The organism is Leptolyngbya boryana PCC 6306 (assembly GCF_000353285.1).
GTDB lineage: Bacteria > Cyanobacteriota > Cyanobacteriia > Leptolyngbyales > Leptolyngbyaceae > Leptolyngbya > Leptolyngbya boryana.
The window spans coordinates 3,038,662-3,269,347 of sequence record NZ_KB731324.1; the positions used below are offsets into that span (position 1 = coordinate 3,038,662).

At 46.3% G+C, this 230,686-nt stretch carries 227 protein-coding genes and 2 tRNA genes (1 of these 229 cut by a window edge); 128 read left to right on the forward strand and 101 right to left on the reverse strand.

All coding sequences use genetic code 11. The features are described from left to right. Together LEPBO_RS0115325 and LEPBO_RS0115330 are read right to left on the reverse strand one after the other, a co-directional pair. A protein-coding gene (locus LEPBO_RS0115325) for a carbohydrate ABC transporter permease (protein WP_017288438.1) crosses the window boundary here: on the reverse strand, window positions 1–268 show its 5' portion. Its footprint begins 638 nt before the window's first position; 268 of the gene's 906 nt are visible here — the first part of the coding sequence; it begins with the start codon at window positions 266–268; its stop codon lies off the left edge, out of view. A 3-nt stretch (window positions 269–271) separates the two neighbouring features. After that, a complete protein-coding gene (locus LEPBO_RS0115330) occupies window positions 272–1,579 on the reverse strand; it encodes an ABC transporter substrate-binding protein (protein ID WP_017288439.1) in 1,308 nt (435 codons plus the stop codon). Window positions 1,580–1,948: 369 nt separating this feature from the next. On the opposite strand from LEPBO_RS0115330, the gene LEPBO_RS0115335 reads away from it, so the two are divergent. Further along, window positions 1,949–2,902, forward strand: coding sequence for a hypothetical protein (locus tag LEPBO_RS0115335; RefSeq protein WP_017288440.1), 954 nt, complete (start codon window positions 1,949–1,951; stop codon window positions 2,900–2,902). 246 nt (window positions 2,903–3,148) lie between these two features. On the opposite strand, the gene bchH is transcribed toward LEPBO_RS0115335, so the two are convergent. The 4 genes from bchH to LEPBO_RS0115355 all read right to left on the reverse strand — a co-directional run bounded on the left by bchH (window position 3,149) and on the right by LEPBO_RS0115355 (window position 11,132). Further along, window positions 3,149–6,817, reverse strand: coding sequence for a magnesium chelatase subunit H (bchH, locus tag LEPBO_RS0115340; protein ID WP_017288441.1), 3,669 nt, complete (start codon window positions 6,815–6,817; stop codon window positions 3,149–3,151). A 249-nt stretch (window positions 6,818–7,066) separates the two neighbouring features. Next, window positions 7,067–9,013, reverse strand: a complete 1,947-nt coding sequence (gene recJ / locus LEPBO_RS0115345) for a single-stranded-DNA-specific exonuclease RecJ (protein WP_017288442.1) — start codon at window positions 9,011–9,013, stop codon at window positions 7,067–7,069. 11 nt (window positions 9,014–9,024) lie between these two features. Continuing rightward, window positions 9,025–10,188, reverse strand: coding sequence for a glycosyltransferase (locus tag LEPBO_RS0115350; RefSeq protein WP_017288443.1), 1,164 nt, complete (start codon window positions 10,186–10,188; stop codon window positions 9,025–9,027). 11 nt (window positions 10,189–10,199) lie between these two features. After that, entirely contained in the window at window positions 10,200–11,132 is a 933-nt protein-coding gene (locus tag LEPBO_RS0115355; protein WP_017288444.1) for a glycosyltransferase family 2 protein, read from the reverse strand. 192 nt (window positions 11,133–11,324) lie between these two features. Here LEPBO_RS0115355 and rfbB point away from each other — a divergent pair, with 192 nt between their 5' ends. The 3 genes from rfbB (at window position 11,325) to crtO (ending at window position 14,828) form a co-directional block, all read left to right on the forward strand. Beyond that, on the forward strand, window positions 11,325–12,407 hold the full coding sequence (gene rfbB, locus LEPBO_RS0115360; protein WP_017288445.1) for a dTDP-glucose 4,6-dehydratase: 1,083 nt from the start codon (window positions 11,325–11,327) through the stop codon (window positions 12,405–12,407). Window positions 12,408–12,518: 111 nt separating this feature from the next. Further along, window positions 12,519–12,911 (forward strand): VOC family protein, encoded by a 393-nt coding sequence (locus LEPBO_RS0115365; RefSeq protein ID WP_017288446.1) that lies wholly within the window; start codon window positions 12,519–12,521, stop codon window positions 12,909–12,911. A 222-nt stretch (window positions 12,912–13,133) separates the two neighbouring features. Beyond that, window positions 13,134–14,828 (forward strand): beta-carotene ketolase CrtO, encoded by a 1,695-nt coding sequence (crtO, locus tag LEPBO_RS0115370; RefSeq protein ID WP_017288447.1) that lies wholly within the window; start codon window positions 13,134–13,136, stop codon window positions 14,826–14,828. A gap of 62 nt (window positions 14,829–14,890) precedes the next feature. Here crtO and LEPBO_RS0115375 read toward each other — a convergent pair whose 3' ends face one another. The 5 genes from LEPBO_RS0115375 to ffh all read right to left on the reverse strand — a co-directional run bounded on the left by LEPBO_RS0115375 (window position 14,891) and on the right by ffh (window position 17,742). Continuing rightward, entirely contained in the window at window positions 14,891–15,250 is a 360-nt protein-coding gene (locus LEPBO_RS0115375; RefSeq protein ID WP_017288448.1) for a KH domain-containing protein, read from the reverse strand. 5 nt (window positions 15,251–15,255) lie between these two features. Next, window positions 15,256–15,582, reverse strand: coding sequence for a 30S ribosomal protein S16 (rpsP, locus tag LEPBO_RS0115380; RefSeq protein WP_317135183.1), 327 nt, complete (start codon window positions 15,580–15,582; stop codon window positions 15,256–15,258). A 56-nt stretch (window positions 15,583–15,638) separates the two neighbouring features. After that, window positions 15,639–15,986 (reverse strand): type II toxin-antitoxin system PemK/MazF family toxin, encoded by a 348-nt coding sequence (locus LEPBO_RS0115385; protein WP_017288450.1) that lies wholly within the window; start codon window positions 15,984–15,986, stop codon window positions 15,639–15,641. After that, window positions 15,964–16,176 carry a hypothetical protein gene (locus LEPBO_RS0115390; RefSeq protein WP_017288451.1) on the reverse strand — a complete coding sequence of 71 codons (213 nt, stop codon included), beginning with the start codon at window positions 16,174–16,176 and terminating at the stop codon, window positions 15,964–15,966. The genes LEPBO_RS0115385 and LEPBO_RS0115390 overlap by 23 nt, the downstream gene beginning before the upstream one ends. A 78-nt stretch (window positions 16,177–16,254) precedes the next feature. Next, window positions 16,255–17,742 carry a signal recognition particle protein gene (ffh, locus tag LEPBO_RS0115395; RefSeq protein WP_017288452.1) on the reverse strand — a complete coding sequence of 496 codons (1,488 nt, stop codon included), beginning with the start codon at window positions 17,740–17,742 and terminating at the stop codon, window positions 16,255–16,257. 116 nt (window positions 17,743–17,858) lie between these two features. On the opposite strand from ffh, the gene LEPBO_RS0115400 reads away from it, so the two are divergent. From LEPBO_RS0115400 to LEPBO_RS41005, 3 genes are all read left to right on the forward strand, one after another. After that, window positions 17,859–19,058, forward strand: a complete 1,200-nt coding sequence (locus LEPBO_RS0115400) for a DUF2252 domain-containing protein (RefSeq protein WP_017288453.1) — start codon at window positions 17,859–17,861, stop codon at window positions 19,056–19,058. A gap of 42 nt (window positions 19,059–19,100) precedes the next feature. Further along, window positions 19,101–21,326 carry a transglutaminase TgpA family protein gene (locus LEPBO_RS0115405; protein ID WP_017288454.1) on the forward strand — a complete coding sequence of 742 codons (2,226 nt, stop codon included), beginning with the start codon at window positions 19,101–19,103 and terminating at the stop codon, window positions 21,324–21,326. Window positions 21,327–21,412: 86 nt separating this feature from the next. After that, a complete protein-coding gene (locus LEPBO_RS41005) occupies window positions 21,413–23,128 on the forward strand; it encodes an SUMF1/EgtB/PvdO family nonheme iron enzyme (RefSeq protein WP_017288455.1) in 1,716 nt (571 codons plus the stop codon). A 455-nt stretch (window positions 23,129–23,583) separates the two neighbouring features. Here LEPBO_RS41005 and LEPBO_RS0115425 read toward each other — a convergent pair whose 3' ends face one another. From LEPBO_RS0115425 to LEPBO_RS0115435, 3 genes are all read right to left on the reverse strand, one after another. After that, window positions 23,584–24,549 carry a methylenetetrahydrofolate reductase gene (locus LEPBO_RS0115425; protein ID WP_017288458.1) on the reverse strand — a complete coding sequence of 322 codons (966 nt, stop codon included), beginning with the start codon at window positions 24,547–24,549 and terminating at the stop codon, window positions 23,584–23,586. Between the two features lie 633 nt (window positions 24,550–25,182). Then, entirely contained in the window at window positions 25,183–26,193 is a 1,011-nt protein-coding gene (trpS, locus tag LEPBO_RS0115430; protein WP_017288459.1) for a tryptophan--tRNA ligase, read from the reverse strand. Between the two features lie 92 nt (window positions 26,194–26,285). After that, the gene (locus tag LEPBO_RS0115435; RefSeq protein WP_017288460.1) at window positions 26,286–27,245 is read right to left on the reverse strand and encodes an aldo/keto reductase family protein; all 960 of its coding nucleotides are present in this window, start codon (window positions 27,243–27,245) and stop codon (window positions 26,286–26,288) included. A 171-nt stretch (window positions 27,246–27,416) separates the two neighbouring features. On the opposite strand from LEPBO_RS0115435, the gene LEPBO_RS0115440 reads away from it, so the two are divergent. After that, a complete protein-coding gene (locus LEPBO_RS0115440) occupies window positions 27,417–28,301 on the forward strand; it encodes an alpha/beta fold hydrolase (RefSeq protein ID WP_017288461.1) in 885 nt (294 codons plus the stop codon). 79 nt (window positions 28,302–28,380) lie between these two features. Continuing rightward, a complete protein-coding gene (locus LEPBO_RS0115445) occupies window positions 28,381–29,148 on the forward strand; it encodes a hypothetical protein (RefSeq protein WP_017288462.1) in 768 nt (255 codons plus the stop codon). 112 nt (window positions 29,149–29,260) lie between these two features. Here LEPBO_RS0115445 and LEPBO_RS0115450 read toward each other — a convergent pair whose 3' ends face one another. Then, window positions 29,261–29,602: a hypothetical protein gene (locus LEPBO_RS0115450; protein WP_017288463.1), complete on the reverse strand. Its 342-nt coding sequence runs from the start codon at window positions 29,600–29,602 to the stop codon at window positions 29,261–29,263. Between the two features lie 276 nt (window positions 29,603–29,878). Here LEPBO_RS0115450 and LEPBO_RS0115455 point away from each other — a divergent pair, with 276 nt between their 5' ends. Next, the gene (locus LEPBO_RS0115455) at window positions 29,879–35,713 is read left to right on the forward strand and encodes a HAMP domain-containing protein (RefSeq protein ID WP_017288464.1); all 5,835 of its coding nucleotides are present in this window, start codon (window positions 29,879–29,881) and stop codon (window positions 35,711–35,713) included. A 45-nt stretch (window positions 35,714–35,758) separates the two neighbouring features. On the opposite strand, the gene LEPBO_RS0115460 is transcribed toward LEPBO_RS0115455, so the two are convergent. Together LEPBO_RS0115460 and LEPBO_RS37175 are read right to left on the reverse strand one after the other, a co-directional pair. Further along, window positions 35,759–37,186: a sensor histidine kinase gene (locus LEPBO_RS0115460; RefSeq protein WP_017288465.1), complete on the reverse strand. Its 1,428-nt coding sequence runs from the start codon at window positions 37,184–37,186 to the stop codon at window positions 35,759–35,761. Window positions 37,187–37,191: 5 nt separating this feature from the next. Then, window positions 37,192–37,584, reverse strand: a complete 393-nt coding sequence (locus LEPBO_RS37175; RefSeq protein ID WP_017288466.1) for a response regulator transcription factor — start codon at window positions 37,582–37,584, stop codon at window positions 37,192–37,194. A 161-nt stretch (window positions 37,585–37,745) separates the two neighbouring features. Between LEPBO_RS37175 and LEPBO_RS41760 the strand changes: the two genes are divergently transcribed. Continuing rightward, window positions 37,746–41,762, forward strand: coding sequence for a hybrid sensor histidine kinase/response regulator (locus tag LEPBO_RS41760; protein ID WP_017288467.1), 4,017 nt, complete (start codon window positions 37,746–37,748; stop codon window positions 41,760–41,762). Between the two features lie 97 nt (window positions 41,763–41,859). Here LEPBO_RS41760 and purT read toward each other — a convergent pair whose 3' ends face one another. Beyond that, a complete protein-coding gene (gene purT, locus LEPBO_RS0115475; protein ID WP_017288468.1) occupies window positions 41,860–43,092 on the reverse strand; it encodes a formate-dependent phosphoribosylglycinamide formyltransferase in 1,233 nt (410 codons plus the stop codon). A 181-nt stretch (window positions 43,093–43,273) separates the two neighbouring features. Between purT and arr the strand changes: the two genes are divergently transcribed. Continuing rightward, a complete protein-coding gene (gene arr / locus LEPBO_RS0115480; protein WP_026148669.1) occupies window positions 43,274–43,690 on the forward strand; it encodes an NAD(+)--rifampin ADP-ribosyltransferase in 417 nt (138 codons plus the stop codon). A gap of 30 nt (window positions 43,691–43,720) precedes the next feature. Here arr and LEPBO_RS0115485 read toward each other — a convergent pair whose 3' ends face one another. Beyond that, window positions 43,721–44,551, reverse strand: coding sequence for an arylamine N-acetyltransferase family protein (locus LEPBO_RS0115485; protein ID WP_017288470.1), 831 nt, complete (start codon window positions 44,549–44,551; stop codon window positions 43,721–43,723). 149 nt (window positions 44,552–44,700) lie between these two features. Continuing rightward, the gene (locus LEPBO_RS0115490) at window positions 44,701–45,162 is read right to left on the reverse strand and encodes a cupin domain-containing protein (RefSeq protein WP_017288471.1); all 462 of its coding nucleotides are present in this window, start codon (window positions 45,160–45,162) and stop codon (window positions 44,701–44,703) included. Between the two features lie 244 nt (window positions 45,163–45,406). Here LEPBO_RS0115490 and LEPBO_RS0115495 point away from each other — a divergent pair, with 244 nt between their 5' ends. Beyond that, window positions 45,407–46,033 carry a hypothetical protein gene (locus tag LEPBO_RS0115495; RefSeq protein ID WP_026148670.1) on the forward strand — a complete coding sequence of 209 codons (627 nt, stop codon included), beginning with the start codon at window positions 45,407–45,409 and terminating at the stop codon, window positions 46,031–46,033. A gap of 117 nt (window positions 46,034–46,150) precedes the next feature. On the opposite strand, the gene LEPBO_RS0115500 is transcribed toward LEPBO_RS0115495, so the two are convergent. The 5 genes from LEPBO_RS0115500 to LEPBO_RS0115520 form a co-directional block, all read right to left on the reverse strand. Then, window positions 46,151–46,975 carry an ABC transporter permease gene (locus LEPBO_RS0115500; protein ID WP_017288473.1) on the reverse strand — a complete coding sequence of 275 codons (825 nt, stop codon included), beginning with the start codon at window positions 46,973–46,975 and terminating at the stop codon, window positions 46,151–46,153. Between the two features lie 2 nt (window positions 46,976–46,977). After that, window positions 46,978–47,829: an ABC transporter permease gene (locus tag LEPBO_RS0115505; protein WP_036045960.1), complete on the reverse strand. Its 852-nt coding sequence runs from the start codon at window positions 47,827–47,829 to the stop codon at window positions 46,978–46,980. A 118-nt stretch (window positions 47,830–47,947) separates the two neighbouring features. Continuing rightward, on the reverse strand, window positions 47,948–49,651 hold the full coding sequence (locus LEPBO_RS0115510) for an iron uptake porin (protein ID WP_017288475.1): 1,704 nt from the start codon (window positions 49,649–49,651) through the stop codon (window positions 47,948–47,950). A gap of 82 nt (window positions 49,652–49,733) precedes the next feature. Then, window positions 49,734–51,026: an ABC transporter substrate-binding protein gene (locus tag LEPBO_RS0115515; protein ID WP_017288476.1), complete on the reverse strand. Its 1,293-nt coding sequence runs from the start codon at window positions 51,024–51,026 to the stop codon at window positions 49,734–49,736. A gap of 72 nt (window positions 51,027–51,098) precedes the next feature. Next, window positions 51,099–52,289 carry an ABC transporter ATP-binding protein gene (locus LEPBO_RS0115520; protein ID WP_017288477.1) on the reverse strand — a complete coding sequence of 397 codons (1,191 nt, stop codon included), beginning with the start codon at window positions 52,287–52,289 and terminating at the stop codon, window positions 51,099–51,101. A 517-nt stretch (window positions 52,290–52,806) separates the two neighbouring features. Here LEPBO_RS0115520 and LEPBO_RS0115530 point away from each other — a divergent pair. Beyond that, window positions 52,807–53,523: a GntR family transcriptional regulator gene (locus tag LEPBO_RS0115530; protein WP_017288479.1), complete on the forward strand. Its 717-nt coding sequence runs from the start codon at window positions 52,807–52,809 to the stop codon at window positions 53,521–53,523. Window position 53,524: 1 nt separating this feature from the next. Here LEPBO_RS0115530 and LEPBO_RS0115535 read toward each other — a convergent pair whose 3' ends face one another. Further along, entirely contained in the window at window positions 53,525–53,800 is a 276-nt protein-coding gene (locus LEPBO_RS0115535; protein ID WP_036044628.1) for an IS1/IS1595 family N-terminal zinc-binding domain-containing protein, read from the reverse strand. A gap of 128 nt (window positions 53,801–53,928) precedes the next feature. Between LEPBO_RS0115535 and LEPBO_RS0115540 the strand changes: the two genes are divergently transcribed. After that, window positions 53,929–54,669, forward strand: coding sequence for an aspartate/glutamate racemase family protein (locus LEPBO_RS0115540; RefSeq protein WP_026148673.1), 741 nt, complete (start codon window positions 53,929–53,931; stop codon window positions 54,667–54,669). Window positions 54,670–54,789: 120 nt separating this feature from the next. Here the strand turns inward: LEPBO_RS0115540 and LEPBO_RS0115545 are convergent, their stop codons facing one another. Continuing rightward, entirely contained in the window at window positions 54,790–55,149 is a 360-nt protein-coding gene (locus LEPBO_RS0115545) for an ArsR/SmtB family transcription factor (protein WP_026148674.1), read from the reverse strand. Between the two features lie 502 nt (window positions 55,150–55,651). On the opposite strand from LEPBO_RS0115545, the gene LEPBO_RS37185 reads away from it, so the two are divergent. The 6 genes from LEPBO_RS37185 (at window position 55,652) to LEPBO_RS0115580 (ending at window position 59,731) form a co-directional block, all read left to right on the forward strand. Next, a complete protein-coding gene (locus tag LEPBO_RS37185) occupies window positions 55,652–55,993 on the forward strand; it encodes a rhodanese-like domain-containing protein (protein ID WP_017288484.1) in 342 nt (113 codons plus the stop codon). Then, window positions 55,993–56,841: a sulfite exporter TauE/SafE family protein gene (locus LEPBO_RS0115560; RefSeq protein ID WP_017288485.1), complete on the forward strand. Its 849-nt coding sequence runs from the start codon at window positions 55,993–55,995 to the stop codon at window positions 56,839–56,841. Before LEPBO_RS37185 ends, LEPBO_RS0115560 begins: the two co-directional genes overlap by 1 nt. A gap of 63 nt (window positions 56,842–56,904) precedes the next feature. Then, window positions 56,905–57,600, forward strand: a complete 696-nt coding sequence (locus tag LEPBO_RS0115565) for an MBL fold metallo-hydrolase (RefSeq protein ID WP_017288486.1) — start codon at window positions 56,905–56,907, stop codon at window positions 57,598–57,600. An 8-nt stretch (window positions 57,601–57,608) separates the two neighbouring features. Next, window positions 57,609–58,181, forward strand: coding sequence for a rhodanese-like domain-containing protein (locus LEPBO_RS0115570; protein WP_242049451.1), 573 nt, complete (start codon window positions 57,609–57,611; stop codon window positions 58,179–58,181). Between the two features lie 376 nt (window positions 58,182–58,557). Beyond that, a complete protein-coding gene (locus LEPBO_RS0115575) occupies window positions 58,558–59,277 on the forward strand; it encodes a DUF305 domain-containing protein (protein WP_017288488.1) in 720 nt (239 codons plus the stop codon). 91 nt (window positions 59,278–59,368) lie between these two features. Further along, window positions 59,369–59,731 (forward strand): DUF302 domain-containing protein, encoded by a 363-nt coding sequence (locus tag LEPBO_RS0115580; protein ID WP_242050983.1) that lies wholly within the window; start codon window positions 59,369–59,371, stop codon window positions 59,729–59,731. A 206-nt stretch (window positions 59,732–59,937) separates the two neighbouring features. On the opposite strand, the gene LEPBO_RS0115590 is transcribed toward LEPBO_RS0115580, so the two are convergent. The 3 genes from LEPBO_RS0115590 to LEPBO_RS0115600 all read right to left on the reverse strand — a co-directional run bounded on the left by LEPBO_RS0115590 (window position 59,938) and on the right by LEPBO_RS0115600 (window position 64,045). Further along, a complete protein-coding gene (locus LEPBO_RS0115590; protein WP_017288491.1) occupies window positions 59,938–62,652 on the reverse strand; it encodes a cation-transporting P-type ATPase in 2,715 nt (904 codons plus the stop codon). Window positions 62,653–62,778: 126 nt separating this feature from the next. Beyond that, window positions 62,779–63,171, reverse strand: a complete 393-nt coding sequence (locus LEPBO_RS37190) for a response regulator (RefSeq protein ID WP_017288492.1) — start codon at window positions 63,169–63,171, stop codon at window positions 62,779–62,781. Window positions 63,172–63,367: 196 nt separating this feature from the next. Continuing rightward, window positions 63,368–64,045: a response regulator transcription factor gene (locus LEPBO_RS0115600; RefSeq protein WP_017288493.1), complete on the reverse strand. Its 678-nt coding sequence runs from the start codon at window positions 64,043–64,045 to the stop codon at window positions 63,368–63,370. 55 nt (window positions 64,046–64,100) lie between these two features. Here LEPBO_RS0115600 and LEPBO_RS0115605 point away from each other — a divergent pair, with 55 nt between their 5' ends. Both LEPBO_RS0115605 and LEPBO_RS0115610 read left to right on the forward strand, forming a co-directional pair. Further along, on the forward strand, window positions 64,101–65,507 hold the full coding sequence (locus LEPBO_RS0115605; protein ID WP_017288494.1) for a sensor histidine kinase: 1,407 nt from the start codon (window positions 64,101–64,103) through the stop codon (window positions 65,505–65,507). Window positions 65,508–65,576: 69 nt separating this feature from the next. Beyond that, window positions 65,577–67,139 carry a Na+/H+ antiporter gene (locus LEPBO_RS0115610; protein WP_144056206.1) on the forward strand — a complete coding sequence of 521 codons (1,563 nt, stop codon included), beginning with the start codon at window positions 65,577–65,579 and terminating at the stop codon, window positions 67,137–67,139. A 111-nt stretch (window positions 67,140–67,250) separates the two neighbouring features. Here the strand turns inward: LEPBO_RS0115610 and LEPBO_RS0115615 are convergent, their stop codons facing one another. From LEPBO_RS0115615 to LEPBO_RS0115640, 5 genes are all read right to left on the reverse strand, one after another. Next, on the reverse strand, window positions 67,251–67,724 hold the full coding sequence (locus LEPBO_RS0115615) for a phosphate-starvation-inducible PsiE family protein (protein WP_017288496.1): 474 nt from the start codon (window positions 67,722–67,724) through the stop codon (window positions 67,251–67,253). A gap of 207 nt (window positions 67,725–67,931) precedes the next feature. Next, a complete protein-coding gene (locus tag LEPBO_RS0115625) occupies window positions 67,932–68,309 on the reverse strand; it encodes a hypothetical protein (protein WP_017288497.1) in 378 nt (125 codons plus the stop codon). Window positions 68,310–68,438: 129 nt separating this feature from the next. Then, window positions 68,439–69,818, reverse strand: a complete 1,380-nt coding sequence (mgtE, locus tag LEPBO_RS0115630) for a magnesium transporter (RefSeq protein ID WP_017288498.1) — start codon at window positions 69,816–69,818, stop codon at window positions 68,439–68,441. A gap of 1,034 nt (window positions 69,819–70,852) precedes the next feature. Then, window positions 70,853–71,062: a hypothetical protein gene (locus tag LEPBO_RS0115635; protein WP_144056207.1), complete on the reverse strand. Its 210-nt coding sequence runs from the start codon at window positions 71,060–71,062 to the stop codon at window positions 70,853–70,855. 85 nt (window positions 71,063–71,147) lie between these two features. Continuing rightward, window positions 71,148–71,972: a bacteriorhodopsin gene (locus LEPBO_RS0115640; RefSeq protein WP_017288501.1), complete on the reverse strand. Its 825-nt coding sequence runs from the start codon at window positions 71,970–71,972 to the stop codon at window positions 71,148–71,150. Window positions 71,973–72,380: 408 nt separating this feature from the next. Between LEPBO_RS0115640 and LEPBO_RS0115645 the strand changes: the two genes are divergently transcribed. Then, window positions 72,381–73,415: an AI-2E family transporter gene (locus tag LEPBO_RS0115645; RefSeq protein ID WP_017288502.1), complete on the forward strand. Its 1,035-nt coding sequence runs from the start codon at window positions 72,381–72,383 to the stop codon at window positions 73,413–73,415. Here LEPBO_RS0115645 and LEPBO_RS0115650 read toward each other — a convergent pair. Further along, window positions 73,412–74,452 (reverse strand): AI-2E family transporter, encoded by a 1,041-nt coding sequence (locus LEPBO_RS0115650; protein ID WP_017288503.1) that lies wholly within the window; start codon window positions 74,450–74,452, stop codon window positions 73,412–73,414. The two genes, LEPBO_RS0115645 and LEPBO_RS0115650, sit on opposite strands and share 4 nt — an antisense overlap. Window positions 74,453–74,602: 150 nt before the next feature. After that, a complete protein-coding gene (locus LEPBO_RS0115655) occupies window positions 74,603–75,706 on the reverse strand; it encodes a beta-galactosidase (protein WP_144056208.1) in 1,104 nt (367 codons plus the stop codon). A 109-nt stretch (window positions 75,707–75,815) separates the two neighbouring features. On the opposite strand from LEPBO_RS0115655, the gene LEPBO_RS42920 reads away from it, so the two are divergent. The 6 genes from LEPBO_RS42920 to LEPBO_RS0115685 all read left to right on the forward strand — a co-directional run bounded on the left by LEPBO_RS42920 (window position 75,816) and on the right by LEPBO_RS0115685 (window position 80,380). Beyond that, window positions 75,816–75,977 (forward strand): hypothetical protein, encoded by a 162-nt coding sequence (locus tag LEPBO_RS42920; protein WP_017288505.1) that lies wholly within the window; start codon window positions 75,816–75,818, stop codon window positions 75,975–75,977. A gap of 27 nt (window positions 75,978–76,004) precedes the next feature. Continuing rightward, window positions 76,005–76,343 (forward strand): phage holin family protein, encoded by a 339-nt coding sequence (locus LEPBO_RS0115665; RefSeq protein WP_017288506.1) that lies wholly within the window; start codon window positions 76,005–76,007, stop codon window positions 76,341–76,343. A 29-nt stretch (window positions 76,344–76,372) separates the two neighbouring features. Continuing rightward, complete coding sequence (locus LEPBO_RS0115670; protein ID WP_017288507.1) at window positions 76,373–77,170, forward strand: superoxide dismutase; 798 nt, start codon at window positions 76,373–76,375, stop codon at window positions 77,168–77,170. A gap of 2 nt (window positions 77,171–77,172) precedes the next feature. Beyond that, window positions 77,173–78,510 carry a ferredoxin reductase family protein gene (locus LEPBO_RS0115675; RefSeq protein WP_017288508.1) on the forward strand — a complete coding sequence of 446 codons (1,338 nt, stop codon included), beginning with the start codon at window positions 77,173–77,175 and terminating at the stop codon, window positions 78,508–78,510. A 21-nt stretch (window positions 78,511–78,531) separates the two neighbouring features. Continuing rightward, window positions 78,532–78,675 (forward strand): hypothetical protein, encoded by a 144-nt coding sequence (locus tag LEPBO_RS43345; RefSeq protein ID WP_172410460.1) that lies wholly within the window; start codon window positions 78,532–78,534, stop codon window positions 78,673–78,675. 160 nt (window positions 78,676–78,835) lie between these two features. Next, the gene (locus LEPBO_RS0115685; RefSeq protein WP_017288510.1) at window positions 78,836–80,380 is read left to right on the forward strand and encodes a hypothetical protein; all 1,545 of its coding nucleotides are present in this window, start codon (window positions 78,836–78,838) and stop codon (window positions 80,378–80,380) included. 67 nt (window positions 80,381–80,447) lie between these two features. Here the strand turns inward: LEPBO_RS0115685 and LEPBO_RS0115690 are convergent, their stop codons facing one another. Continuing rightward, complete coding sequence (locus LEPBO_RS0115690) at window positions 80,448–80,840, reverse strand: hypothetical protein (protein ID WP_017288511.1); 393 nt, start codon at window positions 80,838–80,840, stop codon at window positions 80,448–80,450. 122 nt (window positions 80,841–80,962) lie between these two features. Here LEPBO_RS0115690 and rppA point away from each other — a divergent pair, with 122 nt between their 5' ends. From rppA to LEPBO_RS0115740, 10 genes are all read left to right on the forward strand, one after another. Next, the gene (rppA, locus tag LEPBO_RS0115695; RefSeq protein WP_017288512.1) at window positions 80,963–81,637 is read left to right on the forward strand and encodes a two-component system response regulator RppA; all 675 of its coding nucleotides are present in this window, start codon (window positions 80,963–80,965) and stop codon (window positions 81,635–81,637) included. 15 nt (window positions 81,638–81,652) lie between these two features. After that, window positions 81,653–82,969 (forward strand): sensor histidine kinase, encoded by a 1,317-nt coding sequence (locus tag LEPBO_RS0115700; protein WP_026148677.1) that lies wholly within the window; start codon window positions 81,653–81,655, stop codon window positions 82,967–82,969. Window positions 82,970–83,281: 312 nt separating this feature from the next. After that, window positions 83,282–83,671 (forward strand): hypothetical protein, encoded by a 390-nt coding sequence (locus tag LEPBO_RS0115705; RefSeq protein ID WP_144056209.1) that lies wholly within the window; start codon window positions 83,282–83,284, stop codon window positions 83,669–83,671. Between the two features lie 73 nt (window positions 83,672–83,744). Then, on the forward strand, window positions 83,745–85,103 hold the full coding sequence (locus tag LEPBO_RS0115710) for an APC family permease (protein ID WP_051077864.1): 1,359 nt from the start codon (window positions 83,745–83,747) through the stop codon (window positions 85,101–85,103). Window positions 85,104–85,124: 21 nt separating this feature from the next. Continuing rightward, window positions 85,125–85,757, forward strand: a complete 633-nt coding sequence (locus LEPBO_RS0115715; protein ID WP_017288516.1) for an SAM-dependent methyltransferase — start codon at window positions 85,125–85,127, stop codon at window positions 85,755–85,757. Window positions 85,758–85,836: 79 nt separating this feature from the next. Further along, window positions 85,837–86,445, forward strand: coding sequence for a fasciclin domain-containing protein (locus LEPBO_RS0115720; protein ID WP_017288517.1), 609 nt, complete (start codon window positions 85,837–85,839; stop codon window positions 86,443–86,445). Window positions 86,446–86,483: 38 nt separating this feature from the next. Then, window positions 86,484–87,293, forward strand: a complete 810-nt coding sequence (locus tag LEPBO_RS0115725) for a glucose 1-dehydrogenase (protein ID WP_017288518.1) — start codon at window positions 86,484–86,486, stop codon at window positions 87,291–87,293. A 57-nt stretch (window positions 87,294–87,350) separates the two neighbouring features. After that, on the forward strand, window positions 87,351–88,715 hold the full coding sequence (locus LEPBO_RS0115730; protein WP_017288519.1) for a glycoside hydrolase 100 family protein: 1,365 nt from the start codon (window positions 87,351–87,353) through the stop codon (window positions 88,713–88,715). Window positions 88,716–88,851: 136 nt separating this feature from the next. Beyond that, window positions 88,852–90,756, forward strand: coding sequence for a cation:proton antiporter (locus LEPBO_RS0115735; RefSeq protein WP_036045978.1), 1,905 nt, complete (start codon window positions 88,852–88,854; stop codon window positions 90,754–90,756). Between the two features lie 169 nt (window positions 90,757–90,925). Next, window positions 90,926–91,774 (forward strand): DUF1206 domain-containing protein, encoded by an 849-nt coding sequence (locus tag LEPBO_RS0115740; RefSeq protein ID WP_017288521.1) that lies wholly within the window; start codon window positions 90,926–90,928, stop codon window positions 91,772–91,774. 34 nt (window positions 91,775–91,808) lie between these two features. Here the strand turns inward: LEPBO_RS0115740 and LEPBO_RS0115745 are convergent, their stop codons facing one another. Then, window positions 91,809–92,651, reverse strand: a complete 843-nt coding sequence (locus LEPBO_RS0115745; protein ID WP_017288522.1) for a metallophosphoesterase — start codon at window positions 92,649–92,651, stop codon at window positions 91,809–91,811. Between the two features lie 199 nt (window positions 92,652–92,850). Here LEPBO_RS0115745 and LEPBO_RS0115750 point away from each other — a divergent pair, with 199 nt between their 5' ends. The 7 genes from LEPBO_RS0115750 (at window position 92,851) to LEPBO_RS44445 (ending at window position 100,157) form a co-directional block, all read left to right on the forward strand. Further along, window positions 92,851–94,122 (forward strand): phospholipase D-like domain-containing protein, encoded by a 1,272-nt coding sequence (locus tag LEPBO_RS0115750; RefSeq protein WP_017288523.1) that lies wholly within the window; start codon window positions 92,851–92,853, stop codon window positions 94,120–94,122. Window positions 94,123–94,208: 86 nt separating this feature from the next. Then, on the forward strand, window positions 94,209–95,492 hold the full coding sequence (locus LEPBO_RS0115755) for a TIGR00341 family protein (protein ID WP_017288524.1): 1,284 nt from the start codon (window positions 94,209–94,211) through the stop codon (window positions 95,490–95,492). Between the two features lie 80 nt (window positions 95,493–95,572). Beyond that, window positions 95,573–96,592: a mechanosensitive ion channel family protein gene (locus LEPBO_RS0115760; RefSeq protein WP_017288525.1), complete on the forward strand. Its 1,020-nt coding sequence runs from the start codon at window positions 95,573–95,575 to the stop codon at window positions 96,590–96,592. 558 nt (window positions 96,593–97,150) lie between these two features. Next, window positions 97,151–98,332 carry an RtcB family protein gene (locus LEPBO_RS0115765; protein WP_017288526.1) on the forward strand — a complete coding sequence of 394 codons (1,182 nt, stop codon included), beginning with the start codon at window positions 97,151–97,153 and terminating at the stop codon, window positions 98,330–98,332. Between the two features lie 342 nt (window positions 98,333–98,674). After that, window positions 98,675–98,938 (forward strand): hypothetical protein, encoded by a 264-nt coding sequence (locus LEPBO_RS0115770; RefSeq protein WP_026148678.1) that lies wholly within the window; start codon window positions 98,675–98,677, stop codon window positions 98,936–98,938. A 114-nt stretch (window positions 98,939–99,052) separates the two neighbouring features. Next, entirely contained in the window at window positions 99,053–99,832 is a 780-nt protein-coding gene (locus tag LEPBO_RS37195; RefSeq protein ID WP_197693261.1) for a catalase family protein, read from the forward strand. Window positions 99,833–99,872: 40 nt separating this feature from the next. Beyond that, window positions 99,873–100,157, forward strand: a complete 285-nt coding sequence (locus tag LEPBO_RS44445) for a catalase family protein (RefSeq protein WP_197693260.1) — start codon at window positions 99,873–99,875, stop codon at window positions 100,155–100,157. 151 nt (window positions 100,158–100,308) lie between these two features. Here LEPBO_RS44445 and LEPBO_RS0115780 read toward each other — a convergent pair whose 3' ends face one another. The 3 genes from LEPBO_RS0115780 to LEPBO_RS0115795 all read right to left on the reverse strand — a co-directional run bounded on the left by LEPBO_RS0115780 (window position 100,309) and on the right by LEPBO_RS0115795 (window position 102,082). Continuing rightward, a complete protein-coding gene (locus LEPBO_RS0115780; protein WP_017288528.1) occupies window positions 100,309–101,430 on the reverse strand; it encodes a site-2 protease family protein in 1,122 nt (373 codons plus the stop codon). A 157-nt stretch (window positions 101,431–101,587) separates the two neighbouring features. Next, entirely contained in the window at window positions 101,588–101,716 is a 129-nt protein-coding gene (locus LEPBO_RS44450; protein WP_017288530.1) for a hypothetical protein, read from the reverse strand. A 42-nt stretch (window positions 101,717–101,758) separates the two neighbouring features. Continuing rightward, the gene (locus LEPBO_RS0115795; protein WP_017288531.1) at window positions 101,759–102,082 is read right to left on the reverse strand and encodes a hypothetical protein; all 324 of its coding nucleotides are present in this window, start codon (window positions 102,080–102,082) and stop codon (window positions 101,759–101,761) included. Window positions 102,083–102,631: 549 nt separating this feature from the next. Here LEPBO_RS0115795 and LEPBO_RS0115800 point away from each other — a divergent pair. From LEPBO_RS0115800 to LEPBO_RS37200, 5 genes are all read left to right on the forward strand, one after another. Continuing rightward, window positions 102,632–104,998, forward strand: coding sequence for a response regulator (locus tag LEPBO_RS0115800; RefSeq protein ID WP_017288532.1), 2,367 nt, complete (start codon window positions 102,632–102,634; stop codon window positions 104,996–104,998). Continuing rightward, complete coding sequence (locus LEPBO_RS0115805; RefSeq protein WP_017288533.1) at window positions 104,995–108,270, forward strand: PAS domain S-box protein; 3,276 nt, start codon at window positions 104,995–104,997, stop codon at window positions 108,268–108,270. Before LEPBO_RS0115800 ends, LEPBO_RS0115805 begins: the two co-directional genes overlap by 4 nt. Next, window positions 108,260–108,637: a response regulator gene (locus LEPBO_RS0115810; RefSeq protein WP_017288534.1), complete on the forward strand. Its 378-nt coding sequence runs from the start codon at window positions 108,260–108,262 to the stop codon at window positions 108,635–108,637. Before LEPBO_RS0115805 ends, LEPBO_RS0115810 begins: the two co-directional genes overlap by 11 nt. 139 nt (window positions 108,638–108,776) lie before the next feature. After that, a complete protein-coding gene (locus tag LEPBO_RS0115815; protein ID WP_017288535.1) occupies window positions 108,777–109,061 on the forward strand; it encodes a Mo-dependent nitrogenase C-terminal domain-containing protein in 285 nt (94 codons plus the stop codon). Between the two features lie 146 nt (window positions 109,062–109,207). Beyond that, a complete protein-coding gene (locus LEPBO_RS37200) occupies window positions 109,208–109,768 on the forward strand; it encodes a LabA-like NYN domain-containing protein (RefSeq protein ID WP_051077865.1) in 561 nt (186 codons plus the stop codon). 339 nt (window positions 109,769–110,107) lie between these two features. Here LEPBO_RS37200 and LEPBO_RS0115825 read toward each other — a convergent pair whose 3' ends face one another. From LEPBO_RS0115825 to LEPBO_RS0115835, 3 genes are all read right to left on the reverse strand, one after another. Then, entirely contained in the window at window positions 110,108–110,773 is a 666-nt protein-coding gene (locus LEPBO_RS0115825) for a hypothetical protein (protein WP_017288537.1), read from the reverse strand. Between the two features lie 449 nt (window positions 110,774–111,222). Next, window positions 111,223–112,356 carry an ISAs1 family transposase gene (locus tag LEPBO_RS0115830; RefSeq protein WP_017288538.1) on the reverse strand — a complete coding sequence of 378 codons (1,134 nt, stop codon included), beginning with the start codon at window positions 112,354–112,356 and terminating at the stop codon, window positions 111,223–111,225. Between the two features lie 188 nt (window positions 112,357–112,544). Further along, window positions 112,545–113,930, reverse strand: coding sequence for an acyltransferase family protein (locus LEPBO_RS0115835; protein ID WP_017288539.1), 1,386 nt, complete (start codon window positions 113,928–113,930; stop codon window positions 112,545–112,547). A gap of 508 nt (window positions 113,931–114,438) precedes the next feature. Here LEPBO_RS0115835 and LEPBO_RS0115840 point away from each other — a divergent pair. After that, window positions 114,439–114,735, forward strand: a complete 297-nt coding sequence (locus LEPBO_RS0115840) for a hypothetical protein (protein ID WP_017288540.1) — start codon at window positions 114,439–114,441, stop codon at window positions 114,733–114,735. Between the two features lie 30 nt (window positions 114,736–114,765). Next, window positions 114,766–115,581 (forward strand): bifunctional hydroxymethylpyrimidine kinase/phosphomethylpyrimidine kinase, encoded by an 816-nt coding sequence (thiD, locus tag LEPBO_RS0115845; protein WP_017288541.1) that lies wholly within the window; start codon window positions 114,766–114,768, stop codon window positions 115,579–115,581. An 87-nt stretch (window positions 115,582–115,668) separates the two neighbouring features. Here thiD and groL read toward each other — a convergent pair whose 3' ends face one another. Both groL and gorA read right to left on the reverse strand, forming a co-directional pair. Then, a complete protein-coding gene (groL, locus tag LEPBO_RS0115850; RefSeq protein ID WP_017288542.1) occupies window positions 115,669–117,336 on the reverse strand; it encodes a chaperonin GroEL in 1,668 nt (555 codons plus the stop codon). A gap of 117 nt (window positions 117,337–117,453) precedes the next feature. Continuing rightward, on the reverse strand, window positions 117,454–118,884 hold the full coding sequence (gene gorA / locus LEPBO_RS0115855; protein ID WP_017288543.1) for a glutathione-disulfide reductase: 1,431 nt from the start codon (window positions 118,882–118,884) through the stop codon (window positions 117,454–117,456). 44 nt (window positions 118,885–118,928) lie between these two features. Between gorA and LEPBO_RS0115860 the strand changes: the two genes are divergently transcribed. After that, window positions 118,929–119,141 (forward strand): hypervirulence associated TUDOR domain-containing protein, encoded by a 213-nt coding sequence (locus LEPBO_RS0115860; protein ID WP_017288544.1) that lies wholly within the window; start codon window positions 118,929–118,931, stop codon window positions 119,139–119,141. 114 nt (window positions 119,142–119,255) lie between these two features. Continuing rightward, window positions 119,256–120,233 carry a UV DNA damage repair endonuclease UvsE gene (uvsE, locus tag LEPBO_RS37205; RefSeq protein WP_017288545.1) on the forward strand — a complete coding sequence of 326 codons (978 nt, stop codon included), beginning with the start codon at window positions 119,256–119,258 and terminating at the stop codon, window positions 120,231–120,233. A 258-nt stretch (window positions 120,234–120,491) separates the two neighbouring features. Here the strand turns inward: uvsE and LEPBO_RS0115870 are convergent, their stop codons facing one another. Continuing rightward, on the reverse strand, window positions 120,492–120,980 hold the full coding sequence (locus LEPBO_RS0115870) for a pentapeptide repeat-containing protein (protein ID WP_017288546.1): 489 nt from the start codon (window positions 120,978–120,980) through the stop codon (window positions 120,492–120,494). A 48-nt stretch (window positions 120,981–121,028) separates the two neighbouring features. On the opposite strand from LEPBO_RS0115870, the gene LEPBO_RS37210 reads away from it, so the two are divergent. Then, window positions 121,029–121,436, forward strand: coding sequence for a YraN family protein (locus LEPBO_RS37210; protein WP_225885692.1), 408 nt, complete (start codon window positions 121,029–121,031; stop codon window positions 121,434–121,436). Here LEPBO_RS37210 and LEPBO_RS0115880 read toward each other — a convergent pair. Then, a complete protein-coding gene (locus LEPBO_RS0115880) occupies window positions 121,433–121,822 on the reverse strand; it encodes a hypothetical protein (RefSeq protein WP_017288548.1) in 390 nt (129 codons plus the stop codon). The genes LEPBO_RS37210 and LEPBO_RS0115880 overlap by 4 nt on opposite strands. A gap of 182 nt (window positions 121,823–122,004) precedes the next feature. Between LEPBO_RS0115880 and queA the strand changes: the two genes are divergently transcribed. Further along, window positions 122,005–123,078 (forward strand): tRNA preQ1(34) S-adenosylmethionine ribosyltransferase-isomerase QueA, encoded by a 1,074-nt coding sequence (gene queA, locus LEPBO_RS0115885; protein ID WP_017288549.1) that lies wholly within the window; start codon window positions 122,005–122,007, stop codon window positions 123,076–123,078. Window positions 123,079–123,146: 68 nt separating this feature from the next. On the opposite strand, the gene priA is transcribed toward queA, so the two are convergent. Next, window positions 123,147–125,591 (reverse strand): primosomal protein N', encoded by a 2,445-nt coding sequence (gene priA / locus LEPBO_RS0115890; protein ID WP_017288550.1) that lies wholly within the window; start codon window positions 125,589–125,591, stop codon window positions 123,147–123,149. 574 nt (window positions 125,592–126,165) lie between these two features. Between priA and LEPBO_RS0115895 the strand changes: the two genes are divergently transcribed. Then, window positions 126,166–127,350, forward strand: a complete 1,185-nt coding sequence (locus LEPBO_RS0115895; RefSeq protein WP_017288551.1) for an RpoD/SigA family RNA polymerase sigma factor — start codon at window positions 126,166–126,168, stop codon at window positions 127,348–127,350. Window positions 127,351–127,489: 139 nt separating this feature from the next. Here LEPBO_RS0115895 and LEPBO_RS0115900 read toward each other — a convergent pair whose 3' ends face one another. The 4 genes from LEPBO_RS0115900 to LEPBO_RS0115915 are packed head-to-tail and all read right to left on the reverse strand — an operon-like array spanning window position 127,490 to window position 130,973. Continuing rightward, window positions 127,490–128,164, reverse strand: a complete 675-nt coding sequence (locus LEPBO_RS0115900; RefSeq protein WP_017288552.1) for a response regulator transcription factor — start codon at window positions 128,162–128,164, stop codon at window positions 127,490–127,492. Further along, on the reverse strand, window positions 128,164–129,540 hold the full coding sequence (locus LEPBO_RS0115905; RefSeq protein ID WP_026148681.1) for a sensor histidine kinase: 1,377 nt from the start codon (window positions 129,538–129,540) through the stop codon (window positions 128,164–128,166). Before LEPBO_RS0115905 ends, LEPBO_RS0115900 begins: the two co-directional genes overlap by 1 nt. Window positions 129,541–129,583: 43 nt before the next feature. Beyond that, window positions 129,584–130,525 carry a cytochrome c biogenesis protein CcdA gene (locus LEPBO_RS0115910; protein ID WP_017288554.1) on the reverse strand — a complete coding sequence of 314 codons (942 nt, stop codon included), beginning with the start codon at window positions 130,523–130,525 and terminating at the stop codon, window positions 129,584–129,586. Then, the gene (locus LEPBO_RS0115915) at window positions 130,497–130,973 is read right to left on the reverse strand and encodes a thioredoxin domain-containing protein (protein ID WP_017288555.1); all 477 of its coding nucleotides are present in this window, start codon (window positions 130,971–130,973) and stop codon (window positions 130,497–130,499) included. The genes LEPBO_RS0115910 and LEPBO_RS0115915 overlap by 29 nt, the downstream gene beginning before the upstream one ends. Before the next feature lie 174 nt (window positions 130,974–131,147). Here LEPBO_RS0115915 and LEPBO_RS0115920 point away from each other — a divergent pair, with 174 nt between their 5' ends. Then, a complete protein-coding gene (locus LEPBO_RS0115920) occupies window positions 131,148–132,401 on the forward strand; it encodes a hypothetical protein (RefSeq protein ID WP_017288556.1) in 1,254 nt (417 codons plus the stop codon). 121 nt (window positions 132,402–132,522) lie between these two features. Here the strand turns inward: LEPBO_RS0115920 and LEPBO_RS0115925 are convergent, their stop codons facing one another. Further along, complete coding sequence (locus LEPBO_RS0115925) at window positions 132,523–133,728, reverse strand: SpoIID/LytB domain-containing protein (RefSeq protein ID WP_017288557.1); 1,206 nt, start codon at window positions 133,726–133,728, stop codon at window positions 132,523–132,525. A 158-nt stretch (window positions 133,729–133,886) separates the two neighbouring features. Between LEPBO_RS0115925 and LEPBO_RS37215 the strand changes: the two genes are divergently transcribed. The 3 genes from LEPBO_RS37215 (at window position 133,887) to LEPBO_RS37220 (ending at window position 136,467) form a co-directional block, all read left to right on the forward strand. Beyond that, on the forward strand, window positions 133,887–135,011 hold the full coding sequence (locus LEPBO_RS37215) for a ribonuclease Z (RefSeq protein ID WP_017288558.1): 1,125 nt from the start codon (window positions 133,887–133,889) through the stop codon (window positions 135,009–135,011). Window positions 135,012–135,178: 167 nt separating this feature from the next. After that, window positions 135,179–136,159 carry an ABC transporter ATP-binding protein gene (locus LEPBO_RS0115935; protein WP_017288559.1) on the forward strand — a complete coding sequence of 327 codons (981 nt, stop codon included), beginning with the start codon at window positions 135,179–135,181 and terminating at the stop codon, window positions 136,157–136,159. 35 nt (window positions 136,160–136,194) lie between these two features. After that, window positions 136,195–136,467 carry an HNH endonuclease gene (locus tag LEPBO_RS37220; RefSeq protein ID WP_017288560.1) on the forward strand — a complete coding sequence of 91 codons (273 nt, stop codon included), beginning with the start codon at window positions 136,195–136,197 and terminating at the stop codon, window positions 136,465–136,467. A 41-nt stretch (window positions 136,468–136,508) separates the two neighbouring features. On the opposite strand, the gene LEPBO_RS0115945 is transcribed toward LEPBO_RS37220, so the two are convergent. Continuing rightward, entirely contained in the window at window positions 136,509–137,384 is an 876-nt protein-coding gene (locus tag LEPBO_RS0115945; protein WP_017288561.1) for a DUF2267 domain-containing protein, read from the reverse strand. Window positions 137,385–137,600: 216 nt separating this feature from the next. On the opposite strand from LEPBO_RS0115945, the gene LEPBO_RS0115950 reads away from it, so the two are divergent. After that, window positions 137,601–138,068 (forward strand): YbjN domain-containing protein, encoded by a 468-nt coding sequence (locus LEPBO_RS0115950; RefSeq protein ID WP_017288562.1) that lies wholly within the window; start codon window positions 137,601–137,603, stop codon window positions 138,066–138,068. Between the two features lie 100 nt (window positions 138,069–138,168). Here the strand turns inward: LEPBO_RS0115950 and rpiA are convergent, their stop codons facing one another. The 3 genes from rpiA to LEPBO_RS37225 are packed head-to-tail and all read right to left on the reverse strand — an operon-like array spanning window position 138,169 to window position 140,859. Next, entirely contained in the window at window positions 138,169–138,873 is a 705-nt protein-coding gene (gene rpiA, locus LEPBO_RS0115955) for a ribose-5-phosphate isomerase RpiA (protein ID WP_017288563.1), read from the reverse strand. 39 nt (window positions 138,874–138,912) lie between these two features. Next, entirely contained in the window at window positions 138,913–139,818 is a 906-nt protein-coding gene (locus tag LEPBO_RS0115960; protein WP_017288564.1) for an outer membrane beta-barrel protein, read from the reverse strand. An 18-nt stretch (window positions 139,819–139,836) separates the two neighbouring features. Then, a complete protein-coding gene (locus tag LEPBO_RS37225) occupies window positions 139,837–140,859 on the reverse strand; it encodes a FecR family protein (RefSeq protein WP_017288565.1) in 1,023 nt (340 codons plus the stop codon). A 205-nt stretch (window positions 140,860–141,064) separates the two neighbouring features. On the opposite strand from LEPBO_RS37225, the gene LEPBO_RS0115970 reads away from it, so the two are divergent. The 3 genes from LEPBO_RS0115970 to LEPBO_RS37230 all read left to right on the forward strand — a co-directional run bounded on the left by LEPBO_RS0115970 (window position 141,065) and on the right by LEPBO_RS37230 (window position 142,731). Beyond that, the gene (locus tag LEPBO_RS0115970; protein ID WP_017288566.1) at window positions 141,065–141,265 is read left to right on the forward strand and encodes a heavy-metal-associated domain-containing protein; all 201 of its coding nucleotides are present in this window, start codon (window positions 141,065–141,067) and stop codon (window positions 141,263–141,265) included. Between the two features lie 191 nt (window positions 141,266–141,456). Beyond that, complete coding sequence (locus LEPBO_RS0115975) at window positions 141,457–142,005, forward strand: pyridoxamine 5'-phosphate oxidase family protein (protein WP_017288567.1); 549 nt, start codon at window positions 141,457–141,459, stop codon at window positions 142,003–142,005. Window positions 142,006–142,116: 111 nt separating this feature from the next. Beyond that, entirely contained in the window at window positions 142,117–142,731 is a 615-nt protein-coding gene (locus LEPBO_RS37230) for a toll/interleukin-1 receptor domain-containing protein (protein WP_017288568.1), read from the forward strand. A gap of 46 nt (window positions 142,732–142,777) precedes the next feature. Here the strand turns inward: LEPBO_RS37230 and LEPBO_RS0115985 are convergent, their stop codons facing one another. After that, window positions 142,778–143,080, reverse strand: coding sequence for a hypothetical protein (locus LEPBO_RS0115985; protein WP_017288569.1), 303 nt, complete (start codon window positions 143,078–143,080; stop codon window positions 142,778–142,780). A 157-nt stretch (window positions 143,081–143,237) separates the two neighbouring features. On the opposite strand from LEPBO_RS0115985, the gene LEPBO_RS0115990 reads away from it, so the two are divergent. From LEPBO_RS0115990 to LEPBO_RS41770, 10 genes are all read left to right on the forward strand, one after another. Beyond that, window positions 143,238–145,145, forward strand: coding sequence for a pentapeptide repeat-containing protein (locus LEPBO_RS0115990; protein ID WP_086371015.1), 1,908 nt, complete (start codon window positions 143,238–143,240; stop codon window positions 145,143–145,145). Window positions 145,146–145,325: 180 nt separating this feature from the next. Continuing rightward, window positions 145,326–146,474 carry an esterase-like activity of phytase family protein gene (locus LEPBO_RS0116000; protein ID WP_017288572.1) on the forward strand — a complete coding sequence of 383 codons (1,149 nt, stop codon included), beginning with the start codon at window positions 145,326–145,328 and terminating at the stop codon, window positions 146,472–146,474. A 59-nt stretch (window positions 146,475–146,533) separates the two neighbouring features. Continuing rightward, entirely contained in the window at window positions 146,534–147,124 is a 591-nt protein-coding gene (locus tag LEPBO_RS0116005; protein ID WP_017288573.1) for a chromophore lyase CpcT/CpeT, read from the forward strand. Between the two features lie 169 nt (window positions 147,125–147,293). Further along, window positions 147,294–148,445: an NAD-dependent epimerase/dehydratase family protein gene (locus LEPBO_RS0116010; RefSeq protein WP_017288574.1), complete on the forward strand. Its 1,152-nt coding sequence runs from the start codon at window positions 147,294–147,296 to the stop codon at window positions 148,443–148,445. Continuing rightward, window positions 148,445–148,741 (forward strand): hypothetical protein, encoded by a 297-nt coding sequence (locus tag LEPBO_RS0116015; RefSeq protein ID WP_017288575.1) that lies wholly within the window; start codon window positions 148,445–148,447, stop codon window positions 148,739–148,741. The genes LEPBO_RS0116010 and LEPBO_RS0116015 overlap by 1 nt, the downstream gene beginning before the upstream one ends. A 9-nt stretch (window positions 148,742–148,750) precedes the next feature. Continuing rightward, window positions 148,751–149,878 carry a glycosyltransferase family 4 protein gene (locus tag LEPBO_RS0116020; protein WP_017288576.1) on the forward strand — a complete coding sequence of 376 codons (1,128 nt, stop codon included), beginning with the start codon at window positions 148,751–148,753 and terminating at the stop codon, window positions 149,876–149,878. Continuing rightward, entirely contained in the window at window positions 149,862–151,355 is a 1,494-nt protein-coding gene (locus LEPBO_RS0116025) for an RluA family pseudouridine synthase (protein WP_017288577.1), read from the forward strand. Before LEPBO_RS0116020 ends, LEPBO_RS0116025 begins: the two co-directional genes overlap by 17 nt. A 106-nt stretch (window positions 151,356–151,461) precedes the next feature. Then, window positions 151,462–151,534 (forward strand) — tRNA-Thr (locus LEPBO_RS0116030). Window positions 151,535–151,648: 114 nt separating this feature from the next. Further along, window positions 151,649–151,957 (forward strand): hypothetical protein, encoded by a 309-nt coding sequence (locus LEPBO_RS41765; protein ID WP_017288578.1) that lies wholly within the window; start codon window positions 151,649–151,651, stop codon window positions 151,955–151,957. A 99-nt stretch (window positions 151,958–152,056) separates the two neighbouring features. Then, entirely contained in the window at window positions 152,057–152,779 is a 723-nt protein-coding gene (locus LEPBO_RS41770; protein ID WP_017288579.1) for a site-specific integrase, read from the forward strand. On the opposite strand, the gene LEPBO_RS0116040 is transcribed toward LEPBO_RS41770, so the two are convergent. Further along, a complete protein-coding gene (locus tag LEPBO_RS0116040; RefSeq protein ID WP_144056210.1) occupies window positions 152,776–153,048 on the reverse strand; it encodes a hypothetical protein in 273 nt (90 codons plus the stop codon). The genes LEPBO_RS41770 and LEPBO_RS0116040 overlap by 4 nt on opposite strands. Before the next feature lie 146 nt (window positions 153,049–153,194). Here LEPBO_RS0116040 and LEPBO_RS0116045 point away from each other — a divergent pair, with 146 nt between their 5' ends. Further along, window positions 153,195–154,337, forward strand: coding sequence for an IS4 family transposase (locus LEPBO_RS0116045; RefSeq protein ID WP_017288581.1), 1,143 nt, complete (start codon window positions 153,195–153,197; stop codon window positions 154,335–154,337). 394 nt (window positions 154,338–154,731) lie between these two features. Here LEPBO_RS0116045 and LEPBO_RS42365 read toward each other — a convergent pair whose 3' ends face one another. Further along, window positions 154,732–156,543, reverse strand: a complete 1,812-nt coding sequence (locus LEPBO_RS42365; RefSeq protein ID WP_144056211.1) for a coiled-coil domain-containing protein — start codon at window positions 156,541–156,543, stop codon at window positions 154,732–154,734. Window positions 156,544–156,729: 186 nt separating this feature from the next. Here LEPBO_RS42365 and LEPBO_RS0116060 point away from each other — a divergent pair, with 186 nt between their 5' ends. After that, window positions 156,730–157,164 carry a 3'-5' exonuclease gene (locus tag LEPBO_RS0116060; RefSeq protein WP_017288584.1) on the forward strand — a complete coding sequence of 145 codons (435 nt, stop codon included), beginning with the start codon at window positions 156,730–156,732 and terminating at the stop codon, window positions 157,162–157,164. Between the two features lie 63 nt (window positions 157,165–157,227). Here the strand turns inward: LEPBO_RS0116060 and LEPBO_RS0116065 are convergent, their stop codons facing one another. The 3 genes from LEPBO_RS0116065 to LEPBO_RS45610 all read right to left on the reverse strand — a co-directional run bounded on the left by LEPBO_RS0116065 (window position 157,228) and on the right by LEPBO_RS45610 (window position 159,012). Then, complete coding sequence (locus LEPBO_RS0116065; RefSeq protein WP_144056212.1) at window positions 157,228–157,728, reverse strand: hypothetical protein; 501 nt, start codon at window positions 157,726–157,728, stop codon at window positions 157,228–157,230. A gap of 248 nt (window positions 157,729–157,976) precedes the next feature. After that, window positions 157,977–158,177 (reverse strand): hypothetical protein, encoded by a 201-nt coding sequence (locus LEPBO_RS0116075; protein WP_017288587.1) that lies wholly within the window; start codon window positions 158,175–158,177, stop codon window positions 157,977–157,979. Window positions 158,178–158,266: 89 nt separating this feature from the next. Further along, window positions 158,267–159,012, reverse strand: a protein-coding gene (locus LEPBO_RS45610) for an IS1 family transposase (protein WP_455565126.1) whose coding sequence is annotated in 2 segments (ribosomal slippage) — window positions 158,267–158,757 and window positions 158,757–159,012 — 747 coding nt in all. Because the reading frame shifts where the segments join, the coding sequence is not laid out codon by codon here. A 137-nt stretch (window positions 159,013–159,149) separates the two neighbouring features. Between LEPBO_RS45610 and LEPBO_RS42925 the strand changes: the two genes are divergently transcribed. The 13 genes from LEPBO_RS42925 to LEPBO_RS40110 all read left to right on the forward strand — a co-directional run bounded on the left by LEPBO_RS42925 (window position 159,150) and on the right by LEPBO_RS40110 (window position 168,371). Beyond that, window positions 159,150–159,299, forward strand: a complete 150-nt coding sequence (locus LEPBO_RS42925) for a hypothetical protein (protein WP_154660830.1) — start codon at window positions 159,150–159,152, stop codon at window positions 159,297–159,299. Between the two features lie 261 nt (window positions 159,300–159,560). Beyond that, complete coding sequence (locus LEPBO_RS0116090; protein WP_017288588.1) at window positions 159,561–159,815, forward strand: helix-turn-helix domain-containing protein; 255 nt, start codon at window positions 159,561–159,563, stop codon at window positions 159,813–159,815. A 158-nt stretch (window positions 159,816–159,973) separates the two neighbouring features. After that, a complete protein-coding gene (locus tag LEPBO_RS0116095) occupies window positions 159,974–160,267 on the forward strand; it encodes a hypothetical protein (protein WP_026148685.1) in 294 nt (97 codons plus the stop codon). Between the two features lie 200 nt (window positions 160,268–160,467). Beyond that, window positions 160,468–160,806: a hypothetical protein gene (locus tag LEPBO_RS0116100; protein ID WP_017288590.1), complete on the forward strand. Its 339-nt coding sequence runs from the start codon at window positions 160,468–160,470 to the stop codon at window positions 160,804–160,806. A 5-nt stretch (window positions 160,807–160,811) separates the two neighbouring features. Beyond that, the gene (locus tag LEPBO_RS0116105; RefSeq protein WP_144056213.1) at window positions 160,812–161,123 is read left to right on the forward strand and encodes a hypothetical protein; all 312 of its coding nucleotides are present in this window, start codon (window positions 160,812–160,814) and stop codon (window positions 161,121–161,123) included. A gap of 113 nt (window positions 161,124–161,236) precedes the next feature. Further along, entirely contained in the window at window positions 161,237–161,731 is a 495-nt protein-coding gene (locus LEPBO_RS37245; RefSeq protein ID WP_017288592.1) for a hypothetical protein, read from the forward strand. Further along, complete coding sequence (locus tag LEPBO_RS0116115) at window positions 161,728–162,162, forward strand: hypothetical protein (RefSeq protein ID WP_017288593.1); 435 nt, start codon at window positions 161,728–161,730, stop codon at window positions 162,160–162,162. Before LEPBO_RS37245 ends, LEPBO_RS0116115 begins: the two co-directional genes overlap by 4 nt. A 323-nt stretch (window positions 162,163–162,485) precedes the next feature. Then, window positions 162,486–163,778: a hypothetical protein gene (locus tag LEPBO_RS0116120; RefSeq protein WP_144056214.1), complete on the forward strand. Its 1,293-nt coding sequence runs from the start codon at window positions 162,486–162,488 to the stop codon at window positions 163,776–163,778. Window positions 163,779–163,804: 26 nt separating this feature from the next. Beyond that, complete coding sequence (locus LEPBO_RS0116125; RefSeq protein ID WP_017288595.1) at window positions 163,805–164,530, forward strand: NUDIX hydrolase; 726 nt, start codon at window positions 163,805–163,807, stop codon at window positions 164,528–164,530. 2 nt (window positions 164,531–164,532) lie between these two features. Continuing rightward, window positions 164,533–165,897 carry a pentapeptide repeat-containing protein gene (locus tag LEPBO_RS37250; protein ID WP_017288596.1) on the forward strand — a complete coding sequence of 455 codons (1,365 nt, stop codon included), beginning with the start codon at window positions 164,533–164,535 and terminating at the stop codon, window positions 165,895–165,897. An 827-nt stretch (window positions 165,898–166,724) separates the two neighbouring features. Beyond that, on the forward strand, window positions 166,725–166,958 hold the full coding sequence (locus tag LEPBO_RS0116140) for a hypothetical protein (protein WP_017288598.1): 234 nt from the start codon (window positions 166,725–166,727) through the stop codon (window positions 166,956–166,958). Between the two features lie 73 nt (window positions 166,959–167,031). After that, window positions 167,032–167,304, forward strand: coding sequence for a hypothetical protein (locus tag LEPBO_RS41050; protein ID WP_198421423.1), 273 nt, complete (start codon window positions 167,032–167,034; stop codon window positions 167,302–167,304). Window positions 167,305–167,456: 152 nt separating this feature from the next. Continuing rightward, entirely contained in the window at window positions 167,457–168,371 is a 915-nt protein-coding gene (locus LEPBO_RS40110; protein ID WP_017288599.1) for a pentapeptide repeat-containing protein, read from the forward strand. Between the two features lie 117 nt (window positions 168,372–168,488). Here LEPBO_RS40110 and LEPBO_RS44455 read toward each other — a convergent pair whose 3' ends face one another. Both LEPBO_RS44455 and LEPBO_RS43350 read right to left on the reverse strand, forming a co-directional pair. Beyond that, complete coding sequence (locus LEPBO_RS44455; RefSeq protein WP_263970828.1) at window positions 168,489–168,617, reverse strand: hypothetical protein; 129 nt, start codon at window positions 168,615–168,617, stop codon at window positions 168,489–168,491. A gap of 159 nt (window positions 168,618–168,776) precedes the next feature. Then, window positions 168,777–168,959 (reverse strand): DUF4278 domain-containing protein, encoded by a 183-nt coding sequence (locus tag LEPBO_RS43350; protein ID WP_071596168.1) that lies wholly within the window; start codon window positions 168,957–168,959, stop codon window positions 168,777–168,779. 194 nt (window positions 168,960–169,153) lie between these two features. Here LEPBO_RS43350 and LEPBO_RS0116160 point away from each other — a divergent pair, with 194 nt between their 5' ends. The 9 genes from LEPBO_RS0116160 (at window position 169,154) to LEPBO_RS37265 (ending at window position 178,139) form a co-directional block, all read left to right on the forward strand. Further along, on the forward strand, window positions 169,154–169,486 hold the full coding sequence (locus tag LEPBO_RS0116160) for a helix-turn-helix domain-containing protein (protein WP_026148687.1): 333 nt from the start codon (window positions 169,154–169,156) through the stop codon (window positions 169,484–169,486). Window positions 169,487–169,679: 193 nt separating this feature from the next. Continuing rightward, entirely contained in the window at window positions 169,680–170,267 is a 588-nt protein-coding gene (locus tag LEPBO_RS0116165; protein ID WP_017288602.1) for a hypothetical protein, read from the forward strand. A gap of 29 nt (window positions 170,268–170,296) precedes the next feature. Continuing rightward, a complete protein-coding gene (locus tag LEPBO_RS0116170) occupies window positions 170,297–171,073 on the forward strand; it encodes a hypothetical protein (RefSeq protein WP_017288603.1) in 777 nt (258 codons plus the stop codon). Beyond that, the gene (locus LEPBO_RS0116175) at window positions 171,070–171,261 is read left to right on the forward strand and encodes a hypothetical protein (RefSeq protein WP_017288604.1); all 192 of its coding nucleotides are present in this window, start codon (window positions 171,070–171,072) and stop codon (window positions 171,259–171,261) included. Before LEPBO_RS0116170 ends, LEPBO_RS0116175 begins: the two co-directional genes overlap by 4 nt. A 110-nt stretch (window positions 171,262–171,371) precedes the next feature. Then, window positions 171,372–171,980 carry a PEP-CTERM domain protein gene (locus tag LEPBO_RS0116180; RefSeq protein WP_017288605.1) on the forward strand — a complete coding sequence of 203 codons (609 nt, stop codon included), beginning with the start codon at window positions 171,372–171,374 and terminating at the stop codon, window positions 171,978–171,980. 58 nt (window positions 171,981–172,038) lie between these two features. Beyond that, window positions 172,039–173,073: a metal-dependent hydrolase gene (locus LEPBO_RS0116185; RefSeq protein WP_026148688.1), complete on the forward strand. Its 1,035-nt coding sequence runs from the start codon at window positions 172,039–172,041 to the stop codon at window positions 173,071–173,073. Between the two features lie 258 nt (window positions 173,074–173,331). Then, window positions 173,332–174,504: a tetratricopeptide repeat protein gene (locus LEPBO_RS0116190; RefSeq protein ID WP_017288607.1), complete on the forward strand. Its 1,173-nt coding sequence runs from the start codon at window positions 173,332–173,334 to the stop codon at window positions 174,502–174,504. 322 nt (window positions 174,505–174,826) lie between these two features. Then, on the forward strand, window positions 174,827–175,906 hold the full coding sequence (locus LEPBO_RS0116195; protein WP_017288608.1) for a hypothetical protein: 1,080 nt from the start codon (window positions 174,827–174,829) through the stop codon (window positions 175,904–175,906). Window positions 175,907–177,104: 1,198 nt separating this feature from the next. Then, window positions 177,105–178,139, forward strand: a complete 1,035-nt coding sequence (locus LEPBO_RS37265) for a hypothetical protein (RefSeq protein WP_144056215.1) — start codon at window positions 177,105–177,107, stop codon at window positions 178,137–178,139. Window positions 178,140–178,154: 15 nt separating this feature from the next. Here LEPBO_RS37265 and LEPBO_RS40115 read toward each other — a convergent pair whose 3' ends face one another. Then, window positions 178,155–180,227 (reverse strand): beta strand repeat-containing protein, encoded by a 2,073-nt coding sequence (locus LEPBO_RS40115; protein ID WP_017288611.1) that lies wholly within the window; start codon window positions 180,225–180,227, stop codon window positions 178,155–178,157. Window positions 180,228–180,339: 112 nt separating this feature from the next. Here LEPBO_RS40115 and LEPBO_RS42930 point away from each other — a divergent pair, with 112 nt between their 5' ends. Genes LEPBO_RS42930 through LEPBO_RS0116225 form a run of 3 tightly spaced genes read left to right on the forward strand, consistent with a single transcriptional unit; the run spans window position 180,340 to window position 181,466 of the window. Continuing rightward, entirely contained in the window at window positions 180,340–180,492 is a 153-nt protein-coding gene (locus tag LEPBO_RS42930) for a hypothetical protein (protein WP_154660831.1), read from the forward strand. 22 nt (window positions 180,493–180,514) lie between these two features. Further along, window positions 180,515–180,874, forward strand: coding sequence for a helix-turn-helix domain-containing protein (locus LEPBO_RS0116220; RefSeq protein ID WP_017285999.1), 360 nt, complete (start codon window positions 180,515–180,517; stop codon window positions 180,872–180,874). A 25-nt stretch (window positions 180,875–180,899) separates the two neighbouring features. After that, window positions 180,900–181,466 carry an IS630 family transposase gene (locus LEPBO_RS0116225; RefSeq protein ID WP_017288613.1) on the forward strand — a complete coding sequence of 189 codons (567 nt, stop codon included), beginning with the start codon at window positions 180,900–180,902 and terminating at the stop codon, window positions 181,464–181,466. On the opposite strand, the gene ilvD is transcribed toward LEPBO_RS0116225, so the two are convergent. Then, window positions 181,455–183,149, reverse strand: coding sequence for a dihydroxy-acid dehydratase (ilvD, locus tag LEPBO_RS0116230; RefSeq protein WP_017288614.1), 1,695 nt, complete (start codon window positions 183,147–183,149; stop codon window positions 181,455–181,457). The genes LEPBO_RS0116225 and ilvD overlap by 12 nt on opposite strands. 103 nt (window positions 183,150–183,252) lie before the next feature. On the opposite strand from ilvD, the gene LEPBO_RS0116235 reads away from it, so the two are divergent. From LEPBO_RS0116235 to LEPBO_RS41790, 3 genes are all read left to right on the forward strand, one after another. Beyond that, window positions 183,253–184,158, forward strand: a complete 906-nt coding sequence (locus LEPBO_RS0116235; protein ID WP_017288615.1) for a LysR family transcriptional regulator — start codon at window positions 183,253–183,255, stop codon at window positions 184,156–184,158. Between the two features lie 278 nt (window positions 184,159–184,436). Continuing rightward, complete coding sequence (locus LEPBO_RS37275; RefSeq protein ID WP_017288617.1) at window positions 184,437–185,309, forward strand: transposase family protein; 873 nt, start codon at window positions 184,437–184,439, stop codon at window positions 185,307–185,309. 396 nt (window positions 185,310–185,705) lie between these two features. Continuing rightward, window positions 185,706–186,092: a hypothetical protein gene (locus LEPBO_RS41790; protein ID WP_086371011.1), complete on the forward strand. Its 387-nt coding sequence runs from the start codon at window positions 185,706–185,708 to the stop codon at window positions 186,090–186,092. Between the two features lie 56 nt (window positions 186,093–186,148). Here LEPBO_RS41790 and LEPBO_RS42935 read toward each other — a convergent pair whose 3' ends face one another. The 4 genes from LEPBO_RS42935 to LEPBO_RS0116260 all read right to left on the reverse strand — a co-directional run bounded on the left by LEPBO_RS42935 (window position 186,149) and on the right by LEPBO_RS0116260 (window position 187,977). Continuing rightward, entirely contained in the window at window positions 186,149–186,319 is a 171-nt protein-coding gene (locus LEPBO_RS42935; protein ID WP_154660832.1) for a hypothetical protein, read from the reverse strand. Between the two features lie 406 nt (window positions 186,320–186,725). Continuing rightward, complete coding sequence (locus LEPBO_RS42370; protein WP_144056216.1) at window positions 186,726–186,944, reverse strand: hypothetical protein; 219 nt, start codon at window positions 186,942–186,944, stop codon at window positions 186,726–186,728. A gap of 210 nt (window positions 186,945–187,154) precedes the next feature. After that, window positions 187,155–187,454, reverse strand: coding sequence for a hypothetical protein (locus LEPBO_RS0116255; RefSeq protein WP_225885691.1), 300 nt, complete (start codon window positions 187,452–187,454; stop codon window positions 187,155–187,157). Between the two features lie 88 nt (window positions 187,455–187,542). Continuing rightward, the gene (locus tag LEPBO_RS0116260; protein ID WP_017288620.1) at window positions 187,543–187,977 is read right to left on the reverse strand and encodes a hypothetical protein; all 435 of its coding nucleotides are present in this window, start codon (window positions 187,975–187,977) and stop codon (window positions 187,543–187,545) included. A 125-nt stretch (window positions 187,978–188,102) separates the two neighbouring features. Between LEPBO_RS0116260 and LEPBO_RS0116265 the strand changes: the two genes are divergently transcribed. The 3 genes from LEPBO_RS0116265 (at window position 188,103) to LEPBO_RS42940 (ending at window position 189,277) form a co-directional block, all read left to right on the forward strand. Beyond that, window positions 188,103–188,414 (forward strand): hypothetical protein, encoded by a 312-nt coding sequence (locus LEPBO_RS0116265; RefSeq protein ID WP_017288621.1) that lies wholly within the window; start codon window positions 188,103–188,105, stop codon window positions 188,412–188,414. 190 nt (window positions 188,415–188,604) lie between these two features. After that, window positions 188,605–188,841, forward strand: coding sequence for a hypothetical protein (locus tag LEPBO_RS42375; RefSeq protein WP_071596169.1), 237 nt, complete (start codon window positions 188,605–188,607; stop codon window positions 188,839–188,841). Between the two features lie 286 nt (window positions 188,842–189,127). Beyond that, window positions 189,128–189,277 (forward strand): hypothetical protein, encoded by a 150-nt coding sequence (locus LEPBO_RS42940; RefSeq protein ID WP_017288623.1) that lies wholly within the window; start codon window positions 189,128–189,130, stop codon window positions 189,275–189,277. A gap of 214 nt (window positions 189,278–189,491) precedes the next feature. Here LEPBO_RS42940 and psbU read toward each other — a convergent pair whose 3' ends face one another. Next, a complete protein-coding gene (gene psbU, locus LEPBO_RS37285) occupies window positions 189,492–189,719 on the reverse strand; it encodes a photosystem II complex extrinsic protein PsbU (RefSeq protein ID WP_017288624.1) in 228 nt (75 codons plus the stop codon). 480 nt (window positions 189,720–190,199) lie between these two features. Between psbU and LEPBO_RS0116290 the strand changes: the two genes are divergently transcribed. Both LEPBO_RS0116290 and LEPBO_RS0116295 read left to right on the forward strand, forming a co-directional pair. Continuing rightward, on the forward strand, window positions 190,200–190,742 hold the full coding sequence (locus LEPBO_RS0116290; RefSeq protein WP_197693258.1) for a DUF4365 domain-containing protein: 543 nt from the start codon (window positions 190,200–190,202) through the stop codon (window positions 190,740–190,742). Next, entirely contained in the window at window positions 190,739–191,881 is a 1,143-nt protein-coding gene (locus LEPBO_RS0116295; RefSeq protein ID WP_017288627.1) for a hypothetical protein, read from the forward strand. The genes LEPBO_RS0116290 and LEPBO_RS0116295 overlap by 4 nt, the downstream gene beginning before the upstream one ends. Window positions 191,882–191,945: 64 nt before the next feature. On the opposite strand, the gene LEPBO_RS0116300 is transcribed toward LEPBO_RS0116295, so the two are convergent. From LEPBO_RS0116300 to LEPBO_RS0116345, 8 genes are all read right to left on the reverse strand, one after another. Beyond that, the gene (locus LEPBO_RS0116300) at window positions 191,946–192,149 is read right to left on the reverse strand and encodes a hypothetical protein (RefSeq protein ID WP_017288628.1); all 204 of its coding nucleotides are present in this window, start codon (window positions 192,147–192,149) and stop codon (window positions 191,946–191,948) included. A 295-nt stretch (window positions 192,150–192,444) separates the two neighbouring features. Then, a tRNA-Met gene (locus tag LEPBO_RS0116305) sits at window positions 192,445–192,517 on the reverse strand. Between the two features lie 98 nt (window positions 192,518–192,615). Continuing rightward, window positions 192,616–194,451, reverse strand: coding sequence for a peptidoglycan DD-metalloendopeptidase family protein (locus tag LEPBO_RS40125; protein ID WP_017288629.1), 1,836 nt, complete (start codon window positions 194,449–194,451; stop codon window positions 192,616–192,618). 811 nt (window positions 194,452–195,262) lie between these two features. Further along, window positions 195,263–195,724, reverse strand: coding sequence for a tRNA (cytidine(34)-2'-O)-methyltransferase (locus LEPBO_RS0116320; RefSeq protein WP_017288631.1), 462 nt, complete (start codon window positions 195,722–195,724; stop codon window positions 195,263–195,265). A 388-nt stretch (window positions 195,725–196,112) separates the two neighbouring features. After that, entirely contained in the window at window positions 196,113–197,033 is a 921-nt protein-coding gene (locus LEPBO_RS0116330; protein WP_017288632.1) for a tetratricopeptide repeat protein, read from the reverse strand. Between the two features lie 182 nt (window positions 197,034–197,215). Beyond that, a complete protein-coding gene (locus LEPBO_RS0116335) occupies window positions 197,216–197,521 on the reverse strand; it encodes a hypothetical protein (protein WP_026148689.1) in 306 nt (101 codons plus the stop codon). Between the two features lie 159 nt (window positions 197,522–197,680). Continuing rightward, window positions 197,681–198,061 (reverse strand): response regulator, encoded by a 381-nt coding sequence (locus LEPBO_RS0116340; protein ID WP_017288634.1) that lies wholly within the window; start codon window positions 198,059–198,061, stop codon window positions 197,681–197,683. Between the two features lie 103 nt (window positions 198,062–198,164). Next, window positions 198,165–198,974: a hypothetical protein gene (locus LEPBO_RS0116345; protein WP_017288635.1), complete on the reverse strand. Its 810-nt coding sequence runs from the start codon at window positions 198,972–198,974 to the stop codon at window positions 198,165–198,167. Window positions 198,975–199,201: 227 nt separating this feature from the next. On the opposite strand from LEPBO_RS0116345, the gene LEPBO_RS0116350 reads away from it, so the two are divergent. The 3 genes from LEPBO_RS0116350 to LEPBO_RS0116360 all read left to right on the forward strand — a co-directional run bounded on the left by LEPBO_RS0116350 (window position 199,202) and on the right by LEPBO_RS0116360 (window position 203,797). Next, window positions 199,202–200,716 carry a UbiD family decarboxylase gene (locus LEPBO_RS0116350; protein ID WP_017288636.1) on the forward strand — a complete coding sequence of 505 codons (1,515 nt, stop codon included), beginning with the start codon at window positions 199,202–199,204 and terminating at the stop codon, window positions 200,714–200,716. A 288-nt stretch (window positions 200,717–201,004) separates the two neighbouring features. Continuing rightward, on the forward strand, window positions 201,005–201,406 hold the full coding sequence (locus LEPBO_RS0116355; RefSeq protein WP_017288637.1) for a YMGG-like glycine zipper-containing protein: 402 nt from the start codon (window positions 201,005–201,007) through the stop codon (window positions 201,404–201,406). A 165-nt stretch (window positions 201,407–201,571) separates the two neighbouring features. Continuing rightward, window positions 201,572–203,797, forward strand: a complete 2,226-nt coding sequence (locus LEPBO_RS0116360) for a PhoX family protein (RefSeq protein ID WP_017288638.1) — start codon at window positions 201,572–201,574, stop codon at window positions 203,795–203,797. 78 nt (window positions 203,798–203,875) lie between these two features. Here the strand turns inward: LEPBO_RS0116360 and LEPBO_RS0116365 are convergent, their stop codons facing one another. After that, entirely contained in the window at window positions 203,876–204,394 is a 519-nt protein-coding gene (locus tag LEPBO_RS0116365; protein WP_017288639.1) for a hypothetical protein, read from the reverse strand. Window positions 204,395–204,579: 185 nt separating this feature from the next. Here LEPBO_RS0116365 and LEPBO_RS0116370 point away from each other — a divergent pair, with 185 nt between their 5' ends. Then, complete coding sequence (locus LEPBO_RS0116370; protein ID WP_017288640.1) at window positions 204,580–206,442, forward strand: tetratricopeptide repeat protein; 1,863 nt, start codon at window positions 204,580–204,582, stop codon at window positions 206,440–206,442. A 31-nt stretch (window positions 206,443–206,473) separates the two neighbouring features. On the opposite strand, the gene LEPBO_RS0116375 is transcribed toward LEPBO_RS0116370, so the two are convergent. Next, window positions 206,474–207,112, reverse strand: a complete 639-nt coding sequence (locus tag LEPBO_RS0116375) for a TetR/AcrR family transcriptional regulator (protein WP_017288641.1) — start codon at window positions 207,110–207,112, stop codon at window positions 206,474–206,476. Between the two features lie 84 nt (window positions 207,113–207,196). Here LEPBO_RS0116375 and LEPBO_RS0116380 point away from each other — a divergent pair, with 84 nt between their 5' ends. The 4 genes from LEPBO_RS0116380 (at window position 207,197) to LEPBO_RS0116395 (ending at window position 212,724) form a co-directional block, all read left to right on the forward strand. Continuing rightward, window positions 207,197–208,492: an HlyD family secretion protein gene (locus LEPBO_RS0116380; protein ID WP_017288642.1), complete on the forward strand. Its 1,296-nt coding sequence runs from the start codon at window positions 207,197–207,199 to the stop codon at window positions 208,490–208,492. Between the two features lie 4 nt (window positions 208,493–208,496). Continuing rightward, window positions 208,497–210,428: an ATP-binding cassette domain-containing protein gene (locus LEPBO_RS0116385; protein ID WP_017288643.1), complete on the forward strand. Its 1,932-nt coding sequence runs from the start codon at window positions 208,497–208,499 to the stop codon at window positions 210,426–210,428. Continuing rightward, a complete protein-coding gene (locus LEPBO_RS0116390; protein WP_017288644.1) occupies window positions 210,425–211,531 on the forward strand; it encodes an ABC transporter permease in 1,107 nt (368 codons plus the stop codon). Before LEPBO_RS0116385 ends, LEPBO_RS0116390 begins: the two co-directional genes overlap by 4 nt. A 71-nt stretch (window positions 211,532–211,602) precedes the next feature. Further along, the gene (locus LEPBO_RS0116395; RefSeq protein ID WP_017288645.1) at window positions 211,603–212,724 is read left to right on the forward strand and encodes an ABC transporter permease; all 1,122 of its coding nucleotides are present in this window, start codon (window positions 211,603–211,605) and stop codon (window positions 212,722–212,724) included. Here LEPBO_RS0116395 and LEPBO_RS0116400 read toward each other — a convergent pair. The 3 genes from LEPBO_RS0116400 to LEPBO_RS37295 all read right to left on the reverse strand — a co-directional run bounded on the left by LEPBO_RS0116400 (window position 212,721) and on the right by LEPBO_RS37295 (window position 215,327). Then, window positions 212,721–213,728 (reverse strand): tRNA-dihydrouridine synthase family protein, encoded by a 1,008-nt coding sequence (locus LEPBO_RS0116400; protein WP_017288646.1) that lies wholly within the window; start codon window positions 213,726–213,728, stop codon window positions 212,721–212,723. The two genes, LEPBO_RS0116395 and LEPBO_RS0116400, sit on opposite strands and share 4 nt — an antisense overlap. Before the next feature lie 75 nt (window positions 213,729–213,803). Then, complete coding sequence (locus LEPBO_RS0116405; protein WP_017288647.1) at window positions 213,804–214,424, reverse strand: HAD-IB family phosphatase; 621 nt, start codon at window positions 214,422–214,424, stop codon at window positions 213,804–213,806. A gap of 18 nt (window positions 214,425–214,442) precedes the next feature. Next, a complete protein-coding gene (locus tag LEPBO_RS37295; protein ID WP_036046020.1) occupies window positions 214,443–215,327 on the reverse strand; it encodes a tetratricopeptide repeat protein in 885 nt (294 codons plus the stop codon). Window positions 215,328–215,625: 298 nt separating this feature from the next. Between LEPBO_RS37295 and LEPBO_RS0116415 the strand changes: the two genes are divergently transcribed. After that, complete coding sequence (locus tag LEPBO_RS0116415) at window positions 215,626–216,378, forward strand: phycobilisome rod-core linker polypeptide (RefSeq protein WP_017288649.1); 753 nt, start codon at window positions 215,626–215,628, stop codon at window positions 216,376–216,378. Window positions 216,379–216,486: 108 nt separating this feature from the next. Here the strand turns inward: LEPBO_RS0116415 and LEPBO_RS0116420 are convergent, their stop codons facing one another. The 3 genes from LEPBO_RS0116420 to LEPBO_RS0116430 all read right to left on the reverse strand — a co-directional run bounded on the left by LEPBO_RS0116420 (window position 216,487) and on the right by LEPBO_RS0116430 (window position 218,148). Further along, the gene (locus LEPBO_RS0116420; protein WP_017288650.1) at window positions 216,487–216,906 is read right to left on the reverse strand and encodes a helix-turn-helix domain-containing protein; all 420 of its coding nucleotides are present in this window, start codon (window positions 216,904–216,906) and stop codon (window positions 216,487–216,489) included. An 81-nt stretch (window positions 216,907–216,987) separates the two neighbouring features. After that, window positions 216,988–217,557 (reverse strand): hypothetical protein, encoded by a 570-nt coding sequence (locus LEPBO_RS0116425; RefSeq protein ID WP_017288651.1) that lies wholly within the window; start codon window positions 217,555–217,557, stop codon window positions 216,988–216,990. 3 nt (window positions 217,558–217,560) lie between these two features. Then, on the reverse strand, window positions 217,561–218,148 hold the full coding sequence (locus LEPBO_RS0116430; protein ID WP_017288652.1) for a phycobiliprotein lyase: 588 nt from the start codon (window positions 218,146–218,148) through the stop codon (window positions 217,561–217,563). A gap of 521 nt (window positions 218,149–218,669) precedes the next feature. Between LEPBO_RS0116430 and LEPBO_RS0116435 the strand changes: the two genes are divergently transcribed. The 6 genes from LEPBO_RS0116435 (at window position 218,670) to LEPBO_RS0116460 (ending at window position 223,425) form a co-directional block, all read left to right on the forward strand. Continuing rightward, window positions 218,670–219,128, forward strand: coding sequence for a response regulator (locus tag LEPBO_RS0116435; protein WP_017288653.1), 459 nt, complete (start codon window positions 218,670–218,672; stop codon window positions 219,126–219,128). Then, window positions 219,125–220,627: a response regulator gene (locus LEPBO_RS0116440; RefSeq protein ID WP_017288654.1), complete on the forward strand. Its 1,503-nt coding sequence runs from the start codon at window positions 219,125–219,127 to the stop codon at window positions 220,625–220,627. The genes LEPBO_RS0116435 and LEPBO_RS0116440 overlap by 4 nt, the downstream gene beginning before the upstream one ends. Window positions 220,628–221,058: 431 nt before the next feature. Continuing rightward, on the forward strand, window positions 221,059–221,577 hold the full coding sequence (locus tag LEPBO_RS0116445) for a phycocyanin subunit beta (RefSeq protein ID WP_017288655.1): 519 nt from the start codon (window positions 221,059–221,061) through the stop codon (window positions 221,575–221,577). 79 nt (window positions 221,578–221,656) lie between these two features. Next, the gene (cpcA, locus tag LEPBO_RS0116450) at window positions 221,657–222,145 is read left to right on the forward strand and encodes a phycocyanin subunit alpha (RefSeq protein WP_017288656.1); all 489 of its coding nucleotides are present in this window, start codon (window positions 221,657–221,659) and stop codon (window positions 222,143–222,145) included. A 133-nt stretch (window positions 222,146–222,278) separates the two neighbouring features. Beyond that, window positions 222,279–223,148 carry a phycobilisome linker polypeptide gene (locus tag LEPBO_RS0116455; protein ID WP_017288657.1) on the forward strand — a complete coding sequence of 290 codons (870 nt, stop codon included), beginning with the start codon at window positions 222,279–222,281 and terminating at the stop codon, window positions 223,146–223,148. Between the two features lie 19 nt (window positions 223,149–223,167). Then, window positions 223,168–223,425, forward strand: a complete 258-nt coding sequence (locus LEPBO_RS0116460; RefSeq protein ID WP_017288658.1) for a phycobilisome linker polypeptide — start codon at window positions 223,168–223,170, stop codon at window positions 223,423–223,425. A gap of 142 nt (window positions 223,426–223,567) precedes the next feature. Here the strand turns inward: LEPBO_RS0116460 and LEPBO_RS0116465 are convergent, their stop codons facing one another. The 5 genes from LEPBO_RS0116465 to LEPBO_RS0116490 form a co-directional block, all read right to left on the reverse strand. Continuing rightward, window positions 223,568–224,383 (reverse strand): HEAT repeat domain-containing protein, encoded by an 816-nt coding sequence (locus tag LEPBO_RS0116465; protein ID WP_017288659.1) that lies wholly within the window; start codon window positions 224,381–224,383, stop codon window positions 223,568–223,570. A gap of 45 nt (window positions 224,384–224,428) precedes the next feature. After that, window positions 224,429–225,265 (reverse strand): HEAT repeat domain-containing protein, encoded by an 837-nt coding sequence (locus LEPBO_RS0116470; RefSeq protein ID WP_017288660.1) that lies wholly within the window; start codon window positions 225,263–225,265, stop codon window positions 224,429–224,431. Between the two features lie 116 nt (window positions 225,266–225,381). Then, the gene (cpcA, locus tag LEPBO_RS0116475) at window positions 225,382–225,870 is read right to left on the reverse strand and encodes a phycocyanin subunit alpha (RefSeq protein ID WP_017288661.1); all 489 of its coding nucleotides are present in this window, start codon (window positions 225,868–225,870) and stop codon (window positions 225,382–225,384) included. Between the two features lie 85 nt (window positions 225,871–225,955). After that, complete coding sequence (locus LEPBO_RS0116480) at window positions 225,956–226,474, reverse strand: phycocyanin subunit beta (RefSeq protein ID WP_017288662.1); 519 nt, start codon at window positions 226,472–226,474, stop codon at window positions 225,956–225,958. Between the two features lie 408 nt (window positions 226,475–226,882). Then, window positions 226,883–227,194 (reverse strand): hypothetical protein, encoded by a 312-nt coding sequence (locus LEPBO_RS0116490; RefSeq protein WP_017288663.1) that lies wholly within the window; start codon window positions 227,192–227,194, stop codon window positions 226,883–226,885. A gap of 212 nt (window positions 227,195–227,406) precedes the next feature. Here LEPBO_RS0116490 and LEPBO_RS0116495 point away from each other — a divergent pair, with 212 nt between their 5' ends. Beyond that, complete coding sequence (locus LEPBO_RS0116495; RefSeq protein WP_017288664.1) at window positions 227,407–227,766, forward strand: hypothetical protein; 360 nt, start codon at window positions 227,407–227,409, stop codon at window positions 227,764–227,766. Window positions 227,767–227,818: 52 nt separating this feature from the next. On the opposite strand, the gene LEPBO_RS0116500 is transcribed toward LEPBO_RS0116495, so the two are convergent. The 6 genes from LEPBO_RS0116500 to LEPBO_RS37300 all read right to left on the reverse strand — a co-directional run bounded on the left by LEPBO_RS0116500 (window position 227,819) and on the right by LEPBO_RS37300 (window position 230,653). Continuing rightward, window positions 227,819–228,190 carry a phage holin family protein gene (locus LEPBO_RS0116500; RefSeq protein WP_017288665.1) on the reverse strand — a complete coding sequence of 124 codons (372 nt, stop codon included), beginning with the start codon at window positions 228,188–228,190 and terminating at the stop codon, window positions 227,819–227,821. 45 nt (window positions 228,191–228,235) lie between these two features. Beyond that, complete coding sequence (locus tag LEPBO_RS0116505; protein WP_017288666.1) at window positions 228,236–228,421, reverse strand: YqaE/Pmp3 family membrane protein; 186 nt, start codon at window positions 228,419–228,421, stop codon at window positions 228,236–228,238. A 99-nt stretch (window positions 228,422–228,520) separates the two neighbouring features. Continuing rightward, window positions 228,521–229,066, reverse strand: coding sequence for a hypothetical protein (locus LEPBO_RS0116510; RefSeq protein WP_017288667.1), 546 nt, complete (start codon window positions 229,064–229,066; stop codon window positions 228,521–228,523). 39 nt (window positions 229,067–229,105) lie between these two features. After that, window positions 229,106–229,372, reverse strand: coding sequence for a YkvA family protein (locus tag LEPBO_RS0116515; protein ID WP_017288668.1), 267 nt, complete (start codon window positions 229,370–229,372; stop codon window positions 229,106–229,108). Window positions 229,373–229,562: 190 nt separating this feature from the next. Then, window positions 229,563–230,060 carry a hypothetical protein gene (locus tag LEPBO_RS0116520; protein WP_017288669.1) on the reverse strand — a complete coding sequence of 166 codons (498 nt, stop codon included), beginning with the start codon at window positions 230,058–230,060 and terminating at the stop codon, window positions 229,563–229,565. Between the two features lie 107 nt (window positions 230,061–230,167). Further along, the gene (locus LEPBO_RS37300) at window positions 230,168–230,653 is read right to left on the reverse strand and encodes a hypothetical protein (protein WP_017288670.1); all 486 of its coding nucleotides are present in this window, start codon (window positions 230,651–230,653) and stop codon (window positions 230,168–230,170) included. Window positions 230,654–230,686: the final 33 nt, after the last annotated feature.

Genomic DNA, 230,686 nt, shown 5'->3' on the forward strand with positions numbered 1-230,686 from the left:
CGAGCACAAGTTCGATCGCCACGGATGAAAACGTAAAAATCGCTGAATTGACCATACTTTGCCAGAATCGCCCGTCTTGAGCCATCCGGGCAAAATTAGACAATCCTGTAAAATGTGGATTCAGTTGATTTCCTAAGTTCTGAACAAATAGACTTTGCCAGAACGCTCGCAGAATTGGATAAGCAAAGACCAGCGTCAAAATCAGCAAGGCTGGAATCGTTAAGAGCCAACCTGTACGACGTTCTCGCTCTCGAATCACATCTTTCATCGGCTAAACTCCTAACAATGCGCGTGTTTCACGGGCTGCTGACTTCATCGCTTCTTCGGGTGAAATGCGTCCTGAGATTGCGGAACTGAGATAGCGCTGCAAAATATCAGACGCTTGGGCATATTGCGCGATCGGAGGTCGAATTCCAGGATTTTCCAGAGCTTTGAGCGCGACTGGGAAAAAGTCGTATTTCGCGAGAATTTCTGGGTCTTTGTACAACGCTTTGCGACTCGGCAAGTACCCAGAGGAAAGGGATGTGGTTTTTTGAACGTGGGTTCCTGTAAAGAAGTCGAGCGCTTTCCGAGCTTCAACGGGATGCTGAGTCGTGCTAGCGATTCCCCAACCCCATCCGCCTAGACAAGACACGCTCAGTTTTCCAGGTGCGTGAATCACAGGTTTGACGGCGACTTTGCCGCGAACAGGTGAGTCTTCTTTATTGAGTAATGCCCAAGCGTAAGGCCAGTTTCGCATAAATACGGTGTTCCCACTTTGGAAGAGGAGCCGCGCTTCTTCTTCTTGATAGGTACTGACCCCAGCTGGTGTCACACCTTTGTCAACAGTGGTTCTTAAGAAGTTTAAGGCTTGAATCGCTTCGGGTCGATCGAGTCCAACTTCATTTGTTTGAGGATTGACCCAGAAGCCGCCATTGCCTTCTAAGACCTCAATAAACATCGCAGCAACGCCTTCGTACTGTCGCCCTTGATAAACGTATCCCCACTGTGCGCCATTCTTACCTTGAATTTGCTGCGATGCTTTGATCAACTGATCAAAAGTTTCGGGTGGCTGAAGTCCTGCTTGGTCGAGCAAATCTTTCCGGTAGAAGAGTAACGCTGCATCTGTTCGCCAGGGCACTCGATAGAGTTTGCCTTGATAGCGACTGGCTTCGATGTCTCCGGGCAAGAACTCGTTTAACTGTTCTTGGGGAATTTCATTAGTTAAGTCACGCAGCCATCCTGCTGCTGCAAATTTTGCGACCCAAGTGACATCCATATTGACGAGATCATAAGGCGCACTTCCTAAAAGAAAAGCAGACGTATTCAAGTCTTCGATCAAGTTTGAAGCGTTGGGACCTTCAATCATGTTGAGCTTGATGCCTGGATTTTGCTTCTCAAATTCTGCAATTAAAGGTCGCAGATTTGGCACTTCGGGTGCATTCATCAAAAATGTGAGAACGACGGGCTGCGATCGCGCAGGTAACACGATCAGAAGCGCAGAGATGGCAAAGATGGTAAGTAAACTAAGACTGCGAAAGACGATCGAGGATCGCCAAAACTGCGCTAATTTATAGCGATATTCTTGTAGCATTTCCATAGGCGTGTCACCCTGCGATCGCAACTTCACTCACGATCGCGCTTTAGTGAATAAATGGTTTGTTTCACACTTCGATCGCTAAAACTCATCATTTCTGTAGAAGTCCTAGCATTGGAAAATCATACGAATACGGTGATCCCTACCTCATCTCCTCTAAGATGGATCGCCTGAGAAAAGCTGTTAAGTTACTTGAATAAACCTACCAATACCTAATAATAATTCGCTCCGTTTTTCTTACCCGTTTGGGCACTGTGGATGTTTTGTAGGGGCGCTTAGGCTGAAATGACAAGCGATAGAAATGCAGTGCATAAAGTCTCGATCGCTTCCCTATTAACCCGTATCCACTCATTTACTGGAGCTTCAAGGAATATGCAATCTAAACATTTGTTAGCAAGCACATTATTGGCTGGGCTAATGTTAAGTTTAGGCACAACAGCCGGGTTTGCAAATGAAATTAAACCGATTCATGTGAATCCGAATCTGTTTGGTAACTTGACTGCACTGAATTCTCCAAATCCTGTTCTCGCTTTCAAAGGAACCGAAAACAAAAATGGCTATACTTACTACAATTTGACGGTTACGAACTGGCAGCAAATCAATGCTGCGCTGTTTACGAGTGCTCCGGATTTGCCTGCTTGCGGTGCGAACACCAATTCTTCGAGAACTTGGGTTGATATCTATGATGCTCAATCGAATCAGAGAATCTATGGGTTCTGTGCTTTTTCAAATCCAGAAAATCTGACGAAGCTCTGGTTTGCAGTTCAGCAAGGCAAAACCCCGCCCCAATCGGTTTACATTGTGTTGCACGATCGTAAAACGGATCGAAAATATCGATCGAATGCAGTTTCGCTCGGTCAAACTGCGCTGAATGAAGATTGCATTGCGTTCAATCCTAATAATACAGCCGTTGAGAATGTTCAGGGGCGTTGGACGATCGTGGAAAATGGCAATCATTTGATGTTTAATTTCGAGGGCGATCGCGCAAGAGCAGAACAGTCTCTCCGCACGATCAAGCGCTATGGAATGAACAAGTCTTGCTTTGTGGGCAGACCTCAGCCTTCGTTCCAATATATGTTGGTGAACAATGCTGCTCCAGTAGGCGCAATGCGCGGTGAAGATTGTATTCCGTTCAATCCGGCGACGACGACGGTGAGCAAGATTAACAATCGTTGGAAAATTGTAGATGGCAATCACTGGATGTTTGATTTTGAAGGAAATCAGGCTGAGGCAGAACAGTCTTTGGCGGTGATTCGGAAGTATGGATTTAAGCAGTCTTGCTTTGTGGGCAGACCGAATGCGAAGTTTACCTACCTGCGCCGTTAGAGGGTGTTTTAAAAGTATCAACCGTTTCCTCGCTCCGTTCTAGCTCGCCCCGGAATGAATTCGGGGCTAACGGTGCGAAGTCCTTTGAAAAGGACTGAAGACCCCATTCTGATTGGCTGTTAGTCCCTTCAGTGGACTTCGTTCAACTAGCCCGGAATTCCATTCTAGGGCGGGTGAATGCGCCTCAACGATTACTTTTAAAGCATACTCTTAGGATGTGCTCCGATTGAATCGTCGGGAAGCAAGCTAAACTGAAGCAATTTCTACTCCTTCAAGCTTTCTATCCGATTGTTCATAGAGCGCTCTAAGTTTCGATAGCTTCTCATCATCGGGATTCCAAAATCCTCGTCCGTTTGCTTCTAGCATTCGTGCCACAATATTGCGAAAGGCTTCAGGATTCGCTTCTTGAAGTCTTTTTGCCATGTCTGCATCTAAAGCATATGTATCCGCCGCTTGGTCGTAGACCCAAGATTCTTTGAAGTCAACTGTGCCACTCCACCCGATTAAAGCAGTCATGCGTTGTGAAATTTCGTAAGCTCCTCCTGATCCTTGGGCTGCCATTGCTTCTGCCCATTTTGGATTTAGCAGTTTTGTTCGATACTCCATTCTCAATAGGTCTTCTAAATTTCGAGGCGTTGTATCTTTTGAAAAGCTTTCGACAAAGCTCGCTTGAACTTTCGTTCCTTTTTGCTGTTCTGCCGCGCGTTTGAGTCCGCCTGTGTTGGCGTAGTACTCTTGAATATCAGTCAAGCCATATTCGACTGAATCTATTTCTTGAACAATGCGATCGGTAGTTTTTAAGAGAGTTTCTAAGACTTGAGATCGCACTTCTCCTTTATCTTTTCTGCCATAGCTAAAGACATTTCGACTCTGCCAGGTTTGTCCTAATTCTTCACCGGATTCCCAGTTTGAGGAAACAACTTGATCGTTGACGAGCGAACCATAATCACCTGCGGGATTGGAGAATAAGCGGGCGGTTGGATTGTCTACTCCTTGAGTTTGCAGCGCGATCGCATGTTTGCGAATAAAGTTTTGGTCTGCTGGTTCATCTAGTTCTGCGGCTCGTTGAAACAAATCGTCGAGTAGCTCAATGATATTAACAAAGCTATCGCGGAAAATGCCTGAAAGATTCGCGAGAACATCGATTCGAGGATGTCCAACTTCTGAGATTGGCTTGAGTTCGTATCGGACAATTCTGCCTGTTCCTTCTTTAACAGGTTCCGCTCCGACGAGTTCGAGTAAGATTCCGATCGATTCACCTTTGGTTTTAATCGCATCCAGTCCCCAAAGCATGACTGCTACCGTTTCTGGATAGGTTTGATGCTCTTTGAGATGCTGATCGATAATTTTACGAGCAATCTCGCGACCGCGTTCATAAGCAGCAGGAGAAGGCATTCGATAGGGATCAAGGGCGTGAATATTTCGACCCGTGGGTAATGCGCCTAAGCCATCTCGAAGTAAATCACCTCCGGGCGCAGGAGGAATATATTCGCCATTCAATCCGCGTAGTAGATTCGTCAGTTCGTCAGTCGTTTGTAGTAGCAGATTACGAATATCAACGGCTTCTTGCCATTGTGCTAAATCTTCACCTTGAGCAATTTGAGCGATCGACGATTCAGGAATGCGATCATCAAAATATGCTTTGAGATAACTTTCAAGCATCTCTGGTGAGGGCATTTCACCTAAGGTATGTAAGCCCGATGAGAACAATCGATTTTCTAAGACCTGCAAGTATTCGTACAGAGTAATCAGATAACGATTAAAAGCATCATTGCTAAAGAGATTGATATTCTCAAGATTGAACGCAATGCCTAGTTGCTTTGCTTCTGCAAACGGGCAATCTGCATCAATTCCTATATCGATGATTTTTTGCACGATCGCGGATTTGAGCGCATAGTTCTTTTCTGGATCTTCGCGATACTCTGCAATTAAGTCTCGAATGTTGACTAGCTCTTTGTACAATCCTGCTCGACCATAAGGCGGAACATTGTGAGAGATTAAAGTGCCATAGCCTCGGCGCTTTGCCAGAATCGATTCTGAAGGATTATTTGCCGCGTAGACATAAAGATTTGGAAGATTGCCGAGTAAGATATCTGACCAAGAATAACCTGTATTTCCAAGCGGTGAACCGGGGAGCCATTCGACGGTTCCATGCATTCCGAAATGCACGATCGCATCTGCTCCAAAGTCATTCTGAAGCCATTTGTAAAATGCTGCATACTGCGGATGAGGCGTTAAATCCCGCTCAAACATCAATCGCATCGGATCTCCTGAAATTCCGAGTGGAGGCTGCACTCCGATCCAAACATTGCCAAGCTGAACACCTCCCCACACTAAATCATCGCCGAGTGTCTTAATTCCACTATTGGATAACGATTTCCACTGCTTTTCAACTCTAGAGGTAAGCAGATAGCCTAACCATTTTCCTAGTGTTTGAGTTGAAATTGCGATCGCATCTCCTTCATCTGAGCTTTTGACGGCTTGAATCAGAGTTTCTCCATCTTCGGGTAAATCCGCGATCGCATATCCTTGCTCTTTCATCGCCTGTAATAGTTTGATCAGCGATCGCGGCACATTCAGCAATGCTGCTGTTCCAACTGCTCCATATCCGGGCGGAAATCCATATAGTAGAATCGCAATTTTTCTTTGCTCAGCAGGAGTTTGGCGGAGTTTAATCCATTGATTTAATCGCCCGGTTAATCGGTCTACTCGTTCTGGAATGAGGTAAATGGTCTCTCCGACTAGACCTCCGAGCGCAATCGTATCGATCGCGCCATCTAATTCAGGCAGCGCATACAACACCACACTCTGCAATCCGCCAATTCCCTGCCTTGTCCAAGAATGAATGTCTTGAATGAGTAATGGAGCCGCAACAATGTAGGGAACATTCTTAGCGCTGAGAATGCGTTTAGCAACTTCGATCTGTCTTCCTGCTTCCATTGATCCGGCGGGGCCTCCGACTAAGGGAAATCCAATTGTAGAAACAATTGCATCTACCTTTACCGCTTGATCTGAAAGTGAAAGCGTTGCATTGATACCGCGATCGCGCTGTTGCTGTTCATAGTCTGTCGTCATCAAATCACGAACAGCAACATGACCTTCAACGCCGTTAATAAAAATTGGAACGGGAATTAAATTGGCTTTCTCAAACGCTTTGATTAATTTTGGAATATATTGCTGATTTGTAATGACATGCTTTCGATAGAGCAGTATTCCAACAGTCGGATGATCAGAATTGAAACGCTGGCGATACCAGTCTAGATATTGCTTTGGAGATTCAAAATAGCCATCATACTCAGGATGCAAAAGCCCAATATTTGGAGTTTCAATGGGGTCTGCAATTTCGCCAACGGTTAGACCTAAATACTTTTGAGCGATCGTACAAAATAGAGCCGCGACATTCTCTGTTCCGCCTGCATTCCAATAGCCATAAATGATCAACCAATTTCGCAGATCTTGAACTTTTTGAACTGGGACAAATTTCAATAATTTTGGGCCTGTTTTCAGAAAGCTAATATAGCCTGCAAGCTTGTCTTCTTCTCGCCCATTGCTGAATTTATCGAGAATGAATTTGACAGGTTTGGGCATTCCTTTGGGCTTATCCCCAATTGCAAATTTCCCTAACTGCGTCAAACTCATTAATTCCAATGCCGATTCAAACACCAAGCGAATGGGAATCGTCTGTACTCGTTCTCTTAGCCAAAGTACTTGATCGTAGTCAAACAGCAAACTGGCAAAAAAGACATCAGCTTGCTGCAATGCGGCTTCTATTTTTGTCGGATTTGAGGTGAGATCGCGATCGCTAAATACTCGAATGTCTAGCTGTGAGCATTGTGACTGTGCTAAATCTGCCGCCTGCCGATACAGCCCTGCATTAAACGATTCAAATCCTGCAATCAGAACAATCCGCTTCATAAGCCTTAGAAAATGTCTCAAACCCTATTGTAGAAGAGTCAGCAGAAAGGAGAGGACAGTCTTGAAAGAACCCTCGGTTATCTCTCTCTACTCTGTACACACAAGTTGATTGATCGGTGATTGCTTGAACCTCTCGCCCCCTAAGTCCCCCAAATTTGGGGGATTTAGGGGGCTGAAACCGCATGAAACGAAGTGAATACCGATTTATGCTTACACAGTAAGCTGTCTCGCTTGTGAATGCTTACAAATCTAAATCGCCAAAGCATTCACCGCAGCTTTCACCAAATCATAATACGGTGCTTGTGAAACATCGACTTCTTGTATTGTTTTATCGATTCTTCCAAGTGTTCCAATTTTCCGTCCTTTTTGGATCACTAAAATATCGCCCTTCGCATTTTGAATTCTTAATTCTTTCTGATCGAGCATTGTGCAGTGATAGACTCGATCGCTAAATCGAAATTCTGTCTGAGAACTCTGTCCTGGGAATCTCACACCGAGAATTTCAAGCTGGACAGAAACCTGATTATTCCACTCATTCGACTTGACTCGATATGCAACATCTAAGGGGCTTGGTAACGGAAAATACTCACCCCAACGCCACGCGATCGCATTGACTTTTTGCCCCGCAGATTCTAAGACTAGTTTGATATGTCCCTTGCCAATGCGCCGCTGCTCGGTGACTAAAACATTCGGTGTCCAAAATACAGGCTCAGGATTCTCCATCCCGCATGGATGTAAAACATCAAGCTGTGCATGAAGTGCCAGATCAATTTGAGCTAGATCTGCTTCAACATCGATCGTCACTAAAGGCTTAAGATGCTCAGTTTTGAGAGATTGATGTGCGAATGTTCTCAAGCGATCGCGAATTTCATCTAAACGATCTGCCTTAAACGAGAACCCACCTGCTGCTTTATGTCCCCCTGATTTCAGCATCAGATCCTTGCAAAATTCTAATGCCTCAAACACATTGAATTCTGGAATACTCCGAGCCGAACCGCGAATATGATCGTCATCTTCGTAAGTTCCAATAAACACGGGAACTCCATAGCGCTCAACTAATCGAGATGCAACAATCCCAATTACACCATGATGCCAATCTCGCTTTACTAGCAGTAATACTCGATCGGCTTTTGCATCAAATGAACTATCTTCGTAATACTCGATCGCTTCTTTTTCAATCTGTTCGCAGAGTTGCTGCCGCCGCTTATTCTCGATTTCGCACTTCATTGCTTGTTCTAAAGCAACGCCGTCATCATCAGTAACAAGTAGCTCAATCACAACTTGCGGATCGCCAATTCTCCCGATCGCATTAATTCTCGGTCCTAACCGGAACCCGATCGCTTCTGGCTTTAAGTTTTTCTCATTGCTCAATCCAGCAATTTGAATCAGAGCTTGAATTCCAGCCATTTTAGACTTCGGTAAAAGCTGTAAGCCCCGTTTTACCCATCGGCGATTCACCCCGGTTAAAGGTGCTAAATCCGCGATCGTGCCTAATGTAAATAGCTCTAGCAAAGAGTTCTGCAATTCTCTCGTCTGTCCAAAACTTTGAGCTAAACAGAGCGCCAACACATAAGCTACTCCTACCCCTGCCATACTTCGATACGGCGACTCTTCTGCAATTAGCTTCGGATTGAGAATTGCATTTGCATTTGGAAGCTCTGGGGGTAGATCATGGTGATCCGTCACAATGATCGTTAAACCTAGCTCTCTAGCGCGCTCGATCGGCTGATGGGCAGCAATTCCATTATCGACTGTGAGAATCAGCCCTACGCCTTCTTCGTAGAACTCTTCTACAATTCGAGTGTTAATCCCGTAGCCTTCACTCATCCGACTGGGGATCGCATAATCTACTCGCCCACCTAAGTATCGCAAGGCTCTGAGTAACAATGCTGTACTCGTCATTCCATCCGCATCATAGTCTCCACAGATAGCAATCCGAGTTTTGTCATTAATCGCATTGATCAAGAGTTCCAAACTTACGGCTAAATCCGGAAAATCTTCCAGTGCAGACGGCAACTCTTGCTGTGGATCGAGAAATTCTTGAATGTCCTCGAAAGTTTCTAATCCGCGATTGAGCAGAACTTGCGTTAACAGTGGAGAGCGATTTGTCTCTAAGGCAAGCTGAAGCGCTCGATCGCTTTGATCGGGATGAATATACCAACGTTGATCTGGAATACGCGATCGCGAAAGAGACATACGCTGAACATTTAAGGAGACGGAAACGATTGTACTCCTGAACGCTGCGATTTCGGATCAAATTCCACTTGATTTTTGATTGCTTCCGCAAAACGATGAGCTAATAGCGCATTCGTATAATTTTGATGCACCGAGTTTCGTCCTGTTTCGGCTAAAGAAACTCGCAACTCTGGCTCTACAATTAATCTTTCAAGCGATCGAGCAAGCGCGATCGCATCTCCTTCTGGAAAAACTACTCCACCTTGAGTCGCTTGAATCAGATACGGAATTTCTCCTGAGTCAGACCCTACCACCGCTGTTCCACAGGCCATCGCTTCAATAATGACTCGCCCAAATTGCTCTTTCCAATTTGATCGCGTCTCAGAGGGTAAGACGAGAATATCTAACTCAGAAAGATAGTTTGGTGTTTCTGTAAACGGCACAAAACCATGTTTTTCAATGCGATCGCTTAAATTCAGCGATCGAGCAATCTGATCAAATTCTGGCTCAAATTCTCCGCTTCCAATCAGAACAAATCGCCACGGCAAATGTGCAATTTCTCCAAGTGCTAGTAATAATGTCTTCAAGCCTTTCTGTTCAACAATTCGCCCCACATATCCAATTAAGATTTCGTCAGGTCTAGACTGCTGTTCTCTGGGATAGTAAATCGCCGGATCAATCCCTGAAGGTAGCAAAACACTTTGTCCAGTAAAACCTTTTTTTCGCATCACTGCTTCTGCACTGTGCGATCCTGGAAACATCACATCTGTATGTTTCAAGATCCAGCGCTCCATTTGTCGAAAAGGAACTGGATAGTTCTTAAAAATGTTCTGCCAAGTAAAAAAGCCAATGGACTTACGAATAGTGAGATAGTTTGCTAAATAAATTTGCAGAGTGACTAACGCATAAGGTTCTTGATGCACATAGATAAAATCAGGAGCTAAATCTCGCAACAGGTTGAAAAATAAAGACCGATAAATGTGTAATGGAATACTCCCTGATTTCCAAACAGGTAGACTAATAAGCTGTCCTGTAAAGTCTTTCCACCGCTCTACTGTACGGACGCGATTATATTCATCTTGCCAATTACTGGGAACAACGATCGTAATCTCCCAACCCGTTTGCCGTTCAACTTCCGCATAAAACTGCTGTACAACGGGAATCGTACAGGAATGATTAATAATTAATAGCTTCATACGTCAAAACTTTAGGTTACAAGTTCATAGGCTGGAGTACGTTTAACTTTATGCCATTTGTAGTAGGTCGTCCACTTCAACGCTTTACGATCGCGCCAAAGCACTGAATAATTCCTGCGTAGTTCTGCCAAAATCCACCCCGCTCCAAACTCACTTTCGATACCTTGTTGTTTGCGGTATCGCTGATGCTTATAGCTGTAAACCAAAAGTCTTGCTGGAATACTCAAGAGCATCATGAAGAGTGGCTCGTTATAAACCGCAGCAAAACATTTATTCCGGCAACCATTTCTGAGCGCAATTAAATTGTTGCGTCCGATCGGAGATTGGTGATGAATGATGCCTGCATCGGGAAGATAGACGACGTAAAAACCACGATCGAGCATCCGTTTACAAAATTCTGGCTCCTCATAATAAGCCGCGAACACTTCCCGATAGCCTCCTAGCTCTACAAATAGCTCGCGCCGCAGTAAGCTTCCATATCCAATAAAAGTTGGGGCGTAGCATCGATAACTTGCGGGTGCAGGCTGTCCAGGTAACAATTCTCCTCGCTCATTGGTTTGAGACAGTGCTACAGCCCCGACTTCTGGACTTGTTTCTAACACTCGGATTGCTGCATAAATGCTACTCGCACTGAGTAACTGAGCATCATCATCAAGACAGAACAAATACGGTGCATTTGCGCGCTGTGCAAGTTCATTCCGAGTTGCAGGAATCCCGCGATTCTGCGCATGGCGGAAAAACTGAATTTTAGAGACAAGGCTAGGATGAATTTCTTGAAGAACCCGATCCGCGATCGCGATTTCCGAAGCATCATCGATCACAATGATCTCAAACTCGATCGTATCGAGTAATACTAATGAATTGAGACATCGGATCAAATCCGCTGGACGATTCCGAGTTCCAACACAAATAGAAAGCTGAATAGCACTCACAGATTTCATCATAACTAGGGTCTTAACGACTCGTAACCTAATGTGAGAGATTAAATATGTTCGTTCATCTTTCTAAGGGAAGGCTTTAATGCACACAGTCAAGATTGTCTATCCCAATAGGCATAATGTTAAAGTCTTAGTTTCAATCATCAATTAAGCGATAGCACGAGAATAATATTTGATTCAGTTGATCAGAGCCAAGCTATGCAAACGTTTCTTGTCACCGGTGGAATGGGTTTTATTGGCTCTAATTTTGTATTGAAGGCTTGCAAAGAACAATGGGCAAGCATTATCAACCTCGATAAGCTTACATACGCTAGTAATTATCAGACTCTCGCAGAGTTAGAGCAGCATCCTGACTATACTTTTGTTCGAGGAGATATTTGTGATCTTGAATTACTGAAGGATTTGTTGGAGCAGTACAAGCCAGATGCAATTGTGAACTTTGCCGCAGAAAGTCATGTCGATCGCTCAATTTTGCATCCACATGCATTCATTGAAACCAATATTCTAGGCACATTTCGCCTGCTCGAAGCGAGTCGAGCGTATTGGGAGAAATTACTGGGTCAGAAACGCGATAGCTTCCGCTTTTTACAGGTTTCAACCGATGAGGTCTATGGCTCACTCAACCCAACTGATCCAGCATTTCGGGAAAATACGCCTTACGCACCAAACAGTCCTTATGCAGCTTCTAAAGCAGGGGCTGATCATTTAGTTCGGGCTTATTATCACACCTATGGATTACCAACGCTGACGACAAATTGTTCTAACAATTATGGGCCACGCCAATTTCCGGAGAAGCTTATCCCCTTGATGATTCTGAATGCCCTTAATAGTAAACCACTGCCGATTTATGGAGATGGGCAAAATATTCGAGACTGGCTCTATGTTGAAGATCATTGTGATGCACTTTACCAAGTCTTGCAACATGGGCGAATTGGAGAGACTTACAACATTGGTGGAAACAACGAACAAACGAATCTTGCAGTCGTGAATCAGATTTGTACTGTGTTGGATCAACTAGCTCCCAAGGCGAATTTTCAACATGCTGAACTGATTACCTTTGTCAAAGACCGTCTTGGACACGATCGCCGTTATGCCATTGATAACAGTAAAATTCAGCGTGAGCTAGGTTGGGAACCCAGAGAAAGCTTTAACAGTGGCTTACTCAAAACAATTCAGTGGTATCTCAATCACACTGATTGGGTCGAACAAGTCCAATCTGGAGCGTATCAGGCTTGGATTGAACAGAACTACGGCGATCGTAATTCTTCAACTGCTGTATAAGCCTGCTTCTGGATGAAAAAACTCGAATAGAAGTGCGATCGCGATAAATCTGGGTTGCAAGTCGAACTCATAACGAGTATGATTTAGGCAACAAAGATTTCAGAGGTGACTATGAACTTCTATCGAATTGAACATATCAACAAGGTTTGTCAGAACTTAGAAGCAACCTTGCAGTTTTACCAAACCCTCTTTCCTGATTGGTTTATCCGTGCCCAAGAACAGTCAAACGACATGAGCTGGCTGCATTTTGGTAATCAGCAATTCTATCTCTCACTCTACGAACGACCCAACGCATCTCAAGCCAGTCCACTTCATACCGGAAATATTGATCACATCGGCTTTGTGATTGCAGATGGCAAAAAAATGACCGCGTTACTAGAAGCAAACGGAATTGAATATATGCTTGAGGATTCTCCAGAAACCAAGTACCGCATCTATGTAAAAGATCCCGATAGCACATGGCTAGAACTCGTAGAGTATAAAGAAAGTTACGCACTGCGATAGCAATTCCGATGTTGACTCTTGATTGAGGGAAAAATTGGCTAGCAAGAGTTTTCGCGGTTTAAAAAAGTACAAGCGAGCTCTCCTCTCTTTTGGCAGATTTTTTACTACTCAAAAGTGCAACTTCTTAGTGATTCGGAGCTTTCAAGATTGACTGTAGGATGTACCGTGCGATCGTACTCACGCACGCGCGACTCTTGAAGTTAATTTCTAACAGTATTTAACATGCAAAGCTACGACGCGATCATTATTGGTGCAGGGCATAATGGCTTAGTCTGTGCTGCCTACCTCCTCAAAGCAGGCTATAGTGTCTTACTGCTTGAAAAAAATTCCATTCCAGGCGGGGCAGCGACGACAGAAGAACTGATGCCAGAAGACGCTCCTGGATTTCTGTTTAGTCCTTGTGCGATCAATCATATTTTCATTCACTTAGGACCTGTTGTTGAAGAATTAGAGCTAGAAAAATACGGGCTGGAATATCTATTCTGTGACCCAGTTGTGTTTTGTCCTCACCCAGATGGCAAGTACTTTTTAGCGCGTCGCTCAGTCGAGCAAACCTGTGCTGAAATTGCACGATACAGTCCCCGTGATGCAGCGAAATATGCTGAGTTCACTGACTTCTGGCAGCGGGTGATTGGAATGCTGACCCCCCTATTTAATGCCCCTCCCAAGTCGATCGTGGATATGGCGGGCAACTACGACATCAGTAAAATCAAAGATATGATGTCATTGATGGGGTCAGGAGACAAAACGCTGGATCTCATCCGCACCATGTTATCTAGCCCGCTTGATGTGATCAATGAATACTTTGATTCAGAGTTTTTGAAAGCGCCTCTCGCAAGACTTTCTGCTGAACTTAGCACCCCGCCTTCCCAAAAGAATATGGCAGTGGGTTCAATTATGATGTCATTGCGGCACAATCCGGGTATGGCACGTCCCAAAGGTGGAACTGGGGCACTCACGCAAGCGTTGGTTCGATGTGTGCAGGATCTCGGTGGTGAAATTCGGACGGATCAGCAGGTGCAACGGGTTTTGATCGATGATGGAAAAGCTGTAGGAGTTCGGCTTACTAATGGTCAAGAATATCGATCGACGATGGGAGTGATATCGAGCTTAGATGCTCAAAGACTATTTTTACAATTAATCGATGAGCGTGATGTTGATGCTGCAGATGCTGAACTGCGAGAACGAGTTTCTCGTCGCATCGCGAATCACAATGAAGCCATCCTCAAAATTGACTGTGCATTGTCAGAATTGCCTCGCTTTGAAAATCACAATCATCAAGATGAATACTGGATGGGTTCAGCATTGATTGCAGATTCGGTCGCGCAAGTGGAGATTGCTCATACTGATCCGACTATTGGCAGAATTCCAATTGATGATCCTTCGATGTACATGGTCGTGCCATCTTTGCTTGATTCATCCCTAGCTCCAGAAGGTCAACATACACTTTGGATTGAATTCTTTGTGCCGTACCAGATTGCAGGAGCAGAAGGCACTGGGCTAAAAGGAACAGGATGGACAGAAGACTTAAAAAATCAAGTCGCAGATCGTGTTCTCGATAAACTGGCTGAATACACCCCCAATCTCAAATCTTCAATCATTGCCCGTCATATTGAAAGTCCACCAGAACTAGAGCGCCGGATTGGAGTTTCAAAAGGCAATTACTATCATTTGGATATGAGCTTTGATCAAATGATGTTTTTCCGTCCATTACCGGAACTTGCGAACTATAAAACCCCGATCGAGGGACTCTTTCTCACAGGTGCAGGAACTCATCCCGGCGGATCAATTTCAGGCTTGCCAGGACGCAACTGTGCGCGAGTCATTTTGCAAACGGAACATCCTGTCTCTCAAACGCTATCGGATACAGGCAATGTGATCAAATCAGCCGCAAAATCTTTGTTTAGTCGATCGTAAAATACTTCAAAAGCTTCGCAAATTCGATTCGCGAAGCTTACAAGTTGACCGATTCACACGAATTAATTTTCTCGCGTGGGTCGTTTGGGAGCATCAGTGCGGGGAGTCGGTCGCCCTTGAGGACGATCGCGTCTGGGAGGGCGATCCTCAGAATCTTCTCGACCGCTCCCGTAAACATCCAGATTTACCGTCTGTCCTGCCGCCTTCGCAACACCCTCGATCGTAGTCCGAATTGCCTGCACATTTCGTCCACCTCGACCAAAGACACGTCCTTTGTCCGTGCCTTCAAACGCTAAACGAATCCAAATCCGCGATCGATTGGCGAGCACCTCACAGTCGATTTTCAGCGCATCTGGCGTTTCGAGAAAAGGTTCAACAAGAAACCGGATCAGTCCGGCATAATCTGGAGTCACAGGTTTCACAAGAATTACTCAGCTTTCAATTGCTCAAGTACATTGTTTTTGAAGAGGATATCGCGAACAGTATCCGTCGGCTGCGCGCCTTTCTTCATCCAATCCAAGATCTTCGGAACATCTAAACGGACTTCATCTGATCTGGGATTATAAAATCCAACTTCTGCCAAGGGGCGACCATCGCGACGAGTGGTACTTTGAGCAACAACAATCCGATAGCTGGCTTCACGCTTTTTACCAAAGCGCTTTAATCTCAATTTGAGCATAACTAGAACCGAGGACTCCTTTCTGATAGTTTCAACGTGATATGGCGGAATTGCCACACTTCCCGGAATAGTCATCCTAACATGGTGCGGGGAAATTAGAGACACTCACTCTATTACTTACCGCAAGGCTGCTAAATTCCTAAGATTGTTTGTAAGAGTTGATGCAGATCTTGCTGATCAGAAGATTGCAAAGTTCCGAGTTTACGAATCACTAATTTTTGTTCGATCGTTGTAATCGCAGGTTTAATCATTGAGGCTTTTAACAAGCCTGCGGACTGCCAATCTTGAATAATCAAGTCTCCAAATCGGGGAGTTGAAATTTGACTGGTCACTGCAATGAGAATTAGATCTGGATGAGCTTGATGATACGCTCCAGAACTAATCACAACGGCAGGACGCTTTTTGTTTGTGGATTGGTCGCTGAGGGGAAAAGGAACAAGTAAAACATTCCCGAATTCATAAGTTGTCGTACTCGGCATCGTCGGGATTATCCCAAATCTTCTGAAAAACGGGTTCTGAAAGCTGAGTTGCGATCGCAGTGAGCTGCTGATTCTCTTGCTCTCGTTGCGATAAGAAGTCAATAAAATTCTCGACTTCAGCTATCTTTTCAGGTGAGAGTTGCTGGAGCTTAACCAGTAGTCGCTGTTCGGAAGTCATTGAGGTTTCCATCGCGTTTCAAGTGAGTGATAGACCAACGCAAGAATCGCAAGAATATTGTGAGGCTGACGTTGGTCTTGAATTCAAACTCTACAGATTGCCGAAGCCTTTTTTCTTCTTATCTTTGCCGCCTTTTTTCTTCTTCCCGCCTCCGCCTTGATAGCCTCTAAATCCAGGCTGGGGTGGACGCATTCCACCACCCGTTCCGCCAAATGGATTTCCACCCCCAAATGGATTGGGCATTCCACCCATCGGACCCATTCCAGGAAAACCCATCTGACCTGAACCCATTTGTTGCATCAGCGATCGCATTCTTTGGAAATTCGTCACCAATTCGCTGACTTCCTTGTCAGAATGTCCGGAACCCTTGGCAATCCGTTTCCGACGACTAGGAGAATTGGCAAGCAGATCGGGATTTTTCCGTTCCTCGACCGTCATGGAGCCGATCATCGCTTCGGCTTTTTTCAGTTGTTCTTCACCTTTGGCAAGCTGTTCTTCGTTCACCATCTTGCCCATGCCAGGAATCAGCTTCATGACACCGCCGAGCGATCCCATGTTCTTCAGCAGGCGAGTTTGCTTGAGGAAGTCAGAGAAATCGAATTTTGCAGATAGAATCTTCTCCTGCATTTTTTCGGCTTCTGCCATGTCCACTTCTTCCCGCGCTTTCTCAACGAGGGTCAGGACATCGCCCATGCCCAAAATCCGTGAAGCCATCCGGTCAGGATAAAACGGCTGTAATGCGTCAACTTTCTCACCGATCCCGATGAATTTGATCGGCTGTCCAGAAATTCGCCGTACCGAGAGTGCCGCACCCCCGCGAGTATCGCCATCCATTTTGGTAAGGATTGCACCCGTTACGCCGATTTGCTCATGGAAGGTGCGAGTCAGGTTAGCAGCTTCTTGACCCGTCATCGCATCGACGACCAGCAGGGTTTCATGCGGCTCGATCGTGTCTTTGATCCGCTTCAATTCGCCCATCATGGATTCGTCAATCTGCAAACGTCCGGCAGTATCAACGATCACGACATCAAATCCATCGGCTCTCGCTTTTTCAACCCCTTGACGTGCGATTTCTACGGGGTCGGCATCTTTCCCCATGTCAAATACGGGGATATTAATTTGCTTACCGAGTGCGATTAATTGGTCGATCGCAGCAGGTCGGTAAACGTCGGTTGCGACTAACAATGCTTTTTTATCTTCTTTTCTTAAATGCAGCGCCAGTTTTGCGGTTGCAGTCGTTTTACCTGTCCCTTGCAAACCCGCCATGAGTACGATCGTCGGAGCGGTTTCTGCTTCAGCGAGGGGCACATTGGCATCGCCCATCACTTTGACCAGTTCGTTATAGACGATTTCGATGAACTGCTGGTCGGGACGAACGCCTGCAATGACTTCTGCACCGAGTGCATTCTGTTCAACTTCTGCGACAAAATCTTTCACGACTTGCAGATTCACATCTGCTTCAAGGAGCGCGCGCCGAACTTCCCGCAGCGCGTCTTTGACATTCGATTCAGAGATTTTGTCTTGACCGCGAACTTTTTTCCAGGCTTGTTCTAAGCGATCGGCAAGAGCGTCAAACATAGGAGAAATTGATCAGAAGATATCCTTCTCAGAGTAGCGTGTTTCCAGCACAATCGCGAAGTCGAGAAACCCGTCCGAATCCGTTAAATTAGATTGTCCTGTTTTTATTTCTCCAAATGTCAAATCAAACTGTTGTCGATCGCATTCATGAGTTTAATCAGGGGCGCGATCCTGAACTGCTGAAACTCAAATATCAAACGATGGCAAAAAATGCGTTTTCGTTTTTGCGAGGAACTTGTCATCTGTTTTATCAGGATTTACCAGTTGAAGGCATTTTTGCCTCTGCACCGCCTGTTTGGAGTTGTGGCGATCTGCATTTACAGAATTTTGGCAGCTTCAAGGGAGACGATCGCTTAGTTTATTTTGATGTCAATGATTTTGATGAAGCGCTCTTAGCCCCTTGTACTTGGGATGTTGTGCGGTTTTTAACGAGTGTGATTGTTGGCGCTCATACGCTCAATATTGACGATGAAACAGCGATCGCACTTTGCCGTTGCTTCCTCGAAACTTATATCAAAGAACTCTTGACCGGAAAAGATCGAACTGTTCATGGTGAAGTGTCAACCGGGTTAGTTCGGGAATTGTTACTAGGATTGAAAACGCGGAAACGCAAAGACTTTCTAGATGAACGAACGGAACTGAAATCAAAAGTGCGATCGCTCAAACTTATTGAAGGCAAAACGAAACCCGCGACAGAATCCGAGCGCGAAAGGGTAATAGAAGCGATCGCAGAAAGCACTCAAACATATCCAGAACCAGAGTTTTACACAATTCTCGATGTGATGCATCGAATTGCAGGAACCGGAAGTTTGGGACTCGAACGCTATGTGATCTTAGTCGAAGGCAATGGCTCACCGAATCAGAACTATCTATTAGATCTCAAGCTATCTCGATCGTCTTCCTTGCAAGCATATACTCCGTGCCTACAGCCTGATTGGAACAGTGAAGCAGATCGCATTGTTGCCATTCAAAATCGATTTCAAGAATCTCCGCCAGCCTTGTTACATGGATTAACCATTGCAGAAAAATCTTACGTCTTACGCGAACTTCAACCGACTGCCGATCGCGTTGACCTCGATAAAAGCAATGGCAAAATAAAGCGATTGAAAAAAGTGATCAAAACCATGGCAGAAGTCACAGCTTGGGGACAAATGCGTAGTACAGGGCGACAAAAATCAGCGATCGCAGATGATCTCATCGCATTCGCTGAAACTGCTTCGGTCTGGCACGATTCTGTACTTGACTATGCTCGATCGTATGCCGTACAAGTTGAGCGAGACTACGCAGAATTCAAAGCACAGGTCAATGAAGGCTAATCAAGGGGTACTCTGGGGGTTGGAAATTCACTCTTTTCTCCCATGAAAAACTGGTGGCAACAGTTCAAACCCCGAATTCAAGTCATTCCAGAAATTCAGCCTGAAGACTCGATTTTGTTTCGAGTACTCGCCCAATCGCTCGTCACGATTGGAATTTTGGCAATTGACTTAGCCGCAGAAACTCACATTGGACTGTGGGCAATTCCGCTGAGTGCAATTGGGGCGAGTTGGAGTTGGTACTGTCGTCGCAAGAAGAATACTGGATTTAAATTCTTACTGGCGATCGCGATGATGGTCGCATTACTCACGTTTTTTAGTAAGCTACCGACGGCTTGGCAGACGGGCGATACTCGGCTCGTTTTAGCAGAATTTCTCATTCAAGTGCAGGTTTTGCATACATTCGATTTGCCGCGCCGCAAGGATCTGGGTTACTCGATGATGATTGGGCTTGTGTTGCTCTCGCTCGCAAGTACTTTAAGTCAAACGATGCTCTTTGGTGGCTTGCTGGTTGCCTTTTTAGCGATCGCGCTTCCGACGTTGATGTTGGACTATAGTTCACGGTTGGGCGTGAGTGATGTCAAAGTCGATCGCAGTCGATTGCAGAAAATTACCTTTGGTAAGCTGCCAATGATTTTCGCGATCGTCGTTGCTTTGGGATTAGTATTTTTTCTGCTGATGCCACGGTTTCCTGGCTATCAACTGAGAATGTTTCCTGTAAGTGCGCCTATAACGGTTCAGGAAAGATTTGATAATCGAGAGATTAGAACTCCAGGTGCAGGTCGGAGTGCCTTAGAATCACAAGTCCGAGGCGGAGGAAGTTCAGCGCAACGGGGAGAAGTGCGCGATCGCAGTGATGAGCTTTATCCAGGCTTTGGAAACAGCATTAGTCAAAATCGCCGCAAACCTTTGAAGCCACGGGTGATCATGCGGGTGCGATCGCAGATTGAGGGATTTTGGCGGGTGATGGCATTCGATCGCTACACCGGACAAGGGTGGGACGTGTCTCGCAATGCTCAAACGAGAACGATTAAGCGGACACCTTGGTCATATCGATTCTTTCTTTCGCCTCCGGTGACGATGAGCGAGACAAAAGAAGTGATTCAGACGTTCACGATTTTGTCTGATCTGCCGAATTTAATTCCGGCGCTTTCGGCTCCTCGGGAATTGTATTTTCCAACCGATGAGATTGCGATCGATACTGAATTCGGTCTGCGATCGCCGGTTGAATTGCATTCTGGCATGACTTATAGCGTGGTTTCAGATGTGCCTTATCGCAATCGCACTCTGCTACGGTTGAATTCGCTCAAAGCAAAGTATCCAGAAAATAGCCCCTATGTGCAACTTCCAACTCGGCTGAAGCAGCGATTAGCAGAGGAAACAGAGCGAATTTTAGCAACGTCTGAGAGACCGATTGATTCAGATTATGAGAAAGCGCTCTATCTGGGTCAATATCTGAAACAGCGCTATCGGATTCAAGATTTTCAGGAGTTGAAACCGGGCGAAGATGTGGTTGAGGCATTTCTACGCAATCAAGGCGGCGATCGCGATCATTTCTCAACGGCATTAACGCTAATGTTGCGATCGATTGGAGTTCCGGCTCGATTAGTCGCGGGCTTTGCACCTGGAGAATTCAATCCGTTTACGGGGCTATACATTGTCCGCAATACGGATGCTTATGCGATTACAGAGATTCAAGTGCCGCGATCGGGTTGGTTTACGATCGATCCGATTCCTGGACATGAGTTAATTCCGCCTTCGGTAGAGGAGTATCAGCCGTTTAGCTTGGTGCAACGGTTTTGGAGTTGGGTGGCAGGATGGTTGCCTTCTCCGGTTACGGCTTGGTTTGCTGAGATTTTCAAAATTGTCAGAACTACGCTCTCTGGGTTCTTCGGTTTGCTGAATCAGGGCTTATCAGGTTTCTTTCAGGCTTCGATTATTTTGTTTAGTCTTGGATTCTTGGGTTGGCTGAGTGTGCAGGGCTGGCAAAGATGGCGACAGTATCAGCGCATGCAGCGCTTGCGACCGATGGAGCGGCTTTATCAGAATATGCTGAACCAGTTAGCAAAGCAGGGCTTTCAGAAACATTCTGCTGAGACTCCATTGGAGTATGCACGACAGGCAAAGCGAACTCAACAACCGGATCGGGCTGCTGTGATTGAAGAAATTTCTCAGGCTTATGTGAGTTGGCGCTATGGTCGATTGGTGCCGGATTTGCCGGAGTTGCAGCGGAAGTTGAAGGAAGTGATGAAAGGGCGATCGCGGCGTTAGTAGATAGTTGTGCTGAACGACTCGCTTCTCTCGTAATAAAACGCACCCTACAATAAGTAAAGCCCTCTCACCGACGAATTTTCTCAATGGTACGTGCTGTTAATGTTTTCGTTTCTTACTCGCATGAGGATGAGCCGCTTAGGGTAGAACTGGGGAAGCATTTGAGTTCGTTGCGGCGGAGTCGTGCGATCGCAGAATGGCACGATCGAAAAATTGATGCGGGGGCGGACTGGGCGAAGGAAATCGATCGCAATCTCAAATCTGCTGATGTGATTTTGTTGCTGATTAGTCCGGCGTTTATTCATTCAGACTATTGTTCTAGTGTGGAGTTGACGCAGGCAATGGAGCAGCATGAGGCGGGGACGGCTTGTGTGATTCCGATTATTTTGCGCGCTTGTGATTGGGAGGATGAACCGTTTGCGAAGTTGCAGGCGTATCCGAAGAATGCGAAGCCTGTGACAACTTGGGAAAATCGAGATGAGGCGTTTCTGGATATTGTGCGCGGGGTAAAGGGTGCAGTTCAGCGGATTGCAGAACGCTTGCTAGAGAGTTCGACTTCAGAAGAGGTGGGTCGAGAGACGGACGCGATCGTGCAAGAGATTGTCGAGTCGGGACAGGGAGAGAATCAGTATCGAGAAGAGGTTTGGTTTGTTCTGAGTCAGGATGGGGGCGAGATTTCGCCTGAGAGTCGGATTCTGCTGGAGATTTCGCGCAAGAGTTTTCAGCTTTCTGAGGATCGAGCGAAAGCACTTGAAGCTGAAGTAATTCGACCGTTTCAGGAGTTTCGAGAAGCAGCGATCGCGCTAATCAAGCCTCAAGGATCAGTCACATCGAGAATTCAATCACTCCTCGATCGAGCACAACAGAGATTAAATCTGAGTGATGTAGATGCGGTGGCAATCATTGAAAATGTTCTGGCTTCTGTCTCAGAACCTGTGATTGTTGTTCCTCCGAAGCCGTCGCTGCCGACTTTTAGCTTTGAAGTGATTACGGTCAACGATCGAGGACAGGAAATCGATCGTCATCAAAGTCAAGTGAGTTACCGTCGAGAAGAACTCGCGAAAGGTGTCTTTCTCGATATGGTTGCGATTCCAGGTGGAACCTTTTGGATGGGTGCGGGAGAGGGAGAGTTAGAAGCAAAAGATAGTGAGAAGCCGCAGCATCAAGTCACGATCGAGCCTTTTTTCATGGGTAAGTATGCGGTGACTCAAGCGCAATGGAAAGCGATCGCCCAATTCCCCAAAATCAATCGAGATCTCGAACCAGATCCATCTAAGTTCAAAGGCAATAATCGACCTGTTGAACGAGTGTCTTGGGAAGATGCAATTGAGTTTTGCGAGCGATTAACTCAGAAAACGGGAGAGCGATACCGATTACCAAGCGAGGCTGAATGGGAATATGCGTGTCGGGCTGGAACGACGACAGCATTCCATTTTGGAGAAACGATTACACCTGAGTTAGTCAATTACAACGGCAAGTACACATATGCGAATGCAGCGAAAGGGAAGTATCGCGAAACAACGATCGAAGTCGGAAGTTTTCCTCCGAATGCGTTTGGACTGTATGAGATGCACGGAAATGTATGGGAATGGTGCGCTGATGCGTGGCATGACAGCTATGTAAATGCGCCTACGGATGGTCATGTTTGGGAAGTGGAAAGCGACTACAGAGTATTGCGGGGCGGCTCCTGGTTCAACAATCCGAGGCTTTGCCGTTCTGCGACTCGCCTCAATGCTGTTGCGGGGGCTCGCACCTACCACTTCGGTTTTCGCGTTGTGTGTTCTGCGCCGAGGACTCTGTAGCCCTTTGCTCTCTTGCCTTTTAGCCCTTTGCTCTTGTTTCTTTTCTCTTCTTATTCGCGCAGAGCGCGAATAAATTTTTTGAGCATTTTGGGATGATTTGCGATCGTTGAATCAACGATCGTCGTCTGTGATTCATTAGATGTCGATCGCGAGAGATCGATCATCGTTTGTGAGTGATCGATCATCGTGAGCGAATCATTGAATGTCATTCACGAGTATATCGATCAACGTTCGCGAGGAATTGAACATCAAGCGTGAATGTTCGATCATCAATGATGATTCATCGATCGACGTTAGAGATGTATCGATCGACATTAGCGAGGAATTGAACATCAGGCGTGAATGTTCGATCGACGTTAAAGGATTTTGAAAAGTATCAACAATTTCCTCGCTTCGTTCTATCCCGTCCCGGCATTCCATTCCGGGACAGGTGAATGCTATGGAAGATAAAGAATCTAGCTAAGAGTTACTGCTGAGATTAGTTCAGTTTGCTTTGCGATCGCTGGAATACCTGCCAGATCTAGAATCTCTGGAATTAAGTCTTCGCGCTTTACTGCCATCATATGCACACCCTGACAGACCTCTTTTGCCAGTTTGACTTGCTCAGCCGCAATAACCATTCCTTCACGTAAAGGATCAGAAGCTTTTTCTAAGCGATCGATAATATGGTCTGGAATATTCACCCCTGGAACCGCCCGATTAATAAACCGCGCATTTTTTGCCGACTTCAGTAAGAAAATTCCAGCTAACACAGGCTTATTGCACCCCGCAGCAATCTCGTTCATAAATTTATCCAATCGCTCAAAATCAGTAATCAACTGACTCTGGAAAAACTGTGCCCCTGCTTGTATTTTCCGCTCAAATCGTCTCTGTAACCCTGACCAACTCGCACATTGTGGATCAACTGCTGCACCAACAAACAGATCCGTCTCTCCATCCGTCAATTCTTTATCGTTCCAATCACTGCCGCCATTGAGCTTACTAATCATCTGCAACAAGCGCACTGATTCAAGCTCAAACACCGCTTTCGACTCAGGATGATCCCCTGCCTTTAACGGATCACCCGTTAAAGCTAAAACATTCCGAATCCCCAAAGCATGAGCACCGAGCAGATCCGCTTGTAGCCCGATCGCATTTCTATCCCGACAAGCAACTTGATAAACAGGTTCAATTCCTTGCTGCAAAAGCAATGCTGCCGAAACGAGCGAAGACATCCGCATCACAGCCCGACTGCCATCTGTAATATTGACCGCATGTACTCTTCCCTTAAGCACTTGCGCCATCTGCACCATATGAGTTGGATCAGTGCCTTTGGGAGGCGCAACTTCAGCAGTGACAAGAAATTCGCCATTTCGAGCGGCTGTACGGAACGCAGAAAGCGGGGCGTGACCGAGGGGCTGTGAGATTTGAGGATAGGTCATGAGCAACGATCGTTAAAAGTGCAACTTCTTGACTAGCGTATCGGGGAACGTTGAGAGGTTTGAAGTTTTTTCGCGAAACTTTTACAGAATCGGCAAGAAAATCGAGCGTAATTAAATCTTTACACAATACTTACACTAAAAAGGATTGCATCTGTTTTGTATAAAAAGTACCGAGACCGATCCGAAATCCTTCGTACTGCGACGATCTAACGCAAATGGTAAAAGCCGTATTTTCACTAAATAATCTCCGGCTTGCCCCTTCTATTTACTCAGTTTATACTGGCAGCCTAGAAAAAACATGGGTTTATCTCCAGTATAAAATGTAATATTTTGCATAATTTCTACTCAGGTCATCTACTGAAGCCTATCTGCGAATCGAGATACCTTGGCAGGTTAAAGCCAAGCGAAGTCTCTGAAAGACTGAGTGAAAAGTTTGATTTGAGAAATCAGTCGAATTTTTGCGGACTTTAGGATTGATGAAACAAGTCTCAAATAATCTCTCCTCATGTTTTCATAGCAGTCCTAAATTGGTTGTGAAATTGGGGAAGAGGGGCAAGTTTCTCTACTCCCCCATTCCTCCAACTGGCAAGATCTGACAAATCAAACAGCAGTGTTATACACAGTTGCAGTTCTTTAACTAGGAAGCGTATATCCCATTGCTTTCTTCACTTTATTCAAAGTTTGATTTGCAACTTCAGAAGCTTTCTCTCTTCCCGATCGTAGAACAGACTCTAAGTAGCTTTGATCGGCTCGAATGGCGTGATATTTTTCCTGAATCGGTTGAAGCGCCGCGATCGCGGTTTCCGTCAACAGGGGTTTAAATTGTCCCCAACCCATGTCTTTACACTCTGCTGCGACTTCATCCTTGGGTTTGCCAGAGAGCAACATATACAGCGTGAGTAAGTTGTTGCATTCTGGACGCTCTGGATTGCCGAATTCTAGCCCTCGAACTGGGTCAGTTTTGCAGCGTTTGATTTTGTTTTGAATCACATCCGGCGGATCGAGCAGATTCAGGCGGCTCAGTTCGGACGGGTCAGATTTTGACATTTTCTTGGTGCCATCGGTCAGACTCATCACCCGCGCGCCATCGGCTCGGATCAGAGGATTGGGACGTTTGAGCACCGGAGCTTCAGGAGTCGCGAATTTGAAATTAAAGCGATCGACTAAATCGCGCGTTAATTCCAAATGCTGTTTTTGATCTTCGCCCACTGGGACTTTATCCGGCTCATACAGCAAGATGTCTGAAGCCATCAAAACCGGATAAGTCAACAAGCCCGTACCGACATCTTGCCCTTGTTTAATCCGCTTTTCTTTGAACTGGATCATGTCTTCGAGCCAGTTGAGCGGAGTAATGCAGCTTAAGAGCCATGCGAATTCAGCATGAGCGGGGACATGAGATTGAACAAAAATGGTTGTGTGTTCTAAATCAAGTCCGCACGCAAGATAGAGTGCCGCAACTTCGTAAGTGTTTTCTGCCAGCGTTGTACGATCGTGCGGGACGGTAATAGCGTGCAAATCAGCAAGGAAAAAATAGTTGTCGTACTGGTTTTGCCCTTCGACCCAGTTACGAATGGCTCCCAAATAGTTGCCAAGATGAAGATTTCCGGTGGTTTGAACGCCAGAAAGAACACGCTGCTTAGTCATACAATTAGAATTAGTCGCCCGTCGTTACTCAATGAATTTAGCAAACTCTTGGCGACTAAATCCTGATTTTTTGGCTAATCTGCAATTCAGACTTACCGTGTCGCTGTCGCAGTGAGAGCAGGCTGCAAAATCCGATCGATTTCTTGTAATTCTGCTGCACTCAACGTCACATCAGAAGCCGCTGCATTATCTTCCACTTGCTCAGGACGACTCGCCCCAATAATTGCACCTGTTACTTGCTGATCTCGTAACACCCAAGCGAGAGCAAGCTGTGCCATCGAGATATTCAGTTCTTCCGCGATCGCGCTCAAATCCTGCACCGCGCTCAAAATTTGATCGTTGAGAAAATCTCCCATAAATCCATTCATCTGGCTATTTGCTGCGCGCGAATCTTGAGGTGGAGCTTCACCCGGTTTGTACTTCCCGGTCAATACTCCTTGAGCAAGCGGCGACCAAACAATCTGTCCAATTCCGTTGGCAGCACATAAAGGAAAGACTTCCGCTTCGGGCTTCCGCCATAGCATCGAGTATTGAGGTTGGCTCGAAACAAACTTCGCCACATTCGGAAGATTTAAAGCGGCTTGAATCTGAGATGGACTCCACTCGCTAAAGCCAATGTAGCGAGCTTTCCCCTGTTGAACGACTTCGGTTAAAGCCGTCATCGTTTCTTCTAAAGGAGTGTTCTCGTCATAGCGATGACATTGATAGAGATCGACGTAATCCGTTTTCAAGCGCTGAAGCGACGCATCAATTTGTTTGCGAATTTGAGCGGCAGACAATCCTTGATCCGTGTCGGACATGGGAAAGTACACTTTAGTTGCTAGAACGTAGGAAGAACGATCGATCCCCTGTAAAACTTCTCCCAAAAACGATTCGGCTGATCCTCTACCATAGACATTCGCCGTATCGATAAAGTTAATCCCAACGTCAAAAGCTTTATGCACACAAGCTTCAGCATTTTGTCGCTCAACTCCGCCGCTATAAGTGAGCCAAGAACCTAGAATAATTTCTGAAACATTGAGATCGCTATCTCCTAACCTACGATATTTCATAATGATTTCCTCTTGAATGAAGCAATTGACTAAACCGACCTATCTTATAGAGCATTTGATTTCTACTCCTCTATCGGACGGATTGCTTTCCTCACAATCTTGCCGCGTAGAGTTTAAGAAAGAGAGACAAAAATGTGAAAGGATTGAAAATAGTCCATTCCAGCCTTGTCAATGTTTGAAAGCTTTTTACCGTCCGAAGTCTCCCAACTCACTGAAGAAACCTCGATCGCGCTAGCCCGCCAAATTCGGCGCGCTCCCATTCCAACTTCAATCAGCTTGGAATCGATTGAAACTGCATATGTGCATCAAGGCGAAGGCGGAATCCCAATTCTCTTACTCCACGGTTTTGATAGTTCAGTATTTGAATTTCGGCGATTGCTTCCTCGGCTTGCAAGCCATCATGACACTTGGATGGTTGATCTACTCGGATTTGGGTTTACCGATCGCCCAATCAATACGCCATTTAGCCCAGAAGCCATCAAAACGCATCTCTATGATTTTTGGAAGGAGAAGATTGCGCGTCCTGTAGTTTTAGTCGGTGCATCAATGGGAGGCGCTGCTGCGATCGACTTTGCCCTAACTTATCCTGAAACAGTTGCAAAACTGGTCTTACTCGATAGTGCAGGTTTTGCGGCTGGCCCTGCGATCGGTAAATTTCTGATTCCCCCGCTCGGCTATCTAGCAACCGAATTTCTCAGAAAACCGAATGTGCGGCGCAGTGTCAGTTTGAAAGCATATTGTGATGCGAGCTTTGTCACTGAAGATGCTGAACTCTGTGCTGCATTGCATCTTAAACTCTCTCGCTGGAATGAAGCTTTAATTGCGTTTACCAAGAGCGGCGGCTATAACTTTTTGAGCAATAAAATCTCTCAAATCGCTTGTCCTACCTTGATTCTCTGGGGTGACTCTGACCAAATTTTAGGCACAAAAGATGCAAAAAAATTTGAAAGCGCGATCGCGAACAGTCAGTTGATCTGGATCGAGCAATGTGGACATGTTCCCCACCTTGAAAAACCAGAAATTACTGCTCAACACATCCTTGATTTTGTGGCGTAATGAAAACTGGCATAAGTGATTCGCTCCTTCAAAGCTTGACCTCGCACAATCAAGCCACAAGCTTTGAAGGTATCGTGCGATGTCTGCATATTTAAGTTTTGCTTTCTCGATCGTAGCACTCGTTTTGCTTTGCTTCGGTGGATTACAATGGCTGAACATTCCAACGGGAAGCTTTTTGGATTGGGTGATTGGAGTTGCTATTTTTGGTTGGTTAGTGGTGATTGTTACGGTTCCCTGGAACATTCACTTTGCAGCAAGAGAAGCGATCGCAGAAGCAGAATTTTCAACGGATGCAAATATCTCAGTTGATCCCGCACAAATCAACTATCTCAGACAGGTACAATCTCGCTCGCTCTGGGTTGTACTTGTGCTGCATGGGCTGTCTGCACTGGCTTTGTATGCACTCGCGATCGCGGAAATTACGCCGGTTGGCTATATCGGCTCAGGTGCAGCTTTACTCCTGACTGGATTACGTCCTGCAATTCAAACCTATCGCTACTTTGCTTTTCGGATTGCAACCCTACGCGAACAATTCAAATATCCCCGTGAAGATGTCCTAGAACTTCGCAACCGCCTGATTACGCTAGAAAGTACAGCTGAGCGGTTAGAAACTCAATTCGATGCCGAGAATCCTAGTTCTTGGGTAGCGACTCAACAGCGAGAAATGCTTGCACTGCGCCAAGATTTGACTCGACTCGCATCGCTTCAAGAAGAGTTGCGATCGACGAATCAAGCCGATCACGAACGGCTCTCTCGTGAAGCTCGACAAGCGATCGCGCAAATTACAGCAGACGGACAATTTTTAGAACATGTTCGAGAAATTATTCGCTTTTTTAAGTCTGCATAAGCAAGACGATTTTAGTCAGGGCTTGCCGCTCCATTGCTATATTCCTCTAGTGATTGGTAAATCGATTTGCCTAGAGCATGAGAAACATATCACTGAAGCCTTTCGGATAAGATTAGATTTGGGGGTCAGAAGACTCGTTTGATCTGAGATCTGCTAATAAGAGATTGATTCGTTCTGCTACATCTGCTCTTCCTTCTGCTGGAGCATCGCGGAGAAAGACATCAATAATAAACCAGCGACATAGGAGCGGATCGACTGACACGAGATGCAGGATCACCTGATTGAGAACCTCGGTGAGAAGTCCATCCGGCAGACGACGCAGTTCATTGCGAATGACGATCGCTTCTTCTAGATTTTGGCTCTGACCTACTTTCAATACAGCTTTGACGACAGACTCGACTAAATGATTGAAATCTTCGGCACTGGGTTCTTGATTAAATGACTGACCTTTCAAAAGAGAATTCCTTTCTAAGTTAAATGAGCAAGACCTACAATCTAAGCAATGAATTTAGCGAAGTGCTAAGCAAAGCACTATACTACGCCCGCGTTAAAATAGGTTGATAGCTGTGTATTATCTTCTATCTAAAGATAGAAAGCAGCAAAGATTACCTCCATTGGTAGAAGCCATTCATAGATATAGAAGACGGATAATGAGTCCGAATATGTCTCTGGTATTGGATTGAAGCAGAGAAAATTCTGACTTTGGCTTAAACTACCCGTTCACTTTGCTATGACAACCGCACCTCTCACCAGCGAATCAGATAATCTTGATCTTCAGCAGCTTCTCAGAACACTGATTGAAGTAAAAAGGGGAAATTTCTCTGTCCGAATGCCGATCGATCAAACTGGAATTGCAGGAAAAATTGCCGATACGCTCAATGACATCATCGAGATGAATGAGCAAATGGCAACCGAGCTAGAACACATCAGCACTGTGGTTGGCAAAGAAGGAAAAATTAGTGAACGAGCGACGATCGACAATGCGCGCGGCGCTTGGAAAGCATCGATCGGCTCTGTGAATACGCTGATTACCGACTTAGTACAGCCGATGACTGAGACGACACGAGTGATTCGGGCAGTCGCAACCGGAAATTTAACCCAAACGATCGCGACTGAGATTGATGGTAGACCTCTGCAAGGAGAATTTCTGCAAACGGCTCAAATCGTCAATACAATGGTCGATCAGCTCAATTCCTTTGCCTCAGAAGTGACGCGAGTAGCGCGGGAAGTCGGAACCGAAGGCATGTTGGGCGTGCAGGCAGATGTGCCCGGAGTTGCGGGTACATGGAAGGATTTGACCGATAGCGTCAACTCGATGGCGGGCAATCTCACAGCACAAGTGCGGAACATTGCCGAAGTAACCACAGCCGTGGCAAATGGGGATCTCTCGAAGAAAATTACCGTCGATGTCAAAGGTGAAATTCTAGAGTTGAAAAACACGATCAATACAATGGTCGATCAACTCAATTCCTTTGCGTCAGAAGTAACGCGAGTGGCGCGGGAAGTGGGAACCGAAGGCAAACTTGGAGTGCAAGCAGATGTTCGAGGGGTTGCAGGGACGTGGAAAGATTTGACTGATAGCGTCAACTCGATGGCAGGCAATCTGACCGCACAGGTGCGGAACATTGCAGAAGTGACCACAGCCGTGGCAAATGGGGATCTCTCGAAGAAAATTACCGTCGATGTCAAAGGTGAAATTCTGGAGTTAAAAAACACTGTTAATACAATGGTGGATCAGCTTAATTCTTTTGCTTCGGAAGTAACACGGGTAGCACGAGAAGTAGGAGCAGAAGGAAAGCTTGGCGGTCAAGCACAGGTCAAAGGCGTTGCAGGTACGTGGAAAGATCTCACGGACAGCGTGAACTTTATGGCGGGAAGCTTAACTGCACAAGTGCGGAACATTGCCGAAGTAACCACAGCCGTGGCAAATGGTGATCTCTCGAAGAAAATTACCGTCGATGTCAAAGGCGAGATTTTAGAGCTGAAGAACACCATCAACATCATGGTGGATCAGCTTAATTCTTTTGCTTCGGAAGTAACACGGGTGGCGCGAGAAGTCGGAACAGAAGGGAAGTTAGGGGTACAAGCTCAAGTGCGTGGCGTTGCCGGAACTTGGAAAGATCTCACCGACAGTGTGAACTTCATGGCAGGTAATTTGACTGCACAGGTCAGAAATATTGCTGAAGTTACTACAGCTGTGGCAAATGGGGATCTCTCGAAGAAGATTACCGTCGATGTCAAAGGCGAAATTCTCGAACTGAAGAACACGATCAACACCATGGTGGATCAGCTCAGTTCATTTGCGTCAGAAGTGACGCGGGTGGCGCGAGAAGTGGGTTCCGAAGGAAAACTTGGAGTACAAGCAGATGTTCGAGGGGTTGCAGGGACGTGGAAAGATCTCACCGATAGTGTGAACTTCATGGCAGGGAGTTTAACTGCACAAGTGAGAAACATTGCAGCCGTGACGACGGCGGTCGCAAATGGGGATCTCTCGAAGAAAATTACCGTCGATGTCAAAGGTGAAATTCTAGAGTTGAAAAATACCGTCAATACAATGGTTGATCAACTTAACTCATTTGCTTCTGAAGTCACACGAGTGGCGCGGGAAGTGGGTTCCGAAGGCAAACTCGGAGTACAAGCAGAAGTTAAGGGCGTTGCTGGAACTTGGAAAGATCTCACCGACAGCGTGAACTTTATGGCGGGAAGCTTAACCGCACAAGTGAGAAACATTGCTGAAGTTACAACGGCGGTCGCAAATGGCGACTTGTCAAAGAAAATTACGGTCGATGTCAAAGGCGAGATTTTGGAGTTGAAAAACACGATCAATACGATGGTGGATCAGCTCAATTCGTTTGCTTCGGAAGTCACACGAGTCGCGCGAGAAGTGGGTACTGAAGGAAAGTTAGGTGTGCAAGCCTATGTCCGAGGTGTGGGTGGTACTTGGAAAGATTTGACTGATAACGTCAATTTGATGGCAGGCAATCTCACAGCACAGGTACGGAACATTGCAGAAGTCGCAACTGCGATCGCGAATGGCAATCTCTCTAAAAAGATCACCGTTGATGTCAAAGGAGAAATTCTCGATCTGAAAAACACCATCAATACAATGGTCGATCAATTGAGTTCCTTTGCTTCTGAAGTGACACGGGTGGCGCGAGAAGTAGGAACTGAAGGGAAGTTAGGCGGTCAAGCGCAAGTCGTTGGAGTCGCTGGAACCTGGAAGGATCTCACTGATAACGTCAATTCGATGGCAAGCAATCTCACAGCACAAGTGCGAGGTATTGCACGAGTGGTAACTGCGGTTGCGAACGGAAACTTGAAACTGAAGTTAATGCTCGATGCCAAAGGTGAAATCGAAACGTTAGCTGACACGATCAACGAAATGATTGATACGTTGGCAACGTTTGCAGAACAAGTGACTACCGTTGCGCGAGAAGTTGGAAGTGAAGGCAAACTGGGAGGACAAGCGAAAGTTCCGGGGGCATCAGGAACGTGGCGCGATTTGACCGACAACGTGAATGAACTTGCAGCGAATCTAACAACGCAAGTAAGAGCGATCGCTGAAGTTGCAACGGCGGTCACGAAGGGAGATTTAACGCGATCGATTTCTGTTGAAGCCAAAGGAGAAGTCGCGGTTCTCAAAGACAATATCAACCAGATGATCGCCAACTTGCGCGAAACGACGCAAAAGAACACCGAACAAGACTGGCTCAAAACCAACTTGGCGAAGTTCACGCGAATGCTACAAGGTCAGCGCGATTTAGAAACCGTCTCCAAACTGATTTTGTCAGAATTGGCTCCCTTAGTATCGGCACAGCACGGAGTCTTCTATTTGATGGAAGCGAGCGAAAATCGTGCATCTTATCTCAAACTCCTCAGCACCTATGCTTATCGAGAGCGCAAGCACTTAGGAAACCGCTTCCAACTTGGAGAAGGGCTGATCGGACAATGTGCGTTAGAAAAAGAACGCATTTTGCTGACTGAAGTACCGCCTGAATACATCACCATTAGTTCGGGATTGGGCGAAGCGGCTCCATTAAATGCAGTTGCACTACCTGTGCTATTTGAAGGACAGGTAACAGCGGTGATCGAACTTGCTTCATTCTCTCGGTTTAGCGATATTCACTTAACTTTCTTCGATCAGTTGACCGAAAGTATTGCGATCGTCCTCAATACGATCGCGGCGAGTATGCGCACCGAAGAACTCCTCAAACAGTCGCAATCTTTGGCAGAAGAACTCCAAAGTCAACAGAAAGAACTCACAGAAACCAATCAACGATTAGAACAACAAGCACAATCGCTGAAAGCTTCTGAAGAACTCCTGAAAAACCAACAAGAGCAACTCCAACAAACCAATGAAGAACTCCAGGAAAAAGCTGAACTATTAGCCGTGCAAAACCGGGAAGTAGAACGCAAAAACCAAGAGATTGAACATGCGCGTCGATCGCTAGAAGAAAAAGCCGAACAACTTGCCTTAAGTTCTAAATACAAGTCTGAGTTTCTGGCGAATATGTCCCACGAGTTGCGAACACCACTCAATAGTTTATTAATCCTGGCTCGTCTCTTTGCCGACAACACGGAGAACAACCTCACGGATAAGCAGATCGAGTATGCTCGCACCATCTATTCTTCTGGAAATGACTTGCTCGGACTGATCAATGACATTCTCGACCTCGCGAAAATCGAATCGGGAACAATGTCGCTCGATCCAGAACCCATGTCATTTACTGACCTGCGAAATCATCTCGATCGCACCTTCCGGCAAGTTGCCCAAGATCGCAAACTTGATTTTCAGATGCACTTTGATTCACAGTTGCCGCGCAGTTTGTACACCGATGCGAAACGGTTACAGCAAGTGCTGAAAAACTTGCTCTCGAATGCGTTCAAGTTTACTGAACAAGGTCAAGTGAGCCTTAGAGTCAGTCCTGAAACTGGGGGATGGAGTTTTGATCAAAACATCCTGAATCGTGCCGATCGTGTGATTGCGTTTGCCGTTTCTGACACTGGAATTGGTATTGCACCGGACAAACAACAGGTGATTTTTGAAGCCTTTCAGCAGGCAGATGGGACGACCAGTCGCAAGTACGGCGGGACAGGCTTGGGCTTATCGATCAGTCGAGAAATTGCTCGATTGTTAGGAGGCGAAATTCGATTACAAAGCGAACTTGGGCGAGGCAGCACTTTTACGCTCTATCTCCCCCAAAATGATAGCGGGCGTTGGGATTCCTCTAGATCTGCATCAGCGATCGCTGCGTCCCCATCTCCGATAGTTAGGTCTGCGGCAATGCAATCCGCCTCTGAAGCTCCAACCTCGACCAGTAATCCGCCAGAACCAGCAATTACAGTGCTTGAGCAAACGATCGAAGATGACCGAGACAGCATTCAGCCTGGAGACTTGACCCTGCTGATGATCGAAGACGATGTGAATTTTGCTCGCATTTTACTCGATGTAGCACGGCAGCAAGGCTTCAAAGGCATCGTTGCAACGCGCGGCAATGTTGGTCTAGAACTCGCACAGCAGTTTAAACCGACGGCAATCATGCTCGATATTCGCCTGCCTATTCTGGATGGTTGGATGGTGTTAGATCGGCTGAAGCATCACAATGCTACTCGCCATATTCCCGTTCACATCATGTCCGTCGAGGAAGGCTTACAGCGGAGTTTACGACAGGGTGCGATCGCTTACCTGCAAAAGCCTGTGAACAGTGAATCTCTGCGCGATGCTCTGTCAAGTATCAAAGAATTTGTCGAGCGTCCCGTGAAAACTTTACTGGTTGTGGAAGATGATGACGTGCAGCGTCAAAGCATTGTCGAGTTGATCGGCAATACGGATGTCGTCAGTACGGCTGTAGGAACTGGGACAGAAGCGCTAGAAATGCTGCGGTCGCAACGCTTTGATTGTCTTGTACTCGATCTAGGATTGCCTGATATGGATGGATTTGCCTTCCTAGAGCAAGTCAAGCAAGAACCGAGCCTCATCCATTTACCCATTATCATCTACACCGGAAAGGATCTGACTGCTCAAGAAGAACGAGAACTGCGACGCATTTCAGACACTATCATTCTCAAAGATGTGCGATCGCCAGAACGCTTGCTGGATGAAACTGCTTTGTTCCTGCATCGAGTGCAAGCGAACTTACCAGAAATGCAGCGACAGATGCTAGAGCGATCGCAGCAAGAGGATAGAACACTTGCAGGCAAAAAAATTCTCATCGTCGATGACGATATGCGGAATATCTTTGCGTTGACGAGTGTTCTAGAGCGATATCAGATGGAAATTCTCTATGCCGGAAATGGTCGAGAAGGCATTACGATGCTGCAAGAACATCCAGATATTGATTTAGTGTTGATGGATGTGATGATGCCAGAAATGGATGGCTATGAAACAACACGAGCAATTCGACAAGACCACCAGTTCCTCAACTTACCGATCATTACACTGACTGCAAAAGCAATGCGAGGCGATCGAGAAAAATGTATGGAAGCCGGAGCATCAGACTACATCACGAAACCTGTCGAAACTGATCAACTTCTCTCGGTACTTCGAGTTTGGCTTCAGCGCTAGTTCTATTGTTTTTGGGAGGCATAGAGATGCCTCCTACATTCGGCATTACTTCATGGATCGAACAGGCAAACAAATCGTGAATTTAGTTCCCTGCCCAATCGTACTACTTGCCGTGATCGTGCCCTCATGGGCTTGGATAATGCGTTGTGCGATCGCAAGCCCTAATCCTGTACTACTACCTTTTCGCGACGGATCACCCGTGTAAAACTGCTCAAAAATTCGGGGCAATGCAGTTTGATCAATGCCAGGACCTTGATCTTGAATGATAATGATGATGTGCTGACCGTCACGTGTCCCCGTGATAGAAACTTGAGAATGTTCTTTGAAATATTTGATAGCGTTATCCAAAATATTCAGCAAAGCTTGCAAAAGTCGCTCTGGATCACCAACGAGGGAAACCCTTGCAATATTGAGATGAAACGACATGTGGTGCATCTGCATTCGCGTTTCTACCGCTCGAACTGCCCGATCGATTAACTGCCTCAGGTCAATTCGCTGCTGCTCTAGCACCGTTGCCCCCGCTTCTAATCGCCCCAAATCGAGGAGGTCATGAATCAAGCGGGCTAATCGCCGTGTTTCATCTTCAATGGTTTGAAAAAAGCGATCGCGCAAATTCGGTTCTTCGACTGCTCCATTTTGCAGGGCTTCTACTGTCACTTGAATATTGCTAATGGGGGTACGCAGTTCATGTGAAACATTTGCGAGAAAAGTACGCCGCTCTTGATCCAATGACGCTAACCGTTCACTCATACGATTGAGTTCGTTCGCAAGTTCATCTAACTCATTACTTTGACGAATACTTAACTTGTCACCAAAGTGACCGCTGCCTAAACGAATGGCAAAATTTCGCATCGTTTGTATGGGGATAGAAACACTTCTAGCTAAGCGATCGCTAATCACCGCACATAGAATCATGGTCAGCAAGAGCGTCCCAATGACCGTCCACCATAAAAATGAAAACTGTTGTTGGAATTGTTCTAGCGTCACTGACATTCGCAGCACGCCGAGAAACTGCCCATTACGCCAAATCGGGCGTGCAACATACAAGCGATCGTCGCCTGAGAATATCCCTTTCGCTGTTCCCTGCACTGTCCGATTTTGCAAAGCTTCTTGCACCCCCGGAACCGCCAGCCAGTTTGTAATGTGACGGTCTGTCTGGGCAGAAGATGCGAGGAGCTGCCCTTGTGGACTCAAAACGCGCAGCGTTATAGTTTCGGGCTTCCCGTAGCGTTGCATGAACTGTTGAACTCGCGCAATATTCTGCTGTTCTAACTCATCTGCAACACTCTCGCTAATCGCAGTCGTCCAATTTTCTAAATCGGTTTGTCGCATCTGGATAAAGTAGCGAGACAGCGATTGCAGCAGAAACCCTGCCATCAGTGACGTTCCTAGCACTGTGAGCAACCAGTAAGTGACCAAGAGCTTTGTGTGTAAGGAATTCCACTTGATTGAACTCAATGGTTTAAGCCGCATTGCCCTTACTCTACGATCGCTGATCCTTCACCTGCTGAATGCCGCCGCAACAACACTGCCCGAATCCGCGCTAGCAATTCCCGTGTGTTAAACGGCTTGGTGATGTAATCATCGGCTCCGGCTTCGAGTCCCCAGGTTTTGTCGAGATCTTGATCTTTTGCTGTCAGCATGACGATGGGAACATCAGAAAACGCTCGAATGCGCCAACACACTTCCATACCTCCCACCTCTGGCAGCATCAAATCCAGTAAAATTACATCTGGTACTTGCTTATGAAAGAGTTTTAAGGCAGCAGCACCGTCCGCTGCGGTTGTGACGTGATAGCCTTCCTTCTGCAAAGCGTAGCTTAGGCTATCCCGTAAGGGTGCTTCATCATCAACCAGTAAGACATGAGGCATAATTCGTAACTCAGACAGTTTCGCCCTAGAGAATTCACTTTCTATCTATTTTCATCTTGAAGGGACAACGATCACACGTCCGAATTGCAAAATCCTCCTTTAGTCAGGTTTATCTCTATCTATGAGTGTCATATTCTTCCTCCTAAAGGAGGAGAAAGACGATGGCAACTCGGGCAGCGCTTTTAAAGTTGCGTAGAGCAATAAACTTAACCACACTACGGCAGTTTTTCCAAAGCGGTTTAGAGCAAGAAACAACTCGAGTCAGGCACTACGGTCTTGCGCTGCTGGTCATTGCAGTTGCTTTAGGCATGACCTTGTCCTTCGCCTCCCTATTGCAAAACACACCGACTGCACTATTTTACCTGGCAGTCATGATCAGTTCCTGGTTTGGAGGCTTTGGACCTGGCTTGTTTGCAACGCTATTGTCCACGATTTTTCTCAACTATTTTTTTCTAGAACCCTACCATTCGTTCAGTGCTATCGATCTTAAAACGGTGGTTCAGTCTGGCGTATTTGCAATCGCGTCAATTTTGATCAGTTACTTGAATGAATCTCGCCTGAATGCAAACCGTCGAGCTAAGGCTAACTTCAAAGCTTGGCGCAATAGTGAATCTCAATGGACTCACATTACGAAGTCGAATATTATCGGCATCTTTTCAGCCAATTTTCAGGGTTCGATGACCGATGCCAACGATGCCTTTTTGAAAATGATCGGCTATACCCGAGAAGATCTCCTCGCTGGAAGAATCCGGTGGGATACGATGACCCCGCCAGAATATCAGCAGGTGAGTCAGCGATCGCAGCATGAACTTCGCACGGTTGGGTTTTGTAAACCGTTTGAAAAAGAATACATTCGCAAAGATGGGTCGCGGGTGCCGATTTTGCTCGGCTCGGTGCTGCGTGACGATCGAACTGTCATCGGCTTTGTGCTGGATCGCAGCGAAGCAAAACGCAACGAAGCAGAACGCCAGCAGGCAGAAGCCGCATTGCGCCAAAGTGAGGAAAGGCTACGCTTGGCGATGGAAGGCGCACAAATGGGCACTTGGGATGTGGATCTGATCACCGGAAAAGCCCTATGGTCAGACCGACATTTCCTGATGCTGGGGTATGAACCAACCCCGACAGGCGAAGCGTCCGAAAAGATGTGGTATGACCGAATTCATCCAGACGATCGCGAACTGGTGGCGTTGGAATGGCAACAGTCTCGCCAAGAGCATCGAAACTACTGCGCCGAGTGTCGCATGATCCGAGCAGATACTCAGCAGATTGCTTGGGTATCTGGACTCGGTAGTTTTGTTTACAACTCAGATGGAACAGCAATTCGATCGATTGGAGTCTTGTTTGATATCACCGAACGCAAGCGGGATGAGGAGGCTTTACGACGGAGTGAAGAACGGTTCCGCATCAGTCAAGAACTCTCGCTAGATGCCTTTACGCTGCTCGATAGTGTACGGGATGAAACCGGGAGGATCATCGATTTTATTTGGACTTATGCCAACCCCAAAGCTGCCGAAATTCTCCAGCACCCTGTCGAAGACTTGATTGGTCAACGACTCCTAGAAGTGCTTCCCGGCAATCAAATCAACAGCGAATTGTTTGAACGTTATGTGCGTGTGGTGGAAACAGGCGAACCCCATGATATCGAACTGTCTTATGTAGCTGACGGCATCACCGGATGGTTTCGCAATATGACGGTGAAATTAAGAGATGGGGTTGCCATTTCGTTTGGTGATATTACCCAACGCAAGCAAGCAGAAATTGACCTGCGGGAGAGTGAGGAGCGCTTACGCTTGGCGTTAACTGCTGCCAATCAGGGATTGTATGATCTGAACGTGCAAACCGGTGAAGCGATCGTCAATGCAGAATATGCGCGGATGCTCGGATATGAGCTAGATGAATTTCAAGAAACCAATGCCAAATGGCGCGATCGCTTACATCCCGATGATCTCGCTGTCACCGCTCAGGCTTATGAAGATTATATTGCCAACAAGCGGAATCTCTATCGGGTGGAGTTCAGACAACGCACGAAATCGGGCGATTGGAAATGGATTTTATCGATCGGTAAGATCGTCGCGTGGGACGATCAGGGGCAGCCGTTGCGGATGCTAGGAATCCATACCGACATGACCGATGCCAAAGAGCGTGAAGCGGAACGCAGTCGGGTGGAAGTCACATTGCGCGAACGAAAACAACGGCTTGACTTGGCAACCAAGGCAGCAAACTTAGGGGTGTTTGAATGGAACATCCAAACTGATCAAGCCGTTTGGGAAAACTCCCGAATGTACGAGATTTTCGGGCGAACTTTAGCCGATGGCGCACTCAGCAAAACGGAGTTAATCAACACTGCCGTTCATCCCGACGATCGAGAGTCGCTTGAATTGAAGTTAACGGAAAGCATGGTGCAGGGCAGTGCCTATCAGGCAGTTTACCGCATCTGTCGGCACGATAATGGTCAGTGGCGCTGGATCGAGGCTAATGGGCAAGTCGAGTTTGCAGCCGATGGTATGCCCCTTCGTTTGGTTGGGATATTGAATGATATTACCGATCGTAAGCACGCAGAACAAGATTTACAGACTGCGGAGGAGCGGTTGCGCCTCGCGCTCAATGCTGCACGAATGGTGGTTTGGGATTGGGATTTGCTTGCAAATCGAGTAGTTTGTTCCGAGAATTCTGAGGAAGTTTGGGGCACACAAATTGGCACTGTGGATGATTTCCTTACTGCAATCCATCCCGACGATCGTGCCCCTGTGGCACAAGCGATTGGAGACGCGCAGCAGGAAGGAATGTTCCAGTGTGAGTATCGAGTGATTGCCCCTGATCAAACGGTGCGCTGGTTGCACAGCCGAGGGCGCACCTATTTCAATGCGCAGGGACAAGCAGAACGAATGATTGGAGTGTCTCTGGATGTAAGTAAACGAGTGCAAATCGAAGCGGAGCGAGACTTACTGCTCCGGCAGGAACAAGCTGCCCGTGGAGAAGCTGAACGAGCCAACCGCATCAAAGATGAATTTTTAGCGGTTTTGTCTCACGAACTGCGATCGCCGCTTAATCCGATTCTCGGTTGGACAAAACTGCTACAAAGCCAGAAATTTAGCCCGGAAAGAGCGGCTCAGGCACTTGCCACGATAGAACGCAATGCCAAGCTGCAAGCCCAACTCATTGAAGATTTGCTTGATGTCTCGCGAATTTTACAGGGCAAGATGGCGGTCAATGTTAGTTCTGTGAATTTGGCAACGACGATCAAGGCAGCGATCGAAACCGTTCGCCTCGCTGCAGAAGCGAAAAATATTCAAATTCACGCCACTCTCGATGACGATGGAAGTCATGAAAATATTGTTGCCGGAGATGCGGCTCGGCTTCAGCAAATCGTTTGGAACCTTTTGACCAATGCAGTCAAGTTTACGCCGCAGGCTGGACGGATTGAAGTACGCCTCGATCGCCGCGATGGGTTTGCTCAAATTCAAGTGCAGGATACGGGCAAGGGTATCAGCCCCGATTTTCTCCCTTATGTGTTCGACTATTTTCGGCAGGAGGATGGAGCGACGACCCGAAAATTTGGCGGTCTGGGATTAGGACTCGCGCTTGTGCAACATTTAACCGAACAGCATGGCGGAACAGTCAGCGCAGAAAGTGCTGGAGACGGACAGGGAGCTACGTTCACGATTCGCTTGCCGTTGCAAACGCTGCCTTGCGAAACCGCCTCAGAGCCACCGCCCACGACCTCAACGGCTGACCTACGCGATTTGAAGATTCTGGTCGTCGATGACGAAGCGGATATGTGCAACTTGATGGAGACGATTTTGGAAACCTATGGCATAGAGGTTAAAGTTGCTGCCTCCGGAATGGCAGCGTTAACGATTCTGGAACAATGGAAGCCAGATTTACTCATTAGTGATATTGGGATGCCGGAGATGGATGGCTATATGTTGATGCGCCAGATCCGACGCTTGGAGGCTGTGCAACGCGAATCTTTGTCAGCAGAACACCCTGGAAGCAATCGTGCGATCGCAAAACAAGCTAACCTGCCCGCGATCGCACTGACTGCTTATGCTGGAGAATTCAATCAACACCAAGCATTCAATGCCGGATTCCAACAACATCTTGCCAAACCGATAGAGCCAGAGCGATTAGTGAATGCGATCGCATCCCTGGTTAAAACTCGCCAGAATTGCTCCTGACCTAGTGGAAGCCAGCACTATCACATCAGAAATCTGACGACTCGCTGGCTGTGAAATTATCGAGTAGACCTTGAGGGTATCGAATTTCTGTCTGCGTTCATCTCGAACTCATTGATTCGCCGTTATCGACCAAAACAGTAACAGCCGCCGCGCTTGATTTTGCTCGCTCTCTAGCTTGCTCCACCGTATTGCCGAGCGCCAAAGCAACTCCCATCCGACGATTCCGATAAGCCCGAGGCTTGCCAAACAGACGAACTTTACTCGTCGGGATCTGCAATGCTTCACTGATTCCCGTAAATCGAGGATTGTCGCCTGCCACATCGGCGAGAATCACAGCCGAGGCTCCGGGTTGGATGAGGGTAATTTCATCGATCGGAAGCCCAGTGATTGCCCGCACATGCAACTCAAATTCAGACATATTCTGACTAATCAGCGTCACCATTCCAGTATCGTGAGGACGAGGACTCACTTCACTGAAGTAAACCGTTTGCTCGGTGTCGCTAGCTCCCTGAATAAAGAGTTCAACGCCAAAGAGACCCCATCCTCCAAGCGCTGTCGTAATCTTTTCCGCAATCTCTTGGCACCGTTCTAGCGTCTGGGGATGCAGAGCGCAGGGTTGCCAGGATTCTCGATAGTCGCCACTGACTTGAATATGTCCAATGGGTGGACAAAAGTGTGTCCCCGAAGCAGAGCGAACTGTTAGTAAAGTAATCTCAGTGTCAAAGGAGATAAATCCTTCAATAATCACGCGCCCGCCTTTGGTGCGTCCCCCAGCTTGGGCATATTCCCAGGCAGGGTTTACGTCTGCCTCAGTACGAACGGTACTCTGACCTTTTCCAGAGGAACTCATGACAGGTTTGACGACACAGGGGAATCCCACCTCTGCGATCGCTTGCTGATATTCCGCTTCTGTCTCAGCAAAACGGTAGGGTGAGGTTTTCAGTCCTAACTCTTCGGCAGCGAGCCGTCGAATTCCCTCTCGATTCATCGTCAGCTGAGTTGCCTTTGCGGTGGGAATGACTTTCCAGCCTTCCTGTTCCAGTTCAACCAGGGTAGCCGTCGCGATCGCTTCGACTTCCGGCACAATCAGTCCCGGTTTTTCCTGCTCCACAATTTGCCGCACTTGTGCTCCATCCAGCATATTGATCACATGCGATCGATGGGCGACCTGCATTGCAGGTGCATTCGCATAGCTATCAACTGCAATGATTTCCAAGCCCAGACGCATCGCTTCAATAGCAACTTCTTTGCCCAGTTCGCCAGAGCCAAGTAAGAGAAGCCGTTGAGCAGTGGAAGTCAGGGACGTACCCCAGAGTGTCAGATCAACCATGATGAAAAACGAAAGAAGGTTTAATTTCCTTTCATTATCTGATGTAGAGGAGGGAAGTTAACTTTCAGATCACTCGCATCAGAATGCTTAAGATCCCGGATGAGTTTTATAGAAGCAGCAAAAAATAGAGAGCAATTAAGATGTGAGATGGAACTCACCTATCCGTATGAGGAGCGAGCCGATGACAGCTACCGACGATATGATTCCGAAGCAGTTCTATCATGGCACACGAGCTAACCTGAAGCCGGGAGACCTAATCGAACCGGGCTACAACTCAAACTACGGTCAGAGGAAGAAGGCGAGCTACGTTTACTTGACTGCCACTCTAGATGCAGCCATTTGGGGAGCAGAACTGGCAGTTGGCGAAGCGCCCGGTAGAATTTACATCGTGGAACCAACTGGCTCAATTATGGATGATCCCAATCTGACAGACAAAAAATACCCAGGAAATCCCACGAAATCCTACCGCTCACGGGAGCCACTGCGGGTGACGGGCGAGGTTACAGATTGGCAGGGGCACTCTCCCGAAGCGCTCAAGACCATGAAAGACAACCTTGAGCGACTGAAACAACTTGGGATTGAGGCGATCGACGACTGACACGGATGTACATCCGATGAATGATTTCACTTAACCGGATGTCATCAACTGCTGCAAGACGCGATCGAGATCCGAAGTCATCGGTAGCTGCAAGCGAAATAAATCTTCTAGCACATGATGAAACTCGGTCACATCTTTCAAGATCCGCCGCTCGGTTTGCCCATTGAGATAATGAGTTGTGAGTTGATTGTTCAGCAAGCTGTAGCGACAATCGGTATCTGGGCGGGCTGCCATTAACCCTGTGACAAACCGCGAGTTTGGATGAGTGGAAACATACCAGTTGCTCACTTCGTAATCTGACAAGTATTGTTCTTGTAAATCAAATCGATACAATGGTTTCCACTCGCCATTCAACTTGGCTTGCAGGATGTAAGTCTGCTCAGTAGCAATGACCCGAAATGGCTCGTGTGGCGTTTTTTGCTCAATGTCTGGTGTGAGTGACAGTGGAGCAGTCTGAGTGATGCCACCAAACCCCACATCTGCTAGATAGGGCTTGCCGTCAATTTCGACGTGCAGCAGCATATGACTGCGGGGCATGATTGTGCCTTCTGGAAGATTCCATAGCACTCGTGCTGCTAAGTTCTTCACCTGAAAGCCCAGAGCAATCAGCACCGATCGCAGTAATAAGTTCTGCTCAAAACAATAGCCACCCCGTCGATCGTGAATCAGCTTTTTCTCTAAGGATTTGAGATCTAAAAGAACAGGTTGCTTGAGCAAGGGAGTCAGGTTCTCAAATGCGATCGTTGTTGCATGATGCAAGTGAATCGCCTGCAATGTCTCAAGCGTGGGAGATGCGCTGCCTCCATAACCGATTCGCTGGAAATAGGCATCTAGATTAATGGTTTCTGACAAAGATTCCACTTTCGTATCCTACAACTGACACCAGTTCTATCATGTCATAGCTCTAGCAAATGGGAGTGATTCCTGAAACAACAGTTAGACCCTGACTCACGCAGACATTACTAACATAGCCGTAGTTATGCTGTACCTTTTGTTGTTGACGCTCATCGCTATTCAGACTGCAGAACCGGATATTGATCAAATCGCTGCATCAATTCTAGAAGTTCTTCTTGGCTGGGTTGTCGTCCATCTTTGGTTAATTCTGCCAAACCCTCAAAATATTGTTCACGAGAATCAGCAGGACAAAACAAGATTAATAGCGTTGCCTGAGTCTGACCCACGTTAGCGAATCCATGCGGTGTATTTTCAGGGACGAGGATAAAAGCTTTGGGTTCAGCAATGATATGACGTTCACCTACAAGCAGTTCGACTTCACCTTCCACAACGTAAAACATCTCAGTCAGTTCTTTGTGAATATGCGGACTGGCTCCATTCGCTCCCGCTTCCATCACAAACTCGAACAGTCCAAAATGCCCATGCGTTTCTTGCCCAGTCGCTTTAAATGTACAGGTGCTAGTGCGAATTTGGACAGAGCGCCCTTCTCCAGGTTGCAGAATTAATGGAAGTGACATCAGTTTCTCCGAGAACTAGGGTTGGAAGATAACCACGATCGCGATGCAAGCGAAGTCGTCTCCTTTATTGTTTCTCGCTTGGGGTGTTTTAGGGTCAACAGACGATGCAACACTGACTCAACGATTGCGGTACTTTTGACTTTGTGATTTCATTTAGCCGACTCTAATTTTGATTTTATCGAAGCTTTTGGAATCCTGTGCTTTCACATTGAAGTTTTAATTCCTCTATTTGATGCAAGAAGCTATGACACGCTGTTACCCGTTTCAAAAATGGATACTAAGCTCAGTTGTATTGAGTTTAATCGCCGGAACAACAATCGCTTGCGAAACAAAATCACCCACAATTGAAAACTCTCCTGAAAACTCTCCGACACCTGCTGCACAGGTTGCTTCAGCAGGTGTTTATCGCAACGATCGGTTAGGATTCGAGTTTCGCTATCCTGAAAAGAATTTTGTTGTTGACCCACAAACCAAAGTTCCACCCACTGAAGAATTGACGATCGCGACAATTGAAATCTGGACTCAGCAACAGTATCAAAAACTCAAAGCGGGTGCTTATGAAGGTGGAACAGAATACCCTGCAAATGTCCAAGTCGCAGTTTATCAGAATCCAAAACAGCTAGACTTGCAAAATTGGGTAGCGCAAAACAATCGATTCTCAGCCCCGAAACAATTCAAACCGACGACGATCGCAGGACGATCAGGAATTGCTTTTCAGTCGAGTGGGCTGTATGAACATGAGCATATTGCCTTTCGATCGGCAGATCGTGAGATTACTCTGATCACATTGGCTAAAATAGGCGACAGCAATAATGATTCAGCTTACCAAACGGCATTTGATCAAATCATCCGCTCATTTAAGAAGATTTAGCATTTTGCTCTGGTAGGTTTACTTCTCAAGAAGAACTCAAATGAGTTCTTTAAAAGCAAAGTCCGCCTGACACGGACTCGCCTGCTATTGGGATTTGATTTGGAAGCACAGGTCGGTTTATTGCTTTGGCTTGGTTTGTCGATCGCTGAGCAATTGAATTGCAAAAATCGAGATCGCAATCAGCCCAAACGAGAATAGTGTAGTAAGTGTTCCCAGTGCATAGAGTGCCGGGGAGGTCACATTTGTGGTCATCCCAAAGATTTCGAGCGGGAGCGTATTCGTTTCTCCAGAGATCAGCGAAGTTCGAGTAAATTCATCATAGGACAGAGTAAATCCAAGGAGTCCAACCCCGATCACGCTTGAAGCAATCAATGGGAAAACGACTTGCCAAAAAGTAGTCATCTCACTTGCACCCAGATCACGTGCCGCTTCTTCGTAAGCTGGGTTAAATCGCCCAAAGATTCCTAACATAATCAAGAAAGCAAACGGTAAACTCCAAGTGAGATGTCCCCCTAATGCAGAGGTGTACCAGTCGTTGCTTAAATCTAGCAAGCTAAAGACAATGCCAATTCCGAGTGAGATGAGAATGCTCGGAACAATTAAGCTAGAGATTGCTAAATAAAACAGTGCCGTTGAGCCTTTGAAGCGATCGCGAAATGCCAGTCCCGACATCACGCTAATCGTGACCGTGATGATTGAAACGAGCAAGCCCAAAAAGAGCGATCGCCAAAATGCATCGACAAAGTTTCCGACTCGTTGTTGCTGAAACACTTGTCCTAACCAATAAAAGCTAAACCCTTTCATGGGGAAGGTGAGTGAGCCTTCAGGACCTTGAAGCGAGAGTATAAAGACGGCGAACATTGAACCATAAAGGAACAACACAAATAGTCCAAAAAATCCAGCCAGAAGATAGTATGAGAATGGTTTTTTAGCAGTTTGCATCACTAAAGCTCCTTACGAATATCGACAACGCGCAGAATGGCAAAGACGAGCATCAGAGTCACGATGAGCAATACGACTGCATTCGCTGCTGCTAATGGATATTGCAAACTTCCAATCTGGTTTTTGATCAGATTCCCAACGGATGCAACCTGTCCACCTCCCATCAATCGCACGGTTGCAAATTCTCCCATCACCAAGGTGACGATGAAAATTGTCCCGATCGCAATTCCCGGTGCACTCAACGGCAAAATAATTTCTTTCTGAATTTGAAACGGCGACGCGCCTAAATCTTCTGCCGCAGCAACGAGCGATCGATCAATTCGCATCATGCTATTAAACACAGGCGCAACCATAAACAGAGCATAGAGATGTACCATTGCTAGTACGACTGAGAAGTCTGAGAACAGAAGCTTTTCAAGCGGTTGATCAATCACATGTAAGGCAAGAAGAGACTTGTTGACCAGTCCTTCTCTTCCAAGGAAAGGAATCCACGAAATCATCCGAATAATGTTCGAGGTGAGAAACGGAACTGTACACACCAAAAACCAAATCGTTTGCCATTTGGTGCTTTTAATGTGAAATGACAGAAAATAAGCAACGGGATAGCAAATCAGCAGACAAATCGCCCACACCAATGCCGCAAACTTAAATGTGTTCAGATAAGTTGCGATCGTCGTACTTGAGAAAATGCTGAGATAGTTACTTAACGTAAAAGCTGGAGTCATGGCGTAGCCGTTGAACTCCCAAAAACTAACAATCACGATCGCCGCGATCGGCAACACCAGAAATGCCAGCAATACCAGCGTTTGAGGGGCTGCTAATAAATAAGGGCGAGTTGTATTCCAAGTTCGCATCAGTGAGCCTCTATGTAACAACAAGCTTAAATAAGCAATCAGAATATTTTTAAGAAATAGAGGCAATCCTAGCGATGATTGCAGTCTTGCCTCTAAAGTCATGGTGTGAGAGAAACGATTAGAAATTGAAGGTTGTCCGCAGAACTCCTAGATAAACAGTGTCGTTGGCGCTGTTGTGTTCTGGATTGGTAATCACAATTAGTCCCGGTGTGATGCCAATCTTGTCGTTCAGCATATATCGATAGAACGCTTCAATTTGAATTGAGGTATTCGGATCTCGGAAGCCTTGCACATCATTCGAGGTTGCTTTGGACGGCATCCCCACAATCAAGCCTCCTAAATTCCCCTTCTTACCCAAATCCGGGAACGCTAGTGCCACTGCCCACGCTTGAATGGTTGCATCGGCTCCATCTGTCACGCCACTTTTGGAGCTTGCATTTGCCCGATAGTACCAGCCATTGATGCTGAACGTTGGACTAAACCGATACTCTGCTTGAACCCCAAAACCATTCGTCACTACCGGAGTCGCTCCAAATGGGAAAGCAGCATTTTTACTGCCAAAGAATCCCCCTGGAGGCGCATTCCCTGTACCGTCGTCGTAAGCATTCAGATAAGTTAGCGCGATCGCAAATTTATCATTGGGTCGGAAGGTGACTTGACCCAGTGCGCCATAGGGTCCGTTGAACAATCCACCTCCGCTCGAAGGATTGTTTGCAGTCGGATTTCCTGCTAAGTAACCCCCTCCAATGTTGATCGTGTCAGTGATGTTGTAATTGAAGCCGACTCCGGTTACGCCACTGGGGAAGTAGATTGGACTCCGCAAGCTAAACCCAGTCAGAACCGTATCATAGTCTCCGTCGAGCGGGTGTAATGTCGGAACAAATAAATCTAAGAATCCAAATGCTTCGATGAATGCTGTTCCACGATCGCCTAAGGGAAACCGATACTCAAGCTGGTTAATCACAACCTGATTGCCTCGGGTTTCCTGAAAGGATAGCTTTGCAGAATCGGTTCCGGTTGCAAGAGCAAGATTCGGTGTATTTCCGGCTTGTAGACGGGTGATGAGCTTATCTCGTCCGGTAAAGCTGGTCGTCAGCACCAGTCGAACGCGATTGGAAAAGATGATATTGTCATCGATCGGCACACGCGGTTGCGCGGGAACAACTCCGGGTGCGCCTGCTTGTCCAGGCGGATTCGGTGAAAGTCCTGCACTCGAACTCACCGCTTTATCTGATCCAAATGCACCAGCAACCCCAAAGACTACATTTCCAATCAATTTTGTCGTCGTTGAGAATTGCTGTTTCTCAAGCGTTGAGGTTCGCGCTTCCAATGAATCTACGCGACCTCGGAGCGTTGCAAGTTCAGCCGCAAATTGTTCTTGCAGCTTTTGCAGTGTTGCAAGGTCTTCTTTCTTGACTAAGTCGGCAGTTGAAGCCGCAATCAGTTCATTGACGCGATCGAGACAAGCATTCAGACCTGCTGCAAATTCATAGCGCGTGAGTGCACGATTGCCGCGATAGGTACGGTCGGGATACCCTGCAATACAGCCATATCGCTCAACAAGGGATTGCAAGGCTTGAAACGCCCAATCGGTAGGTCTGACATCGGAAAGCTGTGAAACCGATGTGACTTGCCCGAAACTCTGATTCGTAGAGTCAGCTAAATCGCTGACTTTCGTGAGATCTTTGGTGAGATCTTTCGTAAGATTTTCGCTTTGGACAGCCTGAGAACCTTCTTGGGCTGTTGCAATTTGATTGAGTAATGCGATCGAGAAAAAGACAGCAAAACCCTGTCCCAGCCCATGTCTGAGAAAATTAAACATCAATAAAACTCCTCACAGAATCAATAATGCTCAATCGCCAAGTGTAATCAAACGCTGATTAGACCTCGCGAATTAGAACAACTTAAGCAGCGACAAACTCATTCCACTTCTGCACCAGATAAGTCTGCTCTTTCATGACTGAATTCCAGCAAACAATGTTAGAGAAGCGATCTTTGAATGAGCCACCGTCGCGAATTGCACCTTTTGAGTCGATCTTTTTGCCGAACGGATCAACAATGTCGATCGCAGCAGGTTTACCTTCATACCAATAGTCCCACTCCTCTGCTTTCATAAATTTCCGCGCAGTTTCAGGAGCAGCACTGTAGTAACCTTGACGACCCAAGAACGCACCCACCCAGCCATCGAGCATCCAGTTCAGGTACTCGTAAGCCGCATCGAGCGCGATGCCGGATAGATTGCGAGACAACCCGATTCCGCCACCCCAACCGCGATAGCCTTCTTTCAACGGCGCATAAGTACACTGAATCCCTTTCGCTTTCACGGCTGTAACCGCAGGCGACCACATTGATTGCAGGGCAACTTCTCCTGAAGACATCAAATTCACCGATTCATCGAACGTCTTCCAGAACGCGCGAAACTGTCCGTCTTTCTTCAGCTTCACGAGCATCTGGGCAACCTTATCGAGTTCCTCTTTGGTCATGTTGCCTTTATCGCCAAACTTCATCATGCCAGCAGCTTCGAGTACCATTGCTGCATCCATAATCCCGATCGAGGGAATGTCTAACAGCGCCGTTTTGCCCTTAAACTTGCTATCGAGTAGTTCTGCCCAAGATTCGATCTTCTTGCCCGTGAGATCAGGACGGTAGCCAAGCGTATCTGCATTGTATTGGAATGGAATCAGAGTTGCCCAATCTGTTGGAGTCGTTGAAAATTCCTTGGAGTCCTTGTCTTTGACATACATGACCTTAAATGGTGCAGTTCCTTGAGAGTCATTCACGCGTGAACTGCTATCGAACTTGCCCGTTGTGAAGTAAGGCACAATCTTATCCCAGTTCTTGATGCGCTTCACTTCGATCGGCTGTAAGTTTCCAGACGGAAACACCAAAGGGAGACTGAAATACTCACCGTCGAACATATCATACTGTTTCGGCTGAGTAATCGCGATTTGGTTGTTTTCCTCAGTGCTGAGCGCACGTAATTGCAGCTTGAATCCTAACTCTTGCTCTGCTTTTTCCTTGATGTCGTTGATTTGGGCTGCACCTGTTCCAATCATGCGCAGCGTTACATCTTTGATCGAATTGGTAATGACAGTAGGACCGCTACTTGCTGATTGCCTTTTACAGCTTGTGGCTGCAAGCAATGCACCTGCTGCTAATCCTGAACGAATTACAGTTCGCCGACTCATCTTCGTCATAGTTGATAGCACTCAAATTGTAAATGTTGAAAAAAGTAAGCTTAAGGTCGAAAAGCTAGGAGGCACACAGTGTTAATGAGCCAGAAACACACAGTTTTCGGCTGACCAACGGAGCGTGACCAGTTGCCCCTCTGCGTATGTCTCATTGTTCCAATCTTCAGTTCGGACTTTGTAAAGCAATTCCTGTCCCGTTGCTTCTGCCATCAATGAAATGCGCGTGACGTATCCAGTCATCTCGATTCCAGTGATTCGGGCTGAAACTCGGTTTGCGTAAGGAGTTGGAGCAGATGAGGTGGAGGATTCGATCGACATTAAATCCGGACGCACTGAGCAAGCTGCCATCTGTCCTGGTTGGACGCAATAGCCTTTTGCCATCAATGATCCCAGTCCTTCGATTTCCAGTTCCACGAGATCCGTACCGTCGGTGTCCGGAGCACATTGAATGACTTTGCCCGTAAAGATGTTATTGTCGCCCATGAACTTTGCGACAAACTGTGAGGCAGGAGTGCTAAAGATCTCTTGCGGTGCTGCGACTTGATCGAGTTTTCCGTGGTTCATTACGACCACGCTATCTGAAAGCGCAAATGCTTCTTCAACATGGTGCGTCACTTGAATAAAAGTGAGTCCGAACTGCTTTTGAATGTTACGCAACTCGGTTCGCATCTTCACGCGCAGGTTTTCATCGAGCGCGCTCAGCGGCTCATCTAACATCAAGACTTGGGGACGAGTTACTAAGGCTCGAGCCAGTGCAATTCGCTGTTGTTGACCGCCGCTGAGTTGAGTCGGTTTACGATCGCTAGTATGACTCAGCCCGACCATTTCTAAGATTTCTCCGACTCGCGCTCGTCGCTCTGCTTCAGGAACATTCTGCATTTTTAGCCCAAAGTCCACATTCTGCCAAATGGTCTTATGTGGAAACAGCGCATAGCTTTGGAACATCATTGACGTACTGCGTTTTGCCGCAGGAATGTCGTTGACTCGTCGATCGCCAATAAAAATCTCGCCGCTCGAAATCTCCTCGTGACCTGCAATCATGCGAAGTACCGTAGTTTTGCCGCAGCCACTTGGTCCGAGCAAACAGCAATACTTTCCAGCAGGAATGTCCAGTGTAATGTTTTCGACAGCAGTAACACTGCCATACTTTTTCGTGACGTTGCGAAGCCCGACACCTGCGGCAACACTCGCTAACGCTTGTTGAATACCATTTCCAGTCAGTTGAGTGGCGTTCTGTGCCCCGGAGACACGCCCAGAGTTCACGGTCATGATTTTCCCCTGTGTCGGTGGTGTGAATTGCGATATTTTCAGCGGGTTAGTTCGGCAAATTAGCTCAATCGTGAAAGCTCAGTCAGTTCTGCTCAGAATTGCAAGACATTGCATCGAATCTGTTCTACAACCCATGCAAACTGATAAGTTGCAAAAATTGTATACGATTCTTGTAACCAATTTGCTGATGCAAAAAAGTGTTGACGGATACGCTTGAATCGATTTTTTTGGCTTTTTCGCTACAATTTTCAATTAACTTTAGATTCTCCGATCTTGAACTGGGATAGGGATCAAGACCTTAATAAAGCGTCAAGAAAGCGCAGATTTTTCAAAAGTTGTATACACTTATTGAGGACTTATGCGGTTGGCGTGTTACAACTGGATGAAATAGTATTAAAAATCGCAATGGTGCAAAATACTCTTCTACGTCCGCAGAGCTTGTAGATTGGAGTTTAGAACGATTCACTTCTCGATTGAAGCATCCCACAATTGTACATTTCTGCTCTGAAAACTTCTTATGCGTACTGCTCCATTGCCCGCTGGCTCCAAACCCAAGCCGACCGAAGAACTAATCTACACTGAGCTTTTCGACTCGATTTTAGAGCGCCGCTTGCCACCGGATACCAAGCTGGGAGAAAACCTCTTGGCAGAGCATTACGGTGTGAGCCGCACCATTATTCGGCAAGTTTTGATGCGGTTGGCACATGATCAGTTAGTCAAGTTGGAGCCGCATCGTGGGGCATTTGTAGCGAGTTTGACACTCGATCAGGCAAAACAAATTTATGAAGCTTGGCGACTGACTGAAGCGGCGATCGTTCGTGATGTGACCCGCAACATTACCCGTAAACAGGTCGCTGCACTTCGATCGCTGGTGAAAGAAGAACGCCTCGCATGTGAACAGAGAGATGTGCCGCGATTAAGTCGATTGTCTGCTCAGTTTCACATCCAACTTGCAGATCTTTGCCAAAACAAGTATCTCGCTCGCTTTCTCAAAGAACTGATCCCGCAAACTTCCCTGGCATTTTTTTACGAAGTCCAGGGTATGCCGATCTGCACCAAAGATGAGCACAGCGAGATTTTAGATCAGATTGCATCAGGGGATGAAGAAGCGGCTGTTCATGCTGCGATGCGTCATCTCGACGGAATTGAATCAGCACTGAATGCGCGGGCATCGCTGAATGGCAATGCGAGTCTCGTCGATCTTTTGAAATCACGATCGCCCTCTCTACGCTGAACTATTTGTTATTAGACGATGACATCACATCAGATTTTGACTGTTTGACCCAAGAATGAATCGTGGTGTGGCGAATGCCTGTCAATCGCTCGATTTCGCGCAGTTTTAAGCCGAGGTGATACATTCTCAAGCAGATTTGTTTCACCTCGTCTGAGTAGCCACGCCGCGTGTGAACCGTAATGAATTGCCGATCGCAGTCCTTACATCGATAGTTCTGTTTGCCCTGCCGATGCCCATTCTTTCGGATCATGCTAGACCCACAATACGGACAGTTCATAATTATTGTATACAAAAGCTGTATGAAATCTTGTATACAATAATTAGGTAAACAATTCAAGATTTTGTCGCTAAGATTTAGATACGGCAACAGCGAAAAAGCTGATGGAACTCAGAGCCGACAAATTTATGAAAATTAAAGTAATCAACCCGAACACCAGTGCGAGTATGACTGAGCAAATTGGTGCTACAGCGCGGAGCATTGCCAGTCGAGAAACAGAAATCGTGGCGGTCAATCCAGACATGGGACCTGTTTCGATCGAAGGGTTTTACGATGAGGCTTTGAGTGTGATCGGTGTCCTGGATGAAATTCGCAAGGGTGAAGCCCAGGGGACAGATGGTTATGTGATTGCTTGTTTTGGTGATCCTGGATTGTATGCAGCGCGTGAACTGGCACGAGGTCCTGTGATTGGGATCGCAGAGGCTGCAATGCGTACCGCAGTCTTGCTCTCTTCAGAATTCTCGATTGTGACTACGTTGGCTCGGACTCGAATCATTGCTCAGCATTTAGTCGATCGATATGGAATGAATCAATTTTGTCGGAACATTCGATCGATCGATCTTCCGGTATTGAGCATTGAGACAGATACAAAAGCACAGACTGCAATTTTGGAAGAGTGTTATCGAGCCATTAAGGTGGATCAAGTTGGTGCGATCGTCTTAGGGTGTGGTGGAATGGCGCATCTTGCAGTTCAACTGACTCAGGAACTCAATGTTCCGGTTATCGATGGAGTGAGCGCTGCGGTGAAATTGGCTGAAGCAGTGATCTCGCTCAAGCTCAAAACGAGCAAAGCTGGAAGCTACGCATTCCCGATCGCGAAACCTTATACAGGAATTTTTCAATCTTTTTCCTCGTCGGAAAATCCATAGGAGAACAGTTTAGAATCGTGAATCAGAATAGTTCACAGCCTTGCAGATGAAAGTTGCGCCTACACAAACGAAATCCGTCGATCAATATTTGACCAACCTGTACAAACAGTTTTTCAACGCTTATTTTTGGCGTAAGGGATTTAATTGCTTGAGTTGCTGAGATTGTTCTTTTAACCGAATTGCTAAGCGATCGCACACCAACTCACATAGTTCAAAAATTAGCGGATCAGTGATTTCGTAGTAAACGCTCACGCCTTGGGGCTGCCGAGAGACAAGACCTGCTTGCGCTAGAATCTTCAGATGTTTCGACACATTGGCTTGCCCTAATCCCGTTTCGTCAATAATCTCGCTTACATTCTTAGCTCCCGATCTCAGGCTACACAAAACTTGAAGCCGACTCGTCTCGGACAATACTTTAAAGTAATCTGCTACAGGAGCTAATGCTGTAGGAGAAGCTTGCAACTTCGATCGACTCGCCATATCAATTCTTAATCTATTACCGTATGACAATATTATAGGATAAAGAATCTCAAGTTTTGGAAAGTCAGCAGACCTTAAGTGAAATCGAACATTGCTAGGCATTGCTATCTTGTCAAACAGATGAGCGAAGCTCTCAAAATTAATCTGTTCAAAATTAATCTGTTCAAACAAGAGCGTCACAATTTTTTCGCTTAGATTGAGTGCGCTCTCTTCGATCCAAGGGGACAACCTGTTTTCTGCGGAGAGGCAGAAGCAAAAGGGATAAATGCCTAATTTCAGTGTGCTTTGATAAATCTTAAATTTCCGCCAATACATTCTTGCTTTTATACTACTAATTCGTTATATAATGAATTCACGAGATTTAATGACTTCTTCCTGAACAATCTCAGCGATCGAGAGTAAGCCTGCTCCTAGTTTGCGCTGCTTAGATTCTGCTTGAGATAGATTTGCACTTGAAAAAAAGCGTTCTTTGTAAACGAGACGCTCATTTGGAGAATTGACTATGAACCTTTTTGGCACTCATCCTTCCCAAACCCTTAATGCCCAAACCTTGAAACAACAGCTTGATCAAGACACCGTTATCCTCGTTGATGTTCGTGAACCCTTTGAATATCACAAAGAACATATTCCCGGTGCAATTCTTGTGCCCTTGTCCCGATTCAATGCTCAACTCATTCCTCAAACGGCTAAGCGGGTTGTGCTTTATTGTCGTTCGGGTCATCGCTCTGCGATCGCTGCTCGGAAGTTACTGAAGGCAGGTTTTTTGGATGTCATTCAACTCGAGCATGGAATCGGTGCTTGGAGACAATTCGGATATCCGCTCGAAGTTGGAAAGGGAGCATAATGATGATTTGGATCATTGGACATCTTCTCGCTGTTGGTATTGGACTCAGCTTGGGCTTGATTGGCGGGGGTGGCTCGGTGCTAGCACTGCCTATTCTGGTCTATGTGATGGGTGTTGCGCCGAAATCCGCGATCGCGATGACGTTAGTGATTGTCGGGACAGTCAGCTTACTCGGTGTGATTCCGCATTGGAAAGCTGGAAACGTCAGCCTTAAGACCGCTTTGGTGTTTGGTGGAGCAACGATGATTGGGGCATTTGTGGGAGCGAAAATTGCCGCGCTGCCCTTTGTATCTGGAACCTTTCAAATGCTTTTGTTTGCGGTGATGATGGTGCTGGCAGCAGGATTTATGATTCAGAAGAGTGCTAAACGCACTCGATCGAGCGAATTGGACTTCTATCCAAAGCCTGTCTGCAAGTACTGTTGGCTCTGGTTGTTGACCGAAGGAATTGGTGTTGGAGTCTTGACTGGACTGGTGGGAGTTGGAGGCGGATTTGCGATCGTGCCTGCGTTGGTGCTGCTTGGTCGCGTCCCGATGAAGCAAGCGATCGGCACATCACTGCTCGTGATTGTCTTAAACTCGGTCGCCGGATTTCTCGGCTATCTGGGGCAAGTGCCGTTGGATTGGGAATTGATGGGATCGTTTATTGTGGCAGCGAGCCTCGGCACAATTCCTGGCGCATATCTCGCCCGATTTGTGCCAGCGCGACGATTACAACAGACGTTTGGCTATTTTCTGTTAGCCGTCGCAGCCTTTGTTCTTGCGCAAAATCGTCATAGCTTCAAACTCTCTCAATCTCATAACAGCGTTCACGCACAAGTCATTCAACAATCAAGTAGACAATTATGACTTTACTGTATTACTATATAGTAAGATAATGAATCAAAAGCCTTTTGTTTGGAGTTTACTCTCATGCTATTCCGACAACTCTTTGATGCAGAAACGAGTACTTACACATATCTAATTGCTGATCCAACCACAAAAGAAGCAGTTCTTGTCGATCCGGTTCTCGAACAAGTGGAACGCGATCGCCAGATCCTCAATGAATTAGGCTTGACGCTGAAATTCTGTCTCGAAACGCATATTCACGCGGATCACATCACAGGAACCGCAAAACTCCGAGAAGCAACAGGCTGTTGCGGAATTGTGCCTGAAAATGCCCATGCCGCTTGTGCCGATCGCAAAATTCGAGATCGCGAAGTTCTGGAAGTCGGCAGTGTCCGAATTGAAGCGATCGCAACCCCAGGACATACAGACAGCCATATGGCCTATCTAGTGAATGGCACTCATTTGCTCACTGGAGATGCCTTGTTTATTCGCGGTAGTGGACGGACTGATTTTCAAAGTGGCGACGCTGGAACTTTGTATGATTCTGTGACAGAACGCTTGTTCACTCTACCAGAAGCAACGCTTGTTTATCCTGGACATGACTATCGAGGACACACAGTTTCTACGATCGCTGAAGAGAAACAATGGAATCTCCGATTCAGCGGACGCAGCCGCAATGACTTTATTGAATTGATGAACAGCCTCAATTTGCCCAATCCGAAAAAGATGATGGAAGCCGTCCCTGCAAACGAACGCTGCGGCAACTTGATCACAGTTTAGTTTACACAATGATTCACAGAAGAGATACCATGACGATGATGCGATTGAAAGAATTAAAGACGATCGATGCTCAAACTTTGAAACAAGCGATCGACCAAGATACAGTCACGCTGATTGATGTGCGAGAACCCGGAGAGTACGCTGGAGAACATATTCCTGGCGCAACACTTGTTTCGCTTTCTCGCTTTGATCCAGCTAGCATTCCACAGCAGCAAGATAAAAACATTGTCTTGTATTGTCGATCGGGAAATCGATCCGCGATCGCTGCTCAAAAACTATTGGATGCAGGTTTCGAGGACGTCACTCATCTTGCTGATGGACTCGTTGCTTGGAAAGAGGCGGGCTATCCGCCTCAAATCGATCGCGCAGCACCCATCAGTCTGATGCGCCAAGTACAGATTGTGGCTGGATCAGGTGTGGTACTTGGTACACTCTTAGGTGCATTTGTGTCTCCTTGGTTTTTGCTGTTGAGCGGCTTTTTTGGTGCAGGACTTGTATTTTCTGGAGTCACAGATACCTGCATGTTAGCGATGATCCTTGCCAAACTCCCGTACAACCAACGTTATCGCGCTAGATTGTAGTAAACAAAGTGAGCACTGCATCATCTCACAACCCTTGCTTGTGCGGATGATAGCAGGCTCATACAAGTTACTTCAAAGTCGTCTAAGTTTGAAGATTTACCGCTACAAAATTCAGCAAAGGGTAGCTACGTTCCAGAAATAATTGCTGCTGGCAATGATGTTCAAGCACTTGTTCTGTAGAACTGTGGCTACTTTTTACTTCGATCGCTAGAATCGCGAGTAGAAGAAAAAGTGCAACTGTTAGTATCTCCTTCGATCATCTCCAGCAGCAATCAGATATATTGAAAGAACAGCATTGAGTGATTGTTTCGCTTCATTTTTCTCAATGACTGAAGAATAAGAATCGCTTCATTTTCTGAATTCAGGAGAAGAAACTATGATTCATCGCCAACCTATTCTCTACAGTCTTGCAGGTCTTCTCGCAGGTGGTGTGCTCACCGCTTTGATTCTGCTGACGGCTAGACCCACAGCCCCCTCGAATTCCTCGAATTCTGATCCCGTATCCAATTCAACTACGGCTCCTGCAAATCCCGCTTCTGTTCCTGTTAGATCCCGGATAATGGGACAAACCGATCAACACTTCATTGTGATGATGATTCCGCATCATGAGGATGCTGTAGCGATGGCTGACTTAGCATCGAATCGCGCTCAGCATTCTGAACTGAAAGCTCTAGCACGATCGATTAAAACGACCCAAACCCGTGAAATTCAGGAGATGCAAACCTGGTACAAGCAGTGGTATGGCACAACGGTTCCGCAATGGCAACCAGGAATGGGAATCAAGAGTCCGAGCAACCAGTTGGCTCGATCAGCGGGTTCTCCTGGTTGGGGGATGGGAATGATGGGGCATAGAGGCATGATGGGAATGCGCACAGATTTGGTAGCGCTGCAAAATGCCAAAGACTTCGATCGTACCTTCATCGAAGAGATGATTCCACATCATCAAATGGCAGTCATGATGGCACAAATGGTACTGACGAACTCTCAGCATCCTGAAATTCAGCGTTTAGCGGAATCCATTGTTAAAACTCAAACTGCAGAGATTAACCAGATGCAGCAGTGGTATCAGACTTGGTATCCGTCCCAAACCCAATAGAACTTCTTGAGGGCAGACACTCAAGATTCAGCCGATTTCACTCCAACCCTAAACCGGAGAAACACTTCAGATGAGTTATTACTTCAGCAAAATGCTCCATACCTCTTTTGATCAAGCCATTGAACAAGTGAATCAAAGTTTGAAGCAGCAAGGATTTGGCGTTCTCACGGAAATCGATGTGCAAAACACGCTGAAAAAGAAACTTGATGTCGAAATGCCAGCCTACAAAATCCTAGGAGCTTGTCATCCATCTTTTGCTTATCAAGCCCTGCAACTCGAAGATAAAGTTGGAACTATGCTGCCTTGTAATGTGGTTGTCCAACAAAAGTCAGAAGGTGTCGAAGTGGCAGCCGTTGATCCGATCGCATCAATGCAAGCGATCGAAAACTCAGATCTACAGGGAATTGCAGAGCAAGTCAGAGCCAAGCTGAAAACCGCGATCGAGACTTTATAAGCTAGGTTTTGTTCTTATGAATCATTCAACGGCTCCACACCCTGAATCGAAGTCTCCTCGGCTTAGTGAGTCAATTTGCCAAATCGTCGATCGATTCTAAGCTCGTGCTTTTGATTATCTTAGTTGCTTTGCGCTTCGGAATGGGTGCAATGGCAGATGTCTCTGTACAAATGCCTGGGAGTCCACCATGATAGCGACATTCCGGCTCAATCAAAGGGATCAATGCGATTTGCTAAAAGTGCAACCGGAATCATTGGCACTGCGGGCAATAAGCAGATGAGCCATTGAGTGAGATTTAAGGGAGCTGTTTTAAATAGAGTATTCATCACACTCCATTGGCTAAAGACAATCTGTAACATCACAGCTCCAGCAATTCCATAAAGTATGGCACGGGTATCACCGAATGAAATAGGTTGTTTCCCGCGAAGTTTAGCCATGATCGTCTTGCCTAATTGGCTAATGCTGAGTAAGTAAACAATCCGACCTGCGACAAGTGCTTGGATTGCCATCGTTCGCGCTAGTTCCAGATTTCCAGTACTTTGACGCACCCATTCAAACATCCCGAAGATCAAAATCCAGTTAAAGACGGAGATGACTAAAATTCTGTAGATCAGAGTTTTTGATAGTAAAGGTTCACGCGGATTGCGCGGCGGATGTTGCATAACCCGCTCAGTTTTTGGCTCGAAGGCTAGAGGAACCGTCATCGCGATCGAGTTCACCATATTCAGCCACAAGACTTGCAGCGATAGAATCGGCAAAGCTCTCGCAAATAAGGCACTGATCAAAATCGTCATCGATTCGCCACCATTGACCGGAAGAATAAACGCGATCGCTTTCTTGAGATTCTGATAAACGGTGCGTCCTTCTTCCACAGCAGCTTCGATCGACGCAAAGTTATCATCAGTCAGCAACATATCTGCGGCTTCCCGCGCTACATCCGTTCCCGCACCCCCCATCGCAATGCCGATGTCTGCTTTTCTCAGTGCAGGCGCATCATTCACGCCGTCTCCCGTCATGGCAACAATTTCACCCTTCGATTGCAAGGCTTCGACGAGCCGAAACTTTTGGGCTGGGGCAACCCGCGCAAAGACAACACTGTTTTCTACAACCTGAGAGAGTTCTCGATCGTCCATGCGTTCGAGTTGCTGTCCATCGATCGCAGTGGCATGACCTGCGTTTTGGAGTCCGATGCGTTGAGCGATCGCTTTCGCAGTCGTAATATGATCGCCCGTGATCATTTTTACTTGGATACCCGCAGACTGGCAGGACTGAACAGCCGCGATCACTTCAGACCGAGGCGGATCGATCATGCCCTGTAAACCTAAGAAAATCAATCCAGAATCAAGGTCATGATGATCGATCGACGACTGAGATTTAGATACAGTTTTCTTCGCAAACGCTAGCACCCGTAAGCCTTCTTGCGCCATTGTTTCGACTTGTTGTTCAATGTGTTGACGATCGAGTGGATGCTTCTCGATTGTATGTTCACACCGTTTGAGAATGGCTTCGACGGAGCCTTTTACATAGATGATGTGCTCAGTTGCAGTATCATGCAAAGTTGCCATGTATTGAAATTGCGACTCAAACGGAATCGAATCAATGCGAGGCAGGGATTGCGAAATGTGAGCCAGATGAAATCCTGCTTTGTTCGCAGCCGTGATCAATGCGCCTTCGGTCGGATCACCAATCACAAGCCAACGATCGTTCTCTTCCTCTAGATGGGAGTCATTACACGCGAGTCCGGCAGTGAGGCATTCTTGTAAAGCGCGTGCATTGGTCACCCTCACGATTGCTCCAGTGGAGTCAGCAATCTCGCCGTCGGGACTATAGCCTGTTCCACTGACTGAGTAAGTCTGATCGCCTGCATAGATGGCTTGCACCGTCATTTGGTTTTCGGTCAGCGTTCCGGTTTTATCCGAACAAATCACAGTGGCACTTCCAAGGGTTTCCACCGCAGGGAGTTTTCGCACGATCGCGTGTCGCCGCGCCATGCGATTGACCCCGATCGCTAATGTCACGGTTACTACCGCAGGCAATCCTTCGGGAATCGCGCTCACTGCTAACGCTACTGCCGCTTCAAACATTTCCGCTAGTGATTGTCCTTGTCCCACCCCCACAGCTAAGGTCAGTGCTGCCAGTGCGAGAATGATGTAGAGCAAGGTATGGCTAAATTTAGCGAATTTGCGCGTTAGAGGAGTGCTGAGATCCGTTTGTTGATCGAGCGATCGCGAGATCTTGCCGACCTCAGTTTCGTTTGCCGTTGCTACGACAATGCCGCTTCCTTGTCCAAACGTGACAAAACTGCCCGCATACGCCATATTTTGTCGTTCTGCCAGCGGTGTTTGGGGTTGCAGGGGTTCCGTCAGTTTTTCAACCGGAACAGATTCTCCGGTGAGCGCCGATTCATCAATTTGTAAGTTGCGAGTAGTAATCAAGCGCAAATCAGCAGGAACTTTGTCGCCTGAAGCGAGGAGGACTAGATCTCCTGGAACAAGCTCTTGTGAAGGAATACGTTGTTTTTGTCCGTTGCGAATCACCGTTGCTTCTGTGGTGACTGCTTTGGCAAGAGCCGCGATCGCGCCTTCTGCTTTCGACTCCTGCACAAACCCAATGATGGCATTAATGATCGTCACACCCCAAATGACGGCTGCATTCGTCCACGATCCTAAGAATGCTTTAATTGCACCAGCAACAATCAGAATGTAGAGCAACGCTTGATTGAACTGAAGTAGAAATCTTAACCAAGCTGGCTTTCCCGGTTTTACTGTTAGCTCATTCAAGCCATAGCGCTGTTGATTCTGGCTAACCTGAGTAGAAGATAACCCAGCTTTAGGATCGCTCTGAAATTGTGCAATGACTTCTGGAGCCGTTGCTTCATAATGCGAGCGAGACAAAGCTTGAGAGCGTGTATTTGTCGTCATAATAGTAGTGTCACGAGTCAAATTTGAGATGTGATCAGTAACAATAAAAAATCGCTCGCGATCTCTCCTCACTCAAGAGTGCAGAAGAATACCGCTCACAACTCTAACGAATTTGTAGAACTTAACCTAGAAAGGCGATTGTTGAGAGCTAGATAGCTGTTGTGTAAGTTGCTCTGTCACAATTTTCAGCAGTTTGGACGGATAAAAGGGCTTCGTAATATAGATTGCATTGAGTTGTGTTGCTAATCTGCGGCAACTCTCGTCTTCAGCACTTGTACAGATGATAACAGGAAGGCTAGCCGTTAAGTGATTTAATCGAATTTGTTGTAACACTTCTAATCCATTCATTCCAGGCATATCAATGTCTGAAATTACGAGGTCTGGATGCTGCTCTTGAATTTGTGCGAGTCCTGATTGTCCATCTGCTGCACAGACAACTTCATAGCCTTCTGGAATCAATAAACTGCACAATAAATCCTGGCTCAGAACATTATCTTCTAGAACAAGAATCTTGACCATTGTTGAATGATGAACTTAAGGGCAAAAACCCTAATTCTTTGAATCGACCTCAAGAATTAGGGTGCGGTAGGAATCAGAACCAGATGAATCGTCACAACAGCGCTTCGCAGCCTGTTTAAACAGTGCTACTGACTTCATTAGTACCACGGGAGATGTTAGAGAACAGGGGGGATTTCGGGGGGATTTCGGGGGCTTCTCAATCAAGTTGCTTCATCCGGTACCCTAAGCCGTGGACAGTTTCGATCAAATCATCAGGTGCGCCGACGTTTCGGAGTTTTTGCCGTAAGGTTCGGATATGAGTTTTTACGGCTTCTTCGGTCGGAGACTCGTCGATCGACCACAATCGATCAATAATTCCCGGTCTACTTAACACTCTGCGACCGTTAGCTAGTAATAGTTCTAACAGCGAATATTCTTTCCGGGTTAATGTCAGGAGTTGCTCTCCATACATCACTTCGTAGGTTGTCGGATCAAGGCACAAGCTCCCCCAACAGAGTTTGGGACGAATTCGGGTACCGCCCCGTCTCAGCAGTGCGCGAATTTGAGCCATCAGTTCTTCGAGGTCAAAGGGCTTTACCATATAGGCATCGGCTCCCGCATCTAGCCCAATGATTTTGTCGGCGATCGTATCGCGTGCAGTTAACATCAAAACCGGAATGGCAGTATTGCGATCGCGTAATTGTTGACACAATCGAATCCCATCGATTTTAGGCAGGGTGACATCTAATAACACCAAATCATAGTCCGATAGCTCAATCCAATGCCACGCAGATTCGCCGTCTTGGGCGACATCCACGGTATATTGACGGTTGGTTAACGCTTCCGTCAACATCTCTGCGAGTTGAATATCATCTTCTACAATTAGAATTCGCATTGGAGCTTGTAATCAGACTTTGTTAAATTATGCCGTTCTAGTCATAATTTTGTGAATGGTGACGATTGTAGATGGCTTAAAAGGAGTGCTGATGAAGAAGTCACTCGAAGGACAATGGATTCGGGCGGGGCTAGGATTCGCCTTTCTCTTAATGGGAGTTGTCAGTTTTGTGTCATACCAAAATGCAACTCAGTTAATGGAAAGCTCTCAGCAAGTGCGACAAACCAATGAAGTCTTACAATCTCTCACTGATATTTCTACAACGTTGACAGAAGCAGAGTCTGAACGCTGGCGCTATCGTTCATTTCAGGCGAACGAAGATTTAGAGCGGTATCAGATGGCAGTCAAGAGACTGAGTGATCAAGTGAATCAGGTACAGAATGTCCTCACCACTACCCCCGATCAACGATCACAGGTTGAAGTTCTAAAACGTCTGATTACTACCCGAATCGCATTGTTACAGCGCTCTCTCAAGGCTCGCTCCGACGCAAACCCGGCTCAAAATCCTCTCTTCGCTGAGCTTAGACAAAATCAGGAGGCGATTCGCCAAGTCATTCACCAACTCCGTACGACTGAAGAAGACCTCTTACAAACTCAAATGCGGAGATCGCAAACGAATCTTCAGGGCAGAATGCTGATTGAAGTGCTAGGAACCGTATTCACGTTTATCGTGTTGTCAGGAGTTTATGCCTTGCTCTATCAACAGATGGTCAAGCGTCAACGCGCAGAAGCGTTACAACAGAGCTTGGCGCAGCAGAAAGAACTGAGTGAGCTAAAGCTTCGGTTCTTTTCGATGGTGTCGCATGAGTTTCGCACTCCGCTGAGTTTGATTTTAGGATCAGCCCAACTTTTAGCAGAAAGCTTAAAACCCTTGCATGACCCAATCAAGCTGAAAAACTTAAATCGCATTCATGTCTCGGCTAAAGCGATGACTCAATTGTTGAGCGATATGTTAACGTTAGCACGCGCTGATGCAGGACAATTAGAATTTCATCCCGCTTGGGTGGAGATGCAAACGTTTTGTCTCAATCTGATCGAAGATTCTCAATTGTTCAGTGAATCGCGACGATCGATTAAATTTATTCAACAAGGCAGTACAACTCATGCTTGGGTCGATGAGAAATTGCTCTATTCAATCCTCAGTAACTTGCTCTCAAATGCCATTAAATATTCTCCAATCGACAGTACTATCTATTTCACGTTCAAAGATCAGATTGAACACATGATCTTTGAGATCAAAGATGAAGGGATTGGCATTGGAATCGAGGATCAACAAAAGCTTTACGATCCCTTTAGTCGCGGGAAAAATTCAAGAGGCATTTTAGGCACGGGATTGGGATTAGCGATCGTGAAAAAGTGCCTCGATGTACATCAAGGCACAATTGATGTAGAGAGTACACTAGGCAGTGGATCAACTTTTACGATTCAAATTCCCCACGCTAAGCTGCAAGATTCCGCTTAAGGTAATTCTCTCAATGATCTAAAAGCGCGTTACTAGAAAGGATAAGCTCTGAATTGTATGGAACATCTCATGCTAACAACATTGATTGCAGAGGCAACGATCGAAAGTAACCTCAAACCTTTTTTACTGGTTCTCGCTGTGTCTCTCAGTGTAGCAACTCTCCCTCAGTTCTTTGGCTGGTTTCGCCGGATTCCCTATACGCTGCTGTTGGTGATTGTGGGACTAGGGTTAGCATTTGTTGATGTTCGCCTCGTCAATCTTTCTCCGGAATTAATTCTCTCGATCTTTTTACCCCCACTTCTGTTTGAAGCAGCATGGAATCTGAGATGGACAGAGCTAAAACAGCAGTGGGTTCCGATCGCGCTGTATGCCATCTTAGGCGTAGTCATTTCCATTCTAGGAGTGGCATTTGGCTTACATTACCTCGTGAGCCTGCCACTTACGACAGCATTGTTAATTGGAGCAAGTTTATCTGCCACTGATCCGGTTTCAGTGATTGCTCTTTTTCGAGAATTGGGAGTAGACAAACGCTTATCTACAGTGATGGAAGGCGAAAGCCTATTCAATGATGGGATGGCAGTCGTTGCCTTTAGTCTGTTAGTCGGATTACCTCTAGGAACTGCAACCTTGTCACTCCAATCGATTCTGGGTCAGTTTTTCGTTGTCGTTGGAGTGGGCGTTGCAGTTGGGACTTTGATTGGATTTAGCATTTCTTATCTCACCCAGCGATTTGATCTACCGCTTGTCGAGCAATCCCTGACGCTGGTTTCTGCCTATGCAACCTATCTGATTGCAGAAGATTTAGGTGGCTCTGGTGTAATTGCAGTCGTTGTTGTCGGACTGGTTTTGGGGAACTTTGGGTCACGCATTGGCATGAATCCCCGGACTCGGATTATTGTGACCGAGTTTTGGGAGTTCCTTGCCTTTTTTGTCAATTCGATCGTATTTTTGCTAATTGGGGATCAGATCCGCTTTGCCATCCTAGACGACAGTTGGAAAACGATCGTTATCACGATTCTCGGAATGATTTTGGCGCGGGCGATTACAGTGTATGGTTTAGGACGGTTGAGTAATGCCCTCACAACCACAGATATCTCGATGCGAGAGCAAACCTTGTTATGGTGGGGCGGCTTACGGGGATCAGTTGCGATCGCACTTGCCTTGAGCGTTCCGATTGTCTTACCGGAGCGAGAAGAGATCATCGCTGTGGTGTTTGGCGTGGTTCTCTTTACTTTGCTGGTTCAAGGTTTAACAATCAAACCCTTGCTAGAAGTTCTGAAACTGCTCGGCGATCAGCCACTCCGCCAGCAATATGCTGAGGTAATTGCCCGGTTAACTGCGATGAATCGAGTGTTAGATCACCTGCACCAAGTCCAACAACGTCCAGGCATTGAGCCAGAATTCTATTGTTACCAAGAGGCTCTTGTGAAAGGAGAAATCGAGCGACTCAGCCAAGAAGCAGCGCAACTTCAGTCTGAGTATCCGAGTCTAAACGGCTTTGCAAATGACCAACTCCGCGAAGAACTTTTAGCAGTGGAAGCCGAAACTTATGCCGAGCTAGTTCAATCGGGTCAACTCAATCAAGAACTCGCTCCTCTGATGCAACACGCATCTGAAATAGATTCTGTATAAATGTGATGTTTAGGACTTATTCGCTCTACTCTCGTGTGATGTCCATATCTTGATTTCAGGGATCACAATCACTGCGTGATATCTCGGCGGGATGTACATTAACTACCGGAGTTAGGGCGATCGCAATTGAGAATTGAGGCGTTTGATTAACCAATAGCTCAGCGCAAGAGCGAAGATCGCAATGCCTAAAGCGATGAGTTCCGAATGACTAAACTTACTGAAATCAAAAATAATAATCTTGCGCGCGATCGCAATCAGCGACGTTGCAATTACGAGTTCTAGTCGAACTGTGTTTTCTTGTAAGTAGACCGTGATATTTTCAAGCAGTTCTAGCGCAATGAGGATATTGAGAAATAATCCAAAAATATCAATTAATGTCCGATTGAAAAATCCGAATGGCTCCTGTAATAAATCTCTAGCTAAAATCAGAATCAGATCCAGTAATGCGACAGATATCACAATCAGCATAGCGGCTGAAAGCACTTTTGAAACAAATTTTTCAAATCGCCGAATCGACCTCACATAGGTATCATCGGCAAAAAAGGATGAAAGATATTGAATGAACTTCTCCCCTACAGATCTCATAATGATCGCTTCTAATCATCAGCAACAAGAAATCTTGCGCGGAGGGTTTGACTCGCCCTCACTGCACAGAGCATTTCAACGTTAACTCACTGTAACCTTTAAATGAGTGCGTTCCACCGCTTGATTGAAGGTTTTGGTACGATCGCTGAAAAAAGATCACTCGAATATCCCGAACTCACATTAGCTGAGAGTTCGGGTTGAAAGCTATTACTGATACCAATAATTTTTCGGTGAGTAGGAATCTTGAAAACAACAGAAAAAGCAGAGCGAAGCAGAGAGTGCATCTAACTCTGCATCACTAATTTTCTCCGACACTCGCCATTCATCCAGAAACCTCAAAATCAAGGATAAAGCAGCTTGTCGGCGCACAAATTCTTTTCCAGAACCCATTGCTTCTTCAGCAGTTGCATAGACAGCAGAAGAAGTATAAACTCGCATCGGCTTAGGAGTTGGATCGTTCACATAGACCTGCCATCCTCCATCATGAGAAACAGCTTTAACGATGTGGTCTAAATAATAAACCTCGATCATCTTGCCTCCGCTTTTAACCGTAATATCTATGGTTCCTGGTTTTTCCAAGGTCATATCGCCTGAGGACTCTACCAAATAAGCGTTAAGATATCGGAGGGAAATCGGGGGGATGTCGGGGGGAAATGAGCCTAAAAAACTTGCAGTAAATTTGAAGAACGCTCTGTTTTCAAGAGACTGCCCTGTTCAAATACGTAGAATCCACCGTGCAACATTGAGGTAAATTAATACGCCGAATACATCTACTGCTGTTGTAATGAACGGAGCAGACATCAAGGCGGGGTCAAGTTTGAATGCTTGAAACAAAAACGGTAGACCCGAACCTGCGATCGAGGCAATCAATGAAATCGCAAATAAACTAATCCCGACAGCAAGCGCGACTCCTATATCTCCTTGCAAGAAATAAGCCCACACGGTCACAATCACACCTAACATTGCTCCTAGAATACTGCCTGCGATCGCTTCTCGTCGAATCACACTCAAGCGGTTCCGGAGTTGATCATTATCAGTGTTCAATCCCCGGATAATCACCGTAGACGATTGTGACCCAACATTACCACCCGTATCAATCAACAATGGAATAAATGCTGCTAGTGCAACCACCCGCTCTAACACATCTTCCTGACTGCGAATCACAGCGCTGGTTGCAGTATTCGTGACTAAAAGAACTAACAACCAGACCACACGTTTTCGGGCAATCGTGAAAAGATTAGCACGAAAATAATCATCACCATCCGATTGCAAGCCGCCTAATGTGTAAATATCTTCCGTCGTTTCCTCTTCTAATACATCTAGAATATCATCGACGGTCACAATTCCTACGAGACGCTGCTCACGATCGACAACGGGAAGCGCAATTAAATCATAGTCCTGAATGATTCGCGCTACCTCTTCTTGATCGGTATTCGTCTCGACCCTGACTACTTCTCGGTTCATAATCTGGCTGATGAGCACTTCCAAATCAGCAGTCAGCAAGTCTCGCAGTGAGAGAATCCCGTTCAAACGCCGACTGATATCAGTGATATAGAGATAGTAGATTGTCTCTGTTGATCGAGCGACTTGGCGAATGCGTTCGAGTGCCTGAGCGACAGTCCAGGACTCCTTGAGGGAGACATACTCTGGGGTCATCATTCGCCCCGCAGTATTAGCTGGATAGCCCAACAGCAGCGCCGTTGCATCGCGTTCTTCAGCACTGAGGTGATAAAAAAGTTGTCGCACCACTTTTGCTGGAAGCTCATCAAACAATCGCACCCGATCATCTGGCGACATCCCATCAACCACTTCTAAAACATCAGGTCGCTTAAAATCTTCTAGGAGGGCTTCTTGAATCGCGGGATCCAGATACTCATAAACTTCGATTGCTTCATCTTTCGACAACAACCGAAATGCGATCGCTTGCATGACCGATGGAAGATCCTCGATCGCGTCTGCAATATCAACAGGCTGAATGGGAACGAGGAGTGCTTTGGCTGCCTGGAAGTCCTTTTGCTCCAACAGCGGTTGCAGTTGCGATCGTACCCACTCCCTTAACTCTTGTCGGGTGAGATTGGGTGGAAATTGAGTCACGGTAGCTTCCTATTTCTGAAAAATAGTGGTTTGGCCTTTTTTCAATGCAGTTTGGGAACGGATCACGACTAGGCACTTGTTCTCCATTGCTATTGAGCTATCTTGGGCTATTGAGCTATTTTGGCTCTCCTAATATCAATCAAGTAATCGATTCCGATTCAATTCATCTTGAATCGAGAAGCCCAAACATGAGCACATTACACTTGAATACACTTGAATCCATAGGTCAAACGGCTTTACTATAGCGCCTCGCAATGAATAATTCGGAAGGAAATCGGGGGGATTTCGGGAGGAGCGTGACCCAATGAAATAGCATGAATGAGTCAGACAGATTGCTGACATTCTTCTAACGGTTTTACATCGATCGTGTTACGGGAAGTGCCGCCTAGAAAAAGCTCTCTGTTGCATCTTCAATGCTTTTTCAGATGGGCAATAATCAGAACACTCGATCGCGGATTGAGTCATCACGATCAAAGGGTTTACGGCACATTTGAAATAGTAGTTATCATGAAAAAATTGGCAGTTTTGACAAGGAATATTGCTTTCTGGCGAATGAATTCGCGCTCTAGATTCCTTTCTACCTTTCACGACTGACCAGAGTGCTATTCCCCATATCATGATAAATCCTAGAAGATGGACTACACCAAGACTAGAATTGGGTACAACATCCGGAGGCAGTGGATTAATTGGTTCTGGAGAAGCTTGGCTTGCTTGAGTTGTAACAAGTTTTATCTGAGTCATCTGAATTCTTCTGAAATTGCGGGATTATTCTGCATAACGCTTATAAATACAAGTTTTGCCATCAATTCAATTTGACCCAAAACCTCAAACGGCTCGATCGAAAAACGATTTGCTTTTCTAGGTTCATCTGTCGTGATTGGATTGTTGATCAACCCCTATGAATCCGGTCGGGTAGTATGAGAATTTGTCCACAGGTCTTGTGTCTTAGTAACTCTTGAATCTCAGGGCTTTGTTCTATGCGAATCGCTGCCGGATAGAGGGATCTCGGCAGCGATTCGCTGAACTTCACGAAATTAAGGCGAAGTCGTTGGAGAGGTCGTCGGGCTGGCAGTTGGAGACACAGTTGGAGAGGTTGTCGGACTGACCGTTGGAGACACGGTTGGAGAAGCTGCTGGCGACTCTGTTGTTCCAGTACCCGTTCCTCCAGTTCCAGCTGGTTCACAGGCACTAAGAACAGCCGACAAACCAATCAATGCGACTAACAGTGCAAAAATCTTATTCATAATTTCTCCATGAGGTTGAGTGAAAAACATCCAAAACATCAATTCTGGAAACAACAAAACAATAAAATGGGTGAAATTCTTGAACTTATGGCAGGCTTCCCGGAAAGACTGGCGGTCTTCTACGGGATCGTCTGGACTGCTTGAGAGAGAAAGAATTCATGAACCGCATCGTACTGCTCACAAACCGCTCTTCGGCACTCTGCTCTTCTCGATGTCCTAAGCTCCGTAACCCATTTAAGTCAAGAAAGCTAAACACCACTTTCGAGAAAAAAGGTACTAAGCAAAACAGAAAGGTATCAACATTCTGATCAAACAAGCGTAATCCAGAAGGACCGCTAATCCAAATCAGTGGATAGCAAATCCAAGTAATCGTAAAGAATGTCGTTAGCCCCTTGTAGAAACTCGATAGCTCTGCATCTCCTCGCGTCTTCTCACGCAAGGGACCCCAAATCCCCCAAAGGACGATTAGAAATGCAACACAGCCGATCGAATACCACAAATACCGCACCCAAGGAACATCTGAAAGATCAGCAATTAACCCACTGACAATCACAATCACTTGGGTTGCCATTAAGGAAAAAGTCAACGTCCAATCTTTCGATTGATGGCGGTGCATTGCTGTCCAGGAGAGTGACAACAACAGAAGCGGTGTTGTTACAATCCAATCGGCATAGCGAGCAAAATGAGTCGTCTGACCTGCGATCGCAATCTTTCCTAGTTCTAAACCATCTCCGCTCGTGGGGAGCACCATGAGCAGATACATCAAGCCCGACCAGATCGGAATGAAAGTTGCTACAAAGTATTCTAGTTTTGGAAGACCACGAGGATTCCGACCTAACAGTGCAAAATAGATCGCTCCAATCGACATTCCCACAATATAAAGCCAGTGCCAAAGGCTCTGCCAATCCATAAGTTCCTTCTCCTCATCAAAGTGAATATCGAGCTTGCATATACCAACGGATTCACATAACACCATTGAGTTACAAGACCGAGAGCTAGGGATAAAATGCTCAACTTCAAGTTAAGGTTTCAGTCTTGAATTACAATTCATCACATAGCTTACTTCTGTCGATTTAGAGAAGCCACAATCTAACTTAATCATTTGTCTGTTAGCATCAGCGCCCACCCTGAGCATGTTCTGCAAATGTGACACAGAAATGACAAGCTGCATCATGAAAAATAGTTTGCTGTTGTCCTTTCTAAACTCAATCTCTGTCTATAGCATGGTTAATTCTTCTGCTTCAATCATCTATTCATACATCAATCAAGAATCAGAATTGATGCCCATATCAAAGAACATCCTCTAGAACTATCTGTTATGAAAATTGGGCAATGGCTTGGATTAATTGTGCTTGTTGCTGCACTTTACATTGTTTGGCAGGTTCGGCAACTCTTACTACTAGGATTTACCGCGATCGTGCTTGCGACTGCACTGAATGGCGTTGTGCGTCAATTGCAGCGGTTTCGACTCAAGCGAGGATGGGCAATTTTGCTGACACTGGTGACTTTGCTGATATTAGCACTGGTAGCACTTGTACTGATTGTCCCGAATTTAATCGCGCAGCTTGCTGAATTAATTACTACCTTTCCCAGTGCACTGTCTGCAATTCAGCAAGGCATCAATTGGATTGAGAACCAAATTTTAGATCCCTACTTTCCGAATATCCCAAATTTTGACTGGATCATGACGCGACTTCAGCCGTTTGTCGCCAATTTATCGAGACAGGCAATTATCTTCTTTGCAAACTCGATTAGCGCAGTGTTTGAACTGTTGATTGTATTGATCCTTACGTTAATGTTGCTCATCAATCCTCAACCCTATCGTCACGCATTTATCCGGTGTTTTCCAGCTTTCTATCGATCTCGTGTCGATGAAGTGTTAACACGTTGTGCGACCGGACTCGAAAATTGGACAAAAGGCGCTCTGATCGAAATGATGTTTATCGGAGTGTTGAGTGCAATTGGTCTATGGGTTTTACAAGTTCCGCTAGTTCTTGCTCATGCAGTCTTGGCTGGTATCCTGAACTTTATTCCCAATATTGGACCGACGTTGAGTGCAATTTTTCCTATCGCGATCGCATTCCTAGATGAACCCTGGAAAGCTGTTGCTGTATTAGTCCTATACATTTTGATTCAAAACATTGAGAGCTATTGGCTCACGCCGACAGTCATGGCAAATCAAGTTGCCCTTCTTCCTGCAATTACGTTGACGGCTCAATTCTTCTTCACAACTGTCTTCGGTGCATTAGGCTTAGTCATGGCGCTCCCGCTCGCAGTTGTCGTCAAAACCTGCATCGAGGAAGTGCTGTTCAAGGATATTCTCGATCGCTGGCAACAACCGACGGGACGCTAATCCTGCTTTCCCTGCATTTCTTCCACTTCAAATAAGCTAATCAACACTCCCGCGATCGGAATCGATAAAAATACACCCACTAACCCTGCGACTCTTGCACCCACTAATAGAGCAAAGAACATCACCACAGGATTCATATTGATTGATCCCTGCATGATGCGTGGCATCAATATGTTCTCTTCGACCTGCTGGAGTAGAATGCAACTAACTAATACCGTGAGTGCTAATCCAATTCCTTGAGGCAAAATAATCAGCGAAATTAAAGTAATCCCAAGCGTTGCGCCAATCCCCGGAATGAGATCGAAGACTCCCGCGATCGCGGCTAATCCCAAAGCATAGGGCACACCTAGTAAAATAAACACAATGTAAACCGAAATCCCAAAGAAGACAGACAGTAAAAACCGTCCCCAGAAAAAACCAAGAAAGTTTTTTCGCACAGCAATAGTTATGCGATCGCGCATTCCTCTCGGAAAAATTCGGAGAATTAAGTCCCAGAGGCGCTTGCCATCCAAGAGCATGAAGAATGCAACCACCGCAATCACAATCAAATCGAGGGCATTGGCGAGTACATTCTGCACAGTTGTAAAGCCTAGCCCTAACGTTGAGAGTGCTCCATTTCGTAATTGTCCTTCTAACTCACTGAAATCTACATTGAGATTCCACCGTTGCAGCAGGCTTTGCAGATTACCCAGAAGTTCGGTCACACTATTCAAGAGTTGGGGTGCTTGTTCAACCAACTGTTGTGCCTGCGAGAATGCAGCAATTCCCAATGTTACTACAATCCCACCAATGAGCAACAAGCTAAGCAGGAAAACCAGAACGGTTGCCACTCCCCTTGGCATGATTCGTGATGCCCACCGCACAGGAAAGTTGAGCAGAAACGCAAAAATAGCAGCAAATACAAAAATAATAATAACCGTCTCAAAATAAGCGAGAACTTGAACCACTGCCCATGCCAATGCAAAGAGTAGTACATAGCGAATTAACTTCGTGTTCGTGAGATTGTCCCAAAAGGATTGACGATTTGGCTCATTCATAATGGTTCGATTGACTTTGAGTTAGAGCTTGCACAATAAAGTCAAAAATATCCTCTATCTGTAGGGATGTCGCAACATCTGCAAAAAACAACTTATCGACGGGGACGGATTTAAATTCTGTAGACGTGATAGTTCAGTGTGTGCTGTCCGCTAGACCTCGACAAGGTTTTGAATAGCCTGCCACCAATGATTTCGCCCGTTTCGCTGATGCCAATACCAATACTCACAGCCCCAAAGCATCACTGTGCGATAACCAAGATTCTTCACCATACTGATAAGTTCGGTTATACGCTCTGGAGATGCACTAGGGTAGTGAATATCATTCATTGCAACCAATTGATTCGGTTCCCAAGGTTCAGCTTGAGCTTCCGCAATCCATGCTTCTATGCGATTCCGTCTCATCACTTCCTGCCAGTCTTTGAGTTTCTCCCAATAGGATTCACCTGGTTCTAGGTAGCCATCATGACCATCGGGAACTCTTGTATATACATTAATCCCGATCGCATCTGCTAAGGCTAAGCTATTTTGAAATGCCTGCTCATCTTCCTCAATGTAGGTCGGAAGACCGATGGCATTGGTTAGCACCACTTTTTGCTGAGGCAGAGCTAAACTTCTCACCAACTCTACCTCCTGTCGCATAAACTCAGGGCTGAGAAAGCGATCGCCTGTAATCTCCATTCGCGCAAACGGCTCATTTTCAACTTGCCAATAGCGCACACTCTGAGCTGTACGAGTATGATGGATGACGCGATCGACAAAGCGAAGAGTGCGCTCTGCGATCTCCCGATTATCATCTATGGGTTGGGTTGTATTTCGAGTATCTTGCTGGACTTCTAACCAGTGTGGAAAATGGAATTCAGGCCATCTTGGGGCTTTCATACCCACTGTCAGGATCACTTCTAACCCACGTCGATCGCTTTCTTCTAAAAGCCAATCGAGAACGCTAAAGTCATACTGATTTTCGATCGGCTCGACTTCATTCCAATAGCTACAAAGGCGGATTCGGTGGAACCCCAGATCACAGATCTGGCGGAATGTTTCTTGATAGTCTAGGTTGAGATACTCACACTGAAGCTGGCTGAACGTTGTTCCTAATTTGAATGAATGGCTCATTCGCATGAGATGCTTAAGCTGTGGGTATGCCACAACAGCCCCTGCACCAGATGCCATAAGGCTTAGAAAGCTCATCGTAGAAAGCGTTGTAAACTGTCTACGAGTCAATCTCTGAGAGCGAGAAGATCGGGTTGACAGCATCGTTTGCGTTGCTCAATGAATGGGAAAGCATGAGTTATGGGCGTGAGAGTTGCTTTATCTCTAGCCTTACCTCTAATAGTTGCTATCAAAACATGACAAGAAAGTGACAATGTTTCGTCTGTCCTCTGAATGGGATTTGCTGATTGGGGCAAATGCTCTGAATTCTGCTGAGGAGCAAATCGCGCGATCGAGACTTCAATGCTGCGATCGCGCGATTCGTTTTAAGAACTTGTCACTTTTTAGTCACAATCTCATTGAACTGTTGAAGTAGCGGGATTTGAAATATGAGGAGGTTGCAATGGGTAGCATTCTCTTGACTTGGCTTGTGACGACTGTGAGCTTTCTCATGATTTCCAGACTACCTATCGGTGTTGAGATTGATGGATTTGGAAAAGCTGCGCTCACGGCAGTTGTTTTCGGAGTGCTGAATGCGTTCCTACGACCCATCCTATTGCTCTTTGGACTCCCCCTAATTATTATTACGTTCGGGTTATTTGTATTTGTCCTGAATGCAATCATTTTTAGCATTGCGGCAGAGATCGTTGAGGGATTCCAATTGCGCTATGGTTTTTGGAGTGCTTTGCTTGGCTCGATTGCTTTATCAATCATCAATTCGATCTTTCTGTCTTTTATTTAGATTGCCATAATTTTAGGAGATCTGTATCTATGCGAAAATTCCTACAGCATCCGATTACTTTATTTCTTACCTTGATTTTAGGTTTCTTTGTTGCGTGCCAGCCCCAAGCTTCCACTCAGCAAACTCCAGCCCAGAGTCCAACTGCGTCACCCACAGTTTCGACTCCAGTTGCCTATGTCGATCGTCCCTTAACTGCTTCTCCTGCTCAACTGCCACCCTTGCCCTATGATGCAGGTGCATTAAGTAAAGCGATCGACGCTGAAACGATGCGAATTCACCACGATCGACATCACCAAACCTATGTAGACAATCTCAATACTGCGCTCAAAGATCAGCCAAACTTGCAAAACCTGAGTATTGAAGCGATGCTGCGCGACCTTAATGCGGTTCCTGAAAATATTCGCAACACGATCCGCAACAACGCAGGAGGACATCTCAACCACACGATTTTCTGGCAGATCATGAGTCCAGACGGCGGCGGCCAACCCACAGGAGCGATCGCTCAAGCCATCAATCAAACCTTTGGGAATTTTGAAAGTTTTCGTAAACAGTTTAATGAAGCGGGGGGCGATCGCTTTGGAAGCGGTTGGGTTTGGCTGGTGCGGAATGCTCAAGGACAACTTCAAATCGTCTCAACCGCGAATCAAGATAATCCCATTATGGAAGGCAACTATCCCATCATGGGCAACGATGTTTGGGAACATGCTTACTATCTCCGCTACCAAAATCGCCGAGCCGACTATCTGAACAACTGGTGGAATGTCGTCAACTGGAACGAGATTAATCGCCGATTCCAAGCGGCTTCACAACAGCAGGCGAGGAGTTAAGAATGCGAAGCTTATTGATGCACAGCCCGATCGTAGTTGCGCTCGGTTGGATCATTGCATTTCTGTTCTTTACGATTCTCCCTCTATTTGTTCTGCTCATCTATTCGCCGCCAGCGGGGCGAGGGTTTTGGCTTGACTTCTCGGTAGCGCTTGGCTTCATTGGCTTAGCACTGATGGCGCTACAATTTGCACTGACAGCCCGAATCAATCGAATTGAAGCCTCTTACGGGATTGATTTGATTTTGTCGTTTCATCGTTATACCTCGTTTGTTGCTTTTGTGATGGTGTTGGTGCATCCGCTGATTCTGTTTTGGGCGCAGCCGAATACCATTGAGTTGCTAAATTTTCCAGTAGCTCCGTTGCGGGCGCAACTGGCAGTCTTAGCAACTCTGGCATTTATGACGATGATTGTGACTACAATTTGGCGCAAGCCGCTCAAGATTCCCTATGAACCCTGGCGATTGTCTCATTCGATTTTGTCAGTGTTAGCGGTGGGATTAGGACTGGGACACGCCTTGGGGGTCGGGAACTATCTGGGATTGTTTTGGAAATCGGTCTTGTGGTCAGCGATCGCACTTGTCGCGATTTGGTTAATTGTTTACATTCGCCTGGTTAAACCCTGGTTGATGACGAAAAAACCGTTTCTTGTTGAAGAAGTCAAGCCAGAGCGCGGCGATGTTTGGACACTTGCCCTTCGCCCTGTGGGCCATGATGGTTTCCGGTTTCAGCCCGGTCAGTTTGCTTGGATTACCCTGAACATTACCCCGTTTAGTATGCGGGAACATCCCTTTTCGTTGTCGTCAAGTGGAGAACACCCGGAGCGATTAGAGTTTGGCATTAAAGCCGTGGGAGATTTTACCAGTCGCATCAGGGACTATCAACCCGGAACAAAAGCATATCTGGATGGTCCCTATGGTGTGTTTACAACGGATCGCTATGAAGATGCGGCTGGATTTGTGTTGATTGCTGGCGGCATTGGCATCACCCCGATGATGAGTATGTTGGTCACAGCAGCAGAGCGAGGAGACGATCGCCCCTATACCCTGATCTATGCCAATAAAACTTGGGATGGAATTACCTACCGTGAAGCGATCGAAGAACTCAAAACAAGATTAGATCTCACGATCATTCATGTGCTGCGTGAACCACCAGAAGATTGGGAAGGAGAGACCGGATATGTGGATCAAGAATTGCTCGATCGCTATATCCCCAAACGTCGAGGCACTCGGCACTATTTTACCTGTGCTTCTCCCAAAATGATGGATCAAGTAGAGCGTGCCCTGCACGAACTCAATGTTCCTGTGACCAATGTGCATTTAGAGCATTACAACCTAGCCTGAATCAACGGAGAAACAAAGATCATGCGTTACAGTATCATGCTTCAACTGGTCGGTTTTTTGACGCTTGTTCTACTCGGTACGGCTGCTTTTTTCGCTTGGATTCAGAACCGTCCGACAACTGATCAAAATCGCACTGCACTGAAAAACCTAGAACTGCGTGCTTGACCAACATAGCACTCCGGGTTGAATGCCTGTCAATCGCGCCGATCGACTTGATAGCAAGACTTTGCCGTTTGACTACTCTCCTGTTTAGCTACTCTACTCAAGTTCAAGTACTTATCAAATCACAATGGCTAGATTTAGCTTTAATTCAGTACTATTGAACATGTTCATCGTACTGATTTTTATCTTGTCATTTCGGGCATTTGCTGGTTTTCTAGCACCTGATTTTGACGCGGATCAAGCTGTCCATGTGATGATGGCATATGATCTACAACTTCCCGAAGATCTCTACTATTGGGGGCAAAGTCGATTAGGCAGTTTGCTCCCGATCGTTAGTCATTGGCTGCTGAAGATTTCGCCTTTCTCTCCGCTTGAAGTCGTTTCTTATGTTCAATATGGGTTTCTCGCTATTAGTTTTTTCTGTTTCATTCGTTTGTTCAGAAAGCCGATTACAAAAGTTGTTTTTGCGCTGATTTGTTTTTTACCTCCTCAGCCTTTTCTAAAGTTGGTTGAAGTTGCTCATCCGTATGCGCCGCAATTTGCTTTACTCGGAATTGCACTTGTCTCTGCGGATCAACTCATCACGTCCCCAGAATCGAACACGATTAAAAAAAATGTTTTGAGTTTCGTGGCTCTTGTGAGTCTGATTCTGAGTGTCTGGGTGTCTGATCTTTCATTAGTGCCTAAAGGGCTGGCAGCAATTTTAGTGGTGTCAACGTTTCTACAACGGTATCGCAAGTCAAACAAGCAAAACAGATTTGTCGGAGAGACGCTCGCCCATCAATCTCAAGATGCAACCTTAAAACTACTCCGGACAAGTTCAATCGTCATTTGCACCTTTGTGACATTGCTGTTAGGCAGTGCATTTCTGGTTTATGCAAAATCGACTGCTTCACAACAAGATGAGAATTATGGAATTCTTGCAATTAATGGATTAGATGTTATTGCTGATATTGTTCGATCGATATTGGTTGCGGTAAGTCATACATTCCTTTTCCAAGTCGGCAATCCTTTCTTGAGTCTCTATGCGATCGCAGTTCTTGGGCTGGTCTTTGTTCTTGCTTATTATTGGTTCCAAGCCCGTCATACTCCAGTGTTTACCAACCGGACTTACTGGATTCCTTTTTTTCTGGGAAGCGCGATCGGAAGTTTCTTTTTAATTTTGCTGTCGCGTTGGACGTTGATTCAATCTACGCCTCCTCGCTACTTTATTGGAATTTACATTTTTCTCTGGCTATCAGCATTAATCGTTTTCGATAATCTTCGCTCTCCAGAACTCATCCGCAAAAATGCTTTGCGCCGAGTCACGACCTTGTTAGTTCTAACAGCGCTGCTTGGAAGTTTGAGTTTACCTGAATATGTGTTTGCGCTTGAGAAACCACAATCTCGCTTTTCCATGCTTCAACCCATTGCGACACTAGGGCAAGCTGGCTTTATCGGAGAGTATTGGGCATCTTATCTCATGTGCATTGTGGCTCCGGAGCAAACAAGCTGCACACCTCATGACCAAAGTTTTTTTCGGTGCGGGCGTTGTGTTCAAGCAGTACTTGCCTCGCCTATAATCTATCTCGTTGAGCGCGACTGGCTAGAGTCGTTTCCTGAAGAAATTGAGCAATTTGGTCAACGCTTAGAGAAACAGGGAAAAGTTAAAAAAATTGCTGGATATTGGATGGCTCCCTACCGCAACATGACTGTATCAAAGAATTGAACAAATCAGTCTTATGGACAATCGCTGAAAGTATTGTTATGCGCCAAAACATACACAAGACGCTGCATTAATTGACGATTCGATAGCGCACGAGCTTTCTGACCTCTTGAATCGGTATCCCAATTTCCTCTGCGATCATAGATTCAATTTGTCTCGATTCAGTCATCGGGAACTCGTATTCTAATTTTTTCAGATTAGAATCAGTCGTTTTAATCGAGACTGCGGTTGCTTTACGACGCTGATCAATCTCGGCATGAATCACCAAAATTGTGACAGATAGCTTCATTTCCAACTGCGTATCGGCTTGAAGCTGAGTTGGACTCGTATAAGAGCTGTACAACACTTGAGACGCGATCGCACTTCCCGTCAGCCAGAACAGAATGCCAGCCAGTGCCAGCACCAGCCAAAATTCTGCGCCGATCGATTTAACCTGCCGAATGACTCGCCGGAGCCGTTTCATAACCACCTTCTCTAGACCGTGAGCTAGCGTAATCCCTGGAGATAGATTTGAAATCTTGCCAGAGCAGGAAGTTTGTCAGCCTGGAACTCTCTAATTTGAAAGAGTCGTATTTTTATTCAGCAATGCGAATTCTGCTCGTTGAAGATGATCCTGAACAACTCGAACCCCTCCATACCGCACTATCAGAGGTTGGGCATATTGTTGATGCGGTGCAGAACGGCGAAATCGCGCAGTGGATTTTGTCGCAGCGTCACTATGATCTGCTCATTCTGGATTGGATGCTGCCCGAGGTGAGTGGAATTGATCTCTGTCTGGGCTACCGCAGTGCTGGAAAAACTTCACCTGTGCTCATCCTCACGGCAAAAGACACGACGAGCGATAAAATTACTGGCTTAGATGCGGGAGCCGATGATTATCTCGTTAAGCCTGTTGATGTGTTTGAATTGCTAGCACGAGTTCGGGCATTGGGCAGACGCTCTCCACTGTGGCAAGGGGAAACGCTTCAAATCGAAGACCTCATGCTTAACTTAACCACGCTCTCCATAGAACGTCACGATCGCGCTATTCAACTTTCAACCCGAGAATTTCAACTGCTAGAATATCTCATGCGTCATCCGCGTCAAGTTCTGAGTCGAGATCAGTTAGAGCACGCGTTATGGGAGTGGGGTGATGAACCAGAGAGTAACGCAATCACTGCCCTTGTGCGGCGACTCCGGCAACGTTTAGAATCCCTTGAAGTTGCAGACTGGATTGAAACCGTTTATGGCATGGGCTATCGTCTGAGTCCGAAAGTATAGGAGGTTGAGCCGTTTATGTTCACGCGCAGCCGTCGGAATCTTTCTCGTTGGTTTATGCTTTCAATGGGAAGTATTCTGATGGTCTTTGCGGTTACTCGCTATTATCTGACTGCGATCGAGCGCTTGAAGTATCTCGATCAACTGCTGTATAAGAAGGCTCAGGTCGTTGCCGCGACAGTACAGTACAAGCAGCGAGACGGACACCGCCAAATTGACTTCAGAAATGTTCCGTTTCTAGGAGAGTCGCCGTTGCCCCCTGGAAGTGATGCCGTGTATGCACGATGGTATGACCCACAAGGACGATTACAGCAGTTTTTTGGAATTGCTTCGCCGCCTGCAATGTTAGAAGATGTTCCAGAGTTACACACGCTGACGATTGATGCGGGACTCTTGAGCGGTGCCGATGGCGTTGTGCAAAGCGCTGATCAACTGATGTTAGTACGGCAGATTACGCTGCCTGTGCAATATCGAGGGCAAATGCTAGGCTACTTGCAAGTTGCAGTTCCCCTTGCCCCCTTACAAAGAGAATTACAGCAAGATTTACTGATATCTTTGATCTCGATTCAAATTGCCCTGATTGTGATTGTGGTGACAGCATGGGCATTAAGCGGCGTGGCAATGCAACCAATTCAGGAGTCGTATGATCACTTGCAGAAATTTACAGCAGATGCGTCTCACGAACTCCGAACCCCGCTTGCCGCAATTTTAAGTAACGCTCAAGTTGGATTGCTTGCTCCAATGGAAAAGGGAGAAAGCAAGCATCAACGCCTCGAAAAAATTGCTGCGACTGCGAAATCAATGACGGTTTTAATTAGCAATCTGCTCTTTTTGGCAAGGCGTTCTGGTCGGATTACTGATGAAGCCCTACAACCGACAGATTTGGGTCGCGTCCTACAAGAACTGATCAAAGAATCGACGATTCGGACGGTTGCTCAGCGGGTTCAGTTGAGTCTAGACTTACCCGAACGCGCTGTCACGATTCATGCAGACCCAGAACTCCTAAAGCAAGCGATCGCGAATCTGATCACGAATGCCTGTAAGTATACGCCTGCGGATGGAACAGTGAATCTCAGGCTGTTTGTTCAGTCTCGTCAAGCGATCGTACAAGTAGAAGACACGGGCATTGGAATTCCAGCTGAGCACCTGCCGCATATTTTTGAGCGATTTTATCGGGTCGATCAGGATCGCTCTAGAGACCGAGGAGGAACAGGGTTAGGGCTTGCGATCGCCCAACAAATTATTACGGCACATGGCGGAACGATTACCGCTCGAAGTTCAGTTGGACAGGGTTCAGTATTCCAAATTGTGCTTCCGCTCCAGTCCTCTATCTAATTTATAACTTTCATCTTCTCTAACTTGATATCTATCTAAAGGCAGTCGATTTTCTAGCAAAATCCTTTGACTACTATGGCTTCAATGTACAAATAGTATTTCTTTCAACTACTCCTTTAGAGATATCTCAGAGACATTGTTAGAAATTATGATCAATTTATTAAGTTTGTCACTTTTGCGTCACTTTTAGTATCGACGCTAAGAATAAGAAATCAATCGCTTGCAGTTCAAGCAGTTCTATCCTCTAATCGTTCGTTTTACGGACTTGTGAGGTTTATAAATCAGGCATAAGCTGCATTGGAGAAGACAATCATGAAACGAATTAGGTTACTGATGTCCATCACAGCTTTGATCGGCACAGCATCTCCGACTATTGCACAAACATCACCTGAAAATCGCTCTCCATCCTCTCAGGATGCCAGCGTTCAGGTCAATCGTAGTGTGCCTCTGGTCATGGTGCATGGACGTATTAATCAAGTCCGTGAAACTCAGTTTAGCCTCGATTCTAATCTTGGTTTGTTGACTGTGAACAAGCGAGAGATGATCGACCTACGACCGAATGAGCCTGTAACGGTCGTCGTTGTCCCAGATGCACAGGCGAGTGTATTCGATGCCTATTCGATTACTCGTGCAGATGGGACAAATATTACCTTTAATTCAACTGGAACTGTAATTCAGAGAATTGCAGACCAGTTCAACTAAACCAGTTCAACTAAACCCTGTTCAAATCAATGAACTTAAGACGCGATTACTTTTTGGGAACTACGAGGTACTTGTGACTAAACTGGACACACCTTATTCCTTAAATTCATCTGCTAGTCATGCAGATTTAAAGTCACCTACCCTGACGCTCTCAGATGCGATCGCCATTATTGTTGGTATTGTGATTGGAGCAGGCATCTTTGAGACTCCTGCGCTCGTTGCTGCAAATAGCGGTAACGGTTTTATTGTCTTACTGACTTGGGTAATTGGGGGGGCTGTCTCCTTTGTTGGAGCGTTGTGCTATGCCGAACTAGCTACAACCTATCCGCACGTTGGAGGAAACTATGAGTACCTGAAACGGGCATTTGGTCAGAATGTCGCATTTCTGTTTGCTTGGGCACGCATGACTGTCATTCAAACCGGATCAATTGCTTTACTCGCCTTTATCTTTGGTGACTATGCGTCTCAACTCTTTAGTTTAGGATCAGGGTCATCTTCAATTTATGCTGTCGGTGCGATCGCACTTCTCACCAGCCTTAATATCATTGGCATTCGACAAGGGAAACGGATTCAGAATGGGCTGACTGTGATCACGATTCTAGGATTAGTAACGATTACTATTTTAGGATTATTGCTGGGTCGCCCCTCACCTCAGTTAGCAGCACCGATCGTTGCTTCGAGTAACTGGGGATCAGCAATGCTGTTTGTCCTATTGTCCTATGGGGGTTGGAATGAAGCCGCTTATATCTCTGCGGAAATTCAAAGACCTCAGCGGAATATTGTGCGATCGCTGCTCTGGAGCATTGGCATTATCACTGCTTTGTACGTGTTGATTAATGCGGCATTTTTGCGCGGATTGGGTGTGTCGGGAATGGCACAATCTCAAGCGATCGCAGCCGATTTGATGCGACAAATCTTGGGGGAGCCAGGAGCCGTTTTGATCAGTGCGCTGATTGCGATGACTGCGTTAGGCTCGTTGAATGCTTCAATTTTTACGGGAGCGAGAACGAACTATGCTTTCGGGCAAGATGTCGCTTTGTTCAACTTTCTAGGACGCTGGCGGTCTCAGGCAGGAACTCCCATGACCGGGTTTTTAGTTCAGGGTGCGATCGCGCTGCTGCTTGTCTTCATGGGAACCTTCACTCGCAACGGATTTGAAGCGATGGTCGATTACACTGCTCCGGTGTTTTGGTTCTTCTTTCTCCTGAGTGGGATTTCCTTAGTTCTGCTCAGAATGAAAGATCCGCATCGTCTTCGGCCGTTTCGCGTGCCATTCTACCCAGTGACACCCCTGTTATTTTGTGCCGTCTGTAGCTATCTACTGTACTCCAGCCTCGTTTATACAGGCTTAGGTGCGAGCGTTGGCATCATTGTTGTGGCTCTGGGTATTCCGTTTTTGTATTGGTCTCGGATTCAACATCGTCGTTCATAAAACAACTTAGGAGTTAGAACTATGCAATTCAAACGTTTGTTTGCTGGATTGGTCATTGGGCTGAGTGTTGTGGGAGTGGGTGTAGGATGCACTCAACAGCGCGATTTTCAAGCCGATGCTCAAACGAATCCTGCTACGACTCAACCACCCCAATCACCAGCTCCAGCCCGCTCTCCAGATGTTCCTTATGTCCCGACTCCTCAAGCTGTGGTCGATCGGATGCTACAAATCGCAAATGTGAACAGCAACGATGTGGTGTATGACTTGGGAAGTGGAGATGGTCGGATTCCGATTACTGCCGTTCGGCAATTTAATGTAAAACGAGCGATCGGAGTCGATATCAATCCTCAACGGGTACAAGAAGCCAACCAAAATGCTCAACAAGCAAACGTCACCGATCGCGTAGAGTTTCGAGAGCAAGATTTATTCGAGACAGATTTTCGAGAAGCGACTGTTGTCACCCTTTACTTACTTCCTGAAGTCAATTTACGGTTACGCCCGAAATTGCTCAGTGAACTCAAACCTGGTACTCGCATTGTTTCTCACGCTTTTGACATGGGCGATTGGAAACCGGAACGTGTTGAAAATGTCGATGGGCGAGTGATCTATTACTGGACAGTTCCAGAAAATGTTCCCGCCAATCTTAAACAATAAACTCACTCAATCAATCACTGCACTCACTCACTCACTCAGTTTAATCACTACTCTCACCTCAATTTTTTGGAGACATATCATGAGACAACAACTGAAAAAAACAATTGCTGCAACTGCTTTAGGTGCGATTCTGATGCCGATCGTTGCTGCTTGTGGGGGACAACCCACCGCAGAAGCACCCACGCAACCTGCTCCCGAAGCGACGACTGCTCCGGTTGCTCCGGCTCCGGGTACTCAAGGTTCCCCGGCTCCAGGCACACAAGCAAACGCTGGCAATGTAACGGATCTGATTGGGAGCAACCCTTCGCTCAGCACACTTTCTTCTGTAATCAATGAAGCAGATTTGAGCAATACATTAGGAGAAGGTGGACCTTACACCGTATTTGCACCCTCGGATCAAGCATTTGCAGCTCTCCCTGCTGAAACTCGTGAGCGTCTGCTTCGAGAGGAGAATCGACAGTTACTTCGCCAAATTCTGACTTACCACGTGGTTCCGGGCAGCTTAACCGCGAATCAATTGCAGCCAGGTCAAGTTCAAACGCAAGCCGGGAACTCAGTCAACGTGCAAGTGGATGGACAGCAGGTTCGGGTGAATGAAGCGCGAGTTATCCAACCGGATTTACAAGCATCAAACGGCGTGGTGCATATTGTCGATCGCATTATCTTACCGCCCAATGTCAATCTGTAACATGAATCTGTAACGGATGCGTGAGAGGGAAACTTGTGATGAAAGGATTAGCTGGAAAGAATGCGCTCATTACAGGAGCAAGTTCCGGGATTGGACAAGCGATTGCAATTCGTCTCGCTCAGGAAGGCTGCAACATTGCGATTAACTATCGCAAGACGGTTGAGGAAGCTGAAACGACCGAGGAGATTGCACTGCAAAAAGCTTGTGGTCAAGTAAATGATTGTGGAGTCAAATCACTTTTGGTTCAAGGGGATGTGTCCAAAGAGGAAGACATTCTCAACATGATCAACACGACCATTGATCAATTTGGCAGCTTGGATATTTTGATCAACAATGCCGGGGTGCAAACAGAGTCTCCCTCTCACGAAATTGAGGTCGATGAGTTCGATCGCATTCTATCGATTAACTTGCGGGGTGCATTTTTATGTGCGCGAGAAGCGATTAAGCATTTCATTGCTCGCAACCAACCTGGCACGATTATCAATATCTCTAGCGTTCATGAAGTCATTCCTCGACCGTCGTATTTAACTTACTCGATGAGTAAAGGCGGCATGGGAAACCTGACGAAAACCTTAGCGCTGGAATATGCCGATCGCGGAATTCGAGTCAATGCGATCGCGCCTGGGGCAACGATTACTCCAATCAATGAAGCTTGGACAGAGGATTCAGAGCAAAAAGCGATCGTGGAAAGCCACATTCCAATGGGTCGCGCCGGAACCTCTGAGGAAATGGCTGCTGCGGTTGCCTTTCTCGCTTCTTCAGAAGCAGCTTACATCACGGGGCAAACCTTGTTTATTGATGGTGGACTCACGCTCTATGCCGATTTTCGAGAATCGTGGTCTGCCTAAATTGAAAGCTGATCAAGCGATTTCTCAATCCAAAGTAGACTTTATTGCGCCAACTCAATGAACATTCAACAATCTTCGGAGCACCACTTAAACGAGGCAAGAGAGCTTCTCAATCAGTCAATTCTGTATTATCGGGGTCAGCCCATCGGCACGATCGCCGCACAAGATCCCACAGTCGATGCTCTGAACTACGATCAATGTTTTATCCGCGATTTTGTCCCTTCTGCGTTGGTCTTCCTGATGCAAGGTCAGACAGATATTGTTCGGAACTTCTTGATTGAAACACTGAACTTGCAAAGCCAACCGAAAGAAATGGACTGCTTTGAGGCAGAAACGGGATTGATGCCTGCAAGTTTCAAAGTCGTTCAAGCAGATGGAAAAGAATGGTTAGAGGCGGATTTTGGAGAAGCAGCGATCGCGCGAGTGCCGCCAGCCGATTCTTGCCTCTGGTGGCTGATTTTACTTCGAGCTTACGTTCAAGCAACCGGAGATGTCGCACTCGCACATCAGCCCGAATTTCAAACGGGAATCAAGCTCATTCTTGATCTTTGTTTGGCGCATCGGTTCTCGCTCTATCCTACGCTGCTGGTTCCTGATGGGGCTTTTATGATCGATCGACGCATGGGTGTGTACGGTCATCCCCTAGAGATTCAGGTGCTTTTCTATGCAGGGTTGCGAGTTGCACAAGAGTTTCTGCTGCCAGAAGAAGAACGCTATCTCAAGGCAGTAACACAGCGTCTCAGCGCATTACATTATCATGTCTGGGAATACTACTGGATTGATCTCAACCGCCTCAATCAAATCTACCGGTTTGAGGTAGATGAATATGGTGAAAACATTGCGAATAAGTTTAATATCTATCCAGCATCGATTCCCGCTTGGTTAACAGATTGGTTGCCTGAAACAGGAGGCTACTTAGCTGGAAATTTGGGACCTGGACGGCTCGATTTTCGCTTTTTCGCATTGGGAAATCTGTTAGCGATCGTCTTCTCACTCGCAGATGAAGCTGAATCTCAAAGGATTATGAATTTGTTTGAGCAGCGTTGGCAAGATCTCATTGGCTATATGCCTGTGAAGCTTTGCTATCCTGCGATCGAGGGAGAAGAATGGCGAACACTCACCGGGTGTGACCCAAAAAATTCGCCTTGGTCGTATCACAATGGGGGCAATTGGGCAGTACTGCTTTGGGCATTTGCGATCGCGGCTCAAAAAACAGGTCGAGTCGAGTTAGCAGAACGTGCCATTCAAATTGCCGAACATCGTTTAGTGCAAGACAACTATCCAGAATACTATGACGGTCGCTCTGGACACTTGATTGGAAGAGAAGCTCGATTATCTCAAACCTGGAGCATTGCAGGCTTGCTCGCTGCCAAAGAATTCATTGCCCATCCGGCTCATTTAGCTCTGATTAGTCTTGAATAACTGTTTGAAACACCGTTTCATCTGCTGTCGGGTCAACTGAACTTGCCTTGAAGAGGATTTGATCACCAGAATCTGGCTCGTAATCCAGGATGAGAAATGCCAGAATTAAGCGATCGGTTTCGCTTTGATGAATGGAATGGAAGACTCTTTGACGCTCACAGTTTTGATAAGTACCACCGTTGGTGTTGGCATCGGCGCTCAGGTCATCGCTCGATATTTACAGATTCCTAGTATTGTCTTCCTCCTGCTATTGGGTTTGGCTCTAGGATCGAGTGGACTCCGTTGGATCGACCCGTCTCTTTTAGGCAGTGGGTTGGAAGTCATTGTCTCTCTGTCGATCGCGATTATTTTATTTGAGGGAGGTTTGAGCTTACAGATTCGTGATCTGAGAAGCGTTTCGATCAGCCTTCGCAATCTGATTACGATCGGGGTCGCCATTACACTGGTTGGCGGTGCCATTGCAGCTCATACCTGGCTCGATTTTCCCTGGTCGATCGCCTTCCTCTATGCGTCTTTAGTCGTCGTCACAGGTCCAACGGTCGTGACTCCACTCTTAAAGCTTGTGGGAGTAGAGCGACGAGTCGCAACGCTATTAGAAGGAGAAGGAATTCTAATTGATCCGATCGGTGCAATTCTTGCGGTGATCACGCTCAATATTGTGTTGAGTGGCAAGGCAGTTCCGCTCGTTTTAAGTAACACAGCAATCCCACTTCTAATTTTGAAAGGATTGCTCCTGCGCTTAGGAATCGGAGTCGCGATCGGATTGATTTTTGGGAGCTTGCTGAGCTTGCTTCTCAAACAGTCTAAGATTCTTCCGCAAGAACTCAAGAATCTGATTGTATTAGCAGTAGTGTGGGGATCGTTTAGCCTAGCGCAAGCGTTACGCAGTGAGTCGGGGTTGCTGGCTGTTGTGATCATTGGCATCGTTCTACGCGCCGCTGCTACACCTGATGAGCGGTTGCTGAGGCAATTTAATGAGCAGCTCGGAATTTTGACAAACTCAGTGCTATTTATTCTGCTTGCTGCTGATTTATCGATCGAGCAGCTTTTCGATTTAGGGCAAGAAGGGGTAATCGTAGTTTTGGCATTAATGCTGATTGTTCGTCCTATCAATGTTCTAATCTCGACTTGGAATCGCGGCTTTAGCTGGCAACAGCAGTTCTTTTTGTCCTGGGTTGCGCCGCGTGGCATCGTAGCAGCATCAATGGCATCGTTATTTGCCATTTCTCTGAGCAATCAAGGGATGAGTGGGGGTGATGCGCTTAAAGCATTGGTGTTTCTCACGATTCTGATCACCGTTTTTGTGCAAGGAGTGACAGCAGGCTGGATTGCACGATGGCTTGGCTTACATACGAATCAAGTCAGAACAGTGATTGTAGGCGGGGATTCATTCGCCCGATTGTTGTCACGATTATTGCAGCAAAAAGGAGAAGCAGCGATGCTGATCGACTTTGATGTAAACACAACCAATTTAGAGCCGATTGATGAAAATCCTGCGTTGAGCGATCGCTTAAATTTAGAAGAACTAGAAGCAGAAGGCATCTCTTCATTTAGCTCGTTTCTCGCTTTAAGTTCTAGCCCGGAAGTCAACGGTATTTTAGCTCAACGGGCTGCGGAACTGTTTCGTCCTGATCTGATTGCAATTTTGTCTCCATCACCGCTAGGAGATGGAAACAGCCTGAGTGCAATCACGCCAGGGATTCAGGCTGCGTTTGCTCCCCAGATTCCTCTCGATCAGTGGAATCAATGGCTCGACCAGGATGAAGCGCAGGTTGTCGAAATTGTTTTACGATCGCCGACGCTTGCAGCACAGCAAGCAGAGCTACAAACCTTAATCGCCTCGAATAACCTCATGCCCCTGATCGTTGAGCGAAACCAGGAGGTGCGAATTGTTATTTCAAATGAAGAATGGCAGGCGGGAGATCGTATTACCTGCTTACTGCACAAATCCGCAGACGCAATGATTTCGCTTGAGAAATCGCCGTTTGTCAAGGTTGCCCTGAACACCAGCGAATGGCAGATGGTCGCTAAGACTAACTGACCAACTTAAGCGCCAAATTGACGCGATCGAACAACTGACGAATTCAATAGAGAAGCTCGTCAATCCTCAAAAGCAACAGTCAATCTAAGCCTAGAAGAATTCATTATTCTGATAGATGCGATACGCGAGTCTTCCATTCTATTGTGCGAGATAATATTCTTGCACTGATATGGCGACCCCCAATATTCCTCCTAATCTAAAACAGCCTGTACAACAGACTGTTGCTCATCCAAAGTTTGAAAGGCTGGCTCGATTCGGTTATGCAGCAAAGGGGATTGTTTACTTTGTAGTAGGACTGCTGGCAGCACAAGCTGCGATCGGGAGCGGAGGACGCACTACAGATACGAGTGGAGCCTTACAAGAAATTGTGGTGCAGCCGTTTGGAAAATTTCTGCTTGGGTTGGTGACGATCGGCATCATTGGCTATGTCCTGTGGCGATTTGCTCAGGCATTGCTTGATCCAGAGCATACAGGGCAGTCAAATTCTACACAGCGCGTTGTGCAGCGTATCGGATATTTGATCAGTGCGCTCAGCTATTCAGGGTTAGCTTTCACTGCGGTTAAACTCATCTTAGGCAGTGGTGGGACAAATGGAGGAGCGACGGAAGACTGGACAAAACTGGTCTTGGCTCAACCTTTGGGGCAATGGCTTGTGGGGTTAGCAGGCGCGATCGTATTGGGTGTTGGATTGTCGTATTTTTATCAGGCTTACACTGCAAAGTTTCAAAGATATTTCAAGCTCAATCAAATGAATGCAACCGAACGCAAGTGGGCAAAGCGGCTAGGACAGTTTGGGATTGTCGCGCGTGGGGTTGTTTTTTGCATCATTGGTCTGTTTGTGATCATTGCGGCACTGCGCTCCGATGCAACTGAAGTCAAAGGATTGGGGGAAGCTTTAGCCGTTTTGGCACAACAGCCTTATGGAACGTGGATTCTGGGAATTGTGGCGCTAGGCTTGATTGCTTATAGTATGTACTCGCTAATCGAAGCTCGATATCGCAGTCTCATTCGCTCTTGAGATGTCTGTTAGTTTTCTGGGACATTAACAACCTCTAGTCAATGCGACTCAAGGAAAACACAGTGACTTCTGGAGGACAGTACCACCGTCCCGGTGGAAAGGTTCCTAATCCTCGATTGACATAGAGCCGATTCTCACCCACCGAATGCAGACCTTGCGCCCATTGCCAATGCTGTACAACTTTGGGCCACTTTAAATCCAGGAACGGCACCCACTTCCATAATGGCTCGGGAATGCGATCGCGTGAAGCCTGAATCCAAGTGGGAACGGCTCCCACTCCTGGAATTGCAATTTGTCCACCATGCGTATGTCCAGAAAGCTGCAAATCGACGCGCCACTGGCTCAGAGGCACTGCACTGTCAGGATTGTGAGAGAGCACTAGACGAGGAACCGTTGGATTTAGAGTCTCAAACACAGAAGCAGGAGCAAAGTCAGACGACCAGAAATCGGGTAAGCCAACGATCGCGAAGTCTTCCCCAAACGGATAAGCAATCTGATTCCAAAGAACTTGAATTCCGGCATCGGTTAAGGCGCGACTAATCTTAATTTTTGATTCAGGGAGTTCCAGATCATGATTGCCTAACACGGCATAAATACCCGATCGACTCTGTAATCGGCGGAGATGTCGAGCAAGTTGATCAATAGGTTTCGGGGTATGCGTAACATAATCGCCCGTAAGAACGATGAGATCCGGTTCAAGACAATTCGCGGTCTCGATCGCTTGGTTCAACAATTCATCAGACAACAGCAAGCCATCGTAATGAAAATCAGAAAGCTGAACTACTTTAATGCCATTTAAGCGATCGGGTAGTCCAGAAACTTCGATTTCAACGGTTTCCACACTTAGAGGTTCTGACAAAAACGGGATCTGGGACACGCTCTTCACCAAATTCAGACTGCTTTCAGCCTAACAAACTGGAAAAGAACTCGAAAGACGGAAAACCAGAGTTGCAGTGCTCTAAAAGCTTAGGTAAGTCGTTTCACTCCGTTCAAGGAAAGTTCTATCCGATGAAGGACTCTAGCGATCGTACCCGACTGATAGATTGAACAACACCCGGCACGTTCTCCTAGAAGCCATGACTTGGACAACTTTCTTTCTTCTCTTTGCCGCTGCGATCGTCGTCTGGATGATTCTCTATCTTCGCGGCGTTTTCGAGCCGCAAATCTGTTATCGCTTTGATCGTCGCATCGCACTCGATAGTCCAAATTTTCTGCCGATGTTAGTCGGCTTCTCCAAGTCGATCGCGACACAAGCGCGGCTCACTCAGTTTTGGTCACAGCCAGACCAGATTTATGCAGCGCGACTAGAAGCAATCCAAAAAGCACAGCACTTGATTCAGTTTGAGACTTTTTTCATGACTCCAGGGTATCGTGCCGATCAGTTTGCTCAGGCATTGATTGAGCGATCGAGATGTGGGGTGAAAGTCCAAGTTTTAGTCGATCACGTTGGCACCGCTCAGATCCCTGCTTCGTATTGGAAACAGCTTCGAGGAGCGGGGGTTGAGGTTCGTTTTTTTCATCCTCCTAGGCTCAAAGTTCCGCTGCAATACTTGAGCCGGACTCATCGTAAACTGCTGATTATTGATGGAACGATCGCCTTGATTGGAGGAATGGGCGTATCCGATGATTGGGACGGCAATCCTAAAATTGGCGATCGAGCACCCTGGCTCGACGGCGAAATTCAGCTAGAAAGTACGATCGTCTCTGTCCTCATGAGCATTTTCCTGCGTCACTGGCTCTATGCAGGAGGTCAAGCCATGATAGAGCATTTACCTGTACAGCAAGCCTCACGGGCGGCAAAGCCAATGTTAGTGATTGCCAGTGATGCCGATAGTAAGTTGTCACTGATCAACGCGCTCATTTGGTTTGGTCTACAAGCGGCACAGCACCGAATTTGGATTGCGAGTCCCTACTTTATTTTGGAGCGCAATACTCGTAATGCAATCATTGCGGCTAAAAAGCGGGGTGTAGATGTGCAGATCGTGACGACTGGTGTCCACAATGATAAGCCACCTGTTTACTATGCAGTTCGTGAGCGCTATCACGCGCTCTTAAGAGCTGATATTGCAGTTTATGAGTATCAACCGAGCATGATGCACGCCAAGTTGATGCTTGTTGATCAAGATTGGATTAACTTTGGCAGTGCAAACTTTGATCCTCGGAGCTTTTTTCACAATGATGAACTGAATCTTGCCTGGTTTGCTCCAGACTTTGCTCCGACTGTTGAACAATTTTTTACAGATGCGTTTAGCAAGAGCGATCGCATTGAACTATCAAGCTGGAGAAAACGACCCTGGTGGCAAAAAATGATCGGTCAACTTGCGCTTTTGCTACGCTGGCAACTCTAGAAATTGCTCGATGATCCTCTCTCCTTTGGAAGTCGTCATCTAGCTCAAGTCTGAGTAGACTCAACAAACAGTCGAGGAGAGCAACCATGCGTCAACTGATCATCCAAGTACCGCAAGGGCAAGGAAAAGCAGTTCTACAGATCGCAGAGTCTTGTGATGCAGTGAATCTTGCAAAAATTGAAGCTCAAAGCGCAGACCGAAACATTGATCTTGTCATCGTTCATGTTTCTAATCGACAAGTTGAAGATTTGCTTGCTAAGCTCGAAGATCTACCAGAGGTTCATATTACCTTGCTGCCATCCGGGATCATTGCTCTACGTCCCCCTGCGTCTGAAGCTGCGCAACAAGTTAAAAATGTCAGAGCGCGTAGCCCGATCGAAATCTTCTTATCAGGATTGCAGAGTGTCGGATCTTGGCGCAGCTTTCTCGCCTATGCTGCGGTGGCAGGAGTAGTCGTGTGGATTGGACTGTATACGAATACAAGCTATCTTCTGGTTGCTGCAATACTGATTGCACCCTTTGCAGGCCCCGCTATGAATAGTGCGATCGCAACTGCACGCGGAGATTTACAACTCCTGAAACGCAGTATTCTTCGGTATGTTACAGCGTTAATGGTGACAATCGCGATCGCATTTCTATTAAGCTTGCTTCTTCAACAGCAGATCTCAACGCCTCTCATGGTAGAGAACAGTCAGATTTCAACCGTAGCGGTCTTGATCCCTTTAGCAGCAGGAGCAGCAGGAGCATTAAACTTAGTTCAGTCGGAGCGAAGTAGCTTAGTCTCTGGAGCCGCCGCCGGAATGTTAGTGGCGGCATCGCTTGCACCACCAGCGGGAATTGTCGGAATGGCAAGCGCGATTGGACGATGGGATATGACCATGAGTGGATTGTTTTTACTTGTCTTGCAGCTATTTGGCATTCATGTATCAGCGACGTTGATTTTTCGGGCGTATGGACTGACCTCGCAAGGAAGCCGCTATTCGCGTGGCAATCAACAAGTTTTTCCGATCGCACTCGGTATTTCTCTGGTTTCACTCGCTGCAATTGCAACCTTGCAGTTCTGGAATTCACCCGAGTTTGAACGATCTAGTCGCGCTCAGCGCGCCAATGCAGAAGTGCAACAAGCCGTTGAGCAGACCGAATTTGCACAATTAGTCGAAGCGAACGTGCGCTTTACCCGCTCAGAGATCCCAGGACAAAACTCCCTACTAGCTGAGGTCTATGTTCAACGTCAACCTGAAAGCACACTTTCTAGCCAGCAGATTCGCGATCGCTTAACTCAAACTATTCAAACTCGTCTGCTCACTCAAAGATTCAATGTGACCCCCCTCGTCAGTGTGACTGTTTTAGAAGCACCCAAAACCCAATAATCGCACTCCTAGAGACAGAGGTTATTTTTCCGCTACTTTTCTAAAATTCATATTCAAGTTGTCGTGCATAAAAAACGGTTATGAATTTTGAGCTATCAGCACTGTGGAAACAGCTTGAGGCAATGGTGCGTGGCTCTATTGCCTTGTTTCCCAGCTTAATATTCGCAGTTATTGTCTTTTTTATTTTCTTTTTTATTGCAAGATCAGTTAAGCGGATCGTCCGACGTGCGACCGGAAATCGACGACATGCCCGCAACCTCGGATTAGTGTTAGGGCGCTTAGCACAAGGAACGATTATTCTGATTGGATTATTTGTCGCGTTGTCGATCGTCATTCCATCGTTTCAAGCTGGTGACTTAGTTCAATTACTTGGAATCAGTGGGGTTGCAATCGGCTTTGCGTTTCGCGATATCTTACAAAACTTTTTGGCAGGAATTCTTATTCTATTAACGGAACCCTTTCGGATTGGAGATCAGATCGTTTTCAAAAACTTTGAAGGAACTGTTGAAAACATCGAAACTCGTGCAACGACGATTAGAACTTATGATAATCGCCGCATTGTGATTCCGAATTCAGAACTCTTTACCAATTCAGTCACGGTCAATACTGCCTTTGACACTCGCCGCATGGAATATGATGTCGGCATCGGCTATGGAGACGACATTGAACACGCGAAACGTCTAATCTACGAAGCACTCGATGAGATTGCGGAAGTCTTACAGGATCCGGCTCCCGATGTATTAGTTATGGAACTTGCAGACAGCACTGTCGATATTCGAGTGCGCTGGTGGATTAAGCCACCCCGCCGGATTGATGATCTGCGATCGCGCGATCAGGTTCTCACCGCAATCAAGCACAAATTAACTGCAAACGGCATTGATTTACCTTTTCCCACCCAGCAAATTTTGTTCCATGATCAGACCGAGGAAACAGATGGCGATCGCACTCAGCAGCGCGAAGGATGGCCGGCTGGACAAAAGCAATCTCCTCGCTCTCGCAGCGTTGGTGGAGCGCTCCGAAGCTTAGCTAAACACAATGGCAAACAGGACAACTCCCACCACCCCACACAAAATGATATGCGTCAACCAGCAGACCAGTAAGTCCCTTGGGTCAGTGGATTGGTTCTGAGGTCATTTTGTCCGGGATTAGAATGCAGAGTATCCTGCAAGGATTCTGGCGATCTGATCACCCCTCTACCCCAAATCTATCTCAATTCCTCAAACCGCGATCTCTGAGCAAACCGCTCTGAAGTAAAGTGACCGTCAGCTTACTCCAGAGCGGTTTTTGAGTGCGATCCAACTTGCACCCAGACCATTCGATTGCGCATCGAATTTGATTGATATTTCAAACCTAGCGACAGACAGGACGGTAGCTGAACTCAATCAACTTTGCTACAGGGGAACCCCTTGATTTAACTTGTAGTATATTGTAGTATGTAAATAACACAATCTCAGCTAAAATCAACAATCTCAATTGAAATCGATATGTAAAGGCGTGGGACGCTTTGCTGTGGCTAGCATGTGACGCTTCGAGGCTTTCAAGCCGATGAATGGCTGGAGACAATATTGGGAAAATTTCCCACATCTTTCCTTCAGTTTTGCTCATCGATCGCAGTGACCAGATTGTGTGCAAGACGACAACGCTTAGGAGACAACACGATGCCTTACGAAGCTCTCACTTTATCAACTCGCGCTCCGGTGCTCTCCTGGGCAGGTCATGAGTTAGGACACACCGAAGCACAAATGGCTCGAAATGTTGCTGCTCTCCCCTTTGTGTTCAAACATGTTGCGCTGATGCCTGATGTGCATTTGGGCAAGGGTGCCTTGGTTGGATCGGTTGTGGCAACCCAAGATGCAATTATCCCAGCCGCGATCGGGGTAGACATTGGTTGCGGTATGGCAGCAATTAAAACTCCATACAATGCCACCCAGCTAGAAGGAAAGCTCAAACAGATTCGTCTCGACATCGAAGCAGCAATCCCAACTGGATTCAACGAGAACAAAGAAATTGAAAAGACTGTGCTCAACTGGCAAGGCTGGCAACAGTTCAAGCAGCTTCACCCTGGCGTCGAGAACCTTGAAAGCAAAGCCCTCAAGCAAATGGGTTCGCTAGGTGGAGGAAACCACTTTATCGAGGTTTGCCTGGATGCTGAGGAACAAGTGTGGCTGATGCTGCATTCTGGTTCGCGGCATATTGGGAATGCGCTAGCACAGCGGCATATTGATACTGCAAAAGGACTAGCAAAGCTAGCAGGGGAGAAGCTTCCTGATCCAGATTTAGCTTACTTTGTTCGCGGCACCGCTGAGTTCGCTGCTTATTGGCATGATTTACAGTGGGCACAGGGGTATGCGCTTTACAACCGGAAAGTGATGCTGCTGCGATTCCAGCGGATTGTCGATCGACATTTAGCGGGTGGTAAGCCGATGAAGCCCTTGCTGGAGGTAAATTGTCACCACAACTATGCCGAACGAGAACTACACTTCGGTGAAGAAGTATATGTGACTCGCAAAGGCGCAGTCCGTGCTCGCGAAACCGATTACGGCATTATTCCAGGCAGCATGGGAGCGAAGTCGTTTATCGTGAAAGGAAAGGGCAATGCTCACAGCTATTGCTCCTGCTCTCACGGTGCAGGGCGGTTAATGTCAAGAAACAAAGCAAAGACGGCGTTTACTCTAGATGACTTAATCGCTCAAACGGCGGGAGTCGAATGTCGCAAGGATGCTGGCGTGCTGGATGAAATTCCAGGGGCATACAAGCCGATCGAGCAGGTGATGGCAAATCAGAGCGATCTTGTCGAGATCGTTGCGACGCTGAAGCAGGTGGTTTGTGTCAAAGGTTGAATTAGAGAGGGGATTCAAGTGGAGAGTGGGGAGTAGAAGTGATTGGGCAGTCCTTGGTCGTAAGCAGCAGTTGAGTTTCAATTGTCTTCACCGATCAGCATGGGGACTGCTCAATTGAACGGCGAATAAGACCAGGCTGAAGCTGTTCTCGGTAGCATTTTGCACTCAGTTCGTGTTGCTTTGGATGAAAGTGTTCCGTTTCTTCGCTGCTTCGTAACTCTTCACTGTGTCAGTAATCTCAGTTCTACCGATCGACCACAACAGTTCTGTCCAACTACAGATCAAGTTGCTGAATTAAGTGCGTTAAGCTTCACAAAAGTTTATATCAGCACCTTTTATCCTATGACTCCGAATTTGTTAGAAGCCACCCATGAGTACTGGCACAAACTGAATGAACTCGAAGCCGCTTACCAACGAGGGGAAGTCACGCTAGAAGAAGTTGATGCCAAAGTTAAAGGCTTGATGACCGAGTTAGGGCAATCGCGACGAGCAGCGTTTAGCGATTTCTTCAGTAGAGTGCGTCGTTTGTGGGAGGAGCAGCGAGAGACGATCGTTGGCGTTTTGGGATTGGGTGTTTTAACTTATGGGTGGCTTGTGGTTCACTAAACAACTCGCGATCGCGAATCGTCAACTTCTAACACAAGGAGGATGAAGAAAATGAACCTAGGTACGAATGATTAAACGATAACCATTTGAATTCGCCCTCAGGCTCCTTGCTGAATGCTCAACTCAAATCAATACGTTCGCTACTCCCCCAATGTAGAAGTCAAGCAACCGGATGAAGATAGACTGATCTGCCAAATTCTAGACTCCGTTGCTCGGCAAGGACAAAAGGTGTTCGACAAACATCGTCATGCAATGCGCGGTGCTCATGCGAAAAGTCATGGCGGACTGAAGGGAGAACTGCAAATTTACGATAACTTACCCGCTCATCTTGCCCAAGGGCTGTTTCGCGAACCTCGCACTTATCCAGTGATGATTCGTTTCTCAAGTGTTCCGGGTGATATTCTGCCGGATAGTCTTTCGACCTTTCGTGGCATGGCAATTAAGGTCCTTGGTGTAGAAGAACCGAAGCTTCTCTCTACTGAACCTGATGCAGTCACTCAAGATTTTCTGATGATTAACAGTCCGATTTTTCCATCCGGGAATCTTGCTCGCTTTCTTCCTGAACAGTTGCTTCAGGAAAAAGTAGTGGTCAGTGCCCCAGAAGAAGCGCAACAACTATTGGGGATAACTGCCCGCACAGTGAATGCAGTCACTCAAAAAGTCGGCATCAATCTCTATCCGACTGCGCTAGGGATTACGCAACCAGAGACTCATATCTTAGGAGAAACGTACTATACTTCTGCTGCTTTGCGCTATGGAGACTACATTGCTAAGTTCAGTGCAGTTCCCATATCGACAAGTCTTCAGCCGCTCCAAGGTAAACGAATTGAGATGCAGAATGCTTCTACTCTACGCGATTTGATTGTAGAGTTTTTTCCAGAGGCAGTCGGCTGAATATGAATTGCGTGTCCAACTTTGTACCAATCTAGAAACGATGCCGATCGAAGATGCTTCGGTTCGTTGGTCGGAGCAGGACAGCCCTTATCAAGCGATCGCTAAAATCACAATTGGGATGCAGGAAGCCTATAGTCCAGCCCGTCAGGTGTATGTGGACGATGTATTGTCCTTCAATGCCTGGCATACCATTGCAGCGCATCAGCCGCTCGGTGCAATTCAGCGCCTTCGCAGAGAGGTCTATGAGGCTTCGAGTCGTTACCGCCATGAGATGAACCAACAGCCAAAGAGAGAGCCGCGCAGTATTGAGGAGATGCCTGATTAAATCAGCCACAGTCAAACCAAAGCAGAATAAAAAACTTCAGGGAAGTGGGCAACTGCTTCCCTGAAGTTTCTACTCTAGTCACTGTGATTGATTTCAGCCCTGTTATCGATGCGGGTCAACAATCACATCATTCATCTGTTTCAGGCTGAGTCTAAGCCGGAGCAGCTTGTACGCGATTCTGGAGCAGATTCACAATGGCAGTTTTTTCGAGCAAGCCCACTAGGACGTTGTTCTCTTGGACAACAGAGAGTGCGGTTAACTTGCGTTCTTCTAGCAAAGTGACTACTTCCGACAGAGGACGATCGCTCTGTACCATGAGAGATGGGTCAAGCGGTTTCACGAGGGTTTGAACCAAAGTTTCAGACCACAGATCACTCGGAATCGCTTTCAAATCCTCAATGGAAAGCGTACCCAGCAGTTGACCCTCTGCGTTTGTGACTAAAAACTTCTGCCACACCCGCTGATCCAGAATCCGCTGATCGGCAAACTCTCGTAATGTTGACGAAGCAGCAACAACCGGGCTATTTGTGCTGACGGCATCGGATGCTGTCAGCCCTGCTAAGCGATCCAACACCACGCCATACTGAGCAGCTTGGCTAGCATTCTGAAGCAAGAACCAGCCAATTAGGATGTTCCAGAAGTTCACCCCACCGCCAAAAACAACCAAGGGTAGCAGTCCCGATGCGATCGCTAACCAACCAATCAGTTGACCGACCCGACCCGCAACCTTCATCCCCTTGTAAGGGTTACCCGTCACTTTCCAGACCAAAGCTTTCAAAATGTTGCCGCCATCGAGCGGTAAACCCGGAATCAGATTAAAGAGCGCTAACGCTAAGTTCACCGAAACCAACACGCCCAAGATTGCAGCAGGTGCCCCAGAGATGCCCGTACCAACTGCCAAAAGGGTTGCCAAACCAGCAAGGAGCAAACTGACTAAAGGCCCTGCGATCGCAACTTGAAATGCTTCAGCGGGAGTTTGCGACTCTTTGTCTAAGCTCGCTAATCCCCCGAATAGAAACAACGTGATCGATTTGACACCCACACCCTGCTTCAGCGCCACAAAGCTGTGACCGAGTTCATGAGCCAGCACAGAACCAAACAATAGCAGTGCTGTGAGCAATCCTAATCCCCAAGACAGCCCAGAAGGCAAATTGGGAAATTGGGCTGCCAGTCCTGAGCCATAGCTAAAAGTGACTAAGCCCAACACTAAAAACCAGGATGGGTTGACATAGAAAGGAATTCCAAACAAACTGCCGACACGAATATTATTCATATCGGGTACCTCCGATGTAGCAGACGATTTTGATCGCCCTGGGTTCTGTCTTCTCTAATGTAACGAAGTGTAAAACGCTTTCTAATTTTTCTATTGCCGTAATTACCGCCCTTTGAATGAACTGACGGGAGCGATGCAGCCGCTCTTGGTCTTCCACCTAAATTGATCGAGATTGAAGCTTGGCAAGATGCGCTCCAAGCCACAGTTCAACATGCTGAATCAGCAACGATGCCAACGCCTCAGCAGATTGAACGAATGCACAGCTATCTAACTTTGGTGATCCCATCTTGCTGGCAGAAGCGCTCTCTGCGTTGCCAGTCCTTCAGGACTACAACGCATCAGGACGGAAGATTGAATCGACTAGTTCTTCGATCGATTCTAGATCTAAAGAATTCTGTAGCTCACCCTCAAACCATTTCACCTCTTCCGGATCTGTCCCTGGCAGTTGATAGACCAACAATACACCCGTCACGCGCGCGACTGTCAATGGGTCAGGAGTAAGATGACTAAGCAGTGCTTGCGCTTTTTGATAGAGCTGTTGAATCGCTTCTGCATCCTGTGGATGTTCAAGCTCGATCGACATCTGCTGTAGACTTTCCTGAACAGCTTGGACGAGTTCTGCATCTTCGGTAGGGTCGAGTGAATTAGACATCAGGCTTGGCAAAAATAATAGCAGGTTTCATCTATCTTAATGCTTTGCTCTCATTCATTGACTCGGCTTGGCACTACAATCAAAGCAATCTAGTTCTGAGCAAGCCCCTATATCCTGCGCAATCAACGGGTTGCGGTTTTTTCCGTGTTGATGAATTTGTCTAAAAGCTCCTGATGGTCTGAGCTTCTACCGTTTCTATCTAAAATGGCTCAAGTTTTTTTTTGAGAAACCCCAAGAAAGACGACCGGAAATTCATTACACCCGAATCTATTCTGCTTTTCGGCGTTATGAGGCATAGGGAGGTTTCGATGTTATTTTCGCAGGGTCAGTTTTGCATCTTCATCAGCAGGAGGTGCTTGATCTTGGCATAATTCACAGCAATAGGACAACGACTCTTTTTTTGCGACACACCCTCATTGCTCGACTGAATCTATGCGTCCGACAATGCTCAACAAATCTATAAGATAACAAGGTTTGATTCGGGTTAGCCTTAGCGTAGGAAGGCTGTATCTGTCAGAATTCCTGTTCTATTGTTGCGGCTAGCGAGTTATGAAAATTCTACTCATAGAGGACGATTCGCTAATTTCTGAACCGCTTGTCAAGGCTTTGACTGATCAACACTATGTCGTAGATGTTGCAACTGATGGGCAGGTTGGATGGTCACTATTGGAATCCTTTACCTATGACTTAGTTTTGCTAGATGTAGTATTACCAAAATTGGACGGCATTAATTTATGTCGAAAACTACGGTCACAAGGAAATCAGACTCCCATTCTTTTATTAACGGCTCAAAATGCTAGCACAAACAAAGTGACGGGGTTAGATGCTGGGGCAGATGACTACGTGCCTAAACCATTTAATTTGCAGGAGTTGTTGGCACGTATTCGGGCTTTACTTAGACGAGGCGGCGCTGCCTTACCTCCCTTGCTGAAATGGCGAAATTTAGAGCTTGATCCCAGTACCTGCGAAGTGAGCTGTAATGGTAAAATCGCGCGGTTAACGCCAAAAGAATACAGTCTGCTAGAGTTATTTCTCCGCAACCCACATCGCATCTTTAATACGGGTGCGCTGATTGATCACGTTTGGTCATTTGAGGAAACCCCAAGCGAGGATACTATCCGCTCCCATATCAAAGGACTACGGCAAAAACTGAAAACAGCAGGGCTTCTAGGTGATCCGATCGAAACTGTTTATGCTATTGGCTATCGGCTTAGATCTCCAGAGGAAAATCAGAGAGAAGGCAAGAAACAAAGGAACAAAGAGACAAAAAGCGAAGACGAAAGCGCACCGACGATCGCAACACAAACCACTACTGCTGGGATGAACAGCATCTGGAATGAGGTTAAAGAGACTGTTGCCCATCGAATTGCAACTGTTGAGCAGGCAGCAGCGCTGTTGCTACAAAACAAACTGAATCCAGAATTGCGGCAGCAAGCTGAACAGGAGATCCATAAGTTGGCAGGGTCGCTGGGTATGTTTGGCGCAGATCAAGGCTCTCGATTAGCCCAAGAAATTGAACCGCTTTTCCAAAAAGGGCGATCGCTGACTCATCACGAGATGCAGCAACTCTCTAAACTTATCACTGCTTTGCGTCAGGAGCTAGAACACTTGGATGCTGAGCATTTAACGAACGAGCAGCAAACAGGCACTTCAGTTAGTGAACCAATTGATCAACGTCCTTGGCTACTGATTGTCAGCTCAAATTCAACCCTCACCGCACAATTACAGGAAGCATCGCCTAGTTGGGGTTTACGAGTTCAGGTCATTGCCAATCCCGTTACTGCTAGAGAGCAGATTTCTGAAACGCATCCCGATGTTGTACTCCTTGATTTTGCTGTTACTGCTAGCGCAAATAACTTCATGTTGTTGTCCGAACTCAGTGCTTGTACGCCACCAGTGCCTACATTAGTCTTGACCCAGCAAGATAAATTAATCGATCGAGTCAGGATCGCCCGGTTAGGTGGACGTTGGCTTCAACAGCCTGTCACTGCACCTCAAGTCTTAGAAGCAGTCAATCAAGCGCTGCAACATGCCCGTCCAAGGCAAGCCAGGGTACTGGTTGTAGATGATGATGCGCAAGTATTAGTGGCACTTCAGCGGTTACTCATTCCCTGGGGGCTTCATGTTTCGGTCCTCGACAATCCACTTTCATTTCTAGATGTTCTGGAAGCGAATCCGCCTGATCTGCTGATTCTGGACATTGAAATGCCACACATTAGCGGAATCGAACTCTGTCAGGTTGTTCGCAATGATTCGCGCTGGAGTAATCTGCCGATTCTATTTCTCACAGCTCATACGGATGCTGAAACCATGCATCAAGTCTTTGCTGTGGGCGCAGATGATTATGTGAGCAAGCCGATCATTGGACCAGAGTTAGTAACACGGATCTTTAATCGATTAGAGCGCACTCATTTCCTCAAGAGCTTAGCAGAGATTGATGCGCTAACTGGCATCGCAAATCGCCGCAAATCTACCACAGCATTAACTCAGTTACTTGAGTGGTGTGATCAGTGCCAGCAGCCATTTTGTTTAGCGCTGATAGAGTTAGCTAATCTAAAGGACATCAATCAGCAGTATGGTCATGCAGTCGGAGACGAAGTGTTAGCGCGCTTCGGAGAATTATTGCGGCGATCGTTCTGCAATGAAGATGTTGTCGGTCGTTGGGGCGGGACAGAATTTGTTATCGGTATGCCTGGTATGACTAAAACGGATGGAAGTCAACGTGTTTTTGATTTTCAGCAATCCTGGCAGCAGTTTAAGGTGGAGGTGAGTGGAACTTCGTTGCACGTCAGCCTAAAACTAAAAGTTGTTCAGTATCCTCAAGAGGGTGCGGATCTTCAGTTGTTATACCAAGCCGCCCGCTCTAGCTTAAATGAGGCTGAGAATTTGACGCGCTCTGAGGAGCATCCACAATGAAAGCGCCATTACCAGACAACGAATCTGATAGGCTGAATGCTCTCCAACAATACAACGTTCTAGATACTATTTCTGAAGCTGCATTTGATGATTTAACTCAGCTAGCAGCATTTATCTGTGGTACGCCAATTGCTTTAATTAGTCTAATCGATGATTGTCGTCAGTGGTTCAAATCTAAATTTGGGTTGGAGGCTACAGAAACGCCTCGTGATGTTGCATTCTGTGCCCATGCTATCTTGCAGCCTAGCGATGTGTTGATTGTTTCAGATACGCTCCAAGACGATCGATTTGCGACGAATCCTCTTGTAACAAGTGAGCCTCATATCCGATTTTATGCAGGCGCACCGCTCATTACTTCAGATGGCTATTCCCTGGGAACGCTTTGTGTTATCGATCGCATTCCTCGGCAGCTCAATTCTGATCAGATTCAAGCCTTACAAGCCTTGAGTCGTCAGGTCATTTCTCAACTAGAGTTACGACGTAATTTGGTTAGGGTGGAACAAACAACAACCGAATTGCAGCAAGCAGAGCAAACTCGCATCCAGCTTCTTGCCCAAGAGCAGGCTGCCCGCAATCAGATTACAGATATCTTAGAGAGTATTACTGATGCTTTTTTTGCGTTAGATCACGATTGGCAGTTTACTTATCTCAATCGGCAGGCAGAGTTGTTGTTGCAACGAAAGCGAGAAGCCTTGCTGGGGAAAGTTTTATGGGATGAGTTTCCAGAAACGATCGATTCAACTTTCTATCAGGAGTATCAGCGTGCTATTGCAGAGCAGATTAGTGTTCGATTTGAAGCATTTTATCCACCTTTGAACCAGTGGACTGAGGTTTATGCCTACCCTGCCAAAGATGGGTTATCGGTCTACTTTCGTAACATCAATCAACGGAAAGAAGCAGAGCGAACGCTACACGAGACACTGACATTCCAGCGAGCGATTTTAAACAGCGCGAACTACAGCATCATCTCGACTAACGTTGAGGGCACGATTCTTACCTTTAACACCACAGCAGAGCAATGGCTCGGTTATACAACCGCAGAAATTATTGGACAAACAACGCCTCTATTGATTCATGACTGGCAGGAAATTGTGCTGCGATCGCAAATGCTGTCACAGGAATTAGGAGAACGAATCGAGCCAGGATTTGATGTATTTATTACCAAGGCACGTCGTGGCGTAATCGATGAGTATGAGTGGACTTACATTCGCAAAAATGGTTCGCGCTTTCCTGTGTTATTGTCAATCACAGCGCTCAAGAATGCAGACGATCAGATTACAGGATTTTTGGGAATTGCTAGCGACATCACCGAGCGAAAAGCGGCTGAAGAGCAACTTCGGAATTTAAGTAAGGCGTTAGAAAGTGCGATCGAAGCAATTGCTCGATTAAATACACAAGGACAATATGTTCAAATCAATCTCGCCTATGCTGCGATGTTAGGCTATCAGCCTGAAGAACTATTAGGCGTGAAATGGCAGCAAACAGTTCACTCAGAGGATATTGCTGTTGTAGAGGTTGCCTATCAGCAAATGCTGGAGCATGGTAAGGCGGAAACAGAAGCAAGAGCGATTCGCAAAGATGGCGGCGTTCTCGATAAGCAAATTGTGATGGTAAAAGCCTATGACCAGCAGCAGCAGTTTAACGGTAACTATTGCTTTGTAAAAGACATCAGTGAGCGACGTGAAATTGAGCGCATGAAGGATGAATTTATTTCAATCGTGAGTCATGAACTCAGGACTCCGCTCACCTCAATTTCCGCTGCTTTGGATCTCTTAGCTGAAGGCGTTTTGCAAAATCAGCCCGAAGACGCGCAACAAATGCTGCAAATTGCTGCAAACAACACCGATCGATTGGTGCGCCTGATTAATGATATTTTGGATATTGAGCGGATTGAGTCTGGCAAAATTGTCATGACTAGACAAGTCTGCGACGCTGCTGATTTGATCAATCAATCGGTAGAAGCCATTCAAGAGATTGCAGAACAAGCCGAAATCACGCTCTCGATCGCGCCGCTCACAGTTCGTCTTTGGGCTGACTCCGACCGAATAATTCAAGTCCTAACAAACTTACTCAGCAATGCGATCAAATTCTCCTCTCCTGGTAGCACAATTTGGTTGAGCGCAGAATTAATCACCAATGAGGCTTTAGAAGCCAACTATAATCAGGCTGGAGAAGATCAGCAAAGTTCTGCCAACTGGCTTCTCATCAAAGTCATCGATCAAGGACGTGGTATCCCATCCGATAAACTAGAATCCATCTTTGAGCGCTTTCAACAAGTGGATGCTTCGGATTCACGTCGTCGAGGAGGTACTGGATTAGGATTAGCGATCTGTCGCAGCATCCTTCAGCAACATGAAGGAAAAATCTGGGCAGAAAGTACATTAGGAATGGGCAGCACTTTCTGTTTTACCTTACCGATTCTTAATGCTTCTGAAAGTTCGCAGAATTTAAGTTTGATGTCCGACTTAGTCGATTCGGCACTAGATACCAAATCACAAACTCCGCTGGTGTTAGTTTGTGATGATGATGCTTCGATTCGCAAAGTGGTGCGAGTGATGTTGGAGCGGCAGGGCTATCAGGTGCTGACAGTTGCTTCAGGACAGGAAGCTGTAGAACAGGCACGTGCCCATCAGCCGAATGTGATTTTACTGAATCTGCTGATGCCCGGTATGAATGGATGGGAAACGTTGACAGTTTTGAAACAGCAATCTGAAACGCAGGCTATTCCTGTCATTATTCTGAGTGGACTGCTACCCGATGCTAGAGAGGCACCTTATGATGGCGTGAGTGATTGGGTCGTAAAACCGCCAGATCCTAGAGTGCTCCGGCAAGCACTCGATCGAGCTTTAGTCAATCAGACCCAATCTTTGAAAGTTTTGATTATTGAAGATGATTTGGATTTAGCGCAAGTTCTCACAACTTTATTGTCTCGCTATCACATCGAAACATTTCACGCTCAAACCGGACGAGATGCGATTCAACTCAGCCAGCAGGTGCTTCCTGATCTGCTAGTCCTTGACTTAGGACTACCGACTGATGATGGTTTTGCTGTTGTAGACTGGCTGCGTCAGCATAATCGCCTCTGCCAAATGCCGTTGGTCATTTATACGGCTCGCGATCTAAATGACGATGAACGGGAACGGTTAAGACTCGGGCAAACCCTATTTTTGACCAAAGGACGCATTACTTCACAAGAATTTGAGCAGCAGGTGATTAATCTGCTCAACCGAATGATTCGATCAAAGGCAGGAGACAGTCTCGATGACGACTAGACACATTTTGATTATTGATGATGAATACGATATTCGGGCAGTGGCTCAACTCACTTTGAAGACGGTAGGGGGTTGGGAGGTATCGAGCGCTTCTTCTGGTCACGAGGGAATTGCCAAAGCAGCCAGCGAGCAGCCAGACGTGATCTTGCTCGATGTCATGATGCCTGAAATGGATGGAATCGAAACCTTTCGTGCTCTTCAAGCGAACCCAACAACTCAGGCGATTCCGGTCATTTTGATGACTGCAAAGGTGCAAGCGGCGGAGCAACGGCGATTTGCAGAACTAGAGGTGGCAGGAATGATCACGAAACCTTTTAAGGCAATGAGACTGCCAGAACAGATTTCCAAGATACTCGGTTGGAGCTAAGCGTGATGGCTGCCAGTTTAATTGTTCATCTACACAAGTTCTGCACTTTTCAGATCTAACGTAGAAACTATCGGAGGTGGAAGCGTCATTCTTTTGCATCCGAAGATCGTTTCTTCAAGGCTTGACTGCCTGACCTACCGTGAACTCCCTAACTCTTCGTCACTTGAGCGCTCTCCTCTACCCGATTCGACAACGACTAGAGTCGATCGAAATTTCTAATCCTCAAACCGCACGATCGCTCTGCAAAATCATCCCGGCTCGTTGTCCGTTTGAACGGCAAATCAAACTGTTTGATTACACGCTTGTTCGGATTCCACCGCTTTGTAAATTAAATCCCTTCTACGATCAAATCGTCAGTCTTCGCTTTAAATCTTTAGTTTATCTAGCAGACCAGTGTGGCGAAGATGTAACGCTTTATTCTTAGCTCCATTTTGTGGGGAAGGGGTTCTCTCTAAAACTGAGGTTCTGATGCCAACAACACACACACCCGAAGAAATTCCAGCAATGCTCCTCAAACAGCCTTGCTCCTCAGAGCATTTGACAAATGGTGATAAAAATAAATCGATTAAAATGCCACAAAATGATGCATCAGATCAAGCTCGTCTAAATCAGGGTCGAGTTGCGATCTTTGTTGACGGTTCAAATTTATTTTATGCTGCTTTACAGCTTGGAATTGAGATTGACTACTCAAAGCTACTGGGTCAACTCACTGCGAACTGTCGACTACTGCGAGCTTTTTTCTATACAGGTGTCGATCGTACCAATGAAAAGCAACAAGGTTTTTTGCTTTGGATGCGTCGTAATGGTTACCGAGTGATCACAAAGGATCTGATTCAATTGCCAGATGGTTCCAAAAAAGCGAACTTGGATGTCGAAATTGCGGTAGATATGCTAACTTTGGCAGACCACATCGATACTGTTATCTTAGTCAGCGGTGATGGAGATTTAGCCTATGCTGTCAATTCCATTGCTTATCAAGGCGTTCGTGTCGCTGTCGTCAGCTTGCGCTCAATGACAAGTGATAGCTTGATCAATGTTGCTGACTCCTACATCGATCTTGACACAATCAAGGAGAACATTCAAAAGCCTACTGGTGCTGGCTATACAGACTGTGTCACTAGGACCACATAATTTAAGATCTACTTGCTCAAGCTAGTATGACAGGTGTAGAAATCATGGTTTACTTAATTTTTCGAGGTTCTCTCAAGCAAACCTTACGGAGACACTCAGTTATCGCGTCTCCCCGTTACTAAAGTGATATAGCCCTACTTAACGCTGAAATCGCTCAAAAGTTAAATGCTATTTACAACGTTTGTCCCACGTACCCGGTTAAAAGTCGAGCTTTAAGGAAGGTTTGTTTGCAGATACCAAAACTGCTAACCTCTCAAATCAGCGACAGCAAGCAACCTCAAATCCAGCAACCGTGACTTAGTGTCGGCTGCATTTGACGAGTTAGACTGCGTGACTAACTCATTTTTGAAGCTCCCTAGCCTTTGCTTTCTTAAGGCTTTCATATCTACTTTGAAGCTCTCGAAAATTGTGTTCAATTAATGGAAAAAGCTTTGGCGGGAATGGTTCATTTAAATCCATTGGATTAACGTTTTGAAGTTCTTTGATAGAACGAATTGTTTTATAAACTGCAACATGCTTGATGTACTTTAGTAACTCATCGATTAACTCTTTGCTATTTGCTGAATTTTCAGCTAAATGGATCTTTGTCTCTATAATTTCAACTATCTCTTGGTGATTTTTAAGAATAAATTCTTTCTCTATAGCCTCACTTGCAGCATCAGGTAAAACATCTTGCTCAGAACTGAGAGACTTGATTCTTTTCCACATTACAGTATCTTTTTCCAATCTTAAATAGATAGGCCAGTAGAATTCGGAGATTTGCCTTTCTATAAATTCTAGTTCTGCATTGTATCGAGCTACAACAAGCTGATTCTCTAACTCAGATATCTGTTGTTTCTGCTGATTCTCCAATTCAGCAATAAGCTGTCTTTGATAATACTTTTCATTGGTTTCGTTCTTGAATACCTCAAAACGTTTGTTGAGCCAGTAACCTGCTACTAGCACAATGCCACCAAGTAAAACTTTATCAATAACTAATTCAATGATCTTTTCAGAAAGAGCCATTTAGCAATTCTCCCCCGGACTACCTGAAACTTAATGAAATTATCCGTATCAACCGAAAAAGTCCGATTACTTGAGCATTAGTATCTAAAGATACGCCTCAAACTGTACCTCAATCGAGCAATGAGCAGTCTAACAATTGCTAAAACTGCCTCTCTTAGCCTAATTATCTGAATCTAAACGTCGCCGAGAATGATCGACATACTATCCTGTCAGGAGGATTTAGGCTACTTGGATTTGGCATAATATCCTAAATTAGAAAATTAGACTGACTTTTTCCGTCTAATGCCTAGATTGAAAACATTAGGTTAATCCATGTTTCGCATATTACTCCCAAACATGAGGATTAGACCGGAAATTTACGTATTTCTCTTTAGAAATTGCACTATATCTGTCTGAGATCTCGTTCAACGCCATTTACTGGATGCGAGGTTAGGGCAAACGCATGAAAATTATTGAGACAGGATTTTGAGAAGATAACCATCATCCCATCCCGCCTTTTTTCGTTTCGCTGCAATGCCTGCCTTCGTCGTTTTGTCTTGTCCTAATAAGTTGAGCGCAATGTGACGCAACAGGGAAAAGTTTTGCGGTGCGTAATCCTTGCGGATACGGCAAGCATCTTCATCAAAAGCAACGTCTAACACCCAGTGCAAATGGCTTTCCACCGTCCAATGGGTGCGGATGGCAGCTAAGAGTTTCGCCGCGTCTGGGTCGAGACTACTGATGTAGTAGTGCGTTTCGCTGCTCGTTTGTCCCTCAATTTTGCGTTCGCGCTGAAGCATTACTACGGTCTTCAGTCCTTTCCACTGCGGCTTCTGCATCAAATAATCCAGTTCTGTGTCTGCCAACGTCCAGCACCGCCGAATCTCAATGCGTCCGTGTCCTTTGTCTATCGTTTGCACAAAGTCATGCGCGACATCTTGGAATTGCACGGCTTGAGCTTGCTCAAATAACCACTGCACATCTTCAAACAAGCTGCCTTGATTGCCTTTGAGAGCAAGCACATAGTCTGCACCGCGCTCAATGATTGTCGCAGCGATCTCTTTCTGTGTCCCCATCGCATCAATCGTGACGATACAGCCTTCGAGAGCTAGGACTTCTAGCAATTCTGGAATTGCTGTAATCTCATTCGACTTTGCATCGACTTTCTGTTGTCCTAACACCAAGCGATTCTCACTTGCCCAAGCACTCACCATATGAATCGCACCTTTGCCGTTGGCAGTATCATAAGAGTGGCGCACCTTCTTGCCATCAATGGCGATGACTTCGCCCTTACTCAAGGTGCTAATGGCACGAATCCAACCCAGAAAACATTGCTGCATCGCTTCTGGGTCAAGTCGAGCAAACACCCGCGCAAATGTATCATGCGACGGAATGCCGTTCGGCAACTTCAGAAAACTGCTCAACCACGATTGTTTCGATTGCCCATACAGTTCGATATCCACCCAACTCTCTGCCCCACAGATGACGGCACAAATCGTGATTGTGATGATGTCGATAAGTAAATGATCTTTGCCACGCTCATCGCGAGGGTCTGCCAAATCAGCAAAGTGCGTGAGAATCCGCGCATCCGTAGGTTGAGTCATGAGCAGTGTCTCTCAAGCGGGTTACACTGCTTTTAGCCTACGTCACTTTTTTCTTGCGTTTGCCCTAGATGCGAGGTGAATAGCATAACTCAACATGCAAAAATCTGCTATGACATAGCCATCACAGATTTTCTCTAGAGCGTAACTATGCTCATGCACATAAGGATAGGATGGAATGTAATCGATACTTAGACATTCGCCTGCTGCGCTGCAGCAGCTTGTTTCAAATCATTCTGATTGACCCACACCGTTTTTCTTCCATCTGAAATCCGACACAAATAAAATGCTTTATCATGCACCACTCGTTCGACCTTCTGAATTGTCCAACCTGACTTTCCTTTATATTGCACGGACTCTCCGACTCTCGGAGTCCAACCAATCTTCGCGATCGGCGTTAATCTCGCATCTGTATAATGCCAAAGCCAAACCGCACCCTTTACAACCCAAGGCGTGACGTGATCTGCAATCACAGACAATGCTAATGTTCCAAGCACCATCCAAGGTAAAACTTGATAATACAGCGGCAACTGCTGATGCACATACAAATTCAACGTGCGATCGACAACAAAATTGTGAATCAGAAAATAGCTATAGCTATGAATGCCAAGCCAAATCATTATTACACCTAACTTTAAGCGATCGCTGAAAAATCGAAACACGACCATGCAACAGAGCGTTAAACCGATAGCCAGCAAGAAATCATCAAAAATCCAGCCAAAGCGATAAAACTGAGCGACAAATCCGATCGCATAAACTGCTATACCAATCGAAAATGCTCTAGAAGACTTCCAAAAGATCGCGCCTTTACCCTGCGAATACTGCCGAGCGACTACCATTCCTAAAACGAAAGTACTGAGCTTTGCAATGAAATGCACAAATGGTTGCCAACCTGCCGATGCACTGACGATCGCATAAGTGGGATGACCCTTGAAGACATAAACCGCTAAGGCTCGATACACCAATGTAATCACAGTTGTCGTCAGCAACAAATTGCGCGATCCCCATCGATTCATCAGATACCAAAGCACTGGGAAAATCAACGCAAAACTCATAATCAATGGGACGAACCACCAAGGACCATTTGTGGGAAGAAGCAGTTCTCCACCATAATCAAACAAAATTGGGAACGACATGCCTGCGAATGTATGCCAAGCATCAGGAATATAGCTATTCGTCAACTCCCCAACCGTCCAAAGTACTGGGTAAGCCAACCACGCGACTGTCCAGAACGGTAGTAAAATTCTTAAAATTCGTCGCTTGAGAAAGCTACCTACTTCGATCGGTTGCCCTTTCAGTGATAGCACCAAGCTGAATCCACTTACCAAAACAAACACATCGACAAATTGATAGCCAAACCAAACAGGTAAACTCAAAACTTGAGTCAACCAACTATCACCCATCTGACGCGTCGCTAAAAATATCTGTTGCAAATTCGCAGCAAGTCCGGTTGGTTGAGGTGTAAAAGCATATTTCGTAAATAACAACTGAGCATGATAAAGCAACAGCAATACTGCTGCAAAAATCCGAATGCCTTCGAGCCATGCTAACCGCTGTAATTTCTTAGAACTTGCCATCCAGTTTCTCCTCAAATCCCCTTTCTAGGCTCTTGATGCGTTTCCAGGTAGTAGTGTGGCATCGTTTCTATAAATCGACGGACAAATCTGCCTATTGGCGGATTTTGAAAATCATGATTTCTAATATGACGCAAGGAATGACTTAACTACTTTTAATCACTCTTCATTCCTGACCAATGTTACCGAGCCGATGCTTTACCATTTTGCAGACTCAGTATATTCAACTCCTTTACAGAATTTCATCTCGCGTAAGAATGACAGATGCAATACTGAAAGGAGGATAGCTTTGACACATGATCTTTTACGCAACGTGATGCCCCATCGAAAATCTCTGGAAGAAGATCAGGGTTAATGTAAGTGAATTGGAAGCACCGAAATATATTAATCGGGAAACCCGTACATTTACGTAATTGTGTCATCAGAAGAAAATAAAGTTCCAAGATCTTACCGTATAGATCCTTGGACGAATCCGATTCAATCTGTGCAACACATATAAGACGATTACATCATGAGTATTAAATTCACCGCTGAAGACTTGTCACGATTGGACGATTTCCGCCTTGAGCGCTTTCATGAACTTTATGCCCAGACACTTGTAGGCTGTAGATTAGAGCTAAAATTCGATGCGTTGCTCATTCATTGTTCAGAGCCTTGGTGCGTCGATCAATTGATGGAAGAACTCGATCGCATGGTAAACGCTGTGTCGCTGGTACTGGGTACAAAGTATCTGTCGATCTGCTATGCGGCAGAGGAAGTTTATCGGACGAAGACCCGATTACACCGTCAACAATGCATGTCGCACTAAAATAGAGAAAACTCTCGTTTCAGTTGTCCCATGACTCTTACTTCGATTCCGATCGCCTTAACTATTGCGGGTTCAGATAGTGGAGGGGGGGCTGGAATTCAAGCTGATCTCCGCACGTTTGCTTTTCATCGCGTGCATGGAGCGAGTGCGATTACTTGCGTTACGGCACAGAATACCTTAGGTGTGTCACGAGTTGATGCTTTACCTTCAGCAGCCGTAGCCGCTCAGATTCAGGCTGTCGTGCAAGATATCGGAGTGCAAGCTGCTAAAACCGGAATGTTACTGAATCAAGAAATCATCGCTACGGTTTCTGAACAGGTTGCCGCTTGTAAAATTGTTAATTTAGTTGTTGATCCAGTGATGGTGTCTCGAACTGGAGCGCAATTGATTGATGATTCTGCGATCGCGGTTTTACGATCGCACCTGATTCCACAAGCGGCAATTCTGACCCCAAATCGCTACGAGGCTCAATTACTCAGTGGGCTTGAAATTCTCACCTTAGAGGACATGCAGGCTGCCTCTGAGAAAATTTTTGAATTGGGAGCAAAGTCAGTTCTCGTCAAAGGTGGCGGAATGAGTGGAGAACTGCGAGGAGTTGATGTTTGGTTTGATGGCAATGCGTGCGAAACCTTAACCACTCAAGTCGTGAATACACCGCACACGCATGGGACAGGATGTACATTGTCGGCAGCGATCGCGGCAAATTTGGCATTGGGGAAAGACCTACGATCGGCAGTTCACCTTGCTAAGAGCTATGTGACGACTGCATTGAAATATTCATTAGCAATTGGAAAAGGTCAAGGTCCAGTCGGGCATTTTTTCCCCTTGTTACTCTCAGATAGTTAAGAGGAGATTGCACAGATAGCAACAGGGGGAGTAGGGACAATCATTGCATCCCCACTCCCCCTTTTTCGACACTTAGCGCGATGGGAATTACATCATCCCCATACCACCCATGCCGCCCATACCACCCATACCACCCATGCCGCCCATGCCGCCCATATCAGGCGCAGCAGCAGATTTGGGTTCGGGTTTCTCAACGACCAATGCTTCAGTAGTCAACACCATGCCTGCGATCGAAGCTGCATCTTGAAGTGCAGTTCGCACAACTTTCGCAGGGTCAACAATGCCCGCTGCCAGCAAGTCTTCATACTTGTCGGTCAGCGCATTGTAGCCGTGGCTAAAGCTCATTTCGCGGACTTTCTCAACAATCACAGAGCCTTCAGCACCCGCGTTATCAGCAATCTGACGGAGCGGAGCATCGAGCGAGCGAATCACAATATCCACACCGATTTGCTCTTCAGCATTCAGCGTCGATTTCAATTCAACTAGCTTTCCAGCGAGGTGAACGAGAGAAACACCGCCTCCCGGAACGATTCCTTCTTCGACTGCGGCTTTTGTCGCATTCAAAGCATCTTCAATTCGGAGTTTGCGATTTTTTAACTCAGTTTCAGTAGCAGCACCGACTTTGATCACTGCAACACCACCGGATAATTTCGCAATCCGCTCAGAGATCTTTTCTCTGTCGTAGTCAGAATCACTGCGCTCAACTTCTTGACGCAATTGAGCGACGCGCTTCTCAATATTCTCGCTGTTGGCGACATCTGAAACGATCGTGGTGGAATCTTTCGTGACCGTGATTTTTCTAGCGGTTCCGAGCATGTCAGCCGAAACTGCATCTAAGCTCAGACCGATTTCTTCGGAGATCACCTGCCCATCGGTCAGAACTGCGATGTCTTGCAGCATCTGCTTCCGACGATCGCCGAATCCAGGTGCTTTGATTGCAACTGTATTCAATACACCGCGCAGACGGTTGACCACCAACGTTGCTAATGCTTCACCTTCAACGTCTTCTGCGATGATCAACAGAGGTTGACCAGCACGGGCAACTTTTTCGAGAACTGGAACTAATTCTTGAATCGAACCAATTTTCTTATCACAGAGCAGAATTGCAGCATTCTCATACTCAGCAATCAAGCGCTCAGTGTCGGTGACAAAGTAAGGAGAGAGATAACCGCGATCGATTTGCATCCCTTCGACGATATCCATTTCAGTCGCTAAGGATTTCGATTCTTCAACCGTAATCACACCGTCGCGTCCGACTTTATCCATCGCTGCTGCGATCATTTGTCCGACTTCATCATCATTTCCGGCGGAAACAGTTGCGACTTGTGCAATTTCGTTGCCTTCAACGGGTTTTGCGACCGCTTGGATTTCAGTGACCAGTTTCGCGATCGCTTTTTCCATGCCACGGCGCAAGCTGATCGGATTGGTGCCTGCTGCAACGTTTTTCATGCCTTCGCGAATCATCGCTTGAGCGAGAACCGTTGCGGTCGTTGTTCCATCCCCTGCCAAGTCCTTCGTTTTAGAAGCGACTTCACGAATCAAGGATGCGCCTGTGTTTTCTAGCGGATCTTCAAGTTCGATTTCTTTTGCGATCGTCACACCGTCATTGACGATTTGAGGCGCACCGAATTTTTTCTCAAGTAACACGTTCCGTCCGCGAGGACCGAGGGTGACGCGCACTGCATCTGCTAACGCATTCACGCCCCGTTCTAACGCCTGTCTGGATTCGTCATCAAAGACAACAATCTTTGCCATAGGTATGTCTCAGTTCTCCACCTAGAAATTTAGCACTCACTGGGACAGAGTGCTAAAAGAAGACAGATCGGAAAACCGTCCTTACGGCATTGAAGGTTGAATTTTGAATTGGAAAATTCAGGAGAATAATTCTTCAGCAGAAGATGGATGGATCGCGATCGCGTGATCGAGTTCAGCTTTCGTCAGTCCTTTCTGCATCGCGAGTGCAAATCCTTGAATGATCTCGATCGCATCGTCGCCCACGATGTGAATTCCAAGAATGCGATCGTCATGAGTTACAAATTTGATTAAGCTCTGACGCTTTTCTTGACTTAAGGTTCGCAGTAAGGGCGTGAATTCAGTTTGATAACATTTGATGCGATCGCCAAATTTTTCTTGCGCTTCAGATTCGGTCATGCCAACCGTTGCAGCTTCAGGACGAGAACACACGCCAGAAGGAATCAAATGGTAATCGATTGCCATCTGTGACTTGCCAAACACAGTTTCGGCAAAGGCTCGTCCTTCAGCGCGGGCGACCGGAGTGAGTTGCTTGCGATTCGTGCAGTCTCCAACCGCGTAAATATGCGGCAGATTTGTGCGGCTAAATTCATCAACGGCGATCGCTTTATTGTCTTGTTCAATTCCTATGGTGTCCAAATTGAGATGTTCTAAATTGGGGATACGTCCGGTCGCACAGAGCAACGTATCTACCGTCAGCAGGTCTGAGCGATCTCCGGTGAGTTGAATTTGAATGTTATCTCCAACTCGTTCAATTTTTTCCGCAGTTGTATTGCAATAGCTATGGATTCCGCGATCGACTAATTCATTTCTCACAGTATTACGAACAGTGTCGTCAAACCCTTCTAAAATGCAACACTCTCGATTCATCAAAAAGACTTCAACTCCCAATCCGCGCATCAGACTAGAGAATTCTACGCCAATGTAGCCACCACCTAGAATGGCTAACCGTTTGGGGAGTTTCTCAAGATGGAACATTTCATCTGAAGTCACTGCATGTTCGATGCCTGAAATGTTAGGCTTTGTTGCTTTTCCACCAACTGCAATCAGAATTTTATCGGCTGTAAATTTTTGATCATTCACGCTGATCGTGTGTTCATCAACAAACGCGGCCGCTCCTTGCAAGAGTTCGACTCCTTTGTCTTTGAGCTTAGATTGATAAACATGGCGTAAGCGATCGAGTTCACGATCTCGGATTTGCTTGAACTGTTGCCAGCTAAATTTGGGAGTTTCTTGTGACCAGCCATACTCTTGGGCAAGGTGTGCGAACTCTGCAAAATCGGCAGCATAGACCATGAGTTTTTTAGGAATACAGCCGAGATTTACACAGGTTCCACCAACGTGGGCAGATTCCGCGATCGCAACTTTCGCGCCATAGCTCGCCGCTTTTTTGGCTGCGGATAGTCCACCTGGACCTGCACCAATTACAAATAAATCATAGCGATAGGTCATGGCGAGAATTCCTTTTTGAGTAGCGTAATTGAGTTCGCAGAGCGATCCCAACTGTCGCAAGAGAGGAATGAGGCGCAACTCTGGGTAGAGGTTAGCCAAGCGATAAATCCATAAAATTTAGACCGCACATCGAGAGAAAAGCTATGAGTCAGGAATTGAAGAAAGGCGATCACGTTGAGTGGAATACTTCGGGCGGTAAAACCGAGGGCGAAGTTAAGGAAAAGATTACAGAACCTACTGACTTTAAAAATCACCACTTTGAGGCTTCAGAAGAAAATCCTGAATACTTAGTTGAAACTTCTAAAAGCCATAAGGAAGCGATTCATAAACCCGAGCAATTAAAAAAGAAAGAATGACCTCAAATCGAGTTGATCGGAGATCTTTAATTAAGGAGAAGACGTTAAAGTTACCTAAAGAACTCTGGATTCTAAAGATCTCAACTTCTACGTTTATCTCAATCCTCAATCATCATGACTCCCGAACTTGGTTTAGTGTGTGTGTCTGCATCGAAAACGGTGCGATTCAAAACGATGACGCGGAAGCGATTCTTACAATTTGAACTCGCAGAGCAAGAGCAAGTTCTACGTGAACTCTATACCGAAAACTTGCACCGATTAGCGATCGCGATCAAGTTCTGTGCTGAGCATCATATTCGGCTCTATCGTTTAAGCTCTGGCTTATTTCCCTTTGCCGATGAGCCTATCGGATCTGCCATCTTAGATGAGTTTGCAGAAGGGCTGAGCTTAGTGGGAGATCAGTCACGACAATTGGGCATCCGCTTAGTGTTTCATCCCGATCAGTTCGTTGTGCTCAACTCCGATCGCCCTGAAGTCATCGAAAATAGCATCAAAATTTTGACGATGCATGCGCATGTTTTTGATTTGTTAGGACTGCCGAAATCGCCTTGGGCATTGATCAACATCCATGGTGGAAAAGGCGATCGCGTAGAGCGATTGCTAGATACGATCGCAAACTTACCCGACAATATCCGACTCCGACTCACGCTCGAAAACGACGAGTATACTTACAGCGCAGAGCAAATGGTTTCGATTTGCTCTGCTGCTAAAATTCCGCACGTGTTCGATGCCCATCATCATGTGATCTATGCGCAAGTCGATAGCTATGAGCACGAAAGCGTAGGCGCAATGCTGGAAGCAGCTCGATCGACCTGGGAGGTTCCAGAATGGCAGCTTGTCCATATCTCGAATGGAGCAGATAGCTTCCTCGATCAGCGTCACAGCGATTACATTACTGTGATGCCAAGCTCTTATCGACAAGCGCCTTGGATCGAGATTGAAGCAAAGCAAAAAGAATTAGCGATTCAGAAACTTCAGCAGGAATGGTTATATTCTGATCTCAATGTTCTCTCGCCAGTAGAGGCAGAGCCATCGCCCTCTAAAGTCGCGTCCGTTTCTCGTGCGGCTCAAAAGGTCAGCCTTCGGAAATGATCGAATGAACCCGTTTCGGCTCAGGTCGGTTGACTCAATCGCTTTCCTGCAAATGCCTTTGCGAATAGAATTCGCGGCTAGACAAACCAAGTCCGCCGTCGTGGACTGCTCCAACTCTGGCTGTTAACCTGCAAAAGCAGGTTTTGTCTGTGTAGCCCCGAATTCCATTCGGCAGGCAATTTAGATTCATACAGAAAGTCTAATTTGCGCTTGATCCAGAGAAGTTTGATCAGCGAATCAATCAAACTTCTCAATTCACTAATCGCAATACAGCGTCTCGCGCGTTTCGCGTCCCGTCACCGGATTCGTACCTTGTGCAACCTTGCACAGCAGCTTCTGCACGTCGGGGCGTAACTCTACATCGGTAAAATCTGCGCCATCAATAATTGCCCCTTCAAACTTCGCATTCGAGGCAAAGGCACCCGCCAAATTTGCATTCGTCAAATTCGCGCGCGTCAAGCGGGCTGAATCTAACGTACTATTTCTCAAATCTGCCCCTTCCAGATTTGCCCGTTCCAGATTTGTCGCAAAAAATCGCACGCCTTTGAGATTCGTGTGGCTCAAATTACTTTCGCGCATATTCGCCTTGGTAAATTCCGAATCCGTTAAATCTTGACCGGAAAAATCCGCCCCGACCAATGATTCTCGGTTGTAATCTAACGCGAGCACGGGTGTAGCGAAAACAACCCAAGTCGCAATTAGAACGACGACGGCACAAACCAAACCTTTTAAGCGTTTAGAACTCATCGGAAAAATCAGGGAATGTTGAAAGAGAACTGCTTTAAAATCGTACCTGTGGATCAGCAGAATTCGACATCAGAAATTGGAACATCCGGCGAAAACTTTGTCGCAGACTGGCTACAAACACAAGGAGCAACTATTCTGGCGCGCAACTGGACTTGTCGATCGGGCGAATTAGACCTCGTTGCGCAAACGCAAGACCAAGTCGTGGCATTTGTCGAAGTCAAAACTCGCAGTCGCGGCAATTGGGACAATCATGGCGCATTGGCGATTACGGCTGCTAAACAGCGCAAAATCATCACCGCCGCCCAACTTTTTCTCTTAAAGCATCCGCATCTCGCGCATCTTGCCTGTCGCTTTGATGTCGCCTTGGTACGAAAAAGGGGAAATCCAAGAACTTCCCCCCACCTCACCAAAAATCAATTCGTGCTACAAGACTATATCTGTGATGCGTTTTTCTAAGCTAGTGTTTCAGGACAATAGCCTAAGCCTTGTACAAACTGTTTGCGAAATTCTTCAATTTCTTCGCGATCTGGGTTGCCATGAGACACAACCGCGACTTGATACCGCTGCATGACCTCGATCGGGGATTGACCCGTCTCTAAGCCCCAGAGCACCATCTGAATCCGAATGCTGGGGTGACAGACGATACCCAACTCGTTCAGGAATGCTTGAAAGTCACCTTCTGTTTGTTCATCGAGCGATTTAGCCAGTTTCACCCTCACGACCCAACCATCAATCTGATGAATGACAGTTATGAAACTGAGCGGCAGAAACTTTGAGTTGTGCAGATGTTCCACAATTCTCAGAGTTAGACTGGCATTCGCGAGGGAGTAGACATATTCCATAGAACACAAACCCAGCAAATGCTACTCTTCTATTCTGATTGAGGATCGCCTTTTCACATAGGGGCAAAGCCCCCGATATTGGCTAGGGAATCTCACCCATTTTTAGGATTCTATATTTAAAGGCTCAAAATTATCAGAAAATACTAACCACTCACCTGTGACGACCAATTAGGACTGAGACCGTGGAAGCTGATCAACTCCTCTCGGCTTATGATTACCATTTACCCGAAGACCGCATCGCCCAGAATCCCGCTGAGCCAAGGGATAGCGCGCGATTGCTCGTTCTCAAAACATTGACGGAACATTGTCATCAAGTGTTTCATGATCTAGTCGAGATTCTGCAACCCGGCGATTTGCTGGTGCTGAATAATACCCAAGTGATTCCGGCTCGTCTGCATGGACACAAATCGACTGGAACTGAGGTAGAGATTTTGTTGTTGGAGGAACAGCAGCAGAATCAGTGGTTGTCATTGGTGAAGCCGGGACGAAGGCTGAAGCCTGGCAATCAAATTACCTTTACCCCTCGATCGCAGACGGACATCAAGCTGAATGCCCAAATTTTAGCCAGCGATCCAGAAACACGCGGCAGGATTTTACAGTTTGAAGTGTCGGATGGACGATCGCTGCTCGAAGTGATTGATCATTTTGGTGAAGTGCCGTTGCCGCCTTATATTCACGACACTGAAGCAGAAGCCGATCGCTATCAGACGGTGTATGCCGATCGCTTAGGCGCTGTCGCTGCGCCGACTGCGGGATTGCATTTCACGCCCGAACTGTTAGAGCGCTTAGAACAAAAGGGTATCGATCGGGCTTTTGTGACGCTGCATGTTGGGGTAGGAACCTTCCGACCTGTGGAGGTTGAAAATATTACTGAACATCAGATGCATGGAGAATGGATCGAAGTTTCGCCGGAGACGGTAGAGAAGATTCGGGAGACAAAAGCGAAAGGCGGACGAGTGATTGCCGTGGGGACGACGGTTGTACGATCGCTGGAAGGCGCTTCGCAATCGGGTCAACTTGAACCCTATTGTGGCAAAACGAATTTATTTATTTATCCGGGCTATCAGTGGCGTGTGGTCGATGGCATGATCACAAACTTCCACTTGCCGAAATCGAGTTTGCTGATGCTTGTTAGTGCCTTGATCGGGCGAGAACGCTTGTTATCGGTGTATCAAGATGCGATCGACAATCAGTATCGGTTTTATTCATTTGGCGATGCGATGCTGATTTTGCCAGAAGCAAAACTCAGGAATTAGTTTCTAGTCGCTCTGGATTGGGCATTTGCGATGTATACAAGAGGTTGATCGCAAGTTGCAGCTTTGAGCTACATGAGATTCATTGGATCGACATCGATCGTTAAACTCACCGTCGAAGGACACTGCGATCTCAGTTCCATCACATTCGGAATGCGATCGCTGGTGAGTTTGAGAAGAATCTGCCAGCGATATCGTTGGTTAATTTTTGCGATCGTGGCGGGAGCAGGCCCCAATACTTCATCTTCAGAGTGTAAAAGCTGATCAGCGAGTAGCTCCGCCGTACTTCGGACAGTCTGCTCATTCAATCCACTCAGGCGGAGTAACACTAACCGCCCGTAAGGGGGATAGTTCAACGCTGCACGCTGCTCTAGTTCAGTGGCAACAAAAGGCTCATATTGCTGACGTTGAACGGCTTGAATCACTGGATGTTCAGGCGCATAAGTTTGAAGAATCACCCGTCCAGGTTCGGTTCCGCGTCCGGCGCGTCCGGCAACTTGAACTAACGTTTGAAAAGCTCTCTCACTAGCTCGAAAGTCTGCTAAGTTCAGTAACCCGTCGGCTGAGATAATCCCGACTAAAGTTACTTGGGGTAAGTCAATCCCCTTAGTGAGCATCTGAGTTCCGACAAGCAGATCTGCATCTCCGTGAGCAAATTGACTCAGCAAAGCTCGATGCGCTCCTTTTGCGCGCGTTGTATCGCTATCGAATCGAATCGTTTTCAATTCGGGGAAAAGTTTAGCGATTTCTTGAACAACTCGTTGAGTGCCACTGCCAAAGTTTTTGAAATACGAAGAACTACAGCTAGGACAACGCTGCGGTTGAAGCTGAGTATAGTTACAATAATGACATCTTAAAATCGGTTGAGCAGTTTCGTGAACGTGATGATAGGACAGTGAAACATCACAATTGGGACATTCCATCACATAGCCACAACTCCGACAAGACACAAACGTGCTATGCCCACGACGATGAATGAATAACAAGCCTTTTTGATTGTTTTCTTTGAGCTTTTTCAACTGAGCTTGCAGCGATCGACTAAAAATCGAAGGATTGCGATCGTGCAATTCTTTCCGCATATCAACAATGTCGATTTTCGGCAAAGGGCGATCTAAGATTCGCTTCGGTAAAGATAGATAAGTAGACGATTGTGAGTCTAACCAAGTCTCTAGCGAAGGTGTTGCTGAGCCGAGAATTAAGGGACAGTTTTCTAATTCAGCCCGCCATTGTGCAACCGATCGAGCATGGTAACAAGGTGCAGGTTGATCTTGCTTAAAACTCGAATCATGTTCTTCGTCTAAGACGATTAATCCGAGATTGGGCAACGGCGCGAACACTGCCGATCGCGTTCCAATCACCACTTGAGGCGACCCTGTGAGCATTTGTCGCCAAGTGTCGAACCGTTCACCATCGGATAAAGCACTGTGATACACACAAACGCGATCGCCAAATCTTGCCCGAAAGCGATCCGTCAATTGCGGCGTTAACCCAATCTCAGGGACTAAGACTAAAGCAGATTGACCGCGTTGCAACATCGGCGCGATCGCTTGCAAGTAAACCTCAGTCTTGCCTGATCCCGTGACCCCATGCAGCAAAATTTTTTCAAATGCTGTGACTGTATGAATCTTTTTCAGCACTTCTGCTTGATGATGCGTCAGCACTTTTGCCGCATCCTGCTCAACATCCGGTGCATGTTCACTTCGCAGCACTTCTCGCCCCTGAAGCAGCACACAGCCCTGCTCTTGTAAGCGCTTTACAGTGGGTGAAGTCGTTCGGCAGTGCTGCAACAGATCTGTCAGCCACATTTCACCGCCATTGCGCTTAAGCACTTCTAAAATCTCACGTTGTCGGACACTGCTTTGTGTGGCGGAGCCATCGCTCAACTCACCCTGAGTTGAGACTAAAATCACCGCTTGCCGCAATTGGGGACGAATCGTGGCAGGTGGCTCCAGATAGCTCTCGACCCAATTCAGCTTGAGCAGGTCTTGTAAGCCCCGATTCGCGCCTTTGACTTGCCGTTGCACAAATTGCCAGGAATAATCTTTTGTTTTGCTCGACTTGAGCAGTTTGAGAATCTGTTGGGCTGCACTATTCAGACTGGCTTCACTGGCATCGGGCTTGATCAAGCGAATGCGTCTTTGCGATCGCGCCAATAATCCCGGCGGCAACGCCACGCGTACCACCTGCATTAATGAAGTTTGATAGTAGCGTGCGACTTGATCGAGCAATGACCAATAAGAGGCAGGAAAGAAGCCAGCACTGACGATCGAATCAATCGATCGAATTTGCTCGGGCAATAAATCCGGCGGTTGATTCCCAACGCGCACCGCAATCCCACCGACCTGTTGTGCGCCAAAAGGCACACTCAAAATGTCACCCGGCTGCACCAATAAATCCGGACGCGACTGATAAGTATAGACTCCTTGCGACCCTGGACAATCGACTAACACATCGACCCAAGCAGGTGACACCCCATACTCTGCCTTTAATTCCGCCACAGACTGCAACTCAGACATATCGCAAATGAAGAGAAAAACTTAAGAAAATCCGCAGCTTTGCAAACTCGCGGTATTAAATAATCAGAGGAGTTGAGAAGTTTATTAGTTCAAATACACTAACCATTAATTCTAATTTTAACGTGTGATGAGTTTACAGGATCACTCGCCCTATCGCACGACTCTACCTACGATAGATTCACAAAAAACGCTCTGGCTTTTCCGACCATTGGTAGAGATGTAAACCGAAACAGGTATGAGAGTCTGTTATAGCAGCTAGGGATTCATTTGAAATCCTAAATCTCTGGAATCTTCATCCACGCTGAACTATATTGCTGGGGATCATGCCAGCCTATGTGGACGAAGTGAGTGATTTGATCTCCAAATCTCAACTCATTTCTAAAAGTTTCCAAAAAGTTTCTATAAAACGCCGAAATTCGTCATAAGTTCAGGAGGAGTTGATTATTTTGTCATTTATAAATTGAAACGAAAACATAGCATTCAAAACTGTCGATCGCTGACTTAAGGTTCTGTCTAGTTTGACACTTAAATTAGCTCAAATAGCCCCCCTGTAAAACTTCATTGATATAACACTATGAGCGAACAAAGCAACAGTTCCCCAACCGTAGCCCTCTCTCAGGATATGGACTTTGCAATGGACGTTGCTGAGTTAGATTCAGTAGACTCATTGCAATTAGAAGCTGACTTAGAAGACAGCACCCCGATCGAGATTGAGCCGGATATTCTTGAGCTTACGTCTGTTGGAAATTCATCAGAGGATGAGGTCGATCAAATCGCATCAGCTCGCTCCTCTGGCTATAACAAGACCGTTGCCGATGATGCAGTGGGAGCTTTCTTTAAAGAAATGGCACGGTATCCACTCCTGAAAGCGGATGAGGAAGTGGAGCTTGCAAGACGGGTACAGTACTTAGTTGAAGTCGATAGCGCTCGACGCAAGCTGTATCAAGAATTAGGTCATGCTCCTACCAAGGCTCAATTAGCTGAACACTTTGGACTCACTGAACGGCAATTGGATCATCGCTTACACCGGAGTCGAGTAGCGAAACGGAAGATGATTCGATCGAATCTTCGTTTAGTCGTGTCGATCGCGAAACGGTATCTAAATCGCGGTGTGCCGTTTCTTGATTTGATTCAAGAAGGTGCATTGGGACTCAACCGCGCAACAGAAAAGTTTGATCCCGATAAGGGATATAAGTTTTCGACCTATGCATATTGGTGGATTCGGCAGGGGATTACCAGAACGATCGCAAATGATGCTCGTACGATTCGCTTACCGATTCACATTGTCGAAAAGCTGAATAAGCTGAAGAAAGCACATCGCGACCTGAAACGAGAGTTAAATCGCAATCCGACCGAAGCAGAACTGGCTCAATCTTTAGAATTGACCGTTGAGCAATTGCAGCATTTACATCAAGTTCGTCGTCAGTCGTTATCGCTGAATCATCGAGTTGGTAAAGGCGAAGATACAGAATTGATGGACTTACTCGAAGATGGCGATACTCAATCACCCGAATCTCAGATGAGTGAAACGATGTTACGCCAAGAGATTTGGGAGGTATTGGGCAATGTCTTAACCGAACGCGAAAAAGATATTATTTCTTTGCGCTACGGATTGACGACGAGTAAGCCTTGTACGCTTGAAGAAGTTGGCGGCATGTTCAACTTGTCACGAGAGCGGGTTCGCCAAATCCAAAGTAAGGCAATGCGCAAGTTACGCCGTCCTCAGATTGCAGAACGGTTAAAAGGGTGGTTGGGCTAGAAAAATTAGCAATCACTGCGATCGCTGTTACTCAGGCAGAAATGTGTTGGTAGCAGCGATCGTGCTTTATATGAACATGCTCATCTTTCAAGCGCTCCAATCTTGATAGATTCCAAAAGATTCGACTGCTGAAGTATCCTCATACCCGAAGTCGGTAGCCGACTCCTCGAACGGTTTCGATCGTTTCACTTCCCAATTTTTTTCGCAATTGTTTGATGTAAGCATCAATGATGTTCGAGCCGGGATCATAGGTGTATCCCCAGACTCGATCAAGTAGTTGTTCTCGACTCATCACCTGCATCGGGTGACGGAGAAATACCTCGGCTAAGGCAAATTCTTTAGAAGACATTTCGATCAAGGTGCTGCCTCGCCAAACCTGCCGCGTGAGCAAATCCAGCACAATTTCGCCCGCTTGAAACGTTGTTTCTTTGCCTGCTTTACTTTTGAGAATCACGCTATCTCTCAATTGCACTTTCACGCGAGCAAGAAGTTCTGTAAATTCAAACGGTTTAGTCACATAGTCATTCGCGCCACCTTCTAAGGCTGCGACTGTATCTTCCACTTCATCCTGTGCTGTGAGCACAATGATTCGCAGTCGTTCACCTCTACCTCGTACTTCTTCCAAGACTTGCCAACCGTTTTTTCCTGGAAGCCCTAAATCTAAAATCAGTAAATCAAAATCATGGCTGTGTGCCATGCCGATCGCTTCATGCCCATTCGTTGCGATCGTGCAAGTAAATCCATTTGCTCGAAATCCCTTCTCTAAAAAGGCTGCAATTCGCGATTCATCTTCTGCAATTAAGATTCGATTCATCAATGCGTTCCTCGCAACGGCAATGTGATTGTAAACGTCGAACCTTCTCCAAGTCGGCTACAGAGATCGATATGACCTTGATGAGCTTTGATAATGGCTTGTACGATCGATAATCCCAAACCTGACCCTTCAGATCGTCGCTCACTATTTGATCCACGCGCAAACCGATCGAAAATTCGAGCTTGATCATCGAGATCAATTCCTTCACCCGTGTCTCTGACCCAAAATCGGACGGTTTCTTCAACAATTGCAGAACCAATTGCAATCACATCGCCTTTTTGCGTGTACTGGCTTGCATTCTGAGCGAGATTGAGAACGGCTTGGGTGATGCGTTGTCGATCGCAGAAAACTTCTCCCGTTCCAACCGATTCAAGTTTCCAGCTTCGATCTGCCAATGCCTCAGCTTTCGCAAAAATTTCTTCTGTTAAGGTTGCGACATCATAGTGATCTGCTCGTAAGAAGTTCGGACGCTCAATTCGCATCAACAAGAGTAAATCACTGACAAATCGATTCATCCGTTTGAGTTCGTCTCGGACAAGCGCGATCGTTTCTCGGCGCTCCTCTGGATCGTCTCCGAGTAATTCTAGATGTCCTTGAATGATGGTGATCGGCGTTCGCAGTTCATGGCTCACGTCTTTGATGAAATCTTGCTGGCTTGTGAATGCGGCTTGAAGTCGATCGAGCATCTGATTAAACGTGAGCGTGAGTTCAGCAATCTCGTCTGTTCCTTGAACTGAGAGCCGTTGAGTGAGATCCGTTTCGCTGATGTTTCGAGCCGTTTCTGTCACTTGGCGCAAAGGAGACAGGATTTTTCCAGCCGTGAGCCACGCGATCGCGCTAAACAAAATCAGCCCAACTAAAGTCACTTGCACGACAAGTCTCAGCGTTAGCTCTGCCATGTGATACTGCATCGTTGCATCATGCACCGCAATAATTCTTCCTGGTTGCCCATTCAGCGGACGCATAACTGAGACGAGATAACCATCAAGCTGCTGAGGAGCATTTTCAGGGAGTTGCTTCCAGCGATCGAGTACAGCTTGGTTGTTTTGGACAAATTGCGCAGATTGTGGAGTATGGAGAATCTGACCCTTAGAGAAGACCAGTAGATAACGGTTTGGAGTCGAAACTTGACGGCTTGAGAAGGTTTGAATTGCTTGTGTTAGCGCTTCTGGATTGGAAGGTTGAACGCTAGACTGCTCAAATGCTTGAATGTCTCGTTGAAGTTGTCCGCCTAGCTCTTTCTGAGTCGAGTCACAAAAGATTTTATACGTCGCGTAAACTGAAACAAAAGTAATGCTAGCCGTCAGTAGAAAGTACCAAGCCAAAATCCGCGATCGCACACCGACAAAGCTCTGCTGCTTTCGAGACTGTTTCATTGCAACCCGTCGATGATGCGACATTTGGATTTTACCTCAAATTTTACAGAAACCAATGAATTCCGCTCACCAGATAAAACCCGCCTGCAAGAATCAAGGCTGCACTTCCGAGACGAACAACCCATTCAGAATGCTGAAGTAAAGCGCGGCTCTGTTTGACCAGACCTGTATAGAGACTTGCAAAGAAAATCACGGCTGTATAACCGATCGCATAGCTCACCATCGTAACCGTACTGATGAATTGCGATCCGGTTGCGGCTCCTGCTGCTAAGACTGCAAACAAGACAGGACTAGAGCAAGGCGAGCTAATTAAGGCAAATGTTACTCCTACGCCATAGGAACCTGCACTCGATACTGATGGATTCAACTTAGGGAGAGGTAAGTGAAATAGACCTGCAAAGCTGCACCCCATGAGAAAAATCAACGCCCCTACTGCAATATTGATATATCCTCGAAAATCAACCAGCACAGCCGTTGCAAATGACGAGAACAATCCCAGTAAGCTAAAAACTGTGATCACTCCAAGCGTAAAGAGTCCTGCTTTCGTTGCGGCATCTCGACGTGAATGAATATTGAGTGTTCCGATATAGCTGAGATTGACAGGAAGCAATGAGAGTACACAAGGCGAAATACTCGCAAGTAAACCACCCAAAAATGCAAGTGGAATCAACACGAAAGCATTACTCAGATTTTGCTGCTGAAACCATTGGTAATAGGGATTTTCAATTTGAGAAACCCACTGTCCTAGTAACTCATAGAGGCTGCCAAAGTGAGGTGCAATCAGTGCGAGTCCAACAGCACTCAAAAACAATGCAGTGTAAAAGAAAGCGCTTGACGTTACACATTGTTTGAGACGATCAAGGCGAGACGGTTTTTTCGATAAGGTCATGGCAAATTCTTCTCCACATTTCAAGGATGTTGGTCGGAGTTTCCGTAAGACTCCGACCTCTGAAATTTCATCGCTGGCGGACTTGAGTGATGGCATTGTCGATCGCCTTCACATAAGCTTGAGTGTCGAAGTTCTTGCGAAATGTCTGGATGACTTGACCATTTTTTGGATTAATCAGCGCGATCGTTGCTGTTTGCGACTTGTTCGCAGCAAAGAAGTTTGACAGTCCCAGTGCTCGTGCTTTGGCTTCTGAGGCTTGAGTCTTCCCGCGATCGGTCACATCTAAGATCACAAAATTTGCCCGACCTTGATACCGCTGTTGTAATGAAGTCACAATGGGGGCGAGTGTTTTGCACGCGGGACACCAATCCGCATGAATTTGAACGAGTATCGGTTTATCTTGAGCCGTGGGAGACTGAGCCTGAACAGGTTGGACAATGCTCGGCGGTTGGCTGATCGAATCAGAAGAACGAGTCAGCAGACTGAATGCGATCGCGCTGCCACCAATTCCTAGAGCAATCAAAGGAATGAGATACTTTTTCATAAATCGTTGTTTCCCGTGAGTTGAAGGTTTCAGTTGCCTCACAGGTTCTACTATCGGACTCGGGGATGAATGACAAATGAACGGTTTATGAAAGATCTTTCATGTTCTCAAAACCGTCAATTTTTCAAAGATCTATACTGAGAGAAGAGAAGTCCGACATAGGGAAATCAGCGAATGTCAGCCACACCAAATGCCGCGATTTTAAAAGCGATCGAATCTCTCAACTATCGCGCCACCGTTGGGGATGTCGCGTCGCAAGCAGGCTTAAACATCAATCTGGCAGAACAAGGATTGCTTGTCCTCGCATCTCAAGCGGGCGGACATTTGCAAGTTGCTGAATCCGGAGATGTGGTCTACCAGTTTCCGAAAAATTTTCGCAGTATTCTGCGTGAGAAAGATGCGCGCTTGCGATGGCAAGAACGCTGGGAAAAGATTTGGCGAATTCTGTTTTACCTGATTCGGATTTCCTTCGGGATTGTTTTAGTTCTGTTAATCCTCGCTTCATTTCTAGCAATTCTTGCCATTACGATCGCAGCAAATTCTTCGCGCGATGATAACAATGGCGGCGGTTTCGACATGCCGAATATCTGGTTTAGTCCCGATTTCTTCTGGATTTTCACACCAGATTACAACCAGCGTCGTCCAACCCGCGAAAAGAGTGAATTAAATTTCCTCGAATCGATTTATTCCTTTTTATTCGGAGATGGCAACCCGAATGCGGATTTAGAAAATCGACGTTGGCAAGCGATCGCAGCAACAATCCAGACTCATCAAGGCGCAGTAATTTCAGAGCAAATTGCCCCGTATTTAGACGATTTGGGGACGCAATCTGAGCAAGAATACGAACAGTACATGCTGCCCGTGTTGGCGCGCTTTGATGGTCGTCCTGAAGTCAGTCCAGAGGGACAATTTATCTATCAATTTCCATCGCTTCAAACAACGGTGGCACGTGAAGAGCGGCAATGGTTGCCAGCATTTTTGCGCGAGTCGCTTTATCAGTTTAGTCAGGCGAGTTCTGGACAAATTACTTTAGCGATCGGGCTGGGTGTAACGTTGCTGGTTCTCGCACTCGTGCTGACGGCGATTGTCAGTGGAGGTGCGCTTAAAATTCTTGCCTTTCTCTCGCTCGGCTATAGTGCCGCATTTCTCACTATTCCAACGATTCGATATTTCTGGATCAAAGGGCGAAATCAGAAAATTTTGACCCGAAATCACGATCGCGAATCTCGTGCGAACTTCCTCGCTCAAGCCAGTTCAATGATTCAGCAAAAGCTAGCGTATGCGCGTGGATTTGCAGCGAAGCATGTAATTCAAGAATCCGATGTAATCTATTCGAGCGATCGCGATTTGATTGAACAAGACATTGATCGATCAGCGCAAATCGATGCAGAATGGCAGCGCCGTTTAGAAGGTCGATCTCAACCCTAAACAATTGAGGAGTTAGAGTTTTTCAAGAACTCTAACTCCTCGAAAGGCAACAAATTTTACTATTCAGGCGATGTGCGACTTTTTCATGTCCTAGCAGTTGAAAGTTACACATCGCCCACGATTATTGGTCAGTTTTAATGGTTGTCACTCCAGCGCCACCTCGGTAATATTCCGCCAAGATTTGCAGATAAGTCTTACCCTGACGTGCCATGTTGTAAGCTCCCCATTGGCTCATACCGACACCATGACCAAATCCTCGACCATTCACCACAAATTGCATTGAAGGTTTGCCACCAGCTTTGCTCGCTGCCAATTGTTGAGGGTTAAATGCGAATAAGGTACTTCTCAGATTCAAAGCACTTTGAATTCTTTCACCGGAAACCGTGACCGTTTTACGATCGCCCACAATTCTCATTTCTCGAACTCGTCCACAAGCTGTCGCCCGCACTGGAATCACTTGTTGAACCGTTCCCACCCCAAAAATATTGCCAAGCTCAGCCGCAGAAAGCGTTCTTGACCACTCACTCACAGGTGTGCCTTTATCAAAGTCGTTCTTAACCATTTGTAGGTAAGGACGCGACGATGACCAAACGTTTTCAGAGGGTTCTGTACAGCCCCCGGCAGAGGAATGGAAATACGCTTCCACCAATCGACCATTGTGAACTAAAACTTGTCCTGCCGTTTCGGCAACTGCTTGCAGTGTGCCTTGTGACTCAGTTTGCAGCCCTTTATAAACCTGAGAGGTCTGAGTATCGTAGAGATCGTAAGGTTTTCCCGCCCGAATCGATGACTCACGTCTTTCTAAGGCATAACTCCGAGCCGTTACAGCTTGAGCCTTGAGCGCTTCTTTCGGCCAGTTGCCATTCATTTCTGCGCCCAAGACGCTGAGCAAATACTGCTCTAATTCAACATTATTTACAACGGTCAAACTGCCACCTGAAGCAATCAGCCGCACAGTGCCGCGATACCAACGATTGCCAATCCAGACTACACCGTTATCTTTCGGTCGAATCGTAAGGGCACCGGATCGCCATTTGTCTAATGCCACTTGACCATTTTGTGCCTGTGCAGCAAAACCGTTCATGCCTTGGATTTCGCCTAGCAACGTTGTCTCAGCCGCATCTAACACTTGAGCATTGGTCGAACTGCCAACAGTAATTTGCGAAACGCCATTCTCGATCGCGACTCTTAAATTCACAGTCTCTCTTGCCTCAGCAGGCATGAAGGGCACTGCCCAAAGTAAGAGCGCAAAACCCCAAATTTTCGGACGATTTAGTTTTGCGGCTAGAGACGAAAGGGGCGATCGAAAATTCATTTGATTAACCATATTGCTACGGGTTTTCACTAACAACAAACAGCGGTCACACGAGGCTATCTGGATCAATCTGCCACGATTTCTCGAATTTCTAACATTTGTTAATATATGTCACTTCGTCTCGGCTGTAATCCGGATCACGGAAACCACATGAAATTTTCATCGGTTCTTTGGCTCTGACCGCCTCGGTTACAGGCAAGTTCCTGTGGCAGTATGAAGATAGTGTATTGAGTTCAGGTGAGTCGGCTTTGCAGATCACATTTTTAGGAACGAGTTCTGGTGTACCCACACGATCGCGGAATGTCAGTGCGATCGCGCTACGCTTACCGCAGCGGGCTGAAGTTTGGCTATTTGATTGTGGAGAAGGCACGCAGCACCAGTTTCTGCGCAGTGATTTGCGAGTCAGCCAGATTCGTCGAATTTTTGTCACTCACGTTCATGGCGATCATATTTTCGGCTTAATGGGATTGCTGGCAAGCTGTGGACTTGCTGGAAATCCTCAACAGATCGATATTTATGGGCCACCGGATCTCGATCCCTATCTCAAAGCCTGTAAACGCTACTCGCAAACCCATTTTTCTTATCCCGTGAAGTTTCATCCGGTCAGTCCAGGACTGGTGTTTGAAGATGAAGAATTTACGGTGACCTGTCAGCTTTTGAAACATCGGGTTCCAGCCTTCGGCTATCGCATTACCGAGAAAGATCGTCCGGGGCATTTCAATGCTGAGCTTGCTAAAGAGTTAGGGATTCCCTCAGGCCCGATTTATGGAAAGTTGAAGCGCGGAGAAACGGTCACGCTAGAAGACGGGCGAACGATCGATGGCAAAATTCTTTGCGGTGAGCCAGAAATTGGGCGAAAGGTTGTTTATTGTACGGATACTGTTTTTTGTGAAAGCGCGATCGAACTGGCTCAAGGTGCAGACGTACTAATTCACGAAGCGACCTTTGCCCATCAAGATGCCGAGATGGCATTTCAACGGCTGCATTCAACTTCGACAATGGCAGCGCAGACGGCATTACTCGCTCAGGTGCAGACTTTGATCATGACGCATTTCAGCCCGCGATATGCGCCGGGAAATGCGATCGGCATCCAAGATCTGCTCAATGAAGCACGGGCAATTTTTCCGAATACAGAACTCGCCTCGGATTTTTGGACGTATGAAGTTCCGAGACGAATTGCTGCGACTAAAACCAGCCCAGCGGAATCATCTCGATCGGAGCCGGAAGCATCTCGCCTCGAAAGTCCAACAACTGCACCAGCAGCAAGTAGCCCACGCCCAAAATCAAAGAAATAATCCCAGTCATCACAGCGACAAATTTCGATCGATTCATCATCATTTCCCCAAGCTTCTAAACAAAGTTTACAAAATATAGAAGTATCGAGTCGCATGATCGCAAAAAATGCTGAAGCGGGAATTGTAAAGAGTGATTAAATGGCTACTCAGTAGTGATCGAGGCACTTATGGATTCTGCTGTTGCAACTCGCCTTCAACTTCCCACGATCGAACGCTCAATCGCGCTTCAGACCTACGAACTCAGTAAGACTTACCGCACTGGGTTCTGGATGAATAAAAAAGTGAAATCTCTCAATTCTGTCAGTCTCACAGTATACGAGGGAGAGACGTTTGGACTGCTCGGACAAAATGGAGCCGGAAAAACTACTTTACTCAAAACGCTGCTTGGCATTGTCCGCCCCACTTCAGGACGCGCCATGATTTTAGGTGCATCTTTGGGCGATCGTGCTGTCAAACAGCGGATTGGATATCTGCCCGAAAATCCTTATTTCTACGATTATTTAACGGGTTGGGAAATTCTCAACTACACCGGAGACTTGTTCGGAATTGAGCGATCGCGCCAAAAGAAACGCATTCCTGAGCTGTTAGATCTCGTCGGTCTCGCTCAATCTGCGGCGAAGAAGAAACAGTTGCGGCAATACTCGAAAGGAATGCTACAACGCATCGGTATGGCACAAGCATTAATCAACGATCCAGATTTGGTCTTTCTCGATGAACCGATGTCTGGACTCGATCCGCTCGGTCGCTATCAGATGAGAGAGATTATTGTGTCACTCAAAGCTCAGGGCAAAACTATCTTCTTTAATAGCCATGTGCTATCCGATGTGGAGAAGATCTGCGATCGCGTTGCTCTACTTGCTCAAGGCGAACTCATTGCTCTAGGTTCGATGCAAGAACTCCTTGGAACGGCTGAAAAATATTATGTGATGGTGAAAGGCGGCAGACCAGAAATGTTGCAGCCGTGGCTGCCAGACATGGAGTTTCAGGATGGACTTTGGGCAGGACATCTCAACGGTGCAGCAGCCGATTTTATCGATAGCCTCGCTTTGATGAATGCTCAGTTAATTTCGATGTCGCTAGCTCGTCCATCGCTTGAAGAATTTTTTGTCAAGCAATTGCGCGATCGTGGCATTCATTCGAGTTCGTGAGCGCTAGGCTAGAAGAAAGTTACTCTCTCTCGTTCATGCATTGTCAGCTTTGCGATCGCGATGTCCCCGCACTTACTGAACACCATCTAGTTCCCAGACAACATACCAAACGCAAAAAACTTGATCCGGGTGAAACGATCGAGATTTGCCCGGCCTGCCATCGCCAAATTCATACTCTATTCGACAATCGCCAACTGGCTCAAGAACTCAATACGGTTGAGCGCTTGAAGTATGATCCAGCGATGGCGAAATTTTTGGCGTGGGTGAGGAAGCAGAATCCCGATCGTAAGGTGAGAGTTAAGCAGTAGAGGGGTGGGGAGTAGAGGCCTACTCCCCACCCCCTATCTAATTAAGCCGTCTCCCACAAGCGACGAATTTCATCCGGCAAGAAACTTGCAACCTCTTGAATTCGCTCCTGTGATAGCTCATCTTTCGTTGCTGAAAAGACTGCTGAAACAACTTGCTCTGGTGACGTATTCGGCTGCAATCCTCCTTCTTGTCTGACTCGGAACAAGAAAGTCTCTGACTTAATCTTCAACGGTGGACGGATATGACTGAGGAAATGCACGATCGGATTGGTATCCTCCCACAAATCGGAAACTTCCGTTGCTAGTGGAGTCGCCGTATAAAGCGTTCTGTCAGGATTACCTTCGTCGAGAGGAACATGTAACTCTTGTGAAATATTCTCAACTGCCTCATTCGTCATCATGTCGCGCATGGTTCGGAAGACGACTTCTGTCACATCGCGTGCATCATAGAGGTCAGAAAATCCGCCTTTGAGCGCTACTTTTTCAAGGAATGGCGTATCTTTTGTCGCGATCGGAACAGTTGTCCCAGATTGCAGAGATTCAGGCGGCTTAGCTTCCATTTCTTCGAGCATTTTCCGACCTTTCTCAGTCAGTTCAGCTTTTTTGAACTCAATCAGATGAGGCAACGGGCCATCTGCTGCGCCATATGTATTGGCAATTCTTAAACCAAACTCTTCGCGATCGACAACATTCGGTACATCATCCTGGTTTCCATAAGCATTTCCAGAAAATTCAGCATTGATGTACTGGCGTTGATTGAGAAAATCTAAATGTCCTAGCAGATCAACGGGAGTCAGCTTGATCCCTGCAAAATCAGTTTCATCAAATTTCACCGGATCAGGCCCTGGCCCTTGATCGCTCTCGTCGATTTTTTTCAGCATGATATAAACCACGTCATCCCGGATGGCGATCGGCATAATAATTCTCCTTTATCGCTTAGCCTCTCAACTATTCCGCGATCGACCAAATCCTTTCATCTCTCAGGTGAAGCATTTGCTATCTCTACCAATAGACAGACAAAATGGTTCAAACCTTGGTTTCCCTGCTAAAAGTAAAGAAATCCCCAAGACTAGGGCAATCCCTATCAGGAAACGCTACCGTAACTCTAAACTGGACTCTAGACCTATTTGCTTATGGAAACTTACCAACCTGATCTCGAAACTGAAACGCCTGAAGAAGCTGCGATTACAGGGATCAAGCTTATAGAAGTGATTGAAACTGTCATTGGTAGCTTGGATCAAAACAAGAGCGCAATGGTGAGCCACAGTGAGGGCAGCTCTGTATGGAAATTCAAATACGGCAGCGTAGAAACATTTGTGCAACTGACCGGAACTTCTGACGATGATGCATTTTCTGTTTGGGCACATATTCTGAATCTTCCCGTCCAAAACGAGCCGCAATTGATGCGAAAGCTACTTGAGATGAATTGGCTCAGTACGTTTGAAGCTCATTTTGCGATCGTCGATTCCAAAGTCGCAGTCGTTTCTTCTCGAACTGTTGCAGAGCTATCTCCTGGCGAAATTTCTCGGCTGATCACAATTGTGGCAACGATCGCTGATGATAACGATGATGCTTTGCAAGCAGAGTTTGGAGCAGCCTGATTTGATATCGGCTAGTTGTTCGTCAAGTTGAAAACGGTGGGGAGTGGGGAGCAAGAGCCATTGCTAGTTTTCTCCCTATTCCCCCACCCAATCTAACCGTTTAAAACTCTCTCACACTTGGCTGCCCATCTTTGACTTCGCCCACCATAATGATGTCTGCTACACCGACGAACAAGCCGTTTTCTAGCACACCGGGAAGGTTATTCAACGTCTTTTCTAGCTCGGCGGGTTGATCAATGCGATCGAACTTCACATCAATAACGAGATTGCCTTGATCCGTGACAACCGGACCTGCTTTCTTCACGCCCATGCGAAGCTGAGGCTTACCGCCTAGTTTCTCGATCGCTTTCATCACCGGAGTTACTGCCATCGGTAACACTTCAACCGGAAGCAAGAACGTTGAACCCAAGTGATCCACCAATTTGCCGCTATCGACAACCACAATGAATTGGTCGGCTAAGCTATCGACAATTTTTTCTTGAGTATGAGCGGCACCGCCACCTTTGATCAGATTTTTTTGCGGATCTACCTCGTCTGCACCATCGATCGCGATATCAATTTTCTCGACTTCATCCAAAGTGACCAAAGGAATTCCGTACTGACGCGCTAAAACGATCGCTTGAAACGAGGTGGGAATTCCCTTGATATTTTGCAGATCGCCAGATTGAAGCCGTTCTCCGATCGCCTGAATCGCATAAGCAGTCGTAGAACCAGTCCCCAATCCGACGATCGAATTGGATTGGACTTTGGCAGCAGCGGCATAACCGACTTGCTGTTTCATCAATGTTACGGGGTCTGCGTTCATGATTGGTTTCGATAAAAAAGTTTCCAATCATTCACTCTACTAGAAGAGGGGCAGGTTAAAGCCCAAACTCAGCCCGAATGACAGATTGTTTATATCGATCGCAGCATTTGACGATCGTCCAAACAAATACGACGCAGATCCGGCTAAAAATACATCTGGATTAATGTTGTAAATCACGATCGCACTAATCTGATGTTCGGTATCTGAACGAGAAACGCCTTGCGTAAAATTCTTAAACGACAAGCGATAATCTAATGCGCCCTGCACTTGCGGCGAAATGTCATAGCGCAATCTTGTGCCGATCGTATTGGTAATCCGACTGTCTTCACTTGGATTCGTAAAGCTCGAGCGAAATTCATAAAACGAATCGAGTCGAGCTTGCTTGCCTAACTGATCTTGCCGTCCCACAATCAACTGCACCGCATTATCTCGCGTCAGCAAATCGCCACTCCCTGGACGGCGCAAGCTGTCTTGCACCCATCCCAACTGTCCGAATGTTCCAGGTGCAAGTCTTTGTTGTACTGCAATGTTGTACTGCTCAATGTTGTAGTTAGAATCGCCTTCAGATGCAAATCGGACAATTCCACCGCCTGCTGAGGCAATTAGTCTGGTATTCTCGCCGAGCTTGGGTGTGATGAGCAGGTGAGCCGTATTCGTGAAAACAGTATCAGATTGTTTCAGGGCTTCAAGTGCAGTGATATTGGAGCTAGAAAACACCGACGATCGCACAAGCAACTGCACATCTGGTTGACGACGAGTTTGGGCAGGTCGATCGATGATTTCAATTTCTCCGAGTTCAGATTGAGTATCTTCGGGGTCAAGGGGTTGAATATCGTCTATCGGCGCACGATCCAGTGGAGAAGACACTGGATCGGGTTGGGCAAAACTAGGAGAAATCGTTCCTAGCGTTGCCAAAATTGTCAGCACAGCGAGAATGTAGCGCATTGGAATTTACCAAGTGAATTAATTGGGGCGAACGAAGACAGGAACGCCAACTGGAGAATTGGGATTGGGGTTGGGATTAGTATTGGGATTGGTGTCGGGAGTGATGGGTGGAGTGGTTGGCACAACGACATCTACAGGCGGTTGCCGTTCAGGTCGAGGCGTGGTGACATCGCGCCGATCTTGAAAGTCTCGCAGCGGATCGTCAGAATCGGTTGTGATGCAATTTGTGCTGAGCGTGCTTGCTCCTCCCCGAGCATTTAAGGTGCAGAGTCCTTCGAGTTTGCGTGCTTGCAGATTTAACGCCGCGATCGTGGCAACGCGCACCAGATTTAAAGTGGCTTGAACTTTCGCAGGCTCTTGAGCAATCAAGCTTTCTTGGGCGGGTGCTAAACCTGTCGAAAGTGAACTCGTTTGATAAAACTTTCTCAAGTCAAACGTATTGATTTTCCCAATCACGCCATTTTGTACCGTGACGGTTTCTCCACCATTAATCACAATGAAGTTGCCTTTATTGTCTAAAATCTTGATTGGATTATTCGTGAGATTGAAAAACTGAGTTTTATTGTTTGCACCATCGACGTGAACTACCATGGCTAAACTGCGAGTCTGGTATTGCTCGCTGGTTGGAGGAGCATCGATCGCGCTCGGAGGTAATTCTGCGATCGCACTTCCATCTAATGTCTCAATCCGCGTTGCAACGGTAGTCGGCGGACTCATGATCAAAGCGGTTCCATTACGCAACTGAAACCCGCGCATTCCGGGGATAAATCGGAAAATTGCATTTGAACCAATTCGGGCGAGAGAGCCTTCATTAAAAAGGAGTTCGGCTCTCGATCTCGTTGCCGTTTTAATTGCATCTTGGGGCACTAATACATCAGAGAGTCGAGCTGGACGTGCCGGACGATTGCGCTGAAGCAATTGCGCTTGATTCGTGAGTTTGTAGACTTCACCCCGAGTTAAGAGAGCGGAGGAGGCTTGCACGGGAAGAACACAGGCGAACGCGAGAAAACTTGCCGCAACGATGCCACGTTGAATCGTCATAACAGGATTACCAATTGAATTGATCCATAAAATTTGAATAGGGAGCAGTCGCAAAAAATATGCAGTCAAGCCGTAGTTCTGTTATCCGCTATCTTGGGAATTCGATCCGGAAAGTGAAATACTCTGCAACAAAATCTATCTGTAGCGAGGGATAACTTTGCTGAGAGTTCAACAGGATAGAGAGCGTCGATATGGATAAATAACTATGGCACTCAAACTACACGTTCCAACTCTTAATAGCCCTGAAGCTGCACAAGATATTAAAGACACGATTTTGACGCATGAACCTGACGCAAAAGTAGATATTAATCTGGAGCAAAAAACAGTCACGGTAGAAGGAAAAGCCTCAGAAGAAACCTTCAAACAGGCAATCACGGCAACGGGTCATCAAATTAGTGGATATTAAGGTGATTCTGCTTGAGTTGTAAAAGCTAGAAAGAGTGGGGAGTGGGGAGTGGGGATTATTAAGAAAATCACACTCCAGACCTCGCTTTACAACTGATTTAGGTCTAACACCATGCTCATCAGCTCTGAATAAGAGCGATTCATTTCCAGAAAAATGATAAGGTTTGAATCGCTCCTCAGTCATTTAATTCAATGGCAAAGTTTTATCCGGAACTGACCGAATCTCTTCAGGAATTTATTCAGGCACAGCATATTTTCTTTACTGCAACTGCGCCGATTCAAGGACGAATTAATCTTTCTCCAAAGGGCATGAATTCGTTTCGATGTTTGGATGCTCATACAGTTGCTTATTTGGATCTCACGGGGAGTGGGAATGAAGCGAGCGCTCACTTGATCGAGAATGGGCGGATGACGATTATGTTTTGCAGTTTCGCCGAGAAACCGATGATTCTGCGGCTCTACGGCACAGGCTGCGTCATTCGCCCTAGAGATCATGATTGGCAAGATTTTTATTCATTATTTGAGCCGATACCAGGGGCACGACAGGTGGTGAAGGTTTCTCTGGAGGCAGTGCAAACGTCTTGCGGATTTGGTGTGCCACTGTATGAGCATTTGGGCGATCGAGAAACGCTCGTCGAGTGGGCAGAGAAGAAAGGAGAAGCCGGAATCCAACAGTATTGGCATGATAAAAATCAGGTCAGTATTGATGGATTACCTACGTATATTTTGAACGAGAAGTAACGATCTTTTGCCTAAATCGATAACGATCAGTATGATTCAGAGAAAAAGATACGGAGAGATTGCGATCGCGCATGAAGCTCTCTGTATCTATTCTCTGATTCATCAATTATCATGAGCATCACTGTTTTCTTCTCTTATGCCCACGAAGATGAAAGCCTACGTGACAAGTTAGCCAACCATCTCAGCATTCTCAAACGCTTGGGGAAGATTGAGGCTTGGTACGATCGACAAATCCTACCCAGTACTGAATGGGATAAGCAGATCAACACCCATTTGGAAACCGCTAACATCATTTTGCTGCTCATTAGCGATGATTTTCTAGCATCAGATTACTGCTGGGATGTTGAAGTGAATCGAGCAATGGTACGACATGAAGCGAAGGAAGCTTGTGTGATTCCAATTATTTTACGCCCGTGTGATTGGCAAGGTGCGCCATTTGGGAAGCTACAAGGATTGCCGAAAGATATGCGTCCTGTAACAACTTGGGACAACATTGATAGTGCTTTCACAGATATTGCGAAAGGGATTCGACGGCTTGCAGAAGAATTGGTACGAAAAAAAGAACCTCACTCTGATCAGAAACCTCTCTCCAGTTCAGCGAACTCTGAAACTACCGCTAGCGCTCTAACTCAAAATACCTTTAACATCTCAAACAGTACGATCTCCAATTTAGTTGGATCTGGCTCAATTCATTACGAAACAGCACCTCAGAACAGTGATCCCTAAAACACCTTGCTGAGAAGATGCATTGATTCAAGCAGCCCTTGCTCTATCAATCAATATGCACACTAAGTTCTAAAGGTGGTGTATTAATGCGGATGCAGGTTCCGTTAAAGCAGAACCCATCCTTGCAATTCTGACAGTCAGAAGACTCAGCGCGTTTTGGCAAGCGATTCAGGGCATCAGCCCGAATTAATGCCATCCCTACTTCAGACAAACTTCGAGACTTTAGTAAAGTATCAAAAGAAATCGAACCTTCTGTCGCTAATACCTTATTCTCCTCTTCTGTCAGTGTTAACCCAAGTGCTTCTAGAATTGCAGTGTGAATGACGGTATGGCGTTCTGAGTTACTCATATCGAAATCCAATTAGCTTAAGTTTTCCAGTAAGTGTTAGACACTCAACATTGTTTGTTAATATACATCGCGATAAAATAGGCGGAGCGACGACTCAACAAAAAGTAATTTTTGAGCTTTGACGCGAATGATTCTGGGGTGCATGGATAAACAATAAGTGAAGAATAACTTTGGTCAAGCCAATATCAAGGGCATGAACTGGAAACATGCCGACCTTCAATTTGCTGACTTTCATCAGTGTCAGGCTGGATTGTCATTCACTCAAGGTATTGGCTTGCAGCTTATTCTATACGGACTTGCTGCATTCACTGGTTTCATATCTGGAGTCGCTGGGATTGGTGCGACTAATTTATTAAGCTTACAAAACATTCATCGATTTACCTACTTTCCAGGCGTTGCTGTGCTCATTTTTGTCTGGATTGGAATCGTGATTGCAGTAAAACGAGGATTCGCAGAGTTTATCGGATCAAGTGCGGCACTTTTTTGCGGCGTGGCAATTTTATTTCTACTAAGTCGAAGCGAGTTGTGGGGTAATTTTTTGTTTTCGATCGCGATCACTGCCATTCCTGAGTTAGTAGCCTTGCAACTAGGAAGCATCGTTTCCTTAATCGATAAAGGACTTTCTAAATCCATTGGGGCAATTCTAATAATCATGGCTTCAATTGGCGTGGTCACAGGTCTATCTAGTATTTCACGCTTAAATCCTTATGTGAAACCAGATTGGTTAGATGGTATAGTAGCGCTCAGCCTGCTCTTTGCTGCAACAGTTATTGGCAAAAAAGCAGTTCAGCCGAATCAACAATTTTTAGAAACGATTCAATGGGCATCTCGTATTGTCACTTTGATGGGTGGAACTTCATTTCGTGCTGCTAACCTTGCTGGTGCAAACTTTTCTCAAGCTGATGTAAGACATACCGACTTTCGAGGAGCAAACCTGTTCCAAACTTATTGGTGGGATGTGAAAGGATTAGAATTTGCCCGTTTAGAGCAAACCTACCTTGCAGATGCCAGAGTTCGGAAATTAGTAACGACTCTGAATGGACAATCACAGAATTTTGATGCTCTGAATTTAGAGGGAGTTAACCTCAAGGATGCTATCCTCAAAGGTGCAAGTTTTGTTGAGACAAATTTGCACTGCGCGATTCTCCAAGCTGTAGATTTGCGAGACAGCATTTTGGTGCGAGTCACTTTAACAGGTGCAGATTTAAGTGGTGCAGATTTGACTGGGATTTGTATTCAGGATTGGAGCATCAATAGCGAGACAGACTTTTCAGGGATTCGATGTGATTATGTTTATCGAGAATTTGAGAATAACCAACCTACTAATCGGTATCCTAGCGATCGCGATTTTCAACCCGGTGAATTTGAGTCCCTATTTCAGAAATTGACCAATGCTGTTGAGCTTGTCTTTCAAGATCAAATTGATTGGAGAGCTTTGAGCTTTACCTTTGAGAAGTTCAGGCTCGAAGATGATGGCATGGGGCTAGAACTCAAAGGAATTGAGCAGCGGGGAAATTATTGGATTGTCAAAGTCACGCATGGAGAAGGAGTCTCTAAGCAACAGGTTGAGCAACAAGTTCAGAGTACTTATGAAGATCTGCGATCGATTATGGAAGCAAAAGATAAGCAGATCAATCGATTACTCGGCATTGTAGAAACCCAAACAGAAGCAATGCAGCGGCAAGCCGAAGCCTTAACGAATTTTAGCCAGCAACCCTTTGGGAATCATTTCTTGATCTCAGGCAGTACGATTACCAATCTTGCTGGGTCAGGACAGATTGAGTATCGCGAAGCGGCTCATGGAGTTCGCAGTCTCATCACAAATCAGATTGATCCCAATTCAAATCTACAAGAGCTACTCGGTCAACTCAAACATCAAAACGTCGCAACTACTTCTGCAACTCAGAGAGACTTGATCCAACAAGTTTTATTCTCCGAAGCAGATCGAGATCCGGCGCTAAAACAATTTCTACTAGAAAAAGGACAACACATTCTCGATCGCTTACCAGATGGAGAATTTAAAATCGCAATCCGAAATGCGATCTCGTTGATAAGAAATGACTGAAAGTGCTCAGCGCGGATTGCAATGTCTTGTCTAAAGAAGCGCGATCGCGATCCAGAACTTGAATCTGATGCGATCGCGCAAGAAATATTTCGATCAGAATCGAGAAATCGAGACAGACAAATTCAAACACTCTGAGCTATCCGCGCTAAAGTGAAACAGGAATTTTCAAGGGAAAGATCAATGCGTCGCTGGGTTTCTTGGATCGCGATCGTCTGTTGTTTTCTCGGTTTGACTGGATGCAGTCTGCCCCAAGTCAAAGCAGAAGATCGACTGTTTTTACCGTTGCAAGTGGAATTCTTGGGCAGCCATACCTTGTCTGATAAGCAATTTCAAAATACGGCAGTCGGAGGACTCTCAGGGATTACTTACGATCGTAAAAATGATCTTTATTATGCGGTCTCAGATGATCGCAGCGATCGTAACCCTGCACGGTTTTACACGCTGAAATTGAACATCGATTCAACCCCGCGCCTGCAATCTGTTGAAATTCAAAACGTCACAACCCTGAAAGATGAAAACGGGGAGCCGTTTCAGAACAATACGATCGATGCTGAAGCAATCTCCTTGTCTCCTCAGAAAACAGTCTTCATTTCCAGCGAAGGTGCAGCGAATCAAGGCATTTCTCCCTCTCTTGGAGAATTCGATCTGCAAACCGGACAACTGAAGCGAAAACTAAAACTGCCAGACGCTTATTTTCCAGATGAATTAGGTATCAAACAAACGCGCGGTATCCAAAATAATCGTGCGTTTGAAGCGATGTCACTCAATGCTGGGGCTGCGACTGCACCACCCGCTGAACCCTATCGCCTGTTTGCAGCGCTTGAATCGCCCCTAGTTCAAGATTTATCCTTACCAAACCGCAGCGAAAGCGTTTTGAATCGAATCTTGCACTATCAGTTTATCGGCGATCGCGCTGCTCTAATTTCTGAACATGCCTACCCGCTCGATCCTAAACCCGCGAATACGATCGAATACGGATTGACCGATTTACTCTCGATCGACCAGGGCGGACACTTTTTGAGTTTAGAGCGATCTCTAGGACTCGGCGGATTTCAAGCGAAACTGTTTCAAGTCGAAACTGGAACCGCCAGCGATACTTCCAGGATCGAAACATTGCGCGATGCGACAGGCGTACAAACCGCGCGCAAAGAGTTGCTCCTAGACCTCAATACGTTAGGTGTACGGCTCGATAATTTAGAAGGCATGACTCTGGGAGCACGATTCCCGGATGGCTCTCAGAGTCTCATCTTGGTGAGCGACGACAATTTCAATGGACTCGTGCAAATTACACAGTTTCTCCTCTTTCGACTGACAGGGTTAAAAGGCTAAGTCTTTGTCCCACGCAACGTTCTACAATTTAAGTCGCACGTCTTTTATATATAAATCGCATGTCACACTCTACCGATATCGCCACCCTAGCGCGCTGGATGGCAGCCGATTTTAGCAATCAACAACAGGCATTTGAAAATCCGCCCATGTATGCTCACATTCGAGTGTGTATGCGCCCGTTGCCCTTTGAACTGCCCGGTGGGATTGGATTTTTTGTCGAACAGGCATACGATTACATGCTCAATGTCCCCTATCGGTTGCGCGCCTTGAAATTAGTGGCACATGCCGATCATATTGAAATTGAAAATTATCACGTGCGCGATGAAGAAAAATTCTACGGCGCATCCCGCAACCTCGATCGCCTGAAAGAACTCAGCCCCGACCAGTTTGAGAAAATGCCGGGATGCAACATGATCGTGCACTGGACAGGCAGCAGTTTCAAAGGCAGCATCGAACCCGGCAAGGCTTGTATGGTCACTCGCAAAGGGCAAGAAACCTATCTCGATAGCGAATTTGAAATCAACGAATCGTGGTTTACCAGTCTCGATCGCGGTCGTGACCCACAGACCGATGAGCAAGTTTGGGGATCGGTTGCAGGACAATTTGAATTCGTGCGCTGGGCGAGTTTTGCCGATGAAATCCGAGCATGACGTGATCTAGGATACTTAGACCGAGTGAAAAAATAATTCCCAGGATAGAGATTTTCCTTGAGTAGCGCGGTTTAGAGTGAGATTCACTCTAAGTCGTTGCTAGAAGCGATCTTCTGAGTGCCGAAACCTGATAGATTTGGCAAAGTATCGGCAGAAAAGATTGAGCAAGATGAAAGTCCTAGTAATTGGTGGTGATGGCTATTGTGGATGGGCAACTGCCCTCTACTTGTCCAATCGAGGTCATGAGGTCGGCATTCTCGATAGCTTAGTGCGACGGCATTGGGACAATGAATTATGCATTGATACCCTCACCCCGATCGCACCAATTAAGCAACGCTTGCAACGCTGGAAAGACATTACCGGAAAGACGATCGATCTTTTCATCGGCGATATCACAAATTACGAATTTCTCAGCAAAGCGATGGATCAGTTCCAACCGGATGCGATCGTGCATTTCGGCGAACAGCGGTCTGCCCCGTTCTCGATGATCGATCGCGAACATGCCGTTCTGACTCAAGTCAATAACGTCGTCGGAACGCTGAATTTGCTCTACATCATGAAAGAGCGCTTCCCCGATTGTCATTTGGTCAAACTCGGGACAATGGGCGAATACGGTACGCCGAATATCGACATCGAAGAAGGCTACATTACGATCGAGCACAACGGGCGCAAAGATACCCTGCCCTATCCGAAGCAGCCCGGCAGCATGTATCACCTCAGTAAGGTGCATGACTCGCACAATATCCATTTTGCCTGTCGGATTTGGGGCTTGAGAGCCACTGATTTGAATCAAGGAATCGTCTACGGAGTCTTGACCGAAGAAACCGGCATGGATGAGATGCTGATTAACCGTCTCGACTATGACGGCGTATTTGGAACAGCGTTGAATCGATTCTGTATTCAAGCAGCGATCGGACATCCGCTAACCGTTTATGGAAAAGGCGGACAGACTCGTGGATTCCTGGATATTCGCGATACGGTGCGCTGTGTAGAACTCGCAATCGAGACTCCAGCACAGCCCGGAGAATTCCGCGTCTTCAATCAATTTACTGAACTGTTTGGCGTAGGCGAAATTGCCAGCATGATTCAGAAAGCAGGGTCATCCATGGGCTTGAAAGTTGATGTTCAAAACTTTGACAATCCTCGAATTGAGAAAGAAGAACATTACTTCAACGCGAAAAATACCAATCTGCTGGATTTAGGCTTGCAGCCTCACTATCTCTCTGACTCGTTACTCGATTCATTGTTGAACTTCGCGATTAAATACAAAGATCGCGTTGATCACGATGAAATTCTGCCGAAAGTGACTTGGAAGCGCTAATGAACCATCGAGGGCTGCTCTTATTACTGACCACGATCGTGCCTGGATTGAGTGCGATCGTCATTAGCACGTTCTATCTTTTTCCAGAATGGGCAGCCCTCGATCGCGCTTATCGCAACTATGAGCAATTGAGCCGAACTGGAGCCGGAGCGCGTGAACTCTCGATCGCTCAATCTGCCGAAGTACGTCATCGAATCAACTGCTTTGCAGAAGGACTCGGAGTGTTACTCGGTGGTGTGATTGTCGCGATTGGAGTTCATGGATTGTGTGGATTACCTGAGAAAACATCGAACTAAATTTTGAATATGCGGATTGCTCTATTTACAGAGACATTTCTTCCCAAAGTTGATGGGATTGTTACCCGACTCAAACATACTGTCGATCATCTGCAAAGACAGGGCAATCAAGTCCTTGTGTTCTCGCCTGATGGAGGTCTAACCGAATATAAGGGCGCAAGAATTCACGGCGTTTCAGGCGTTCCGCTTCCCTTATATCCAGAACTCAAGCTGGCTTTTCCGCGACCTTCGATTGGGGATGAACTCAATCGATTCAAGCCTGATCTGATTCATGTCGTCAATCCCGCAGTGTTGGGATTAGCAGGGTTACTCCATAGCAAATTACACAGTGTTCCGCTGGTTGCTTCCTATCACACCCATTTACCAGAATATCTTCAGCACTATGGGCTGGGTGCTTTAGAAGGTGTGCTTTGGGAATTGCTGAAAGCAGGACATAATCAAGCAGAAATCAATCTCTGCACCTCTACTGCCATGATGCAGGCATTGACCGATCACGGGATTGAGCGCGTGAGACTGTGGCAGCGAGGAGTCGATACTGAAACCTTTCAGCCTCATTTAGCAAGTTTAGAAATGCGATCGCGGCTTTCTCAAGGTCATCCCGAAGCTCCATTGCTGCTTTACGTGGGGCGACTCTCAGCAGAAAAAGAAATCGATCGCATTAAACCTGTGCTCGAATCGATTCCCAATGCTCGCTTAGCTCTAGTTGGCGATGGTCCAAATCGGCAAGTGTTAGAAAAGCATTTTGCTGGTACTCATACGAATTTTGTGGGTTACTTAGCAGGTCAAGAGCTAGCTTCTGCCTTTGCTTCGTCTGATGCATTTGTTTTTCCGTCTCGGACTGAAACTTTAGGCTTAGTGCTGCTCGAAGCAATGGCAGCAGGTTGTCCAGTGGTCGCGGCTCGCTCAGGTGGAATTCCTGACATTGTGGAAGATGGCGTGAATGGCTATCTCTTCGATCCGACCGATGAGAATGGTGCGATCGTTGCCACGCGATCGCTCTTAGCTCAAACCGAAACGCGAGAAATGATTCGCCAAAATGCCCGCCATGAAGCAGAGCGTTGGAGTTGGTCATCTGCAACCAAGCAATTGCAGAACTACTATGAAGGCGTTTTAGCAAAACATGCGATCGCAGCTTGATCCTGATGGAGTTACCTATTGGTATGAGGGAATTTGTCCAAACTCAAATACTCTCCTACGACTACCACGCACAAAATTTGTCGAAGCGATTGCGCGTCAATTGATGCAAAATCTTTCAGCTTGCGAAGGTAAGATGTACGGCGTTTTACTAGCTCAGTCTGCTTCTGGAGAGCAACACATTCTCAAAGCTTTTTCTGGCTTACTAAATGGACGGAGCGTTGTTGAAGGGTGGGTTCCGCCGATTCCGGGTCGCGATCGCGTGCAACTCGAAGAAGCTAGAACTTTAACCCAACTCAACTCGATTCAGCAGCAATTAATTCAACTCTCTTGTATCCCTGAGCGTCAGCAGTACAAAATTCTAGAGACAGAATACAAGCAGAAACTTGAACAACTCTCAATCCTTCATCACCAACGAAAACTCGAACGCCAACAGCAGCGACAAAATCAAGATCTGGCTTTTGAATTAGATGAACAAAGCAAACGCGATGGCATTGAGAAACGCAATCTAAAACGCGATCGCGATTCACATCTCATTCCACTCAAACAAATCATTGATCAAGCTGATGAACAGATTCGTCAGCTTAAACAAAAACGTAAGCGACTCTCGCAGCAACTTCAAGCACAGATGCACGCTAGCTATCGAGTGACAAATTTTGCTGGAGAAACGCGATCGCTCAGCGAGCTTCTCACCTCAATGCCCACGGGAACCGGAGAGTGCTGTGCGCCTAAGCTTCTACATTACGCTGCAACTCATGATTTAAAGCCGATTGCAATGGCTGAGTTTTGGTGGGGTGAACCGATGGGAGACAAAATTCCAGGACAATTCTATGGAGCCTGCGTGGAGCGTTGCCAGCCAATGCTCGGATTTCTGCTTGCTGGCACAAGTTCGATTGAGACAGTCTATCAGGATGATCACCTCGTTGTCGTCAATAAACCTGCCGGGTTGCTTTCCGTCCGAGGGCGATATGGGCAGGATTGTATTCTCGATCGCTTCTCTGAACCGCTCATCCCCGTACATCGATTAGATCAAGACACGTCTGGCTTACTGATTCTGGCGCGCGATTCACACAGCTACAAACGCTTAAGCCAGCAATTTGAACAGCGCCAAATTCATAAAGTCTACACAGCGGTCTTAGAAAAAGAAATTGCTGAGTTAGAAGGTCAGATCGATCTGCCTTTATGGAGTGACCCCAGCGATCGTCCAAAACAGAAGGTCAATTATCAGTTTGGTAAACCCTGTTTGACCTATTTTCGCGTCCTGAGTTCATGCCAAGTTGAATTTCGACCGATTACTGGCAGAACGCATCAACTCCGGGTTCATGCAGATCAAGGATTAGGATCAGCGATCGTCGGCGATCGACTGTATGGGAATCCACAAGGAGATCAACGCTTACATCTGCACGCACGAGATATTCGATTCACCCATCCGATCACAGGCGAAACGATCGACTTGACAACAAAAACGCCTTTTTTTTGAAAAAAGTGGTGCGCGATGCAAATCTTTTGTTACGATATACATCGCGCGCAGTAATATGAATTGTTGGCTACTCAAGTCAATTATGTCTAATTGCTGAATCGTACACGCTGGTGTAGCTCAGTTGGTAGAGCAGCTGATTTGTAATCAGCCGGTCGCAAGTTCGAGTCTTGTCACCAGCTTTCTTCTAACCCATACCCTGTCAGGATCTCAGGCATTCTGAATATCCGGGAGTACCCCGGAATATGGCAGAATATACCCTATATTTTAGGGAAAGTTTAGGGAAGACAGGGTAAGTGGTTAAGGGTAAATTGACTGTTGAGGCAATCAATGAGCGGTTGAGATCCGCTAATGTTGGAGTGGCGGTTCGACAAAAGGGAAATCGCCTTTACCTGCGGGCGACCCTTCCCCCTAAGCCAAATTCTCATAAAATCCAGTTTCATCAACAGGATGTTTCGCTCAAAATTTATGCGAACCCCGCTGGTTTGGAAAGGGCAGAGGCAGAAGCGCGAAAATTGGGTGCGCTTATTGCCTGCAAGGAATTTGATTGGCAGTTGTATTTAGATCGTGAAGAAAATTCAGACATTGCTACGTGTCAAGCCTGAATTGAGAAATTTAAGCAGTATTGTCTAGATACTCAGTTAAAAGCCGAAACGCCTGAAGCTTCTGAAGTACTTTGGAGAAAACGCTACTATAATCCTGCTTTGAAGTGGCTACCTGCAACATCTGAATTAAGCCCATCTGCAATAATTTCAGTTGCTCAAAGATCGAAGCCAAACACGAGATCACGACAGATTGCTTGTACCGTCCTACGACAGTTTGCGAGATTCGCTCAAATTGAAGTCGATGTCGGACCTTACATCGGAAACTATAGCCCTAAGAAAGTCGTAAAAACGATTCCCACCGATAAGATTATTTCTCAAGCCATTGAACAGCTTCCTAACCCTGCTTGGAGATATCTTTACGCATTGATGGCAACCTATGGGCTTCGTGATCACGAAGTATTTTTCACTGAACTTGAGTGGCGAGATAGTGAGTCCGGAGAACGAATTCTAGTCGCAAAAGTAACGGATGGTAAAACTGGAACACGAGAGGTCTATCCATTCTATCCAGAATGGGTAGAACGATGGCAACTCTGGAATAAGAAGCTTCCTAAACTTACTGCACGAATCAATCAGGATTATGGCGAACGAGTTTCCAGAACATTCAAACGTGCAGGAATTCCCTTTGTTCCCTATGATTTGCGTCATGCTTATGCAATTCGGATATCAGTAGTATTCAAGTTACCTGTCGCAGTGGCGGCTGCTTATATGGGGCATAGCCCAACAATTCATTGGCAAACTTATAATCGTTGGATTAGCAAGGAACAGCATCAACAGGTTTATGATGATGTGCTAAGAGATGAGGATAGACCTAAGCCGCCTTAGCCTGCCCGTCGCCGTTCAGGACGTTCAGAAAGCCTCTGCTGACATTTATCAATGTGAAATTGATAGCGAGGTAGTCTTGCTTGAGGCTTACGACGATCGCGAACTTCATGTCCCACTCGTAAAAGACCAGAACGAACCGCTTCCCTCAACTGCTCTGCATCTTTCAGTCCCAACAGTTGATAAGCCGGATCGGTATCAAACCACTGGCGCGTAACAGGAACTTGAGAGGTGATTCCCAGACCTAACATTTCGGACAATACTGCACGCACTGCTTCTTTAAGCTGGCTTTCAGAGATATATTTCTCAGCTTAAGGGGTGACGACACGACTGAACGGTAGAAAGGATGCCGGATAGCAGCATTGAGAGACAGAAAAAATGAGGTGATTCCACTTGTTTCACCCCATCAATCTAAAAGATGTTGCCCTCATTCTATCAAACCTGTTTACAATCGCAATTAACGGAAGCGCAATTTGTGACGCTAGAAATCTTGGTCGAACTGTTGCAAAAAGAGCGAAGAATTACGATTGAACGGATAGCGACCCTGTTTCCGCAACCGATTCTATTTGAGAGCAGACGGCGGAATATTCAGCGATTCTTGAGTCTGCCGCAACTGACTCCACAAGCGATCTGGTTTCCGATTGTCAAGCAGTGGATCAAACGACATTACTCAGGTAGAACTCCGCTTCACCTGGTGGTTGACCGGACGCAATGGCAAAACCATAACTTGATCATGGTGAGTCTTGTATACCAGAAGCGGGCAATCCCATTGCACTGGATGTGGCTGAACAAGCAAGGACAGAGTTCGCTGGCTGAACAACGAAAAGTGTTATGTCCGGTATTTCATCTGTTGAAAAAGTATCGCTTCATTTTGCTCGGAGACCGTGAGTTTCACAGTATCGAGCTTGCTGCTTGGTGTGTGGAAAAACAAGTCAAATTCGTGTTCCGTTTACCGAAAAGTACGACCATCAAACCGAATGACAGCGATGCGTTTACTCGCCTCGACGATTTGCCACAAACGCCCGGAATCACTGAGCAATATCTGCACATTCAAGTCACGCAAAATCGCGGGTTCGGCAAGCATAATTTAGTCTTGCGCCAAAAACGCGCCTACCGTCAATCGAATTCTGATGCTTGGTATCTGCTGACCAATCTCGTCGGTGCCGAACAAACTCTGAAAGCTTGCTCTAATCGCTTCTCCATTGAGCCGCTGTTCAAAGACTACAAATCCGGTGGCTATCATCTCGAAGATTGCCATGCCGATTCACGCCGATTCAATGCACTACTGGTTCTGATTGCCATTGCTTATTCGCTCTCAACGCTTCAGGGACGACGCATTCGCCAAAAGCAAGTGCAATGCTACGTCGGTCGAGTCAAGGAGCCGAAGCGAACCCGAAACCGACATAGCAATTTCTGGATTGGCTTGTATGGCAGGTTGTGGATTGAACCCTTGCAATTGTGGTCAACTCTGGCGACCAAGTTGATGGCACTCAAGCCGCAAAAACGTCCCTTTTTTCAGCGAGGTCTCAATGCCATTTCCTTGATCCAGTCTGCTCTCTAGCTTCGTTGTCACCCCTTGAGATTTCTCAGTCAAGATAGCTGCTCCTACAATCCTTATATTCTGCCAATCGAGATTATATTATAATATAATTAATCACATTATATTATAATATCAGCTAGTTTCTATGATTGCTTAGAAAGCAGCTTCGATTCGTTGTGACAACATGCAGTCGAGCCGGACTAATCAAGGTTTGGTTTCAAGTTCATCCTTCCAACCACACTCACATTCAGCGATCGACCCAGCGAGTTTTTGACCACAACAAGGACATTTCCCAGTGAAGAGAGGATGCCACATCAGAAGTTCGAGTTTTTCGGCTTTGGTGAAGCGGTCTAGAGGTTGAAAGATTGGTTCTCTTACGTAGAAGGATTCTTCGGTCATAAGTACTTGTACGCTTTTACGCGATATCGTCTTCTGAATTCGATGAGCATGAATCGCCCAAATGTTCAAGAATTTCGCGGGTTACTCCTGTTACGCCCCTATAGTTCAAATTCATTATCTCACCCCGCAGCGAACCGTTTTCCCTTAAATTAGACACCATTCCAGTTAATTCGTGTCCTACGTAGCGCGTAATTACAACTACTAAATCGCACTCAGAAATCTTTTTTTTGAGACGGCTTTGATCAATCGTCTTCTCAGAAAATGGGGGGATTTCGACAACGTTGTTTAGCCCAGATTTTTCAAGTCGAGACAATACACAGTTACGCATTCTTTGGTGTCCTCCCACGATCGCAATACGAAGATTAGACGAATCTAGCCCTGAACTATCCGGTGCTACCCATCGAGGAGGTTGATGGATGTGAGCAACCTTGAATTGGTTTTGAAGCCAGTCTAGCTGCTCTTGCAAATCCCAAACCTCGAATTGCAGGTCATCACGCTCATCAGAGATAGATTGACGTGTTTGTTCTAGCTGCTGAATGCATTGATTGAGTTGTTGGTTATCATCTTCGAGGCACTGTTCATAATCTCTTCCCCACCTTTGAGATTGTCTTGTTTCTTGGCTGGCAAGTTGTAACGTACTGAGTAATTGGGTAGATTGAATCATCTGAGTACGAGTAGCCTGAAGCTCAGTTTCTAAGGCAGTAGAATGCTCCATAGCTGCATTCCGTTCTTGAGAGAGAGCAGCGATGGAAGCATTTAGGGTTTGAATTCGGTTGCTCGATTCAGTTGCTTGTTGATTAGCAATTTTGAGATCATGACGTAAGCGCGTTAGGTTTTCAGCGGTTTTTGCATTCTCCTGTTGCTGAATACTAATTTGGTTCTGAAGCAGAACGATTGTTTCTAACTGCTCCCGTCCTTCAACTTTCGCTTGCTGTGCTTCTTCTAGCTGGAGTTCTAGATTTCTCAGATGCTCTACATTATGCTGCTGCTCTAATTCCGTTTGGATTAGCTTGTTATGATATTGAGCGATTACAGCTTCTAACTCTTGATTGCGCTTCTCTTGCTTTGCTCGGTATTGTTCTCGCTCTGACAAAAGAGAGGACTTTTCCTGTAATTGAACTTGAAGGTCTGATTGTACTCTCTGGGCATCGCGAAGAAGAGTTGCCTCCCGAACTCGTTTTCTATAAAGCAAAAACTCGACCAAGACCCAGACCAATAAAGCCACATTCAGAGACAGCATTGAATTCACAAAGTAAGCTTTATGAGTGCCACTCGTACTGAAAGGATTCTGTATCCAACGCCAATAATCATTTAGAAATGTGGGCGGAATACCGCGAACATAGTAAACGCGCCCAATAATTTGACCTGAGTTTCTGTTACCAGTTGCATCCCGATTTTCTTCGTGTGGACTCTTAAAGCTTTTTTCCGTTTTTATTGGGGGTGGATTCATTAAGAAATCGTAGGAACTTTGAGGTAAGCTCTCCACCGTTAAGCTCGATCTCCACTGGTTCTTCGAGTTTGAAGCAAAAAGGATTTTTTGACCAGGGCATTCAGTTTGAGTCGTTGTGCAGTCTGTCACGACAAGTCCGAACAGGCCATAATTACTGTCCAGAGTACGTTTTAGCTCGTCAGTGTCACCTTTCATTAAGGCTAATGACAACTTTGCAGGTGCTATGTGAGACAAAATATTAAGGTCAACTGTTTGAACCCGTCGTATTGTTCCATACCAGTAGCCCTGATAATCACTAGTATTGATTACTGTAGAAATTCCGAAACCTGTAGCGATTGCAGTCATCAAACGCCATAACGGACGAGTAGATCGTTTCATCCTAGGACTCCCTTAATCTGGCAGGGTGTGGCAAAGAACGCTCTCATATTGAAAATCAAATAACTAGTCGCATTTGCTACACTTAACCCCTCAGAATGACTGCATTACTACCCCATATCCGGAGATCCTAGAAAAAAGTTCAGTAATGTTTACAACCCACAATAATTCTGATTACCTCTTCCAAAATTGATTCGACTTCCCAGCTTTAGAAAAGAGACAGAATATTTGATCGATCGCGCGAAAAGCTTCAATGCTCAAGGAATCGCCTGGAACGAAATGGAGATCGTCTACCGCTCTAAATTCATGGGTGAAAATATTTACAGTGAGTTTGAACAGGTCGGCATTCCAATCGAATGGGTGAATCGTGACAGCGAGAGCCGAAATTACAATCCCACTGCTCAAAGCATCAAATTAGTAACAATGCACTCTAGCAAGGGCTTAGAATTCCCAGTGGTCTTCGTTCCGGGTGTGGGATTTATGCCGACTAAAGATCGCTCCCCTGAAGAAGAAGCGAGATTGCTTTATATAGCAATGACAAGAGCGATCGATGAATTGGTGATGACGTGCGATCGAGAGTCAGAATTTGTTCAAAGGGTTCAGGTTGCCATAAACCGAATCTAAGATAGTTCAACAAAAAAGCCTGTGGAGTAGTAGATGCGATCTTTTCACAGGCTTTGAAGCAATTTAACGGGTTTCCCAGTGACCCTCAACCCAGCGACGACCAATGCCTAAAAAGCCGCGCTCGTAGTGTCCAGGAATCCAGACTCTACGAATATTTTGGCGATTTCGATCCCAGCGAGAATCAATAGGGCGATTTCGATCCCAGCGGACGTTATCACGACGATTCTGCTCCCACCGAGAATCATTCCGTCGAGAACCATCTTGCCGCCGAAGTTCATTCTTCCGAAGCTGCTCACGACGAATTGCCTCTCGTCGATCGCGATTTCGTCGATCCTCGTGTCGTTGATTGCGATTCCGATGATCTTTGTATTGCTGGTTGCGGTCACGTTGGTTATCGTAGCGTGGGTCGTTGTTCCACCGCTCGTCGTGTTCGTCGTATCGTTGGGCTACGACGACAGGGGGGTGTCTGTCAAGTTGATCAGTTGCCGATGCAGATCTAGTCAATGCAGCAGACATTCCGAAGGGCAGAGCAAACAGCACGATAGCAAGTTTGCGGTTCATCATCAAATACCCTCGCGAGACTTTAAGTTTGCAGACTTGAAAACCCGAATAAGGTTCTCTTAATTCACAATTCTTAATTAAGAGAGGGCTAAAATCAACACCCACTGTTTCTAAGCTTCTCTTCCAGCCACTCCCGCAACAGTACAACTTTATTCTTGCCTTCTCTCGCTGCATAAATAGAGAATCGACGGTGTAAGGATTTAGGCAAATCCGCAGTGAAGCGGATCATTTTTTCTTTTGTAGGCTCTGTTTCACTCATCTGGAGATCGTCCACACTGGCAAGTTCTCGTACCGCTCCAGGACTGACCGCAATCTGGACAAGCGTTCTCTAGCTTTTCTTCGTGCCACCATTTTTCAGGTTGGCTCAGCCCAGTGAGACGATATAGCCAAGCATCATCATTCTGTCGATACCATATTGCTTCGATCGTTCCTCCCTGCTGAATCGGAACCATCCAAGCCGGATCGCCAAAATCAAACTTGTGATCTGGAAATAGAGGTCGGGTCGGTCGCGGGGTAGTGTTCTAGATGTGTGGGCATAACGTTATACTGCTCGCCCGAACTCATGACGATTGATGAATAATCCAATCACAGTATCATGCATCTTCTCAGTCTTGGAAAAACAGATCGTCTTTCTGGCAAGCCGCTTGATCCGAGTTCTCAAAGTTAGATGTTTCCGCTCAATGCGCTGTGTGTTGGCTTTGCCAACCGTATGGTGCTGCTCATCTAGCAATCGCAAGTAAGCTCCCCAACTATCGGTGTAAAACCGTTGAATCGAAAAAGGAGCTAACAGTTGCTGAAGTTGCTTAAGAGCTGAGTCTTCATGGGTGGCTAGCACATAGGCAAGGACTTTTCCAGTTTGATGGTCAATCGCGTGCCACAACCATCGTTGATGCTGCTTTGACTCGACAAAACTCCACATCTCGTCCATCTCCGCCGCCTCGACTCTGACGACCATGACTGCAGTGTTATCCGGTTGGTGCTGTTCGAGCAGACTTATGTTTACTTGTTCAAGTTGACTTGACTTTTTTTCAGCGTTTCAATCACAGTCGTTGGGCTAATCTTCAACACTCTGGCGGTATCACGAATACCACTGCCGTTGATTGCCATGTCGCTGATTTGCGCTTTGACTTCAGGCAGTCGTCCTCGATAGCTAAAGTTCAAGATAAATGATCGTCTCGAACACTCTAAGTTACGGCAACAATACCGTTGTTTTCCAGCAGCACTGCGACCATGCTTAACGACATCCACACTCTGGCAATCGGGACATTGAACAGGTTCTAGGACCATCTCGACTCAGCCCTCTAACACATCGTTTTCATTCTGCCATATATCCACATATCTAGAACACTACCAAGGGGTAGTTCCTGGCTCAATCGTCTTTTCATGCATTTTTTGTCTTAAAAGTCTTTCAAAGACAGGCAGACATGAACAGGCTTCACAGGTTGGGTGAGAACCAGGTCGATCGCATCCACATACGGGCGACCAATCTTCTAAAACCCTGTGAACGGCTGAGCGATATCGGGCTGCGGTTTCCTGTAGAAGAGAAGCAAGTCTCAATTGGAACTCCAGATTAGAATAGAGGAAATTTGCTGACGAACAAAGTGGCGATAAAACCCTGAAGGCTATACGCCTGTAAGATTGAATAGGGCTAACATGACCTTAGTTACTTTCTCATCAGGATTATATTATTAGATAATATATTATAAGAAAATACAATTCTAGATTCTTCGATCTTGTAATTTGTTACAGGTTCAAGTAAAAGATTGTTGAATCTGAATACGGTTGGTGTATCAGACAGTTACTTATGACTCACATATGAAGCAGGTCTATTGGCAATGAAGTTCGCGAATGCTTTTAGGGATACAATGTTTCGGTTTAAACTGACCGGACTTGAAATTGCTGAGAAAACTGGTTTAACTACTACACAAATTAGCCACTTTCGCAATGGAATTAAAAACCCAAGAATAGACAGTGTAGAGAAGATTCTTGAGGTGTTCACCCAAGAGCAGCGCGAATATATGCTAAATCTGGTCGCTAAAGCCTACAAGGATGAAACCATTGCTTCTGAAGCTGCAAAGGAAGAAGAGTAGGTTTAGCTTCAATTCACGATCAATCCGAATCTCGTCCCCTGCCGATGACAGGGGATTTTTTATTGTGCCATTGTCACCTTCCCCTTTCCGTGATTATACAAAAGTATAATAGATTATATTTTTCTATAATCTACTCGTTCTAAATGGAAACTCATCACATGAAGACTTCTCAAGAGGTTGCTGTGAAATTGACGATCGAAGATATTCGCTATGCCCGTCATATTGATCTTGCCGCTCTAACTGGGTTTGGAGCGAGTGATTTTGCGGCATGGACGAAATCGAGAGGGCTATCAGAACGAAGCTTAAACGTGCTTGCTGAACAGCTAGGAATGGAGAAAACAGACCTGCTTAAAGGGCTGGAATTAAGAAGACAAGATGCTGCACTCGCAAGAAAGGTGCAGGAACGAATCAAGCAACTCATTGCAACTGAGCCTGAGAAAGCAGCTTCTTAATCTCTCAAGCGTTTGACCTTCAGAAAGTAAACGCCCTACCTGTTTGGAGCAGATAGGGCACAAGTATCTTGTTTTCTAAATTATGAATACTCAATCTTCGCCTATTCACTCGACATCTATCCAGAGTGAGAAATCTTCACTGTCTGTAGTAAATCACACACAGCCTTCATTCAGTTCGATTACGACTTCAGAGGTGCAAGATGTCTAAGCATTATCCTCTGACTGCTGAACTGGCTCAAACGCTTCGTGCTGCCAAATTAACTGCCGCAGAATGGCGACTCTGGAGCTATTTAGTGACGATCGATCCCTTTGGTGAGCATTACCAAGACCTCGATCTACTAACCATACTGACCGAGTGCAATCTTTCTAAGCCAACGTTCTATAGAGCGATCGCACGACTTCAAGAACTAGGACTATTCGATACTCAACATGCCAAGATTGCGTTCCGCAACTTAGTCGGAGCTAGAAAACTTTTGACAGAAAATAGTCTCAAAAACGAGACTCCAGTATCAAAAATGAGAAAGTCGTCTCAAATTTGAGAAAGTTGTCTCAAAAGCGAGAAAATGAAGCGCTAGAACCCGCACCAGATATAGATTCTGGATCGCCTCATATAGATCAGACTAATCAAACTGATCCATTTCTCTCTCAGATCCCAGAAGCAGAGAGAGAGAAGTTTGAAAAGTTTTGTAAGAAGAAAATAGAAGAATTACCAAAGCGTCCAACTTTACCGAAGCGATGGATCGAAGCCCACCTCAAAACGTTGTGGGAGCAGTTCCAAATCGAGCGTTCCACCACGCCTGTGCCCGATATTGACTGTCAGTACATCCACTCCAAAACGAGTACCTTGCTGCCCTAAATGATGAGGGGTTGGGTTGGATCGGGTTATGCAGCGATCAGGCTGAGAAACGGAAGCGCAGATCGTTCTATGAATGGGCGCAGCAACAAGGCTTGTATTAGGGAGGATTCATCATGTCAGACCTCCCTCAATTTCCCAGAGAACCGATTTCTTCTCCAGAGCAACAGCACGATCGTCAAATGTGGCGACCGGAATGGACTTGTTTTTGCTGTGAAGACAGTGGATTCATTGCAAGTAGTCTGATGCCCCTGATCGTCCCGGATTATCGACCCAATGAGGATAGGTTACCGCTTTGCCAAAACTGCTCGGCTGGGAACTGGGTGCAGGGATCATCGCCAGGAGTTTCGGGAACGATTGATTGGCGGTTTAAACGCGAGATCTGTGCCGAACTCGATCGCATCAATCGAGAACAGTGGCGTATTACGTTACGGAATCAGTTTGAGGCGAGACGGCAGGCTTTAGCGAAAATTCAGGACTTGACTCAGCAAATGAATTTGAGGCAGCGCGATCGCACTTGGCAAGAGACTCAGAAAGCTGAACAAGATCATCAGCAAGTGATTCTAGAACCGGATGTCGATCAAGCTGAGAAGCCAGAGGGAGCGGTATGAATTATCGTCTTTCTTCTGTCTGCGAATCACCTGCGGAATACGAATCACAGCCTGATCAGAAGTCGGTTGAACTCGCCGGACATCAGCGCGATTCAACCCGGTTGCAACTGAATCTCTTTGATCAGGAGGAGTCGGAATCGTCCCCAAATGGACACGCTACAAAAAGAGTGCTGGGGGGTGAGGATGACACTACAGGTATTAAGAAAAGACCCCCCAGCACACATTCTTGTGGGTGGATCGAGTTTCATACCGTGCGACGTAAGCGGAAGAATGGGGATATTTGGGAGACGAAACAGGCTTGGCTGCACTGGGAAGAGAAGGGACAGAAGCGATCAAGGTACATTCCCAAGGCGAAGTATGCGGATGTGGAGAATTCGGTTTATGGAGTGCGATCGCCGATTGGGGAAACGTTGAAATTGTTGGAGAAGTGAGGTGAAGTTTTCAACGCTGGAATTCAATCGAATTTTTCCACTTGGGAAATTATGTAACGAAAGATGTAGTGACCGAACTGTTCACTAAACAGTTCGCAGTAAGCTACAGTATCACTGAACAGAGAAAAAATGCTCTAAAGTTTTCTAGTTGGAGGATGTAAATCTCAAACTAGAGGAATGATATTCAGGAACACAATTTTTATTTCTGCGTCGGAATAGTCTAAGCTTCAGGCTATTGCTTGGTTCGAGTGTAGGTGGGTGCAATGTTGAAGTTGTAAAAGCTGCATCTTGTACTACTCAGGTCTCTGAGTAGATGTGAACTCATGAATTTTAAGAAGCTTTTGGATGGAGAGAAGCAACCTCTTTGCTTTATTGAGTCCTTCGATTCGGTTAGATATGCGGAACTGTCAGAAAGAGATTTAAATAAGAGAAGAGTTCAAGCGGAGATTGAACTGATTTACTCACTCTTGCTAGGAAGGCGTATAGTAGTGCCTGAACCTCATAGTTTTGACTCTACTGGTTTTTTAGAAATTGTCACTGATGCACTGAGAGTGTGCCCCCGAAAGTTAGACAGAGAGTGGATTTGTTATCCTTTCCTCCTCTGCCCTCGGCAGGGGTATGCTTCATATCGTAGGATGATTTCCTCATTCTTCGAGAGCGAGAATTTTGTTCTTTCTGCACTTCCTGGGCTGAATCAAGACACAAGTCTAAGAAACAGGCTTGCTGGAATGTTAGAAAATGATAGCTTTACCAAGATTGAAAGGGAGATGGCTTCTGATGGTTCACTCTTGCACTTCTTTTCTCAAATTCAGGAGCTGGATCACTACTTTTCAGAACGTTACTTTGAGAACGAGGGAAAGCTTACTGCTCGAAATCTTGGTTCTGCAATGTCTGATTACGTTAATAACCTAGCGAATGCTACTAATCTTCCTGATCAATTAATGGATCAACCAGAATTTAGAGGATTAAGAGAAGGATTACTTACCTTGATCGATAGAGGTGTAGATGTTACTAGGCGAAGCAATGTACGCATTGAAGGACGACAGTACATTGATGATGATGAAATCTACTCTGGTGTAGTTGAGTATGTTGATAGCTGCTACAACGCTGTGATCTATAAGGCAGTGGGAGCGCAAACAGGTATCTTAACCACAATCGAGTCTACAACCAGCACGTATGTCATTCTGGCTCAGAATCTTAGTGAAGAAAGTGCAGAACTTGGAGAGCGAGATCAAATCAGAATCTCGATTACAGGCGACGACTTATTGCTAGAAAAATGGATTAGATCGCGAGAAAGCAGATGGAAAGAGATATGGGAAATTATGCAGAACGACGAGTGGATCTCAAGCGTTAGAAACTTTTTAGGGGCGAGTGAGGAATCCAAAAGGCTAGCTTATGTAGCACATACGAAAAATCTGCAAGATCTTACACAAAAATCAACACATTTTTCGTTTGAAGAGACTGAAGAACGTGGTCAAGAGATGCGGGCAATTTGTGAAAGCGAAGAAATTGCGTCTTTTGAACATCTATTTGAGCCAGATGAACACTTGAACGATTTTGATGATGAAAGTGATGATGGGTATATCGACGGATCTACTCCTGGCACAGACTTGTAGTACAGCACTAACCTTTTAACGAACGTATGACCTCTCACAGTAATCACTATCTATCGCGTTTACCAGAACAGTTTCGCTACTTAGGCAACTACAAATCAGGAGAAATCGAAATTGCGACTGACTCAGAAGTTATTGGGACAGTTCAAGCAAAACTTCGATCTAAATCTATTGCTTCATCAGAGTCCGCTCCGCAGGCTAGTGAGACTGGAATTGTGTTTGAAGATGATTATATTCTCGTGATTCGAGATCCTGTCATCTTCAAGAATGGACAAGCTGGAACATATCTCAGAATTATTGAACGAGCGTCGTTGACGGGTAAAGCTGGAGTTGTCATGCTCCCTGTGCGAGACAACTTAGTCTACCTCAATAAAATCTTTAGACACGCGACTCGGCACTGGGAATTGGAATGCCCTAGAGGATACAGAGAAGAATCTCAGACTCTTGAAGAAGCTGTAGAAGCTGAGCTTTCACAAGAACTAGGGCTTGAGATTGATGCTATCTACAATCTTGGAGAGGTTTACTCGAATACTGGACTCCTAGCAGGTTCAGCACAAGCTTATTTTGTTCGATTAAAGCCAGGAGATGCAGCTCCTTGTCCTGAAGAGGGAGAATCCATTTCGGACACCGTAACGCTCACCACTCAAGAGGTCAAAGCTAAGATTCGTAGTGGTGAGATTCGCGACGGATTCACGCTTTCAGTATTACAACTTGCTCAAGCTCATGATCTACTGACAGATGATCGGGGTATCTAGCCATGCCTGACAATTATTGCAATATTCTTGCTGAGGGCGTTAATCGATGGAATACTTGGAGATTAGAAAATCCTCGAATCAAAAAGCCGAGTCTTAGAGGTTTGCGGCTTGACCAACTAAAAGGTGTCTCTCACCTAAATAACGCAAATTTTCGCGGAGTTGATCTCTCAAAAGCTAATTTAGCAAGAGTCAGTCTGCTTAACGCTGATCTAACGGGTGCTAACCTCAGTAATGCCAATTTGAGAGGAGCGATTCTAACGGGTGCAACCTTCAATGGGGCTATACTCTACCAATCTGATCTCAGCTTTGCGGAATTAGGAAATGCCAACCTTGTTCGTTCTCTGCTAGTTGAAGCAAATTTTAGCCATGCAAAGATGCAAAAGGTTAATTTTCGCCGAGCAGATCTTTGCTCGGCTCAGCTTGATTATGCAGATTTAACAAATGCAGATCTGAAGTCAGTAAAGGCGTTAGGCACTTCATTTGAGAAAGCGATTCTTACAGGAGCTTGTATTGAGAACTGGCACACGAACAGTGCTACAAAACTAACAGATGTAGTTTGTGATTACATCTATTTAAAGGAAAGGCAAGGAGAGCGCCGTCCGAGTGACCCTAACCAGGTATTCTGCTTAGGAGGGTTTGGCACGCTCTTCCAAAAAGCTCTTGAAACCGTTGATCTCATCTTCGCGGATGGTATCGCCTGGCAAGCCTTTTTCCAATCTTTTCAAGAACTGCGATCGCAATACAATAATCTCTCCATCCAAGGAATTGAGAAGAAAAGCGGTGGAGCCTTCGTCATTCGTTTAGAAGTGCCGCCAGAGGCGGATAAGGCAGCGATTGAGAGTCATGCAAAAGAACTCTATGAGACGAGACTACAACTCCAAGAACAACGCTATCAAGCCGAATTACAAGCCAAAGACGGTCAGATTTCGCTATACCAAGAACAACTCGAATTTCACCGACAAAACAACACGAATTTAATGGAGATTGTCAAAACAATGGCTGAGAAAGAATCCCCTAAATATGACTTTCGCGGTTCGAGCATTGGTAACTTTGTTGATACTGCCCAAGCAGGTAGTCAAATCAGCAATGTTCAATATGTCAACATGAGCCAAGACCTCACCCAAGCGGCACAGCAAATTCAGGATTTATTGCAACAGCTTCAGAATCAGGGTGTTACGGTCGAGGATGCTCAACAGCAAGTCTCGACGGAAATGGCGAAGCAAGCGGAGACAGACCCTACCCTGATGGGAAAAATGGTGCTGTGGAGTAAGGCGATGGCAAATAAAGCCAGTGAGACAACCGTGAGTGAAGCAGCTAAGATGGTTCTTACACTGGCATTGAAGGCAGCAGGCATTCCCCTACCATAAGCGTTGGTGCTTGATTACCTAGATTGACAACGGTTGAAGACCCACATCGTATCACCGATGAGAGGATTGCTCTCTGAAATTGATTGCCTTCTGTTGTAATAATCACGACTGCCTAAACCGTTGATAAAGGCGTATTTGGGGACGATGCTTTCCCGTCCTAATAGCATTGAGGCAGATTTGAGATTGCTATCAAAGAAGTTGATTATAAAGCTATTGTCCTGCCAATTCTCGGAAGTAGCCCTAGTATCTGCAAGTGAGGTTGAGCCATATCCCTGTGACTGTGAGAGATTGAACCGATATAATTCGTCCTGAGACTTGCTTCTAAGGACAGCCGTAGCATAAACTGTCACACTTCTCGAAGTAGGTGGTCTGAAAACTAACTCAAATCCCTTTCCATTTCCATCTCGGTATACAGCCTGAGTTAGTTTGCAATTCTGGGCATAAACGGGAGTCGCCAGAACTATTGTGCTGATTGCAAACAATACGACGCTTGGTTTCATTTCTAAGTACCATCACTAATAAACCGTGATTGATTATACTACTCTTGATTTTTTTCTAACGTCTTCGCAGGAATAGCCTGATTTGTTACGGAAATGCAACTGAATGGAAAGCAGCAGTTTTATGCTGTCAATCTACGAACAAACAAAACAGGGTAGGAAGAAATCATAATGTCAGAGAGTTCCCATCCATTCACACTCGAAGACTACCCGCAATTCGCTCAACATTTCATCGTTGGACTGGCTTAGAATGATTCGCAGGGGAGCAGGCATTTGTTTATTGGTATAGGAATCTCCCCTACTCTTAAATTTAATTACCCTCTTCTAGTTATGACCCTGAGAGAATTGATTGATGCAGAATTTGATCAACTGAGTGAGCAGGAGCTTGATGAGCTTTACAGAATTGTTGAGCAATTTGTCATTCAGAGGAAACAATCAAATAAGGGTGGAATCATGAGCCGACTGAGACAGATTAAAGTGGAAGCTCCCGAAGATTTTTCAGCGAGCCTGGATGCGTACATGAATGGCGAAAAGCAACTCTCAGAGCAATCAGATATTCATTGATACGCTATGCAGTGTTGCGAACACGATAAAGAGCGAAGTAATGATGGGGATGTTCAAACACTACAGAACTGGAATGGCAGCCTACGATCTCTGTCACCTGCCCACAATTCGATCGCAGTGGTCAGCATTCACGGCAGAACTGAAAGAGTTCATCACTGAGCCAAGTTTAGATGAGGGTTCGGATGTATTGCACTCCTTTGGTAGATTAGTTTGGAAGCTGACAGGTATTCCGCTTCAGTGGTTGGCTTATCCGACAGTGAGGAAGCATGGGCAGCGGTTTGCTGAGACGGGGTGTATTCGCAGCAGGCGGAATTGTGAGGGGCGATGTTGCGACAGAGATTATTAATTAACCACAGAGAATTCTGAAATACTCAAGGAATTGGCTGTATCAGTTGAGTATTGAGTCTCCATTTCAACGATGACGCAACCAACGCCCCCAGAATCGACGAATAATAATTCAGAAAAAAGCTAGAGTTACAAAAAAATACAAGTCCTTCATTGCCTTCAGCCGCAAAGTCTCGTTATGAGAAAAAGAGATCGCCGCTTCACAGATTTTGGAACTGGGCAGGCTTTAAGGAAAAAAAGCTGTGGGATGTGTTGCAATTGTTGATTGTGCCGACTGCTTTGGCGATCGGTGCGTTCTATTTGCAGGAAACGTCGAAACAGAGAGATTTGGAGATTGCCCAGGCGAATCGGGAAAAGGATCAGCAGATTGCAGACGATCGAGCGAAACAGGAGACGCTGAATCGATATTTTGACCAGATTTCGACGTTGTTATTTGATCGGGGGCTACGGACTGCGAAAGCAGACGCTGAATCTCGAATTGTTGCACAGGCACGAACGTTAACAGCTTTGAGAGAACTGGATGGAGAGCGACAAGGACAACTCATCAAGTTTCTACATAAAGCGAAACTCCTTCAAGCGAAAAAGCCAGTCCTCGATCTTAGACAAACGAATTTGAGAGAAGCAAATCTGAGTGGAAGCAACTTATCTGAAATCGATTTAGCTGGGGTTGACCTAGTTGGGATCAACCTATCTGATCTAAATTTACCTGATACGGATTCAATTTTGTCAGCCGAGCGCAAGATGGGAAATAAGGAGCCGTCTAGAGTGATGATTTTTCGGTCTTATGAGAATCTTGCAAGATTGGAAAAGACAAATTTAGATGGAGCAAATTTGAGCGGAACAGACTTACGTGCAGCAAATTTAAGAAGAGTGAATCTTAGTAGAACAGACCTTAGTAAAGCAGATCTTAGTATGGCGGATCTCAGAGATACAAATCTAAGTTTCGCTAACTTGAAGGACGCAATTATGTTTGAGCCAATTCTAGATGGGACGCTGCTCTGCAATACCATAATGCCCGATGGTACAAAGAGCGATCGCGACTGCGACAAACTCAAAACTAAGAAATGAGCTTTGATGACTGCTGACCCTAGCACGATTAACGATACCAACGATATGAGCAAAACCGAATTTCATCCCTGCCCCATCTGTTCAACTCCAGTACCACATTGGGCGCGATACCCAAAATCAGTCTGCCACAACTGTTTCGATAAAGCCTGTGACGATCAAGGGCGAAAGTTGGGCTTCTATAATGTCTCCGTGGGTGGTGGATTCAAAGCCATAGTGGTTGAGACTGGCGAGGAGAACGAAAACCACATCTGTTACATCGAAAGCGTAAAGTGCTGGGCAGATGAAGCGCGGTTTGGTGGAATTGTAATCCAGCCCTTTGAAAGTTGAAAACCATCACGCTACTGCTGAGGAACGCGATCGCGGATAAAGTGAGGGTGCGATCGCGCTCCTGATCCTTTCAAAGCACTAGCAAGCAAAGTAAACTGATCCCCGATAGGTCAAGGTCTGACATTGTGATGTTGCACGCTGAGGAGCCGCAGAATTTTGTTGATATTTGACTCCTCGGTAAATAAGGGTCGGGTTGGAGGGAGCCACTTGAGCGCTGGTGGAGTTGGAGTCGTAAGAGCAGCCACGATATTTCAATTGCATGATAGATCTCCTTGGGGGTAAGTAGAGGCATGAAAGAGAGCAAAACTCAGAGGGTGTTATCGCTCTCTTGATTACTTCCACGATGAAGTTCTGAAATTTATGCAGCCAGTTTGGAAATCTGCGCGATCGCTTCTCTTCTGTCGATCGCTTTCTCCTCATCGGGCACTTTGACAGGAGCAGTTTTGTACTATCTCATGCTGTCGATATACGAACAAACCAAACAGGGACGAGGAACGCGATCGCGCATTCTGGCAATTCTCAATGAGACAGACGGACTTACCCGCAACGAATTAGTTAAGCGATCTGGACTGACCTATGAGCAAGTAAGGCGACAGACCCAAAACTTACATATTGCCGGAGCGATTGAGTCTCGATTAGTTGAGGGAAAGCGACGATATTATCTGAAAGAGTCTTCTACTACGCCTGTATTGGTTGGATTCCTTCTGCTCGTATGGTTGCCAATTTTGCATTCAACGATCGAGGTAGAGCCTATTAAGATATCACCCTATGATCAGCGAGATTCCTAACTGAGATTGAGAATTAACTGTAAATAATTACAGTGAGAAAGATTGAACCGAACCAATTCAATTTTGGAATATTCCGATTTCTGGTCTTCATCAAGTCTTTACGATCGTTGATCGGAATTCCGGTAGAGTCTCGGACACGAATTTTTTTGCGAGACTCACATAATATGCACAGTTGATTCAAATGTTTTCCGCTATGACTGACCAGAATTCCGCTGCTGTTGACCAGAATTCCACTACTGAGATGCAGTACCGACCGGACGAAGTTCAACGAGAATTTGATATTAAATCTGCTCAGTATTACGAGCGATTAAAGTTTCTCGGCATCAAAGCTCACAAGGATGAAAAAGGAAAGGCTTACCTCGACCAATCGCAATTTGATCGAATGAAGCGACTCGATCAACACATTCGAGAAACCGGAGAAATGGATGGATCTATTGATAGTGAAGGTGGAGAACTTGCACCTGTAAATCCTACCAACCTCGCAGCAGTGGAAGGTAGTGACCTGGCAGAACCGATCCCCGCAGTAGAAGAACCGACCATCGAGAATGGTTTAGGCAAGCAAATCTTTCGAGCAGCCGCTGAACTGAAGGCTTCCGAATTGGCAATGATTCCGCAAGTCGTTCGAGAAGTCGCGAACCGGATGACCAAGGACGATCTACCTGAAGACCTTAAAGCGCAAGTCGAACGTACCGAGGAGGCAACTCGCCCAAATTTTCATCCAAGCGCGATCGCAGACAAGTTACTCGATCAAATGCGCCAGAGCCGACAAACAGCAGCGTAAATCAAGACGCGCTCGATAAAGTGTGTGCTGTGGTCGAATCCGGTCACAGCGTTCTTGTCATTGGAGAAGCGGGATCAGGAGTCGATGATCTCGCTGTTTCTGCTCGCGATCGTTTCGAGGGTGAATTCACCTGCGCGACTGAAACCTATAAGGGCACGACGAAAATCTTCTTCAAGTCGCTGGCTGAACAGGTTGGATGTCCGATTGAAATCGAGGTCGGCGAGGGCAAGTTCAAGCCAATGAGCGTCGATGAGATGAAGGATGAAATTCTCTCGAATGCTTCTGATGATTGGTTGTTCATCCTGCCTGAAGCGAAACGACTTCCGGCGAGTATTCGGTACTGGTTGGAAGATGCGATCGCATCCGGCGTAAGAGTCGTTGCATTCAGTCCGATCAATCCTGGTCGTGATATGTTTCTGCGGATGTTGGAAGTCGAGCTAGAACTGCCATCAGACGCTCATATCCGCAATGTGATGACATCGGAGGCACAGAGACTCGGATTGCAGATTGATCAGTCGCGAATCGCAGAATTACAGCCACTTGCGGGACGAAACCCGATGATTGCGCGGAAAGTGATTCAGCGCGAAAAGTTGGGCATGAAGCAAGACAAAGTAGAACACACCCAAGGAATTGTAATCATGCCGATTCTGGTTGCTGCACTGTTCTCGTTTGCGGTCGTGCGATTTGTGGGGCTGGGAACTGGGAATAAAGGACTCTACATCACAGGGAGAGTGTGTTTGACCGTAGGAATGGCGTTGAAGCAGTTGAGTAGAGTTTCGGGAACTAAGAGGAAGTTAGGGCAGTGAGGACGTTGAATCTATTACTGAAGAAGTTTGATGAGTATGGGTTTGAGGATTTTGCGGTCTTTGCCGATTTTGTTGTTGTGCTGTTTGCGAATAGCGATCAATGGGAGGAATTACCGGATTTGGTTAGGGCTGAGATTCTTGAGCTTTTGGGACGGCAGCTTGAGAATGTACAGCAACGCGAAGGATGACCGTCAGAACTTCTGATCTTCATGGCTCTTTGATTCACAAATTAATTCTTTGCATTATCCAAGACTGATTTGCAGACCTAAAATTTAGTCATCGTATCGATGGCTTTATCATGCGTACTTTTTCGACTATTGTTCTTGCGACGATCGGTTGGATTGGACTCAGTAGCATTTCCAGTCCGCTCAATGCGACGATCGTTAGTAACTTTGAAATAACAGTTGATCGATCTTTTGATTCCGATCGACTGCCGCCAGTCGGAACAAAGGGCTTTGGAACTTTGACGTTCGATGAATCCCAAATTCAGTACAACGAGAATAACTTTTTCGATCCCTATGCACGACCACCGTTTGGCTACTATGCTCAGAGACCAACTAGCCTCTCCCTTGATTTCTTCAACCGTCGCTATACACAAGTGAACGACTCCTCGATTGGTCGTTCTACTACTTACTTTTCATTCAACCGAACCGATACAGGAAGCTATCAACTCAAGGGTTTTCTGGTTGGCACGAGTGATGAAAGTTCATCGCTTGCCATATCGAGCAATGGCTTTGCCGCTGCATTTAATAATGCTGGTCTCGCTTACGGCACGGTGCAATTGACGAGTTCTGAGGTAATCCCGGAGCCTAGCATGATCGCAGGAGTTCCGGTTGCCTTGATGTTCGGCTGGCTTTCCCACCAGAAGTTAAAACGTAGACGCTCTAAGACGATCGTTCTCAAATAAGGCTGTACTAGAAACAGCGAGGGCAATCTAGAAGCAAGTTTCAGAACTCTTGCTCCTTATGATGTCCGTGACTCATGCCGCGATCGCAACCGCAGGTACTTCCCTAATCCTCGGAACCGCTGACCCCCTAGCACTCTTCCTATCGCTCATTGGATCACAGATTCCAGATTTAGACACCTCCACAAGTTATGTCGGGCAAATCTTCTTTCCTGTGAGTCGATGGATAGAAGCGCGATTCCCACATCGAACGATCACACACTCCCTGATAGCCACTGGATTACTTTGCGCGATCGCTCTCCCAATCGGCTATTTCACCAACAATCTCCTAATCTGGCTCTCCCTGCCACTCGGACACCTGCTAACCTGCATCGCTGACTGTTTCACCGTCAAAGGCGTTCAGTGGTTCTATCCAGTTCCCGCTTGGTGCTGGAGTGTGAGCAATCCGAAACGGAGAATCACGACTGGGGAGCCGAGCGAGTATTGGGTTTTAGTTATCTCGATCGCGCTTCTCGTTGTGGGATTGCATCTTGGGAGCAGTGGCGGACTCACTCAGCAGGTTACGACTGTTTTGGGCATGACCGATGGAGCGATCGAGGTTTACAACAAGAAATCTCCAACTCATCACGTTTGGGCAGATGTAAAAGGGATTTGGGCAAGCGATCGCACCCGCGCTGATGGAAAATACTTCATCGTTGCCAATGAAGGCGATTCATTCATCGTGACGGATGGTAAGGGCGAATTCTTCAAAACGGGTCAGCAGATTTTGACAGAGCGGATTACTGCGACGATCGGCAACCCTGCCACCACCCAATTACAAACGATCTCATTCATGGATGAGGAAATCGCGCCGAAACTTCAGGAGATTGTGGCATCACAGCCCAACGCTTTGATTTTGCTGAGTGGCTCGATCGTGGTTGATCTGCCAGAGAATGTGAGAATTCCGATCGAGGCGAATCGATTCCAAACGGCGAAATTGGTGGATAAGACGGTAACGATGACGTTTCACCCGATTGAATCGGCTCTACAGCAATTGGGTGAACAGTATGTGACGGGAACGTTGACGCTGAAGGCAATTAGTCCGCGACCTCAGTGAAGTTTCGTTCAGAGGGTTGCTAGAACGATCACTGGAACTTGGTCAAGCTGTTTCTCGATCGCATCATGTGAAAGTGTCTACCTCATCCTTAGAAACGTGGGAGTTGCTTGATTGACTTGGTGCGGTTCAACTCAATCGTTATACTGCTTTCGTCTTGAATGATGGCAGTGGTTTAGAGGATATCTGTTTTTTGCAAGCAATCTGGAAAAATATAATTTTCCTGTGTAGCAGTCTGTGTTTAGCTCCTTACATCGTTGTATGCAAAACAAAAAGCCACAGAGCAAACAGAATAATTTACCCACGCTTTTGTTGTCGATCGCAGTTACTCTTTACCTATTGATGATGGCAACGACATTTGGAATTAGTTCGTACTTAATGCTTAATCCAAGAGGAGCCACACAAACAAGTGTAAGAGATGATATTGAGAAGGAGGTTGATCGCTCTTACACTAGATTTTTCACTCAGTTTAATTTTGCAGTATTCCTAATAGGTATCTCTGTTTGGGTTTTAAGACAAAGTGTAATCAATAACCTGCAAAGTGAGCTAAGGAAGCAATTCAAAGAAGAAGTTGAAGAAGAGTTTAAGAAAGAACTCAAAAACTTAAAAGAGGAAGTCGAGAATGATTTTGAGAAAGACCTTGACAATTTACGCAGCGATCTAGCTGCTCAAAGGCAGAAGGATGAACTTATTCAAGAAATTTCAGTCTTCTTACCATCACCAAATTCATTTTTTCAGGAAGAAATCAAACCTGAAATTCAAGAAATGCTGACAGAATTGATAGTTAAGCTTCAATCTCTTAAATCTGGAAATCCTCGATTACGTTTGACATTTGAGGATTATACAAAATGGGGAGATGGCTTGTTTTACTTAGCGAATTATCAAGTTTTATCAGACTATCAATCAATCAATGCTTGGTTCAAAAGAACTGGCTCGACAAATCATGTAGAAGAAGACAAGATTATTTCGCAATATGAAGAAGCGATTCTGAAATATGAACAAGCAATTGAGATCAAAGAAACTTATTATGCCTATCTTGGTTTGGGAAATGCGCGAAGAATGGCAGGAGAATATAAAAAATCTATCGACTGCTATGATCGTGCCATTCAGCTTGAGCAGCTTCCTTTCGTAGCATTAGTTAATAAAGGTCTTGCTTACAGAAGATGGTACAACAACGAGCAAGAAGGAATGAGTAGGGGAATTAAGTGCTTTGAACAAGCAACCTTAATTGCACCTAACTATCCTAGAGCCTGGTACAATCAAGCTTGTTACTATGCTTTTTTAGGTAATATTGAAGAAGCTGTAAGAAACCTAAATCAAGCAATAAATCTTGCTCCATCAAAAGCTAGGCAGCTAGCACGAAAGGATTCAGATTTTGAACTAATTAGGGAGAGGGAAGAATTCAAAAAATTACTTGAAGAGTTAACAGCATGAGTTGGAGTATGGTGATTGAGCAAAATTTAGGTTTGTCAAAAAACGGAAGTCGATCAATGTCTAGAAGGTTGATCATAAAGACAAGGCATAACAAAGCCCATACACCTGAGTGTTGAGGGGTGATCGGTGAAGTTCGAGAAGTTTTTGCGGCGGGTGATGGGCATCATTATGCTGCAAGTTCTCGGTAGGGGCGAGTTGAAAATCTATACATCAGCAGAAACTGGTGGCGAAATTAGACGTTAAAGCTCTCTGCAAAATTTTCTAAGCTGGAATCAGATCGGATAAGCTGGAATCCTCAAAGACTCAGGAGCAAGATATAAAGATGTTTTTGGATAAGGATCTTGTTGGTCAGCAAGAGGATGTAGAGTTATTTAACAATATTGGACATTTGGATAATCTTGAAGGTCGTTTGACAGTTTGGCTTACGATTAACCAAACTCCGCGAGTGCATTGGGAATTTGAAACAGCCAGAGGGGAATATGATTTTGACTCTCTCTCTTTTGCTCCACCCCAAAAGCTGAGTTCTTGGGATGGTTCAGAGCCTCAGTTTGTAGTTGGAAGACCAACGTTTACATTTCGAGGTGGGCAAAGGCGACAAAGCAGAGGTTATGCAGAGCAAGCTTTATATGGGGATATAAATGCAGGTGCCCACTATTTTGATTTCTACCTACCGAATACAGATTTTTTGAGAGAAGCTACAGCTAGCGATCTTGCAGCCATCACCAAAGCATTAAAATGTAAATCTTTTGTGGTAGAGATCAGTAACGATTGGAGTGTTGAATTTTCTACAAATCAAGATGCCTTGGATTGGCTGAAACCAGAATTTCAGAACAGAGGTTCAATGGTTACCCTAAAAGTTCGCCTCTTTCAGACCAAGCAACCTTCTACAAAAATTCAAGATCTATTGAGTATCTCCCTATCTGATGCCAGTAAAACTCTCTCAGAGTTATGTTTAATGCTGTCGTATATCAATGGAGGATATATCAAACCAATCTATGCAATTGCAAAGAAGTTTGTGGAAATGGAAACAGATCGAGTAATTCTCGAGGATGTGTCCTCATTAACTGAAGCACCTTTGATTGTTCCACAAGAAGAATTAGGACAAGGTTTCATCAGATATTTTGGTATGCAAGATTTATTAGATTTTGTTCAATGTTTTCCAGTTTTTCAACGAATGCTTCAATCTCCTCATTGGAAAGAGAAATGGATTATTCTTTTAGAATGGTACTTTCAAGGAATTCCAAGACCATTTGGACGTAGAAGAAATGTTTTGGCACCTGTTGTCGCTAATGCCCTAGGGACGCTATTGGAGAATTTAGCTCGAATTATTTTGGTAGATGAAGAACCCAATCTTACACAACGCAAGACTAACGAGACCTTAAAGGCGAAACCTCGCCTTTAAGCTCTTCTAAATCGAATTGGTATATCAGGAGAGGATGTAACTGTAGAACAGTTCGTGGACATCCGGAATAATTCGACTCATGCTGAAACAAAACCGATTCCCCTGTCTGATGTCCAGCAATGGGAGGTGATTTTACGAGCAGTGCAGTGGGTGGATGAAGTAATTTTATGGAGATTAGGGTATCGAGGACAGTATAGAGAGAGGAATCTAACGTTAAGTCGGGGTATTCGACCCCGTTATGACCTTTCGCAGCGTGATCCAAGTTGGTAGATCTAAGCACCATAACGTTCCTGCTCACTGGACGCAAATAACATTGTTCCGGTGCAGCGGGAACGTTATGACTGAACTCTACAGTAAGGGCACACTAACCCAAAGTGATTGCCCTCGTCGTCAATGAATCGACTGTTAACGTTTATAGTGAGTTTGCTCCTAACAAGTTGTACTGCCCAGGCGCAGAATTCAACTCCGAGTCCGACTCCCACCATTATCCCAACTCCCACAGCTTCCTCAGTTTCTAACACCAGAGCGAAGCGCTTCACCCTAGAACTCAGCTTATCCGCGCCGGAAGATTTGAAAGTCCGAGAAGGCGATGTTGTCGTTATGGGTCAAGTTCTCTCAGATCGCACTCGTGAACGCCAACGATTAGAAGCGCAGAAAGCCCAAGTCTTGATCCAACTCGATCGACTCAAACAAGCCCCAATCAAACCCCTCGCACCCAAAGCCGCATCGGGAATTGCCAATCTTCCAACCCCATCATTTATCGAGGAAGAAGCCGAAATCGATCGTGAACAAGTCGCCCTTCAGCAAATCGAGCAGGACTGGAACCGACAGCAGCGCAAAATCGATTTACTGCAAGGCTTCAATCCAAGTGATCTTCCCCCTAGCACTCTGCCCCACGAACAAGAGAAACTGCGGCAACGAGAGCGTGACGTGAAACAAGCTAAGGCAGAGTTAGAACTCTCAAGAGCGAAACTCGATCGCGCTAAGGAAAACTATCAATATCGGCAATACGAGCATTCGCTAGAAATCAGTAAGCGCAGCATCGACCTTGAACGTCAGCAACAAGAATATCAGCGACAGTTACAAGAACATGAACAGCAAGAGCGAGATCGCGTTTTCCAACTTGCTCAAGTCAATGTGCAACTTCAAAACTTAGAAACGCAACTTACCAACTTATCGATCGTCAAGAGTGCCTACAATGCCAAAGTTCAACGGGTTAAATGGAAAGGTCAGAATAATCAAATTCTCACTGTTGAACTTACTCTTATTGTCGGTGATTTGCGAAACACCCCTCGCTCAAAGCAAGCCAGTTCCAACGACTCAGACGACCCAAAGCCAGAAACGCCCCCCTTCCAATCCTCAAATCCTCAAAGATGAATCAGAGCCGGAAGAGTCGAGCGAGGAAAAGACCGAAGACCCCGATACCATCAAAGCCGATGAGAACCCGCTTAATCCGGCTGGAGACTCACTCGATCGCTTAATCCAACTCCGCATCAATGATGACCTCTGGAAAGGAATGCTCGGTGATTTGCCCTGCTTGGATATGTCGGATGCCTGCATTCAGCAATTGCAGCAAAAAGCGATCGAGACTTCCCCCGAACTGAAAGCGATCGATGAACGAGTGAAGGTCATCGAACAGAAAGTCGATGAGGCAAAGCGCAATAACATCAAAACGGTTCAACTGGGTGTGTTTGAACCCTTGGTGCAGTCCTGGCTCAAAGTCGAAGACGTTCCAACTGTTCCGGGTCAGCCAGCGAGAAAGAAAGGCATTCTCAATCGCATCGGGGATTTGTTCTTTGGTAATACGCTCAGTTCAGTGAATGAGATTCTTTCTCTTGTCGGTGTGCCCTTATTCAGGAATGCGACAGGTGGCGATGCTGCTGCTCAAAGTCGAGCGATCGCGATCGGAGATTTGCAGGTCAAACTTGCCGAAATTCAAAACAAACGGGGGGAAATTGCCGCGAAGTTGCGTGAGAATGTCATTCTTCAAGTTCTCGACTTTGATCAAACCCGTCGAGAGTTTCAAATCTCTCAAGAAATCGCTCGTAGACAGGCTTTGCAGCACAAATTAATTGAGCTGGACTACAGATTAGGAAACGGCGAAACAACGCAGTTTTTAGGCAATCTCAGCGCATTGGACAAACAAAAAGCCCAAACTTTTCGAGAATGGGCAAGACTGCGATCGCAAATGATGCGAATTAAACTGATCGTTCTAGGAGCGGGCGAGAATTAGCACCTTGTTCACGTTTTACTGAATCACGACATTATTCCCAGAACCACCGTCGAGCACGTCGCTCCCAGGACCACCGAGAAGAACATCATCCCCAGGACCACCGAGAAGAACATCGTTGCCATCACCACCATTAAGAATGTCGTCGCCATCGCCGCCATCTGCTGTCAGCCCAATCACAGCAGGAAGAGAACTGGCTTCGACGACATCATTACCAGCGAGTGCATTAATCGTCAGTTTGTCATTGTTACTCTCTGCTCCTATGATCGCAATATTCGATGCTAATCCAATCACATTAACGGCATTGCCAGATGCAGCCAACACTACGACATCATCAGCGTTCGTGCCATTGATAATGATCGAATCTTGTGCCCCGTCTCCTGCCCCTAAATTGAGGTCAACTTGACTCAGATCGGTGCCTGCTAGGTTGTTGATCGTGATGGTATCTGCCCCGCCCAAGGCATTGAGTTCCAACCGTTCTACATCATCAAAATCCATCGTCACGTTGGCAACATTACGGAACAACCGAACTCGACCCCCATTTGCAGATACGTCAAACGTCTCAGCAACGTTTGCACCGTTGAAGCGTAGGGTGTCGCTGCCTGCTTGCCCCTCGACTACATCGTTGTCATCCCCTGGGTTCCAGATGAAGGTATCGTTGCCCGCTCCCATAAATGCGGTATCCGTGCCATCTCCGCCGTTGATGAGATCATTGCCCGCACTGCCAAAGAACGTATCGTTGCCAAGTCCACCATTGAGAGCTAGTTGCATTAAGTTCGCTGCTAAGCCACTGGCGTTGATGGTATCGTCTCCGGCTAAGCCATTCAGAGTGAGGGTGTCTGTTGTTTCAGCGCCAACGATCGTGACATTAGCAGCTAAACCTGCGATCACAATCCCGCTGCTTGATGAACTTGCCGTAATCGTATCATTTCCATTCGTCCCGCTAATTGCGATCGTATCGACTTGACCATCACCCGTGCCATTGTTTGCCAGATTCAGGGCAATTTGACTCAGATCGGTTCCAGTCAAATCATTTACCGTGATGGAGTCAGCACCACCGAGCGCATTTAGGTCGAGCCGTTCTACATCATCGAGATCCATAACAATGTTGCCAAGGTTACGGAAAAAGCGAACTCTCCCCCCATTTGCAGAAGCATCAAACACTTCATTACCATTGGAGCCATTGAAGCGTAGAGTATCACTGCCCGCTTGCCCTTCCACGACATCACTGCCATCGCCAGGGTCCCAAATGAAGAGGTCATCGCCAGCACCCAGAAAAGCAATGTCGTTGCCACCATTGCCATCGACGATATCATTCCCGTCACCGCCAAAGAAAGTCTCTACACCTGCTCCGCCAAGCATAGTATCATCGCCTGCTCCAGCATCGACGGTGAATTGCACCACTGACGCAGGAAGGGTAGAGCGAATCGCGTCATTTCCTCCGAAGGTGTTGATCGCTAACGAATCCGTTGCTTCCGACCCTTTGACATTGATGATTGCAGACAATCCGCTGATGGAATAACTACCAGTGCCTGTCCCCGTAACATCAATCGTTTCTGCGTTATTCGTTCCATTCACAATCAGACGATCAAATGCTCCATCCCCGCTGCTAACACTGCCCTCTAAATTGAAGTTAATCGTGCGGAGTGCAGTTACAGCCAGAGGATTAACCGTAACGGTATCTGCTCCACCCAAAGGATTGAGATCGAGTTGCTCAATGCCGTCCAAGTCTACTACACCGTTGCCAAGGTTGCGGGTGAGGCGAACTCGATTAGAATTGGCAGAAACATCGAACTGTTCAGCGTCAGCACTTCCTGTAAATTGCAGAACATCGCTGCCAGATCCTCCAAAGAGCCGAGTCGCAGGCAATGCACCGAGGGTTGTATCTAAGGTAATCGTATCGTTGCCGCCGAAGCCCAATACATCAATCTGTTGGGTACGCGAAGCAGAAGGGCGAGATCCGAAAATGGAGACGGCTCCATCATTGATTAAGAGCGCGCCCGACGCATCTCGACTCACCTTAATGGTGTTATCGAGGTTGTCACCCAAAATTGCTAAGTATCCACCCGCAGAAAAAGCGAAAATTGCCATAATATTTCTGGGAAAAATAGATTGGATAGAACTGAAAAACGAGCACTCCAGAAGGTGAAGTGCTGTAAGCAAAGTACACGGTGCGATCCTGGATTTTATGCAAGGAGCTGAGATGCTACAGTCGCCCTATTCCTCAATTTTGCCGTTAAAGAATTGCCAGATTTGTTCAATTGCCCCGATATTCTTTAATTTCAATCGAGGCATTGGACAAAATCTCAATTTACAGCGGTTTCTGATTGGGTCTGCCACAGAATGGGCACCTTAGCAGCAGTCATGAGGAATGAGCAATGCCTGCTGCCTACTCGGTCGATTTACGCCAACGCATTCTGGATGCTTACGAGGCGAAAGAAGGAAGTCAACGCCAACTGGCAAAACGGTTCAAGGTCAGCTTGTCGTTTGTGCGAGACTTGATGCGCCACTACCGAGAGCAGAAGACGGTGCAACCTAAACCGCATGGGGGTGGAGCCGTCGCAAAAATCGGTGTGAAGGAGCAAGCCCTGATTGCCGACTGGTTGAAACAGCAACCTGACCTTGTGTTGTGGGAATTGTGTGAGCGACTCGAACAAGAATGTGCTGTTCAAGTCGGCATCTCGACGATGTGGCGAGTGCTGGAGCAGATGAACCTGAGCGTCAAAAAAAACATTTAGGGCAACTGAAGCCGAAACAAAGCGAGTGCAAGCGCTACGTTTTGCATTCCGACATTGGAGCTTCAGCATTGACCTTCGCAATCTGGTCTTTGTCGATGAAGCAGGCATTCATTTGGGCATGACCCAAATGAATGGTCGTGCTGCGAAGGGAGAGCGAGTGCATGATGTCCGTCCACGCAATGTTGGACAAAACATCTCGTTGACTGGTGCCATTGGACTAGAAGGACTCATTGCGACAATGACGATTCTGGGTAGTGTCAATACCGAGGTCTTTGTCGTCTACTTGCTCGAAGTGTTGATCCCGCAACTTTGGGTCGGAGCAATTGTGGTCATGGATAATCTTCCTGTGCATCATGCTCAACGAGTTCGGCAAGCGATTGAATCTACTGGCGCACAACTTGTCTTCCTGCCACCTTATTCTCCAGACTTATCTCCGATTGAGTGGTGTTGGTCGAAACTCAAGCAGTTACTACGCTCTGCTAAAGCCCGATCTTTGGAAGCTCTCAATCAAGCTTTGACTGAGATTGTGACTGAAAAAATCTCGGAGGAGGATGCAATCGCTTGGTTCGCTCATTGTGGCTTATTCATTTAGAAACCGCTGTAAGTCAGTTACAGCTCCTAAACTGCTGGTCGAAACCAATTTTGCATATTTTGCGAGTACGCCTCGCTGATAGTGGGGTGTAGGCGGTTGCCAAGTTGCGCGACGCTGTTCAAGTTCTGCGTTTGGAACATTAAGATGCAGCAATTGAGCATGAGCATCGATCGTAATTTCATCTCCTTCTTGCACCAGTGCGATCGCGCCTCCGACGAAGGCTTCAGGCGCAACATGACCAACCACCATGCCATAGGTTCCGCCAGAAAAGCGTCCATCCGTAATCAGTCCCACTGAGTCGCCTAACCCTGCACCAATCAGTGCCGAAGTCGGAGCTAACATTTCTCGCATACCGGGTCCTCCTTTCGGTCCTTCATAGCGAATGACGAGAACATCACCTGCGTTGATTTTGCCTGTGAGAATCGCCTCTAAACAGGCTTCCTCTGAGTCAAATACGCGAGCAGGTCCAGTCAGTTTAGGATTTTTGACCCCTGTGATTTTTGCCACGGCTCCTTCGAGAGCTAAATTGCCTTTGAGAATGGCTAGATGTCCAGTCGCATAGAGTGGATGACTCCAAGGACGAATGACCTCTTGGGATGGACATGGTGATTCAGAAATGTCTTTGAGGCATTGCGCGATCGTGTTTCCTGTAATCGTTAAACAATCGCCATGGATCAAGCCCTGTTTGAGCAACATTTTCATCACTTGAGGAATGCCGCCTGCTTTGTGCAAATCTGTCGCGACATAGCGACCGGATGGCTTGAGGTCACAGAGGACAGGCACTCGTTGACGAATGATTTCAAAATCATCAAGCGTCCAAGGCACACCCGCAGAATGGGCGATCGCTAAGAAGTGCAGCACCGCATTCGTTGAACCACCGATCGCCATCACCACTGAAACCGCGTTTTCAATTGACTTGCGAGTAATAATGTCACGCGGTAAAAGTTGGTTCCGAATGGCTTCGACTAACACTTTCCCAGCAAGTGCTGTGTTCTCAGCTTTTTCAGGGTCAATGTTGGACATAGTAGAGGAATACATTAAACTCATGCCCATCGCTTCAAATGCAGCAGACATCGTATTCGCAGTGTACATTCCACCACAAGAACCTGCACCCGCACAAGCATTGCGCTCGACTGCATACAGCATTGATTCTTCAATTTTTCCAGTGCTGTACTGTCCCACCGCTTCAAATACACTGACAACTGTTAAATCTTTTCCATCGAGATGCCCAGGTTTGCTCGTGCCACCATAGACAAAAATGGCGGGAATATTCATTCGTGCCATTGCAATCATGGCTCCCGGTATATTCTTATCGCAGCCGCCGATCGCTAATACGCCATCCAGACTTTGAGCATGGCAGACCGTCTCGATTGAATCTGCAATCACATCTCGCGACACGAGCGAATACTTCATTCCCTCTGTTCCCATCGAAATCCCATCACTCACGGTGATCGTGCCAAACATCTGAGGCATTCCGCCTGCTGTACGAATTCCTGATTCTGCTTGAACAGTCAGCGGCGCAATTCCCATATTGCAAGGCGTAATTGTACTTTGAGCACTCGCGACTCCTACGATCGGCTTTGTAAAATCAGTATCCTCGAATCCGACGGCACGGAGCATGGCACGATTCGGCGATCGCGCAATTCCTTGAGTAATCGTTTGGCTTCTCAAATTTTCGGGCATGGTGTTGCTTGCTCTTAATGGATTGTTTCTGGAGTATAAAAAGCGTTTTTTGAGATGTCCAATATATGTTTTGATAGATTTAAGACGAAACACATATCAAAAAATGGAACTGCGACACCTGCGTTACTTTGTGGCGGTTGCGGAAGAACTTCACTTCAATCGCGCTGCTGAGCGTTTACACATCGCTCAACCTCCATTGAGCCAACAAATCAAGCAGTTAGAAACTGAATTAGGCGTAGCACTGTTTCACCGGCGAACCAAGCGACAAGTTCAGCTAACCGAGGCAGGACAAGTTTTGTTGCAGGCGGCTTACCCGATCCTGGCTCAACTGGAACAAGCAATCTACGACACACAACGCGCGGGCAGAGGTGAGCCTGGAACTTTAACGATCGGATTTACTAGCTCTGTGGTTTACGATGTTCTGCCTACTATCCTGCACCAGTTTCGACACCACTTCCCACAGGTTGAGCTTGTGCTACAAGAATTGACTACAACTCAGCAGGAAGAAGCATTGCACAATCAGCGGATCGACATTGGTTTTTGTCATCCTCCCCTTAAAGACGATCGCTTGCAGTCAGAATCTATTTTGAAAGAATCTTTAGTCGTTGTCTTGCCTGAATCTCACCCATTGGCAACTGAAACAATAATTTCGATGGATTCGCTTGCTGATGAATCTTTTATTCTGTTTCCGCGCCATTTGGGACCCGGTTTGTATGATCAGATTGTGAGCTTCTGCAAGCAAGTGAACTTCAGTCCAAAGGTGATGCAGGAAGCAATCCAAATGCAAACAATTATTGGATTAATTTCAGCAGAAATGGGAGTTGCATTAGTTCCAGCATCGCTACAAAATCTACAACGAGTCGGCGTAGTCTACAAGTCATTACGAGAAACAACACCACAAGTTGAAACGGCTATCGTATGGCGACCAGATAGTACTTCAGGTGTTTTGCGCGAATTTTTGCAGGTTGTTAAATGCTACGTGAATGCAAGAAGTAACAAAATAGCCTGAAACTATTGTTCGTTCTGATGCATTGTGCATGTTCCAGAAGTTACCCACATCTATCCTTTTTTCGATTTTTGCGACGAAATTTCGATTGCTGCTTTTGACCCAATTCGAGGACACTTTCACCTAAAGCAATATCAACTGAGCGCGAAACGCTATCGCGAACAACTACGTCAACGCTTCGAGGATTGGTGAGAAGTTACTATATCTTTAGTAATTGACTTCTATCAATAGACTTGTTGGGAAATAGGTAATAATAGACAAGACCAACAGTATGCCGCCACATGCTTAACCTTGAACGCGCACTGAACCAGGATCGCCTGCTGCGAGCATTAACCGGGCTGAATCGAAACGCTTTTGATGCCTTGCTGCCCAGTTTCGAGCAAGCGTATGAAGCCAGTCGAATTGCGGCAAAGCCCGTGCGAAAACGAGCCAGAGGCGGCGGGCGCAAAGCAAGATTACAAAGTATCGAAGCGAAATTGTTCTACATCCTGTTTTACTTCAAATGCTACCCGACGTTTGATTTAGCAGGCATCTTGTTTGACCTCGACCGTTCACAGACGCATGAATGGATGCACGAATTACAGCCTGTGCTTGAGGCAGCTTTAGGACAGGAGATAGTGTTACCAGAGCGCAAGCTGCGGAGTATTGAAGCATTTCTGGAAATGTTTCCAGGAGTCGAGCGGGTGATGATTGATGGGACAGAGCGCCCAATTCAACGTCCGCAGAATTCAGAAGCCCAGACGCAGAACTACTCTGGCAAAAAGCGTCGTCAAACTCGCAAGCATCTCGCGGCAGTAGATCAATCCAAGCGAGTGTTAGTGGTGAGCCATGCCCGTGAGGGAAAGCTTCACGATAAACGATTTGAAACCGAAGAAGAGATTGCGTTTCACATTCCCGACGAGATTCCCATCGAAGTAGACCTGGGCTTTCAAGGCTTGCAATCTGAGTATACGAACATTCGCATTCCACACAAGAAGCCTAGAGGGGGTGAGCTAAGCAAGAAACAGAAGCAAGAAAATCGCAGTTTGAGCCAGTCGCGAGTCGTTTGTGAGAACGCTTTCGCAGGCATCAAGCGTTATGGTGCGGTCAGTGCAATTTATCGCACTTGCTTGCGTCACGCAGTGCTCGGATCAAGGATTTTGATGACCATTTGATGCTGACTGCCGCTGGATTATGGAATTTCTACTGGAAAGCTGCTTGATCTGATGACAGAAAGCTGAAATTGTCGGAGTTTCACTTTGAGGTAAAGTTATTCCCCAACAACTCTAATACTTCGGACAAATTTTGGGTGTCTTTTGAGGCTCAAGCACTGATTCAATCGTGAACTGGATTCTTTTTTCAAACTTAGGGGTAGGGCTAACTTTGAAAAAATAGCTCAATTCGGAAACCGTGGAGCCTGAAGCCTTGTGGAACTATTCAGAAAAATGTCCGAAGTATTGAGGTCTAGAACATTACCGATTCATGTTAGGGAAAGACAACTTTTGTAGCTTCGGTTACAGAAAATATTGTATAGTCATGAATAAAACAAATCACCATTATTCCCTGAGCTTATGATGACTAGCACAATTAATCCAAACGTTTCCCAAACGTTTGCCAAACATCAGGACAACATGATGGCTGCCCTTGCACGCCGTATCGAAGCTGCTCAAGCAGTCAATGATCTCCAATTGATGAAATTATTGGAGCAAGAAAGACAGCAGATTGCACCGACAGCCGCTCCACATCGAGATAGACGATCGCTCTCTTCTAGACTCAAAGCGTTCAAGCAGAGAGTTGCTGAGGTACTTTTCGGTGGCACAGAATTGCAAGTGTACCAATACGAACAAGGCAGCGACCAATGGTGGTACGCCTTTGACCCTCAGACTGGTGAGTGTGTTTATGCAGACTCCGAAGCAGAGCTACGCCTGTGGATTGAGCAGAACTATCAAGGCAGATAAGTGAAGCCATCCATACACTCGATCAAGTGAGTCGGGATGCTGACTTCAGATAGAAATTATTGCTTCGGCAGTAGACCTAGATTTTTGCCAAAAAACCTGTCTAGCCAACGATCGGGCAGTGCCAATGGTAACAACCAATTGCGAATTGGATGAGGAACGATCGCATATACCCATAAGGCGCGGTTTTTATCCTCATAGAAAGAAGTCTCAGTTACATCTAGCTTCAATCTTGGGTTGAGACAATTCGCGCAATCAACGCTAACAAAGTTAGCGCAGGTGAGACAGGGAAGTGCGATCTCATTGTGATCCGAGTTAGTCCAAGTCAGTCCTTTTTTAGTCCAGAGTTTTAGTCTTGATTCAGTCTCACGCTTGAAGCATTATATAGAGAGGATTTCAAAACTAGAAGAATATTGGTTATCTGCGTGATGGACAGAGTACCGAGAGCGAAAATCCCTGAAACTCAGCCAAAACAGCGATTTTCCTGATTCTGTATTTAGTCCGAGAGCGATCGCCTAGTCCACTGAATGAGACAGATGAGACAAGAAAAATCGATCGCGCTTACAATCAGAAGAAACTAACTACCACTGCACTAAACCGCTTAAAAATGGCTAAAGCCGTTATAGGGCAATGGGTTTAGGGTGCTGCACTAAATTCGACGTACAAGATCAGAATGTCCCTGTGGAGGACATTTAGCCAGAGATCGCTCCGTTTGAGGAACAGACTTTCTTGTCCTGTAAGGCTTTGAGCATTCCAGCGATCGCCTGATTGAGGAACTAAACCCGATGGGGACTCCCCCCTAACTTTTTCAATTCGATAAAAACGGCGTTTCAGCCCATAGTATTTTCGCGGCAAAATCCTCTCAAACGATTGGCGAGAAAGGATTTAAGCCTATAGTGTTTCGAGGGATAACCCCGCTCATTTTCGAGCAGGATAGCTACATCCTCAGCACTGAGGAGATGGAATGCAACATCTCAACTTATTCCACATGGAATGAGTTTCACAGCCTCAGTATTGAAGAGATGGAGGACGGGAGCCACATACCGGAGCCGTTTACCGGCTCGATCAAGAACGCTCGACGATCGCTACGAGAGAATCAACCTCATGTGGTAACAGCGTGATTTCACTTTTGAATTGATTCCGATAGCCTGAAAGTCTTTGCGCCAGAGCAGGATTTTTCTCGCCAAGCAGTTCGACGAGCCGTACCACTTCTGAACCATCCAAGCGAAGGTTCCCAGTGCGATTCTGATGGAGCGATCGAAAATCCGTAAGCTTTCTCAACAATGCCGATTTTGCAGTTTTGGCTCGTGCGGCTTCAAGGGCAAGCGATCTCTCTTGCAGAAGAGTTTCGAGGGAAAGATTCATGATGATTAATTCATTTGATCCCTCCTGTTGTGACATCAAAGAATTCAGTTTTTTGACTGCCTCATGCTTATTGTCCAAAAAAGTCAAATTACAGCGCGCGCACGATCTTCGATAGCATTGCCGTTACTTCATCAATTGCGGCTGCACTGTATTTCCCAGATCCCCTATAGTATTTTTGTTCAAATGATTTGCTCAGAATTCGGCTTCTATCCTTACTCAATCGGCATTTGAAGCGAACGGGGAACGGCTCAAAATCAGCTTTGCCACGGAGTCGAGTTGCGATCGTAAAAGGAATTTCTAGATCAATTTTGAACGTCGTTTTCGGATCGAGTTCCAACAGGGTGCAAATGCGCCGCCACTCACGGTAAGCAGGGCTAAGGTGCAAGTTCTTAGCAACTTTCGCCTTACCTTCGGGTGTTTTTGCACCCGTTGAGTGTTGCCACGGCTGCCAGTCGTGAATATTATGCGATTGGCTCGAATGCGGACGATGCTTGATTTTGATGCGATTCTTATTCCGTGGCATCCGTTCAACTCCAAACTATTTTTAATTTATTTAGAACACCCGTACTCTATTAGTTTGAACGATTTTTGGCAAAAGGAGAGCTAAAATCGAGCGCTATAGTTTGAATATGAACAATTCTGAAAAATATGGATATCCTAAAGCACCTTGATTCCCTGAAGGATTTGAAGCTTGCCAATGCTTATGCCGACAGCGTGAGCAGATCGATCGACTTAACAGGCGATCCGAGAGTAGGGATTCGTGCCACAAAAGATCCCGGTTTCGGCGCGGCAACGTCTCTCATGATTTGCAAAGGCAATCTTGTTGAAGGATCAAAAGAACTCGCTGGCTATCTCGGAGCAGTTGACGATCGCGTTCGCGAGATGGAAGAGGACTTTTCTAAAGCCTCCGTTCGAGCGCTGACGGTGCAATTGGTGGTCATGGAATCCTTAACCCTGTAACTCACCAATCTTGCTGCGATGAATTTGAAACAGCCTCAAATCGCACAGTCATTGTTTGAACTCGCGTTTAAGGCATCAAATTCATGCCGAAAGCTGATTCTAGCGATCGACACCATCAAAAATCCGAAGAAACCGACGCAATTTATTAAAAATTACGTTGACAAGCAACTCAATCAGTTAGGGGGAATTCATGGCGGGGAGATGGACTCAGGAACGGCGAGAGCGACAACAGCAGATGATGCTGACGCTCAAACCGTGGCTCAAATCAACGGGAGCCAAAACCCAAGCTGGGAAACGTCGAGTCAGTCAGAACCGACTGAAAACCGGGAAGCAATCCCAGTGGTATGTCGAAATCCAGCAAACGATCGCACAAGCCGATCGCGTGGCAAGAGAAAGTCTCAGTCGGTTGGATGATCAAACAAGCTGACAATCGATTGCCCATCATTCTTCACACAAAAAATCCCGCCACAAGGACGGGACACCACAAATGGCAATGATCTTTTGTTCAACTTTCCCAAATTTCGCGATTTTTGCGACGCGATCGCGGAAGGTACGATCGTTCTTGAACTGGATGCCGTGACTTTGCCTTTTTTATAAGTTCTGCAAATTCTTCAATCGCATAATTACGATCGTTCTATGAACCGGATGCTACCTGCTCGTGGGGTGGCTTTATTTTTGGAGCGTTGTAAGAAACCTGCTTAGGGTGATTGAAAATGAACGAAGCACTGAGATCGATGATTCGAGATCTGCAACAGACGATCGAGAAAGCTGACCCAAGAGATCCCCAATCAATCACAGCCGTTGCAGAAGCATTCCGTGCCCTTGCATTAATTTGGTTCTGGGTGCGAATGTGCGATCGCTAATCTTGAAAAGGTTTCCAGCCATCTGATCACATTAGCGTCTCGAATCAAATTTCAAAGCGACTGAAAGGGAACTGTTCGATCGTGGAAACCAATCAGGCGATCGCGTGTCCAGTTGGAACATCACGAACGACATCAAATTGCGCCAATGTGCATCCGCGATCTCTGAGTTTTACACAACATAATCTGCTTGAATCAGTCTGTGCTTGATGTCACTTTAGCTATCAGTCCTATCGTCAATAAAGCGATCAGGTATCTCGCTAACGGTAAAATTATCTAAATTCTTCTCTAGGAGTTTTTTCTGTGTATCAACCAGACCGGGTATGTCCAGCACATCCGTGACCTTGCTGTAGGGTGCATTTTGTAAAATCTTCTTAGCCAACGTAGGATACATCCCCGGATAAGCTTGAAATGCACGCACATCAGCATTGTTTAAATCAATCATCTTGAGAAATCTCTTGTCTGAAATTTATAGTCAGAACCTATCATTCCTCAAGAGAGATTGTCTATCCGACATAATGCGGAATAGGATGACATCGCCTTAACCGATGTCATTGATCGCAGCTATGCGTTTGATAGATTTCCACCGCACAGGCGCGAGAACCAATCTGCATATTTTATTTGGAAAAACTCGTTAGTGCGATCATACTTCTGGCAAAAGTCTTTAGGCAACCCCGATCGTTAGATCGGGGTTTTAATGCGCGATCTCGCTCATCTCAACAAAAAATCCCGCCACTCTGACGGGATGGATGCGTGAACTGACAAATAGGTATCTCAGGATTCCCATGCGATCTGTGAGCGATCGTGCTCATCACCTGCTCGTAAAGATTGCGGTTTTTGGGTCTGATTTTGGTACAACAATTTCAGGCATTGCCTACAATGACAAACAGCTAAGCTTTGAGTATGTATAGATTTGGGAGCAATAATGGAATCTTGGGTATCAAGCAGTCCGATGCATACAAGTACTCGGAAGGAGGAGTTCAGCTATGCCTACGTCCATGCAATTGCCTCAACTGCTGGTTTTTGTGTTCAGCCAAAATCTCGTCCAATGGATAGTGCTGGGTTAGACATCATAATTGAAGCGCCAGGTGCAATGACAAAAGGAGTACTCAGTTTTCCTAAAATTGAAGCTCAAGTCAAATGTACAGCTACTAAAGCCAACATCACTGAATTATTCATTAAGTTTCCACTTGAGGTGAAAAACTATAACAAGTTGAGGCTAACTTCTCATTTGGTTCCACAAATATTAATCGTGGTCTTAGTGCCAGAAATCTTAGAGAATTGGATTGAGATAACAGAACCCGAATCTACTGTCATACGAAAATGTGCCTACTGGTTATCCTTAAAGGGAAAGGAGGAAACCTTAAATGATGAAACTATAACCGTCAGCATCCCTCGATCAAACTTGCTTACTCCCGAATCCCTGACTGAACTTATGAGCAAGGTCGCACACAGGCAAGACTTATGAAATCCCCGACGCAAAGTATTGATGTTTACAATGCCGTACAGCCAAAAGCTGTTCTAGAATATCTTCGGCAGAACGGTTGGTCAAAGCGGGAAGATTTTTCTGACCAGGCTCAAATCTGGATTCACCCAGCAAAACACGGTGACAGCGTTTACGAAGTCTTATTACCTCTTACAACAGACATTCCCGATTACGCTTCTCGGATAGACGATGTATTTCGGATATTGCAATTAGCTGAGCAACGTCCTCAAACAGAAATTTTTAATGATCTGGTAGATGTTAGTGCAATTGCCACTGACAAATGCCGCGAAATTCTAAATATGCACTTCTACTTCAAGTTAGAAAACAGCAATGCATCAGAAGAAGCTTCAGCAAAGCATTTAGGAGCAATTCTGGACTCTTTACAATCCCTGTTTGACTCACTTGGACAAGTGAAGGCAGGTAGACCTAGTCCCTTTGGAAAGGTTGCAAAAGACATTACTGACCAGACTCGATTATCTGTATTAGGGACTTTCAAAGGATCGTTTGGGTTGCGATTGGCTTTAGCACCTAAACCAAAAGAGGAGCAACTACAACTTCCTAATCAATCTGCATCAGATTCTCTAGATGAAATGGTTGTGCAAGAATTTTTAGAAATCTTAAACCAAACGCACGAGCAGGCATTAGAGCAATTGAGCGAACGTCTACTTAGCTTGCAACGTAGAACTGCTTCTAACTATCGAAAGTTTCTACTCGCTTTGTGGGATGCCAATACGGACTTGAAGGTAGATTGGGGTTCACTCAATCCCAATCGGGGTGGAACAGCAGGCATAACATCTTCTGATGTAATTGCTACTGTAGACGCGATAAAAAAGATTGAGGCGGAGGCACCACAAGAATACGAATTGGTTGGTGAGCTTTTAACAGCAAGTAAGACCAATAAAAACTTTGAAATTCGCACTATGGACAACGATGTCTCTCTTTCTGGAAAAATAGCGGATGAGATTGTTAGTTCTAGAGAGATTGAGTTAACAATTGGTAAACTCTACAATGCAACGATTAGAGAGAAAATTTCTGTATCACCAATTACTGGGGAAGGAAAGATTGAACGAACTCTAGTAGCAATTCACCCTTGGCATTTAGATAGAACACTGGCAGCCTAGTCAAGTCTACATATCAAAACTGACTGAATCAAATAAACGAATGAGGCTAGAGTTCCTAAATCTGTTAGCGATCACACTCGGAGCCGTAGAGGACTTTTCCTGATCCATCTGGAGAAAATCTCACGCACCATTCCCCATCCGCCACCCAAACCCGCAACGGGTGGTGGATAAACTTGCCGTAGATGAAGGCGAGAACCACGATAACCAGGGATAAGATCACGACCCCTTGAACCACTTTCAACGGTCGGGCTGTCCATTGATTTTCCATTGGCGCAAATCTTGAGGAACGGGCTTAGGATTCCCAGACGTGGAGTTCGTCGATGCGGACTTCTAATCTCTAATCAAGTGCGTGTTAGAACCACGCTATAAGACTTCCAGCTATTAAAATCAGCTTCTAACACACAAAGAGACATGGTATCAAATCGGTATTCATAACTTTTTACTGGGATTTCTTCCCTTAAGAAGCTGTGAATACGCTTTGATATCGCGTTCCATCCTATTCAGTTGTGTTTCGGTTTTAGGGGTAATTTGGGGTAATGTTTTTCCCTGACCTTTGAAACCTATGGCTCAGGCGAGATTTGAACTTGCGACCTTGGGCTTATGAGTCCCCTGCTCTAACCACTGAGCTACTGAGCCTTACAACATTCCAATAATATCACAACTGTAACTACAAATAAAGCCCTATTTTGGAAGAAGCCTTCAAGGGAAGGTTGACCCTCCCCTTGAAGATCAATCTAACTTCGAGACTGAGGCAACAACGCGATCGGGTTTACAGCCCCCCGACCGGGTACATGAACTTCAAAATGTGAGTGAGGACCCGTACTGAAACCTGTACTTCCCATCTCAGCAATTTGCTGCCCTTGTCGGACTTGTTGACCCACACGAACCAGAATCCGGTTGTTGTGAGCATAGAGCGTCACACTACCATCTGCATGTTCAACTTCCACAAGCTTCCCGTAACCGCCATCATTCCAGCCAGCCGTCACAACTTTACCGGAAGCGGCTGCAACAATCGGAGTCCCAACCGGAGCTGCGATATCGATCCCTTTGTGCATCCGTCCCCAACGCCAGCCATAAGGAGAAGACAATACCCCTTTCGCAGGCCACATATAGCCCTTGAAGCGATCTCCTGGCATATAAGCGTCAGAGCGCCCCAGAGGCGGCAAGTTCGGCGAAACCGTCTTGCCAACCGGAGAACGCAGAATAGGTGCGTAAGACTCAGATCCAGCTGGCGCAGTCGCAACCACTTGACGCTGTGGCTTCGGTGCGTCTGCTAACATTCGCTCTAAACGCGTTTGACCAGAGTTGTTTACATCAGAACTATTGGCACTACGGCTCGTCGTGCGAAGGGAAGAGACCGTACGATTCGGGTTGAACTGAGGATTACGACGAGAAGAAACTGCTTCGGCGGCCTTCGGCGCTTCACGATTTACAGAGCGAGATTGATAGCGTTCTCTCAGTCGCGAGATTTCGCCCAGCAAGGTATTCACGTACTGATCGTCAGATCGGCGCACATCCACCTGTTGAACTTCAGGCGCGCGATTACGAGCAGGGCGGAATGCAAACTGGCGTGCATCACCGCCAATCGCTAATGGCACACTCGGATTTTGAGTCGATGCCAAACTGGGGACGGTCGGAACCTGGATATCAGCAGGAGCCTGTACTGATGCAACAGGAGCTTGCGGGGCTGGCTCAGGGAGAGCTTGAGCAACCAGAGATTGACCTGATTTTTGAGGAACTTGAATGAATTGGTTTGCCTGCACCAAATTGGGGTTATTCAGGCGATTCAGTGCTGCTAGGTCGCGAGCTGTCATGCCATGCGCTTGTGCGATCGAGGAAAGCGTTTCACCTGGATTCACTCGATATGTGACAAGCTGCTGTGACTCTGCCTGAGGCATGATCGCAACGGTTTGAGATTGGGCTGGCTCCTCAGACTTCAACTCCGCCAAACTTTGCTTCAAGCGATCACGGTTTTGCTTCAATTCAGCGAGTGCCGTTTGCTTAGGTTTTGCGACAACCGATGCTACACGTTCCGATGTGGACTGGACTTGCGGTTGCGCGGGAATCACCGGAATAGATTTGAGATTCGGTAACGACTTGATGGGAGCGCCACTGATAGTAGCTGCCATACGATCGCCCATCGGTACCTGTAAAACTTGTCCTACCGAGAGGACTGCATTGGCTTGCAAGCTATTTAGATTCGCTAGCTTTGCAGCGTCGATGCCGTAGAGTTCGGCAATCTTCCAGAGTGTTTGACCCTCTTGAACAGTATGGGTCGTCGTGGAAGCAGCAACTGCAGTCGGTGCAGTGGCGGTGGGCGCATCTACCGAAGCAGGCGTGCCAGGTGTCAGGTCAGACGCTGTCGAATCAGTGGGGACAGCCGCTTGTGCCTGTTGGGGCGCAGCGAGTCCGTAAGCACCGACTGAGAAAGCGAGTCCAAACATGGCAGCAGAGGTCCGAACGGTTCGGGATGTCTCTTGGGGCAACTGCCGGGGCTGTTCTTCAGCGCTTTCGGGTTCGATCGCGCTAAACAGAACTGAGTTTGCGTCTTGCGGAACTGCTCGTTTCAAAAAAACGACCTCCTAAAGTGTGCAGCATTTAACTGTCATCGAGTGCGAAACCTTTTGCCAGTCACTCGATTTGGTTTTTCAAATCGTTCGGAGCCAATCCGGAGCCATTACTCAAACCAGGGAACCCGCTTCTCCCAAATTGGGAAAATCCGGAATGCTCGATGCATCTTTTCGTATCCGAAAGAATCGATAGCAGATATTCCAACTGGCTGTCAACTCGTCTGAGTTGAATAAACTGGCTGAATCCCAGATGCTGTAAGGCTGCAAAGAATTTAGAAAAATCCTTTGGCAACGAGGCAAAAATTAGGGGAGCCAGTGTGTTCATCAGGGTCAAGTGAGACAGAAAGTTTAGCTGATTTGGTGAACTCGGAGTGAATCATCCCGACTGAGATGTTTTAGAACAAATTCGAGATTTTAGTCAAGCCATTTGTCGTCCGTATTTGATGACAAGAAGTTAATGTAAAGAATATCATCGCTCAACCGTGAAATCATGCAGGCGACAGAGCACGTCTATTTGGTTTCTCTATGGTTTAGATTTCTGAAATCCAGTGTGGCTGTAGGTTTGAATATGATATTTACTCACAATTCAGTTGAATGAAGCTGATAGAAAATCCGCGAGATTACGGACGCGAAGAATGAATTTTCAGATATGGATTTCTTATCTAAGAAGCGGCATTCGGTGATCTAAATAACTAATTAACTGTGAGAACGTTGCAGGTTGTGGGAGGAGCGATCGCGCTTGGGAAGAAATTGTGCGATCGCTCCTGCTCCTATCTATCTCATATCTATATATATATATGTGGGAAAACAACTAACTCAGGTGCCCGAGTTGACGGCGCGCTTCAAACAGCCCAAGTGCGGCGCTGACCGAGAGGTTAAAGCCCCGCACTGCAGGTTGAGTAATGGGAATATAGGCAAGAATTGGGCAAGTCTGCATCACGTCGTCAGGCAGACCTGCGGTTTCACAACCAAACAAGAGCCAGTCATCGTCTCGATACTGAATTTGGGTGAAGTTCTGGGTCGCTTTGGCACTGAAGCCGATCCAGCGTCCACCCTGGCTTTGAGAGTAAGTTTGGAAGTCGTCGATCGAATCGTGAACCGTGAGGTTGACGTATTCCCAGTAGTCGAGACCCGCACGCTTGAGATAGCGATCGCTAATTTCAAAACCTAGCGGGGCAACGAGGTGAAGTTCAGTTTGAGTTGCGGCACAAGTGCGGGCGATATTACCTGTATTGGGCGGAATTTGGGGATGAACGAGAACAACTTTAGGCATGAGTTAATCGATACTTTGGATGAGAATGAACGAGATCCTGCTTAAAAAGTAGAAAATCATGCTCATATACGATTTTTTAATGATTGAGCACAAAGAAGAATTGATTAAATATTCTAATTACATCGGCATATCCACCGAAAGTGAGATAAACCTCCTTGATTTGTTATCAATTTCCAACTTTTTAGTAGAAAAACTTGTGGTTTCTCTCAGATAAGCTCAGGCAGATCGCTTAGAAGATCCAGACATATCGCTGAGCAAGAAAATTAGCTAGAATTCCGATAGGATAAGGGTTTTCGTAATCTAGATTACAGTTTATCGACAAACAAAAAAGCCAGGTTGGAAAATTTTTTCTCCAATTTCTGGCTTTTTTAGGAATGAGATAGACGCTCTAATTGCTTTGAGCAGGATTTGTGGGAGCCGCTCCTGGATTTGGCGTAGCGGGAGCAGAATTGGTTGGGCTAGTAGTTGGGCTAGTGGTTCCCGACTCTGAAGCTGAAGGTTGAGTTGTACTTAACCGAGTGATTTGATCTTTAAATTGAGCAGGTGCGAGAGAGGTCGCTTTATCAAAGAGCGGTTTTGCCTCATCGTTTTTACCCTGTTCCTTCAGCACTAGGGCTTTGTAGAGAACTGGCTGAAAATCGTTGGCATTGGTTTTAGAAGCCTCATCAAATGTGGTTAAAGCTTCGTCATAGCGTTTTTGAGACGCAAAAACTTTGCCGAGTAAGACTTGAACTGCAGTGGTATCTACACTATTCGGCTGAGTTTTATTGGCGGTTGGAGCTTGTTTGAGGGTGTCTTGTAACAGCCCGATCGCGGCTTCAGGACGTTTTTGTTTGATTAATAAGTCTGAAATTCCAGCGAGCGCATTCAAATCACCGGGTTTGGATTGCAAAATATTGCGGTAAGCTTGTGCGGCTCCTTCTGGATCGTTCAACTGCTGTTTTGCCTGAGCGAGCAGAACGGCATATTCAGTCTGATTCGGATTGAGTTTGACGAGTTTTTCGAGCGGGTCAATCACCCCTTTAACATCGTTGAGCTTGAGCCGCGCTTCTAAAAGCCCGCGCAGAGCAGTCGAGTTTTCGGGTTCACGCTTGAGAACTTCTTCGTAGCCTCTCGCTTGTGCTTCGATATCCGCTTTTTGATCTTGAGGAGTGGCGGCTTGAGAAGGGCTAGGATTTGGCTTATTGGCTTGTGAGTTACTGCTAATCGCAGAGGTAACCAGGGGTAACATCGTCACACCCAATAAGCCGACCGTTGCCACGATTAAGACAAGGTTCAGGAGCCAACGATTTTTGCGCGTTTCGGTCACGGGATTACCTCACAGTTCTTTGCAGAAGTCAACAGGCTAAATGGGATTAGCAGATTCAACGATAGCGCAAAGTTGTGAAATGGAGGCGGAAATGTGGGGAGTGGGGAGATAGGGGGTGAGGAGAGCAGTAGAGATCTCACATCATTTGCTTTTACCCTACTACTCCCTACTCTCTACTTAAACTAGGCTTGAGCAGGTCGCTGAGTTGCCACTGGCGTAGACGACGATCGCGGTTCTGCTGCGGGGTCAACTTCTTTCAGTTCGATGTGATTTAACAGCGTCGTGACAAATGCAAATAGGAGAAAGGGGAGCGATAAAACGAGAATTAAACCGACCGTTGCAAGTGCGTAAATAGGGCGACTTGCACCCATCATTGCCATTGCAGATGCCAAACTGAGAAAAATGACGATCAACCAAACAATAATCTGACCGTAGATGTCGCCAAACGAGAGCGTACAGACCATTCGGTAACGGTGCATGTTATTCATAATGCTCCAAACATCAGCAAGATTTGAGAGATTATCTAAACGTAACGCTGATCAACAGATGGAGTCGATTTCTCAAGAATATTGAAAGGATCTGTAATTTTCCCTCAAGGCAATGATCCGCAGTGGGGTAGAAAAGTTAATCAAATTGCGGCAGGCGGATCAGTTTGACGTGGCTGAGCGAGACAGTAAATAATCGATCGCACTTAACATCTCAGCAGGTGGACAGGGTTTGATCATGTACGCATCTGCACCTTGTTTCATGCCCCAGTAGCGATCGAAATCTTCACCTTTAATCGAACAGATCATGACTGGAATGTTCTGGCTGCGTGGATCACTTTTGATCCAACGGCAAAGCTCATAGCCATTCATGCGCGGCATCACGACATCTGTAATGACCAGATCGGGTGGATGTTTTTGAATGACGGATATGGCATCAACACCATCATTCGCAACGGCAACATCAAATCCTTGATGCCGCAATTCGGTAGAAATGAGTTCTCGCACAACCGCGCTATCGTCCACGACTAAAACCCAACTCATAGCGATTCCTTCCACTCAACCTGGTATCTAGCCTTACTATTTGCATTATTCATCGAACTTCAGACCGCTTCCGAGAAAAATCTGTGAAGAGAGTGTGAAGGGTTTAAACAGGTTTTTTGCCGTTCAGAACTGGAGTTCGGTTGATGGCGAGGGGTCGATCGAGATGTTTTGCCCGATATTGTCCTAAGACATATTGATCGACGTGTTGGAAAATGACGATCGGGGCTGTGACGCGGCAAGTAAAAAACTCGATCGCAGCTCGCCCCTCTGAAACTCGGACTTTGGGTGAAAAATCTTTCGGGGGTTCAGTTCGCCACTGCCAATTTGCAGAATCTGGAGGCGCATCGATCAATCGATGGTGTACCCAGTCTGCAACCTGCCCAATTTTTCCCATTTCCAGAAGTTCACGGCGTAAGAGTGAAGCCATCACAAAAGACCGGGGAGAATGATCGCCGTCGATCGCGTCCATGCAGTCTGCCAATGCGCCTTCAGGTTGAGGAGGATTGTCGCGTCCGCTGGCTGTGAGTAATGCTTTTTCCAGATGAGAAGTGGTACTACAGGACTCAGGTAGTGCCCAAGTTACGCCTGTCCCGTCTTCCCCTAGACGAAAGAGATAAGTCACTAAACGAAAATCGGGCTTGAGTTTGATGCTTGGAAGTGTCACGAGGACAGCACCAGGGTTTGTGGCGCTAATAAACCATCGCCCTTGATTATTCGGCATTTGCAGCGTTTCATCGAGTGAACTGCCGAAGTGAAATAAGCTGCCTAACTCCTCTAAGGAATCGGGTTTTGGAGGTTCATCCATGTTGTTGTAGAGATTGGGATGATTCTCAGATTCGGGTACAACCAAAGCAGATCTCAAATGTTGTCGAATTTTTTGGAGGACTTCGAGTGGAACTCTTTGGGTAGACATGGGTGAAAAGGGGCGGGAGAAGACTTCTATCGTTTCTATAAAGTGCCCCGAAGTCAGCTAGAAGTTTGTACGAGGAAATCGAGGAATCAGGGTGAGGAACTTGAGAAATCAGCAATCAAGAAATCAGCGATCGTCACGCATTGCGGTACGAAGGAGTACAGTCTCATTTCTCCCCCGTTCTTCATAACCCTTCATAATAGAAGGAGCTTTTTCACGATGTCGAAACTATGCCGAGAGACTTGCGAGGATTTATCAAACAGATCGAAGAGCGCGGACAGTTGCGTCGAATTAAGACGCTGGTTGATCCGGATCTAGAAATCGCTGAGATTGCAAATCGGATGTTGCAACACGGCGGGCCAGGATTGCTGTTTGAGAATGTGAAAGGGTCAAACTATCCGGTTGCTGTCAATTTGATGGGAACTGTCGAGCGGGTTTGCTGGGCGATGAATATGGAGTCGCCGCTTGAGTTAGAAACGTTGGGGAAAAAGTTAGCGCTGTTGTATCAGCCACGTCCGCCGAAGAAATTTTCTCAAGCGATCGAACTTGGAAAAGTTCTATATGATGTCGTTCAAGCCAAACCTGCGCGGGACTTTTTCCCTCCTTGTCAGCAAATTGTGCTGAAAGAAGGTGAGTTTGATTTTAATCAAATGCCGTTTTTGCGCGTGTATCCGGGTGATGCAGGTAAAGTTGTCACGCTGGGATTGATGATTACGAAAGATCCTGAAACGAAAATTCCGAATGTTGGAGTTTATCGCTTACAGGTGCAATCGCAGAATACGATGACGGTGCAATGGCTTTCGGTGCGTGGCGCGACTCGACATTTAAGAAAAGCAGCAGAACGCGGTGAGAAATTAGAAGTTGCGATCGCGCTCGGGGTTGATCCTCTAATTATTCTGGCGGCGGCAACTCCTTTACCTATCGATCTTTCCGAATGGCTGTTTGCCGGAATTTATGGGGGAACGGGCGTACATTTAGCAAAATGCAAAACCGTTGATCTAGAAGTGCCAGCAGATTCAGAATTTGTGTTTGAAGGAACGATTACACCCGGAGAGACCGGTGTAGATGGGCCTGCGGGTGATCACATGGGGTATTACGGCGGGGTGAATGAGAAAGCGCCCTTGCTCAGATTCAACTGCGTGACGCATCGGAAAGATCCAATTTATTTGACAACCTTTAGTGGTCGTCCACCGAAGGAAGATGCCATGATGGCGCTCGCGTTGAACCGTATCTATACTCCGATTCTGCGTCAGCAAGTCCCAGAGATCATTGATTTCTTCTTGCCGATGGAAGCGTTGAGCTATAAAGCGGCGGTTTTATCGATCGATAAAGCTTATCCAGGTCAAGCGAGACGTGCAGCCTTGGCATTTTGGAGTGCGTTGCCGCAGTTTACTTACACTAAGTTTGTGATTGTGGTCGATAAGGATATCAACATTCGCGATCCGAGAGCCGTAGTCTGGGCGATTACGTCTAAAGTCGATCCGGCGCGGGATGTGTTTATCCTGCCTGAGAATCCATTTGACTCCTTGGACTTTGCGACGGAGAAACCGGGTTTGGGCAGTCGGATGGGAATTGATGCGACGACGAAGATTTTCCCAGAAACAGATCGACCCTGGGCAGACCCGCTGAAGTCTGATCCGGATGTCGCTGCAATGGTCGATCGACGTTGGGCGGAATATGGGCTTGCCGATTTGGAATTGGGTGAGGTTGATCCGAATCTGTTTGGCTACCAAATCGAGCAGTAAGCAGAACAGCAGATCAGATTCGGTTTCAGTTCGTTCATGACATTGAACCTTCTATGCCAAATGGCAGGGAGGAGTATCAGAACTGCGATCGCGCTCTTGATTACGAAATTAGGGAGATGTGTGGATTAAGGCATAGCCTAAACAGAGCATTCTGCCGTAATTATGCACTCAGGCAGAGGCAATTGATCTCTAGCTAAAGAGACAGGTGATTGCACCAGTTGCTGCCTAGACTGAGAAACTAAGCGAGCGAATGACTTGCTAAATTTGTTGAGCTATGGAGGTTTAGCGATGACTTTGACATTCAAGCGGGCGATTACTCCTGGAGTTCTTGCTGCGAGTTTAGTCAGTGCAACTCTGCTGCCGATCAAACCTGCTGCCGCCGATCAAAACATCTGGCGGGACATTGGAATTGGGGCAGGAGTTGGAGCTGCATCTAGCGCAATCACGCGACATAAGGTCGTTCCGAATATTATCAACGGAGCTGCAGCCGGAGCAGCGGTCAATCAATCGCGAGATTTAACCACGAAGAAAGGTCAGCGTCCTGACTTTCTCAGAGATGCTGCTGTGGGTGCAGGAACGGGTGCAGCAGTTGGCTCCGTGACAAATCGCCGTCATGCCGTGCGGAATACTGCGAATGGAGCTGCAGTAGGAGCGGTGATTAATATTCTGACTCCGAAGCCCCGCCGTTAGGAATGGGAGGGGGGATATAGCACTCTTTAGAGAAATGCTATATCCCCCATTCCCCTATTAATTCAGAGAACATTTTCGGTGCGATCGACAACTTGAGTTTTACTCTGCCTTAACCTCAATCTGGTAGATTCCTCCTGATGCGAGTCATGATTGGAGTTCTACCTGATGAAACGCCGGAATTTGTTGCTTTTTCTGAGTGCAGCGGCGGGAACTGCTGCGATCGCGAGTCTTGCAAAGAATCATCAGAAGTTTTCAATCCCTTTTCAGTCTTCTGGCTCGGCAACTATCAGCTTCAAATCAGTTCAAGGTCCAATGCCGCTTTTGACAGATGCAATTGCCTCAGATCAGAGCATTTCGGCATTGGCTCAGTACGAAATTCAAGACGATCTGGTCTTACCTGAAGGCTTTACCTATGATGTGATTGGAGCCTGGGGCGATAAGATTGGAGACTCACGGTTTGGGTATAACAATGACTATCTTTCATTTGTTGAAACGGCTGCAAATGAAGGCTATCTCACCATTAATTTTGAATATATTAGTGCAATTCCTTGGTTGCAGAGCTACTCGAAAGTACTGGGTAAAAAGCTGCCCGTCGAAGCGGTTCAGGCAGAATTGAAAAAGAACGGCGATCGGGGGTTGAATGCGTTTGCATTGGCTGAGAAGAATCTGCTCAAGACTCAGATCGCAACCATCTGCAAAGAAGCCTTGATTGATCAAGGGATGGGTGTGATTTCGATTCGCAAAAATGCAGAAGGCAAGTGGGAACGAACTTTTTCGTCCAACGATCGACGAATTACCGGAATTTCTGGTCTAGAAGATGGACGCTATCTCAAATGCACAGGAGCCGCAAAAGCCGTCTTTGAGAAGAAATCGGGTAAAGGGTATTTGGACAAATTGGGCGATCGTATAATTGGAACGTTTGCAAACTGTGCAGGAGGGACAACGCCTTGGGGCACTGTGCTTAGTGCAGAAGAGAATATTCAAACCCAAGTTCCTGATCCGGTGTATGCAGATGGCACTTCTTTTCCGCCCGATCGCGTGACGTTCAGAATCGACGATGAAGAAGTGTCTGGGCAGGGAAACGTCTTTGGGCTAGCAGGTAATAAGTACGGCTGGATTGTTGAAGTAGATCCTGCGAATCCCAAAGATTTCGGCACAAAGCACACTTGGTTAGGGCGTTATCGACATGAAGCAGTTGGAGTCAGAGCGGAAGCTGGTAAGCCGCTAGCATTTTATTCAGGCTGCGATCGACGAGGTGGACATATTTATAAATTTGTCAGCCGTGAGCAGGTTACTGATCCGAAAGATAAAGCAAATTCTCGGTTACTAGCTGACGGAATGCTTTATGCTGCAAAGTTCAATGAGAATGGCACAGGAGAATGGATTGCGCTCAAAGCAGATACCCCCGTGAATCCTGACGATCCAAGTACGATCGTGGGTGGAATGATCAATCTCCCCAATCGTCCGGCAGGCGGCTTCGCGCCATTTCGCAAGCAAGCAGAGATTGTGAAATACAAACAAAAATTCAAAACCTTGGGCGATCTCTATGAAGGCAATCCAACCGAAAAACAAGGTGCGATTTTGATTGATGCTCACTATGCCGCGAATGCTTGTGGTGCAACCTGTACAGCCCGCCCTGAAGATACAGAAATTGCACCCGATGGTTCACTCTACATTGCGTTTACTTCTGGCTCACCCGATAGTCGCGATGGTGGTCCTGATCAGCGCATTTTCAAAGGGTCGAATGGCGAAGTGCCTTATGAGCATGGATTTGTGATGCACTTAACTGAGGAAGGTAATGATCCGGCTGCAATGACATTTCAGTGGAAAATGCTAGCCCTCGGAGGTGAACCAACCGCAGGTGGTGCGGGCTTCTCGAATCCGGATAACTTAATGATTGACCCTGATGGGCATGTTTGGATTGTGACGGATATGTCGTCTGACAAGCTCAATAAAGCAGTGCCAAAACGGGTTGGTAAAAACGGAGTTCCAATCAGCCAGTCGAATTTGCGCGGATTGTTTGGCAATAATAGTCTGTGGTTTGTTCCAACTTCGGGCGAGAATGCTGGCGAGGCGTATTTGTTTGCGATGGCTCCGATGGAGGCAGAACTTACAGGACCATTTATGAGTCGCGATCGCCAATCTCTCTTTTTGGCAGTTCAGCATCCTGGCGAATTTAAAGGGATTCGCCAGGGGATGAAATCTGAGGCTCGGCAATTTGCGATGAGAACACCGGATGGGAAAGATTTTACCCAAATCCGTCAAGTGCCGCTTGGATCTAATTTTCCGAGTAAAAAAGCGGATGCGCCACCTCGTCCTTGTGTCGTGGTGGTGTCGAGAGATGCAGGAAAAGCGATCGCAGGTTACGCTACAGATACAACGATCGTCTAAGACACGCGATACGGTTCGACTTCGCTTCACTTATGGCAACAGAGCCAAAGCAGAGTGAGCAAAGTCGAACCTTGAGTTTTAGAATCGCAGACCGACTCCACCTTGCAGGGTTGCGGCTGTGCCCCCATTCTTATAGCCATCAAACGCAATCACCGCATTGCCAAATACGACAACATTGCTGTTGGGTAATGCATAATCAATCCCTGGCTGAATCGCAAAACTAGTGCGATTTCCCAACACCGTATCTCCGCCGAGCGGAATCGAAGCCCCTGCTCCGATATAAATATCAGTCTGCCAATTCAGTGGGTAATCGTAAGAAACGGTGGGTACGATTGCGGTTCCACTGCCAATAAACGCTTGGGCGCGCAATGATATGGGTGCTCTGAGAAACTTGTAGCGTCCAGCCACAACCGCTGAAACGCGACTTCCATCTCCATCTCCGCTCGACAATCCAAATGCTGGTCCCACACCGACATAGCTACCATATGCGGCTTGCGCAGAAGCAGGCGCTTGAATTGCACAAATTCCGATGAGCGCTGCTCCACAAATACCAAGTTTTTTATCGAATCGTCCAAACAAACCTGTTAAAAATTCCATTGCTCGACTCCTCATGACCAGGAACAGCGACGCACCAAAATGCGATCGAATTATTTTTCATCATACCGAAGAATGCCCGATTCTCAAGCCCTACGCACTTAGTTTTGATCAGAACTTTGATCAGAAATAAAAGACTTTGGCGGAAACTTTTAGAATAGGGAAAGCTCCATTTATTCTGATTCGTTATGTCTGATTCTGCACTGGGCGATCGCTATTCTAATTTGATTGAACAAATTATTCAGCAAACGCTGAAGGGGAATATTCGATCCAAAGAACAGGTTTATCAAATGCTGGTGCAAGAGATTGAACCGGATAGCGGTGAAGTGTTTGATGCCAAATTTCGCGATCGCATGGTGCAGACTCAAACCACAGCGAATGATAAAAGTGATGAGTTAAAACAGGCGAAAGCGATGCGAGCGATGCGGGCATTGCAGACGATTGAAGGAGAATGGAAACGCTGGCAATCGGACAATCAAAATAGAAGTGCGATCGCAACTTCTGTGCGGCAACTTAATCAGGCAGATAAACGCGATCGCATTCTGATTTTTCTGACGTTAAGCGATCCAAATCATCCTGAAAGCCTCAATTCTGATCAACTCAAGCAAGTTGCGCTGACTCTCAAGCAGCAACCGATTTCTGATGCAGAAACTCAGCAAGAACTCTCGCAACTTAGTGATGGAATTCTGCGAGGATTCAAATCTTGGGAGGTTTTGCAGCCTCATTTAATTAGCTGGATTTATAACCCGGAGCAATTAGGATTTGGAGGAACATCGAGAGGAGTCAGACCCTGGGAATTGTGGGCAGGGCAAGCGATCGGGAATTTGCCAAAGTCGTTTTTTGCGGCTCTTGATCAAGAACAATCCGCAGGAGAATGGGCAGAATCGCAGACTGAAGTTGCATTATCAGATTGGATTGAATTTCTGATCGTTGTGCAAACGTTACAACGAGGATTAGTCAGTTGGGCGGAAAATCAAAGCTATAGTTCCAAAGCAGGAACGTCAATGTCGGTTTCGATTTTTCTTACATTTGCGTTGATTTGGTCGGAGCTAGCAGGAGGATTTTCTCGATCGACGGGTTTGAATTCGATCAATCGCGAACGTTTTTCAGAAGCCTCGTTTCGAGTCACGTTGCAGATTCTCCGAGTTTTTGCCCAACGGAAATACTTCCCCTTATATGGAACGATTTATACGTCTTTTACTGGAACTTACTTCCGCGAGGCAATGAACTATCTGAGTGAGCCTTTGAAGCGAGTGAAAGGAACCCAGGAAAAGGCGCGAATTCTGACGCTGATTGGATCGACACAGCGCATCATTGGCGCATTAGAGGTTGCAAAAGAGCTACATACACAGGCAAAGGAGATTGCTCAAGACGCGGGTGACAGGCGTTGTGAGATTGCGAATTTCAATCATTTAAGCCGCATTAGTATCATCGAGAAGAACTATGCAGAAGCAATTAGTACCAGTCAAAGAGCTTTGATTCTCAGTCGGCAATCGGGAGATCGTATGGGTGAAGCAAATGCGCTGGCTAACTTGGGCTATGCTGAGGTTTTCCAAGCTCAATTACTCGAATCTGATCCGGATGCTTATGAATTAGCGATCGGCTATTTAGAACAAGGCTTAGCTTTGTCTGAAAAACTCGGAGATTTGCAGAGCCAAGCTTTATGTGCGATTAGCTTAGGCAGTGCTTACGTGACGTTGAATGACGCTGAACAAGCTTTGAAGTACCTCGAACAAGGCAGCTATGCGGCAGGAGAGTCAGGAGATCGCTATTTACATGCACTCTGTTTAGCGTATGTGGGTGAGGTATTTTATCAGCGTCAAGATGCAGAAAAAGCAATTGTGGCTTCGGCAATGGCGATGTACAAACTTGAACAGATGGGTTCAACCGATTGGCGCACCTCGGCTGGATTGCTCACGATTTTGCAAGGACAATTAGGCGATCGCTTCGAGCAGATTTTGCAAAGTCAGCGATCGAGTTTGATCGCAGAAATTGGAGTCGATGGATTTGACTATTTGAGAGAATTACTCGATCGATATCGCCAAGCTTAAGATTTCACGGTGAACTCAAGGTTTTTCATCATCAATGCTTTTCTATCGGCGTAGATTCAATCTTGCGCTCATCAGAGTTGCTTAAAATCAAATGAACTAATTGATCTACGACTCGATCGCGGGAGAGTTGCATCAATTCTTCTCCATAAAGCATTTTTTGCAAGATCACCCAAGAGACCATTGAGCCGAAGAAGATCTGAGCGATCGCTTCTGGGTCATGCAACTTGAGTTCTTTGCGCGATCGCAAATATTCACACAGCATTGATTTTCCACGCTGCACAACTGCTTGTGTATAGAGTCGTGCTAATTCTGGAAATCGCTCTGATTCGCCAATCACAATTCTCAGGAGCGGAATATAGTTGCCGCGATCGACCACATCATTGAAGAAAATTTCTGCCAATCGTCGGAGTAATTGTTCAGGCTCAACCTTTTGATGATCTAGCTCAAATAGAGTGGTAAAGCGAATAATCGTCGCTTGCTCGATCAGTGAGCGAAACAATCCCTCTTTGTCTTGGAAGTAACTATAAATTGTTTGTTTAGAAACGCCTGCCTCTGCTGCAACACGATCCATACTCGTTCCAGCGTAGCCGGATGTGAGAAAGACGGTCATTGCACCTTTGAGAATTTGCTCTCGTTTAACCACTTGACGATCCGGGGAAAGTTTCGGCATTTGGTGAACTTTTCCAAAGAAAACATTGTTTAATCATACTAGACCGTCTAGTATGATTTGTATTCTGCAACCAGACTTCACAATATGGCTCACACTCTTCCACAGCCTGCAGATCACGTTCCAGATGCGCCGTCTCAGAAGCCATCTCAGAAATCGAAGCGAGTCTTGATCATTCCTGCGGTTTTCGCGATCGTCGGAATTGGATTTGCTACTTGGCACTTCTTGCCAAAGCCAGAAGCCACGACCTTACCGCTTAGCGGACGCATCGAAGCCGATGAAACCGATATCGGTGCGAAAACAGCCGGGCGAATTAGTGCAATCAATTTTCGCGAAGGAGATGAGGTGCAGAAAGATCAAGTTGTCGCGCAATTGATCGATGAGGAAGTGAATGAGCAATTGCGGGCAGCAGAAGCACAGGTCGCAGCAGCACGGCAAGAAGAACAGCAGGCGCGATTAGAGATTACAGTCGCAGAGAGTCGGATTCAAGAAGCACAGTTGAATGTGCAACAATCGCAAGGGGATTCGCGGGGACGAATTGATCAAGCGACTTCTAATGTCTCGGCAGCAAAGGCACAGTTAGCACAGTCAGAAGCTCAAGTAAAGCAGGCAGAAGCTCAAGTGAAAGAAGCGCGATCGCGAGCCAAGCTAGCAGCATCCGATCGCGATCGCTATGCGCGGTTAGTGACTCAAGGCGCTGTGAATCGGCAGCAGTTTGATCAAGCTCAGATGAATTTTGAGACGGCTCAGGCAGGAGTAGAAACGGCGATCGCCACTTTACAAGCGCGAGAAGAAGCGGTGAATGCAGCGCGAGATCAGTTGAATGCGGCGCAGGGTGGATTAACCCAGACTGAAACGACCGAATTGAATCCGGAGATTCGCGGGGCACAACTGGCTGGATTACAACAGCAACGACAGCAAGCTCAAGCAAAACTCGCTGCCGCACAGGCAAAAGTGAAAAATGCGTTAGCCAATCAGCAACAGATTCAGAAACGCTTAGATTCTTTCGTTGTGAAAAGTCCGATTCGTGGTGTGGTTACGGCTCGACCTGTTGAACCTGGAGCAGTGGTGGCAACGGGCAAGACATTGTTAACGGTGGTTGATTTGAACACAGTTTACTTACGAGGATATATCCCTGGAAGTAGTATTGGCAAAATTCGCGTAGGTCAGCGCGCTCAAGTGTTTTTAGATTCTGCTCCGAAAGAGCCGCTCAGTGCGAGAGTCGCTGCGATCGATCCGAAAGCTTCGTTTACGCCAGAAAATATCTACTTTCGAGACGATCGAGTCAAACAAGTCTTTGGAGTAAAAATTGCGATCGACGATCCAGCCGGATTTGCCAAGCCTGGAATGCCTGCGGACGGGGAAATTTTACTCAAGGAGTAGAGCTATGACTGCGATCGTATCTGCTCCTCTTTCTCAGCGCGTTGCTGATCCGATTGTTCAAGTGCAGCACTTGCAGAAACAATATGGTCGCGTGACGGCAGTTCGCGGGATTGATTTTAGTGTTGCTTCAGGTGAATTGTTTGGCTTGATTGGGCCGGATGGAGCCGGGAAAACGACGACCTTTCATGTTCTGGGAGGGGTGATGGAAGCAACGGCTGGCAATGTTCAAGTGTTGGGACGATTGCCGAGAGAGGCAAGATTGCAGATCGGCTATCTCACTCAGCAGTTTTCGTTGTACTTGGATCTCAGCATTGATGAAAATCTGCGCTATATGGCTGGCTTGCGAGAAGTTCCAGATCATCTTTTTCAACAGCGGCGAGAGAAGTATCTGCGATTGATGAGTTTAGATCAATTTAGCGATCGCTTAGCTGGACAACTCTCAGGCGGAATGAAGCAAAAACTCGCACTCTGTTCTGCTTTAATTTCTCAGCCTCAAGTGCTTTTGCTCGATGAACCGACAACGGGTGTCGATCCCGTATCGCGTCGTGAATTCTGGGATGTGCTTGCGACTTTAGCAGCAGAGGGAGTGACGATCATCGTAGCAACACCTTATTTAGATGAAGCAGAACGCTGCAATCGAGTTGCATTGATGTATGACGGAATGATTCAGCACATTGGCACTCCGGCTGAATTGAGACAAAGTTTAGGCTTGCATCGACTGGAAGTGCATACCCCGCAGCTTGCAGTCGCCGAACAGATGTTGAGCGATCATCGCGAGATTGCAGATGTGCAAACTTTTGGCGATCGCTTAGATGTGTTAGTCGTCGATGAAAAAGTGGGAGAGCAAGCCATTCGAGAGCAATTTCGCGATCGACAGCTAGAACTCTCCTCACTCCAGATTACAGAACCCACGTTAGAAAATGTTTTCGTCACTCAACTGCGGCAGCAAGGTTTAGCTCCGAAGATTTTAGAATTTCCGCGTGCTCGATCGGGTCGGAAATCTCCAGAAGAGATTGCAATCTATGCGCATAATCTCAATCGAGTCTTCGGCACATTCCAAGCAGTTAGGAATGCGAATATTGAAGTTCGCTACGGTGAGATTTTCGGATTACTTGGTGCGAATGGAGCTGGAAAAACCACCACGATCAAAATGCTGTGTGGATTGCTGCCGTCTAGCTCAGGTGAGATTGCCCTTGGTGGAGAACGGGGAAATCTTCGCAGTCGCGATTTGAGAAAGCGTATTGGCTATATGAGCCAGAAATTTACGCTATATGATGATTTGTCGATCGTTCAAAATCTAGAGTTTTACAGTGGTGTGTATGGCGTGCCTCGTCAACACAGACGCGAGAAGATCGACTGGGTACTTGCAACCTGCGGACTCGAAGGACAGGAAGATATGGTCACGGGACAATTGCCGGGGGGATGGAAGCAACGGGTTGCTTTTGGCGCATCTGTGATGCATGAGCCTGATATTTTATTCTTGGATGAGCCGACATCTGGTGTTGATCCGCTCGCAAGACGGCAATTCTGGCGATTGATCAATGATTTTGCCCGAAATGGTGCTGCGATCTTGGTTACTACTCACTATCTGGAAGAAGCAGAACAATGCAATCGAATGAGCTTTATGGTGGCAGGTGAAACGGTACTAGAAGGCTCACCGAGTCAGATTAAAGCAGCGCAGCCTGGACAACTGATCGAAGTCGTTGTTCCTCACGCTCAAATTGCTTCCAACTTACTCAAGCAACAGATGGAAAGTTGGCGTGTTTCAATTTTTGCCGATCGCTTACATGTGGTCATCGATCATCCTGAAGAGATTGAAGAACTGCGATCGCGGCTCATCGCTGCAAATTTATCTCCTATTTCCCTACTTCCCATTCCCTACTCCCTCGAAGATGCCTTTATCGGGGTTGTCCAGCGCGCTCAGGCAAAGCTATGAAACGTATTCTCACTCAAGCTCAGAAAGAACTGGCTCAATTTAGACGCGATCGCTTAACTCTAGCACTGGCGTTTATTTTGCCATTGATGACCTTATTCATTTTTGGATTTGCAATTCGATTGGAGGCAAAGAATATTGCGTTGATTGTGCAGGACTTCGATCGCACTCATCTCAGTCAAACTTATACAGAAAGGCTGTATGTGACGAATCAATTTGTTCCGGTGCAATGGAGCGGGCTTGATCCATTACGAGATGGCATCGAACGCGGGATTGCTCAAGCTGCTGTGATCATTCCGCCTAAGTTTAGTGCAGATGTGGAGGCAGGTCGATCGACAAATGTGCAAGTGCTGATTGATGGAACTGATGTGAACAATGCGCGGGTGATTAAGAATAGTATTCAAGCCTTCACAAATGCGTTTATTCAGGATGAAGGTTTACTACGATCGTCTCCTAAATTAGTCGCAAAAATTCGATTGTGGTTTAATCCTGGGCGGCAAGAATCTCTGTATATTGTTCCTGGAGTGTTTGGGGTGATTTTGGCAGTTTATCCGAGTTTACTTGCAGCGCTAGCAATGGCGAGAGAGAAAGAGCAAGGGACGATTCTACAAACTTACGCCTCTAATATTAGTGCGGCTGAATTACTTTTAGGAAAATGTTTGGCTTATTTTCTAATTGCGATCGGACAAGCGATCGTGGTGATAGGAATTGGAGCAGCGATTTGGCAGTTGAGGTTTGTCGGCGATCCGACTCCGTTTCTGTTTGGAGGAGCATTGTTTCTGCTAGCAAGCGTGATATTTGGATTGTTAATTGGAGTGAGAACTGGAAATCGATCGGTTGCTGTGCAAGCGGTCGCAACGGCTGGCTTTTTACTTGCGCTGTTGTTATCCGGCTTTATCTATCCACTCAGCAACATTCCATTTCCGTTATCGCTAGTTTCGAGTGTCGTTCCAGCTCGATACTTTATCGAACTATCACGGGATGCGTTTGTGAGAGGAGCAGGATGGACTGGAGTGTGGGCGGCTCCGGTTTGTTTAGCTGCGATCGCGTTTGTCTTGTTCAATATTGCTCGTCGAATCCTAGGTCGAATGCAGCTACCCGGATAGCTTGCAGTTGAAGAACAAAAGAATGCTCCTATTCCCCCACTCCCCCATTCCAATTTATTGGAGATCAACCCATGCCTATCCTTCGTCATTTCCTAGCCAGTCGATTTTTTGTCCTAGCACTCAAGGAAATTCGGCAGATTCTCCGCAACAAACAATTGATCTTTTTGCTTGTCTTTCCGCCAACAGTACAGCTTTTGATTTTCGGATTTGCTCTGAGTCCGAATGTGCAGCATCTGAAGCTTGGAGTCGTAGACTATGCGAACACGACGCTGAGTCGAGAATTGACGGCAACAATGACGGTCAATCGGGTCTTTGACGTTAAATCGAGTCCGATCGATGAGCGCACATTAGGTCAGCAAGTTCAAAAAGGCGAGATTACAGCGGGATTAGTCATTCCAAGCGATTTTAATCGATCGCTCAAAGGCGATCGACCTGCGGAAGTACAAGTTCTCATTGATGCAGTCGATGCGAATACAGCGGGGATTGCTAGTGGCTATGCGTCTCAAATTATTCGACAATTTGGGCGGCAATTTTCTCCTGATACGGTTCCTCCAATTCAAACCGAAGCTGCAATCCTCTACAATCCGGGATTAGTTTCAAGCTGGTTTATCGTTCCAGGTGTGATTGGGCTGGTGCTTAATCTGGGTAGCTCTTTAGTCTCAACATCAGCGGTCGTGCGAGAGAAAGATACGGGGACTTTAGAGCAGCTACTTATGACTCCTGCGGCAGATTGGGAGATTATCTTAGCGAAAGTTGTACCCTTGTTCTTTTTACTATTAGGTGAAGTGATGTTGGCACTTTCGGTAGCTTACTTTATCTTTCATGTACCGTTTCGCGGGAATTTGTTGTTGTTTCTATTTTTTTCTGGGCTGTATGCTTGTGTTGGAATTGGAATAGGCTTTTTACTAGCAACGATTTCGCGATCGCAGCAGCAAGCAATTTTGACTTCGTTTTTTATCAATCTTCCGTTGATTCAGCTTTCAGGAGCGATCGCGCCTGTAGAAAGTATGCCGAAGTTTTTTCAAATCCTGTCGCTTGCGAATCCACTGCGACATTACATTAAAATCGCGCGAGGCGTTTTACTAAAAGGCAATGGATTAGATGTGCTGTATCCAGAGGCGATCGCGCTTTTTGTATTTGCGATCGCGTTTCTGTTGATTAGTACAAATCGATTTCGCAGTCAGTTGAATTAGACTCCTGAATAAGGCGTTGACGCGAAAGTTTTCGTCTGATCGGTTAGTAAAACGCGATCGCATAAATGAAACAATTCCGTCTCAGTTTGAGTCTGGCGCATCGACTTCAAAAAATTCCCTTCAGCATCAATACTCAGCGCAACATAGTTCAAAAACATCTTGAGATAGCCAAGTCTTGCACGCTCTGGAACATTTGCTGCTGTTGGAGTTTTCCATAATCGATCGATATACTGACGCACTTCAGCTAAAGGGACAGGAGTAATCTTCTCACCTTGTAACCCTTGTCGAATTTGCTCAAAAATCCAAGGATTACCAATCGCCCAACGCCCAACCATTACGCCTGCTGCACCTGTTTTAGCCAGAACGTCGATCGCAGATTGTGCCGAGTGAACATTGCCATTTGCTAGCACAGGACAATTCACCCATCGAACCGCTTCAGCAATCAAATCGTATTTCACAGTCCCGTGATACATATCTTTAACAGTTCGACCATGCAAGCTGAGGAGATCAACGTTGTGGCGATTGATCAGGTCTAAAATTTTGTAGAAATTATCTGTATTGTCAAACCCAACTCTCATCTTGACGGTAAACGGTCGATCGGTCACGGTTTGTCGGAGTGCGCCTAAAATTTGATCGACTTTTTCAGGTTCTCGCAGCAATCCGCCACCCACATTCTTTTTGTAGATTCTGGGTGCTGGACAGCCCATGTTTAAATCGATTCCAGCACACTCATAGCGGCAAAGATCTCTTGCAGTTCTGACGAGATCTGGAATGCTTTCCCCAATCATCTGCGCAAAAACTGGGCGACCTGTATCATTCTCAGTAATCGCTTCGAGAATGGTGCGATCGAGTCTCGATGTATCATTCACCCGAAAATACTCAGTGAAGAAATAATCCGGGCTACCGTACTGAGCGATAACTTTCATAAACCAGAGATTCGTCACATCCTGCATCGGTGCAAGAGCAGTGAGCGGTAAATCTGGATGCGACGATTGAGGGAGCATAGAGAAAAGCGCGATCGCTCGGATTGAACTCGCTCACTCTATCAAAAAACAGGGTTCAATAAGGGAATGGGTTGCCTATTTTAGATAGCTTTTAAGCTGAGTGCGCACCTCAAAGAAATCTTCCCAAGCTAGATAAGGCTTTTTCTGCTCTTCTAAATATTGAGTCAGCGGTGGACGTGCAAACACGAGAGAAGCTGCCATTGCGAGATTCCAATCTGTCACCGAATCTCCGATCGCAATTGTCTCATCTGCTCCATAGGTCGCCATAATCTCAGCTTTGGCAACAATTTCAGTGCCACTCTCATAGGGCGAATTCAAACGTAAGCAAGTATCTGTCGTATCAATATCCATCGCATGAATTGCCACAATGCGATCGAGAAACGGTTCGAGTACAGCTTCCACCATGCCTCGAAATCCACCCGAAATCACAATAAATGGGATCGACTCTTGCTCTAGAAAATTTAGTAACTCAACAAACCCAGGTCGAATCGCTTTTGGGCGCGTGAATTCAATAATATCCGAGTAACTCGAAGAAGGAATCGCTTCCACCATTTGCCGCACACCCTGCCGAAGCGTGACTCGTTTTGAGTAGATTTCAGGCAGCACTTGAGCCGCAGCTTCAGGTGCAAATCGTTTCAACATTGCTACAAATGTTTCTTCGACTGTAATCGTGCCATCGAAATCACAAAAAACCATTCGCTTCACAGACAACCCTCAACCCATCGCAGTTTGCCTTGTCAATTGTAACTGCTGAATGAGAGCGACAGTTTGCTGATACGCGATCGTATGTCCGTGTTGCTCAAACAGAGAAGCTGCATTCTTCAAGTCTGAAAGTGCGCTTGCTGCTCGACCCTTCTGAGCGTGAGCAATTCCTCGCTCTAAATATGCGCTTGCATGATCCGGTTGAAGTGCGATCGCAGTTGTAAAATCGGCGATCGCCGCTACAAAATTCCCTTGCCAGCGATACAGACAGCCGCGATTGTAGTAAGCTCGCTCATCCTGTGTGTTCAAATCAATCGCTTGACTAAAATCTGAGATTGCCTTTGGCATCTGCTGCAATGCAAAATAAGCTAAACCGCGATCGGTATAAATTTCAGCGATCGTGGATTGATCTTCTGGCTGTTGAGCGAGTGCTCGATCGTAATCAATTAAAGCCTGCCAGTACTGTTGCATTGCGACTTTTGCCAATCCGCGATTAAAGTAAGCGCGAACATCAGCATGAGTGCGTAACAGAGTACTATTATCCGCGATCGCAGCTTGATAATTGCCCATGCGATAGTAAGCCAGTCCACGATTGAGCAGAACTTCGGATTGATTAGGCTGCTGATTCAACGAAGCTGTACAATCCGCGATCGCCTCTGAATAATGGGCTAATTCAAGCTGAGCAAGACAGCGATTCGCATATGCTAACGGTTGATTTTGATCAGCATCAATAGCAATGCTAAAGGCACGGACTGCATCTTCAAACTGCCCAGTCTGTAATGCTTCAACGCCTTGATGAAACGAGATCGAGCAAGATAGCGCAGGTTGGGGCGTAATCAGCCATATCAAAAATGCCATCAAACCAGCGAACACTTGCAGATAATTCGGTCGGCTCATCAGGCTAGCTCCAGTGACGCGATCGCTTTCATTGTGAAAAGGCTTTTTGATCCCGTCAAACGACACTCCGTAGAATATAAAGTTAGTTAAACAAGAATTGATATCTGTTGAGTAAAATGATCAAATGTGTCGCAAATCTCTCAAATTCAGCCGCGATCGTGTCTAAAATTGCGTTACACCAACTCTGATTAAGATATGTAAACGTTATCAGACTAAATCGAATAATGGCTCGCCTTCACCCTTATGATTATGAATAACTCACGTAAGAATTCGTAAGAATTAAGGGAGATTATTAGGCGTGGCAATTCCTCTTTTAGAATATTCCCCGATTTCACAAAACCAACGGGTCGCTGGATATGAAGTGGGAAGTGATGAGCAGCCCCGGATTTACTCCACTGAAAACTTGCTGTCCCCATCCGATATGGACACGCTGATCGAAGTGGCATATCGTCAAATCTTTTTCCATGCGTTTGCAGCAGACAGAGAGCGTTTCTTAGAATCGCAACTTCGCAGTGGACAAATCACCGTGCGCGACTTCATTCGTGGACTCGTACTTTCTGATACCTACAAGCGTAGCTTCTACGATCTCAACAGCAACTATCGCTTTGTGGAACAGACCGTTCAACGGGTGCTAGGACGTGATGTCTATGGCGAACGTGAAAAAATCTCATGGTCGATCGTGGTTGCAACCCGAGGAATTGTTGGGTTTATCGATGATCTGCTCAACAGTGCAGAGTATCTAGAAGCGTTCGGATACGACACGGTTCCCTACCAACGCCGTCGCATCTTGCCGAGCCAAACTGCTGGAGAACTTCCGTTCAACATCAAATCACCCCGCTACGATGATTACTATCGTGGCAAGCTTGGCTTCCCGCAAATCATGTGGCAGTCTACGGTTCGCAGTTTTGTGCCTCAAGACAAGCAAGCCAAAGCAGGCAGCCCAGCAGCGTTCTTGGATATGGCACGCAGTATCAGCCCAAGAGTTAATCCGCCGCAACTGATCTCTGCACTCAACATTGATATTGAGAAGTCAGTTCCTTATCGTCGATAAGTGCTGAAAGTTTGATCGATCAGTTCCGAATTAAGTCGATCGTTGAAAACCTGAAAGTAAGAGATTTTAGATTCTCTTGCCTTCAGGTTTTTCTATTGGCAAAAACGCTCAAGCTCGATCGGCGTTCTCTTCTAAAAAGCCTAGCTCTAGTAACGCTTTTCGGATTTTCGCTTTAGAGGGCAACACCTTTGGTGCAGTCAACTCTAGTTCACGAGCCGTGTCAAATAGCTCCCGAATTAAGCGATCGAGCGAATCTTCCTCAGCCGTTTCAGGAAGCTGTTCGATTCGCCCTTCGTAAGCCAACGTGTAAAGCTCTAAATGGTTCTTGCCAATCACTCTTGCAAGCTTTCTCAACGTTTCAGGGGTCGGACAAGTCCCTTTAAAGCAAGCACCCCTCAAACGAGGTTGAGGCACACCGGATAGCTCTGCCAAGCGATTCATACTGATTTGATTTTCTTCCAGATATCGGAGAATAAACTGCCCTAACGGAGAGCAATCTTCAGCTTTAATCTGCAACCGGGCTGGCATGACTCAAGATTCAGAAAGAGTAAGTATCTCCAGAATAATTGGCAAGGTGCAGCTTAAACAGAGATGATCAAAATTGTCATATCACCACTCCTGCCCTTCGCCTCTCCAAAACGCTAAGGGGTCTGGGATTAAAGGACAAGGCGGATAAAATCGCAAACAGTCTTCCTGTCCAGGCTGCACGATCGGTGGTGTAATCTCCAACCCTAGACAAAGATGCGTCAGCGATCGCGCAAACTGCAAATGATGACCCGGTGAGCCTGCATGAGCATGAGCATATTCGTGCAGAACCAGGAGCAACCAATCTTCCGGCAAGACTCGCCCCACATCGACCAAAATCGTGATTGGCTCAGTTTCAAGATTACAAATGGCATCGATGCCAAACGATCGAGCAAACGGTGCTGCAAAAATTTGGAGATTCGGCTGCTCCCACGTATGAAAGCAGTTGTGGCAGTCTTGCAGAATTTGATGGAGTCGTTGATTGACCGCATCAATTTTCCGCCCGATCCAAGTACAGATCACTTCACGATTCTTGGAATCATGAATCAGATCGATCATCTCTGGATCAGGCGCGAGACTGCGAATTCCGTAGAGGTAATCGAGTCCGCGCGCAAAAGCGTCTGCACTGGTTGTAACAATCAAACGATCGCTCACCCTCTACCAACCAAAATAAGAGAAATACTTTGTAGATTCAGCCGCAGGAGCCTCAGCATCTGATGTTTCAGCGATTCGAGTCTCTGTACAAAATGTCGCGGTGCTAAATCCACCAAACCGCTTAACGGTGCTGGTTCGCATACGCAGGTCAGGATTTGCAAACCAGAACCGTTCGGTCGAACTCATCGTTTCATATTCAGTCGTTAGCACTAAGCCATCTTCGTCGTCGATATGATATTGTCCGGCGACCGGAACGATTTCGGCATAGCCACGTTCGCGCAACAGTGTGCCTCGCCGAGGTGTTTCTGCATCCGGAATTAATGCAAAGACGGTCGAACCTTGGTGATTTTCATCATCTTTATCCCAAGCCATCGAACCGTGCCATGCCACATACGCGCCGCCGATCGCTAAACTCGGATCGACCTCATGTAACTGGCAAATCTCAATCACTTTCGGATGGTCAGCCGCGAGTGCCTCAACTTCAATCTGAGACTCGCCCGGTTCAGCGCGTTTAAATGCGAGGTGATGGGTGGTGCGCTGCGATCGCCAACGCCCTGTACTTTGCTGAAAAAACTCCATCGCATCCTTCATCTCAATCTCGCTCCCTATAAATTCAACTCAAACGACCCTTGAAAAGCTGGTTGATTAAGCGTTGTGAACTAACTTTCTCATCGTATCGCAGTTCTGATAGATTCGTAGCCTGCTGAAACCGCATGTTCGTCAAGCAACCGCAACCTCCCAAAGCGTAACTTTATTCAACTCAACAAAGGCTAGACATTTTTTAATATTAAGGATTATTACTTTGTTTCTCATTCTTGAGACAGCAGCTCCCTTGATCTCTTATCGTCATGAGAAGCTGGTTCACGAATTCACCATTTTTATATAGATTATTCAGTTTTAATTTAAGGAGCACAAAATGTCTAGTTCTTTGACATTCACCTTTTAAGCCTGGGGCTGTAATTAGAAAATTTCAGCGATTCGAGTGACTCAGCATTCTTTCTGAATCCGTGCCAGCAGATGCTGGAGATGATCAATAAAAATACGGAGCAATTAGTGTGATGGGTCAATCATGTTTTGGAGTTGCAACACCTTAGGGCAGAGGTAAGGTCACGATGGAAAAGCAATCCTGTAATCCCGCAGACTTGATGGACCAAGCAACCGAAACAAGGCAGCCGAATGCCTGCGGGCATGAAACTCGCCCCAGAACGATTTTGATCATTGATGACGAAGAAGCAATCCAGATGGTGATTCGCTTTGGGCTGCAGATGACTGCCAGTTGGACGGTTTTAACAGCAGACTCTGGTTTAACCGGGGTTCAAATTGCTCAAGCCGAACAACCAGACGCAATTTTGCTCGATTATATGATGCCAAAGATGGATGGTATGGCAACCTTAAAAGCGCTTCAATCCTGTTCCGAAACAAATCGAATTCCTGTGATCTTTTTAACGGCAAAAGTGCAGTCTTTAGAAGAGCAACTTCAGACTTTAGGAATTAGCGGAGTCATTACCAAACCGTTTAACGCTCTGGATTTGTCCAAACAGATCGCCAAGATTTTGGAGTGGATTGAATGAAAATATTACTGGTTGAAGATGATGAGGCATTGTCTGCGATCTTAGTTCAGAACTTAGCTGCACATCATTATGTGGTGGATGCGGTTCATGATGGAGAATCAGGCTGGACGTATGCCTCGACGTTTGACTACGATTTGATCATTCTGGACTTGATGTTGCCAAAGTTAGACGGCATTTGTCTGTGTCAACGATTACGATCGGAAAACGATACTACTCCGATTTTGTTGCTTACTTCTGAAAGTGCGAGTACTGCTAAGGTCAGTGCTTTAGACGCAGGTGCAGATGATTATGTTGTTAAGCCTGTTGACACTCAAGAACTTGTTGCCCGCATTCGTGCTTTACTTCGCCGGAGTAGCAATTGCCCTTTGCCTATCATGACTTGGGGGGCGTTGTTTCTCAATCCGAGTACGTGTGAAGTCACCTATGACGGGTTACCACTGACGTTAACAACTAAAGAATATGAGCTACTAGAACTGCTCTTACGCACCAGTCCAAATTTATTAAGCGTAGAAGAAATTCTGGATCGTTTATGGTCTTCTGATGATTTTCCTTCAGAGGCAACGGTGCGATCGCACATTCGACGATTGCGTCAGAAATTAGTCGAAATTGGCGCACCTCAAAATTTCATTACAACGGTACATGGACGCGGCTACTATCTCGGTACGCTTCAATCTGAGCCAAGACCTGCGCCGACTCCCGAACAAGACAAGCAGCCCAATTATTTAGAATTTTTGAACCACCTTTGGAGTAAAACTCAGCCGAAAGCACTTGAGCAATTAGAAGTGATCAATCAAGCGATCGCGGCACTACAGGCGGGAACATGCAGCCAGGAATTACAAGCTGAGGCGCGCCAAATTGCTCATAAGCATGTGGGCACGCTCGGAACATTTGGACTGAATCAAGCGATGGAGCTTGCTCGCTTACTTGAGCAAGAATTTTCCAGCCAGACGATGCTTTCATCGCAGCAGGCAGAACGACTTGAGCCATTGTCGATCGCGCTTCAGCAAACTGTGCAACTGACGGCAAAAATTCAATCGGTTCCAGGAACACAAAGCCAGCCGAATTCTACGATCGTCTCGATTCCACTTCAAATAGAACCGACCCCTAGGGCAAATCCTCGCGTCATGATCGTGGATGATGACCATGCTTTTCTACGGATGCTGCCGACATTACTCCAGCCCTGGCACTTCAACATTACAACACTGGGAGAGCCGCAGCAGTTTTGGGCGGTTCTAGAAGCCGTTCAGCCTGATGCGCTGGTGTTAGACATCCATATGCCAGAAATCAATGGATTACAACTCTGCCAGGCACTTCGGCAGCAGCCGGCTTGGCGACGGCTGCCGATTTTAGTCTTGAGTTCTGTGACTGACCTCAGTACTCAAAATCTCGCGTTTACTTTGGGAATTGATGATTATCTCTGTAAACCAATTGTTGCGATCGATCTCGCTAATCGAATTTTGAATCGCCTTCAGCGCGTTCAAGCTTGGAGCCAAAGCTAAAGAGAACTGACCCAAAATTCTGCTCAAAAATAAGAACGCGATCGCGAAAGATTGCGACAAGCTGCAATGCTTAAATTAAATGTTAAGAACAGTATCTAAATGTAAACGGAATGCAAGGTTTCAGAAATCTTGTAAAAGCCTCAAACTTCTTGTCTGGTAAGGGTTTGAGGCTTTCGTATTATTTCTTAACTTCTTCTTTGAGCCTGATCCTAGGATTTGCACAAAATCTGCACAATTAAGTTGCTTTAATCATAACTATCGGAGAGCCGCTGAGCAGTTGACCTGGTTTCAATCGTTCAGTTCGCTCAAGTTCAACTCAACGAACTTGAGATTAGGTGCGGAATAAGCAGCTTTATATAGCTACTCATTTCCACCAAAGTTAAGGCTTAAAACTCCTTAGTAAACTTATCTCATTAACAGGAGATGTTTGAATGCTAGACGCTTTTACCAAAGTGGTTGCTCAGGCAGATACTCGTGGCGACTACATCAGCGATAGTCAAATCGATGCTTTGAAAGCAATGGTTGCAGACGGCTCGAAGCGGATGGACGTAGTTAACCGCATCACCGGAAACGCTTCCGCTATCGTTGCTAACGCAGCACGGGCATTGTTCGCAGAACAGCCTGCATTGATCGCTCCTGGTGGAAACGCATACACCAACCGTCGCATGGCAGCTTGCTTGCGCGACATGGAAATCATCTTGCGTTATGTTACCTACTCTATTTTCACAGGTGACTCCAGCGTTCTCGATGATCGTTGCCTCAACGGACTTCGCGAAACCTACCTCGCATTAGGCGTTCCTGGTAGCTCTGTCGCTGCTGGCGTTGGCAAAATGAAAGAAGCTGCAATTGCGATCGCAAACGATCCCAACGGTGTAACCCGTGGTGACTGTAGCTCCTTGATGGCGGAAGTGGGCGGCTACTTCGACAAAGCAGCAGCAGCAGTTGGTTAGTCTCTAAGACCAACCCGCATCCAAACGATTGAATCAATTTGAACATTCTTTGTACACCATCTTGAGAGGTTGATTAGGTATGAAAACGCCTTTAACAGAAGCGGTCGCAACCGCAGATTCGCAAGGTCGCTTCCTCAGCTCGACCGAAATGCAAGTTGCATTTGGACGCTTCCGTCAGGCTGCTGCTAGCTTAGATGCTGCAAAAGGCTTGAGTTCCAAAGCATCCAGCTTGGCTGATGGTGCAGCTAACGCTGTTTACCAAAAGTTCCCCTACACAACTCAAATGCAAGGGAACAACTTTGCTTCTACCCCTGCTGGTAAAGCAAAATGCGTTCGTGACATCGGCTACTACATCCGCATGATCACGTACTGCTTGGTTGCAGGCAGCACCGGACCGATGGATGACTATCTGATCGGTGGATTGGCTGAAATCAACCGCACCTTTGATCTGTCTCCGAGCTGGTATGTAGAAGCTCTGAAGCACATCAAAGCCAACCATGGTTTGAGCGGCGACGCTGCTGTCGAAGCAAACTCCTACATTGACTATGCAATCAATGCCCTAAGCTAGGGAATTTTGAATGCCCAGAGCGACTATTTCCTGCGGGATGCCCGATACGACGCATCTACAGGAGGTTGGAGGTCTGGGCATCTTGCTGTCAATTTCACCCCGTTGAATTGAAACAATTAGAGGAGAAAATCCTGTGGCGATTACAACTGCTGCTTCCCGTTTGGGAACTGATGCATTTAGCGAAGCCCGCCCGCTTGAACTACGATCGAATTGGACTCCAGAGGATGCCAAGATCGTAATTCAGGCGGTTTACCGTCATGTATTGGGCAACGATCACTTGATGGCATCAGAGCGATTGCTGGGTCTAGAGTCGTTGCTGAGCAATGGCAAGATCACCGTGCGCGAATTCGTCCGCGCAGTCGCAAAATCTGAACTCTACAAGACGAAGTTTTTATATCCTAATTTTCATACTCGTGTGATCGAGCTGAACTTCAAGCATCTCTTGGGTCGTGCGCCCTACGATGAAGCAGAAGTGATTGAGCATTTGGATCGCTATCAGACGCAGGGATATGAGGCGGATATTGATTCTTATATCGATTCTGCTGAGTATGATGCAAATTTTGGGGACAATATTGTTCCTTACTACCGCGGTTTTTCAACCCAAGTTAGTCAAAAGACCGTTGGATTTACTCGCATGTTCCGGCTGTATCGGGGCTATGCAAGTAGCGATCGTTCTCAATTAGAGGGCGCAAGTTCTCGCTTGGCATCGGAACTGGCTCGAAACAGTGCTTCTGCTGTCATTGGAACTTCTGGCGGTTCGAGCGGGTTTGCTTATCGTCCTTCTTTGCAAGGCGTAACTCCAACTCGGACATTTGGACGGTCTTCCACTGGATCTTCGGATCGGCTCTACCGGATTGAGGTGGCTGGCATTTCGTTGCCTCGCTATCCTTGGGTACGTCGCAGCAATAAAGCGATCGTGGTTCCTTACGAGCAGTTGTCTAGCACGCTTCAGCAAATCAATAAGCTGGGCGGTAAAGTAGCTAGCGTAACTTTGGCGCAATAGATAAAAGGAGCGTGTCATTATGTTGGTTGGATCAAATCGGTCTGCAACAGCAGATAATCGTGTTTTCCTTTATGAAGTCGAAGGTCTACGTCAAAACGATCAGACGGAGAACAACAGCTATCCGGTTCGGAATAGCAGCACGGTGACCTATGCTGTGCCTTATCGTCAGATGAATGCTCAGATGCAAAAGATTACCCGCATGGGTGGAAGAATTGTGAACATTCGTCCGGCTGGGCAAGCAGCACCTGCACCTGCTTCTGAAGAGCACGGCGAATAATCGTTTCACAATTCTATTAATTAAGTGGGAGATCTAAAACGATGAGTTTGGATGCTCCCTCTTTTTTTGTGAGGTTGCTAGTCATTGCATTAATTTTGCGGAGTGGGGAGAACCCAAACTCAGATTGCTCCCTATCTCCTCATCAGAGATTCTCATCACTTTGAGAAAGTGATAAAGCAAGTCCACGGTAGCGGCGAGGATCACCTTCGGCGAGGACAAGCCGTTCTTGCCCTTTGCGATCGTACAGTTTATCTAAAATCATCTGCCAATCAGAAGCCGATAGCGGAGAGGGTTGCTCCTCGACTTTAGCAGCGGGAACTGCGTTTTTCACTTGTTGCTGTGCCCAACACGCCCGAGCGCGAACGGCATCGCTCTCATCTTGCTCTGCAATTTGTTCAAACTGAGCGAGAATCTGCGATCGCCATTCGGGATAGGTTTGTGAGATTGCTTGTGCCAAAGCTTGTAAGCCCACGATCGCTGAATAGCGCACCACCCATTCTTCGTCCTGGCGTGCGACAAAGATCAATGCTTCTAGGGCCTCTTCTTGAGCAATCTCTAACAAATTTTCTGGGAACCAATGCCACTTCATGGTTCCGAGTCCTTTGGCTGCGGCTCGCCGCACGCTGAGCGAAAAATCAGCAGTTGCGACGCCTAACAATGTCACTAATCCTCTTGGATCACCAATGCCTGCCAGTGCCCGAATCGCCCAAGCTCGTGCTGTATAGTTATGTCCATCGAGTTGTTCGAGCAGGGGTGCAACCGCAGGTTCTCCTAACTCAATTAATCCTTCCACGGCTGCAACGGCTGCCCCTGGATTGTTATAGCTCAATGAGGCGACCAACGTTGGAATCGCACCTTCTAACTTTGCGTCGGCAAGATTTTGAACAGCCTTGAGCAAAGCATAAGCAGAATCTGCGGCATCGACCGCCTGAATCAACGATGAAAGAGAGTCAGACATGAGGAGAAGAATTTAAGTGCTAAGTGTATTGTCGCTCGATCGCGTCTAAAGGAGTTCATCCATCAAGTGCATCACTTGAATTGCGCCCTCAGATAAGTTGGGGAGCGGACTTTCGACTAATTGCGTTTCGAGTAATCCCTTTAAAGAAATTAATTTCAGACTATTTTCTGCTAGGGTTTCAGAAATCGGTTTTGCTGCAGCTAAATACCCGATCGCGCCTAAATCTGCTAAGACCGTGCGCCGAAGTTGCAGGTCTTGACTCGATAGTGCTTGCACTAAGCGATCGCCATATTCAGCCGCAATTTCAGGATTTGGGCTGAGTTGGTACATTGCTCTTAATGCAGCAAATTGGGTTCGAGGGACAAAATGGTTTAAAAATGGCTGAATGTGAGGAATCGCTTCGGTTGCACCCAAGGTTCCCAACGCTTCTAAAATGGCATCAAAAGGTTGTTCTAGCTGAGGGGGTTCAGGTGCGGGTAACGTGCCGGGAACTTGATTATTCAACAATTCGATCAGTCGAGGCACACAGGCTGAATCTTGTAACATCTCTAAAGATTGGGCTGCGGCTTCACGCACATAGAAATCCGAACATTCCAGCGCATGAATTAATGCCGGGACTGCACGTCGATCGCCTAATTTTCCCAAAGCTCTGGCTGCATTGCGTCGCAGCGGATATCCTCCCGCATCGGTGCGATCGTCTTCATCATCTAACGCTGCGATCAAAATCTCGATCGCCTGAGGAGCATTGACGCGAAATCGCCCTAACCACCAAGCAGCATAAACACGCAATCCCAAATCCTCACCTTGAAGATTAACGATCGCTTGTTCTACCGTCAAACTCTCACCTTGAAGACCCGCTTGCAGCTCTGCTTCATTTGCCATAACAGTTTCTTTAAAAGTGATTCACCACTCTTATCTTAAATAAGAAACTGCCCGGAAAAGAGCACAATCACGAATTCGCGATCGCGCGCTCTTCCGGGCAGGAGTCAACCTAAACTTTAGCTCAAAGCATTGATTGCGTAATCGAGGTAGGAATTTGCTTCAACAGCAGCATCGCCACTCAAGCCATGATTTGCTTTGATATATTTCAGCGCTTCTACATACCAACTCGGAGCCAAGTCGAACGTCCGGTTGATTTCAGCCAATCCGCTGATCAAATAGTCATCCATCGGGCCAGTTCCACCGACGACTAGGCAGTAGGTAACCATGCGCAGATAGTAACCAATATCACGCACGCACTTGTCTTTGCCGGTTTGCGTCGAAGCATAGTTCGGGCCAGACATGGTCGTGGTGTAGGGAAACTTTTGGTACACTGCATTTGCAGCACCACTTGCCAAGCTATTTGCATTCGCAGTTAATGCTTTTGCTGCTTCTAAACCTGCTGATGCTTGGCGGAAACGTCCGAATGCAACCTGCATTTCGGTTGAACTGAGGAAACGTCCTTGAGAATCAGCAGTTGAAACTGCTTCGGTTAAAGGGGTCTTCATGATCGGAACTCTCCAATAAATTCTGGTCGGGTCTGTTGGAACGGCATGGATCGATGTAGAGTTCTCGACCCATGCAGATGAGAAATTAAGCAACAGATGCTGCTGCTTTATCGAAGTAGCCACCGATTTCCGACATTAAGCTAGAGCAATCGCCAAGCGTGATCCCATTGGTATCACCCACGATCGACAAAGCTGCGTCTTTCATTTTGCTAACGCCTGCTGCAACTGATGCACCTGGGGTGCCCAATGCCAAGTAGGTTTCTCTCAAACCATTCAAGCAACGATCTTCTAAAACACTTGCATCGCCTGTGAAGATCGCATAGGTGACGTAGCGCAAAATGATTTCCATGTCGCGCAAGCACGCTGCCATACGGCGGTTGGTGTATGCGTTTCCACCAGGAGCGATCAATGCAGGCTGTTCAGCGAACAGTGCCCGAGCTGCATCTGCAACAATTTTCGACGAGTTGCTGGTAATCCGGTTAACAGCATCCATGCGCTTGTTGCCATCTGCAACCATAGCGATCAAGGCATCGATTTGGTTTGCGCTCAGGTATTCGCCGCGTGTATCAGCTTGTGCAACTACTTTTGCAAATGCGTCCAACATAATCTTTCTCTCTTAATAGCGTCTAGCGTGTAGGTTCAAAAAGAATCCGACCAAAGAATGCTTCCTTTAGTCCAGTTGAGAATCTGTGGGTTGAATTTTCCCGTCGCGATGCTGCGAGAGTCGTTCATTTCCTGCGATCGCTGATTGACGGTTCACTGCAAGATGACGAACCAATCGGCATCTCCAGGCAGTAGTCTGTCTTTCAGCTTGCTTGTTTATACTATGTCGTTCAATCCCGATTTGTTACAAAGTATTTTTACAAATCGTTACAATCTAAATGATGTCTAAAACTTCTGAATAGCGTGCCTGCTCAAGTTTTGCGGCGGATTGGGCTACTACACGCTTAATTTCTTTTCTCAAAAATGAGAAGGCGATCGTAGGAAGGTACGATCGCCGTTCGCGACAGATTTAAGCAACGGTCGCTGTCCAGTCTTTTTTGCGTAGGGCGATGAAGGTTGCGAGTCCTTTAGAAAATCCTAGCGGGTCAGGAAGAAAATACTGGGGAAACTCTTCGTAATGTCGCCAGGGTTCTGCGTCGGTGTGTCGTAAATGTAAAACGCGATTGTTTCCTTCTAGTTTCCAAAGCATTTGCCCGCCCATAGGTATTTCACTCATACGGAAGTCCTCGTTCGTTAAATCATCAGCAAATGGCTGATGCTCTACATTGTGCCAGCCTAAATCATTAAGTTCTGTCAACTTAACGACATTGAGGCTAGACATTTATACCGAATTACGATACAGCAGAACTTTACTATACACCTCTATCTTTTGCACAAGATTTGCACAAAGATTTATGAACCTTAAGACTCAGAACTGCGGGCTTATAAGAGAATTCGATCATAAGAAATCGTATAAATAAAACGTTCAGCCTTTGCGGACGGAGTTTGAATAAAAAGGCATCGCCTCCTGACCTTTGAATAGCGCTATTCGCAATGAAAACGCACTCTTCGCCTGATCTCTATCGAAGTTCTGCTGAGGATGAGAAGCTTTCTCCCTCTCTCGCGCAAAAGAAAATGCAAGCTTGGATTCGCAGTCGTCATTTGATTTGTGCGGGTCATTTCTTTGTGTTTGAATCGGTTGATCTCAGCGCGATCGAGCGCTTTTCTGAGTGTGTGGCGGCGCTAGGAGGTTCGGTGATTTCTATTGATCCGGCGGATAAGCTTTGGATGGGGGAGCATCGGCAGGTTGTGCTGTATCAAGCGAAAGCGAGTTTGCATACGCCTTGTCATTCTTTGAAGCAGTATTGGCTGAAGTATGGGGGAGTGCGTTCTCGGTTTGATTCGACAAATTAAAAGAGAGATCGCATCAAGTATGCGATCTCTCTTTTATTAGCTTAGAAGCAGATTATTGGTTCGCAGGCAAAGAACCAATCCCTTTTTCTGCAAAGTACTTGTTCAAGAAAGTTGTTGCAAAAGACAGAACAACGGGTCCCAAAATGAAAGCTAGAAATCCGTGAACTGCGAACCCAGGCACAAAGACTGAAGCGAGCCAGAAGCAGAGTCCATTGACAACGAGCGAGAACAATCCGAGGGTTAGAAAGGTGATCGGCAGAGAGAGCACAGAAAGTACAGGCTTCACGAAACCGTTGACTAATCCAACAGAAACTGCGGCAACTAAAGCAGCAGGGAAAGTTGCGATCGTCACACCCGGAATCACAAGGTCAACAACCAAAAGACCGAGTGCCGTGGTCAGCGTGGTGAGCAAAAAGCTAAGCATATTTGTTTCTCCTTCATTTGAGAGTGTAGAAAGTGTAGGTGGAAGCTAGATCGTGGACTGTTTGATCTTTTCGTCATGCTTCGAGATTGCCCAGAGTGCATGAATGATGCCAGGCACCCAACCAAGCAACGTCAGCCCAATACTCACGATGAGCGTGAAGCTAAAGCCATAGGTCATGAAAACAGCCACAGGAGGCAGAAGGATTGCTAGAAGTAACCGAACGAGTTGCATAAAATTAACCTCAATGGAGTGAATTTTGGACGTTGGAGCGGTGATGAAGCGGTGCTCGTAGAGATTGAGCTGTAAAAGCTTGGCGCACCTCTGAAAGTTCTAGGATTTAGAGATTACGGTATTCAGGTATTCTTTGACTTGCTGCCGAATTTGCTGCTCTTTTCGGGCAACAAATGCACCCTGGTTAGCAATCTTGAGTTCGATCTCTGCTTGCTTTTGCTGCACTGGATCAATCTCACTTGCTTCTGCATTCGCCTTCGTTTTGTCGTACCAAAGTTGGAACAATCCGATGCGTTGCTTCACCGTTTCATACCGATTTCCATATTGAGTTGCCAACTTTGCATCTAGGTTAACAAGCTGACTTCTCAATTGATTCACAAGCCGTTTCCCCAACCCTTTGAAAATGGTTGAAAAGGAAGGTGCTTCAGAACTTTCAGGCGTTTCTGCATCATTCAATGTTTGAGCAACTGTTGAAATGCTTTGATTGGCAGTCGCACGAATTTCACCCATACCTTCTTTCAGTTCTGTCATCGATTGGGTCGCGGCAGTCTGAATGATTTCGCGAATTCGAGATGTTCGGTTTCCGCCTTCTGTTTTGATGGCTTGCAGATCCGTCTTAAGGCGATCTTTAAGAGAGTCAGACATAGTTAACCTTCCGCATGAAGTGATAGAGTGGCGATCGACTTAAGTGGTTACGACTGAATCAGCCTTGTTCGCTTTGGTTTTACGATTCTTCAGTTGTTCACCTAGAATCTGAGTAACTTCGGCTGCGAGTACAGTAATCACAACACCATCATCAATCCAACCTAGAACTGGAACAACATCAGTTGCGAAATCAAGTGGACTAATCAAATAGAGCAAACTACCTGCAACCACAATCCAACGATATTTAGAATTCCGCAGAAGGGCGCGATACCAGTTGTAGAGGGGCTGAACTAGGAACTTCTTCATGATGGCGCTCTTTCAATCGACAACATCATCTTCGCAAACCTAGAAGCGACTGTCGGGTGTGGAAAACCCCTGGTTTTGGTGTAGTTCTACGACCTCGCAACCCTGGGGAGTGATCAGGTGATGCAATCCTGATGAATGGGCAGTTGCTAGGGTCATTTTTAGTGACGATCGCTGCGGATAAATGTCCAAATTAAGGTGTTTTTTGCAGTTTCTGCAAGCGCAGGTTTGCTTCTTCAATCTGTTTCTGAAGCAGGGTTAAATTTGATTCCATGTTCTTCTTCTGAACTTCTAACACTTCCGTCTCTTTGCGGAGTCGTGCCATGCGGGCTTGATGATCTGCACTGCGTCCTGGTTGATAAATCAAGCCTAAATAAACGGTGACATTCGAGGCATCTAATGTATTGACACCAACTGACAAGTTCATCCCAAAATCATTCTCCGTATTGACATAGGCATTCGGGAGGTTTTGTAGCGGGTAGATATTAGGAACGCGAATATTGGTGGTGTTGACGCTGTTGATGGGAACTTGTGGATTGTTTTGCAACACTTGGTTGAAGTTTGAGTTTGCTCCAACGGTGCTGTTTTGATTACTCGTCGCGGTTTGGGCAAGACAGACCGGATTGTGAATGAATTGGACAGTGGCGATTCCAGACGCAATAGAAACAAAAGTTGTTAGAAGTCGTTTCATCGTGATTAGAAAAGTTTTATTTCTATTTTTAAGATCAAGAAATGAGAAATTCGTCAAAAATCAACGATCGTTTAACGATTGAGTCTATCGATCGTTGATTTTTGTATCTAACGGACGCTGACAATCAAACTGTGATTAAACGTGCCTGTGCCACTTGCTTGCTGTGAAACTTGAGTTCCTGCCCCTGAAAATTCAATGCGTAGCGCTCCACGCGCGGGCTGATATTTGCCGGAAATGTCGATCGTCTTGGTTCCGCGGGAGAGATAAGGAGCCAGATTAACAACAGTTCGCGAGCCTTTCAACGATTGAATCACTTTGTCTCCAATTTTGATTTGTCCACCGAGTTGTCCTTTTGCGATCGACACAGTTAACCAACACGGTTGCTTTAGCGCTGTTGATCTGAGCGTGACCGAAGTTCGTTGCCGATTGCTTTGCAAGGAAGAATTCAAAAGGGTTGTTTGCCCATTAGACTGAATCACCATACTGTTATTGCGGATTTGAAGCGAAGTTTGAGCAAAACTGCTCTGGCAAGCCAACAGCGAGAACACACAGAACGTTCCAAAGCTCGATCTGAGTAATAATTGCGAATTCATAAAGAGTCCTCCAAAGTACAATCACCGTCACAG

Coding starts and splice junctions, on each gene's coding strand:
- LEPBO_RS0116295 (WP_017288627.1), top strand. CDS start 190,739: ATGAAATCCCCGACGCAAAGTATTGATGTTTACAATGCCGTACAGCCA.
- LEPBO_RS42925 (WP_154660830.1), top strand. CDS start 159,150: ATGAACAGGCTTCACAGGTTGGGTGAGAACCAGGTCGATCGCATCCAC.
- LEPBO_RS0115610 (WP_144056206.1), top strand. CDS start 65,577: ATGCTAACAACATTGATTGCAGAGGCAACGATCGAAAGTAACCTCAAA.
- LEPBO_RS0115895 (WP_017288551.1), top strand. CDS start 126,166: ATGAGCGAACAAAGCAACAGTTCCCCAACCGTAGCCCTCTCTCAGGAT.
- LEPBO_RS0116505 (WP_017288666.1), bottom strand. CDS start 228,421: ATGCAACTCGTTCGGTTACTTCTAGCAATCCTTCTGCCTCCTGTGGCT.
- recJ (WP_017288442.1), bottom strand. CDS start 9,013: ATGTCTCTTTCGCGATCGCGTATTCCAGATCAACGTTGGTATATTCAT.
- LEPBO_RS0115860 (WP_017288544.1), top strand. CDS start 118,929: ATGAGTCAGGAATTGAAGAAAGGCGATCACGTTGAGTGGAATACTTCG.
- LEPBO_RS0115725 (WP_017288518.1), top strand. CDS start 86,484: ATGAAAGGATTAGCTGGAAAGAATGCGCTCATTACAGGAGCAAGTTCC.
- LEPBO_RS0115795 (WP_017288531.1), bottom strand. CDS start 102,082: ATGTCTAATTCACTCGACCCTACCGAAGATGCAGAACTCGTCCAAGCT.
- psbU (WP_017288624.1), bottom strand. CDS start 189,719: ATGATTGATTTAAACAATGCTGATGTGCGTGCATTTCAAGCTTATCCG.
- LEPBO_RS43350 (WP_071596168.1), bottom strand. CDS start 168,959: ATGCAATTGAAATATCGTGGCTGCTCTTACGACTCCAACTCCACCAGC.
- LEPBO_RS0115355 (WP_017288444.1), bottom strand. CDS start 11,132: ATGATGAAATCTGTGAGTGCTATTCAGCTTTCTATTTGTGTTGGAACT.
- LEPBO_RS0116045 (WP_017288581.1), top strand. CDS start 153,195: ATGTTGCCCTCATTCTATCAAACCTGTTTACAATCGCAATTAACGGAA.
- rfbB (WP_017288445.1), top strand. CDS start 11,325: ATGCAAACGTTTCTTGTCACCGGTGGAATGGGTTTTATTGGCTCTAAT.
- LEPBO_RS0116185 (WP_026148688.1), top strand. CDS start 172,039: ATGATGTCCGTGACTCATGCCGCGATCGCAACCGCAGGTACTTCCCTA.
- LEPBO_RS0115510 (WP_017288475.1), bottom strand. CDS start 49,651: ATGTTTAATTTTCTCAGACATGGGCTGGGACAGGGTTTTGCTGTCTTT.
- LEPBO_RS0115455 (WP_017288464.1), top strand. CDS start 29,879: ATGACAACCGCACCTCTCACCAGCGAATCAGATAATCTTGATCTTCAG.
- LEPBO_RS0115565 (WP_017288486.1), top strand. CDS start 56,905: ATGCTATTCCGACAACTCTTTGATGCAGAAACGAGTACTTACACATAT.
- LEPBO_RS0116255 (WP_225885691.1), bottom strand. CDS start 187,454: ATGAATCTTTCCCTCGAAACTCTTCTGCAAGAGAGATCGCTTGCCCTT.
- LEPBO_RS0115425 (WP_017288458.1), bottom strand. CDS start 24,549: ATGACCTATCCTCAAATCTCACAGCCCCTCGGTCACGCCCCGCTTTCT.
- LEPBO_RS0115650 (WP_017288503.1), bottom strand. CDS start 74,452: ATGAATGAGCCAAATCGTCAATCCTTTTGGGACAATCTCACGAACACG.
- LEPBO_RS0116370 (WP_017288640.1), top strand. CDS start 204,580: ATGTCTGATTCTGCACTGGGCGATCGCTATTCTAATTTGATTGAACAA.
- LEPBO_RS0116385 (WP_017288643.1), top strand. CDS start 208,497: ATGACTGCGATCGTATCTGCTCCTCTTTCTCAGCGCGTTGCTGATCCG.
- LEPBO_RS0115400 (WP_017288453.1), top strand. CDS start 17,859: ATGTCAAATCAAACTGTTGTCGATCGCATTCATGAGTTTAATCAGGGG.
- LEPBO_RS42940 (WP_017288623.1), top strand. CDS start 189,128: ATGAACGAAGCACTGAGATCGATGATTCGAGATCTGCAACAGACGATC.
- LEPBO_RS0115685 (WP_017288510.1), top strand. CDS start 78,836: ATGTTCATCGTACTGATTTTTATCTTGTCATTTCGGGCATTTGCTGGT.
- LEPBO_RS0116360 (WP_017288638.1), top strand. CDS start 201,572: ATGAAACGCCGGAATTTGTTGCTTTTTCTGAGTGCAGCGGCGGGAACT.
- LEPBO_RS0116000 (WP_017288572.1), top strand. CDS start 145,326: ATGCGTCGCTGGGTTTCTTGGATCGCGATCGTCTGTTGTTTTCTCGGT.
- LEPBO_RS0116470 (WP_017288660.1), bottom strand. CDS start 225,265: ATGGCAAATGAAGCAGAGCTGCAAGCGGGTCTTCAAGGTGAGAGTTTG.
- LEPBO_RS0115540 (WP_026148673.1), top strand. CDS start 53,929: ATGAAAATTAAAGTAATCAACCCGAACACCAGTGCGAGTATGACTGAG.
- LEPBO_RS37300 (WP_017288670.1), bottom strand. CDS start 230,653: ATGAATTCGCAATTATTACTCAGATCGAGCTTTGGAACGTTCTGTGTG.
- LEPBO_RS0116125 (WP_017288595.1), top strand. CDS start 163,805: ATGACCTCTCACAGTAATCACTATCTATCGCGTTTACCAGAACAGTTT.
- LEPBO_RS37250 (WP_017288596.1), top strand. CDS start 164,533: ATGCCTGACAATTATTGCAATATTCTTGCTGAGGGCGTTAATCGATGG.
- LEPBO_RS0115600 (WP_017288493.1), bottom strand. CDS start 64,045: ATGCGAATTCTAATTGTAGAAGATGATATTCAACTCGCAGAGATGTTG.
- LEPBO_RS37175 (WP_017288466.1), bottom strand. CDS start 37,584: ATGCCTCATGTCTTACTGGTTGATGATGAAGCACCCTTACGGGATAGC.
- LEPBO_RS0116120 (WP_144056214.1), top strand. CDS start 162,486: ATGAATTTTAAGAAGCTTTTGGATGGAGAGAAGCAACCTCTTTGCTTT.
- LEPBO_RS0115440 (WP_017288461.1), top strand. CDS start 27,417: ATGTTTGAAAGCTTTTTACCGTCCGAAGTCTCCCAACTCACTGAAGAA.
- LEPBO_RS42930 (WP_154660831.1), top strand. CDS start 180,340: ATGCTACAGTCGCCCTATTCCTCAATTTTGCCGTTAAAGAATTGCCAG.
- LEPBO_RS0116220 (WP_017285999.1), top strand. CDS start 180,515: ATGCCTGCTGCCTACTCGGTCGATTTACGCCAACGCATTCTGGATGCT.
- LEPBO_RS0116460 (WP_017288658.1), top strand. CDS start 223,168: ATGTTGGTTGGATCAAATCGGTCTGCAACAGCAGATAATCGTGTTTTC.
- LEPBO_RS0116265 (WP_017288621.1), top strand. CDS start 188,103: ATGGATATCCTAAAGCACCTTGATTCCCTGAAGGATTTGAAGCTTGCC.
- LEPBO_RS0115840 (WP_017288540.1), top strand. CDS start 114,439: ATGAGTATTAAATTCACCGCTGAAGACTTGTCACGATTGGACGATTTC.
- LEPBO_RS0115700 (WP_026148677.1), top strand. CDS start 81,653: ATGTTCACGCGCAGCCGTCGGAATCTTTCTCGTTGGTTTATGCTTTCA.
- LEPBO_RS0115560 (WP_017288485.1), top strand. CDS start 55,993: ATGATGATTTGGATCATTGGACATCTTCTCGCTGTTGGTATTGGACTC.
- LEPBO_RS0115490 (WP_017288471.1), bottom strand. CDS start 45,162: ATGTCACTTCCATTAATTCTGCAACCTGGAGAAGGGCGCTCTGTCCAA.
- LEPBO_RS0115805 (WP_017288533.1), top strand. CDS start 104,995: ATGAAAGCGCCATTACCAGACAACGAATCTGATAGGCTGAATGCTCTC.
- LEPBO_RS0116100 (WP_017288590.1), top strand. CDS start 160,468: ATGTCTAAGCATTATCCTCTGACTGCTGAACTGGCTCAAACGCTTCGT.
- trpS (WP_017288459.1), bottom strand. CDS start 26,193: ATGACTAAGCAGCGTGTTCTTTCTGGCGTTCAAACCACCGGAAATCTT.
- LEPBO_RS0116020 (WP_017288576.1), top strand. CDS start 148,751: ATGCGGATTGCTCTATTTACAGAGACATTTCTTCCCAAAGTTGATGGG.
- LEPBO_RS0115570 (WP_242049451.1), top strand. CDS start 57,609: ATGATTCACAGAAGAGATACCATGACGATGATGCGATTGAAAGAATTA.
- LEPBO_RS37225 (WP_017288565.1), bottom strand. CDS start 140,859: ATGACGATTCAACGTGGCATCGTTGCGGCAAGTTTTCTCGCGTTCGCC.
- LEPBO_RS0115760 (WP_017288525.1), top strand. CDS start 95,573: ATGAATTTTGAGCTATCAGCACTGTGGAAACAGCTTGAGGCAATGGTG.
- LEPBO_RS0116350 (WP_017288636.1), top strand. CDS start 199,202: ATGCCGAGAGACTTGCGAGGATTTATCAAACAGATCGAAGAGCGCGGA.
- LEPBO_RS0115385 (WP_017288450.1), bottom strand. CDS start 15,986: ATGCCGAGTACGACAACTTATGAATTCGGGAATGTTTTACTTGTTCCT.
- LEPBO_RS0115460 (WP_017288465.1), bottom strand. CDS start 37,186: ATGCGGCTTAAACCATTGAGTTCAATCAAGTGGAATTCCTTACACACA.
- ilvD (WP_017288614.1), bottom strand. CDS start 183,149: ATGCCCGAAAATTTGAGAAGCCAAACGATTACTCAAGGAATTGCGCGA.
- LEPBO_RS0115530 (WP_017288479.1), top strand. CDS start 52,807: ATGCGTACTGCTCCATTGCCCGCTGGCTCCAAACCCAAGCCGACCGAA.
- LEPBO_RS0115625 (WP_017288497.1), bottom strand. CDS start 68,309: ATGACCTTGGAAAAACCAGGAACCATAGATATTACGGTTAAAAGCGGA.
- LEPBO_RS0116260 (WP_017288620.1), bottom strand. CDS start 187,977: ATGCCACGGAATAAGAATCGCATCAAAATCAAGCATCGTCCGCATTCG.
- LEPBO_RS0115405 (WP_017288454.1), top strand. CDS start 19,101: ATGAAAAACTGGTGGCAACAGTTCAAACCCCGAATTCAAGTCATTCCA.
- LEPBO_RS37195 (WP_197693261.1), top strand. CDS start 99,053: ATGCTCAACTCAAATCAATACGTTCGCTACTCCCCCAATGTAGAAGTC.
- LEPBO_RS0116365 (WP_017288639.1), bottom strand. CDS start 204,394: ATGGAATTTTTAACAGGTTTGTTTGGACGATTCGATAAAAAACTTGGT.
- LEPBO_RS37275 (WP_017288617.1), top strand. CDS start 184,437: ATGCTTAACCTTGAACGCGCACTGAACCAGGATCGCCTGCTGCGAGCA.
- LEPBO_RS0115755 (WP_017288524.1), top strand. CDS start 94,209: ATGCGTCAACTGATCATCCAAGTACCGCAAGGGCAAGGAAAAGCAGTT.
- LEPBO_RS0115975 (WP_017288567.1), top strand. CDS start 141,457: ATGGCAAAGTTTTATCCGGAACTGACCGAATCTCTTCAGGAATTTATT.
- LEPBO_RS0116515 (WP_017288668.1), bottom strand. CDS start 229,372: ATGAAGAAGTTCCTAGTTCAGCCCCTCTACAACTGGTATCGCGCCCTT.
- LEPBO_RS37190 (WP_017288492.1), bottom strand. CDS start 63,171: ATGGTCAAGATTCTTGTTCTAGAAGATAATGTTCTGAGCCAGGATTTA.
- LEPBO_RS37230 (WP_017288568.1), top strand. CDS start 142,117: ATGAGCATCACTGTTTTCTTCTCTTATGCCCACGAAGATGAAAGCCTA.
- rpsP (WP_317135183.1), bottom strand. CDS start 15,582: ATGACTATTCCGGGAAGTGTGGCAATTCCGCCATATCACGTTGAAACT.
- LEPBO_RS0115740 (WP_017288521.1), top strand. CDS start 90,926: ATGGCGACCCCCAATATTCCTCCTAATCTAAAACAGCCTGTACAACAG.
- LEPBO_RS44450 (WP_017288530.1), bottom strand. CDS start 101,716: ATGGGATCACCAAAGTTAGATAGCTGTGCATTCGTTCAATCTGCTGAG.
- LEPBO_RS0115985 (WP_017288569.1), bottom strand. CDS start 143,080: ATGAGTAACTCAGAACGCCATACCGTCATTCACACTGCAATTCTAGAA.
- LEPBO_RS0116115 (WP_017288593.1), top strand. CDS start 161,728: ATGAATTATCGTCTTTCTTCTGTCTGCGAATCACCTGCGGAATACGAA.
- LEPBO_RS41050 (WP_198421423.1), top strand. CDS start 167,032: ATGGCAGCCTACGATCTCTGTCACCTGCCCACAATTCGATCGCAGTGG.
- LEPBO_RS0115635 (WP_144056207.1), bottom strand. CDS start 71,062: ATGAATAAGATTTTTGCACTGTTAGTCGCATTGATTGGTTTGTCGGCT.
- LEPBO_RS0116390 (WP_017288644.1), top strand. CDS start 210,425: ATGAAACGTATTCTCACTCAAGCTCAGAAAGAACTGGCTCAATTTAGA.
- LEPBO_RS0116400 (WP_017288646.1), bottom strand. CDS start 213,728: ATGCTCCCTCAATCGTCGCATCCAGATTTACCGCTCACTGCTCTTGCA.
- LEPBO_RS0115750 (WP_017288523.1), top strand. CDS start 92,851: ATGACTTGGACAACTTTCTTTCTTCTCTTTGCCGCTGCGATCGTCGTC.
- LEPBO_RS43345 (WP_172410460.1), top strand. CDS start 78,532: ATGCGTTACAGTATCATGCTTCAACTGGTCGGTTTTTTGACGCTTGTT.
- LEPBO_RS0116345 (WP_017288635.1), bottom strand. CDS start 198,974: ATGTCTACCCAAAGAGTTCCACTCGAAGTCCTCCAAAAAATTCGACAA.
- LEPBO_RS0116300 (WP_017288628.1), bottom strand. CDS start 192,149: ATGGAAAATCAATGGACAGCCCGACCGTTGAAAGTGGTTCAAGGGGTC.
- LEPBO_RS0115655 (WP_144056208.1), bottom strand. CDS start 75,706: ATGCTGTCAACCCGATCTTCTCGCTCTCAGAGATTGACTCGTAGACAG.
- LEPBO_RS0115535 (WP_036044628.1), bottom strand. CDS start 53,800: ATGAACTGTCCGTATTGTGGGTCTAGCATGATCCGAAAGAATGGGCAT.
- LEPBO_RS41005 (WP_017288455.1), top strand. CDS start 21,413: ATGGTACGTGCTGTTAATGTTTTCGTTTCTTACTCGCATGAGGATGAG.
- LEPBO_RS0116490 (WP_017288663.1), bottom strand. CDS start 227,194: ATGTCTAGCCTCAATGTCGTTAAGTTGACAGAACTTAATGATTTAGGC.
- LEPBO_RS44445 (WP_197693260.1), top strand. CDS start 99,873: ATGCCGATCGAAGATGCTTCGGTTCGTTGGTCGGAGCAGGACAGCCCT.
- LEPBO_RS0116465 (WP_017288659.1), bottom strand. CDS start 224,383: ATGTCTGACTCTCTTTCATCGTTGATTCAGGCGGTCGATGCCGCAGAT.
- cpcA (WP_017288661.1), bottom strand. CDS start 225,870: ATGAAGACCCCTTTAACCGAAGCAGTTTCAACTGCTGATTCTCAAGGA.
- LEPBO_RS0115580 (WP_242050983.1), top strand. CDS start 59,369: ATGCTCCATACCTCTTTTGATCAAGCCATTGAACAAGTGAATCAAAGT.
- LEPBO_RS0115830 (WP_017288538.1), bottom strand. CDS start 112,356: ATGACTCAACCTACGGATGCGCGGATTCTCACGCACTTTGCTGATTTG.
- LEPBO_RS0115365 (WP_017288446.1), top strand. CDS start 12,519: ATGAACTTCTATCGAATTGAACATATCAACAAGGTTTGTCAGAACTTA.
- LEPBO_RS0116065 (WP_144056212.1), bottom strand. CDS start 157,728: ATGATGAACCGCAAACTTGCTATCGTGCTGTTTGCTCTGCCCTTCGGA.
- LEPBO_RS0115925 (WP_017288557.1), bottom strand. CDS start 133,728: ATGGTTAATCAAATGAATTTTCGATCGCCCCTTTCGTCTCTAGCCGCA.
- LEPBO_RS0116480 (WP_017288662.1), bottom strand. CDS start 226,474: ATGTTGGACGCATTTGCAAAAGTAGTTGCACAAGCTGATACACGCGGC.
- thiD (WP_017288541.1), top strand. CDS start 114,766: ATGACTCTTACTTCGATTCCGATCGCCTTAACTATTGCGGGTTCAGAT.
- LEPBO_RS0116335 (WP_026148689.1), bottom strand. CDS start 197,521: ATGAATAACATGCACCGTTACCGAATGGTCTGTACGCTCTCGTTTGGC.
- LEPBO_RS0116015 (WP_017288575.1), top strand. CDS start 148,445: ATGAACCATCGAGGGCTGCTCTTATTACTGACCACGATCGTGCCTGGA.
- priA (WP_017288550.1), bottom strand. CDS start 125,591: ATGTCTGAGTTGCAGTCTGTGGCGGAATTAAAGGCAGAGTATGGGGTG.
- LEPBO_RS0116375 (WP_017288641.1), bottom strand. CDS start 207,112: ATGCCGAAACTTTCCCCGGATCGTCAAGTGGTTAAACGAGAGCAAATT.
- LEPBO_RS0115900 (WP_017288552.1), bottom strand. CDS start 128,164: ATGAATCGAATCTTAATTGCAGAAGATGAATCGCGAATTGCAGCCTTT.
- LEPBO_RS0115800 (WP_017288532.1), top strand. CDS start 102,632: ATGAAAATTCTACTCATAGAGGACGATTCGCTAATTTCTGAACCGCTT.
- LEPBO_RS0115735 (WP_036045978.1), top strand. CDS start 88,852: ATGGAAGACTCTTTGACGCTCACAGTTTTGATAAGTACCACCGTTGGT.
- LEPBO_RS0115905 (WP_026148681.1), bottom strand. CDS start 129,540: ATGAAACAGTCTCGAAAGCAGCAGAGCTTTGTCGGTGTGCGATCGCGG.
- LEPBO_RS0116160 (WP_026148687.1), top strand. CDS start 169,154: ATGCTGTCGATATACGAACAAACCAAACAGGGACGAGGAACGCGATCG.
- LEPBO_RS0115670 (WP_017288507.1), top strand. CDS start 76,373: ATGCGAAAATTCCTACAGCATCCGATTACTTTATTTCTTACCTTGATT.
- LEPBO_RS0115765 (WP_017288526.1), top strand. CDS start 97,151: ATGCCTTACGAAGCTCTCACTTTATCAACTCGCGCTCCGGTGCTCTCC.
- LEPBO_RS0116395 (WP_017288645.1), top strand. CDS start 211,603: ATGCCTATCCTTCGTCATTTCCTAGCCAGTCGATTTTTTGTCCTAGCA.
- LEPBO_RS0115435 (WP_017288460.1), bottom strand. CDS start 27,245: ATGAAATATCGTAGGTTAGGAGATAGCGATCTCAATGTTTCAGAAATT.
- LEPBO_RS0115945 (WP_017288561.1), bottom strand. CDS start 137,384: ATGCCGATCGCCATCCGGGATGACGTGGTTTATATCATGCTGAAAAAA.
- LEPBO_RS0116435 (WP_017288653.1), top strand. CDS start 218,670: ATGGAAAAGCAATCCTGTAATCCCGCAGACTTGATGGACCAAGCAACC.
- LEPBO_RS0115390 (WP_017288451.1), bottom strand. CDS start 16,176: ATGGAAACCTCAATGACTTCCGAACAGCGACTACTGGTTAAGCTCCAG.
- LEPBO_RS0115915 (WP_017288555.1), bottom strand. CDS start 130,973: ATGAAAAAGTATCTCATTCCTTTGATTGCTCTAGGAATTGGTGGCAGC.
- LEPBO_RS0115545 (WP_026148674.1), bottom strand. CDS start 55,149: ATGGCGAGTCGATCGAAGTTGCAAGCTTCTCCTACAGCATTAGCTCCT.
- LEPBO_RS0115575 (WP_017288488.1), top strand. CDS start 58,558: ATGATTCATCGCCAACCTATTCTCTACAGTCTTGCAGGTCTTCTCGCA.
- LEPBO_RS0115675 (WP_017288508.1), top strand. CDS start 77,173: ATGCGAAGCTTATTGATGCACAGCCCGATCGTAGTTGCGCTCGGTTGG.
- LEPBO_RS0116510 (WP_017288667.1), bottom strand. CDS start 229,066: ATGTCTGACTCTCTTAAAGATCGCCTTAAGACGGATCTGCAAGCCATC.
- groL (WP_017288542.1), bottom strand. CDS start 117,336: ATGGCAAAGATTGTTGTCTTTGATGACGAATCCAGACAGGCGTTAGAA.
- LEPBO_RS0115970 (WP_017288566.1), top strand. CDS start 141,065: ATGGCACTCAAACTACACGTTCCAACTCTTAATAGCCCTGAAGCTGCA.
- LEPBO_RS37200 (WP_051077865.1), top strand. CDS start 109,208: ATGCCACAAAATGATGCATCAGATCAAGCTCGTCTAAATCAGGGTCGA.
- LEPBO_RS0116495 (WP_017288664.1), top strand. CDS start 227,407: ATGAAAACGCACTCTTCGCCTGATCTCTATCGAAGTTCTGCTGAGGAT.
- LEPBO_RS37220 (WP_017288560.1), top strand. CDS start 136,195: ATGCATTGTCAGCTTTGCGATCGCGATGTCCCCGCACTTACTGAACAC.
- bchH (WP_017288441.1), bottom strand. CDS start 6,817: ATGAAGCGGATTGTTCTGATTGCAGGATTTGAATCGTTTAATGCAGGG.
- LEPBO_RS0115350 (WP_017288443.1), bottom strand. CDS start 10,188: ATGAAGCTATTAATTATTAATCATTCCTGTACGATTCCCGTTGTACAG.
- LEPBO_RS0116440 (WP_017288654.1), top strand. CDS start 219,125: ATGAAAATATTACTGGTTGAAGATGATGAGGCATTGTCTGCGATCTTA.
- LEPBO_RS0116090 (WP_017288588.1), top strand. CDS start 159,561: ATGAAGTTCGCGAATGCTTTTAGGGATACAATGTTTCGGTTTAAACTG.
- cpcA (WP_017288656.1), top strand. CDS start 221,657: ATGAAAACGCCTTTAACAGAAGCGGTCGCAACCGCAGATTCGCAAGGT.
- LEPBO_RS0115880 (WP_017288548.1), bottom strand. CDS start 121,822: ATGGAATATGTCTACTCCCTCGCGAATGCCAGTCTAACTCTGAGAATT.
- LEPBO_RS0115605 (WP_017288494.1), top strand. CDS start 64,101: ATGGTGACGATTGTAGATGGCTTAAAAGGAGTGCTGATGAAGAAGTCA.
- LEPBO_RS0115910 (WP_017288554.1), bottom strand. CDS start 130,525: ATGCCATCACTCAAGTCCGCCAGCGATGAAATTTCAGAGGTCGGAGTC.
- LEPBO_RS0115330 (WP_017288439.1), bottom strand. CDS start 1,579: ATGGAAATGCTACAAGAATATCGCTATAAATTAGCGCAGTTTTGGCGA.
- LEPBO_RS0116500 (WP_017288665.1), bottom strand. CDS start 228,190: ATGCTTAGCTTTTTGCTCACCACGCTGACCACGGCACTCGGTCTTTTG.
- LEPBO_RS0116140 (WP_017288598.1), top strand. CDS start 166,725: ATGACCCTGAGAGAATTGATTGATGCAGAATTTGATCAACTGAGTGAG.
- LEPBO_RS0116290 (WP_197693258.1), top strand. CDS start 190,200: ATGGAATCTTGGGTATCAAGCAGTCCGATGCATACAAGTACTCGGAAG.
- LEPBO_RS0116165 (WP_017288602.1), top strand. CDS start 169,680: ATGACTGACCAGAATTCCGCTGCTGTTGACCAGAATTCCACTACTGAG.
- ffh (WP_017288452.1), bottom strand. CDS start 17,742: ATGTTTGACGCTCTTGCCGATCGCTTAGAACAAGCCTGGAAAAAAGTT.
- LEPBO_RS0116380 (WP_017288642.1), top strand. CDS start 207,197: ATGGCTCACACTCTTCCACAGCCTGCAGATCACGTTCCAGATGCGCCG.
- LEPBO_RS0115515 (WP_017288476.1), bottom strand. CDS start 51,026: ATGACGAAGATGAGTCGGCGAACTGTAATTCGTTCAGGATTAGCAGCA.
- LEPBO_RS0115835 (WP_017288539.1), bottom strand. CDS start 113,930: ATGGCAAGTTCTAAGAAATTACAGCGGTTAGCATGGCTCGAAGGCATT.
- LEPBO_RS0115705 (WP_144056209.1), top strand. CDS start 83,282: ATGAAACGAATTAGGTTACTGATGTCCATCACAGCTTTGATCGGCACA.
- LEPBO_RS42365 (WP_144056211.1), bottom strand. CDS start 156,543: ATGAAACGATCTACTCGTCCGTTATGGCGTTTGATGACTGCAATCGCT.
- LEPBO_RS0116320 (WP_017288631.1), bottom strand. CDS start 195,724: ATGCCTAAAGTTGTTCTCGTTCATCCCCAAATTCCGCCCAATACAGGT.
- LEPBO_RS0116235 (WP_017288615.1), top strand. CDS start 183,253: ATGGAACTGCGACACCTGCGTTACTTTGTGGCGGTTGCGGAAGAACTT.
- LEPBO_RS0116075 (WP_017288587.1), bottom strand. CDS start 158,177: ATGGTTCCGATTCAGCAGGGAGGAACGATCGAAGCAATATGGTATCGA.
- LEPBO_RS37245 (WP_017288592.1), top strand. CDS start 161,237: ATGTCAGACCTCCCTCAATTTCCCAGAGAACCGATTTCTTCTCCAGAG.
- LEPBO_RS0116520 (WP_017288669.1), bottom strand. CDS start 230,060: ATGAAACGACTTCTAACAACTTTTGTTTCTATTGCGTCTGGAATCGCC.
- LEPBO_RS0115445 (WP_017288462.1), top strand. CDS start 28,381: ATGTCTGCATATTTAAGTTTTGCTTTCTCGATCGTAGCACTCGTTTTG.
- LEPBO_RS0116405 (WP_017288647.1), bottom strand. CDS start 214,424: ATGGTTTTTTGTGATTTCGATGGCACGATTACAGTCGAAGAAACATTT.
- LEPBO_RS0115825 (WP_017288537.1), bottom strand. CDS start 110,773: ATGGCTCTTTCTGAAAAGATCATTGAATTAGTTATTGATAAAGTTTTA.
- uvsE (WP_017288545.1), top strand. CDS start 119,256: ATGACTCCCGAACTTGGTTTAGTGTGTGTGTCTGCATCGAAAACGGTG.
- purT (WP_017288468.1), bottom strand. CDS start 43,092: ATGGTTGATCTGACACTCTGGGGTACGTCCCTGACTTCCACTGCTCAA.
- LEPBO_RS0115645 (WP_017288502.1), top strand. CDS start 72,381: ATGAAAATTGGGCAATGGCTTGGATTAATTGTGCTTGTTGCTGCACTT.
- LEPBO_RS42920 (WP_017288505.1), top strand. CDS start 75,816: ATGTTTCGTCTGTCCTCTGAATGGGATTTGCTGATTGGGGCAAATGCT.
- LEPBO_RS0116430 (WP_017288652.1), bottom strand. CDS start 218,148: ATGAAGGATGCGATGGAGTTTTTTCAGCAAAGTACAGGGCGTTGGCGA.
- LEPBO_RS0116355 (WP_017288637.1), top strand. CDS start 201,005: ATGACTTTGACATTCAAGCGGGCGATTACTCCTGGAGTTCTTGCTGCG.
- LEPBO_RS0116340 (WP_017288634.1), bottom strand. CDS start 198,061: ATGAGTTGGGTTTTAGTCGTGGACGATAGCGCGGTTGTGCGAGAACTC.
- rppA (WP_017288512.1), top strand. CDS start 80,963: ATGCGAATTCTGCTCGTTGAAGATGATCCTGAACAACTCGAACCCCTC.
- LEPBO_RS0116190 (WP_017288607.1), top strand. CDS start 173,332: ATGCAAAACAAAAAGCCACAGAGCAAACAGAATAATTTACCCACGCTT.
- LEPBO_RS0115770 (WP_026148678.1), top strand. CDS start 98,675: ATGACTCCGAATTTGTTAGAAGCCACCCATGAGTACTGGCACAAACTG.
- LEPBO_RS0116420 (WP_017288650.1), bottom strand. CDS start 216,906: ATGCCAGCCCGGTTGCAGATTAAAGCTGAAGATTGCTCTCCGTTAGGG.
- LEPBO_RS0116010 (WP_017288574.1), top strand. CDS start 147,294: ATGAAAGTCCTAGTAATTGGTGGTGATGGCTATTGTGGATGGGCAACT.
- LEPBO_RS37185 (WP_017288484.1), top strand. CDS start 55,652: ATGAACCTTTTTGGCACTCATCCTTCCCAAACCCTTAATGCCCAAACC.
- LEPBO_RS0116025 (WP_017288577.1), top strand. CDS start 149,862: ATGCGATCGCAGCTTGATCCTGATGGAGTTACCTATTGGTATGAGGGA.
- LEPBO_RS0116005 (WP_017288573.1), top strand. CDS start 146,534: ATGTCACACTCTACCGATATCGCCACCCTAGCGCGCTGGATGGCAGCC.
- LEPBO_RS0115780 (WP_017288528.1), bottom strand. CDS start 101,430: ATGAATAATATTCGTGTCGGCAGTTTGTTTGGAATTCCTTTCTATGTC.
- LEPBO_RS0115720 (WP_017288517.1), top strand. CDS start 85,837: ATGAGACAACAACTGAAAAAAACAATTGCTGCAACTGCTTTAGGTGCG.
- LEPBO_RS42375 (WP_071596169.1), top strand. CDS start 188,605: ATGGCGGGGAGATGGACTCAGGAACGGCGAGAGCGACAACAGCAGATG.
- LEPBO_RS37295 (WP_036046020.1), bottom strand. CDS start 215,327: ATGAGCCGACCGAATTATCTGCAAGTGTTCGCTGGTTTGATGGCATTT.
- LEPBO_RS41760 (WP_017288467.1), top strand. CDS start 37,746: ATGGCAACTCGGGCAGCGCTTTTAAAGTTGCGTAGAGCAATAAACTTA.
- LEPBO_RS0115935 (WP_017288559.1), top strand. CDS start 135,179: ATGGATTCTGCTGTTGCAACTCGCCTTCAACTTCCCACGATCGAACGC.
- LEPBO_RS0115960 (WP_017288564.1), bottom strand. CDS start 139,818: ATGCGCTACATTCTCGCTGTGCTGACAATTTTGGCAACGCTAGGAACG.
- LEPBO_RS0115950 (WP_017288562.1), top strand. CDS start 137,601: ATGGAAACTTACCAACCTGATCTCGAAACTGAAACGCCTGAAGAAGCT.
- LEPBO_RS0115520 (WP_017288477.1), bottom strand. CDS start 52,289: ATGACCGTGAACTCTGGGCGTGTCTCCGGGGCACAGAACGCCACTCAA.
- crtO (WP_017288447.1), top strand. CDS start 13,134: ATGCAAAGCTACGACGCGATCATTATTGGTGCAGGGCATAATGGCTTA.
- LEPBO_RS0115810 (WP_017288534.1), top strand. CDS start 108,260: ATGACGACTAGACACATTTTGATTATTGATGATGAATACGATATTCGG.
- LEPBO_RS0115495 (WP_026148670.1), top strand. CDS start 45,407: ATGACACGCTGTTACCCGTTTCAAAAATGGATACTAAGCTCAGTTGTA.
- LEPBO_RS0115920 (WP_017288556.1), top strand. CDS start 131,148: ATGTCAGCCACACCAAATGCCGCGATTTTAAAAGCGATCGAATCTCTC.
- LEPBO_RS0115715 (WP_017288516.1), top strand. CDS start 85,125: ATGCAATTCAAACGTTTGTTTGCTGGATTGGTCATTGGGCTGAGTGTT.
- rpiA (WP_017288563.1), bottom strand. CDS start 138,873: ATGAACGCAGACCCCGTAACATTGATGAAACAGCAAGTCGGTTATGCC.
- LEPBO_RS0115665 (WP_017288506.1), top strand. CDS start 76,005: ATGGGTAGCATTCTCTTGACTTGGCTTGTGACGACTGTGAGCTTTCTC.
- LEPBO_RS0116180 (WP_017288605.1), top strand. CDS start 171,372: ATGCGTACTTTTTCGACTATTGTTCTTGCGACGATCGGTTGGATTGGA.
- LEPBO_RS37265 (WP_144056215.1), top strand. CDS start 177,105: ATGCCAAAGTTCAACGGGTTAAATGGAAAGGTCAGAATAATCAAATTC.
- LEPBO_RS40115 (WP_017288611.1), bottom strand. CDS start 180,227: ATGGCAATTTTCGCTTTTTCTGCGGGTGGATACTTAGCAATTTTGGGT.
- LEPBO_RS0115870 (WP_017288546.1), bottom strand. CDS start 120,980: ATGAGTTCTAAACGCTTAAAAGGTTTGGTTTGTGCCGTCGTCGTTCTA.
- LEPBO_RS0115690 (WP_017288511.1), bottom strand. CDS start 80,840: ATGAAACGGCTCCGGCGAGTCATTCGGCAGGTTAAATCGATCGGCGCA.
- LEPBO_RS0115500 (WP_017288473.1), bottom strand. CDS start 46,975: ATGCAAACTGCTAAAAAACCATTCTCATACTATCTTCTGGCTGGATTT.
- LEPBO_RS0115335 (WP_017288440.1), top strand. CDS start 1,949: ATGCAATCTAAACATTTGTTAGCAAGCACATTATTGGCTGGGCTAATG.
- LEPBO_RS41790 (WP_086371011.1), top strand. CDS start 185,706: ATGATGACTAGCACAATTAATCCAAACGTTTCCCAAACGTTTGCCAAA.
- LEPBO_RS0115590 (WP_017288491.1), bottom strand. CDS start 62,652: ATGACGACAAATACACGCTCTCAAGCTTTGTCTCGCTCGCATTATGAA.
- LEPBO_RS0115505 (WP_036045960.1), bottom strand. CDS start 47,829: ATGCGAACTTGGAATACAACTCGCCCTTATTTATTAGCAGCCCCTCAA.
- LEPBO_RS0115615 (WP_017288496.1), bottom strand. CDS start 67,724: ATGAGATCTGTAGGGGAGAAGTTCATTCAATATCTTTCATCCTTTTTT.
- LEPBO_RS0116195 (WP_017288608.1), top strand. CDS start 174,827: ATGTTTTTGGATAAGGATCTTGTTGGTCAGCAAGAGGATGTAGAGTTA.
- arr (WP_026148669.1), top strand. CDS start 43,274: ATGACAGCTACCGACGATATGATTCCGAAGCAGTTCTATCATGGCACA.
- LEPBO_RS0115730 (WP_017288519.1), top strand. CDS start 87,351: ATGAACATTCAACAATCTTCGGAGCACCACTTAAACGAGGCAAGAGAG.
- LEPBO_RS0116445 (WP_017288655.1), top strand. CDS start 221,059: ATGCTAGACGCTTTTACCAAAGTGGTTGCTCAGGCAGATACTCGTGGC.
- LEPBO_RS0116095 (WP_026148685.1), top strand. CDS start 159,974: ATGAAGACTTCTCAAGAGGTTGCTGTGAAATTGACGATCGAAGATATT.
- LEPBO_RS0115640 (WP_017288501.1), bottom strand. CDS start 71,972: ATGGATTGGCAGAGCCTTTGGCACTGGCTTTATATTGTGGGAATGTCG.